General features: G+C 63.9%; 215 protein-coding genes, 6 tRNA genes, 3 rRNA genes and 16 pseudogenes (2 of these 240 running past the window's edge). 181 read left to right on the top strand and 59 right to left on the bottom strand.

Going from position 1 to position 226,955, the window contains the following annotated elements; translation table 11 throughout:
* Both EKK97_RS21570 and EKK97_RS21565 read left to right on the top strand, forming a co-directional pair.
* Positions 1–319, top strand: the 3' portion of a protein-coding gene (locus tag EKK97_RS21570) for a NapC/NirT family cytochrome c (protein WP_159555092.1). Its footprint begins 284 nt before the window's first position; the window shows 319 of its 603 coding nt (coding positions 285–603); the start codon falls outside the window, past its left edge; it ends in the stop codon at positions 317–319.
* Positions 320–348: 29 nt separating this feature from the next.
* Positions 349–705, top strand: coding sequence for a hypothetical protein (locus EKK97_RS21565; RefSeq protein WP_159555090.1), 357 nt, complete (start codon positions 349–351; stop codon positions 703–705).
* 12 nt (positions 706–717) lie between these two features.
* Here EKK97_RS21565 and EKK97_RS21560 read toward each other — a convergent pair whose 3' ends face one another.
* The 4 genes from EKK97_RS21560 to EKK97_RS21545 all read right to left on the bottom strand — a co-directional run bounded on the left by EKK97_RS21560 (position 718) and on the right by EKK97_RS21545 (position 4,490).
* The gene (locus tag EKK97_RS21560) at positions 718–1,374 is read right to left on the bottom strand and encodes an HAD family hydrolase (protein WP_159555088.1); all 657 of its coding nucleotides are present in this window, start codon (positions 1,372–1,374) and stop codon (positions 718–720) included.
* A gap of 64 nt (positions 1,375–1,438) precedes the next feature.
* Positions 1,439–2,941 carry a tripartite tricarboxylate transporter permease gene (locus EKK97_RS21555; RefSeq protein ID WP_159555086.1) on the bottom strand — a complete coding sequence of 501 codons (1,503 nt, stop codon included), beginning with the start codon at positions 2,939–2,941 and terminating at the stop codon, positions 1,439–1,441.
* A gap of 15 nt (positions 2,942–2,956) precedes the next feature.
* Positions 2,957–3,433, bottom strand: coding sequence for a tripartite tricarboxylate transporter TctB family protein (locus EKK97_RS21550; RefSeq protein ID WP_159555084.1), 477 nt, complete (start codon positions 3,431–3,433; stop codon positions 2,957–2,959).
* Between the two features lie 49 nt (positions 3,434–3,482).
* Positions 3,483–4,490, bottom strand: a complete 1,008-nt coding sequence (locus EKK97_RS21545; RefSeq protein WP_159555082.1) for a tripartite tricarboxylate transporter substrate binding protein — start codon at positions 4,488–4,490, stop codon at positions 3,483–3,485.
* Positions 4,491–4,857: 367 nt separating this feature from the next.
* On the opposite strand from EKK97_RS21545, the gene EKK97_RS25165 reads away from it, so the two are divergent.
* The 3 genes from EKK97_RS25165 to EKK97_RS21535 all read left to right on the top strand — a co-directional run bounded on the left by EKK97_RS25165 (position 4,858) and on the right by EKK97_RS21535 (position 7,752).
* A complete protein-coding gene (locus tag EKK97_RS25165; protein WP_236551317.1) occupies positions 4,858–5,817 on the top strand; it encodes a sugar phosphate isomerase/epimerase family protein in 960 nt (319 codons plus the stop codon).
* Positions 5,790–6,701, top strand: coding sequence for a 4-hydroxyphenylpyruvate dioxygenase family protein (locus EKK97_RS25160; RefSeq protein ID WP_236551316.1), 912 nt, complete (start codon positions 5,790–5,792; stop codon positions 6,699–6,701). The genes EKK97_RS25165 and EKK97_RS25160 overlap by 28 nt, the downstream gene beginning before the upstream one ends.
* A gap of 190 nt (positions 6,702–6,891) precedes the next feature.
* Positions 6,892–7,752, top strand: coding sequence for a shikimate dehydrogenase family protein (locus tag EKK97_RS21535; protein WP_159555080.1), 861 nt, complete (start codon positions 6,892–6,894; stop codon positions 7,750–7,752).
* Positions 7,753–7,776: 24 nt separating this feature from the next.
* Here EKK97_RS21535 and EKK97_RS21530 read toward each other — a convergent pair whose 3' ends face one another.
* The 7 genes from EKK97_RS21530 to EKK97_RS21505 form a co-directional block, all read right to left on the bottom strand.
* On the bottom strand, positions 7,777–8,667 hold the full coding sequence (locus EKK97_RS21530; protein WP_159555078.1) for a DMT family transporter: 891 nt from the start codon (positions 8,665–8,667) through the stop codon (positions 7,777–7,779).
* A gap of 37 nt (positions 8,668–8,704) precedes the next feature.
* Complete coding sequence (locus tag EKK97_RS21525) at positions 8,705–9,577, bottom strand: sugar phosphate isomerase/epimerase family protein (RefSeq protein ID WP_159555076.1); 873 nt, start codon at positions 9,575–9,577, stop codon at positions 8,705–8,707.
* Positions 9,570–11,321 carry an FAD-dependent oxidoreductase gene (locus tag EKK97_RS21520; RefSeq protein WP_159555074.1) on the bottom strand — a complete coding sequence of 584 codons (1,752 nt, stop codon included), beginning with the start codon at positions 11,319–11,321 and terminating at the stop codon, positions 9,570–9,572. The genes EKK97_RS21525 and EKK97_RS21520 overlap by 8 nt, the downstream gene beginning before the upstream one ends.
* A 92-nt stretch (positions 11,322–11,413) precedes the next feature.
* Positions 11,414–12,082, bottom strand: a complete 669-nt coding sequence (locus tag EKK97_RS21515; protein WP_340162905.1) for an AEC family transporter — start codon at positions 12,080–12,082, stop codon at positions 11,414–11,416.
* Entirely contained in the window at positions 11,980–12,369 is a 390-nt protein-coding gene (locus EKK97_RS25995) for an AEC family transporter (protein WP_340162904.1), read from the bottom strand. The genes EKK97_RS21515 and EKK97_RS25995 overlap by 103 nt, the downstream gene beginning before the upstream one ends.
* Before the next feature lie 80 nt (positions 12,370–12,449).
* The gene (locus tag EKK97_RS21510; RefSeq protein ID WP_159555072.1) at positions 12,450–13,229 is read right to left on the bottom strand and encodes an IclR family transcriptional regulator; all 780 of its coding nucleotides are present in this window, start codon (positions 13,227–13,229) and stop codon (positions 12,450–12,452) included.
* A 68-nt stretch (positions 13,230–13,297) separates the two neighbouring features.
* Positions 13,298–14,083, bottom strand: coding sequence for an IclR family transcriptional regulator domain-containing protein (locus tag EKK97_RS21505; RefSeq protein ID WP_159555070.1), 786 nt, complete (start codon positions 14,081–14,083; stop codon positions 13,298–13,300).
* A gap of 133 nt (positions 14,084–14,216) precedes the next feature.
* Here EKK97_RS21505 and EKK97_RS25565 point away from each other — a divergent pair, with 133 nt between their 5' ends.
* From EKK97_RS25565 to EKK97_RS21480, 6 genes and pseudogenes are all read left to right on the top strand, one after another.
* Positions 14,217–14,726 (top strand): lyase family protein, encoded by a 510-nt coding sequence (locus tag EKK97_RS25565; protein WP_277987326.1) that lies wholly within the window; start codon positions 14,217–14,219, stop codon positions 14,724–14,726.
* Positions 14,702–15,586, top strand: coding sequence for a lyase family protein (locus EKK97_RS21500; protein WP_277987325.1), 885 nt, complete (start codon positions 14,702–14,704; stop codon positions 15,584–15,586). The genes EKK97_RS25565 and EKK97_RS21500 overlap by 25 nt, the downstream gene beginning before the upstream one ends.
* A 143-nt stretch (positions 15,587–15,729) precedes the next feature.
* Complete coding sequence (locus EKK97_RS21495; protein ID WP_159555068.1) at positions 15,730–16,560, top strand: CoA transferase subunit A; 831 nt, start codon at positions 15,730–15,732, stop codon at positions 16,558–16,560.
* Positions 16,560–17,347 (top strand): annotated as a pseudogene (locus tag EKK97_RS21490) (CoA-transferase subunit beta). Before EKK97_RS21495 ends, EKK97_RS21490 begins: the two are co-directional and overlap by 1 nt.
* Before the next feature lie 31 nt (positions 17,348–17,378).
* Complete coding sequence (gene pcaF / locus EKK97_RS21485; RefSeq protein ID WP_159555066.1) at positions 17,379–18,581, top strand: 3-oxoadipyl-CoA thiolase; 1,203 nt, start codon at positions 17,379–17,381, stop codon at positions 18,579–18,581.
* 153 nt (positions 18,582–18,734) lie between these two features.
* Positions 18,735–19,934 (top strand): alpha/beta fold hydrolase, encoded by a 1,200-nt coding sequence (locus EKK97_RS21480; RefSeq protein WP_159555064.1) that lies wholly within the window; start codon positions 18,735–18,737, stop codon positions 19,932–19,934.
* A gap of 87 nt (positions 19,935–20,021) precedes the next feature.
* Here the strand turns inward: EKK97_RS21480 and EKK97_RS21475 are convergent, their stop codons facing one another.
* On the bottom strand, positions 20,022–21,023 hold the full coding sequence (locus tag EKK97_RS21475; protein WP_086508610.1) for an Abi family protein: 1,002 nt from the start codon (positions 21,021–21,023) through the stop codon (positions 20,022–20,024).
* A 476-nt stretch (positions 21,024–21,499) separates the two neighbouring features.
* On the opposite strand from EKK97_RS21475, the gene EKK97_RS21470 reads away from it, so the two are divergent.
* The 8 genes from EKK97_RS21470 to EKK97_RS21435 all read left to right on the top strand — a co-directional run bounded on the left by EKK97_RS21470 (position 21,500) and on the right by EKK97_RS21435 (position 28,703).
* Positions 21,500–22,693, top strand: coding sequence for an MFS transporter (locus tag EKK97_RS21470; protein WP_159555062.1), 1,194 nt, complete (start codon positions 21,500–21,502; stop codon positions 22,691–22,693).
* Positions 22,694–22,702: 9 nt separating this feature from the next.
* Positions 22,703–23,638 carry a pca operon transcription factor PcaQ gene (gene pcaQ / locus EKK97_RS21465; protein ID WP_159555060.1) on the top strand — a complete coding sequence of 312 codons (936 nt, stop codon included), beginning with the start codon at positions 22,703–22,705 and terminating at the stop codon, positions 23,636–23,638.
* Positions 23,639–23,770: 132 nt separating this feature from the next.
* On the top strand, positions 23,771–24,511 hold the full coding sequence (gene pcaH, locus EKK97_RS21460) for a protocatechuate 3,4-dioxygenase subunit beta (protein ID WP_159555058.1): 741 nt from the start codon (positions 23,771–23,773) through the stop codon (positions 24,509–24,511).
* 31 nt (positions 24,512–24,542) lie between these two features.
* Positions 24,543–25,175 (top strand): protocatechuate 3,4-dioxygenase subunit alpha, encoded by a 633-nt coding sequence (gene pcaG, locus EKK97_RS21455; protein ID WP_159555056.1) that lies wholly within the window; start codon positions 24,543–24,545, stop codon positions 25,173–25,175.
* A 189-nt stretch (positions 25,176–25,364) separates the two neighbouring features.
* A complete protein-coding gene (locus EKK97_RS21450; protein ID WP_158409647.1) occupies positions 25,365–25,523 on the top strand; it encodes a hypothetical protein in 159 nt (52 codons plus the stop codon).
* Positions 25,524–25,688: 165 nt separating this feature from the next.
* Positions 25,689–26,315 (top strand): glutathione S-transferase family protein, encoded by a 627-nt coding sequence (locus EKK97_RS21445; RefSeq protein ID WP_159555054.1) that lies wholly within the window; start codon positions 25,689–25,691, stop codon positions 26,313–26,315.
* A 192-nt stretch (positions 26,316–26,507) separates the two neighbouring features.
* Positions 26,508–27,200 (top strand): DUF8168 domain-containing protein, encoded by a 693-nt coding sequence (locus tag EKK97_RS21440; RefSeq protein WP_201296962.1) that lies wholly within the window; start codon positions 26,508–26,510, stop codon positions 27,198–27,200.
* Between the two features lie 321 nt (positions 27,201–27,521).
* A complete protein-coding gene (locus EKK97_RS21435) occupies positions 27,522–28,703 on the top strand; it encodes an epoxide hydrolase family protein (protein ID WP_159555052.1) in 1,182 nt (393 codons plus the stop codon).
* A 199-nt stretch (positions 28,704–28,902) separates the two neighbouring features.
* On the opposite strand, the gene EKK97_RS21430 is transcribed toward EKK97_RS21435, so the two are convergent.
* Positions 28,903–29,811: a LysR family transcriptional regulator gene (locus EKK97_RS21430; RefSeq protein WP_234287131.1), complete on the bottom strand. Its 909-nt coding sequence runs from the start codon at positions 29,809–29,811 to the stop codon at positions 28,903–28,905.
* Positions 29,812–29,903: 92 nt separating this feature from the next.
* Here EKK97_RS21430 and EKK97_RS21425 point away from each other — a divergent pair, with 92 nt between their 5' ends.
* Together EKK97_RS21425 and EKK97_RS21420 are read left to right on the top strand one after the other, a co-directional pair.
* Positions 29,904–30,791: an NmrA family NAD(P)-binding protein gene (locus tag EKK97_RS21425; protein ID WP_234287130.1), complete on the top strand. Its 888-nt coding sequence runs from the start codon at positions 29,904–29,906 to the stop codon at positions 30,789–30,791.
* A 188-nt stretch (positions 30,792–30,979) separates the two neighbouring features.
* Positions 30,980–32,431 (top strand): aldehyde dehydrogenase, encoded by a 1,452-nt coding sequence (locus EKK97_RS21420; RefSeq protein WP_159555050.1) that lies wholly within the window; start codon positions 30,980–30,982, stop codon positions 32,429–32,431.
* Between the two features lie 236 nt (positions 32,432–32,667).
* On the opposite strand, the gene EKK97_RS21415 is transcribed toward EKK97_RS21420, so the two are convergent.
* Positions 32,668–33,126 carry a MarR family winged helix-turn-helix transcriptional regulator gene (locus EKK97_RS21415; RefSeq protein WP_159555048.1) on the bottom strand — a complete coding sequence of 153 codons (459 nt, stop codon included), beginning with the start codon at positions 33,124–33,126 and terminating at the stop codon, positions 32,668–32,670.
* A gap of 337 nt (positions 33,127–33,463) precedes the next feature.
* Between EKK97_RS21415 and EKK97_RS21410 the strand changes: the two genes are divergently transcribed.
* From EKK97_RS21410 to EKK97_RS21400, 4 genes are read left to right on the top strand one after another with little or no spacing between them, the layout of a single operon-like run.
* Positions 33,464–34,939, top strand: coding sequence for a feruloyl-CoA synthase (locus tag EKK97_RS21410; RefSeq protein WP_236551315.1), 1,476 nt, complete (start codon positions 33,464–33,466; stop codon positions 34,937–34,939).
* Positions 34,831–35,298: a hypothetical protein gene (locus tag EKK97_RS25155; protein WP_236551314.1), complete on the top strand. Its 468-nt coding sequence runs from the start codon at positions 34,831–34,833 to the stop codon at positions 35,296–35,298. Before EKK97_RS21410 ends, EKK97_RS25155 begins: the two co-directional genes overlap by 109 nt.
* 17 nt (positions 35,299–35,315) lie before the next feature.
* A complete protein-coding gene (locus tag EKK97_RS21405; protein ID WP_159555046.1) occupies positions 35,316–36,134 on the top strand; it encodes a LuxR family transcriptional regulator in 819 nt (272 codons plus the stop codon).
* On the top strand, positions 36,101–36,349 hold the full coding sequence (locus tag EKK97_RS21400; protein ID WP_159555044.1) for a response regulator transcription factor: 249 nt from the start codon (positions 36,101–36,103) through the stop codon (positions 36,347–36,349). Before EKK97_RS21405 ends, EKK97_RS21400 begins: the two co-directional genes overlap by 34 nt.
* Before the next feature lie 40 nt (positions 36,350–36,389).
* Here EKK97_RS21400 and EKK97_RS21395 read toward each other — a convergent pair whose 3' ends face one another.
* Together EKK97_RS21395 and EKK97_RS21390 are read right to left on the bottom strand one after the other, a co-directional pair.
* On the bottom strand, positions 36,390–37,118 hold the full coding sequence (locus EKK97_RS21395; protein ID WP_159555042.1) for a TorF family putative porin: 729 nt from the start codon (positions 37,116–37,118) through the stop codon (positions 36,390–36,392).
* A gap of 139 nt (positions 37,119–37,257) precedes the next feature.
* Entirely contained in the window at positions 37,258–38,487 is a 1,230-nt protein-coding gene (locus tag EKK97_RS21390) for a serine hydrolase domain-containing protein (RefSeq protein WP_159555040.1), read from the bottom strand.
* A gap of 385 nt (positions 38,488–38,872) precedes the next feature.
* On the opposite strand from EKK97_RS21390, the gene EKK97_RS21385 reads away from it, so the two are divergent.
* The gene (locus EKK97_RS21385; protein WP_159555038.1) at positions 38,873–39,238 is read left to right on the top strand and encodes a cupin domain-containing protein; all 366 of its coding nucleotides are present in this window, start codon (positions 38,873–38,875) and stop codon (positions 39,236–39,238) included.
* A 9-nt stretch (positions 39,239–39,247) separates the two neighbouring features.
* Here the strand turns inward: EKK97_RS21385 and EKK97_RS21380 are convergent, their stop codons facing one another.
* On the bottom strand, positions 39,248–40,072 hold the full coding sequence (locus tag EKK97_RS21380; RefSeq protein ID WP_159555036.1) for a LysR family transcriptional regulator: 825 nt from the start codon (positions 40,070–40,072) through the stop codon (positions 39,248–39,250).
* A gap of 502 nt (positions 40,073–40,574) precedes the next feature.
* Between EKK97_RS21380 and EKK97_RS21375 the strand changes: the two genes are divergently transcribed.
* From EKK97_RS21375 to EKK97_RS21335, 12 genes are all read left to right on the top strand, one after another.
* Positions 40,575–41,789: a CaiB/BaiF CoA transferase family protein gene (locus EKK97_RS21375; protein WP_159555034.1), complete on the top strand. Its 1,215-nt coding sequence runs from the start codon at positions 40,575–40,577 to the stop codon at positions 41,787–41,789.
* A 9-nt stretch (positions 41,790–41,798) separates the two neighbouring features.
* The gene (locus tag EKK97_RS21370; RefSeq protein WP_159555032.1) at positions 41,799–43,145 is read left to right on the top strand and encodes an MmgE/PrpD family protein; all 1,347 of its coding nucleotides are present in this window, start codon (positions 41,799–41,801) and stop codon (positions 43,143–43,145) included.
* Positions 43,146–43,271: 126 nt separating this feature from the next.
* On the top strand, positions 43,272–44,270 hold the full coding sequence (locus EKK97_RS21365; RefSeq protein ID WP_159555030.1) for a Bug family tripartite tricarboxylate transporter substrate binding protein: 999 nt from the start codon (positions 43,272–43,274) through the stop codon (positions 44,268–44,270).
* A 252-nt stretch (positions 44,271–44,522) separates the two neighbouring features.
* Entirely contained in the window at positions 44,523–45,320 is a 798-nt protein-coding gene (locus EKK97_RS21360) for an enoyl-CoA hydratase/isomerase family protein (protein ID WP_159555028.1), read from the top strand.
* The gene (locus tag EKK97_RS24070) at positions 45,317–46,618 is read left to right on the top strand and encodes an acetate--CoA ligase family protein (RefSeq protein ID WP_201296961.1); all 1,302 of its coding nucleotides are present in this window, start codon (positions 45,317–45,319) and stop codon (positions 46,616–46,618) included. Before EKK97_RS21360 ends, EKK97_RS24070 begins: the two co-directional genes overlap by 4 nt.
* Entirely contained in the window at positions 46,570–47,208 is a 639-nt protein-coding gene (locus EKK97_RS25560; protein WP_201296960.1) for an acetate--CoA ligase family protein, read from the top strand. The genes EKK97_RS24070 and EKK97_RS25560 overlap by 49 nt, the downstream gene beginning before the upstream one ends.
* Positions 47,091–47,447 (top strand): acetate--CoA ligase family protein, encoded by a 357-nt coding sequence (locus EKK97_RS25555; protein ID WP_340162989.1) that lies wholly within the window; start codon positions 47,091–47,093, stop codon positions 47,445–47,447. Before EKK97_RS25560 ends, EKK97_RS25555 begins: the two co-directional genes overlap by 118 nt.
* Complete coding sequence (locus EKK97_RS24055) at positions 47,440–47,691, top strand: Clp protease/crotonase-like domain-containing protein (RefSeq protein ID WP_201296958.1); 252 nt, start codon at positions 47,440–47,442, stop codon at positions 47,689–47,691. The genes EKK97_RS25555 and EKK97_RS24055 overlap by 8 nt, the downstream gene beginning before the upstream one ends.
* Complete coding sequence (locus EKK97_RS21350; protein ID WP_201296957.1) at positions 47,628–49,520, top strand: 3-hydroxyacyl-CoA dehydrogenase NAD-binding domain-containing protein; 1,893 nt, start codon at positions 47,628–47,630, stop codon at positions 49,518–49,520. The genes EKK97_RS24055 and EKK97_RS21350 overlap by 64 nt, the downstream gene beginning before the upstream one ends.
* 127 nt (positions 49,521–49,647) lie before the next feature.
* Positions 49,648–50,145 (top strand): tripartite tricarboxylate transporter TctB family protein, encoded by a 498-nt coding sequence (locus EKK97_RS21345; protein ID WP_159555026.1) that lies wholly within the window; start codon positions 49,648–49,650, stop codon positions 50,143–50,145.
* 9 nt (positions 50,146–50,154) lie between these two features.
* Positions 50,155–51,663, top strand: a complete 1,509-nt coding sequence (locus EKK97_RS21340) for a tripartite tricarboxylate transporter permease (RefSeq protein ID WP_159555024.1) — start codon at positions 50,155–50,157, stop codon at positions 51,661–51,663.
* Positions 51,664–51,786: 123 nt separating this feature from the next.
* Positions 51,787–52,980, top strand: coding sequence for an MFS transporter (locus EKK97_RS21335; protein WP_159555022.1), 1,194 nt, complete (start codon positions 51,787–51,789; stop codon positions 52,978–52,980).
* 15 nt (positions 52,981–52,995) lie between these two features.
* On the opposite strand, the gene EKK97_RS21330 is transcribed toward EKK97_RS21335, so the two are convergent.
* On the bottom strand, positions 52,996–53,880 hold the full coding sequence (locus EKK97_RS21330) for a LysR substrate-binding domain-containing protein (RefSeq protein ID WP_159555020.1): 885 nt from the start codon (positions 53,878–53,880) through the stop codon (positions 52,996–52,998).
* A gap of 480 nt (positions 53,881–54,360) precedes the next feature.
* Between EKK97_RS21330 and EKK97_RS25145 the strand changes: the two genes are divergently transcribed.
* The 6 genes and pseudogenes from EKK97_RS25145 to EKK97_RS21305 all read left to right on the top strand — a co-directional run bounded on the left by EKK97_RS25145 (position 54,361) and on the right by EKK97_RS21305 (position 60,259).
* On the top strand, positions 54,361–54,729 hold the full coding sequence (locus EKK97_RS25145; protein WP_236551313.1) for a type 2 periplasmic-binding domain-containing protein: 369 nt from the start codon (positions 54,361–54,363) through the stop codon (positions 54,727–54,729).
* Positions 54,726–55,493 (top strand): TRAP transporter substrate-binding protein DctP, encoded by a 768-nt coding sequence (gene dctP / locus EKK97_RS21325; RefSeq protein ID WP_236551312.1) that lies wholly within the window; start codon positions 54,726–54,728, stop codon positions 55,491–55,493. The genes EKK97_RS25145 and dctP overlap by 4 nt, the downstream gene beginning before the upstream one ends.
* A 61-nt stretch (positions 55,494–55,554) precedes the next feature.
* Positions 55,555–56,073 carry a TRAP transporter small permease gene (locus tag EKK97_RS21320; RefSeq protein WP_159555018.1) on the top strand — a complete coding sequence of 173 codons (519 nt, stop codon included), beginning with the start codon at positions 55,555–55,557 and terminating at the stop codon, positions 56,071–56,073.
* A gap of 5 nt (positions 56,074–56,078) precedes the next feature.
* A pseudogene (locus tag EKK97_RS26215) lies at positions 56,079–57,376 on the top strand (TRAP transporter large permease).
* Between the two features lie 115 nt (positions 57,377–57,491).
* On the top strand, positions 57,492–59,051 hold the full coding sequence (locus EKK97_RS21310; protein WP_159555016.1) for an acyl CoA:acetate/3-ketoacid CoA transferase: 1,560 nt from the start codon (positions 57,492–57,494) through the stop codon (positions 59,049–59,051).
* Positions 59,052–59,068: 17 nt separating this feature from the next.
* On the top strand, positions 59,069–60,259 hold the full coding sequence (locus EKK97_RS21305) for a thiolase family protein (protein ID WP_159555014.1): 1,191 nt from the start codon (positions 59,069–59,071) through the stop codon (positions 60,257–60,259).
* 164 nt (positions 60,260–60,423) lie between these two features.
* Here the strand turns inward: EKK97_RS21305 and EKK97_RS25130 are convergent, their stop codons facing one another.
* A complete protein-coding gene (locus EKK97_RS25130; protein ID WP_236551309.1) occupies positions 60,424–60,609 on the bottom strand; it encodes a hypothetical protein in 186 nt (61 codons plus the stop codon).
* 68 nt (positions 60,610–60,677) lie between these two features.
* Here EKK97_RS25130 and EKK97_RS21300 point away from each other — a divergent pair, with 68 nt between their 5' ends.
* Positions 60,678–61,448 (top strand): hypothetical protein, encoded by a 771-nt coding sequence (locus EKK97_RS21300; protein WP_236551308.1) that lies wholly within the window; start codon positions 60,678–60,680, stop codon positions 61,446–61,448.
* A 119-nt stretch (positions 61,449–61,567) separates the two neighbouring features.
* Here EKK97_RS21300 and EKK97_RS21295 read toward each other — a convergent pair whose 3' ends face one another.
* The 5 genes from EKK97_RS21295 to EKK97_RS21275 form a co-directional block, all read right to left on the bottom strand.
* Positions 61,568–62,215, bottom strand: coding sequence for a DsbA family protein (locus EKK97_RS21295; protein ID WP_159555012.1), 648 nt, complete (start codon positions 62,213–62,215; stop codon positions 61,568–61,570).
* A gap of 180 nt (positions 62,216–62,395) precedes the next feature.
* Positions 62,396–64,180 (bottom strand): acyl-CoA dehydrogenase, encoded by a 1,785-nt coding sequence (locus tag EKK97_RS21290; RefSeq protein WP_159555010.1) that lies wholly within the window; start codon positions 64,178–64,180, stop codon positions 62,396–62,398.
* Between the two features lie 12 nt (positions 64,181–64,192).
* Complete coding sequence (locus EKK97_RS21285; RefSeq protein WP_159555008.1) at positions 64,193–64,978, bottom strand: 3-hydroxyacyl-CoA dehydrogenase; 786 nt, start codon at positions 64,976–64,978, stop codon at positions 64,193–64,195.
* A gap of 83 nt (positions 64,979–65,061) precedes the next feature.
* Complete coding sequence (locus tag EKK97_RS21280) at positions 65,062–65,832, bottom strand: crotonase/enoyl-CoA hydratase family protein (protein WP_159555006.1); 771 nt, start codon at positions 65,830–65,832, stop codon at positions 65,062–65,064.
* A 197-nt stretch (positions 65,833–66,029) separates the two neighbouring features.
* Positions 66,030–66,935, bottom strand: coding sequence for a LysR substrate-binding domain-containing protein (locus EKK97_RS21275; protein WP_159555004.1), 906 nt, complete (start codon positions 66,933–66,935; stop codon positions 66,030–66,032).
* A gap of 207 nt (positions 66,936–67,142) precedes the next feature.
* Here EKK97_RS21275 and salA point away from each other — a divergent pair, with 207 nt between their 5' ends.
* Positions 67,143–68,447: a salicylate 1-monooxygenase gene (gene salA, locus EKK97_RS21270; RefSeq protein WP_159555002.1), complete on the top strand. Its 1,305-nt coding sequence runs from the start codon at positions 67,143–67,145 to the stop codon at positions 68,445–68,447.
* 68 nt (positions 68,448–68,515) lie between these two features.
* Positions 68,516–69,775 carry a benzoate/H(+) symporter BenE family transporter gene (locus tag EKK97_RS21265; protein WP_159555000.1) on the top strand — a complete coding sequence of 420 codons (1,260 nt, stop codon included), beginning with the start codon at positions 68,516–68,518 and terminating at the stop codon, positions 69,773–69,775.
* Between the two features lie 67 nt (positions 69,776–69,842).
* Here the strand turns inward: EKK97_RS21265 and EKK97_RS21260 are convergent, their stop codons facing one another.
* The 3 genes from EKK97_RS21260 to EKK97_RS21250 are packed head-to-tail and all read right to left on the bottom strand — an operon-like array spanning position 69,843 to position 72,964.
* Positions 69,843–70,901 carry a TRAP transporter substrate-binding protein gene (locus EKK97_RS21260; protein ID WP_234287123.1) on the bottom strand — a complete coding sequence of 353 codons (1,059 nt, stop codon included), beginning with the start codon at positions 70,899–70,901 and terminating at the stop codon, positions 69,843–69,845.
* Between the two features lie 33 nt (positions 70,902–70,934).
* Positions 70,935–71,903, bottom strand: coding sequence for a PDR/VanB family oxidoreductase (locus tag EKK97_RS21255; protein ID WP_159554998.1), 969 nt, complete (start codon positions 71,901–71,903; stop codon positions 70,935–70,937).
* Positions 71,900–72,964, bottom strand: coding sequence for an aromatic ring-hydroxylating dioxygenase subunit alpha (locus EKK97_RS21250; protein ID WP_159554996.1), 1,065 nt, complete (start codon positions 72,962–72,964; stop codon positions 71,900–71,902). The genes EKK97_RS21255 and EKK97_RS21250 overlap by 4 nt, the downstream gene beginning before the upstream one ends.
* Before the next feature lie 175 nt (positions 72,965–73,139).
* Between EKK97_RS21250 and EKK97_RS21245 the strand changes: the two genes are divergently transcribed.
* Positions 73,140–73,844, top strand: a complete 705-nt coding sequence (locus EKK97_RS21245) for a GntR family transcriptional regulator (protein WP_159554994.1) — start codon at positions 73,140–73,142, stop codon at positions 73,842–73,844.
* Between the two features lie 88 nt (positions 73,845–73,932).
* Here EKK97_RS21245 and EKK97_RS21240 read toward each other — a convergent pair whose 3' ends face one another.
* Positions 73,933–75,042 carry an NAD(P)-dependent alcohol dehydrogenase gene (locus EKK97_RS21240; RefSeq protein WP_159554992.1) on the bottom strand — a complete coding sequence of 370 codons (1,110 nt, stop codon included), beginning with the start codon at positions 75,040–75,042 and terminating at the stop codon, positions 73,933–73,935.
* A gap of 14 nt (positions 75,043–75,056) precedes the next feature.
* The gene (locus tag EKK97_RS21235; protein ID WP_159554990.1) at positions 75,057–76,475 is read right to left on the bottom strand and encodes an aldehyde dehydrogenase family protein; all 1,419 of its coding nucleotides are present in this window, start codon (positions 76,473–76,475) and stop codon (positions 75,057–75,059) included.
* Positions 76,476–76,692: 217 nt separating this feature from the next.
* On the opposite strand from EKK97_RS21235, the gene EKK97_RS21230 reads away from it, so the two are divergent.
* The 6 genes and pseudogenes from EKK97_RS21230 to EKK97_RS26205 all read left to right on the top strand — a co-directional run bounded on the left by EKK97_RS21230 (position 76,693) and on the right by EKK97_RS26205 (position 80,802).
* Positions 76,693–77,331 carry an AraC-like ligand-binding domain-containing protein gene (locus tag EKK97_RS21230; protein ID WP_159554988.1) on the top strand — a complete coding sequence of 213 codons (639 nt, stop codon included), beginning with the start codon at positions 76,693–76,695 and terminating at the stop codon, positions 77,329–77,331.
* Between the two features lie 6 nt (positions 77,332–77,337).
* Positions 77,338–77,700: a helix-turn-helix domain-containing protein gene (locus tag EKK97_RS21225; RefSeq protein WP_159554986.1), complete on the top strand. Its 363-nt coding sequence runs from the start codon at positions 77,338–77,340 to the stop codon at positions 77,698–77,700.
* A gap of 251 nt (positions 77,701–77,951) precedes the next feature.
* The gene (locus EKK97_RS21220; protein ID WP_159554984.1) at positions 77,952–78,986 is read left to right on the top strand and encodes a TRAP transporter substrate-binding protein; all 1,035 of its coding nucleotides are present in this window, start codon (positions 77,952–77,954) and stop codon (positions 78,984–78,986) included.
* A gap of 14 nt (positions 78,987–79,000) precedes the next feature.
* Entirely contained in the window at positions 79,001–79,525 is a 525-nt protein-coding gene (locus EKK97_RS21215) for a TRAP transporter small permease (protein ID WP_159554982.1), read from the top strand.
* Positions 79,518–80,209 (top strand): annotated as a pseudogene (locus EKK97_RS26210) (TRAP transporter large permease subunit); the annotation flags it as partial. The gene EKK97_RS21215 and the pseudogene EKK97_RS26210, both read left to right, overlap by 8 nt.
* A 56-nt stretch (positions 80,210–80,265) precedes the next feature.
* Positions 80,266–80,802 carry a TRAP transporter large permease subunit gene (locus tag EKK97_RS26205; protein WP_422672913.1) on the top strand — a complete coding sequence of 179 codons (537 nt, stop codon included), beginning with the start codon at positions 80,266–80,268 and terminating at the stop codon, positions 80,800–80,802.
* A gap of 61 nt (positions 80,803–80,863) precedes the next feature.
* On the opposite strand, the gene EKK97_RS21205 is transcribed toward EKK97_RS26205, so the two are convergent.
* Complete coding sequence (locus EKK97_RS21205; RefSeq protein WP_159554980.1) at positions 80,864–81,778, bottom strand: helix-turn-helix domain-containing protein; 915 nt, start codon at positions 81,776–81,778, stop codon at positions 80,864–80,866.
* Positions 81,779–81,922: 144 nt separating this feature from the next.
* Here EKK97_RS21205 and pobA point away from each other — a divergent pair, with 144 nt between their 5' ends.
* The 5 genes and pseudogenes from pobA (at position 81,923) to EKK97_RS21180 (ending at position 87,677) form a co-directional block, all read left to right on the top strand.
* A complete protein-coding gene (gene pobA, locus EKK97_RS21200) occupies positions 81,923–83,107 on the top strand; it encodes a 4-hydroxybenzoate 3-monooxygenase (RefSeq protein ID WP_159554978.1) in 1,185 nt (394 codons plus the stop codon).
* Between the two features lie 190 nt (positions 83,108–83,297).
* Entirely contained in the window at positions 83,298–84,284 is a 987-nt protein-coding gene (locus EKK97_RS21195) for a Bug family tripartite tricarboxylate transporter substrate binding protein (RefSeq protein WP_159554976.1), read from the top strand.
* Between the two features lie 92 nt (positions 84,285–84,376).
* Positions 84,377–84,877 carry a tripartite tricarboxylate transporter TctB family protein gene (locus EKK97_RS21190; protein WP_159554974.1) on the top strand — a complete coding sequence of 167 codons (501 nt, stop codon included), beginning with the start codon at positions 84,377–84,379 and terminating at the stop codon, positions 84,875–84,877.
* Positions 84,878–84,907: 30 nt separating this feature from the next.
* Positions 84,908–86,412 (top strand): annotated as a pseudogene (locus EKK97_RS21185) (tripartite tricarboxylate transporter permease).
* A 42-nt stretch (positions 86,413–86,454) separates the two neighbouring features.
* Positions 86,455–87,677, top strand: a pseudogene (locus EKK97_RS21180) (CaiB/BaiF CoA transferase family protein).
* 6 nt (positions 87,678–87,683) lie between these two features.
* Here the strand turns inward: EKK97_RS21180 and EKK97_RS21175 are convergent.
* Entirely contained in the window at positions 87,684–88,397 is a 714-nt protein-coding gene (locus EKK97_RS21175; protein WP_159554972.1) for an SDR family NAD(P)-dependent oxidoreductase, read from the bottom strand.
* 149 nt (positions 88,398–88,546) lie between these two features.
* Between EKK97_RS21175 and EKK97_RS21170 the strand changes: the two genes are divergently transcribed.
* Positions 88,547–89,152 (top strand): class I SAM-dependent methyltransferase, encoded by a 606-nt coding sequence (locus EKK97_RS21170; RefSeq protein WP_159554970.1) that lies wholly within the window; start codon positions 88,547–88,549, stop codon positions 89,150–89,152.
* Between the two features lie 24 nt (positions 89,153–89,176).
* Here EKK97_RS21170 and EKK97_RS21165 read toward each other — a convergent pair whose 3' ends face one another.
* Positions 89,177–90,079, bottom strand: coding sequence for a LysR family transcriptional regulator (locus EKK97_RS21165; protein WP_159554967.1), 903 nt, complete (start codon positions 90,077–90,079; stop codon positions 89,177–89,179).
* A gap of 102 nt (positions 90,080–90,181) precedes the next feature.
* Here EKK97_RS21165 and EKK97_RS21160 point away from each other — a divergent pair, with 102 nt between their 5' ends.
* From EKK97_RS21160 to EKK97_RS21010, 33 genes and pseudogenes are all read left to right on the top strand, one after another.
* Complete coding sequence (locus EKK97_RS21160; RefSeq protein ID WP_159554965.1) at positions 90,182–91,300, top strand: muconate cycloisomerase family protein; 1,119 nt, start codon at positions 90,182–90,184, stop codon at positions 91,298–91,300.
* 10 nt (positions 91,301–91,310) lie between these two features.
* Positions 91,311–91,601 (top strand): muconolactone Delta-isomerase, encoded by a 291-nt coding sequence (catC, locus tag EKK97_RS21155; protein ID WP_159554963.1) that lies wholly within the window; start codon positions 91,311–91,313, stop codon positions 91,599–91,601.
* A 56-nt stretch (positions 91,602–91,657) separates the two neighbouring features.
* On the top strand, positions 91,658–92,758 hold the full coding sequence (gene catA, locus EKK97_RS21150; RefSeq protein ID WP_479688633.1) for a catechol 1,2-dioxygenase: 1,101 nt from the start codon (positions 91,658–91,660) through the stop codon (positions 92,756–92,758).
* On the top strand, positions 92,742–94,109 hold the full coding sequence (locus EKK97_RS21145; RefSeq protein ID WP_159554961.1) for a Rieske 2Fe-2S domain-containing protein: 1,368 nt from the start codon (positions 92,742–92,744) through the stop codon (positions 94,107–94,109). Before catA ends, EKK97_RS21145 begins: the two co-directional genes overlap by 17 nt.
* Positions 94,110–94,123: 14 nt before the next feature.
* Positions 94,124–94,609: a benzoate 1,2-dioxygenase small subunit gene (benB, locus tag EKK97_RS21140; protein WP_159554959.1), complete on the top strand. Its 486-nt coding sequence runs from the start codon at positions 94,124–94,126 to the stop codon at positions 94,607–94,609.
* A gap of 31 nt (positions 94,610–94,640) precedes the next feature.
* Positions 94,641–95,684: a benzoate 1,2-dioxygenase electron transfer component BenC gene (gene benC / locus EKK97_RS21135; protein WP_159554957.1), complete on the top strand. Its 1,044-nt coding sequence runs from the start codon at positions 94,641–94,643 to the stop codon at positions 95,682–95,684.
* Complete coding sequence (benD, locus tag EKK97_RS21130; RefSeq protein ID WP_159554955.1) at positions 95,681–96,463, top strand: benzoate diol dehydrogenase BenD; 783 nt, start codon at positions 95,681–95,683, stop codon at positions 96,461–96,463. The genes benC and benD overlap by 4 nt, the downstream gene beginning before the upstream one ends.
* 69 nt (positions 96,464–96,532) lie before the next feature.
* Entirely contained in the window at positions 96,533–97,786 is a 1,254-nt protein-coding gene (locus EKK97_RS21125; protein ID WP_159554953.1) for a benzoate/H(+) symporter BenE family transporter, read from the top strand.
* A 100-nt stretch (positions 97,787–97,886) separates the two neighbouring features.
* Positions 97,887–99,095, top strand: a complete 1,209-nt coding sequence (locus tag EKK97_RS21120) for a benzoate/H(+) symporter BenE family transporter (RefSeq protein WP_159554951.1) — start codon at positions 97,887–97,889, stop codon at positions 99,093–99,095.
* Positions 99,096–99,187: 92 nt separating this feature from the next.
* Complete coding sequence (locus EKK97_RS21115; RefSeq protein WP_159554949.1) at positions 99,188–100,894, top strand: hypothetical protein; 1,707 nt, start codon at positions 99,188–99,190, stop codon at positions 100,892–100,894.
* Between the two features lie 122 nt (positions 100,895–101,016).
* Positions 101,017–102,063: a TRAP transporter substrate-binding protein gene (locus tag EKK97_RS21110; RefSeq protein ID WP_159554947.1), complete on the top strand. Its 1,047-nt coding sequence runs from the start codon at positions 101,017–101,019 to the stop codon at positions 102,061–102,063.
* A 55-nt stretch (positions 102,064–102,118) separates the two neighbouring features.
* Entirely contained in the window at positions 102,119–102,595 is a 477-nt protein-coding gene (locus tag EKK97_RS21105; protein WP_159554945.1) for a TRAP transporter small permease, read from the top strand.
* On the top strand, positions 102,592–103,881 hold the full coding sequence (locus EKK97_RS21100) for a TRAP transporter large permease (RefSeq protein WP_159554943.1): 1,290 nt from the start codon (positions 102,592–102,594) through the stop codon (positions 103,879–103,881). Before EKK97_RS21105 ends, EKK97_RS21100 begins: the two co-directional genes overlap by 4 nt.
* A 93-nt stretch (positions 103,882–103,974) precedes the next feature.
* The gene (locus EKK97_RS21095; protein WP_159554941.1) at positions 103,975–105,132 is read left to right on the top strand and encodes an amidase; all 1,158 of its coding nucleotides are present in this window, start codon (positions 103,975–103,977) and stop codon (positions 105,130–105,132) included.
* Entirely contained in the window at positions 105,113–105,547 is a 435-nt protein-coding gene (locus EKK97_RS25125) for an acyl-CoA dehydrogenase family protein (protein WP_236551307.1), read from the top strand. Before EKK97_RS21095 ends, EKK97_RS25125 begins: the two co-directional genes overlap by 20 nt.
* Positions 105,548–105,557: 10 nt before the next feature.
* Positions 105,558–106,256 carry an acyl-CoA dehydrogenase family protein gene (locus EKK97_RS25120; protein WP_236551306.1) on the top strand — a complete coding sequence of 233 codons (699 nt, stop codon included), beginning with the start codon at positions 105,558–105,560 and terminating at the stop codon, positions 106,254–106,256.
* A gap of 35 nt (positions 106,257–106,291) precedes the next feature.
* Positions 106,292–106,639, top strand: coding sequence for an IacB protein (locus EKK97_RS21085; protein WP_159554939.1), 348 nt, complete (start codon positions 106,292–106,294; stop codon positions 106,637–106,639).
* Between the two features lie 60 nt (positions 106,640–106,699).
* The gene (locus EKK97_RS25550) at positions 106,700–107,563 is read left to right on the top strand and encodes an aromatic ring-hydroxylating oxygenase subunit alpha (protein ID WP_277987324.1); all 864 of its coding nucleotides are present in this window, start codon (positions 106,700–106,702) and stop codon (positions 107,561–107,563) included.
* Positions 107,512–107,967 (top strand): annotated as a pseudogene (locus EKK97_RS25545) (SRPBCC family protein); the annotation flags it as partial. The gene EKK97_RS25550 and the pseudogene EKK97_RS25545, both read left to right, overlap by 52 nt.
* Positions 107,964–108,458, top strand: a complete 495-nt coding sequence (locus tag EKK97_RS21075) for an aromatic-ring-hydroxylating dioxygenase subunit beta (RefSeq protein WP_159554937.1) — start codon at positions 107,964–107,966, stop codon at positions 108,456–108,458. The pseudogene EKK97_RS25545 and the gene EKK97_RS21075, both read left to right, overlap by 4 nt.
* Positions 108,458–109,215: pseudogene (locus EKK97_RS21070) on the top strand (SDR family NAD(P)-dependent oxidoreductase). Before EKK97_RS21075 ends, EKK97_RS21070 begins: the two are co-directional and overlap by 1 nt.
* Before the next feature lie 5 nt (positions 109,216–109,220).
* A complete protein-coding gene (locus EKK97_RS21065; RefSeq protein ID WP_159554935.1) occupies positions 109,221–110,192 on the top strand; it encodes a PDR/VanB family oxidoreductase in 972 nt (323 codons plus the stop codon).
* Between the two features lie 35 nt (positions 110,193–110,227).
* A complete protein-coding gene (locus tag EKK97_RS21060; RefSeq protein WP_159554933.1) occupies positions 110,228–110,419 on the top strand; it encodes a 2-hydroxymuconate tautomerase in 192 nt (63 codons plus the stop codon).
* Positions 110,420–110,452: 33 nt separating this feature from the next.
* The gene (locus tag EKK97_RS21055; protein ID WP_236551304.1) at positions 110,453–111,322 is read left to right on the top strand and encodes a flavin reductase; all 870 of its coding nucleotides are present in this window, start codon (positions 110,453–110,455) and stop codon (positions 111,320–111,322) included.
* Between the two features lie 103 nt (positions 111,323–111,425).
* Positions 111,426–111,992 (top strand): nuclear transport factor 2 family protein, encoded by a 567-nt coding sequence (locus EKK97_RS21050; protein WP_159554931.1) that lies wholly within the window; start codon positions 111,426–111,428, stop codon positions 111,990–111,992.
* Positions 111,993–112,001: 9 nt separating this feature from the next.
* On the top strand, positions 112,002–113,060 hold the full coding sequence (locus EKK97_RS21045) for a maleylacetate reductase (RefSeq protein WP_159554929.1): 1,059 nt from the start codon (positions 112,002–112,004) through the stop codon (positions 113,058–113,060).
* A gap of 33 nt (positions 113,061–113,093) precedes the next feature.
* Positions 113,094–113,939, top strand: a complete 846-nt coding sequence (locus EKK97_RS21040; protein ID WP_159554927.1) for an intradiol ring-cleavage dioxygenase — start codon at positions 113,094–113,096, stop codon at positions 113,937–113,939.
* Between the two features lie 510 nt (positions 113,940–114,449).
* Positions 114,450–115,847, top strand: a complete 1,398-nt coding sequence (locus EKK97_RS21035; protein WP_201296956.1) for an APC family permease — start codon at positions 114,450–114,452, stop codon at positions 115,845–115,847.
* 56 nt (positions 115,848–115,903) lie between these two features.
* A pseudogene (locus EKK97_RS26200) lies at positions 115,904–117,342 on the top strand (aldehyde dehydrogenase family protein).
* Positions 117,343–117,426: 84 nt separating this feature from the next.
* Positions 117,427–118,776: an aminotransferase class III-fold pyridoxal phosphate-dependent enzyme gene (locus tag EKK97_RS21025; RefSeq protein ID WP_159554923.1), complete on the top strand. Its 1,350-nt coding sequence runs from the start codon at positions 117,427–117,429 to the stop codon at positions 118,774–118,776.
* A 114-nt stretch (positions 118,777–118,890) separates the two neighbouring features.
* Entirely contained in the window at positions 118,891–120,249 is a 1,359-nt protein-coding gene (locus EKK97_RS21020; RefSeq protein ID WP_201296955.1) for an alginate export family protein, read from the top strand.
* Between the two features lie 78 nt (positions 120,250–120,327).
* Entirely contained in the window at positions 120,328–121,260 is a 933-nt protein-coding gene (locus EKK97_RS21015) for a helix-turn-helix domain-containing protein (RefSeq protein WP_159554921.1), read from the top strand.
* 94 nt (positions 121,261–121,354) lie between these two features.
* The gene (locus EKK97_RS21010; protein ID WP_159554919.1) at positions 121,355–121,831 is read left to right on the top strand and encodes a MarR family winged helix-turn-helix transcriptional regulator; all 477 of its coding nucleotides are present in this window, start codon (positions 121,355–121,357) and stop codon (positions 121,829–121,831) included.
* Between the two features lie 89 nt (positions 121,832–121,920).
* Here the strand turns inward: EKK97_RS21010 and gfa are convergent, their stop codons facing one another.
* The 8 genes and pseudogenes from gfa to pqqA form a co-directional block, all read right to left on the bottom strand.
* Positions 121,921–122,664 (bottom strand): S-(hydroxymethyl)glutathione synthase, encoded by a 744-nt coding sequence (gene gfa / locus EKK97_RS21005; protein ID WP_236551301.1) that lies wholly within the window; start codon positions 122,662–122,664, stop codon positions 121,921–121,923.
* Positions 122,665–122,850: 186 nt separating this feature from the next.
* Positions 122,851–123,960, bottom strand: coding sequence for an S-(hydroxymethyl)glutathione dehydrogenase/class III alcohol dehydrogenase (locus EKK97_RS21000; protein ID WP_159554917.1), 1,110 nt, complete (start codon positions 123,958–123,960; stop codon positions 122,851–122,853).
* A 166-nt stretch (positions 123,961–124,126) separates the two neighbouring features.
* On the bottom strand, positions 124,127–126,607 hold the full coding sequence (locus tag EKK97_RS20995) for an insulinase family protein (protein ID WP_159554915.1): 2,481 nt from the start codon (positions 126,605–126,607) through the stop codon (positions 124,127–124,129).
* A complete protein-coding gene (gene pqqE / locus EKK97_RS20990; protein WP_159554913.1) occupies positions 126,604–127,755 on the bottom strand; it encodes a pyrroloquinoline quinone biosynthesis protein PqqE in 1,152 nt (383 codons plus the stop codon). Before pqqE ends, EKK97_RS20995 begins: the two co-directional genes overlap by 4 nt.
* Complete coding sequence (gene pqqD / locus EKK97_RS20985) at positions 127,748–128,026, bottom strand: pyrroloquinoline quinone biosynthesis peptide chaperone PqqD (protein WP_340162903.1); 279 nt, start codon at positions 128,024–128,026, stop codon at positions 127,748–127,750. The genes pqqE and pqqD overlap by 8 nt, the downstream gene beginning before the upstream one ends.
* 10 nt (positions 128,027–128,036) lie before the next feature.
* A pseudogene (gene pqqC / locus EKK97_RS20980) lies at positions 128,037–128,765 on the bottom strand (pyrroloquinoline-quinone synthase PqqC); the annotation flags it as partial.
* Positions 128,766–128,887: 122 nt separating this feature from the next.
* A complete protein-coding gene (gene pqqB, locus EKK97_RS20975; RefSeq protein WP_159554909.1) occupies positions 128,888–129,814 on the bottom strand; it encodes a pyrroloquinoline quinone biosynthesis protein PqqB in 927 nt (308 codons plus the stop codon).
* 86 nt (positions 129,815–129,900) lie between these two features.
* Positions 129,901–129,972 carry a pyrroloquinoline quinone precursor peptide PqqA gene (gene pqqA, locus EKK97_RS20970; protein ID WP_081786101.1) on the bottom strand — a complete coding sequence of 24 codons (72 nt, stop codon included), beginning with the start codon at positions 129,970–129,972 and terminating at the stop codon, positions 129,901–129,903.
* Between the two features lie 334 nt (positions 129,973–130,306).
* Between pqqA and EKK97_RS20965 the strand changes: the two genes are divergently transcribed.
* The 9 genes from EKK97_RS20965 (at position 130,307) to EKK97_RS20925 (ending at position 138,152) form a co-directional block, all read left to right on the top strand.
* Entirely contained in the window at positions 130,307–132,130 is a 1,824-nt protein-coding gene (locus EKK97_RS20965; RefSeq protein WP_159554907.1) for a methanol/ethanol family PQQ-dependent dehydrogenase, read from the top strand.
* A 104-nt stretch (positions 132,131–132,234) separates the two neighbouring features.
* Positions 132,235–132,765 (top strand): c-type cytochrome, encoded by a 531-nt coding sequence (locus EKK97_RS20960; RefSeq protein WP_159554905.1) that lies wholly within the window; start codon positions 132,235–132,237, stop codon positions 132,763–132,765.
* A 42-nt stretch (positions 132,766–132,807) separates the two neighbouring features.
* A complete protein-coding gene (locus EKK97_RS20955; protein ID WP_201296954.1) occupies positions 132,808–133,650 on the top strand; it encodes a substrate-binding domain-containing protein in 843 nt (280 codons plus the stop codon).
* Positions 133,647–134,303 carry a hypothetical protein gene (locus EKK97_RS20950; protein WP_159554903.1) on the top strand — a complete coding sequence of 219 codons (657 nt, stop codon included), beginning with the start codon at positions 133,647–133,649 and terminating at the stop codon, positions 134,301–134,303. Before EKK97_RS20955 ends, EKK97_RS20950 begins: the two co-directional genes overlap by 4 nt.
* 58 nt (positions 134,304–134,361) lie before the next feature.
* Positions 134,362–135,273 carry an ABC transporter substrate-binding protein gene (locus EKK97_RS20945; RefSeq protein WP_159554901.1) on the top strand — a complete coding sequence of 304 codons (912 nt, stop codon included), beginning with the start codon at positions 134,362–134,364 and terminating at the stop codon, positions 135,271–135,273.
* A complete protein-coding gene (locus tag EKK97_RS20940) occupies positions 135,270–135,572 on the top strand; it encodes a type 1 periplasmic-binding domain-containing protein (RefSeq protein ID WP_159554899.1) in 303 nt (100 codons plus the stop codon). Before EKK97_RS20945 ends, EKK97_RS20940 begins: the two co-directional genes overlap by 4 nt.
* Positions 135,573–135,583: 11 nt before the next feature.
* Positions 135,584–136,585 carry a PQQ-dependent catabolism-associated beta-propeller protein gene (locus tag EKK97_RS20935; RefSeq protein WP_159554897.1) on the top strand — a complete coding sequence of 334 codons (1,002 nt, stop codon included), beginning with the start codon at positions 135,584–135,586 and terminating at the stop codon, positions 136,583–136,585.
* Positions 136,582–137,355 (top strand): ABC transporter ATP-binding protein, encoded by a 774-nt coding sequence (locus tag EKK97_RS20930; protein WP_159554895.1) that lies wholly within the window; start codon positions 136,582–136,584, stop codon positions 137,353–137,355. Before EKK97_RS20935 ends, EKK97_RS20930 begins: the two co-directional genes overlap by 4 nt.
* Positions 137,346–138,152 carry an ABC transporter permease gene (locus EKK97_RS20925; RefSeq protein WP_159554893.1) on the top strand — a complete coding sequence of 269 codons (807 nt, stop codon included), beginning with the start codon at positions 137,346–137,348 and terminating at the stop codon, positions 138,150–138,152. The genes EKK97_RS20930 and EKK97_RS20925 overlap by 10 nt, the downstream gene beginning before the upstream one ends.
* A gap of 5 nt (positions 138,153–138,157) precedes the next feature.
* On the opposite strand, the gene EKK97_RS20920 is transcribed toward EKK97_RS20925, so the two are convergent.
* The 6 genes and pseudogenes from EKK97_RS20920 to EKK97_RS20895 all read right to left on the bottom strand — a co-directional run bounded on the left by EKK97_RS20920 (position 138,158) and on the right by EKK97_RS20895 (position 141,652).
* Positions 138,158–138,565 carry a c-type cytochrome gene (locus EKK97_RS20920; RefSeq protein ID WP_159554891.1) on the bottom strand — a complete coding sequence of 136 codons (408 nt, stop codon included), beginning with the start codon at positions 138,563–138,565 and terminating at the stop codon, positions 138,158–138,160.
* Between the two features lie 7 nt (positions 138,566–138,572).
* A complete protein-coding gene (locus EKK97_RS20915; RefSeq protein WP_159554889.1) occupies positions 138,573–138,935 on the bottom strand; it encodes a hypothetical protein in 363 nt (120 codons plus the stop codon).
* Between the two features lie 234 nt (positions 138,936–139,169).
* The gene (locus EKK97_RS20910) at positions 139,170–139,556 is read right to left on the bottom strand and encodes a hypothetical protein (RefSeq protein WP_159554887.1); all 387 of its coding nucleotides are present in this window, start codon (positions 139,554–139,556) and stop codon (positions 139,170–139,172) included.
* Positions 139,557–139,630: 74 nt separating this feature from the next.
* Positions 139,631–139,942, bottom strand: coding sequence for an AzlD family protein (locus tag EKK97_RS20905; RefSeq protein WP_159554885.1), 312 nt, complete (start codon positions 139,940–139,942; stop codon positions 139,631–139,633).
* The gene (locus tag EKK97_RS20900; protein ID WP_159554883.1) at positions 139,939–140,661 is read right to left on the bottom strand and encodes an AzlC family ABC transporter permease; all 723 of its coding nucleotides are present in this window, start codon (positions 140,659–140,661) and stop codon (positions 139,939–139,941) included. Before EKK97_RS20900 ends, EKK97_RS20905 begins: the two co-directional genes overlap by 4 nt.
* Positions 140,658–141,652, bottom strand: a pseudogene (locus EKK97_RS20895) (LLM class flavin-dependent oxidoreductase). The gene EKK97_RS20900 and the pseudogene EKK97_RS20895 overlap by 4 nt, the downstream one beginning before the upstream one ends.
* Before the next feature lie 170 nt (positions 141,653–141,822).
* Between EKK97_RS20895 and EKK97_RS20890 the strand changes: the two are divergent.
* From EKK97_RS20890 to EKK97_RS20875, 5 genes are all read left to right on the top strand, one after another.
* Positions 141,823–143,457 (top strand): BCCT family transporter, encoded by a 1,635-nt coding sequence (locus EKK97_RS20890; protein ID WP_159554881.1) that lies wholly within the window; start codon positions 141,823–141,825, stop codon positions 143,455–143,457.
* Positions 143,458–143,576: 119 nt separating this feature from the next.
* Positions 143,577–143,726 carry a hypothetical protein gene (locus tag EKK97_RS24050; RefSeq protein WP_201296953.1) on the top strand — a complete coding sequence of 50 codons (150 nt, stop codon included), beginning with the start codon at positions 143,577–143,579 and terminating at the stop codon, positions 143,724–143,726.
* A 38-nt stretch (positions 143,727–143,764) separates the two neighbouring features.
* Positions 143,765–144,463: an extensin-like domain-containing protein gene (locus EKK97_RS20885; RefSeq protein WP_159554879.1), complete on the top strand. Its 699-nt coding sequence runs from the start codon at positions 143,765–143,767 to the stop codon at positions 144,461–144,463.
* A 71-nt stretch (positions 144,464–144,534) separates the two neighbouring features.
* On the top strand, positions 144,535–145,482 hold the full coding sequence (locus EKK97_RS20880) for a cobyrinic acid a,c-diamide synthase (protein WP_159554877.1): 948 nt from the start codon (positions 144,535–144,537) through the stop codon (positions 145,480–145,482).
* Between the two features lie 71 nt (positions 145,483–145,553).
* Positions 145,554–146,783 carry a toxic anion resistance protein gene (locus tag EKK97_RS20875; protein WP_234287209.1) on the top strand — a complete coding sequence of 410 codons (1,230 nt, stop codon included), beginning with the start codon at positions 145,554–145,556 and terminating at the stop codon, positions 146,781–146,783.
* Between the two features lie 9 nt (positions 146,784–146,792).
* Here EKK97_RS20875 and EKK97_RS20870 read toward each other — a convergent pair whose 3' ends face one another.
* The 4 genes and pseudogenes from EKK97_RS20870 to EKK97_RS25095 form a co-directional block, all read right to left on the bottom strand.
* Positions 146,793–147,143, bottom strand: coding sequence for a sll1863 family stress response protein (locus EKK97_RS20870; RefSeq protein WP_159554875.1), 351 nt, complete (start codon positions 147,141–147,143; stop codon positions 146,793–146,795).
* A gap of 89 nt (positions 147,144–147,232) precedes the next feature.
* Positions 147,233–148,501 (bottom strand): GGDEF domain-containing protein, encoded by a 1,269-nt coding sequence (locus EKK97_RS20865; protein WP_234287210.1) that lies wholly within the window; start codon positions 148,499–148,501, stop codon positions 147,233–147,235.
* A complete protein-coding gene (locus EKK97_RS25100; RefSeq protein WP_236551300.1) occupies positions 148,501–149,844 on the bottom strand; it encodes a substrate-binding periplasmic protein in 1,344 nt (447 codons plus the stop codon). The genes EKK97_RS20865 and EKK97_RS25100 overlap by 1 nt, the downstream gene beginning before the upstream one ends.
* A gap of 237 nt (positions 149,845–150,081) precedes the next feature.
* Positions 150,082–151,073 (bottom strand): annotated as a pseudogene (locus EKK97_RS25095) (PQQ-dependent sugar dehydrogenase).
* A gap of 264 nt (positions 151,074–151,337) precedes the next feature.
* Here EKK97_RS25095 and EKK97_RS20845 point away from each other — a divergent pair.
* From EKK97_RS20845 to EKK97_RS20835, 4 genes are all read left to right on the top strand, one after another.
* Positions 151,338–152,723, top strand: a complete 1,386-nt coding sequence (locus tag EKK97_RS20845; protein ID WP_159554869.1) for an MFS transporter — start codon at positions 151,338–151,340, stop codon at positions 152,721–152,723.
* Entirely contained in the window at positions 152,720–153,253 is a 534-nt protein-coding gene (locus EKK97_RS25540; RefSeq protein ID WP_277987323.1) for a sulfite exporter TauE/SafE family protein, read from the top strand. The genes EKK97_RS20845 and EKK97_RS25540 overlap by 4 nt, the downstream gene beginning before the upstream one ends.
* Positions 153,250–153,468: a TSUP family transporter gene (locus tag EKK97_RS25535; protein WP_277987322.1), complete on the top strand. Its 219-nt coding sequence runs from the start codon at positions 153,250–153,252 to the stop codon at positions 153,466–153,468. Before EKK97_RS25540 ends, EKK97_RS25535 begins: the two co-directional genes overlap by 4 nt.
* Positions 153,469–153,652: 184 nt before the next feature.
* Positions 153,653–154,249 (top strand): methyl-accepting chemotaxis domain-containing protein, encoded by a 597-nt coding sequence (locus EKK97_RS20835; RefSeq protein WP_159554867.1) that lies wholly within the window; start codon positions 153,653–153,655, stop codon positions 154,247–154,249.
* Between the two features lie 150 nt (positions 154,250–154,399).
* Here EKK97_RS20835 and EKK97_RS20830 read toward each other — a convergent pair whose 3' ends face one another.
* Positions 154,400–155,635 (bottom strand): E22 family MetX-like putative esterase, encoded by a 1,236-nt coding sequence (locus EKK97_RS20830; protein WP_159554865.1) that lies wholly within the window; start codon positions 155,633–155,635, stop codon positions 154,400–154,402.
* Between the two features lie 158 nt (positions 155,636–155,793).
* Between EKK97_RS20830 and EKK97_RS20825 the strand changes: the two genes are divergently transcribed.
* The 6 genes from EKK97_RS20825 (at position 155,794) to EKK97_RS20800 (ending at position 162,750) form a co-directional block, all read left to right on the top strand.
* The gene (locus EKK97_RS20825) at positions 155,794–156,321 is read left to right on the top strand and encodes a retropepsin-like aspartic protease family protein (protein WP_159554863.1); all 528 of its coding nucleotides are present in this window, start codon (positions 155,794–155,796) and stop codon (positions 156,319–156,321) included.
* Positions 156,322–156,342: 21 nt separating this feature from the next.
* A complete protein-coding gene (locus EKK97_RS20820; protein WP_159554861.1) occupies positions 156,343–157,314 on the top strand; it encodes a YihY/virulence factor BrkB family protein in 972 nt (323 codons plus the stop codon).
* Between the two features lie 14 nt (positions 157,315–157,328).
* Entirely contained in the window at positions 157,329–158,369 is a 1,041-nt protein-coding gene (locus EKK97_RS20815; RefSeq protein WP_159554859.1) for an NAD(P)H-dependent flavin oxidoreductase, read from the top strand.
* 44 nt (positions 158,370–158,413) lie between these two features.
* Positions 158,414–160,144, top strand: a complete 1,731-nt coding sequence (locus EKK97_RS20810) for a VRR-NUC domain-containing protein (protein WP_159554857.1) — start codon at positions 158,414–158,416, stop codon at positions 160,142–160,144.
* On the top strand, positions 160,141–162,465 hold the full coding sequence (locus EKK97_RS20805) for an ATP-dependent DNA helicase (protein ID WP_234287215.1): 2,325 nt from the start codon (positions 160,141–160,143) through the stop codon (positions 162,463–162,465). Before EKK97_RS20810 ends, EKK97_RS20805 begins: the two co-directional genes overlap by 4 nt.
* A 105-nt stretch (positions 162,466–162,570) precedes the next feature.
* Entirely contained in the window at positions 162,571–162,750 is a 180-nt protein-coding gene (locus EKK97_RS20800) for a PLDc N-terminal domain-containing protein (RefSeq protein WP_159554855.1), read from the top strand.
* 39 nt (positions 162,751–162,789) lie between these two features.
* Here the strand turns inward: EKK97_RS20800 and EKK97_RS20795 are convergent, their stop codons facing one another.
* The 3 genes from EKK97_RS20795 to EKK97_RS20785 form a co-directional block, all read right to left on the bottom strand.
* A complete protein-coding gene (locus tag EKK97_RS20795; RefSeq protein ID WP_159554853.1) occupies positions 162,790–162,996 on the bottom strand; it encodes a DUF3565 domain-containing protein in 207 nt (68 codons plus the stop codon).
* Between the two features lie 27 nt (positions 162,997–163,023).
* A complete protein-coding gene (locus EKK97_RS20790) occupies positions 163,024–163,554 on the bottom strand; it encodes a GspH/FimT family pseudopilin (RefSeq protein WP_159555892.1) in 531 nt (176 codons plus the stop codon).
* Between the two features lie 121 nt (positions 163,555–163,675).
* Positions 163,676–163,939 (bottom strand): PP0621 family protein, encoded by a 264-nt coding sequence (locus tag EKK97_RS20785; RefSeq protein WP_159554851.1) that lies wholly within the window; start codon positions 163,937–163,939, stop codon positions 163,676–163,678.
* 98 nt (positions 163,940–164,037) lie between these two features.
* Between EKK97_RS20785 and EKK97_RS20780 the strand changes: the two genes are divergently transcribed.
* On the top strand, positions 164,038–165,669 hold the full coding sequence (locus EKK97_RS20780; protein ID WP_159554849.1) for an NAD+ synthase: 1,632 nt from the start codon (positions 164,038–164,040) through the stop codon (positions 165,667–165,669).
* 72 nt (positions 165,670–165,741) lie between these two features.
* Here EKK97_RS20780 and EKK97_RS20775 read toward each other — a convergent pair whose 3' ends face one another.
* A complete protein-coding gene (locus EKK97_RS20775) occupies positions 165,742–166,563 on the bottom strand; it encodes an outer membrane protein assembly factor BamD (RefSeq protein ID WP_159554847.1) in 822 nt (273 codons plus the stop codon).
* 119 nt (positions 166,564–166,682) lie between these two features.
* Between EKK97_RS20775 and rluD the strand changes: the two genes are divergently transcribed.
* From rluD to ilvN, 5 genes and pseudogenes are all read left to right on the top strand, one after another.
* On the top strand, positions 166,683–167,642 hold the full coding sequence (gene rluD / locus EKK97_RS20770) for a 23S rRNA pseudouridine(1911/1915/1917) synthase RluD (protein ID WP_159554845.1): 960 nt from the start codon (positions 166,683–166,685) through the stop codon (positions 167,640–167,642).
* A gap of 9 nt (positions 167,643–167,651) precedes the next feature.
* Positions 167,652–168,407: a peptidoglycan editing factor PgeF gene (gene pgeF / locus EKK97_RS20765; protein ID WP_159554843.1), complete on the top strand. Its 756-nt coding sequence runs from the start codon at positions 167,652–167,654 to the stop codon at positions 168,405–168,407.
* A gap of 139 nt (positions 168,408–168,546) precedes the next feature.
* Complete coding sequence (gene clpB, locus EKK97_RS20760; protein WP_159554841.1) at positions 168,547–171,129, top strand: ATP-dependent chaperone ClpB; 2,583 nt, start codon at positions 168,547–168,549, stop codon at positions 171,127–171,129.
* Between the two features lie 520 nt (positions 171,130–171,649).
* A pseudogene (locus EKK97_RS20755) lies at positions 171,650–173,373 on the top strand (acetolactate synthase 3 large subunit).
* Positions 173,373–173,864: an acetolactate synthase small subunit gene (gene ilvN, locus EKK97_RS20750; RefSeq protein WP_104205163.1), complete on the top strand. Its 492-nt coding sequence runs from the start codon at positions 173,373–173,375 to the stop codon at positions 173,862–173,864. The pseudogene EKK97_RS20755 and the gene ilvN overlap by 1 nt, the downstream one beginning before the upstream one ends.
* Positions 173,865–173,938: 74 nt before the next feature.
* Here ilvN and ilvY read toward each other — a convergent pair whose 3' ends face one another.
* The gene (gene ilvY, locus EKK97_RS20745; protein WP_159554839.1) at positions 173,939–174,826 is read right to left on the bottom strand and encodes an HTH-type transcriptional activator IlvY; all 888 of its coding nucleotides are present in this window, start codon (positions 174,824–174,826) and stop codon (positions 173,939–173,941) included.
* Positions 174,827–175,007: 181 nt separating this feature from the next.
* Here ilvY and ilvC point away from each other — a divergent pair, with 181 nt between their 5' ends.
* From ilvC to rplQ, 53 genes and pseudogenes are all read left to right on the top strand, one after another.
* Positions 175,008–176,024 carry a ketol-acid reductoisomerase gene (gene ilvC / locus EKK97_RS20740; RefSeq protein ID WP_159554837.1) on the top strand — a complete coding sequence of 339 codons (1,017 nt, stop codon included), beginning with the start codon at positions 175,008–175,010 and terminating at the stop codon, positions 176,022–176,024.
* 153 nt (positions 176,025–176,177) lie between these two features.
* A complete protein-coding gene (pssA, locus tag EKK97_RS20735; RefSeq protein ID WP_159554835.1) occupies positions 176,178–177,056 on the top strand; it encodes a CDP-diacylglycerol--serine O-phosphatidyltransferase in 879 nt (292 codons plus the stop codon).
* A gap of 743 nt (positions 177,057–177,799) precedes the next feature.
* A 16S ribosomal RNA gene (locus tag EKK97_RS20730) occupies positions 177,800–179,339 on the top strand.
* 210 nt (positions 179,340–179,549) lie between these two features.
* A tRNA-Ile gene (locus tag EKK97_RS20725) sits at positions 179,550–179,626 on the top strand.
* 86 nt (positions 179,627–179,712) lie between these two features.
* Positions 179,713–179,788: transfer RNA gene (locus EKK97_RS20720), tRNA-Ala, on the top strand.
* A gap of 316 nt (positions 179,789–180,104) precedes the next feature.
* Positions 180,105–182,989: ribosomal RNA gene (locus EKK97_RS20715) — 23S ribosomal RNA — on the top strand.
* A gap of 81 nt (positions 182,990–183,070) precedes the next feature.
* Positions 183,071–183,186, top strand: a 5S ribosomal RNA gene (gene rrf, locus EKK97_RS20710).
* The 16S, 23S and 5S rRNA genes sit together here with 2 tRNA genes alongside, the layout of an rRNA operon.
* Positions 183,187–183,489: 303 nt before the next feature.
* Entirely contained in the window at positions 183,490–184,473 is a 984-nt protein-coding gene (locus EKK97_RS20705; protein WP_159554833.1) for a biotin--[acetyl-CoA-carboxylase] ligase, read from the top strand.
* Positions 184,470–185,308 (top strand): annotated as a pseudogene (locus EKK97_RS20700) (type III pantothenate kinase). The gene EKK97_RS20705 and the pseudogene EKK97_RS20700 overlap by 4 nt, the downstream one beginning before the upstream one ends.
* 117 nt (positions 185,309–185,425) lie before the next feature.
* A tRNA-Tyr gene (locus tag EKK97_RS20695) sits at positions 185,426–185,509 on the top strand.
* A gap of 46 nt (positions 185,510–185,555) precedes the next feature.
* Positions 185,556–185,629: transfer RNA gene (locus tag EKK97_RS20690), tRNA-Gly, on the top strand.
* Positions 185,630–185,669: 40 nt separating this feature from the next.
* Positions 185,670–185,744, top strand: a tRNA-Thr gene (locus EKK97_RS20685).
* A gap of 143 nt (positions 185,745–185,887) precedes the next feature.
* Positions 185,888–185,963, top strand: a tRNA-Trp gene (locus EKK97_RS20680).
* A gap of 68 nt (positions 185,964–186,031) precedes the next feature.
* Positions 186,032–186,400: a preprotein translocase subunit SecE gene (gene secE / locus EKK97_RS20675; RefSeq protein WP_159554831.1), complete on the top strand. Its 369-nt coding sequence runs from the start codon at positions 186,032–186,034 to the stop codon at positions 186,398–186,400.
* A gap of 8 nt (positions 186,401–186,408) precedes the next feature.
* Positions 186,409–186,942 carry a transcription termination/antitermination protein NusG gene (nusG, locus tag EKK97_RS20670; protein ID WP_159554829.1) on the top strand — a complete coding sequence of 178 codons (534 nt, stop codon included), beginning with the start codon at positions 186,409–186,411 and terminating at the stop codon, positions 186,940–186,942.
* A gap of 91 nt (positions 186,943–187,033) precedes the next feature.
* The gene (gene rplK, locus EKK97_RS20665) at positions 187,034–187,465 is read left to right on the top strand and encodes a 50S ribosomal protein L11 (RefSeq protein WP_071943762.1); all 432 of its coding nucleotides are present in this window, start codon (positions 187,034–187,036) and stop codon (positions 187,463–187,465) included.
* Between the two features lie 2 nt (positions 187,466–187,467).
* The gene (rplA, locus tag EKK97_RS20660) at positions 187,468–188,160 is read left to right on the top strand and encodes a 50S ribosomal protein L1 (RefSeq protein ID WP_159554827.1); all 693 of its coding nucleotides are present in this window, start codon (positions 187,468–187,470) and stop codon (positions 188,158–188,160) included.
* Positions 188,161–188,430: 270 nt separating this feature from the next.
* On the top strand, positions 188,431–188,934 hold the full coding sequence (gene rplJ / locus EKK97_RS20655) for a 50S ribosomal protein L10 (RefSeq protein ID WP_159554825.1): 504 nt from the start codon (positions 188,431–188,433) through the stop codon (positions 188,932–188,934).
* 87 nt (positions 188,935–189,021) lie between these two features.
* Positions 189,022–189,396 (top strand): 50S ribosomal protein L7/L12, encoded by a 375-nt coding sequence (rplL, locus tag EKK97_RS20650; protein ID WP_159554823.1) that lies wholly within the window; start codon positions 189,022–189,024, stop codon positions 189,394–189,396.
* A gap of 235 nt (positions 189,397–189,631) precedes the next feature.
* Complete coding sequence (gene rpoB, locus EKK97_RS20645) at positions 189,632–193,711, top strand: DNA-directed RNA polymerase subunit beta (RefSeq protein ID WP_159554821.1); 4,080 nt, start codon at positions 189,632–189,634, stop codon at positions 193,709–193,711.
* 11 nt (positions 193,712–193,722) lie between these two features.
* Positions 193,723–197,943, top strand: coding sequence for a DNA-directed RNA polymerase subunit beta' (rpoC, locus tag EKK97_RS20640; RefSeq protein ID WP_159554819.1), 4,221 nt, complete (start codon positions 193,723–193,725; stop codon positions 197,941–197,943).
* A 143-nt stretch (positions 197,944–198,086) separates the two neighbouring features.
* A pseudogene (rpsL, locus tag EKK97_RS20635) lies at positions 198,087–198,460 on the top strand (30S ribosomal protein S12).
* Positions 198,461–198,585: 125 nt separating this feature from the next.
* Positions 198,586–199,056 carry a 30S ribosomal protein S7 gene (gene rpsG, locus EKK97_RS20630; RefSeq protein WP_159554817.1) on the top strand — a complete coding sequence of 157 codons (471 nt, stop codon included), beginning with the start codon at positions 198,586–198,588 and terminating at the stop codon, positions 199,054–199,056.
* A 45-nt stretch (positions 199,057–199,101) separates the two neighbouring features.
* Entirely contained in the window at positions 199,102–201,222 is a 2,121-nt protein-coding gene (gene fusA / locus EKK97_RS20625; protein WP_159554815.1) for an elongation factor G, read from the top strand.
* 29 nt (positions 201,223–201,251) lie between these two features.
* A pseudogene (tuf, locus tag EKK97_RS20620) lies at positions 201,252–202,444 on the top strand (elongation factor Tu).
* Between the two features lie 165 nt (positions 202,445–202,609).
* On the top strand, positions 202,610–202,921 hold the full coding sequence (gene rpsJ, locus EKK97_RS20615; protein WP_010626466.1) for a 30S ribosomal protein S10: 312 nt from the start codon (positions 202,610–202,612) through the stop codon (positions 202,919–202,921).
* A 150-nt stretch (positions 202,922–203,071) separates the two neighbouring features.
* Positions 203,072–203,710 (top strand): 50S ribosomal protein L3, encoded by a 639-nt coding sequence (rplC, locus tag EKK97_RS20610; protein WP_159554813.1) that lies wholly within the window; start codon positions 203,072–203,074, stop codon positions 203,708–203,710.
* Between the two features lie 14 nt (positions 203,711–203,724).
* A complete protein-coding gene (gene rplD, locus EKK97_RS20605) occupies positions 203,725–204,330 on the top strand; it encodes a 50S ribosomal protein L4 (RefSeq protein ID WP_159554811.1) in 606 nt (201 codons plus the stop codon).
* Positions 204,327–204,623, top strand: coding sequence for a 50S ribosomal protein L23 (gene rplW, locus EKK97_RS20600; protein ID WP_111413338.1), 297 nt, complete (start codon positions 204,327–204,329; stop codon positions 204,621–204,623). Before rplD ends, rplW begins: the two co-directional genes overlap by 4 nt.
* A gap of 17 nt (positions 204,624–204,640) precedes the next feature.
* Complete coding sequence (gene rplB, locus EKK97_RS20595; protein ID WP_159554809.1) at positions 204,641–205,468, top strand: 50S ribosomal protein L2; 828 nt, start codon at positions 204,641–204,643, stop codon at positions 205,466–205,468.
* Positions 205,469–205,490: 22 nt separating this feature from the next.
* Positions 205,491–205,766 (top strand): 30S ribosomal protein S19, encoded by a 276-nt coding sequence (gene rpsS, locus EKK97_RS20590; RefSeq protein ID WP_009098993.1) that lies wholly within the window; start codon positions 205,491–205,493, stop codon positions 205,764–205,766.
* Between the two features lie 18 nt (positions 205,767–205,784).
* The gene (gene rplV, locus EKK97_RS20585) at positions 205,785–206,117 is read left to right on the top strand and encodes a 50S ribosomal protein L22 (RefSeq protein WP_097790618.1); all 333 of its coding nucleotides are present in this window, start codon (positions 205,785–205,787) and stop codon (positions 206,115–206,117) included.
* 11 nt (positions 206,118–206,128) lie between these two features.
* Positions 206,129–206,829: pseudogene (rpsC, locus tag EKK97_RS20580) on the top strand (30S ribosomal protein S3).
* Between the two features lie 15 nt (positions 206,830–206,844).
* On the top strand, positions 206,845–207,258 hold the full coding sequence (gene rplP / locus EKK97_RS20575; RefSeq protein WP_111413341.1) for a 50S ribosomal protein L16: 414 nt from the start codon (positions 206,845–206,847) through the stop codon (positions 207,256–207,258).
* Positions 207,258–207,449, top strand: a complete 192-nt coding sequence (gene rpmC, locus EKK97_RS20570) for a 50S ribosomal protein L29 (protein ID WP_010626474.1) — start codon at positions 207,258–207,260, stop codon at positions 207,447–207,449. The genes rplP and rpmC overlap by 1 nt, the downstream gene beginning before the upstream one ends.
* 1 nt (position 207,450) lies before the next feature.
* Positions 207,451–207,711, top strand: a complete 261-nt coding sequence (gene rpsQ / locus EKK97_RS20565) for a 30S ribosomal protein S17 (protein ID WP_159555891.1) — start codon at positions 207,451–207,453, stop codon at positions 207,709–207,711.
* A gap of 39 nt (positions 207,712–207,750) precedes the next feature.
* A complete protein-coding gene (gene rplN, locus EKK97_RS20560; RefSeq protein WP_010626476.1) occupies positions 207,751–208,122 on the top strand; it encodes a 50S ribosomal protein L14 in 372 nt (123 codons plus the stop codon).
* Between the two features lie 14 nt (positions 208,123–208,136).
* Positions 208,137–208,454, top strand: coding sequence for a 50S ribosomal protein L24 (gene rplX / locus EKK97_RS20555; protein WP_086507996.1), 318 nt, complete (start codon positions 208,137–208,139; stop codon positions 208,452–208,454).
* Between the two features lie 18 nt (positions 208,455–208,472).
* A complete protein-coding gene (gene rplE, locus EKK97_RS20550) occupies positions 208,473–209,012 on the top strand; it encodes a 50S ribosomal protein L5 (RefSeq protein WP_159554805.1) in 540 nt (179 codons plus the stop codon).
* A 10-nt stretch (positions 209,013–209,022) separates the two neighbouring features.
* Entirely contained in the window at positions 209,023–209,328 is a 306-nt protein-coding gene (gene rpsN / locus EKK97_RS20545) for a 30S ribosomal protein S14 (protein WP_159554803.1), read from the top strand.
* Positions 209,329–209,360: 32 nt separating this feature from the next.
* Complete coding sequence (gene rpsH / locus EKK97_RS20540; RefSeq protein WP_159554801.1) at positions 209,361–209,753, top strand: 30S ribosomal protein S8; 393 nt, start codon at positions 209,361–209,363, stop codon at positions 209,751–209,753.
* 9 nt (positions 209,754–209,762) lie between these two features.
* Positions 209,763–210,293 carry a 50S ribosomal protein L6 gene (gene rplF, locus EKK97_RS20535; protein WP_111413346.1) on the top strand — a complete coding sequence of 177 codons (531 nt, stop codon included), beginning with the start codon at positions 209,763–209,765 and terminating at the stop codon, positions 210,291–210,293.
* Positions 210,294–210,302: 9 nt separating this feature from the next.
* Entirely contained in the window at positions 210,303–210,653 is a 351-nt protein-coding gene (gene rplR / locus EKK97_RS20530) for a 50S ribosomal protein L18 (RefSeq protein ID WP_111413347.1), read from the top strand.
* Positions 210,654–210,664: 11 nt separating this feature from the next.
* Entirely contained in the window at positions 210,665–211,165 is a 501-nt protein-coding gene (gene rpsE, locus EKK97_RS20525; RefSeq protein ID WP_010626483.1) for a 30S ribosomal protein S5, read from the top strand.
* 5 nt (positions 211,166–211,170) lie between these two features.
* Positions 211,171–211,353, top strand: coding sequence for a 50S ribosomal protein L30 (gene rpmD / locus EKK97_RS20520; protein WP_010626484.1), 183 nt, complete (start codon positions 211,171–211,173; stop codon positions 211,351–211,353).
* A gap of 3 nt (positions 211,354–211,356) precedes the next feature.
* A complete protein-coding gene (gene rplO, locus EKK97_RS20515) occupies positions 211,357–211,791 on the top strand; it encodes a 50S ribosomal protein L15 (RefSeq protein WP_159554799.1) in 435 nt (144 codons plus the stop codon).
* Complete coding sequence (secY, locus tag EKK97_RS20510) at positions 211,792–213,123, top strand: preprotein translocase subunit SecY (protein WP_159554797.1); 1,332 nt, start codon at positions 211,792–211,794, stop codon at positions 213,121–213,123.
* Between the two features lie 53 nt (positions 213,124–213,176).
* Complete coding sequence (gene rpmJ / locus EKK97_RS20505; protein ID WP_009099023.1) at positions 213,177–213,290, top strand: 50S ribosomal protein L36; 114 nt, start codon at positions 213,177–213,179, stop codon at positions 213,288–213,290.
* 122 nt (positions 213,291–213,412) lie between these two features.
* Positions 213,413–213,769, top strand: a complete 357-nt coding sequence (gene rpsM, locus EKK97_RS20500; protein WP_159554795.1) for a 30S ribosomal protein S13 — start codon at positions 213,413–213,415, stop codon at positions 213,767–213,769.
* A 39-nt stretch (positions 213,770–213,808) separates the two neighbouring features.
* A complete protein-coding gene (rpsK, locus tag EKK97_RS20495; protein ID WP_010626488.1) occupies positions 213,809–214,195 on the top strand; it encodes a 30S ribosomal protein S11 in 387 nt (128 codons plus the stop codon).
* Positions 214,196–214,207: 12 nt separating this feature from the next.
* Positions 214,208–214,828: a 30S ribosomal protein S4 gene (gene rpsD / locus EKK97_RS20490; RefSeq protein ID WP_010626489.1), complete on the top strand. Its 621-nt coding sequence runs from the start codon at positions 214,208–214,210 to the stop codon at positions 214,826–214,828.
* Positions 214,829–214,910: 82 nt separating this feature from the next.
* Positions 214,911–215,909, top strand: coding sequence for a DNA-directed RNA polymerase subunit alpha (locus tag EKK97_RS20485; protein ID WP_159554793.1), 999 nt, complete (start codon positions 214,911–214,913; stop codon positions 215,907–215,909).
* A 39-nt stretch (positions 215,910–215,948) separates the two neighbouring features.
* On the top strand, positions 215,949–216,344 hold the full coding sequence (gene rplQ / locus EKK97_RS20480; RefSeq protein ID WP_159554791.1) for a 50S ribosomal protein L17: 396 nt from the start codon (positions 215,949–215,951) through the stop codon (positions 216,342–216,344).
* 94 nt (positions 216,345–216,438) lie between these two features.
* Here the strand turns inward: rplQ and uvrA are convergent, their stop codons facing one another.
* Complete coding sequence (uvrA, locus tag EKK97_RS20475; RefSeq protein WP_159554789.1) at positions 216,439–219,300, bottom strand: excinuclease ABC subunit UvrA; 2,862 nt, start codon at positions 219,298–219,300, stop codon at positions 216,439–216,441.
* A gap of 164 nt (positions 219,301–219,464) precedes the next feature.
* On the opposite strand from uvrA, the gene EKK97_RS20470 reads away from it, so the two are divergent.
* From EKK97_RS20470 to EKK97_RS20455, 4 genes are all read left to right on the top strand, one after another.
* Complete coding sequence (locus EKK97_RS20470; RefSeq protein ID WP_159554787.1) at positions 219,465–220,850, top strand: MFS transporter; 1,386 nt, start codon at positions 219,465–219,467, stop codon at positions 220,848–220,850.
* 72 nt (positions 220,851–220,922) lie between these two features.
* The gene (locus EKK97_RS20465; RefSeq protein ID WP_159554785.1) at positions 220,923–221,543 is read left to right on the top strand and encodes a single-stranded DNA-binding protein; all 621 of its coding nucleotides are present in this window, start codon (positions 220,923–220,925) and stop codon (positions 221,541–221,543) included.
* 33 nt (positions 221,544–221,576) lie between these two features.
* Complete coding sequence (locus EKK97_RS20460) at positions 221,577–222,470, top strand: sugar nucleotide-binding protein (RefSeq protein WP_159554783.1); 894 nt, start codon at positions 221,577–221,579, stop codon at positions 222,468–222,470.
* Positions 222,467–223,237 carry a lysophospholipid acyltransferase family protein gene (locus EKK97_RS20455; protein ID WP_159554781.1) on the top strand — a complete coding sequence of 257 codons (771 nt, stop codon included), beginning with the start codon at positions 222,467–222,469 and terminating at the stop codon, positions 223,235–223,237. The genes EKK97_RS20460 and EKK97_RS20455 overlap by 4 nt, the downstream gene beginning before the upstream one ends.
* A gap of 75 nt (positions 223,238–223,312) precedes the next feature.
* Here the strand turns inward: EKK97_RS20455 and fabB are convergent, their stop codons facing one another.
* Together fabB and fabA are read right to left on the bottom strand one after the other, a co-directional pair.
* A complete protein-coding gene (gene fabB / locus EKK97_RS20450; protein ID WP_159554779.1) occupies positions 223,313–224,530 on the bottom strand; it encodes a beta-ketoacyl-ACP synthase I in 1,218 nt (405 codons plus the stop codon).
* A gap of 14 nt (positions 224,531–224,544) precedes the next feature.
* Positions 224,545–225,060 carry a 3-hydroxyacyl-[acyl-carrier-protein] dehydratase FabA gene (gene fabA / locus EKK97_RS20445; protein WP_159554777.1) on the bottom strand — a complete coding sequence of 172 codons (516 nt, stop codon included), beginning with the start codon at positions 225,058–225,060 and terminating at the stop codon, positions 224,545–224,547.
* Between the two features lie 249 nt (positions 225,061–225,309).
* Between fabA and EKK97_RS20440 the strand changes: the two genes are divergently transcribed.
* Positions 225,310–226,955, top strand: partial view of a putative bifunctional diguanylate cyclase/phosphodiesterase gene (locus EKK97_RS20440; protein ID WP_159554775.1) — the 5' portion only. 217 nt of this gene lie beyond the right edge of the window; the window shows 1,646 of its 1,863 coding nt (coding positions 1–1,646); the start codon lies at positions 225,310–225,312; its stop codon lies beyond the right edge, outside the window.

The following is a 226,955-nucleotide window of genomic DNA, read 5'->3' as shown; positions in this document are numbered from 1 at the left end:
GACCGACAAGATCGCGCGCAAGATGCAGGCCTCCAAGGAGGTATGGGGGCACATCTTCGGGGTCATCGACACCCGTGAGAAGTTCCTCGACCACCGTCTCGAGATGGCCTCGCGCGAGTGGCGACGCTTCGAGGCCAACGACTCGCTGGAGTGCCGCAACTGTCACGACGAGCAGTACATGGATTTCACTCGCCAGAGCCCTCGCGCCGCGGCGGCACACCAGCGTGGCCTGGTGGAGGGCGACGCCACCTGCATCACCTGCCACAAGGGCATCGCCCACGAACTGCCCGACATGGCGGGCGTTCACGGCTGGGAATAGCGGCATGAGGCCGCGGGAGGAAAAGGATGATGAGTGACTACAAGGGAATGGGCATGCTAATGGCGGCGCTCAGCCTCGGCCTGGCGACCTCGGCATTCGGCCAGGATGCGTTTCCCGAGCCCAGTACCTCGGTACAGCCGGGCTCGATGGCCGAAGAGGCGGAGATCGGCACCATCGAGGTGCGTGAGGACGACCTGGGAGTGGCCCGCGACGATCCCGAGTACGACATGCAAGGCACCAGCGCGCTCGATGAGCCGGACTCGCGTCAAGAGCGTGACGCGGGCTCCCCCTACGCCGACCTTGAGCCGGACGATCCTGGTCTGGACGAGCCCCGTCAACCGATCCGGCCGGGGCAGATGGAACAGGAGCGCGGCAGGCAGGAGTGACCGGAGCAGGAATCAGAGCTGCGCCAGGGCCGCTTCCAGCCCATGCAGGTCGCGAACGGTGATGGTCTCGTCTGGGAAGGGAGAGACCTCGGGATCCGCCGTGACGCCGACGAAGCGGGTGCCGTTGGAGCGTGCGGCGCGGTAGTCGTTGTAGGAGTCGCCGATCATAACCGTCTCGTTGGCGGCATACCCCCAGCGGGCCATGAGATTGCGTAGACCGGTGACCTTGTCGGGCGGGGAGCCAACGACTTCCTGGAAGAAGTGTGCAAGACCCCGCTGTGCGACGATGCCACGCAGCTCGGCCTCGGGTGTGGCCGAGAGCAGGTAGAGCGGTCGTTCGGTGGCCCAGCGGGAGAGAAACTCCAGGGCGCCAGGAATGGCCGGGGCATGTAGCAGGCGCTGTTCGACGCTGGACTTGAAGCGCGCGCAGAGTTCGCGGATCCGCTCCTCATTGGCCGGACGTCCCAGGATGTGGGCTTCGATATGGCGGAACTTGACTTCACGGGGCTGGCCCCCCTTTCGGCCCAGATAGGCGCAAACGGCTCGATACTGGGACTCTGGCGCATCGGTGTAGAGATCGGCGAAGGCCTGCCGCTTGAGCGTCGCCGAATCCAGTACTACGCCATCGAAATCGAAAACCAGCGCGTAGTGGGGGGAAGGGCCAGTCACACTCGCACCTCTCGTCAGTTCGTCTTCGGTCGCCGGCGCGGCCTTCGGGCCGCGCCGGGGTACGTCAGCTTCGGCTGAAGCGCTTGGTCAGCCAGCCCTTGAGCGGGGTGTTGCCGAGCAGGACCAGCGTGATCACGCTGGTCAGCACGAGGGACAGCGGATTGGTGACCAATGCCAGTAGAAAATCGCCGCCGCGATCGCCTACCGAGGACATCGCCTGACGATAGGACTCGTCGAGCAGCGGACCCAAGATAACACCGAGAATGATGGGGCCCATCTGGAAGCCGAACACCTTGAGCCAATAGCCGAGGATGCCGAAGCCAAGCATCCAGTAAACCTCCATCATGTTGCTGTTGATGGAGTAGGTGCCGACCACGCAGAGCACCAGGATCAGCGGGATCAGGATCGCCTTGGGAACCTCGACGATCTTGGAAAAGATCTTGATGCCGGTTAGGCCGAAGAAGAGAAGAAAGATATTCGCCAGCGCAAGGTTACCCACGGTGAACCAGAAGATGTGTGGCGTCTCGATCATCAGCATGGGGCCGGGATTGAGCCCGTGAATGACCAGGGCCCCGATGATCACGGCGGTCACCGCATCGCCGGGCATGCCCAAGGTCAGCATCGGAACGTAGGCGCCGCCCACTGCGGCATTGTTGGCCGTTTCCGGCGCCACGAGGCCCTCGTAGGCGCCCTCGCCGAAAGGCCGGCTAGGATTCTTGACGGTGCGTTTGGCATGGTCGTAGGCGAACAGCGAAGCGATGTCGCCGCCGGTACCTGGCAGCGCGCCGACGATCACGCCGATCACGGCGGTGCGTGCCGAAAGCGGCAGGAATTTCAGCACCATATTGAGCGGCGGCACAATCTTGTCGACCTTCTGCTTGATCGGCACCTTGCTCAGGTTGTGCAGTTGATAGAGCGCTTCGGCCACGCCGAACAGGCCGATCATCACCACCACGTAGTGAATGCCGCCAAGCAGCTCCATCTGGCCCAGGGTGAGGCGTGGCTGGGCGGTGACCATGTCCATGCCCACCAGGCCGATGACCGCTCCCAAGGCTACCGAGAAAATACCGCGCGACAGTGACTTGCCGGATAACGAGCTGACCAGCAGCAGGCCAAGCACGGCGATCAGGAAGTAATCGCGGGGGGCGAACTGCAGCGCCAGATCGGAGAGATAAGGAGCGGTACCGGCGAGCACGGCGACACCGATCAGCCCACCGATGACCGACATCACGGTGCTCAGGCCGATGGCGCGGCCGGCCTCGCCCCGCTGGGCGAGCGGATAGCCGTCGAAGGCAGTGGTGACTGCCGAGGGAGCGCCGGGAATGTTGAGCAAAATGGCGGTACGCGAGCCGCCGTAGACGCCGCCCACATAGATGCCCACCATCAAGGCGAGGGCATTATTGATATTCCAGGAAAAAGTGAAGGAGATCAGGATCGATACGGCCATGGTCACGGAGAGACCAGGGATGGCACCGATATAGATGCCGGCCAGCACGCCGAGGGCGGTCAGGCCGAGCAGGCCAGGATCGAGCCAGGCCATCAGCAGATACGAAAGGGTGTCGCTCATCGAGGGCCTCGAGGGTCAAGGAAGGTAGACGCGGAAGACCACGGTGAAAAGCACATAGATAATCGCAAGGGCCACTGCGGTGATGACCAGCGAACTGATGACCCTGCCTTGGCGGAGATAGATGAACATGGCAGCCAGAAAAAGGAAGGTGCTGACATAGAAGCTTGCCCAGACGATGGCGGCCAGGTAGATCACCGCAGCGATGGAGAACACCACGATATGAGGGCGGAAATGGTCGTGCAGGAAGACCTGGAACTCATGCAGGGCGCTGTGGATTCTCTCGTCGCGACGCTTGTAGCGATGGCTGGCCAGGATGGCCAGCGACGAAGCCAGCATCACCAGCGCCAGACCGACCGGAAAGGAGCCGGCCGAATTGAGGCGCAGTCCGCCATCAATACGATAGGCTTCGACCAGCACGCCGATGCTCAGTAGCAGCAACAGCCAGTCGAAGACCTTCTCACCCGCCTGCACGCGCTCGATTTTCTTGCTCATCAACGAACTCCAAGGGGGAGGGAGTGCCTCCCCCTGACAGCGGGAAGGGTTAGGGACGTGGAATACCCAGCTCCTCGGGTGTGGCTTCCAGTGTTTCGGCATCGGCCTCGAACATCGACCAGGCTGTGACCGATTGCCAGCTGTCGAGGTACTGCTGGGCTTCCTCACCGCGCAGGTTCAGCGGCTCGGCACCGAAGTTCTGCAGGAACTGGACGAACTCCTCTTTGCCGACTGCCTGCTCATAGGCGTCTTCCAGGATGGTCTTTATCTCATCCGGGGTATCCTGGTGGACGAACACGCCCCAGAACGGCCCCCACGGCAGGAAGGCTTCGATGTCGGGCAGTGCCTCGGTGATCGGCGGCACGCCCGGCAGCGACTCGATCTCCTCGGCGGTGAGGATGGCCAGACCTTTCATCTTGCCGCCACGGATCTGTTCGCCAGCCGCGGCGAGGCTCAGCGGCATGAAATCGATATGACCACCGAGCATGGCAGTAATGCCGGGACCATCACCACCGAAGGTGACGGTACGCACATCAAGCTCATCCACCGCGTTGATCATGGCGTGTACGGTGCTCGGGAGTCCACCGGCGCCAGTGCCGCCCATGCGCAGTTCGTTCGGGTTCTCGTGGGCATGCTCGAGCAGTTCGGCGAAGCTGTCGAAGGGGCTATCGGCAGGTGCGGCAATCACCACCAGGCCCTGGCCGATGATGTTGACGGTATGCATGTCGTCATAGGTGAAATCGGCCAGCCCCATCAGCGGGTAGAGCTGGGGGTTCTCGGCACCGAAGAGCACGTTGTAACCGTCCGGGCGCTGGCGCATGACGTGATTCATGCCTATTACCCCGGTGCCGCCGGGGCGGTTGGTCAATACGATGGTTGTGTCGAGAATTTCCTCCACGTGGGGCGTCAGGCTGCGCACCACATTGTCGGTGGCGCCACCGGCACCCCATTGAATGGTCCCTTGGATGTTGCGCTCGGGATAGTCGGCGAGGGCGCTGCTGGCCAAGGCCAGGGAGCCCAGGGTGACGGCCAGTGAGGTGAGAAGCGGCTTGAACATAGAATCCTCCGGGGGTTTATTGTGATTGTCGCCGGTAAGGCGACTTCCTGTCTTGGCAGGAACGAATCTTGTGTTCGCTTGGCGAACGATAGTGCTTTAGGCGAACACTAGAACTCCCTTCCATTTGTGTCAATGCCAACGAAGGCAACTGCGACGAAGGTTGAATGCCTGCGCAGTACGGCGTGTATCCAAGGAGAAGAAAGCGACAAGTGAGTAAAGGTATCCTTTGTCATTGTTGCGAACTTTAGGACGCCATGCGAACATTGAAACTGTGTTCTAATTACTCCCCGGGCTGGGAGGCTAGCTTTCCAGACGTGTGACAGGCTGCTCATCGCTGCCAGGCGAGAGAGGCCGGGAGATATCGAGGATGCGTGCCATTGCCACGGTCTGCCTGAGCGGCGACCTGAGAACCAAGCTGGAGGCCATCGCCCGTGCGGGCTTCGATGGCGTGGAAATCTTCGAGAACGACCTGCTCACCTTTGACGGCTCTCCTGATGAGGTTCGCCGGCTCTGCGAGCGCCTGGGACTGTTCATCGTGGCCTTCCAGCCCTTCCGCGACTTCGAGGCGATGCCCGAACCGCAGCGTAGCCGCAATCTGCAGCGCGCCGAGCGTAAGTTCGACCTGATGGAGCAGCTCGGCACCGACTTTCTGCTGGTCTGCAGTAATGTCTCACCGCAGACCATCAATGACCTCGACCGGGCGGTGGCCGATCTTCGTGAATTGGCCGAGCGTGCCGCCAGGCGCAACATACGGGTGGGTTTCGAAGCGCTGGCCTGGGGGCGTTATATTTCCGACTACCGGGATGCCTGGGAGGTGGTGCGCCGAGCCGACCATCCCAATCTCGGGGTGGTGCTCGACAGCTTCCACATCCTTTCACGCGGTCATGACCTTTCCACGATCGGCAAGATCCCCAAAGAGAAGATCTTCTTCGTTCAGGTTGCCGATGCGCCGTTGCTGAAAATGGATGTGCTGCAGTGGAGTCGGCATTTCCGCTGCTTTCCCGGCCAAGGCCGCCTGCCACTCAAGGCTTTCATGACCGAGCTGGGCAAGTCGGGATATGACGGCCCTCTTTCGCTGGAAATTTTCAGCGACGCCTTTCGCGCCGCTCCTACTGACGTTACCGCCCTGGATGGCCTGCGATCGCTGATCTGGCTCGAGAACCTGGTCGAAGCCGGACCGTGGGCGAACGAATTGCCGCCCGCGCCGGCCTATCACGGCATTCACTTCATCGAGTTCACTCTCGACGAGGAGAGCGCCGCCCCCTGGGTGAGTTCATCGATGCGCTGGGCTTCCGTCACGTGGGACGCCACCGCTCCAAGAACGTAGAGCTTTGGAAACAGGGCGAGATTCACCTGGTGCTCAACTTCGAGACCGACAGCTTCGCCCACACCTTCCGGCTGCTACATGGTACTTCGGTGTGTGCCGTGGGCTTTCGGGTCGATGATGTGGAACGGGCGCTGGGTCGCGCGCGGGCCTTCAAGGCCCAGCTGTTCCGCAGTCAGGTGGGCGAAGGCGAGATGGAAATTCCTGCGCTGCGTGGCGTGGAAGGCAGCTTGATCTATCTGGTCGACGAGGCGGCTGCCGACGACCTGCAGTGGCGCACCGACTTCGAGCTGTTCGACCAGGAGAGCCGTGACGAGGCGGGCCTGGTACGCATCGATCATCTCTCCTATGTATTGCCGGCCACTCAGCTGCTGGGCTGGCAGCTGTTCTACCGTACCGTATTCGGCTTTGCCGCCGAGGCCGAGAACGAGATCGTCGACCCGCACGGCATGATGATCAGCCAGGCAGTGGTCAGCCCCGACCGCAGCATCCGCCTGCCGCTCACCGTTTCGCAGGCGCAGGAAACCCAGCCGGGGCGCTTCCTCAGCGAGTTCCGTGGCGGGGTGCAGCAGATCGCCTTCGAGAGCCGCGACATCTTCGCCACCGTTGACGAACTCCTCGCCCGGGGTCTGCCGCTGCTCACGATTCCGCGCAACTACTACGACGACCTGGAAGCGCGTCACGGCCTCGATGCGGAGTTCCTGGAAGCCCTACGCTCGCGCAACATCCTGTTCGATCGTAACGAGGACGGCGATTTCCTGCACGCCTATACCGAGACCTTCTCGGGGCGCTTTTTCTTCGAGATCGTCGAGCGGCGTGGCGACTATCAACAGTTCGGCGAGGCCAACGCGAGCATCCGCCTCGCCGCCCAAGCGAAGGCCGGCTGAAACCAGGCAGAGTTGGTAGTGGCTTTGGGACCGACTTTTGAGATTTATGCGAGCTCTTCGAGCGAAGGCAAGACAAGGCAAACGGCGACGAAAAAGCGGAGTTTACTGTTTGTAAATGAGCATTTTAAGGAGACGTTTAACGCCATATTGCCGAGCGCAGAAAGCTCGCCCCCGTTCAGGAGACAGCGTTATGAAATTGGGATTGATCGGCAAGGCCATCATGAACTCCAGCTCGCCGGACCTGCACGTGCGGCTCGGCAAGCTGACTGGTATTCCCACCACCTATGACCTGTTCGATGCCAACGAGGAGCCCATTGATTCCCTGGAGAGCCAGGTGAAAAAGGTAATGGCAGCCGGGTATCGGGGGGTCAACGTCACCTATCCCTGGAAGGAGGATGCCGTGCGCCTTGCCGATCACGCATCCGAAGGCGCGCGGATGGTCGGGGCCGCCAACACGCTGGTCTTCGAGCGGGATGGCATCTTCGCCGACAATACCGACTTCACCGGCTTCATCAGCGGCTTTCGTGCCACTCTCGGCGAGCGTGCGCCGGGACGGGTACTGCTGCTCGGTACCGGCGGCGTGGGCAAGGCGGTCGCCTTCGGCCTGGGCAGGCTCGGTGCCACCGAAGTTATCCTGATGGATCTCGATCCGGCCAAGTCGAAACAGCTAGCCGAGGAGCTGAAGGCCCAAGGCTTCGCTGCCTCTACCATCACTCCGATGCAACTGGCCGAGACGGTGCAGGCCTGCGACGGCTTGGTCAACTGCACCCCCATCGGCCACGAGAAGAGCCCGGGTTGCCCGTTGCCCAAGGAGCTGGTGGCGGCGCACCACTGGGTCTTCGATGCGGTCTACGTGCCGGCGGTGACCGAATTCGTCGCTGCTGCGAAGGCGGTCGGGGCGGCGGTAATGAGTGGTGTGAGCCTGTTTGTCTTCCAGGGCGTCGATGCTTTCAAGCGCTTCTGCGAGGACGAGAGCAAGCGCACCGCCGCCGATGAACAGGCCACCACCCTCTATGCGCACTATCGGCGCGAGCTGCTGGGGGAGTTCTGAAATGCCGACCGCAAGCGCTGCGACTCAGCGCTTGCGGGTTGCCAGGAATATTCCCGCCCCAATGATCAGCACGGCGCCCAGGTAAGTTTCCAGCAGCGGCACGTCGCCGAACACCAGATAGCCCGACACGGTGGCCCAGACGATTTGCAGATAGAGGAAAGGCGAGACCAGTGACGCCGGGGCGCAGCGCATGGCCATGATCAAGCCGAGCTGGCTGATGGCTCCCAGGGTGCCGACCAGCAGGAACAGAGGTGTATCGCCCAACGCAACGGGGCTCCAGAAGAATGGCACGACCAAGGAACTGACCAAGGCGCCGGCCAGGCCCGCATAGAACAGCGACGCTAGCGGGTGGTCGTTGCGGCCGAAGCGACGCGTGGCGAGCTGGTACAGTGCGAAGCACAGGGCCATCCCGAAGGGTAGCAAGGCGGCGGGCTGGGCACGCCAATCCACCGGTCCCACCGCAATCACCACCCCAACGAAGCCTACAGCGACCGCTATGCCGCGTGCTGCCGTTACCCGCTCACTCAGCAACGGAATCGCCAGCAGGGTGACCAGCAGCGGCGAGCTGAAATTGATGACGTACACCTGCAGCAGCGGCAATTCACGGAAGGCCAGGAAGGCGAAGGTGCTGGCGGCGAGCAACAGCAGGCCGCGCACGAACTGCCCTGGTAGCGATTCGACGGAAGCCATGATCTCGCGGCAACGAGGCCAGCCGAGTATGAGCAGATAACCACCCAACACCAGCATGTGACCGGCATAACGGGCCCAGACCACCTGCACAGGGGAGTAGCTCTGGGTCAGCCATTTCACCGCCGTATCGAGCAGCGTAAACAGCAGGCCTGCAGCCAGCATGAAGGCGATTCCGAGCAGGGGGCGATCCGCCTTCAGTGCGGGGACCGTGGTGGTCGAGGCCATGGTATTCCAGAGTGTTATGAAACTTAATGATAGCAGGCTAATAGATGCCGCTCTCGAATGATAGCCGGTCCTGTCCATCTGTTGAATCCCCGGCCACGGCGCGGCGTGCCTTCCCCAGTGCTTGCTGTGCTCTCGCCAGTGGTGAGATGCCCTGCTGGCGCAGCCCCTCGGTTGGAACCTCCAGACTCAAAGGCAGCCTGTCGGGCAATGCGGCCAGCAGGGCCGGCAGGTCGATGTCGCCATCGCCGGGGAAACGGCGCTGCTGTCTCGCCTCGTGGAGGATTTCTTCCATGCTGGCCGGAATTGGCCCGGCCACGTCACACAGTTGCGCATAGTGCATCCAATCGGAGGATACCTCGGTCAGGTCCTCCAAACGGCTGGCCGAGCGGTTGAAATGGAAGGCATCCACCAACAGGCAGGCGTTGTCATGCCCCGCTTTGCGGGTTGCGGCGACGATGCGATGCGCCTGGCGCAGGTTCTTCACTCCTGTCCAGGGCATGAACTCGAGATGGGGGTATAGCCCCAGGGGGCGAGCCAGCTCGCACAGGGCGGCAAAATTGTCTGCGGTTCGCGTTTCATCGTCGTCATTTCCTGCTACCAGCACCTCGCTGGCACCCAGCTCGGCGCCGATCTCGAGAACATGGCGAAAGTCGCGCCTCACCTTGGTGTCGGGCCTGAGGCGTAGGATTTCGATATCCAGCACCCTGATCCCCGTCTCCCGTAGGCGCTGCCGGGTCTGGCGCAGCAGGCCGGCATCGCTGGCCAGGGGGTAGTGGTGCTCCTCTGACGTGGCGGGAATCAGGCGCAGACCCACGGCATCAAAGCCGGCCTGGGCGGCAACCTCGATCATCTCGGGAGGCGACAGCTCCAGGACAGTGAGGGCGGCCAGGGAGTAGAGGCGATCAGGCATTGGCGTACTTCGGAAAGTCGGTGGGGTGGGTGGTGTCCTGCTCTGCACCTGGTTCAGAGGCATGTCGCCCGGCGATATAGCCGAAAGTCATGGCCGGACCGAGGTTGATACCCCCGGCCGGATAGTGGCCGCCCATGATACTGGCCATGTCGGTGCCAGCGGCATAGAGGCCGGCGATCGGCTCGCCCTGGGCATCCACGACCTGAGCGTGCGCGTTGGTCTTGAGGCCGGCGAAGGTGCCAAAGCAGCCGGGCACGACCTTCACCGCGTAGAAGGGGCCCTGCTCCAGGGGCGCCACACAGGGGTTGGGACCGTGGGCCGGATCGCCCTGCTTGAGATTGTAGAGAGTCGAGCCGCGGCCGAACTCGGGATCCTCGCCCCGGGCGGCATGGCGGTTGTACTTGGCGACGGTGCCCTCCAGGCCGTTCGGGTCGATGCCGCATGCCTGCGCTAGCTCGGCCAGCGTCCTGCCGCGCTTGAGATAGCCCTTGCGAATCCAGTGGCGAAAGGGCACCGGGGCCGGGCGGGTGATACCGAGGCCATAGCGGCGCTGGAAGCGGTGGGTGCAAATTAGCCAGGAGCAGACCTCTTCGCCCTCCGGCACCGCCTTGATCATGGCGTCCACGTAGTCGTAGTAGCCGTGGGCCTCGTTGACGAAGCGCCTGCCACTTTTCAGCACGCCGATCAGGCCCGGCTTGCCGCGGTCGATGATATGCGGGAAGTGGCCGATGCGGTCGTTTCCCCAGGGCACCAGCGAGACCGGCGCCCAGGCCACCGGTGAGTAAAGACCGGTGTCGATAACGCCGCCCACCGATTCGCCGAGACGCAGGCCGTCGCCGCTGGCGGTGGAAGGCGGCAGCGGCCAGTGCTCCTGGCCGGTGGGGGCGCGCGGGAAGAGCTCGCGGCGGCGTGACACGTCCCAGGGAAAGCCACCGGCGGCCAGCACCACGCCGCGCCTGGCGTGTAGCGTTTCCTCCCCCTCCGGACCCTCGATCACCACGCCGGTCACTCGCTCGCCATCCTTGATCAGCCGCTTCGCTGGCGCGGCCACCCGTAGTTCCACGCCCAGGTCGTCGGCGGACTTGGCCAGCCGCCCGGTCAACGCCACCCCGTTGACCAACTGCATGGTGCGCCCGTAGCGCGCCAGATCAACAAGATGGCGGCTCACTCGCTTGGCCACGTGGATGAATGACTTCAAGGAGCGCGTGCAGGTCAGGAAGGCGGAGAGGTCCGGCCCGGCCTGGATCGGCATGCCGAGGAAGGCGGTCTCGGGCATGGTCCTGCGCAGCTTTTTCAGCGTTCCAGGTGCAATCTTGCGGCCATCGAAGGGGGCGGCGATCACCGAGCGACCTCCAGTCCCGGCCCCAGGAGTATCGCCGTGGATATCGGCGATGGCGTTGCCGTCGGCGAACTGCAGTGCAGTCTTCTGGTGGAAGAACGCGACCATTCGCGGCGTAGCGTCAAGGAAAGCGTCGATCTTCGTCGCGTCGTAGCGCTCGCCCAGCTCATGTCGCAGGTAGGTACGCACTGTCTCTGGATCCTCCTCGATGCCGGCAGTGCGGGCGAGGGGATTGAGTGGGGCCCACATCCAGCCGCCGGACCAGGCGGTGGCACCACCCAGGGTATCGGCTTTTTCCACCACCACCACTTTCAGGCCGTGGTAGGCCGCGGTGACGGCGGCGGCGAGGCCGGCGGCGCCGGAGCCTACCACCACCAGGTCGTAACGGGGTTCACGCTTGGCCATGTCGGCCCTCACTGGAGCAATGTTCTGGATAATCTAGAACATTGTTCCATTTTCATGCGGCGCTTGTCGAGTCGAAGTACGGTTGGCCAGGCTCAGCGCATCGGCAGCAGACCGAAGAGATCCATCAACCAAATGCCCATGCTCAGGGTCACGAAGGCGGCCAGGGTGGCGGCCATCAGCGCGGCGGCGCTGATGCCGGCCATGCCGTAGCGTTGGCCGAGCAGCGGGTAGACGCTGATCATCGGAGCGCAGGCGAATAGCAGGGCGCCGGCCAGCAGGGCAGGATCCGCCTGCGGCATCAGCAGGAAGAAGCCGAGTATCGCCAAGGGGTGAAAGATCAGCTTGCCGGTGACGATTTGCCCGACGTCGCCCAGCATGCCGCGTACCTGGAGGCCGAACAGGGTGCCGCCAATCACGAAGAGTGCGGCCGGGCCGGCCGCGCCGGCTAGCATCTCGATGACCTGGGTCAGGGGGCGCGGCAGCGAGGTTTCCGTTATTGCCAGCAACAGCCCCAGGGCCAAGCCGATCAGGATGGGGTTGCGCACCAGGCGCACGAAGGTCTTGCGGGCCACCGTGACGATACCGGCACCGCTCTGGCGGCCCGCCTCGGCCAGGATCAGCGCCGCCGGGATGATCAGCAGGTTCTCGATCAGCATGTTCAGGGCCAGGAAGATGGCGGCCGGCGAAGTGCCGAGAACCATGGCGGCCACCGGATAGCCGATGAAGCCGCTGTTGGAGGCGGACATGCCCAGGGCGTGCATGGCGGCCTCGCTGAGGGCCTGCGCTGCCGCTTCAGGGTCAGCAGCAGGGCCAGGCCGAAGATGGTGGCCGAGCCGAGGCCATAGGCCAGCAGGTAGTGGGTATGCAGGACCTGGTCGAGAGAGTTCTGCGTCAGCGCGCGAATGACCAGGGCAGGCAGGGCGAAATAGAGCACGAAGGTGGCCACGCCCTGGAGCTGCTCGCGATTCACTAGCCGGGTGCCCATGGCCAGGTAGCCGGCGCCGATCAGCAGGAAGATCGGCGTGGTGGTGGCGAGTATCTCGAGCATCGAGCCTCCTTGCAGGGCGATTGCGGCCAGGCCGTGAGGGGCCTCACGGCCTGGCGGCAAGCCTGACGCAACGTGAAAGGTCAGGTGAAGAGTTGCGAGGAAGGCGTAGCCTGGGAGAGTTCTTCCGCGGCGGTCACCAGCGCTGGGCCAAGTGCCTTCACGCGCTGTTCGTCGAGCCGCACGCTGGGACCGGCGATGCTCAGCACGCCTTGGGGGTGGCCATCCAGGGGATGGCGCACCAGCGCCGCCATGGCTGCGGTGCCGGGGCCCATGCTGTCGTGGGTCCAGCTATAGCCGCGCTGCCTCGTCTGCTGCAGGTGCTCGAGCAGGGCTTGCTTGGTGCGTGGTGCGTTGGGGCCGAGCGGATGGTCGGTGTCCATGCCTTGGCTATCCACCAGCGCCAGGGCCTCTACGTCGCTGAGCGCCGCCAGCCAAGCATGGCCGCTGGCGGTGCAGAACAGCGGCGCCTCCTTGCCCATATCAGGATCGTAGCGCAGGCCGCTGCGCGCACCCTGAGCCTTGGCGATCCAGGTGAGGCGCTGCCCCTCAATGACGGAAAGGCGCACCAGCTCCCCGCTCTGCTCGGCGAGACGGTCGAGGATCGGCTGTACGATATCGCTGGCGCCGGTGCTGGAGAGGTAGCGAAAGCCCAGCGCCACCAGGCGCGTGGTCAGTTGGTAGCGCTGGCTGGCGGCGTCCTGGCGGACGTGGCCCAGACGGATGAGCTCATGGCAGATGCGATGCGCGGCGCTCTTGGGTATTTCCAGGCGCTCCGCGATGACCAGCAACGGTAAACCGTCGGCATCTTCGGATAGAGCTTCGATCACTCCAAGGGTACGTTCTATCAGGCTGCCCGCCATGGTGACGTCTCGCTGTTGAAATAGGCTATTCTAGAACCTTGTTCAGAATAAGTCGCGAATCTGGTGCCTTAACTGACGGTCGAGCGGATCTCCCGGGCCTTCTGCTGCAACAGCGGCAGGTACTCCTTCATCAGGGTGTCGAGATCGACCCGGGCGGCGTTGGTGCTGATATTGATGGCGCCGAGCAGCTTGCCGTTGGAATCGAAGGCCGGCACTGCCAGCGAGCGTAGGCCCGAGTCGAGTTCCTGGTCGGCGATGGCATAGCCCTGCTGGCGTACCTTCAGGATGCACTTCTTGAGTGCCGCCTTGTCGGTGACGGTCTTGTCGGTGTAGCGCTCGAGCGTTACCCGTTCCAGGAAGGCGTCCAGCTCGGCATCGGGCAGCTGCGCCAGCAGCACCCGCCCCATCGAGGTGTGAGCGGCAGGCAGCCGGGTGCCCACTGAGAGGGTGATGGCCATCAGACGATGGCGGGCGGCGGAGCGCGCCACGTAGATGACATCGTCGCCGTCGAGCACGCCCAGGGAAGAGGATTCGCCGCTCTCGGCGGTAATGTCCTCCAGTACCTGCTGGATCACGCTACGATAGTTGTTGGCGGAGAGAAACGCGTAGCCGAGCTGCAGCACCCGTGGGGCCAGCTCGAAGTTGCGGCCTTGCTTCCTCACGTAGCCCAGGGCGTGCAGCGTGAGCAGGAAGCGCCGGGCGCGGGCGCGGTTCATGTCGGTGCGGCTGGCGACCTCGCTGAGGGTCATGCGGGGATGGGCCTCGTCGAACGCCAGGATGACCTCCAGGCCACTGGCCAGGGCGGTGACGAAGTCCCGGTCGTCGGGGCTGAGAACCTCTTCCTCTGATGCCATTTTTGTTCCGTCGTTGTGCCGTCGTCTTGGATGGTTTGCTCTTTGGGAGCCCTTCAATCTAGCATAATGTTCGAATTGCGAACATATGTACGACTATGGGCTAAGCCATGGCCCGCCCTTGGGAGAGCATGATATGCCTGACACCCTCCTGCGACACCCCTTCATGAGTCAATCGGCACTAACGCAGAGCAACACTCCGGCGCTGGTCGAGGCCATGCTTGCCTTCGAGCTGGCCCTGGCCGAGGCACAGGAGGAGCGAGGCGCCATGCCCGAGGGAGCAAGCGAGGCCATGCGCCGCGCGCTCGAAGTGCATGCCTTCGATCTCGAGGCACTGGCGGCGGGAGTGGCCAGCGGCGGCAACGCGGCCATCCCCTTCGTCAAGCAGGCGCGCGCCGCGCTGCCGAACGAACTCAAGCGATACTTCCACATGGGCGCGACCAGCCAGGACGTGATCGACTCGGCGCTGATGCTGCTGCTCAAGCCGCGCCTGGCCGCGCTGGATGCGTTGCTGCTGCGCTGCCGCACGGCAGCGATCACGCTCATGCAGGCCCATGAGCAGACGGTAATGGTGGGGCGTACCCTGATGCAGCAGGCCCTGCCGATCACCTTCGGGTCAAGGTGGCGCACTGGGCCATCGGGCTAGAGCAGGCGCGTCGCCGCCTGGCGCAGCTCGAGCTGCCGGTGCAGTTCGGCGGCGCCGTGGGAGTCCACTCTGGTTTAGACGGGCCGGGTTGGGACGGGCAGGGCCTCGATTTCATGGACGCTATCGCTCAGAAGCTCGGCCTGGCGACGCCGGTGCTGCCCTGGCATACCGACCGCCTGCCGATCCATGCCCTGGGCACGGCCTTGGACGCCACGGCGGGTGCAGCCGAGAAGCTGGCGCTGGATGTTGCCCTGCTGACCCAGACCGAGGTGGGCGAGGTAAACGAGCCCGGCGGTGAGGGCATGGGCGAGTCTTCCTCCATGCCGCACAAGCGCAACCCGGTGCGCTGCGCCATGATCCGCGGTGCCGCTCGGCAGGTGCACGGCTATACCACGGTGCTGCTCAATGCCGTTGCTCAGCCGCTGGAGCGCGGCTTGGGCGAATGGCACGCCGAATGGTCGCCGCTGGTCGACAGTACTTTGCTGTTGGAGGGGGTGCTGGAACAGGCCGCCACATTGCTCGAAGGGCTCCAAGTGAATCCCGAGGCGATGCGCCGCAACCTGGCGGCGACCGGCGGCGGCATCATGGCCGAGCCGGTGTCACGCCTGCTGGCGCCGGTACTGGGCCAGGATGCTGCCAAGCGGATCAGCGTCGAAGCCGCCGAAACGGCACGACTCCAGGGCATTCCCTACGCCGAGGCGCTCGAGGCGCATGCCGAAGTGGGGGGCGGATTGAAGCGGAAGCCCTGCGCCAGGCAACGGACCCGGCCTTATACCTTGGTAGCAGCCAGGTGCAGGTGCGCCGTGCGGCTGCCTGGCTGCAGCGAGAATAATGTCCTGAAAACCCACCGGTTTCGTTGAACCCAACGAGGGGAGGCCTGGCCTCCCCTCGTTTTTTCATGGGCAGCGCATTTGACGATCAAGGGAGCTTGGCGTTAACTTGTTCGCATCACAAAACAAAGTTCGCTATTCGAACTTTTAACGAGAGCGCCCAGGAGAACACCATGGCCGAATTCCTGAGCCTCCGTGACGCGGTGGCCCGCTACGTCGAAGACGGTGCCACCGTGGCCATGGAGGGCTTCACCCACCTGATTCCTTTCGCCGCCGGTCACGAAATGATCCGCCAGAAGAAGCGTGACCTGACCCTGATCCGCATGACGCCGGACCTGGTCTACGACCAGATGATCGGCGCCGGCTGCGCCAGGAAGGTGATCTTCTCCTGGGGCGGCAACCCCGGCGTGGGCTCGCTGCACCGCCTGCGCGACGCGGTCGAGAAGGGCTGGCCGCACAAGGTCGAGATCCTCGAGCACAGCCACGCCGCCATGGCCTGCGCCTTCGAGGCCGGCGCCGCCGGGCTGCCGCTGGCCGTGCTGCGCGGCTACGTGGGCAGCGAGCTGCCCAGCGTCAACGACCAGATCAAGTTCATCGAGTGCCCCTTCACCGGCGAGCGCCTGGCTGCGGTGCCGGCGGTGCGCCCCGACGTTTCCATCGTGCATGCGCAGAAGGCCGACCGCGCCGGCAACGTGCTGGTCGAAGGCATCGTCGGCGTGCAGAAGGAGGCGGTGCTGGCGGCCAAGCAGAGCATCGTCACGGTGGAGGAGATCGTCGACGACTTGCGCGCCGAGGCCGACTATCACCCCAACGCCTGCATCATCCCGGGCTGGGCCATCAGCGCCATCGCCGTGGCCGAGAAGGGCTCGCTGCCCTCCTATGCCCACGGCTACTACCCGCGCAACAACGCCTTCTACAAGGAGTGGGACGGCATCGCCCGCGACCGCGACACCTTCACCCGGTGGATCGAAGAGAACGTGATGAACGCAGGGGGGAACGCCTGATGAGTACCGTCGATAAATGCCTGGACTACACCTCGGCGGAGATGATGACCGTCACCGCGGCCCGCGCGCTGGAGAACGGCATGACCTGCTTCGTCGGCATCGGCCTGCCCAGCGAGGCGGCCAACCTGGCGCGCCTGACCCACGCACCGGACGTGGTGCTGATCTACGAATCCGGCACCCTGCAGACCAAGCCCGACGTGCTGCCGCTCTCCATCGGCGACGGCGAGCTGGCCGAGACCGCGCTCACCACCGTTTCCGTGCCGGAGATGTTTCGCTACTGGCTGCAGGGCGGCAAGATCGACGTGGGCTTTCTCGGCACCGCCCAGATCGACCGCTACTGCAACCTCAACACCACTCTGATCGGCGATTATCGCGAGCCCAAGGTGCGCCTGCCGGGCGGCGGCGGTGCGCCTGAAATCGCGACGAACGCGGGTGAGGTGTTCATCACCCTGAAGCACTCCAAGCGCGCCTTCGTCGACCGGGTCGACTTCGTCACCACTCTGGGCTTCGGCCGCGACGGCAAGGGCCGCGACGGCGTGCCCAACATCGGCAAGGGGCCGACCCGGGTCATCACCGACCTGTGCGTGATGAAGCCCGACCCGAGACCAAGGAGCTGGTGGTGGTCTCGCTGCACCCGGGCGTGACCCGCGAGGACGTGATCGAAGCCACCGGCTGGGAGATCCGCTTCGCCGACACGCTGGAAAGCACCCCGGAGCCCTCGGCCCGCGAGCTCGAGGTCCTGCGCGAACTCAAAGACAGGACCGCGCGTGCCCATGCCGGTGCGTGACGCCGCGACGGCGAATGAGAGGAGATAAGGTATGACCGACGTATTCCTTTGCCATCCGCGGCGCACCGCCATCGGCCGCTTCGGCGGCACCCTGGCCAGCGTACGCCCCGACGACTTCGCCGCCACCATCTTCAAGGCGGTGCTGGCCGAGGCTCCGGACCTCGACCCGGCCGCCATCGAAGAGGTCTTCATGGGCTGCGCCAACCAGGCCGGCGAGGACAACCGCAACGTGGCGCGCATGTCCGCCCTGCTGGCAGGCCTGCCCACCTCGGTGCCCGGCACCACCATGAACCGCCTGTGCGGCTCCGGCATGGACGCGGTGGGCACCGCCTTCCGCGCCATCAAGGCCGGCGAGATGGAACTGGCACTGGCCGGCGGCGTGGAGTCCATGTCCCGCGCGCCCTACGTGCTGGGCAAGGCCGACAGCGCCTTCTCCCGCGGCCAGAAGATCGAGGACACCACCATCGGCTGGCGCTTCGTCAATCCGCTGATGAAGAAGGCCTACGGCATCGACTCCATGCCGGAGACCGCCGAGAACGTGGCCGAGCAGTTCAATATCTCCCGTGAGGACCAGGACGCCTTCGCCCTGCGCTCCCAGCAAAAGGCCGCCGCCGCGCAGAAGGCGGGCCGCTTCGCCATCGAGATCACGCCCATCGAGATCCCCCGGCGCAAGCAGGAGCCGCTGGTGTTCGATACCGACGAGCACCCGCGCGAGACCACCCTGGAGAAGCTGGCCGGGCTGCCGACGCCGTTCCGCGAGGGTGGCAGCGTCACCGCCGGCAACGCCTCCGGCGTCAACGACGGCGCCGCCGCCATGCTGGTGGCAAGCCGGGCGGCGGTGGAGCAACATGGGCTCAAGCCCATGGCCCGCATCATCGGCATGGCCACGGCCGGCGTCGAGCCGCGCATCATGGGCTACGGCCCAGTACCGGCGGTACGCAAGCTGCTCGAGCGCACCGGCGTGACCATGGACGAGATCGACATCTTCGAGTTCAACGAGGCCTTCGCCGCCCAGGCACTCGCCTGCACGCGGGACCTGGGGCTCGCCGACGACGACCCGCGGGTCAACCCCAACGGCGGCGCCATTGCCCTGGGCCACCCGCTGGGCATGTCCGGCGCCCGCCTGCTGCTCACCGCCGCCCACGAGCTGCAGCGCACCGGCAAGCGCTACGCGCTGTGCACCATGTGCGTCGGCGTGGGGCAGGGGATCGCTACCCTGATCGAAAGGGCTTAGGCATAAGAGCTAAGAGGGAAGAAGGAAGAGAGAAGAGGTCAGTGTCAGGGTTTCTTCCCTCTTCCAGGTGCGAAGCACCGGTCTTCCGTCTTACCGCTATTTTCCAATCAGGCGCCGAGCCATGATTCGACGCCTGAGGATGGGAGAGTGTTCATGGCATTTATCGAGATCGACGGCCGCAGCGTCGCCTATCGCCTGCTCGGCCCCGAGGCGCTGCCGCTGGTGGTGCTGGCGCATCCGCTGGGCATGAGCCAGGCGGTGTGGGACGAGCTGCTGCCGGCGCTGCTGCCACGCTACCGCGTGCTGACCTGGGACCTGCCCGGCCACGGGGCCAGCCAGGCCTGGCCGGCCGAGGGCGGCGAGATCACCCCGGCGACGCTGGCTCGCGAGGCGCTGGCGCTGGCCGAGCATGCCGGTGCCTCTCGCTTCCACTTCGTTGGCACCTCCATCGGCGGCGTGGTCGGTCAGCAGCTGATCAGTGAGCACACCGAGCGGCTCTACTCCGTCACCCTGACCAACACCGGCGCGGTGATCGGCAACCAGGAGCTGTGGACCACCCGAGCCGGGCGCATTCGTCAGGAAGGTCTGGCGGCCTTGGCCGAGGAGATCGTGCCGCGCTGGTTCGCGCCGGCCTGCTTCGAGGCCGAACCGGCACTCCAGGCCGGCTGGTGCATCCAGATGGGCCGCGGCGACGACGAATCCTACGCCCGCCTGTGCGAGATGCTCGGCCGCACCGACTTCCGCGGCAAGCTGAAAGGGCCGCTCGCCGAGCATCCGGGCATCGGCGTGCACCTGCTCGGCGGTAGCGCCGACGTGGCCACCCCGCCGGAGACCCTGCAGGCCCTGGCCGCCGAGTGTGGCGGCGCGCCGCTGGAGATTCTCGAAGGCATTGCCCACGTGCCCTCGGTGGAGGCGCCCGCCGCCATGGCCAAGCGGCTGCTGCTGTGGATGGCCGGCGAGCGTGAGGACGTCGGCGAGCGCGGCGTGAGCTATGCCGAAGGGCTCGAGACCCGCAAGCAGGTGCTCGGCGAGGAGCACGTCGCCCGCGCCAGCCGGAACGCCAACAGCCTCGACGCCCCCTTCCAGCAGATGATCACCCGGCTGGCCTGGGGCGAGCTGTGGAGCAACGACGACCTCACCCGCCGCGAGCGCAGCCTGATCACCACCGGCATCCTCGCCGCCCTGGGCCGCGAGGAGCTCACGCTACACCTCAAGACCGCCAAGCGCATCGGCCTCTCCGAAGCGGAGCTGCGCCAGGTACTGATGCACGTGGCGATCTACGCCGGGGTACCGGCGGCGAACCATGCGTTTGCGTTGGCCAAGGAGCTGGGCTGGGGCGAGGAGCTGGGCTGACTTGGGGCAGAGGCAGGAAGTCGTACACGGCCTCTTGTCCGTTTCTCAAGGCTATCTGTCTCACTGGCTGGGAGTTCGATTATCAGTTCAGGGGGTCTTTGCTGCCTTGAGGGCTTCCAACCTTTCCTGCCAGTCGTCCGGGAAGCCCATGGGCTTGCGGGGAATGTCGGGGTATTCCGCCAGCAGGGCCTGGAGGCGACCGGGCCAGCGGGTGTCCGGGCTGATCTGGGTGGTGAGGTGCGTCAGCATCATCAGGACGGTGAAGAGGCGGCGAGGGACGCCCCTTCCCGCCTGAGGAGCCGGAAAGGCGAGGTGTTTCGGCCAACTGGGCGGAATGGAGAGCTCGCGGTTCCATAGCCGGAAATGATGCGCACAGACATTCCGGATGAAGGTCAGGGTATGCAGCCAGCTTGCGAGCACATGGTGTGGGAGGGCGAAACGCCGTGCGATGGCCTTTCGATCACGATACTCGTCAAGCCCATCGAATAGATGGGATAGTGTGCCGAGGCTCAGCTCTTCCACCATTGCCCAAGAAGGCAAGTGCGCAGGCTGGTCGTAGGTGAGCGCGTAATAGCGTGGGTAATTGTCGCGCTTGCGGCTCTCTTGTCGTGCCCGTTTGATTTCCTCGGGTACCTTCGCCCTCTCGATGCGTTCTATCTCTTTGTGATACTGACGGGTTTCCTTGGCGAGCTTGTCGTTCAGCTCAGTGAGCAACCGTGCATGATCGAAGTGGGCCTTGAAGCACGCGGGCGTCAAGTACCAATGCGTACCGTATGTGCAGGCCATATGGTTGCTGATGCCCGTCCGTACGGCGATCTCGACCTTTTCGATGGCGACCATCACTAGCTGACGAAGGTCGCTGTCGAAACGGTAGACCTGCATGATGTCCGATAACCGAGCGTTCGGTTTGAACCGGTGCTCCGGGTCATCGGGATACTGGAAGGGCCGCATATAAGGGCTGAGCCTGAATGAAGTCGTGACTTCAAGCAGCCGAAGAGCGCGTTCACGGTCATTGATGAGCAAGCCACGCTCGATCAGCAGGTCGAGCTGCTCTCTTGCCGTCAGAGCGGGCTTGGCGAAGCGGATCATCGTGCCACCTCCGGAACGAGGTGACTGGAGCCTTGCATAAGCGCAATAAAAAACCCGCGCAATTTGAGCGTGAGGACCGGAGTCCACATAGGCTTGGCGGGTGTATTGAGGCCAATTCTAGGCGTACCGATATCGGGATGCAAGGTTCCTACGACTGCAATCGCTAGGTATCTTGCCAAGCGGCGGCTAATCGTCGCGAGCGTCGTGGCGCCCATCTTCACGCTCCTTGTGACAGGCACGGGGTCACCAGTGATGATGGTGTGCCCCGTGAAGTAATGTTGCTTGCTGTTATAGCGCTTTAGCAAAAGCTTATCGTAACGAAGGGTTATCAGGCTATTTGTCAATAGCCCTTTGAGTTAGCTTTTCTAGGATTTTTATTAGAGTGCTAATAAGCTGTGCCCCATGGCATGATCCGAACCGGCCTTTGGCCGGTTTCGGCTTTATGGGCAGGGCATTCGCGACCAGGAGAGCAGGGCATGACTCAGGACACCACCACACCGCTGCCGAACGAGTTGCGTCAGGCCCTGCTGGCCTACGGCCTGCTGTGGTGCCTGGGGCTCTACCTGCGCCTTACGGTGCTGGTGGTGCCGCCGTTGATTCCCCAGCTCAAGGCGGTGCTGGGCTTTACCAGCAGCGAGGTGGCGATCGCCACCAGCCTGCCGCTGGTCACCCTGGCCTTCGGCGCCCTGCTGGCCGGCTGGCTACTGGCGCGGGTCGGTACGCTGCCCAGCATGCTGCTGGGGCTCGCCGTCATGGCGCTGGGCAGTGCGCTGCGTAGCCTGCCCGAGGGCTTTATTGCCTTCATGCTGGCGACCGTACTGATGGGGGTGGGCATCGCCTTCATGCAGACGGCGATGCCGGTACTCGCCAAGCTGTGGGCGCCCGGTCGCATCGGCCGCGCCTCGGCGGTGTACACCAACGGCCTGCTGGTGGGCGAGCTGCTGGCGGCGGGCGCCACCGGCCCCCTGGCCGCGGCCTGGCTCGGCGCCCACTGGCAGTGGGCCTTCACCCTGTGGGTGGCGCCCGTACCGCTGCTGATGCTGGCGCTGATCGTCGGCTGCCGGCAGCTTCCGGCCATGGCGAACGGCTCCCGCGCCGCCAGCCTGACCCTGCCCAACGTTCGCGACGGCCGCACGTGGCGCCTGGTGGCCCTGCTCGGCGCGGCGGCGGCGCTCTACTTCACCGGCAACGTCTTCCTGCCGCCGCTGCTCGAGGTGAGTGCGCGCCTCGACCTGCTGGCGTCCAGCCTCACGGCGCTCAACGGCGCCCAGATGCTCTCCTCGGCGCTGCTGATCTTCTACGCCGACCGGCTGATGGGGTGGCCCCGGCCGCTGATCGGCATCACCGCCCTGGCGCTGCTGGCCCTGCCGCTGATGCTGTGGCTGCCGGGCGGCCACGTGGTATGGGCGGCGGGCGTGTTCGGCTTCTTCACCAGTGCGCTGTTCATCTTCGTGCTGGCGCTGCCGGCCTGGCTGGTTCGCCTCGAGGCGCTGCCGCGGCTGATGGCCGGCATGCTGTTCTTCGGGTACCTTCTGGTATTCGGCATCACCGTGGTTGGCGGCTGGCTCAACGATCTCTCGGGAACCGTGGCGCTGGCCTTCCTGCCGACCCTGCTGATCAGCCTGGTCGCCATGGCCGTCACCCCGCGGCTGCTCGCCTCACGCCAGTAGGACAACCCCATGCTCAACGCCCGTATCAAGCTGCGCCATCTGCAGGCCTTCCTCGAGGTGGCCCGCCAGCGCAGCTTCGCCCGGGCCGCCGAGCGGCTGGCGATCACCCAGCCGGGTATCTCCAAGACCATTCGTGAACTCGAGGAGAGCCTCGGTGCTTCGCTGTTCGAACGCACGCCCCAGGGCGTGGCGCTGACCCAGGCGGGCCTGACCCTGCTGCGTCATGCCGGGCCGGCCATGCGCGCGCTGGAAGAGGGCGTGGCAGCGGTCGGCGACGTGCACCTGGGCGCTCACGACCTGCGCGTGGGGGCGCTCTCCACGGTGGAGAGCCGGCTGCTGCCAGAGGCCATCCGCCGTTGGCACGCCGCACCCGGCGGGCAGAACGCGGTGGGCGTCAATGTGGTGGCCGGCGCCAGCGCCTTCCTGCTCTCGCGCCTGCGCCGCGGCGAACTGGACCTCGTGGTGGGGCGCATGACCGAGGCCCGCGAGATCCGCGACCTAGCCTTCGAGCACCTCTACTATGAGCCGCTGCTGCTGTGCGTGCGCCGCGGCCACCCACTGGCCGGCATCGTGCCGCTCGAAGCCGCCCGGCTGGGCGAATTCCCCTGGGTGCTGCCGCCCCTGCAGACCACCCTGCGCCAGCAGGTCGACAGCTTCTGCGTGCGCCACTCGCTGACACTGCTGAGCCAGCGTCTGGAGACGCTCTCGCTGCCCATCAGCCGCCACTACACCTTGGAGAGCGACGCCATCTGGGTCGTGCCCGAAGAGGCCGTGGCCGAAGACCTGGCGGCGGGGCGGCTGTGTCGCCTCGGCATCGAGCTGGAGCCCCGCGGCGGCTCCGTGGGGTTGTGCTACAACGCCAGCATGCAGCCCTCGCTGGCGCTGGAGGCCTTCTGCGAAGTGCTGCGCGAAGTGAGCGCGGAGCGTGGCGCCGGGAGTAGCTGAAAGCAGCCGCTATAATTGCGGTGCAGCATAACCCAATGGTTATGAGGGGGGCCCGAGTCGTCAATTGGCGGGCCTTTGGCGAGAGGTCACACTGGGCGAGACAAGACCACTCTCCCCAAGAGACGACACGCCATGCAAGATCACAACAAGCGCTTCGTGGAGCGCGACCGTAACTGGCACCCCCCGGCCTACGCCCCCGGCTACAAGACCAGCGTGCCCCGCTCGCCGCAGCAGGCCCTGGCCAGCATGCAGCAAGCCACCGCTTCCGAACTCACCGGCCCCGACTTCCGCCACCTGCGCATGGGCCCCCACGACAACGACCTGCTGCTCAACTTCCGCGAAGACCCCGCGCTGGCGGGTGCGGCCGGCCTGCCGGTGGGCGAGCGCATCATCATGTTCGGCCGCGTGATCGACCAGTTCGGCAAGCCGGTGCCGCACACCCTGGTCGAGATGTGGCAGGCCAACGCCGGCGGGCGCTACCGCCACAGGAACGACCGCTACCTCGCCCCGCTCGACCCCGGCTTCGGCGGCGTGGGCCGTACCCTCACCGACGAGCAGGGCTGGTATCGCTTCCGCACCATCAAGCCCGGCCCGTACCCCTGGCCCAACGACCCCAACAGCTGGCGCCCCTCGCACATCCACGTCTCGGTGATGGGCCCCTCGATCTCCACCCGCCTGATCACCCAGATGTACTTCGAGGGCGATCCGCTGATTCCGCTGTGCCCCATCGTCCACACCATCAAGGACCCGGCCGCGGTCGAGACCATGATCGGGCGCCTCGACATGGCCCGCAGCAAGCCCATGGACTGCCTCGCCTACCGCTTCGACCTGGTGGTACGCGGCGAGCTGCAGACCTATTTCGAAAATCAGTAAGCGGGTTCGAGAATCAGTGAGGGGAAATCACATGAAACAGCCAAACAGCGTTCCCACCAGCGAACTGATGCTGCGCGAGACCGCCTCCCAGACCGCCGGGCCCTACGTGCACATCGGCCTGGCCCTGGCCGCCGCGGGCAACCCGACCCGCGACGAAGAGATCTGGAACGAGATGGCCAAGCCCGGTGCCGAGGGCGAGCTGATCGAAGTCGTCGGCACCGTGATCGATGGCAACGGCGATCTGGTGCGCGACGCCTTCCTCGAGGCCTGGCAGGCCGACGCCAACGGCGTCTACCAGCCAGAGTTCGACCTCAAAAAGCCGTTCAACAGCTTCGGGCGCACCGCCACCACCTTCGACCACGGCAGCGAATGGTCGCTGAAGACCGTCAAGCCCGGCCCGGTGGCCCACCCCAGCGGCCAGCTCATGGCGCCGCACATCAACCTGGCGATCTTCGCCCGCGGCATCAACATCCAGCTGCAGACCCGCCTCTACTTCGAGGACGAAGCCGAGGCCAACGCCGCCTGCCCGGTGCTCTCGCGCATCGAATCGCCGACCCGCCGTCAGACCCTCATCGCCAAGCGCGAAGAGGCCGACGGCAAGGTGCGCTATCGCCTCGACATCAAGCTGCAGGGCGAAGGCGAGACGGTGTTCTTCGATTTCTGATTCTCCATCACCGCAGAGAATCTGGCCGAAGAGGGCCGCAAGACACCGAGAGCCGGCGCACGTGCCGGCTCTCGTTTTTTGGCTATTGGCATGACGCAGGTCATGCGACTAAAGGCGAATGAATTAGACCAAAGTCTAAATTTCGGGTACTCTGTTAGCATCCTCATGAAGTAACCGAGATACCCAGCCATGACCACCCAGACGCTTTCCCATACCGCAGTCGCCACCCAAACCAGCGCTCCCCTGATCAAGCGCATCGGCTCTGCCGCGTACCGTTTGCTCGAGCGGATGAGCGAGGCTGCCTACCGTCAGCATGCGCCCCGTCTGCGCAACAACTACTACCTCTAACGGGTAGTGCCTGGCCGAGTCGGCCCGGTAATCAGATACGACGAGAAGAGCCAGCGCCTTGCGCTGGCTCTTCTCGTTATGGAGTGTCGATAGCGCGCGACCCCGTTCGATGAGTTCCGGAAACAGGCGAAACGGCAGATGCCTGCCAATCGATGGAGCCGGAACATGATGAAACTCTACGGAACGCCGCCGACCCGCGTGCTGCGCGTCATCTGGTTGCTCAACGAGCTGGGCCTGGAGTATGAACAGGTCCCGGTGGATCTCATGCAAGGAGAGCACCTCCAGCCAGACTTTCTCGGGCTCAACCCCGCCGCCAAGGTGCCGGTGCTGGTCGACGGCAACCAGGTCATCACCGAATCGGCCGCGATACAGCTCTACCTGGCCGAGAAATATCCACAGGCGGGTTTCATCCCCAGCGCTGTGGAAGAACGCGCCCAGATGTACCGCTGGATTTTCTTCCTGATGACCGAGATCGAGCCACCGCTGTGGCGCATTGCTCGCCATACCTTCATCTACCCGGAAGAGAAGCGCCTGCCCCAGGACGTCGATCAGGCCAGGGAGGAGTGCAGGGAAATGCTGACGGTGCTTGAGCGCCATATGCAGGAGCGCGAGTATCTCGTCGGCGACCGGCTCAGCGTCGCCGACTTCAATGCCGCCTATACGCTGGACTGGGCCAACGAAGAGAACTTGCTCGATGCCGCCCCGCGGCTGAGGGAGTACCTCAAGACGATGTACGCCCGCCCCACGGCACCGCCCACTATCGCCGTAGCGTTCGCGGCGATGGAGAGCTAGGCCTGTCCCAGCGAGGCCATAGAGCGGTTGTCAGCACCGCGAGCCAGCCATTGCGCTGGCTCTCGTCTTTTGGCTTTTCGTTGATCTGGCCTTCTGGCACTAGGCTGGACTGATGTATAGGCTGAAAGGTAGAAGTTATGGCGGCTCGTCCTGAGAGTTGATGAATAGCTTTTTTAGGCAGAGTAAATGTAAATGGAAGAATATCTTTTTAGCGGCGTTGTACTGCCGGAGCGTGCGCAGCTGTCGATGGAGTTTTCACTTGGGTTCTCGCACATTGGCTCAGGTGTTAGTGGGGTGGCAAATGTAAGCATTGTCCTTAATCAAGTTGTGGTGTGGATAGATAGCTGTCATGATTGGAATGTGTTTGATCTGCGTAATGTTGTCAAGACAATAGTTCAAAACCGACTTGCGATGATTAGCTATTTTAAGGGGTATGCATACGAATTCGAAATAATTCGAGTTTTAAATAAGGGGCGAGGTATTGACTATGTGTTTGGTATTGAAATACCTTGCTTAGAAGAAAGAGGACGAGAGATAGATCTGCAAGAAAGCTTGTTTAATCTCCATGACAAGACCGTAGGACCTAACGGTGTGTTTTTGCACCGTTGCTTGGGGGATCTCGTTTCCGCCATGAAGCATGCTGACGACACTGGGTTTTATTGCTATCGTGCTATTGAGTCGTTGCGACATCACTGTGCAGCCACACATGGCTTGTCAACAGCCAAAAAGCCTAGACAGTGGGAAAAATTTCGTGAGATTGCAGGGTGTAGTGAAGAGACGCTGCGCGAGATAAAAAGAGCTGCTGATCCGCTACGTCATGGCGGAGTGGTCGGGGGAGTTCCGAAGATCGTGAAAAATTATTCATCTGTACTTGGGATGTCGTAGATGGATACCTAAAAGAAATCTGATGAGATTTTATAGAGTCCCTGTTATGAAGAAACGAAGCGAATCGGGAATGTGTGGCGCCACGACGGGTGCGGGTATCCCGATTTTGCTACGCTTGCAGAGCGACAGCAGGCGAAACGACTGATGGCCTTCCATAACCCAGACCCAAAAATGCGTGACATCGAGCGGCGTAATGCCCGGTTGCGTGCTAAGTTCTTTGCCAAACTCTTTGACGGGGCCAGGCGTGGATTTCGCAAGGCCATGTCATGCCTTCGGCTCCGTCACCGTCGGCGCCAACATCGAGGCTGAAGGGACAAACTCATGAATCGCCTAAACAGGGATGTTCAAGCATACGAAGCCCGTGCAACCGATGCCGACCTCGACGACCTGCGCGCGCGACTGGCCGCGGCGCGGCTACCGGAGGCCGAGACGCTCCAGCACGCCGCGCCTGACCCACGCCGCTGGGATCAGGGCGTGCCTCTCGCCGATCTCGTCGATCTCGTGAACTACTGGCGCACCGAGTATGACTGGCGTTCGTTCGAGGCGCGCCTTGACCGTATCGGCCAATTCCGCACGGTAATCGAGGGTCTCGGCATTCACTTCCTGCACCGCCGATCTGCGCGCGCCGATGCCACACCCCTGATCCTGACGCACGGCTGGCCGGGCAGCATTGCCGAGTTCATCGATATCGTCGACGAGCTAGCAGATCCGAAGGAGCCGGGCGCGCCGGCATTTCACGTCGTGGTCCCGTCGCTGCCGGGCTTTGGCTACAGCGACAAGCCGACCACTACCGGTTGGGGCGCCGGAAAGATCGCGGCCGCCTGGGTGGAGCTGATGGAAAAGCTCGGCTACGACAAGTTCGTCGCCCACGGCGGCGACTGGGGTGGGGTCATCACCACGGTCCTCGGCGGCAGGTTCCCGGCTCAGGTTCTCGGCATCCACTCGACGTTGGCTCAGGCACCGCCTGGATTGACCATGGATGGGCTGACGGTGGAAGAGCGAAAATGGGCTGAGGATACTCGCGACTTCTGGCTCTATCGCGCGGCGTACGCGAAGCAGCAGGCGACTCGGCCGCAGACCATCGGCTACTCGCTCGTCGACTCGCCCGTCGGGCTTATGGCCTGGATCCTCGACAAGTTCGCCGAGTGGACGGATACCGAAGACAGCCCGTTCGAGACGATTTCCCGAGACAGAATTCTCGATGACGTCACCCTGTACTGGCTGACGCGGACCGGCGCCTCGGCAGCCCGCATCTACTACGAAAGCCACGGCGGGGTTAACACGCTCGACCCCGAACTGCGGGTCGATGTTCCCTCTGCCATCACGATATACCCTCGCGACATCGAGAAGTGCCCGCGCCCCTGGGCAGAGCAGCGTTACCGGCAGATCGTCCGGTGGAGGACGGCTGAACGCGGAGGGCATTTTCCGTCGCTGGAGGTGCCCGAATCTTTCGTCAAAGACCTGCAGGAAGGCCTCGCGGCCGTGTTGGCTGCTCATCGGTGAATGCGGCTGGATCGCGAAAGCCGTGAAGAGGCCGCCCCGAGAGGGCCGGCAACCTGACACGACGAGAAGAGCCGGCCAATGAGCTGGCCGCTCGGCTCGGCCCGACACGCACAGAGCCGAGGCAGGAGGCCTTGACTCTAAATAAGGCGGGTTAAGCGCCTGAGTTATCGGCGAATAATGGGTGTGAATAGAATGTTGTTCACCATCCACGGACGATTTCTATGATCTGGTTGCGAAGCCATATATGAGCAGGGTCATAATGCTTCCTTTCATGCCAGATAATAGATGGCGCGAATGGCTGTATTTTTATAGGCGCTTCAAGTATTTCAATAGGAGCTAATCTGGAAATTCGATGGGCCAATTTTCGTGGAATGGATAGGATTAAATCACTTTCGGCCACAATCATGGGAGCAACCAAGAAGTGAGGGGTCCGTACTGCGATTCTTCGAGTGAGCCCGTGTTGCGCCAACGCTTCATCCACGGCACTCCTGCCCTGGCCGGTGATGATCACCGAAAGATGCGATAACAAGACAAAATTATCGAGCGTCAGTTGTTCGTCGAGTATCGGATGGCCTTGGCGCACCACACAGACAAAATCTTCATCATAGAGTCGTCTGCTGTAAAACCTTGCAGGCAGCCCCTCGAAAGAGCCAACCGCCAGATCAGCGCTACCCTGAGCAATCAAGTCGACGTTGTCGCCCGCTGGGGCCGGCATGACCAGATCAATCCCGGGTGCCAACGAGGAAAGCTTGGCGACTAGCTCAGGCATCAATAAGAGGGCTAAATGATCCGCTGTGGCAACAGTAAATCGACCGGATGCCGTGCCAGGGTGAAATTCCGAAGGTGCGACGATTGCGCGTGCATCATCAAGCAACTTGGTCACCGATGCCGACAATGCGAGCGCTCGTGGAGTTAACTCCCATCCATTGGGTGTTCGCACCAGAATTCGGTCGTTCAACAATCGGCGCAAGCGTCCTAGACTTCGGCTTGCGGCAGGCTGGCTAAGCCCTAACCGAGCCCCCGCGCCTGTGACGCTGCCTTCTTTCAGCAAGGCGTCAAACAGCTTGAGGAGATTGAGGTCGACCTCGCCCATATCCGTTTTTTGCATGCCCGGTATAACCTGTATGCATTTTTCGTATGATGGCGGATTGTATAGTATTCCTCACAACGAATCCATCAAGGTTGACTAGGAGGGGAATGATGAGCACTGCCGAGTTGTTTGTTGTAACAGGCGCTACAGGCCGCACGGGATCTGCTGCGGCAAGAACACTGCTAGATGCCGGAAAACGTGTGCGGGTTGTCGTGCGAGATAAGTCGAAGGGGGATGTGTGGACGGCTCTCGGAGCTGAAGTCGCTGTGGCTGATTTCTTAGACCACGCTGCCTTATGCGAGGCCTTTTCTGGCGCGGCCGGTGCGTACATCGTCAGCCCCCCGCAGTATTCGTCAGAGAATCTGTTTTCACAGGCTGAATCGATGGCTTACACCATTGTGGGGGCGGCAAAGGTGGCGAAGTTGCCCAAGCTGGTTGCCCTCTCGTCAATCGGTGCTGAGCAGCCCGGGGGAACTGGCTGGATTGCCATGAATCGCATGCTTGAGGGGGGCTTGAGCGATGCAGGATTGCCTGTGACATTTCTTCGCGCAGCGTACTTTATGGAAAACTGGGGGGCGCTCGTTAAAATGGCCATACATCAGCGTCGTTTACCCAGCTTTCTTTCCCCTTTGGATAAAAAATTTCCGATGGTCGCAACAGAAGATATTGGTCGCATAGCGGCAGAAACTCTCTGTGAAGACTGGGAAGGTGTGAGAGCTATTGACCTGGAAGGTCCCGCCAGGTATTCCCCGAATGATATCGCGGAGCACTTGTCTTTGAAACTCGGGAAGGAGGTACAGCCTGTCTCAATACCGGAATCAGACTGGGCGCGATCGATAGCAGGCCAAGGCTTTTCATCCGCAGCCATCTCCGGATTCATTGAAATGACTCAGGGGATTAACTCTGGCCATATAGCCTTCCATGAAAGATTGGACGCTGAGCGTCGTCTGGGGAGCATAGCGCTTGATACAGTTGTTGATGCACTGGCTGCTGGGTGAGCATTTACATGCTATCCCGGTCTGTAACGCTCCTGGCGTCACGCTGTGGCGACGGTCTGACACACGACCAAAGTCCAAGCCCGATACGTGAAAAGTCCAAGTAATCCCGCTGATATTGCCTTATGCAGCCGTTAGCTTCGAGGAAAATGAGAAGCGGGCAATGCCATAACAATGCAACGGAGTGACCCATGACGACCCTCGAACTGCTGATCGACGGCCGGGCCAAGGCTGCGTCCCAGGGGCGCACCTTCGAACGCGCCAATCCCTTTACGGGCCAGGCCACCACCACGGCGGCGGCGGCCTCGGTGGAGGATGCCAAGGCGGCAGCGGATGCCGCGGGCCGCGCCTTCGCGACCTGGTCGCAAACGGGCCCTGGCGAGCGGCGCGGCAAGCTGCTCAAGGCGGCGGATCTGATGGAAGCGCGCCAGGCCGAGTTCATCGAGCGCATGGTGGACGAGACCGGCGCCACACCGGCCTGGGCGGGCTTCAACGTGATGGTGGCCGCCGGCATGCTGCGCGAGGCGGCGTCGCTGACCACTCAGATCCAGGGCGACGTGATCCCCTCCAACGTGCCCGACAACCTGGCCATGGGCATTCGCGTGCCCTGTGGCGTGGTGGTGGGTATCGCGCCGTGGAACGCACCGATCATCCTCGGCACCCGCGCCGTGGCCACGCCGCTGGCGTGCGGCAATACGGTGATCCTCAAGGCCTCGGAGCAGTGCCCGGCGACCCACCACCTGATCGGTGAGGTGCTGGTGGAGGCGGGGCTCGGTGACGGCGTGGTCAATGTGATCACCAATGCGCCGGCCGACGCTCCGCAGGTGGTAGAGGCGCTGATCGGGCATTCCGAGGTGGCGCGCATCAACTTCACCGGCTCCACCGGGGTGGGGCGGATCATCGCCGAGAAGGCGGCGCATTATCTCAAGCCGGTGCTGTTGGAGCTGGGCGGCAAGGCGCCGCTGCTGGTGCTGGACGATGCCGACCTGGATGCCGCGGTGGACGCAGCGATCTTCGGCGCCTTCTTCAACCAGGGGCAGATCTGCATGTCCACCGAGCGGCTGATCGTCGATGCCTCGGTGGCCGACGCCTTCGTCGACAAGCTGGCCGCGCGTGCCGCGGCGCTCAAGGCCGGCGACCCGCGCGGCGAGGGCAATGCCCTGGGCACCCTGATCAACGCCGAGTCGGGGCAGAAGCTCAACGCGCTGCTCGACGATGCCGAGAGCCATGGTGCGCGCCTGGCCGCAGGTGGCCGGGCCGATGGGGTGATCATGCCGGCCACGGTGGTGGATGGCGTGACCCCGGCAATGCGCCTCTACAGCGAGGAGTCGTTCGGGCCGGTGGTGGCGGTGATCCGCGTCGAGGGCGAGGAGGAGGCCATCCGTATCGCCAACGACAGCGAGTACGGTCTCTCGGCGGCGGTGTTCAGCCGCGACACGGCGCGGGCGATCAAGGTTGCCGGGCGCATCCAGTCGGGCATCTGCCATATCAATGCGCCGACGGTGCACGACGAGCCGCAGATGCCCTTCGGCGGCATCAAGGCCAGCGGCTACGGGCGCTTCGGCGGCAAGGCGGGTATCGAGGAGTTCACCGAGCTGCGCTGGATCACGATTCAGCTGGGGCCCCGGCACTATCCCATCTAGGCTCGCCCGAAAACTGGCTGCGCTCGGCCATACGGCGTTAAAAATCGGCTCAAAGTACTCATTTACAGCACGTAAACTCGTGTGCGAGCCCAGTCCGTCTTCACGCCGATTTTTGCCTTGCGACCCACATGGATGTGGGAAGTGCGTTGGCCCGTAGGGAACGGGCCTAGCCCTGGCCTTCGCTCGCCGAGTTTTCAGACAGAGCCTTGTGTCTCTCCGGGCGCTTGCAGTGGGCATCAGCCTCCCTTGCGGGCAGCGATGATACGGTCGAGAAGGTCGAGCAGCCACTCGCGCTCGCCTTCCTTCATGAAGCTGTCGAAGCTGTCTTCGCCCGCGGAGACCTTGCGGTTGAGCCGCTCGGTGAATTCCTTGCCCTTGTCGGTGAGGTAGAGGGCATAGGAGCGCCGATCGTTCTTCGACTTGCGCCGTTCCACCACCTCCATGCTCTCCAGCTTGTCGATGGCCGCCACCATGGCGGAACGGTCCACGTCCAGGGCGGTGGAGACCGCCGACTGCGTCAGCCCGGGGTTGTGATAGATGATGGCGAGGATGCTGAACAGACCGGGCGTGATGCCCTCCTGGGCGCAAGCCTCGAAGAACACGTCGAAGTAGACGAGTTGCGCCCGGCGTAGCTTGTAGCCGAGGCGGGACTGCAGCATGGAGTAGTCGATACCGTTCTGGTCGTCGTTGCTCATAGGTTGGTCGGCCCTGAGGTTGGGTGAGCCACGAGGCGGCAAGCAGCAAACAGCCTATCGGATACCGGACGGCGAGGCCTGTCACGGTCTCCAACTTTAGTCGTGTCTCGGCCGTGAGAATCGTCACGGCGACACGGCGTTATGAGCGTATCTTTTTGATGCTGAATGCTTATTCCGCCTTTCTTCGGTTCCCCAAGAATAATGTTATGGTGGCAAAATGTTTGACATGCCAACAGTTTAAAAAAATACTGGACTCCATGTTACCAAGGCTCCCATGCCGAGGGTAGCGAGATGCCCCTTTCGATCCTGACAACGATCACAAACAGCAGGAGCGCCCATGTCTTCCTCCTTTCGCGATGTCCGTCTGGGCACTGCCACTGCCAAGCTGATCCTGCGCGATGATGGAACCCGACTTCTCACTGTCGAGGAACCCCTCGGCGACTACCCCGATACGCTGCTCGAGTGCCTGGAGCGCTGGGCCGACGAGACGCCGGAGCGTACCTTCGTGGCGCGGCGCGACGGTGCCGGCGAGTGGCAGCGCCTGAGCTATGCCGAGACCCTGGCGCGGGTACGCCGCCTGGCGCAAGGACTGCTGAACCACGGCCTGAGCGTCGAGCGGCCCTTGGCCATCCTCAGCGGTAATTCCATCGAGCACCTGCTGCTGTCGCTGGCGGCGATGTATGTGGGTATTCCCTTCGCCCCCGTCTCGCCGGCCTATTCGCTGGTCAGCCGCGACTACGGCAAGCTTCGCCATATCGTCGAGCTGCTGACGCCGGGCCTGCTGATGGTCGACAAGGCGAAGGACTTCGCTCCCGCCCTGGCGGCGGTGCAGCCGGCCGACTGCGACTGTGTGGCGGTAGAGGCCGAAGGCTTCCCCTTGGGCACCTTCGACGAACTGCTGGATACTCCCGTGACTGCGGCGGTGGAGGAGGCCCGTGCGGCCGTCGGCCCCGACACCATCGTCAAGTTCCTGTTCACCTCAGGCTCCACCGGCATGCCCAAGGGCGTCGTCAATACTCACCGCATGCTCTGCGCCAACCAGGAGATGCTGGCCTCGCTGATGCCCTTCATGCGCGACGAGCCACCGGTGCTGGTCGACTGGCTGCCGTGGAACCACACCTTCGGCGGCAACCACAACGTCGGCATCGTGCTCTACAACGGCGGCAGCCTCTATATCGACGACGGCCGCCCGGTGCCGGGCGAGTTCGAGAAGACCATCGCCAACCTGCGCGAGATCGCCCCCACGGTCTACTTCAACGTGCCCAAGGGTTTCGAGATTCTGGTGGACTACCTGAAGCGCGAGGATGCCCTGCGCGAGACCTTCTTCTCCCGGCTCAACCTGATGTTCTTCGCCGCGGCGGGGCTCTCCCAGCACATCTGGGACGAACTCGACCGCCTGGCCATCCAGACCCTGGGCTGCAAGGTGGGCATGCTGACCGGCCTGGGCGCCACCGAGACCGCCCCCTCGGCGATGTTCGCCTCGCTGGAGGAGTCCCGTTCCGGCGTGGTGGGCCTGCCGGCGCGCGGGGTGACGATCAAGCTGGTGCCCAACGGCGGCAAGCTGGAGTGCCGGGTGAAAGGGCCCAGCGTGATGCCGGGCTACTGGCGCCAGCCCGAGGTCACCGCCAGGAGCTTCGACGAGGAAGGCTTCTACTGCCTGGGCGATGCGGTCAAGTTCATCGACCCGGACGACCCCAGCGCGGCATGCGCTTCGACGGGCGCATCTCCGAGGACTTCAAGCTGGATACCGGCACCTGGGTCAGCGTCGGGCCGCTGCGGGCGCGCATCATCGAAGCCGGTGCCCCTTATGTGAAGGACGTGGTGATCGCCGGGCTCGACCGGCCCTATGTGGCGGTCATGGTGTTCCCGGACCTGGAGAAGTGCCGTGAGCTGGCGGGGCTGGGCAGCGAAATCGATGCCGCCACGGTGCTGGCCAGCGAGCCGGTGCACGAGCGCTTCCTGCAGATGCTGCGGGACCTGGACGCCCACAGCACCGGCAGCTCCACCCGGGTGCGGCGCCTGGTGCTGCTCGACGAGCCGCCGCGCCTGGATGCCCACGAGATCACCGACAAGGGCTCGATCAACCAGCGGACCGTGCTGGAGAACCGGGCCGCCATCGTCGAGGCGCTTTATCGCGAGCCACCGCCGCAGGGCGTGTTGCGGCTCGATTGAATCTGCAGAGTAACGGCATGAGCGATACCCATATGAACAATAACAACAGCAAGGCATGTGGTTCCGCGGTCGATGCGAGGGTGCTGCAGCGCTTCAGCCACGAAGTGCTTGGCCTGGCCGAGATACCCAGATGCCCGGCATCGAGAAGCTGGCTACACGAAGCCGTTCAAGGCTTCGCTAATGTCGTGAGCTTCGATACGGCGTGGTGGGGGCAGGTGTATGTGTCCGCACAGGACGCGCCAGCGAAGAACCTGATGCATGGCAGCCTGGGTCTGAGCCCTTCGTTCGCCGAGGAGTGGAACGACATCTCCACCCTCGACCGATTCGCGAACGCTTCGATCTCTCGGTTGGGCCAGGCCGTCAGGGAGTGTCAGGGCGACTGCCCGGAGGAGGCGAAAACGGCGGTGGGAGCGTTCTGCGAACGGCATGACATCTACCATAGCATGGCCGTGACGCTGGATTTCCCTCCCAGCGGGATGCTGTTTTTCGTGTCGATCAACCGAGGCAAGTCCCGATTCGGCTTCGACGATGTCGATGCTCTGCTGATGGAGGAGTTCGTCCGGCACCTGGCTCGCTGTTGGAAAGCCTATTTGATGGCGGTTCGTTCCGATGGCATGTCGAACGACTGGGACGACTATGCGCTCTCGAGCAGGAAGGGGGAGCTGCTCTACATCGGCAGGGAAGTGGGAGCGGCCCTCAACGAGGAGTATGCCGGCTGGCAGGGCTCCCGCCTGCCGGACAATCTTTCCGACATGCTGGGGCATGCGCCCTGCACCTTGTCGCCGGAAGCCGGAGGGGAATCGTGGTGCAGCCCTGCGGTGAGCTGGTCTCCCTGACGATGTGCTCCCGCCGACGCGCTTCCCTGCTCGCTCCGCGGGAGCTCAGTGCCGCGAGGCTCTACTCCCAGGGCAGCTCCTACAAGGAGGTGGCCCGTACGCTGGGCGTCACTCCCGCCACGGCCAGGACCTACCTTCGCAATGCCTATGTTCGACTGGGGGTCAGCAACAAGGTGGAGCTGATCTCGGCGCTTCGTCATCCCGGCGGCGAGTGAGCCAAGCGCTGCCTTCCCCCAGCCTAACCTTCCCCTACGGTTAGAAAAGCTTGGAGATGGATCCCACCAGCGTCGCCGAGCAGACGTTACTGGCGCCGAAGGCGGAGGCGCACTCGGATCTGGAAAGGTCGGTGTCGATGTAGGCCAGGCGCCAGTCCAGTCCCCACTGGCGCTTGCCGATACCGATTTCCCAATCGTAATAAGTGCTGCGCCTGGAGCCGTCATCGTCGACATAAATATCGCGGCTTTGATCCGTCAGGCCGTAGCGGAAGCCCAGCGTCGTCTCGTGAGGGAGGCTGTGTTCATACTCCAGCCAGGCGATGGTGCGCTTGGCATCGGGCTTCATGTCGTCGCTGTACTTGACGCCAAGGGTGACGCCGTAAGCGCTGAGTGTCGCGATCCACTCGCCGAAGTTGAACTGGTTGTCCCGAGGGTATTCGAACTCGATCCGAGTGAAGGAGCCCAGCAAGTTCTCCGTGATGGGGCGGGTAATGCCGAGGTAATAGGCAAATTCCCGGTTGGCATCCGTGCCGAAATCGATATTGGAGGTGAAGATGCCGGCATGACCTCCGCTCTTGCTGTGGACCAGGGTGGCATCGAGCCACAGGGCGGAGTCGTTGCTCGTCATCGAGACCCCGCCGGCACGATAGTCGCTGAGGGCCTTGATATCGAGATAGAGGGAGAAATCGTCGTTGATTTCCCAGGCATGCGCAGAGAAGGAGGCGGCGCAAAAAACGCCGGTAGCCAGCCAGGCCGATGTCTTGTTCATGTCTTTCTACCTTGTTGTTGAAATTATCGGGTCGTGACAGGTCGATAGCTTGTGGAGTACTGAGGAGGCTTGAGCCCACAGGGGGGCGAAAAGCCTCCCAGGGTAGAAGGCCTCCCGAATGCGTGGTGCTTCGCTGCAACTAAGGGGTGAGGTGTGAAATCTTCTCGAGGAAGGCCAGGGTGTCGTCTTCCCAGCCTTCGGCATCGGGCGTGTGGCTGAGTTTGACGATGACCGTTTGGCTCTGCGGGTCGATGTAGACGAACTGGTTGTAGATGCCGATGGCCGAGTAGGCGTCACGGTCAGGGAAGGTCCACCACTGGTACTGATAACCGATGGGGGCGTCTTCCGAGATGCGCTCGTAGCCGGGATCGGAAACGGTGGCGCTTTCCACCCAATCTCTGGATAGCACCTGGACGCCGTTGGCTTCGCCCATGTCGAGCATCATGAGGCCGAAGCGCCCGAGGTCTCGCAGCGTGGCGTTGAAGCCGGCGCCGTAGAACTCGTTCCCGACGGGCTCCGGGCCGTCCATGATCCAGTAGGCGTCGAACTCCATGCCGGCGGGCTGCCAGAGCTTCTCCGTCATGTAGTTGGCCACCGTCGTATTGACGGCACCCTCCAGCACACAGCCGAGCACGCTGGTATCGAGGGTGGAGTAGTTGAACCTTTCGCCGGGCTCGTATTGGCGCTCGGAGGATGAGGCCGCGTAGTCGCACCAGCGGTAGCGGTAAGCGACCAGGGCGTTGTCGTGCACCTCGGTGAGCTGGGTGCTGCCCCCGAATTCATATATCTCTTCCCAGGCCACCCCGGAGCGCATGCGCAACACGTCGACAATGCTGACATCCTCGTAGCCGCTGCCAGCCAGGGCCGGCACATAGTCGGCCACCTTGTCGTCGAGGCTGGCGATGCTGCCATCCTCGACGGCAAAGCCGATCAGGGTAGCGAGGATCGACTTGGAGACTGAGAAGACGGCGTGCGGGGTCGCCTCGTCGAGACCATTGCGATAGCGCTCGTAGGCGATCTTTCCATCCTTGAGAACGAGCAGGCCATTGGTTCTCGTCCCTTCCAGAAACGCCTCGAGGGAAACTTGCTCGCCCTCCAGCGTGAAGGTCCCGTCGATCTCCATCGGCCTTTCTTCCAGGCCCCATGGGGCGGGCGGGGCCTCCACGGCTCGCGTGGAGAACATCTTGTCCAAGGACTGGAACGTCAGGTGGTTGAGGGCGGGATGGAACATGTTGGCCCGGGAGTTGACCAGCGTTTTCGTTGTCCACTCGCTGTCGGGCGCTTGCGAGGGGGATGCCAGGGCAACGGTCGAATAGAGTGCGGCCAGTGCAGCAAGGGCGATGACGTTGTTCTTGTAGGCGCTATGCATGGGTCGTCCTTTCTTGGGTGGAGGGGGACGAGGGTCATGCTAGGGAAGGGGAAGTCGAAAAAAACCTCTGCAGATGCAGGGGGAGTCGCCCAAAGGGATGCCGAGTGGCTCAACCAAGTCTTTGAAGCAGGGTGGGTTTTCCAGCTTTTGAGAGAAAGAGTGGAGCGGGCTGCCGATGCTCACCGCGCCCTCGGCGAGCATTATCTCGGGAAGCTGGTCTTGATACCGGGGTGATGATGGGCAATGCCTCAACTGTCATGTACGGAATGGCGCATAACTGTCTCTGTTGTGTTTCGCCTCGTTGGGCTAGCGTAGCTATATCGCGGCCGATAGCGGGGCGAGCCAATTCGGCGACGCGAATGGCATCCGACGAGAGGAGGGGAAGATGGACTACAAGGCGATCGATATCCGACAGAAGCTTGGCCTGCTCAACGAGCAGTGGTCACCCAGGGTAATTGCCGAGATGAACGACTACCAGTTCAAGGTGGTCAAGCTCGAGGGCGATTTCATCTGGCACGATCATCCCGAGACGGATGAGGTATTCTTGGTGATGAAGGGCAACCTGCGCATCGATTTCCGCGATGGGGCGGTCAATCTGGCCGCCGGTGAGATGTTCGTGGTCCCGAAGGGCGTCGAGCACAAGCCTTTCGCCGAGCAGGAAGCGGAGGTGATGCTGATCGAGCCGCGCGGGATTCTGAATACGGGGCAGGTCGGGGGCGAGCGGACCGCCGAGAACGACGTCTGGATCTGATGCCGCATTTCAGTCAATTTTATTCCGCATGAATTTGTAGATCCGATCAATCGTCTTCCGAACCTCCGGTAGGTTGCGGTCATCCTGATGGATGACCAGCCATTGCTCGTGCCTCAACTCGTCGATCGGAGGGTGAACGCGGCGTAAACGATCCTGCGCATCCCCGATAAAGGTAGGCAACAGCGCAATACCAACGCCTGTGAGGGCAAGGTCAAGAGCGGCGCGAGGCTGGCTGGTTTCACAAACGATGTCTTCTTCACTGATTTCACGGTCCACCCAGCGCGCCGATGGTGTGTCCACAAGCACTTTGATCCAGCGTTCCGGAGCTTCGGCCGCCATGTAGGGAGCAAACTCGACAGGTTTGAGCTTCCGCGCTACCAGAGTCTTCTCCGTGGGTCGCTGGTTCCGAAAACCGATCACCGCCTCCCGGTGCCGTATACTGAGTACTTTCTCGCTGGTAATGAAACAGGGCTTGATGTCAGGCGGCTGGCCCGTGATCAAGTGCAACCGTTCCATCAAAAAAAGAGCCGTCCAGCTGCCGGCGGATATCTTCACGGTTGGCTTAATCTTCGCGCGTGGCTGGGTCAGTCTTTCAATACGAGCCTCTACCTCCTCAAGCCCTCGCAGCAGGGTTTGGCCGTCATCCGTCAGGGAATAGCCCAGCCTGCCTCGTACAAACAATTGGCGACCCAGGCTTCGTTCCAAGGAGAGCATGCGGCGACTGAGGGTAGGAGCGCTCGTGCCGACCCGACGGGCTGCTGCGGACAAGCCCTGCTCACGCGCGACAGTTATGAATAGAGCCAGAGATTCCCAGTCAACATGCTTTTTATCCATGAAAAGGCCTTTTCATTTTTACACTCTAGTCTTGTGGGTGGTGGTTAATATAGTTTCCGGTAAGTGAGTTTTAAGACTTCTTGATGGTTCCTGGGTGGTGCCGAATTTATCACTCGTAGAGTAGTTTTAGGAATAAGAGAGTTGATGATGCAGCTTATTGTTCCCCTATGTCCAGATGCTAGTGGTCGGACCCTTGTGGTCGGCTTTCAAATGATTGATTACACAGAGAAACCTGCGAGAGCAGCAGGGTTGCAGGAGGATCGGTTCTATGAGGAGCATGGAAACTGGCTAGGCCATCTGATTTATCGCTTTTTTGAGATCTGTACGACCTGATGTCTCGAAAACCTCTGTGAGGTCAGCTCAACCGGGAGGAGCGCTGCCAACATTTTGTTAGCCTTGGCCTGATTTTTCTTCAGTGCACGTCTAGCCCTCGTTCGTATACGTTGCTATTAGCCCCGCAAATCTTGTGGCAGAGAATAACTTTGCAATGTGAAGAGGTGCTATGTCTCCCCCCTTTGAAGGCATTCGTGTCATTGATGCCACCCACGTGCTGGCCGGCCCATTCGCGACGTATCAACTCGCTGTGCTGGGGGCGGATGTCATCAAGGTGGAGTCGCCATCGGACCCTGACCAGGCGCGCCTGCAAGGGTCTGACAGGGAGCTGAACGATATCGGCATGGGTACGGCATTCATGTCCCAGGCCAGCAACAAGAAGGCCGTTGCCATCGACTTCAAGAAGCCCGAAGGGCAACGAATCATGAAGAGGCTGTTGGCAACGGCCGATGTGTTCGTCGAGAACTACCGCCCGGGCGCCCTGGAAAAGCTTGGGTTGGGATATGAAGATCTGGCCGCCATCAATCCGGCGTTGATCTACTGTTCCATCTCTGCCTTTGGCTCCACGGGGCCGCGCCGGGAGCTCACGGCCTACGATAATGTCATTCAAGCCTTCTCGGGCATGATGGCAATGACGGGAGACCGTCAGACGGGACCGCTCAAGAGCGGTGCACCAGTCGTCGACTATGCCACCGGTACGACAGCGGCATTTTCCATTGCCTCGGCGCTTTTTCAGCGCGAGCGGAATGGTGGGAAAGGGCAGTTCATCGATGTGTCGATGCTGGACACGGCCCTGATGCTGACAAGTCCCTATTTGACCGCACTGCTGTGGAACGGAAAAAAGCCGGAGCCAAAGGGCAATACGTTTCCTTTCGCCACGATCGGTTGTTACCACGCCTCCGATGAGCCGTTGATGATTGCTGCGTCCAACCTGACGCAGCAGAAGCGTCTGTGGACGGCGTTGGGGCGGGAGGACATGATCAAGGAGAACAACAACCAGCGCCTCGATAGCCATGAGGAAGAAGCCAAGGTCATTGCTGAAATCATCGGTACCATGACGGCGGACTACTGGGAGACGTTCCTGCAGGAGCGGCGCATTCCGGCGGCGAGGATCAGGCGTCTGGAGGAAACCCTGGCCGACCCTCACGTCGGCGCGAGGGGCATGTTGCACAGCCAGCCCATCGAGGAGAACGATGAGCGTGCGCTGGTCGTGCCGATCTCGGCGTTTACGATGTCTGCGGGTGAGCGGCGTATCACGTCTCCACCGCAAAAGGTCGGCGCCCAGACGGCGGAACTGCTCGCCAGCCTGGGTTATTCAGTGGATGACCTTCACGCCCTGAAAGCCGCTGGGGTCATTGGCGGTGCATTGGATGAGATTCGTTAGGTGACCGCAATGAACCATCCTATCGAATGCCTGGCACGGGTGGCGGACGAGTGGCAGCGCCGACCTTTGCCTCCAGAGGTGGATTGGGCAACGCGCCGCGCGCTGTTGGATTGGTTTGCCACCACGCTACCGGGCACTCGCCACGCACCTGCCACGCTGCTCTCCAAGGCGTTTGCCAGCACGCGGGGCGGCGGCAAGGCAGTGTGCTATGTCGATGGGCTGCAGGGCGCGCCACGCCATGCTGCCCTGTTGAACGCCACTGCCAGCCATACGGTCGAGTTCGACGATATCTTCAAGGACGGCGGCTACCACCCCGGCAGCTCCACCATCTCCGCCGCGCTTGCAGTCGCACAGGATATCGGCGCATCTCGCGAGCGGCTGCACCGTGCCATTATCGGCGGCTACGAAGTCGGCTGCCGTATCGCGCTGGCCATTCAGCCAAGCCACTACACCTACTGGCATACCTCGGCCACAGTGGGCACTATCGGCGCGGCAGTCTCTACGGCGATGCTCCTCGGCGCCAGCCAGCCGCAAATTGGCCACGCCATTGCCCTCTCGAGCAGCTTCGCCGGCGGACATCAACAAAACCTGCAAGGCGAAGGCATGGCCAAGCCGCTGCACGCCGGTCATGCGGCGGATGCGGGAATCCTGGCCGGAATGGCCGCCGCCCAAGGCGTGACGGCATCGCTCGACAGCCTGCATGCGCCTAACGGCTTCGCCGCGGCAACCAGCGACTCCAGCGGAGATTGGAAAGCCGCGCTGGATGGCATCGGCAACTGGACGCCCATCACGCGCATGACGATCAAGAATCACGGCTGCTGTGGGCATATCTTCCCGGCGCTCGATGGACTGAAGGTGCTCAGGGAAAGAGAGAACATACCCCTTGACCAGATCCAGAGAATCCACATCGAGGGATATGGCGCTACCTACTCGATGTGCAATCGGCCCGTCCCGAACACGGCCCAGGAAGCCAGGTTCAGCCTGCAGTATTGCGTTGCTGCCTTTTTGCTATCAGGAAAAGTCAGGCTGCAGGCGTTCGAAAGCGCGATGCTGAACGATGCGCGAATGCGTGACCTGATGAAAAAGGTGACGGTGTCGGAGAGGCAGGACATTGCCAAAGCATACCCCGCGAAGCGGATGGCCAACATCATTGTGACGACCGCCGATGGGAAGGAGGTCTCCCATTTCCAGGAATCTCGCAAGGGAGACCCGGAAGATCCCATGTCGGATGATGAGCTGATCGAGAAATACGATGAGTTGACGACAGGCATCCTTCCACGGCCCGAACTCGAGAAGATCAAGGGCAACATCATGTGGGGAAATGAGCTGCCTGGCGGGCTTGGGTTGTCGATCTAGCATTCACTGAACCAAAGGTTGGCCAAGCACCAATTTATCGTCGGTGGAAGCGTTTTTTAGGTCATGCCAGCATTGGTCAGTGTTGATGCTTGGTTCTTGTAATTGATAACAAGTGAGGTGAAGAAAATGAACAATAACTTCAAGAGCACGGTTTCGAAAACGTTTTTTAACGTTGCCGCCGTTTCGTTGTTGACCGTAACTTCTGCCGGAAGCCTTGCGGTCGCAGACGAGGGTGACTGGCCGTCAGGTCCAGTGAATCTCGTCATGCATACCCAGGCGGGCGGTTCGGCGGACGTATTCATCCGAACGCTAGCTGAAACGATGGAACCCCAGATTGGGCAGCAGATCGTCGTTATCAATTCGCCGGGCGGCGCGGGTGCCACTCAGATGTCCCGTATTCGCAGTGCGAAGCCCGACGGCCTGACACTGGGCATCAATACGCTTTCCCACTTCACCGGGATGCTGACCAATCTCAACGGTGTTTTCGAACTGGATGACTTTGCCTGGATCGCCTCGGCGCAGGAAGACGTGCATATCGTCTTCTCCAGAAGCGAGACGGGTATCGAGAGCGTTGGCGAGCTGCTCGAGAAAGCCGGAAATGGAAGCGAGAAAGTCAGCGTAGGAGGATTCGGCCCGGAAGGTTCCACGCAGAATATCGCCATTTCCATGCTCGAGAACGAGGCCGATGTCGAATTCGAGTGGATCGCCTATAACGGCACGCCCGACATCATCGCCGCTGTCATGGGTGGTCACGTGGACGTGGGGATCTCCAACCTCAGTGCGTTAAAGAGCTTTTTCGATGCTGACCGCATTCAAGGCGTCGGTGTCATTGCAGATGAAAGACTGGAAGGACTGCCGGACGTTCCCACCTTCGCAGAGCAAGGAGTCGACATCGATACCGGTTGGGTTCAGGTTCGCGGCGTTTTCGGTCCCGCCGGCATCCCGATGGAGACGCAGCAGCAGATCGCCGATGCATTCCATGAGGCCATGCGCTCCGAACATTACCAGGAGTATGCACGTAATGCCGGGGTCACCGATTCATGGATGGGCCCGGAAGAGTATACGGAGTTTGCAAGAAGGATAAGTGAAGTCGCCAAGGGTGAATTGGAAAAGTCTGGCGAATAGAAAGTTTATACCGTCGGTGCGGCAAGGTTGATGCTTCTGCCACACTGATTTCCTCAGAGTTGCGTGTCCTGTTTTATGCCCCGTTCTTCTCCTGTGGCTCTTTAGGGGTTCCCCTTGGTCATGGGCGGAGCCTTTTCTTTCCTTTGATTGAAGTGCGGGCAGGCAATGGCCTGGGTTTTATCGGGAAAGCCGTTGGGCTTCATTCTTTAAATAACTTTTTACATGACGGCTGTCATTCAAGAGGGGTGTGTCATGAGCCAGAACGAGCTGGTCAACTTTACGCTGGATGACGGAATTGCCCTGCTGACGCTGAACCGTCCCGACAAGCGCAACGCCATGAGCGATGCCATGCGGGCCGAGCTGGTGGAGCATCTGCTTGCGATCCGCACCGATCGCGCCATTCGCGCCTTGGTCATCACAGGGAGTGGCAAGGGTTTTTGTGCCGGCGGCGACATCGCAGGCATGAAAACGCGGATGGAAGCCGACCCTGCCACGGTGGGATTCAACGGCTGGGAGCGACAGCAGGGCGTGCACTACGCCGCCAGCCTGCTGCTGAACCTGCCGATTCCCACCGTGGCGGCCGTGAACGGCTCGGCGGCGGGGCTGGGCGCGGACCTGGCCCTCTCTTGTGACTTCGTCGTGGCATCCGAGCATGCCCACTTCACCTGGGCCTACATCGCCCGTGGGCTGGTGCCGGATGGCGGCGGCATGTACTTCCTGCCCCGTCGTGTCGGCCTGGCGCGTGCCAAGGCGCTGATCTTCAGCGGTCGTCGTGTGAATGCCGAAGAGGCCCTGCAGCTGGGCATTGCGGATCGGCTTTGCAGCGCCGACGAGCTGTTGGGCTCGGCCCGGGCCATGGCGGACGAGATGAGCAGTGGCTCGCGTACGGCGATTGCGCTGACCAAGTCGGTCATCAACAAGAGCTACGAGATGTCCGAGCACCAGGTGTTTGCCGAGGGCAGCAAGGCCCAGGGCATCTGTTACACCTCCGAGGAGCATCGCCGCTCGGTGCAGGCCTTTCTCGATCGCATGAAGGAGGCCCAGCAGTGAACCAAATACCAGCAGTGAACCAGATCGATGCCCTCCTCAATCCAAGAAGTATTGCGGTGATCGGTGCCTCTGCCGATCCGAAGAAAACCTCGGGCCTGCCCGTTTCCTACCTGATCAAGCATGGCTTCGGGGGGGCGATCTATCCGGTCAATCCCAAGGCCGACGAGATCCAGGGCCTCACCTGCTACCCGAGCGTGGAGGCGCTGCCTGAGGCCCCGGATGTCGGCCTGGTGCTGCTCAATGCCAGGCGCAGCATCGATGCGGTTCGCGGACTGGCTCAACTGGGCTGCAAGGCCGCGGTGGTGCTCGCCAGCGGCTATGCGGAGGCGGGGGAAGAGGGCCAGGATCTTCAGGCGCAGCTGAAGGAGGCCGCCGGTTCCATGCGTATCCTGGGGCCGAACACCATCGGCCTGGTCAACCTGACGGCCGGCATTCCCCTTTCCGCCAGCGGGGCATTGGAGGTCAGCGAGCTGCCTGCCGGCAGCGTGGCGGTGGTCTCGCAGAGCGGCGGCATCCTGGGGGCGCTGCTCTCGCGTGCGGCGGGCCGCGGCATCGGTCTCTCCTCGCTCATCTCCACCAGCAACGAGGTGGATCTGGAGGTGAGCGATTTCGTCGAGTACCTGATCGACGATCCCAGCACCAAGGTGATTGCGCTCTATCTGGAGAGCATTCGCCACCCTGCGCGCTTCCGTGAGGTGGCGATGCGGGCCCGCGAAGCAGGCAAGCCGCTGGTGGTGTTCAAGATCGGGCGCTCCGAGGCGGGGGCCAGCGCCGCCAGCTCGCACACCGGAGCACTGGCGGGAGAAGACCGCGTCTACGATGCCTTCTTCCGTGAGCTCGGTGTCATTCGCGTCAACACCTTCGATGAATTCCTCGACGTGCCCGCCGTCCTGGTGGCCGGCCGCCAACTGGCGGGGCGCCGCGTCGCCGTGCTGACCTCCACCGGCGGTGCCGGTACCCTCATCGCCGACAGCCTGGGCATCAATGGCTTCGAGACACCTCCGCCGGATCAGGCCACCGCGGAGAAACTGCGCGCCCTGCAGGGCGATACGCCAACGGCACTAGACCGCAACCCCATCGACGTGACCCTGGCGGGGCTGCAGCCCGATCTGCTGCGGCAAGCGATTCGCATCCTGCTCGAAAGCGACAGCTACGACGCCTTGATCGTGATCATCGGTTCCTCGGGCCTGGCCATGCCGGACCTCGTGGTCGGGCGATCAGCGATAGCCTCGATTCCAGCGACAAGCCGGTGCTGGCTTACGTCAGCCCCTATGCGCCGAATACGCTACAGCGCCTGAACCGGGCGGCGATTCCCGGCTTCAGCTCGCCGGAAAGTTGCAGTGCAGTGCTCGAAGCCCTGCACATCACCAGTCAGCCGCTGAAGGCTGGGGCCAGCCAGCCGAGCGTCCAACTGCCCGACGTGAGCGGCCTGCCCCAGGGCGCGATCGACGAGGCCGCCGCCAAGCAGCTGTTTGCCGAGGCGGGCATTGCCGTACCGCCGAGCCGTGTCGTGCACACGCGCGAGGAGGCCGAGCGCGCCGCCAGTGAAGTGGGAGCGCCGGTCGTGCTGAAGGTGCTGGACGCCAACCTGCTGCACAAGAGCGACATCGGCGGCGTGGCGCTGCACCTGAATGCGGACACGATCGGCGATCGCCTGGAGCAGATGACGCACCAGGTGAAATCCCACGTGGGGCGCCGTCCCGACGCCTACCTGGTGGAGGCGATGGTGTCGGGCGGCCACGAGCTGATCCTGGGGCCAATCGCGATGCCCTGGGCACGGCCATCCTGCTGGGTGCCGGTGGCGTCACCGCCGAGCTATTCAAGGACACCGCCATCCGGCTGCTACCGGCCCAGGGCGGTCTCACGCTGGAGCAGGCCAGGGAGATGATGCAGCAGCTGACCACCTGGCCCCTGCTCGACGGTTATCGCGGTGCACCGCGGCGCGATACCGAAGCGCTGGCGCAGGCGATCGTCCATTTCTCCGCCCTGATGGCGGCGCTGGGCGAGCGCCTGGTGACCTCGGAGATCAACCCGCTGTTCGTCCTGCCGGAAGGAGAGGGCGTGGTGGCGGCGGACGCGGTGCTCGTCCTCGATGAGGGCGGCGGGGAGGGCGGCTCCCATGGCTGAAGCGCGTACCGGCGGCCAGGTCCACCTGCGCCAGGAGGGGGCAGTGGCGGTCATCACCCTCGACAATCCTCCGGTCAACAGCAGCACCGACGCGGTACGTCGGGGCATCCTGGCCGCGCTGGGCCGGATCGACGTGCAGCGCACCACCGCTGTCGTGCTGACGGGGCGGGCCAGCACCTGGTGGCCGGCGCCGATCTGCACGAGCTGGAAAACGAGCCGACCGAACCGACGCTGCCGCAAGTGACGGCCGCGCTGGCTGGCTTTCCGCTGCCGCTGATCGCCGTGGTCAAGGGCCACACCCTGGGCGGTGGGCTGGAGCTGGCGCTGGCCTGCGACGTGCGGTTGGCGACGCCCACCGCCATGCTGGGGCTGCCCGAGGTCAGCGTCGGCGTCATCCCCGGTGCCGGCGGGACCCAGCGCCTGCCACGCGCCGTGGGACTGCCCAAGGCGTTGGAGATGATCGTCAGCGGCAAGCCCATCGCGGCCGCCGAGGCCAACCGGATCGGACTGGTGGACGAGCTGCTGACGGCGTCGGAAGAGGGCGCGGCGCTGCAGGCCGAAATCCTGGCCTACGCGAATCGCTACCGGGGCGGAAAACGGCCCCTGGCCGAGCGTGACGTCGCCCCCGTCGAGGAAGCGTCGCTGCAGGCTCAGGCGCAAAGGCTGCTGGCACGTTCACGCGGCTTGCCGGCGGCAGCCGTGGCGGCCGAGGTGGTAATGAGTGCCGCCAAGTCGAGCTTTGCCGAAGCGGTGGCCAAGGAACGGGCGCACTTCCTCGCCCTGCGTGGCAGCGAACCGGCACGCGCGCTGCGCTACCTCTTCTTTGCCGAGCGCGAGCCGCCCTTCACGCCGACCCGGGCCGTGGCGCCTCGCTCACTGGAGCGAGTCTCGGTGATCGGTGCCGGCACGATGGGCAGCGGGATCGCCCTCTGCGTGCTGCAGGTCGGCTATACGGTCGATCTGCTGGAGCGGAGTGCCGCGGCCCTCGAGGCGGGGGTGAAGCGGATCGCTCAGGAGCTGGAAGGGGATGTCGAGCGTGGGCGCATGACGGCCGAGCGGCGCGATGAGCTGCTGGCGAGACTGCGGCCTACCCAGGAGATCCAGGCGGTGGTCGGCACGGACCTGGTGATCGAAGCCATTGTCGAGGATCTCGACATCAAGCGGGCGCTGTTTGCCGACCTGGCCGGTCTTGTCGGCGAGGACACGCTGCTGGCGACCAATACCTCCTATCTCGATATCGACCGGATCGCGGAGTGTATCGCCAACCCGGCGCGCGTCCTTGGGCTGCACTTCTTCAGCCCTGCGCAGCGTATGGCGCTGCTCGAGGTGGTGCGCTGCAAGACCACCAGCGAGCAGACGCTCAGCACTGCCATCCAGTTCTCTCGGCGCCTGAAGAAGAAAGCGATCGTGGTGGCCAACAGCTGGGGATTTGTCGGCAACCGGCTGTACGCGGCCTATCGCCGTCAGTGCGAGTTCATGCTGGAAGAGGGCGCCAGCCCCGAACGGATCGATGCCGCCCTGGAGGCGTATGGCTTTGCCATGGGGCCGTTCAAGGTGGCCGACATGTCCGGGCTGGATATCGCCTGGAGGATGCGCCAGCAAACCATGGCCACCCGGCAGCTGCGCCGCTATGTGGGAATCCCCGATCTGATCTGCGAAGCCGGTCGCCTGGGGCGCAAGACGGGCAAGGGCTACTACCGCTACGGCGAAGACAAGCGCCCCGTCGCGGACCCCGAGGTCGCGGCGATCATCGATCTTTACCGCCAGGAGCAGGGCATCGAGGCGAGGGCGTTCGCTGACGAGGAAATCCAGCAGCGGGCGCTGCTCGCCCTGATCAACGAGGCGCTGCTGTTGCTCGATGAAGGCGTCTGCCAGCGACCGGCGGACATCGACATTGCGCTCGTGCACGGATACGGCTTCCCTCGCTGGCGGGGCGGGCCCCTCTTCATTGCGCGCCAGATGGGCCACGAGCGACTCCTGGCAGCACTCGAATGGCTTGCCGAAGTCAGTGGCAAGGGCCATGAACGGGGCGATGCCAGCCTGGTGGGGTGTCGATATTCTCCTTTCGTCTAGTTTGGCCCTAACGTTTACGTCGGTCGAGACTGAAGAATAGTCAGTTTCTGCGGATATGTTTCTGCGCCATGATGATGAAAAGGCTTGGATGAGCTGTTGAACATTACAAGAATTCTGGAGAGCGCCAATGAGTGATTTGTCACATGACTCTGAAGCCAAGGACGATGATGTTTCGGAGGTCAAGATAAGCAAAAAATGGTTTGAGGTTTTTGTCTATATCGTCCTTTTCCTGGTCAATGCCTTTTACTTCAAGGAGTCCTTGGGCCTGCCGGGGTCGCCGCGTGGTATTGGGGCCGGTGGATTTCCCTTCCTCGTCTCCCTGATCATCGGGGCATCGCTGATCGCGCTTCTCGGCGTGTCATTGGTTGCGCCAAGAAAGGGGGAAGTGGAGCCCTTCATTGCTGTTCGTCGCCCGGTGCAAGTCGTGTCGGTTATCGCCGTCATGCTCGCCATGGTTCTGTCTCTCCCGTGGACCGGGCCTCTTGTCGGTATTGCGCTGCTTTCACTGCTGGTGATGTGGCTGGGGGGCGAAAGACGTTATCTCCTGTTGCTTGGCCTACCGCCGCTGTTGTCCGTGGGTATTTATGTCCTCTTCGTGCTGGTACTTGGCGTCTATTTCGATTGAGGTGTGATCATGATTGACAATCTCCTGATAGGCCTGGATGCCTTTGCGAATCCGATGGTTCCCCTCGGCCTCGTCGCGGGCGCCCTCATCGGTTACCTGATCGGTGCCATTCCCGGCTTGGGGCCTAGCCTGGGCATCGCCCTGATGATCCCCTTTACCTACGGCATGGATCCCATCGTTTCCATCGTCATGCTGGTTTCCCTGTTCGCCGCGGCCGAGTACGGTGGCGCCATCTCCGGCATCCTGCTCAACTCCCCAGGTACGGCGGCGGCGGTTGCGACAGCCTGGGATGGCTACCCGCTTACCAAGCAGGGAAAGACGGGCATTGCGCTGAATATCTCCATCATTTCATCGGGCGTGGGTATCTTCGCCAGCGCCATTCTCCTGTTCCTTACCGCGGTGCCCCTCTCCGAGTATGCGCTCAACTTCGGGCCTACTGCCTACTTCGCTCTCGCTCTTCTTGGCCTGAGCCTGGTCTCCAGCCTATCCTCCGGCTCGCTGCTGAAAGGTGCCCTGGCCATGGGTATCGGGCTGGCCCTGGCCACGATCGGCCTGGATACCCAGACGGGGGTGCCTCGCTTCAGCTACCACGCCGATTTCTTCGAGGGCTTGCCCCTGGTGCCCGCCTTGCTGGGTCTGTTCGCCCTTTCCGAGGTGCTGTACATGATCGAGGCGGGGGCTAGCCATAAGACCAAGAACCAGCCCATGAGCGGGATCCTGGCCGTACCTTTCAAGACGTTCTACAAGATGAAGACGCTGTTCCTGAGGAGTTCTCTCATCGGCTACTTTGTCGGTGTGATACCCGGTGCAGGCGCTTCCGTCGGCTCCTTCGTCTCTTACGCCGTTGCCAAGCGTTTTTCCAAAAATCCTGAGCTGTTTGGCAAAGGCAGCTACGAGGGCATTGCGGCCTCGGAAACGGCGAACAACGCCTCGGTATCCGGGTCGCTGGCTCCAATGCTGGCCCTGGGTATTCCGGGCTCTGCCACCACGGCCATCATGATCGGTGCGCTCATGATCCACGGCATACAGCCGGGACCCTTGCTGTTCACCACCAACCCGCAGATCCCCTATACGGTCTTTGTCTCGCTGTGGATCAGTGTGCCGATCATGGTGTTCATCGGCCTGGCCGGCGCCAGGTTCTGGGCGAAAGTGGCCGATATTCCGCGCCCGGCGATAGCCGCCATCGTTGCCTCGATCAGCCTGATCGGCGCCTACGCATCCGAAAGCTCGATGTTCCCGGTCTATGTGGCGCTGGCATTCGGTGTCATCGGGTATGTACTGCGCAAGGCCAACATTCCCTTGGCTCCCGTCATCCTGGCTCTGGTACTGGGCGATATGCTGGAAACGAACCTTCGCCGTGCCCTTTCCATGTCGAATGGCGATGTGATGACATTCGTGACGAATCCCCTGAGTGCCACGCTGCTGGCGGTTGCGGTGCTATCGTTCGCCTTGCCGGCGCTGGGCGCTTTCCGTAACAAGATCAAAGGATTTCGTCGACAGCGCCCGATCGTCAGATAGCGGTGAACTGAAAAACTGTCGATAACGCTGGGGCGGGCGCGATGGGTGCCCGCCCTTTGAGTTTTCCGCTTCAACTCGGCTCCAGCACGGCATCAGGAGCCTGGCACAAAGGGACAGCATGCGATGCGGATGGAGTTTGCGTGTATTTGCCTGAGCTTGAGCATCGCCTTCCTCGTACAAACGATGCTGCTGGTGGCGGTACCGCTATCGGCCATCGAGCTTGGCGCAACGCCGTTGGCCTTGGGGCTGCTGGTCAGCGCGCCCTACGTTCTTCCGCTGTTCCTGGCGCTATCGTTTGGTTCTGTTGTTGCTCGCTGGGGGAGTGCACGTCCCCTGAAGCTGGGCGCAGCAGGCATGGTGCTGGGCGCATGGCTGCTGACTGCACTGCCGGGTTTTCAAGGGCTGATCGTGGGGCAACTGGTGATCGGTCTGGCGCAACTGATGATGATCATCTCGGCGCAAACTGCCGTTAGCTACTTCGGGAAAGGTACCAAGCTGGAGCGATACTTTGGCTGGTACACGACTTTTCTGTCTGTCGGTCAAATGCTCGGGCCTTTGCTGGCCGGATGGATAATCGATCATCGAGGGGGAACGTCGAGCGCAATTCATGCTGCTTTTCTGCTGTCTTTAGTCTCGTTGGTGGCGATTTTTATCTCAAATAAAAGAAAAGGCCATGGTGGCGATAAGACAAAATTAGGATGGAAGGTGGGACTGGCAAGGCAGTTGGTACTGATAAAAAACACGCATGGCGTTCAACTTTCCATGATCGTTTCGCTTGCGGCGATGCTGGCGTTGGGAGCGCACTCCAGCTATCTACCCGTGTACCTGGAAAGCCTGGCACTCTCAGGCACCACGATCGGTCTCATTGTCAGCCTACGCGCTCTTTCCTCGATGGCCATCAGGCCATTCACAAGCATGACCGTCCGTCTCCTTCGCGGACGTTATGCCACCATGGCTTTGACCATGACATTCATGGCGTCAGGCTTGTTGCTGACCGGTTTCGCAGGCAACTTCTACCTGCTGTGTTGCTTTTCGATTCTGGTTGGGGTGGGGGTGGGGCTGTCGCAACCGCTTTCGATGGTGGTGATTGCCGAGGAGGTGGTCGAAGAGCAGAGAGCGCAAGCCTTGGCGATGCGCCTCATGGCCAACCGAGCGATGCAGTTCCTCGCGCCTTTGCTTCTCGGGTTTGCCACACAGCTTGGTGGCTTTACGGTGGCCTATTTCATCTGCGGCGTGCTGCTGTTCTTGCACCTGGCACTGTTTAACTGGCTGCGGCGTCGCCATGACAGGAATCTTGTTCGGCAGTTTTCTGAATGACGGCCAGGTTGGCTGTCATAGCGGCTGCTCTATCAGTCCTCTCATCCATTCCAGAAACTTCAGCAGAGCATCCGAGGGGCGGGCGTCCTTTGGCCAGGTCAAGTAGTAGGCTTCGCCCGTTTTGCAGACGAAGTCCGATAGCGCCACGAAGCCGCCATCCTGAAGCTGGCGCTCGATAAATACTTTAATGGCGATGGCGCAGCCAATATCCATCGAAGCCGCTTCATAGGCTAGGGCAGAGTTGTCGAACTTTATTCCCATCTCTGGGTCAGCCTGGCTCCCGCTTGCTTCTATCCATTTCTTCCAGTCATCCGGGCGTGCCATCGAGTGCAATAGGCGAACTCGTGAAATATCACCTTTTGCCAGGTTCTCTGTCGCCCACAGGGAGGCTGATACGATCGGAATCAGCTCGATGTCGACCAGCTTTTCTGCGTGCAGCCCCGGCCAGTCTCCGTGCCCCGAGCGGATGGCGGCATCCACGTTCTGTGAGCTGAAGTCGACGGGCTTCAAGGACGAAGACAGTTTTACCTCAAGCAGCGGATTTTTCTTGTGGAAATCGGCCAGTCTTGGGATCAGCCATCTCTGGGAAAACGTGGTGTAGGACTGTATCGAAAGCGTGTCTCGCTGATTGCGTCGCGATACTTTGCGTGACGCTTTTTCAATGTCCCGAAAGGCGTTTTTTATCCCATCGTAGAGTTCCGCGCCTTCCTGGGTGAGTTCTATTCCTCGATGCAGGCGCGTAAATAGAGTTACGCCAAGATAATCTTCCAATACCTTTACCTGCCGGCTGACGGCCACTTGGGAAACATGCAGCTCATCGGCGGCACGAGTGAGGCTGCGTAAGCGAGCAGCTACCTCAAACGCTCTTAGCGGATTTAGAGGGGGTAGTGGATGGCTCATATCGTTACCAAGGAAACTTCGAAGCGTTATGTTTTATAGAATCCGCCTTTTCCTGAAAGGTACGATTCCGAGAGACCAACCGCTACATTCAGGAGTGTATCGCCCCCGATTACTACCTGCAACGATCATCACTGGCAGCGCGGGTCAATCAGCGTGACGTGCTCGGAAAACGTACCGTCATTGCGAGACATTCGCGAAAATGCAGAGCCGATCCTCCACCGGTGGAGGGGGCTCGATCACGGTAATGAAGCTGAGTGGTCGGAGACGGTACCTTGTGCTTTACACCGCCCAAGGATGAAGAAGTCCCTCCTGGCTCGGTCCCGGGGCGGAGCCCTTGCGCCTGGCGAAGCGGCTAGTGACGGGTCCTATACCAAAGTCGGGTATCGAGAGGGGTTGCTGACTGGACTATAATCGGCTCTCAGATAGATGATAAAGACCATTGTTTTATACACAAACAAATATAAGCCCCGAGGTAACCCCATGACACGTCGCACGCTGCTCAAGTCTCTTGCCGTCGTCGCTACCGCCGGTAGCCTGGTGCTCGCCGGCCAAGCCCAGGCCCGCGAGCTGCGCATGGCACCCGGTGTACCGCCGGCGCATCCCGCCTATGATCCGATGTTCACCGAATTCGCCGAGCGCCTGGCCGAGAAGACCGATGGCGACTTGGCGGGCAGCCTGCTGGGGACCGAGGTGGCCAACATCGGCAACATGCGCAACGCCATCCGCAGCGGCCTGGTGGAGGTCGGTCTCTTCCTGCCGGCCTACTTTCCGGCCGACCTGCCCGAGATCAACCTGGTCGGCGACCTGGCCTTCCTGGGCACCAACCCCCATGCCATGGGGCGGCGGTGACCGAGTACATCGTCACTTGTGACGAGTGTCAGCAGGAGCTCAAGAAACTGGGCATCGTCTACACCAGCTCTCATGCTTCGGATCTCTACCGGATTCTGAGTACCGAGCCGGTACGCTCTCTCGACGACCTCAAGGGGCTGCGCATGCGCGTGGGTGGCCCCCAGTATTCCCGCTGGGCCGAATCGGTGGGCATGTCGCCGGCATCCATCCCGGTGGGAGAGACTTACGAATCGCTCTCCCAGGGCGTGATAGAAGGCACCATCGCTTCCATTGCCGATATCATCTCCTTTCGCCTGGATGACGTGCTGAATTATGTCACCGATGTCGAGCTGGGCACGTTCCATAGCACCATTTCCCATGCGGTCGGTCAGCAGGCCTGGGACTCTCTCTCTGCCGAGCAGCGTGAGGCACTGGTGCATGCCTCGGTCGAGGCATCCGCCGCCATCACCCAGCGCTGGGGCTACGAGATGGCCGACGAGGCTCGTGAAGTGGCCCGAGAGAGCGGCATCGAGATGCTGGAACCCGAGCCCGAGCTGTTGGAGGCCATCGAGGCGTTCCTCGAGCAAGACCTGGCCTATGCCGCGGAGCAGGCGGAGAGCCGCCACGGCGTGGAGGATGCCGCAGCCAAGATCGAGCGTTTCCAGTCGCTGGTAGAGAAGTGGAACGCCATCGTCGAGGAGGTCGGCGAGGATCCCGAGGCGGTCGCCGAGGCCATGAATCGCGAGGTCTGGGACGCGGTGGATTTCTCCAGCTACGGAACCTGATCTCACGCATCCGAAGGCCGCCATGCCGGCCTTCGGTTATTGCCCTTGCCGGAGATTCGTCATGGATGCGCTCTATCGCCTCACCAACCGGGCCGCCGTCGGTCTGGCATTGCTGGGAACGCTCGGCATCCTGCTGATGGTGATTCATATCACCCTCGATGTGCTGCTGCGCGCGACGCTGTCCGTATCGATTCCCGCCACCGTGGAGCTGGTGACCCGCTACTACCTGGTCACACTGGCCCTGCTGCCGCTGGGCTGGGTCGAGTGGCGCCGGCAGATGATCGCCGTGGAAGCCCTGGAGGGGCTGATGAAGCCCTGGCTGGTGCGCCTGTCCGACGTGCTGGTGTCGCTGCTCTCGGCCGCGGTCTATGCCGTGCTGGCCGTGGCCACCTGGGGCAAGGCGATGGAGCAGTACGATATCGGCTCCTACGTAATGTCGCTGAACTTCCCCATGCCGGTCTGGCCGACCTACTTCGTTCTGCCCGCTGCCTTCGCCCTGGCGGCGGTCGTCTGTGTGGTGCGGCTGCCGTTCCTGGCTTGCGGCGCGGCCCATCCTTCCAGCACGCCAGATGAAAGGTGATCTCCATGTCCGTTGACGTCGGCTTCTACGGCCTGGCCATTCTGATGTTGCTGCTGGCGCTGCGGGTGCCGGTGGCGCTCGCACTGGTCGTGGTTTCGCTGGGCGGCATGACGATGATGTTCGGCTGGAACACGGCCATCGGCATGCTCTCCTCGACGCCCTACGAGTTCATCGCCAAGTGGACGCTCAGCGCGGTGCCGATGTTCCTGCTGATGGGCTTCGTCTGCTATCACACCGGTCTCACCAACGGGCTGTTCAGTGCCGCCAAGGTGGTGTTTCGCTGGCTGCCCGGCGGAGTGGCGATCTCCAGCATCATGGCCAGCTCCGGCTTTGCCGCGGTGAGCGGCTCGAGCGTGGCCTGCTCGGCGGCCATGGGGCGTATCGCCATTCCCGAGATGGTGCGTGGCGGCTACAAGCCGAGCTTCGCCTGCGGCACCATCGCCGCCGGCGGTACCATCGGCGCGCTGATTCCCCCAGCATCCTGATGATCGTCTATGGCGTGTTCGCCCAGGTCTCGATCACGCAGGTGTTCCTCGGGGGCATCACCATCGGCCTGCTGACGGCGCTGAGCTACAGCCTGGTGATTCTTTTGGTCAGCTGGTGGCGACCCGACATCGTGCCGCGGGAGGCCGTGGGGTCCCGCGACATCACCGCCCGACAGGCACTGCTCGACATCTGGCCGGTGCTGGTGCTGGGCGTGCTGGTGTTCGGCGGTCTCTTCTCGGGTTTCTTCACCGCCACCGAGGCGGGGGCGGTGGGGGCCGCCGGGGCGATTCTCATCGGCCTGGTGCTCCGGCGCCTGAACGGCCAGGCGATGAAGGCCGCACTGCTCGAGACCCTTTCCACCACCTCGGCGCTGCTGATCATCGGCGTGGGGGCCAGCATGTTCACCCTGTTCCTCAGCCTGAGCGGCCTGGCCGGTTACATCACCGGGGCGGTGACCGGCTGGGAACTCTCCTATCTCGAACTGATGCTGGTGGTGGTGCTGATTTACCTCTTCCTGGGGCTGTTCATGGAGCCCTTCGGCGCCATGCTGGTGACCCTGCCGGTGCTGCTGCCGGTTTTCGAGCTGTATGACGTGAGCCTGATCTGGTTCGGCGTGCTGCTGGTGAAGCTGCTGGAGATCGGCATGATTACCCCGCCGGTGGGCATGAACATCTTCGTGATCAAGGGCGTGGCGGGCCAGTACGCCTCGCTGATGGACATCTTCCGTGGCGTGTCGACTTTCCTGGTAGCCGACATTGTCGTGGTGGCGCTGGTGGTCTTCTTCCCCCAGATCGTGCTGGTGCTGACCGGCGGCTGATCCACCACAGGATGGCTGCGCGGCCAATCGCCAGCCTTTCTTCGATTCATATAGTTTGTTTATAAAACAATATGTTTAATTCTCAATCACAATCCCTCCCAAGGAGGCCGAGAGAGTGAACAAGGTCATCGACAGCACCACTGCGGCGGACCTGATCCGGGATGGCGACACCGTCATCTGGACCACCGCCGGCCTGAGCGGCTTCGCCGAGGCCGTGGCCACGGCGCTGGAGCGGCGCTTCCTGGAGACCGGCGCGCCCCGCGATCTCACCGTGGCGCACAGCTGCGGCTGTGGCGACGGCAAGAGCCGCGGTATGAACCACCTGGGCCATGCCGGGCTGGTCAAGCGCCTGATCAGCGGCCACACCGGTCAGGCCCCGCGCATGGGCGAGCTGATTCGCGAGAACCAGATCGAGGGCTATCTGCTGCCGCAGGGCGTGCTGGCCCATTTATGGCGCCACATCGCCGGCAACAAGCCCGGCGTGCTCAGCAAGGTAGGGCTGGGTACCTTCGTCGACCCGCGCCTGGAGGGTGGCAAGGCCAACGCGGCGGCCGTCGAGGACCTGGTCAAGCGGGTCGAGCTCGAGGGCAAGGAGTGGCTGCTCTACCGCACCTTCCCGGTGAACGTGGCGGTGATTCGCGCCACCACCGCTGACGAGCGCGGCAATTTGAGCATGGAGCGCGAGGCGTTGTTTCTCGAGCAGCTCTCCATGGCCCAGGCGGCCAGGAACAGCGGCGGCATCGTCATCGCCCAGGTCGAGTACCTGGCCCAACAGGGCAGCCTGCATCCCCAGCGGGTCAAGGTGCCGGGCGACCTGGTCGACTACGTGGTGGTGGCCGAGCCCGAGCATCACATGCAGACCATCACCACCACCTACAACCCGGCCCTGGCCGGCGATCTCAAGGTGCCGCTGGGCGGCATCAAGCCGCTGCCGCTGGACCCGCGCAAGGTGATCGCCCGGCGCGCCGCCATGGAACTGGTGCCGGGCGGGGTGGTCAACCTCGGCATCGGCATGCCGGAAGGGGTCTCCAGCGTGGCCGCCGAGGAGGGTGTCAGCGACCTGTTGACCCTGACCACCGAACTCGGCACCTACGGCGGCGTGCCGGCCAGCGGCGGCGACTTCGCCACCTCCTACAACGCCGAGGCGATCATCGACCACGGCTACCAGTTCGACTTCTACGACGGCGGCGGGCTGGACGTCTGCTTCCTCGGCCTGGCCCAGACCGACCACGAGGGCAACCTCAACGTCAGCAAGTTCGGCGACAAGGTGGTGGGGCCGGGCGGCTTCATCAACATCAGCCAGAACGCCCGCAAGGTGGTGTTCTGCGGCACTTTCACCAACGGCGGCGAGCTGGCGATCGAGGAGGGCCGCCTCGCCATTCGCCAGGAGGGCCAGCGTCGCAAGTTCGTTCAGCGCGTCGACCAGATCACCTTCAGCGGCCGCTACGCCCAGGAGACCGGCAAGCCGGTGCTGTTCGTCACCGAGCGCTGCGTCTTCGAGCTGATCGACGGCGAAGTCACCCTCACCGAGATCGCCCCGGGCCTCGACGTCGAGCGCGACATCCTGGCGGCCATGGACTTCGTGCCGCGCATCGCCAGCGAGCTGCGCGAGATGCCGGAGGCGCTCTTCCAGCCCCGCTGGGGCGGCCTGCGCGAGCACCTGGCACGCGACTGAGCATCAGGAGATCAGACATGTTCAAGAACGCCTACATCCCCTACGGCGGCTACTACTCCAGCCCCTTCTGCAAATGGATGGGCAGCCTGGCCAACGCCAACGCCATCGAACTGGGCGCGGCCACCAGCAAGCGCTGGTTCGCCAGCCGCGGCATCGACCCCACGCTCATCGACTACCTCTACCTGGGGGTGTCGGTGGGCCAGAAGTCGATCTTCTACGGCGCGCCCTGGGCCGCGGCCATGATGGGGGCCGGCCAGGCACCCGGCCAGAACATCACCCAGGCCTGTGCCACCGCGACCACGGCGGTGTTCAATGCCGCCCTGGCGGTAGATGCCGGCAGCTTCGAGACCACCTACTGCCTGCTCGCCGACCGCCCCTCCAACGGCCCGCACACCATCTGGCCCAACCCCAACGGGCCGGGCGGCGAGGTGATCGCCGAAAACTGGAACATGGACAACATCGCCGCCGACCCGGCCACCGGCAAGGACATGCTGACCACCGCCGAGAACGTCGCGCGTGAGCATGGCTTCAGCCGCGAGCAGGCCGACGAGCTGACCCTGCGCCGTTACGAGCAGTACGCCGAGGCGCTGGCTAACGAGCGTGCCTTCCAGAAGCGCTACATGTTTCCCGTCGAGGTGGCTGTCTCGCGCAAGGAGACCAAGCTCGTCGAGGCCGACGAGGGCGTCACCGCCACCAGCGCCGAGGGGCTCGCCAGGCTGCGGGCGGTACAGCCCGATGGCATTCATACCTATGGGGCCCAGACGCACCCGGCGGATGCCAACGCTGGCATCGTCGTCACCACCCGCGAGCGAGCCGTGGAGCTCAGCCGCGACCCGCAGATGGCGGTGCAGGTGGTGGCCTACGGCCATGCCCGGACCAAGCCGGCGCACATGCCCATGGCCCCGGCCACCTCGGTGCAGCGCGCCCTGGATCAGGCGGGCCTGACCCTCGACCAGATCAAGACGATCAAGAATCACACCCCGTTCATCGCCAACGACCTGCACCTGGCCAAGGCGCTGGGGCTCGACGCCCACAGCTTCAACAACTACGGCACCTCGCTGGTCTACGGCCACCCCCAGGCGCCGACGCTGGCTCGCCTGCTGATCGAAGCCATCGAGGAGACCGCACTCAAGGGCGGCGGATATGCCCTGGTGACCGGCTGCGCCGCCGGCGACTCTGCCGCCGCGCTGATCGTCAAGGTGGGCTGAGTTCTTTCCGGTCATTCCAACCGGGAGCGCCCGTCAATGGAGCCGGCGGGTGTGCAAGCAAGAGAGCAAGGGACAAGGGTTGCACAACTTAGTCATCGAACTAGAACAATACGGAGATCTTAAAGATGTTGAACAACAAAAGACTGGCCATGGCGGTCGCGATTTCAGCCGTTGCCGCACAGGCCCATGCCCTGGATCTGGGTGAATTCGGTGGGGCGAATCTCAGCATCGGAGGCTATGTAAAGGCGGAGGGAATCTTTACCAATCCGGATGAGGGAGACCGGAACTTCGATGCCAATGCTCGCCAGTCGCGCATCAACTTCCAGGTCGACAGAGAAGTCCAGGGTCATAGCGTGACGGGCTTCATAGAGGGCGACTTCTGGATAACGCGACGGATGAAACGGATACGAGCTATGCCATGCGCTTGCGCCATGCCTACATCCAGGTCGACGACCTGACCCTCGGGCAGACCTGGTCGGGCCAGTTCTTTGCCAACGCGCCATTCGACGTCGAGATCCTCGATTTCTACGGCACTGGGGTCGGCAGCGTTTCCGGTAGTGGGGCGGTCGTACGACCCGATGTGGTGCTGCACTATACGCCGGGTGGGTTCCGCTTTAGCCTCCAGGACCCGGTCTACCAGGATGCCGACTACCCGGACATGGTGGCATCCTATACGCACCGCACCGAGGCGGGACACGCCTTCAACGCTGCCGTGACCGGGCGGGAGGTCGAGACCGGCATCGATGAATCGAAATTCGGCGCCGCGTTCTCCCTGGCGGCAAAGTTTAAATTCGGCGACACCGCTCTCGCCTTGAGCGGCTACACGGGAAAAGGCAACAACATCTACTCCGGCTGGGGGTATAACGGCGCGACGAACCCTGCCAGCGTGGCCGCGAGTGGAGAGGTCAACGCCGATGGCGACCTGGTGAGCACGACAGGCTATACGGCAGGTGTGAGCCATCGATTCAATGAGCAGTTCCGCGGCAACATTCGCTATGCCCAGGTGGAAGCGGACGAGGTCGCGCCGACCGTTGCTGATGACACGCTCAAGATGATGAACGTCAACCTGATCTACACCTACCTGCCCAATCTGGACTTTGGCATCGAGTGGCGTGACCGTAATGCGACGACGATGCCGCTGCGTCCGGGCGGGCAGCAGGTGGAATTGATGGCGATGTACAAGTTCTAACGAGAGTTTATCGCCAACCGTTCGTTCCTTGTTTCGATCGTCATCGTTGGGGCGAATCACCGATGGGTGTCGATGATTCGCTCCTTTTTGTTGGCAGCTGAATGCTGGATGAATACGAACTAGACGTTCACTTTCAACGCCGATTCTAGCGTGTCGACATCGCCGTAGAGGGCGCTCGAGTTCACCACGCGAGCGCCTTTTTCATCGCTGACGACCAAGGTGGGAACGCCGTTGGCGCCGACGCGGCGCATCCACGCCTTGCCCTCGGCGATCCGTGCCTGGTTGCTCGTGATCAGCTCGTCGTCCTGCGCGTGGAAGCGGCGTGCCGCGTCTGCCAGGTCCAGCGACTCCAGCACGGAGGCCACGATGGCCGGATCGGCGTTGTTGCGACCTTCGACATAGCGTGCGCGCTGGAGGGCGTGAAGCGCGGCGAACTCCCGGGTTGGTTCGGTCAGGCGTACGGCGGTGAGCGCCAGCGTTGCCGGTCCGGAATCGACCCGCCACTCACGGTTACCCAATACCCCATCGCGATAGGCGTCGCTGAATGGCTGGCCGGTGAGTCGCGCGATGCGCTGATCGGCCGCCCAGGCATGAGCGGCGAAGCCATCATTCATGGCAAAGGCGCCCTCGCCGGCAAAGAGCCCGGTGGGGACCAGTTGGACATCGTGCTCGGCTCGTTCCAGCAGCCTTTCCATTACCACTGCCGCACCGTAGCACCAGCCGCACTGTGGATCGAACAGGTAGATGAGGCGAGTAGGGGCGGTCATCGGCTTCCTCGGCATGGTGTTGGCGTGAACCGCTGATCTAATCCCATCGAGGAACGGACCACAAGAAGTCAGCGCCCGGTGAGCAGGTCAGCGCGATGTGACCTTTGCCTGTGGGCGAGAGGCACAGCGGCGGCCGATGTCTGTGCGTTTCTCGTGCGCGTAGGCTCAGAGCCTTCTCTCTCACAGCCCTCTCTCGGGAAAGCGGGCCAGCACTGCACCGGCGTGGCGCAAGGTATGGCCATGGGCCTGAGCCTGGGGTGCCTGGGTGGCGAGATAGAAGCGGGCCAGTTCGCTCAGCCCTGTCAGGTAGTCGGGGTCGCCTTCGCCTGCTGCGCGGCGGGTTTCGGCGGCCAGCGCCAGACGGGCCATCTGCCAGGCGCCGCAGGCGATGCCGAGCAGGTGCAGCAGGGGCACAGCGCCGGCGTAGAGTTTGGCGGTGTCGGCCTGGTGGGCCAGCAGCCAGTCGACGGTTCCGTCGAGCAGGGTGGCCTGGTCGTGGAGCGGCTGCGCCAGGTCGTTCAGGTGTTCATGACCGTCGAGCCGACCGGCCGTCTGACGAATATCTGCGATCAGCTCGCGCAGGGTGGCGGCGTCCTCACGCAGGATCTTGCGCCCTAGCAGGTCGTTGGCCTGGATGCCGGTGGTGCCCTCGTAGATGGTGATGACACGGGCGTCGCGGAACAGCTGGGCGACCCCGGTCTCCTCGACGAAGCCCATGCCGCCGAACACCTGGATCGCCTCGTCGCACAGGTCGTTGCCCACCTCGGTGCACCAGCCCTTGGCCACCGGCATCAGCAGGTCGACGTAGTGGCGATGCTTGTCGGCGACCTCGGCATCGGGGTGGTGGCGGGCGAGGTCGAACCAGCCGGCGGCGCTGTAGAGCAGGCCGCGCATGGCCATCAGCCGGGCGCGCATCGACACCAGCATGCGCTTGACGTCGGGGTGGGCGAGGATCGGTAGGCCGACTTCGCCGGTGACGATATCGCGCCCCTGCACGCGCTCTCGGGCGTAGGCGAGGGCGGCTTGGTAGGCGCGCTCACCCAGTGCCACGCCCTGAACGCCCACGTTGAAGCGGGCCTCGTTCATCATCACGAACATGGTGGCCAGACCCTGGTGCGGCTCGCCCACCAGATAGCCCAGGGCGCCGCCGTCGTCGCCGTAGCTGAGGGTGCAGGTGGGGCTGCCGTGGATGCCCATCTTGTGCTCGATGGCGATGCAGCGAATGTCGTTGCGCGGCCCCGGCTCGCCCCGTTCGTCGAGCAGGTACTTGGGCACCAGGAACAGCGACAGGCCTTTCACCCCCGGCGGGGCGTCGGGCAGCCGGGCCAGCACCAGGTGCACGATGTTGGGGGTGAGCTCGTGTTCGCCGTAGGAGATGAAGATCTTCTGGCCGAACAGGCGGTAGGCGCCGTCGCCCTCGGGCTCGGCGCGCATGCGCGTGGCGGCCAGGTCGGAGCCGGCCTGGGGCTCGGTGAGGTTCATGGTGGCAGCCCATTCGCCGCTGACGATCTTTGCGAGCCAGGTGGCCTTCTGTTCCTCGCTGGCGGCGATCATCAGTGCCTCGGTCTGGCCCACGTTGAGCTGGGGCAGCATGGCGAAGGCCATGTTGCTGGCGAACCACATCTCCCACACCGGGGTGGAGACCAGCTTGGGCAGCCCCTGGCCACCATGCTCAGGGGGCAGGGAGAGGCCGATCCAGCCGGCCTCGCGGAACCGGTCATAGGCCGCCTGCCAGCCCTCGGGGGTGACCACTCGCTCACCTTCCAGGCGACAGCCCTGGCGGTCGCCGACGGTATTGAGCGGCGCGAGCACGCCGGCGGCGAACTTGCCGGCCTCTTCCAGCACGGCGCTGACCAGATCCGGAGAGGCATCTTCGCAGCCGGGCAGCTCGCCGATCCGCTCGAGACCGGCCAGCTCCTCGAGGATGAACTGCATATCGCGCAGCGGCGCTTGGTAATCGAGCATGGCGATGAGGACTTACCTTGGTGCCATACGGATCGCCCCATCTACTCGAATGGTTTCGCCGTTGAGCATGGGGTTGTCGACGATATGGCAGGCCAGGCGCGCGAATTCGCCAGGCTCGCCCAGCCGGTTGGGGAAGGGGATGGACGCGGCCAGGGACTGCTGCGCCTCTTCCGGCAGCGCCTCCATCAGCGGGGTCTTGAACAGCCCCGGGGCGATGGTCATGACGCGAATGCCGTGGCGCGCCAGCTCCCGGGCGATGGGCAGGGTCATGGCGACGATGCCGCCCTTGGACGCCGCATAGGCGGGCTGGCCGATCTGGCCGTCGTAGGCCGCCACCGAGGCGGTGTTGATGATCACCCCGCGCTCGCCGTCGGCCTGGGGCTCGCCCTTGGCCATGGCGGCGGCGGCCAGGCGCAGCATGTTGAAGCTGCCCAGCAGGTTGATGTTGACGATGCGCGAGAAGGCTTCGAGCGGCAGGGGCTCGCCGTGGCGATCGACCACCTTGGCGGGGTCGCCGACTCCGGCGCAGTTGATCAACCCCTGCAGGCCACCGAAGGTGTCCACGGCCAGCGTCACCACGGCCTGGGCATCGGCTTCGCTGGTGACGTCGGTGCGCTGGAACAGCGCGCGGTCGGTGGCGCTCCTGGCGTTCAGCTCTTTCGCCAACGCCTCGCCGCGCTCGGCATTGAGATCAGCGATCACCACGTTGCCGCCGGCGTCGTGCAGGGCGCGCGCGGTGGCTTCTCCCAGCCCCGAGGCGCCGCCGGTGACGATGAAGGTATTGTCCTGGAACTTCATGGTAACTCTCCCGGAACGTTGGTGTTCAACCAGAGATGGACTGACTCATGTGACGATCGAGCGCAGCATGAACCAGCCTTTCCTCAGGTGCGTGGGCCCTGGCCCTTCTTCTTGAAGAAGCTGCCGATGCGCTCGGCGACCTCGGGGCTGGTCTGGGTCAGGGCGGCGGTCAGCGACTCGACGAACAGGCCGTCGTCGCTGGACATGTTGTCGATGCGCGAGATGGCGGAAACCATGGCCCAGTTGGCCATGGGCGCGTTCTCGGCGATGCGGGAGGCCAACTGGCGGGCCTTGTCGAGGCTCTCTCCCTCGCCGACCACGTAGTGGGAAAGTCCGAGGCGCTGGCCCTCTTCGGCAGCCATGACGCGACCGGTCAGCATCATCTCGCACATGCGGCCGGGGCCGATGATGCCGGCGACCCGCACCGAGGCGCCGCCACCGACGAAGATGCCGTGGCGTCCTTCCGGCAACTGATAAACGGTGCTGGATTCGGCGACCCGTACATGGGTGGCGGTGGCAAGCTCCAGGCCGCCGCCGATCACCGCGCCCTGCATGGCGGTGACTACCGGAATGCCACCGTTCTGTAGCCGATCGAAGATGCGATGCCAGCCACGGGAGTGCTGCACCACGCCAAAGGGCTCGCGATGCTGGTGCTCGGCCAAGTCGAGGCCGGCGCAGAAGTGCTTGCCTTCGGCCGCAAGAATGATGACCCGGGTCTCTTTCGGGGTGGCAACCAGTGCCTCTTCCAAAGCGCTTAGCAGGTGATCGCTGACGGCGTTACGCTTCTCCGGCCGTGCCAGCGTGATGGTGTAGATGCTGTCGTCCAGAGTCGTCTTGACGAGTGTTTCGGTCATGGGGGCCTCGGCAGTCATTCGTCAGGCTGAGCGCTTGTTGGTCATAGATACTGTTGTGAGTATAAACAGTATAGAGGCTACAGCACCACCCCCAGCGGGTCATTCTCTGGGTGATACGTCTTTGGTCGAGGGAACGGACGTGTGCTGACGGCGAGGTAGAACGACAACGGCGGCCCGAGGGCCGCGGAGGGATGCCGTCACTCGGCAAACATCTCGAAGATCAGCCCGCGCAGCCAGCGATTGCCGGCATCCTGATGGAATCGCCGGTGCCAGAAGAGGTTGATCGGAATCTCGGGGAAGGGCACGGGGTGCTCGCGCACCGCCAGCCGGAACCGCTCTCGGGTTGCCTCGGTCAGCTTGTCGGTGACGGTCACCACCAGGTCGGTGCTGCTGACGATATAGGGCACCGCGGCGAAGTGGGGCAGCTCGAGCCTGATCGGTCGGCTGATGCGGGACCGGGCCAACTGCTCCTCCACGATGCCATGGCCGGTGCCCCGGGCCACCACCACGGCATGCTGGGCGGCGGCGAAGGCGTCCAGGTCGAACTCTCCCGCTGCCAGGGGATGGTCGGCCCGCATCAGACAGACATAGCGCTGCACGAAGAGCCCCTGCTGGTAGAAACCGGCGCCGAGCTGGGGAATCAGGCCGATGGCCAGGTCGATCCGTCCCTCTTCCATCTCCCGTTTCAGGTCCTCCTGCTGACTGCGCACCGTACTCAGGGCGATGCCCGGCGCCTCCCGGGCCAGGCGCTGGAGCAGGCGAGGCAGGAAAACGATCTCGCCGATGTCGGTCATGGCGATGTTGAAGGTGCGCTCGCTCACCGCCGGGTCGAAGTCCTCCGGTCGGTTGAGGGTTTCCTGCAGCCGGGCCAGGGCCTCGGCGATGGGCGGATGCAGGCGGGTCGCCAGCGGCGTCGGCATCAGGCCCTTGGAGGTGCGCTCGAAGAGTTCGTCGCCGAGCAGGATGCGTAGTCGCTTCAGGGCATGGCTGACCGCGGGCTGGGTGAGGCCGAGGCGCAGGGCCACCCGCTGGGTGTTCTGCTCCTGGTAGAGGAGGTCGAACACCACCAGCAGGTTCACGTCGATTTCCGACAGCTTGATCATGGCGTTCTCGTCGTCAGCGGGTATTTTCCGGCCGCTCTTGGAATGAAACAAAAGTCGAGTCTCGAAGGGTCGGAAATCATCCAGGTTATTGTTTTATAGATTTATTAGTCGTGTTTATGCAGTGAATGCAGGGGGCTGTGTGGTCGCCGGCGAGGGACGCGCCTAGCGTGAGGACACATCCTCCAGCCAGTTCACAGGAGCACGACCATGGTATCCAACCTCCAACCAAAACGCCTTTCCATCGGCATCGTCGGTGGCGGCATCGGCGGCGTGGCCTTCGCCGTGGCCCTGTCGCGGGATCCCGGCCTCGACGTGCACCTCTTCGAGGCCGCCGAGCGTTTCTCCGAGATCGGTGCCGGCGTCTCCTTCGGGCCCAACGCCGTGCGGGCCATTCAACTGCTCGGGCTGGAGAACTCCTACCGCCGCATCGCCGATGCCTCCCCGGCGCCCTTCGAGGACGTCTGGTTCGAGTGGCGGCGCGGCCGCGACGACGCCTATTTGACCGCCTCCCTGGCCCCCGGCTGCGGGCAGTCCTCGGTGCACCGGGCCGACTTCCTGGACGCCATCGTCGCCAATCTGCCCGAGGGCATCGCCCACTTCGGCAAGCGTTGTATCGAGGTGCAGCAGAATGGCGAGGGCGCCACCGCACGCTTTGACGACGGTACCTCCTTCACTGCCGATATCCTGATCGGCTACGACGGCATCAAGTCGGCGGTGCGCGAACACGTGCTGCCGCCGGCCCGGTACGGTGACCTTGGCCCGTTCTGGAGCGGCACCTACGCCTATCGCGGCATGATTCCCACCACGCAACTGGGGGCGGCGCTGGAAGAGCAGGGCGCCGACCGGCGGCTGGCGCTGGTACCGCAGATGTACCTCGGGCCAGATCGCCACATTCTGACTTTTCCGGTCAAGCAGTCCGAGCTGATCAACGTGGTGGCCTTCGTCACCGACCGCACCACCCCCAATCCCCGGCTGCCCGAGGGCGAGGAGTGGGTCAAGGCCGTGGCCCAACAGGAGATGTTGGAAGTCTTCGAGGGCTGGGGCGCCGCCTCCCAGGCCATCCTGGCGTGCATTCCCGAGCCGACCCGCTGGGCTTTGCATGAGCTACCGGAGTTGCCCTTCTATCACCGCGACCGGGTGCTGATCGTAGGGGACGCGGCCCATGCCATGGTGCCCCACCAAGGGGCGGGGGCCGGCCAGGCCCTGGAGGACGCCTACGTGCTGGCCAGCCTGCTGACCGATCAGGCCTGTACCCGGCAAAACGCCCAGCAAGCACTGGCGGCCTTCGAAGCGGTCCGCCACGCGCGCGCCTGCAGGGTGCAGCGTACCTCTCATGAAGCAGGGGACCTCTACGAGTACAGCGCTCCGGGTATTGGCGCTGACGAGGCACGGCTCGCCGCCGATCTGGAAACCCGTTTCGACTGGCTCTGGAACCATGACCTACGGAATGACGTGGCTGCGGCCAGAGTGCGCTTGGGGTGGGAGTCGGTGGCCTCTTTCGCAACGGCCTGACCCCCGCGCTACATGGGAGGCTCCTCCCAACACCTGAAGACAACGATAACAACCCCCTGGAGAACACCATGAAACACATCGAGAAGGGCGTCGGCCTCAGGTCCGCGCCCCGCGATTTCCTCAGAGACCTCAACGGCGATAACCTCAGCGCGGGCATCGTCGCCGGCATCTTCGGTCTCAGCGCCGGCATCATTCATATCAGTGCCGGCACTGCGGCAGGCCTCGACTCTCACTTCATCATGATCTGGGTCGTCAGCTACCTACTGATCAATGGTCTGTTCGGCCTCTTCGTGCCGGCCTACTACCGGCTCCCCCTGCCCATGGCCAACTCCATCCCCGGCGCCCTGCTATTCGCGGCGATCATTCCCGTGGTGGGGCTCGAGGCGGCCCTGGGGGCGACACTGGTGGCCGGTGCCATTGCACTGGTGGCCGGACTCGCAGGGGTGATGAGTCTCGTGATGAAGCTGATCCCCATGCCGATCGTGATGGGAATGGTTGCCGGTATCCTGCTCAAGTTCGGCCTCAACATGGTGGCTCCGCTGGAGAGCGCTCTGTTGCCGGCAGCCATCATGATCCTGGCCTTCTTCCTATCGGCACGCCTGCTGCGCCGGATGCCGCCGCTGATCGTGGCCATGCTGGCCGGTATCGCCTACATGGCCATGTCCGGCGTTGATCTGACTGGCGTCGAGTTTTCGGTGACCTTGCCCGAGTTCATCATGCCGGAGTTCACATTGGAGGCCTTCCTGGCCTATGGGCTGCCACTGGCTCTCATCCTGGTGGGGATGGAAACCCCGGCTGGAGTGGGCCTGGTGAAGGGCATGGGCTACAAGGAGGTGCCGGCCAACGCCATCACGGCAGTGGGCGGCTTTGCCACCATGATTTCCGCCTTCTTCAACCTGCACAGCACCTGTATCGCGGCTCCTGCCACAGGTATCTGCGCCTCACCAGAGGCTGGCGCGCAGGACAAGCGCTGGGTGGCGGCCGTCATTACCGGCGCCATATTCATGCTGGGCGCTCCCTTCTACGGCTATGTTGTCAGCCTCATCCAGGCGATGCCGGGCTATTTCATGGCCATCATTGCTGGCCTGGCGCTGCTGCGGGTAATTAGCTCCGCGATGCAAATGACCTTCATGGGCAAGCATGAAGTGGGGGCCATGTTCTCTTTCCTAATCGCCGCGTCTGGCCTGCAGATTCTGGGCATCGGCGCCTCCTTCTGGGCACTTGTGCTGGGCGTCTTTGTTTCGATGATCTTCGAGGCCAGGGATTTCGAGTTCACTCTTGGCCGGCCATGGGCCAAGCGGCCATCACTGGAAAAGAGAAGCGGCTGAATTTTTGCCAACAATGCCAACGGCGGGCTCCGGTGCCCGCCGTCGCTTTGTGATCCTTTTACGCTCCTCAGGCCTCGCAGCTTTCCTTCAGCTCCATTGCCGCCTCGTAGATCTCGCCGGCCTCGCCGCCGACTTCCTCCAGGTAGCCATCGATGGTTTGCTGCAGCTCCGGGCCCCACTCGGGATGGTCGAGCGCGTCTTCGATGACCAGGAACTCGTGGCCAGCCTCCTCGGCATCCTGGCGGCCCTGGCGGATCAGCTCGTCGTAGACCGCCGCGGCACGCAGCGACCACTCCATGCCGCTGTGGTCGTCGATCACCTGCTGCAGGTCCGCGGGCAGGCTGTCGTAGGTGCGCTGGTTCATGGTAGCGAACAGCGACAGGTCGTAGAGGGGCACTTCGGTGTGATAGCTGGCCAGCTCGTTGAGGCGGAAGGTCTTCATGCCCTCCCAGTTGAAGCTCAGTCCATCCACCACGCCGCGCTGCATGGAGGTGAAGACCTCGGGAGCCGGCATGCCCACGGCCTGGGCGCCGAGGCGGGTGAACATATCGCCGACCACCGGCGTGGGGCGGCGCAGGCGCAGGCCTTCCAGGTCTGCCGGCGTCTCGATCAGGCGCTCCTTGGTGTGCAGGTAGCCGGGACCGGTGGTGAACATGAACAGCGGCCGGGTATCGGAATACTCCTCGTCGAAGTGGCCCTGGTCGTAGAGCGACTGCAGGATACACGAGCCCTGGCGGCTGCTGGCCGAGACGCCGGGCAGCTCGACTACCTGGGTCAGGGGAAAGCGGCCGGCGTTGTAGCCCTGGGCAGTGGCGCCGATGTCGGCGATGCCGTTGACCACACCCTGGTAGGCACTGTCGGCTCCCGTCAGGGTGGCACCGGGAAAGACCTGCACCTGCAGGCGGCCATCGGATGCCTCCTCGACGCTCTCCGCCCAGGCCTGGAAGAGTTCGCGGTCGATCATTGAACCGCCGGGCCAGACGTGGGCGATGCGCAGGGTGGTGGCCTCGGCCAGAGCGGGTGTGGCCAGGAGGGCCGCAGTCAGGGCGCCGGTGAGGGCGCTCTTGTAGACGCTCTTCAGGCCACTCTTCGGGGAAAGCGCGGTCACGATCTTGCTGGGTGTCATGGGGGATTCCTCTTGTCGTTATGGGTGCAACACTTACAAGTCCAGAACCAGAACCTTGCTCTTGGCCCGTGAGCAGCAGGGGGTGAACTGGTCGTTGGCGGCATGCTCGTCGTCGTCCAGGTAGAGGTCGCGGTGGTCGGGCTCGCCCTCCAGCACCCGGGTCAGGCAGGTGCCGCAAACCCCCTGCTCGCAGGAAACCATGATCTCGATGCCATTCTCGGCCAGCACCTGATGCACCGTCTTGTCGGCGGGCACGGCGAAGCTGGCGCCGCTACTGGCGATCTTGACCTCGAAGCTGTCGTCGTCGGCGGTGTCGGCCACGGCGCCGGCGAAATACTCGGTGTGCAGCCGCTCGCTGGGCCAGCCTGCCGCCTTGCAGGCCGTCAGCACCGCTTCGATGAAACCGGTAGGGCCGCAGACGTAGACCCGGGTGTCGGGCTCCGGTGTTGCCAGCAGGGCTTTCAGGTCCAGCTTCTGCTCCGGCGCGCCGTCGTCGAAGTGGAAGTGCACCCGCTCGGCGAAGCCGGAGGCGGCAATGCGCTGACGAAAGGCGGTGCGCTCGGGTGAACGGGTGCAGTAGTGCAGCGCGAACTCGGCTTGGGTATGAGCCAGGCGCTCGGCCATGCACAGCAGCGGCGTGATGCCGATGCCGCCGGCCAGCAGCAGGGTGCGCGCGGCCGGCTTGAGCGGAAAATGATTCTTGGGCGCGCTGATCTGGATCAGGTCGCCCACCTGGATCTCCTCGTGCATGGCCACCGAGCCGCCCCGTGAGGCGGGATCGCGCAGCACGCCGATCAGGTAGCGGTCGCGCTCCTCGGGGTGATTGCACAGCGAGTACTGGCGAATCAGGCCGCTTTTGACCTGCACGTCGAGGTGGGCGCCGGCGCTGAACGCCGGCAGTGGCCGACCGTGGGGATCGGCCAGCTCGAAGGTGACGATGTCCCGGGCCTCGTCGTGGCGCGCCTTGACCTCGACGATCAGCGAGAGGGGAACGCTGCTCATGGGGTGACGCCCTCCCTGGCGGTTCGCTCCTCGGTGAGGATGCGGTCGATGATGCGCCTGGCCTGTACGCCGCCGCCGTCGATGTTGAGCTTGAGCAGCTGGCGCTCCGGATAGCGCAGCAGGTTGCGCTGCTGGGCCTCGAGCATCTCCAGGTCTTCGGCGAAGATCTTGCCCTGGCCCTCGCGGATCTTGTCGGTGAGTTCGCTGTCCTCCGGCTTGAAGTTGCGTGCCATGCCCCAGAAGTACCAGATCGAGGTATCGGTTTCAGGAGTGATGAAATCGACCACGATGCTGGACGCCTTGACCGCCGCCGGCGCGTCGTAGCCGCCATTGCCGGCATGGGCCACGCCCACGTCGATATGCACGTGGCTCGGCGGGGTGAAGCGGCAGATCTGCCAGCGGTCCACCGGCACGTCGTCGGCCAGGCCGCAGCCGCGCAGCGCCGCCTGCCAGAAGGGCGGCGCCGGAATGTTTTCCATGTGACGGCTGGTAATCACTTCGTCGCCCTGGACTGTCGTCTCGGGAGCGGCCTCCTCGATCTCCGGCTGGCCGATGCTGGAGGCGTGCACGTAGGTCTCATGGGTCAGGTCCATGAGGTTGTCGATCATCAGGCGATATTCGCAGCGGACGTGATAGAGGCCGCCGCCGTAGGCCCAGTCGGGACTGTTGGCCCAGTGCAGCTCGGGGATCAGGCTCGGGTCGGCCTGTTCGGGATCTCCCGGCCACAGCCACACGAAGCCGTGGCGCTCCACTACCGGGTAGGCGCGGATGCTGGGGAAGCCACGCACGCGCTGGCCAGGCATGCCGGCGCACTTGCCGTCGCAGCCCATCTCCAGGCCGTGGTAACCGCACACCAGCTTGCCGTCGCGTACGAAACCCAATGACAGCGGGGCACCGCGGTGGGGACAGAAGTCCTCCACCGCGGCAACGCGGCCTTCGTCGCCGCGAAAGAGTACGATGGGCTCGTTGCAGATGGTACGTCCCAGCGGCTTGCTCTCGATCTCGTCCGGGGTGCAGGCGACGTACCAGGTGTTCTTGGGGAAGGGAGCCTGTTTCGTCATGGTGTCTCCTCGGCTGCGTCGGCGTGCTTCATGGCATGACGCGGCGCTTTGGTCTCGGTCAGGAATGTTATGATTGGATCCAAAGTAGAGCTTTAGGCTTTCGTTTTGGTCAATATATGCTTTAGTTGGATCCATTCGCGATCTCGAAAGGTGCTACTAGGAATGGGGGACAGGCGTGAGCAGCAGCGACAAGAGCGTGGTGAGCCGGTTACGCAAGCTGATCGGCGAGGGCTTCTATCAGCCCGGTGAGCGCATCGGCGAGGTGGCGGTGGCGGAGCAACTGGGCGTCTCGCGCACCCCGGTACGCCTGGCCTTCCGTACTCTGGAGCAGGAGGGGCTGCTACAGCAGGCCGGCAAGCGCGGCTTCATGGTGCGCGAGTTCACCGAGGCGGACGTACTCTGCGCGGTGGAGGTTCGCGGGGTGCTGGAAGGGCTGGCAGCCCGTCGTCTGGCCGAGCAGGGGTTGTCTCAGGAGCTGGATGCCGAGCTGCAGGTTTGGATCCAAAGGGGAAGGGAGCTGCTGGCCAAGGGGTTTCTCGAGGAGCGCGACGTCGACGTCTGGAGCGAGCTCAACCGCCACTTCCACGAAACCATCGTCGGCTCGGCCGGCAGCCCGGTGATCGGCGATGCCATTGCCCGCAACAACCATCTGCCCTTTGCCGCCGCCGACTCCATCGTCATCGACAGCGAAGCGCTCGACCGGGAGTACCGCAAGCTGCAGCTGGCTCAGACCCAGCACGAGCTGGTGTTCCAGGCGCTGCGCCACGGCGAGGGCGCCCGCGCCGAGATGCTGATGCGCGAGCACGCCTTCATCGGCCTGCGCTACGGCGAGCTGCTGGGGTTGGGGCCCGGGCTTGGCCAGCCGCGAGCCGACGACTGAGCGCTGCCCAGGGGCGTGAGCGTGTTTGCCGGGGCAGGCGCACCGCCGGATGGCGCTGCGTCTGCCTCGGCCGTGTTCATGGGCTTTATCAGGGTGAGGGAAAGCGCACGATGGGTTTGACGACCCGGCCGTGCTCGGCGTCGTCGATGGCCTGGTTGATCTGCTCGAACTCGTAGTAGGTCACCAGCCGGTCGAACGGGAAGCGGCCACCTTCGTACAGTCGGATCAGCGACGGGATGAAGTGATCCGGCAGCGAGTCGCCCTCGACGATGCCCCTCAGGCTGCGGCCCGCCGACATCATGTGGCTCAGATTCAGCTCCAGGGTGCTGCTGGGGTCCGAGGCGCCGAGGATGCCGCAGGTGCCACGGGGCGCCAGTACCGCCACGGCCTGCTGGATGACCGGCGCCAGGCCGGTGGTATCCAGGGCGTGATCGACACCCGAGCCGCCGGCGGCCTGACAGATCTGTTCCACCACCCCGGGCGAGTCGGCCACGAAGGCGTGGCTGGCGCCGAGTTCCAGGGCCAGTTCCAGACGCTGGCGGTTGCGGTCCACCGCGATGATGGTGGTTGCCCCGGCGACCACGCCGGCCATGATGGCCGACAGGCCGACCGACCCAGTGCCGAACACTGCCAGCGAGTCGCCCGGTGCGACCCGCAGCGAGTTGAGCACCGCGCCGGCACCGGTTTGCACCCCGCAGGCCAGCGGCCCCAGCAGCTCCAGCGGGGCCGAGCGGGGCACCTTGACCACGTTGCGCTCATGGCACAGCGAGTGGCTGGCGAAGGAGGACTGGCCGAAGATGTTGCCGTATATCATCTTGCCCGCCTGGGACAGGCCGCTCGAGCCGTCTGCCCGGGTGCCGAGGAAGTTGCGCGGGAAGAAGTCGTGGCAGTAGCTGGCCTGCCCCTTGTCGCAGCTGGCGCAGTGGCCGCACGAGTTGTAGGTCATGACCACGTGATCGCCGACGGCGACCTTGGTGACGCCGCTGCCCACCTGCTCGACGATACCGGCCCCCTCGTGGCCCAGCACTACCGGCTGTGGCGTGGGGAGATGCTGATCGCGCATGACGATGTCGGTGTGACAGATACCGGTGGCCACCAGGCGCACCAGGACCTCACCGGCCCGGGGCGGCTCCAGTTGCAGCGTCTCCAGGGAGAGCGGGGCCTGTGGCGCGCGGGCCACGGCTGCTTTGATTTCCATGGCTTGTGCTCCTCTCACTGGGCCGACTTGGCGACCACCACCGACTGGATAGCGGTGTATTCGTGCAGCCCCGCCTCGGAAAACTCCACGCCGATGCCGGACTGTTTGTGGCCGCCGAAAGGAATGTGCGGAGCCATGGCAAAGTGCTGATTGACCCAGGCGCTGCCCGTTTCCAGCCGGCTGGCGATGCGCTCGCCCCGCTCGACGTCACGCGTCCATACCGAGCCGCCCAGGCCATAGGGCGAGCAGTTGGCGCGGCGTACCGCATCCTCGACGTCGTCGAAGCGCAGCAGCGAGCGCACCGGGCCGAAGATCTCCTCGTCCACCACCGGGTTGCCCTCCTCGATGTCCCGGATCAGCGTCGGTTCGACGTAATACCCCGGGCCGTAGGTGCGACCGCCGGCGATGATGCGCCCGTACTGGGGGGCGAGCTCGAGCGTCCGCTTCACCGCCTCGAACTGGCGGCGGTTCTGCACCGGGCCGAACTGGATGGTCGGGTCCAGCCCATCGCCCACCTTGGCGGAGCGCGCCAGCTCGGCGAGCGCGTCGCACATCGGCTCGTAGATGGCGGAGTGGATATAGAGCCGCTTGATCGACATGCACACCTGGCCCGAGTTGACGAACGCCAGGCCGAACAGCTGCGGGGCCACGGCCGCTACGTCGACGTCGTCGAGCACGATGGCGGCGTCGTTGCCGCCCAGCTCCAGGGTGAGGCGCTTCAGGCTGTCGGCGGCGGAGCGCATCACCGCGCGTCCGCTGGCGGTGGAGCCGGTGAAGGAGATCTTGTCGATGTCCGGATGCTCGGCCAACAGTGGGCCGATGTCGCCGCCGTCCGGCACGACGTTGATCACCCCCGGTGGAACCAGGTCGGCGATGAGCTCGCCTAGGCGCAGCGTGGCGAGAGGCGTAGTGGGGCTCGGCTTGACCAGGCAGGTATTGCCGGTGAGCAGCGCGGGGCCGAGCTTGTAGCAGGCCATCACCAGCGGGAAGTTCCAGGGCACGATGGCGGCCACGACGCCCAACGGACGGCGGTGCAGCTCGGCGCGCTGCTGCGCGTCGTCCTGCAGTATTCGCGGAGAGAGATCGGCATTGGCAAGGAAGCGCAGGATCGCCGGTGCCTGAAAGGTTTCCACCTTGGAGCCTGCCAGGGGCTTGCCCTGCTCGAGGGTGATCAAGTGCTCCAGCTCCTCGGCATTCGCCTCGATGCGATCGGCGATGGCAAGCAGCACCTGGCGCCGCTGCTCCAGCGGCGTATCCCGCCAGGCGGGCCAGGCCTCGCGGGCAGCGCGAATGGCGCGCTCGGTCTCTTCCGGGGTGGCGCGGGGGCAGTAGGCCACTACCTCTTCGTTGCTGGGGTTGATCACCGCCATCTGGCGAGTGCCCGTGGTCAATTCGCCGTCGATCAGGGCATGGAAGGCATGGGAAGTGGGCATGGCGTTCTCCTGTTGTTGTTTACGTCTGTTGTTTCGTCCGGGTAACGGCCATTCAGCCTCGCCATGCCATGCCGGTCTTGCGTATCCGTGCAGAGACGTTGTCGAATCCTGCAGTGATCGCTTGCCAAGTTGGGGCGTCTTGGACCACTCTGTATGTCGAGTTTGTTGTAAGTGGCAATAAATAATGTCAATAACAATTGCTGCGGAGACGCCGGAGATGAACACCTTCGCCCCTCGGAGCGACGCGCCTCCCGCTGGGATGCCGTCGCCAGCCCCATCCGACGCCAGCCTGCGTGCCACCTGCCTGCGCACCACCAGTCTGGAGCACTTCGTCAGCTCCAGCAGCGCCCATCTGCCGCCTTTGGAGGTCGTGCCCCAGACATCGACATTCCGCGCCAGCCTGCGGGGCCGAAACTTGCACAGCGGTCAGCTGATTCAGTTGGCCAGCTCGCCGGTGCGGGTCACGCGTACGCCGCGCATGGCCAATAACACCAGCGCCGACCATACCTTCAAGCTGGTGTGGCAACTGCAGGGTGGGGCCGAGATGGAGCAGGGCAACCGCACCATCCGCCTGGACGCCGGGCAGATGTCGATCTATCACCTCTCGACGCCCTACCGCCTGCATACCTTCGGCGATTATCGCGTGCTGATGCTGAGTCTCGATCTGGCCGACATGCCGGAGTGGCGGCAGCTGGCCGAACGCTGCCAGGGGCAGGTGCTGCCGTGGGATGCCGCCGTGCAGGGAGCCCTGGCGGCGCTGCGTTCGCAGCTGGTGTGGGGTGACGACCCCATGGTGGCCAAGGTGGAGGAGGTGGCGCTCGAGCTCGTCTTCGATTTTCTCTGGCGGCGTCAATGACAGCAGTTGCATTGCGCCCCCATGCCGAGCGAGCGGCTGGTCAGGGCGCGGCGCCTGGTGTTGGAACGGCTCGCCGATCCGAGCCTGGCGCCTGAGGATCTGGCGAGCGCTCTGAACCTGTCGATGCGCGCGCTCTATGACGAGTTTCGTCGACACCAGCTGGCGCCGCCGGCCACTTTCATTCGCGAGCTGCGTCTGGAGCGCTGCTACCTGGCGCTGCTGGATGCCGCGAATCGACGCAACACCATCACCCACATCGCCCTGGAGCATGGCTTCGTCGACGGCGCGCACTTTGCCCGGATATTCCGTCAGCGCTACGGAATCTCTCCCGCGGAGCTGCGCAGGCGGCAGGGGTCGCTGGAGCACTGAGATCACGGCACGTTCCCTTGTCTCTGTCACGTCACCTTTGAAAAGTCCAAATTAATATTCCTTTTGTCCTTTTTTATGGGCAAATGGGTGCTTTTCCTTTGTCATAAGCAACGGAAAATCCAAGCGACATAGACTAATGTCGATTATCGAGAGGGGCAGTGGTGGGGTAGCTTAGTCGATAAGCCGAACGTGTGTTCGTTTTGCGAACAATGGCACTGAGAATCGACTACAACGACCCCGGAGGCACCCTCATGAACCGTGTCCTGTCCCGCTGCCTGCTGGCGGCTTCCATCGCTGGGCTTACTGCCGCGTCCGCCGCGCAGGCCTCCACCACCCTGCGCATGTCGCATTTCTGGCCGGACGGTTCCGGCATCAACCAGGAGATCTTCCAGGCCTGGGCCGATGCCGTGCAGGAGGCCTCCGGCGGCGAGCTTACGGTCGAAAACTATCCGTCCCAGACCCTGACCCGTGCCGACCAGGCCTACCAGGGCGCGGTCAACGGGATCTCCGACATCGCCATCACCGCCCAGGGCTACACAGCAGGCCGCTTCCCGCTGTCGCAGATCGTCGAGCTGCCGGGCGTTTCCGATACCGCCAGTCAGGGGGCGTGCATCCTGCAAACCCTCTACGACGATGGCCATATCGCCAGCGAATACGACGACACCAAGGTACTGTTCATGTTCACCACGGGACCGGGCTACCTGCACACCGTGGACAACGACATCCAGTCGCCCGCCGATCTTTCCGGCCTGCGCATCCGCCGCCCCACCGCCGTGGCCGGCGAGATGCTCGAGCAGCTCGGCGCCCAGCCGGTCGGCATGCCGGCGCCGGACATCTACACCTCGCTGCAGCGTGGTGTGATCGACGGCCTCAGCTTCCCCTGGGAGGGCATGAAGGTCTTCCGTCTCAACGAGTTGGCCAACTACCACACCCAGGTTCCGTTCTATTCGCTGGTCTTCGTCGCCACCATGAACCAGAACAGCTTCGATCGCCTGAGCCCCGAGCAGCAGGCTGCCATCGAGGCCAACATGGGCATGCAGTGGAGCGAGGTGGCTGGCCGGGTGTTCGATGGCCTGGATGAGGCCGGCAAGCAGGAAGCCGAGGAGGCCGGGCACACCATTCGCGTGATCGACAACCCGCTGGAGCACGACGAATGGGCCGGTCCGCTCGAGGCAGGTATCGAGAACTACCTGAGCGAGCTCGAAGGCCGCGGCCTGGACAATGCTCGCGACGTCTATGATGCCGCCATGGCGGCGCGCGAGGCCTGCTCCGTCGAGCAGGGCTGAGCCGGGAGCCTGCGATGCAAGCCTTGTCGTTCGTGAGTCGCCAGCTGGCACGGCTGTGCCTGCTGGTGGCGGGTCTGGCGCTGCTCGGCCTGATGGGCGTGACCATCGTCGACGTGCTGCTGCGCCTGGTGTTCCGGCTGTCGGGAGGTGCGCTGAACTGGAGCGTGATCGGCAGCGTCGAGCTGGTGCGCTATCTGCTCATGTTCTCTCTGCTGGCGGCGATGGCCGCCAGCGTGGAGCGCAGTCAGGTCGTGGTGGAGGCCTTCAGCCATGGCCTGTCGCCAACGCTCAAGGAGCGCCTGGGCGGCCTTTTCCTGCTCGGTTTCGTGGTGCTGGGGGCGGTGATGGCGATCGGCCTGTGGCAGGAGGCGGGCATTGCCGCCCAGCGTGGCCAGGTGACCCAGGACCTGCGCATTCCCATGGCGCCGATCTATCAGTTCGGTGCCGTGCTGTGTGCGTTGCTGGCGCTGCGCAGCCTGGTTCACGCTGCGCTTGGGACACTCTTCGCCACCGAGGGAGGAGGTGTCCACCATGAGTAGCGAAATGATCGGTGGTATCGGCCTCGTCGGCCTGCTGCTGTTGCTGGTGCTGCGGGTGCCCGTGGCACTCTCGATGCTGGTCGTCGGCGTGGTGGGCTTCGCCCAGGTGATCTCCTGGGGCGCGGCGCTCTCCATGGTCAAGTCGGTGCCGGTGGACGTGCTCTCCAGCTACAGCTTCAGCGCGATTCCCATGTTCATTCTCATGGGCGTGCTCGCCGCGCACTCGGGCATGGCCGGGATGCTGTTCAACTCGACGCGCACCATCTGCGGTGGCTGGAAGGGCGGCATGGCGATCGCCACGGTGGGCTCCTGCGGAGTGTTCTCGGCGATCTCCGGTTCTTCCCTGGCAACCGCCAGCACCATGACCCGCGTAGCACTGCCGGAAATGGAGAAGCACGGCTATGCGCGTTCGCTGGCTACCGGCACCCTGGCGGCGGGGGCACTCTGGGCATCATGATCCCGCCCAGCATCGCGCTGCTGATCTACGCCATCATCACCGAGCAGTCGGTGGGCGACATGTTTGCCGCGGGGATCATCCCCGGCCTGCTGGGGCTCGTCTTCTATGCCCTGACGGTCAGCGTGGTGATGCGTCTCAAGCCCGACCTGGCGGTGCCCGGCGAACCCACCAGCTTCGCCGACAAGTTTCGCTCGCTGGCCGGCCTGCTGCCCTTCTTCACGGTGTTCGTGATCATCATCGCCGGCATCTACCAGGGCATGTTCACGCCCACCGAGGGGCCAGCGTGGGTGCCTTCGCGACCCTGCTGTATGCCTTCTACAAGGGCATGCGCCTGGCCGGGCTGTGGCAGAGCGTGCAGGAGACCCTGGCGCTGTCGGCGGTGGTGTTCTTCATGCTGGTGGGGGCCGAGACCCTGGGCTACTTCATCTCGGTGTCGCGGATCTCCTTCACCATCAGCACCTTCCTCGGCGGCCTGGACGTGCCGACCATGGTGATCCTGCTGTTGATCCTGCTGCTCTATTTCGTGCTCGGCATGTTCATGGACTCGATCGCCATGCTGGTGATCACGGTGCCGGTGGTGTTCCCGATCATCACCATGCTCGGCATCGATCCGGTGTGGTTCGGCATCCTCACCGTATTGACGGTGGAGCTGGGGCTGGTGACGCCCCCGGTGGGCATGAACGTGTTCGTGATCAAGGCGATGGCGCCACACGTGGGGCTGGGCGAGATCTACCGCGGGGTGGCGCCGTTCATCGTGGCGGACCTGTTGCGCCTGGCACTGCTGATCGCCTTCCCTATCCTGACGCTGTGGATGCTGTAGCAGGTTCGCCTCGGCGTTCACGCTAATGGCGCATCATGGCCCTGCCCGTCGGCAGGGCCTTTTACCGTGCGGGTTCGTCAAGACTCTGGCGCAGGCGGAACGCCTTGGGGGAGAGGCCGGTGTTGCGCTTGAAGAAGCGCGTGAAGTAGGCCGGCTCGGAGAAGCCCAAGCTGTCGGCAACCTGGCTGATGGTCATGTTGGTGTAGGTGAGCTGACGCTTGGCCTCCAGCAGCAGGCGCTCATGGAGCAATTGGAGCGCGCTGCGGTCCGCCAGCCGTCGGCACAGGGCGTTGAGGTGGGCGCTGCTCATGCCTAGCTGCTCGGCGAAGCGCTCGACGCTGGGCTGCTGGCGGTATTGCGCCTCGATCAGCGCCTGGAAGTTTGTCAGATGCTCGTGCCCGCGGTCGCGCTGGCGCGGCCTGGGGGAACTGTCGTGCAAGCCGTGCGGCTCGGCCAGGCGGGAAAGCGCCACCGCCAGCGCCTGGACCAGGGCGCTCAACATGCGGTCGCGCCCCGGCGCGGGCTGGCGGTATTCGGCATCGATCTGTTCCACCAGGGCGGCCAGGCGCCGGGCCTGCGGCGACTGTGTCAGCGGATGGTAGTCGGCGTGGCGCAGCACTCTGGCCTGCTCCTCGAGCCGCTGCCCGAGCTGCTCGGCCAGCGGTTGCGCCAGGGTGACGATATGTCCTTCGATGTCCTGCGAGAAGCGAAAGCCGTGGATGGTCATCGCCGGCACCACGATCACCAGCGGCCCCTGCAGCTCCTGCTGCGTGCCTTCGAGTTCCAGCTTCACCTGGCCGGAGGCGATATGCAGCACATGCACCAGGTCGGCATGGCGATGGGGGCGGATATGCCAATCGTGTAGCCGGCTGCGTTCGGGAATCGACTCGCAGTGCAGCAGGTCCGGCGTTGGCCAGTGGCGGGTTTCGCCGTAGAGCTTGAAGACGGGAACGGGAGCCTGCGCTGGGTGGCTCATGGGCGCCTCCTGGTCCGGCGGTGCGACCAAAGTCGATATGGGGTGCGTCAAAAGTCCAAGTAACAGTAGGAATCTTGCCTTAAATCCCATTCTTTTTCATTGAAAAATGCAACTCATATATGACAGCGAGATGAGGCATCTTTCATGAAAACCCAGGTCGCCATCATCGGTGCCGGACCCTCCGGGCTGCTGCTCGGCCAGTTGCTGAGCCGCCAAGGCATCGACAACGTGATTCTCGAGCGCAAGAGCGGTGAGTACGTGCTTAGCCGTATTCGCGCCGGCGTGCTGGAGCAGGGCATGGTCGACCTGCTGCGCGAAGCGGGCGTCGATGCCCGCATGAACGAGGAGGGCCTGCCCCACGACGGCGTCGAGCTGGCCTTCGACAACCGCCGCGTGCGGGTCGACCTGGCCGGATTGACCGGCGGCAAGACGGTGATGGTCTATGGCCAGACCGAGGTCACCCGCGACCTGATGGAAGCCCGCGAGGCGATCGGCGGCACGACGATCTACGAAGCCGACAACGTGCAGCCGCACGATCTCGAAACCGACGCTCCCTACCTCACCTTCGAGAAGGACGGCGAAACCGTGCGCCTCGACTGCGACTACGTGGCCGGCTGCGACGGCTTCCACGGCGTGTCGCGCCAGTCGATCCCCAAGGACCGCATCAGGGAGTTCGAGAAGATCTACCCGTTCGGCTGGCTGGGCCTGCTGGCCGATACGCCGCCGGTCTCCGACGAGCTGATCTACGCCCGCCACGAGCGCGGCTTTGCCCTATGCAGCATGCGCTCGCCGACCCGCAGCCGCTACTACGTGCAGGTGCCGCTCGACGAGAAGGTCGAGGAGTGGTCGGACGAGCGCTTCTGGGACGAGCTCAAGCGCCGCCTGCCCGAGGACGTGGCAGCCAAGCTGGTCACCGGCCCTGCGCTGGAGAAGAGCATCGCGCCGCTGCGCAGCTTTGTGGTCGAGCCGATGCAGTACGGCAAGCTGTTCCTGGTAGGTGATGCCGCCCACATCGTGCCACCCACCGGGGCCAAGGGGCTGAACCTTGCCGCCAGCGACGTCAATACGCTCTACCGGCTGCTGGTGAAGGTCTACCACAAGGGCCGCACCGACCTGATCCCCAACTATTCGCGGACTTGCCTGAAGCGTATCTGGAAGGCCGAGCGCTTCTCCTGGTGGATGACCTCGCTGCTGCACAAGTTCTCCGACGAGGAGGGCTTCGAGACCCGCATGCAGCAGGCCGAGCTCGACTACCTCACCTCATCGGAGGCCGGCCTCAAGACCATCGCCGAGAATTACGTCGGCCTGCCCTACGAGTCGCTCGAATAGCGGCAGCCTTCCCTTTTCCTCCTTGACCCGGGCGCTGGCGGTTGGCCCGGGTTTTTTCATGGGCGAGAGGAGGCGCCAAGGTAAGACTAAGGTAGGGTTTGGGGCGGTGGGTTAACCCAGTACTCTCGTTGTCATCGCGAATATGTGTACGCTTAGCGAACATTCAACAAACGACAACCAAGGTGGCGTGATGACGAACTTCCTGAAAACAGCCTGTCTGGCAGCGTGCAGTGGTAGTCTGGCGTTGGCGGTCTCCGTCTCGACAGTCCATGCCAATGAATGGCCGACTGACGATGTGCGCCTCGTCGTTCCCTATGCGCCGGGTGGAACCACCGACGTTCTCTCGCGCCGTGTCGCCGACCTGCTGCAGGACGAGTTGGGCGCCAGCGTGGTGGTCGAGAACCGTCCTGGCGCGGGTTCCACCGTGGCCACCGGTCGCCTGGCACGTGGCGGTCGCGAGGCTGGCCATACCATCCTGATGGCATCGCCTGGCCACACCATCGGGGCGGCGATCTATCCCGACCTGACCTACGACCCGGTCGAGGACTTCGTCTTCCTGCAGAACCTTATCGACATTCCCAACGTGATGGTGGTGCCGGCCGACAGCCCCTATGACAGCGTCACCGAGTTCGTCGAGGCGGCGCGTGAGCAGAACATGACCTTCAGCCACAGCGGCGTGGGCAGCTCCATCCATATGTCGGGCGAGCTGTTCAAGACGCTGACCGAAACCAACATGACCGCGGTGCCGTTCGCCGGCAGCGGTGCGGCACTACCGGCGCTGCTGGGCGGTGACGTCGATGTCTCCTTCGAGAACATGCCGACCGTGCTGTCGCATATTCGCTCCGGCGACCTGAAGGCGCTGGCGGTGACCTCTGCCGAGCGCTCCGAGCACCTGCCGGACGTGCCCACTCTGGCCGAGGTAGGCGAGTACAACCTCGATCAGTTCGTGACCACCGCCTGGTTCGGCCTGATCGCCCACGAGTCCTTCTCGCCAGAGGCGCAGGACGCCATGCGCGAGGCGCTCGACGCCGTAATGCAGCGCGAGGAGTTCGTCAACTTCGCGGACCAGTTGGGCGCCGAGCCGGGCCAGGTGGCCGGTGAGGAGTTCAAGCAGTTCATCGCCCAGGAGGTCGAGCGCTGGCAGGAAGTGGCCGAGCAGGCCGGCATCAGCCAGTAAGCGAGGGTCGGAAACAAGAGGGGCCGGCCAGCAACAACTGCTGAGGCGAGGGCGCTGTCCTCGCCTCGCTCGTGTCTCCGTGGAGGGTTGTCATGTCGACCTCGTTTACCAAGCGTGTCAGGGCGATCCGCGATCCCGGCGACGTGTTGTCGGGATCTGTGCTGCTGGTCGCTTCCGCCGTACTGCTGTTCTACCTGGTGCCCAACTACATCAATGAGCCGCCCATCCTGCAGAACCCGATGATGTCGCCACGCTGGCTGCCACGCATCGTGGGCGGTCTGATGCTCGTTTTCTCCTTGCTGCTCATCGTCCAGGGCCTGCTGGTGAATAATACCGAGGCGGATGACGGGCGGCGTATAGAGAAGGGCCCGCGGCTACGCTTTGCCCTGATGGTGGCCGCCCTGATCGTATATGTGGCGCTGTTCGAGCCCCTGGGCGCGGTAATCTCCGGCATCCTGGCCACCCTGATCCTGTTCGCCGCCCATCCGGTCAAGACCTGGTGGGTCTATGGCCTGGCGTTCGTGTTTCCCGCCGCCGTCACTTTCCTTTTCGTGAAGGTCATGAACGTGCCGCTGCCGCTGATGCCGTTCTGACGGCAAGCGCTACTGCCCTTGGGTGAATTCATGGATATGTTTTCGGAAGTCCTCCATCTCTTTCTCAGCGTGGACAACTTCCTGGCCATTGCGCTGGGGGTCGTCATCGGCGTGGTGGTCGGGTCGATTCCAGGCCTGACCGCGACCATGGCGGTAGCCCTGGCGCTGCCGTTCACCTTCACCATGGAGCCGGTGGCGGCCATCCTGCTGCTGGTGGGGATCTACAAGGGCGGCATGTACGGTGGCTCGATCACTGCCATCCTGATCCGCACGCCGGGTTCGCCGGCCTCGGCCTGCACCCTGCTCGACGGTTACCCATGGCCCAGCAGGGCCATGCCAAGAAGGCACTGAAGACTGCGCTTTACTCGTCGGTGATCGCCGACTTCATCTCCAACATCGCGCTGATCTTCTTTGCTGCCTACCTGGCCAAGATCGCGCTGAACTTCGGCGCCCCCGAGTTCTTCTGGCTGATCTGCTTCTCGCTGACCATCATCATCTCGCTGGCCAGCGGCTCGATGATCAAGGGCCTGCTCGCCGCCTTGATGGGCATCCTGCTCTCGCTGGTAGGGCTGGACGAGGTCTACGGCTCCCAGCGCCTGACCTTCGGCAACTACAACCTGATGGACTCCATCTCGTTCATCCCGCTGCTGATCGGGCTGTTTGCCATTCCCGAGATCATCGAGTTCTACCGCAAGAAGGCGCTGCCGCACCTCAAGGCCAAGGCCAGCGGGGTGGGCATGACCCTGGTCGAACTCAAGCGTTGCCTGAAGAGCATCATTCGCGGCAGCCTGATCGGCGTGATCATCGGCGCCATCCCCGGGACGGGAGCCACCGCCGCCGCGTTCATCTCCTACAGCGACGCCCGCCGCCGCTCGCCCAACCGCGACAACTTCGGCAAGGGCGAGGTGGAAGGCGTGGCCGCCGCCGAGGCGGGCAATAACGGGGTGGCCGGGGCGACCATGATCCCGCTGCTGTCGCTGGGCATCCCCGGTGACGTGATTACCGCCATCATCCTCGGCGCCTTCATGGTCCACGGCCTGACACCCGGCCCGATCATGTTCCAGGAGAACCTGACGCTGATCTACGCGCTGTTCGTCGGCATCATGTTTAGCTCGCTGGTACTGCTGGTGGTGGGGAATGGGGCGATCAAGTACTTCTCGCTGATCGCCGACATCCCCAAGTCGATCCTCTTCCCCATCGTGCTGATGTTCTGCGTCTACGGCGCCTATGCCGTGAACAACGACACCTTCGACGTGTGGCTGATGCTGGGCTTCGGCGTGCTGGGCTACATCTTCAACCGTGCGGCGATTCCGGCGGCCCCCTTCCTGATCGGCTTCATCCTCGGGCCGATGTTCGAGGACAACCTGCGCCGCTCGCTGCTGATCGGCCACAACGACCTGTCGATCTTCGTGCGCGGCCCGATCACCTGGTTCTTCATCGCCCTGACGCTGGGCTCGATCCTGCTGGCGCTGTATCGCTATTTCGTCGCGCGCCGCCAGTCCGCCCGCACCGCTTCGACACAGGAGACGCCATGAGCACCGGCCACGAACGGAACGCAAGCCCGGGGAGGCGTTGACATGGCGGGACCACTGACAGGCCTGCGCGTGCTCGACCTGAGCCGGGTGATGGCCGGCCCCTGGTGCACCCAGATACTTGCCGACATGGGCGCGGAGGTGATCAAGATCGAGCGCCCGGTAAGCGGCGACGACACGCGCCACTGGGGACCTCCCTGGCTCAAGGATCGCGACGGCAACGAGACCCGCGAATCCGCCTATTATCTTTCGGCCAACCGCGGCAAGCACTCGTGACCGTGGACATGGGCAGGCCCGAGGGACAGGCACTGATCCGCGAACTCGCTGCCGAGAGCGATATCCTGGTGGAGAACTTCAAGAGCGGCGGCCTGGCGCGCAAGGGGCTCGACTACGCCACCCTCGAGGCCATCAACCCCAGGCTGATCTACTGCTCCATCACCGGCTTCGGCCAGACCGGGCCGATGGCCGCCATGGCCGGCTACGACTACCTGATCCAGGCCCAGGGCGGCCTGATGAGCATTACCGGTGCCGCCGACGGCGAGCCGGGCGCCGGCCCGCAACGGGTCGGCATGGCGGTGGCGGACCTGACCACCGGCATGAACGCCGCCATCGCCATCCTCGGCGCGCTGCATCATCGCCACCTGACCGGCGAAGGGCAGTACATCGACATGGCCCTGCTCGACGTGCAGGTGAGCTGGCTGGCCAACCAGGCGCAGAACTACTTCTGCAGCGGCACGCCGCCCACCCGCACCGGCGAGTATCACCCCAACCTGGTGCCCTACCAGCCGTTTCCCACCGCCGACGGTGAGAAGGTGATCATCGCCATCGGCAACGATGGTCAGTTCCAGCGCTTCTGCCGGGCGGTGGGGCGGCCCGAACTGGCCGAGGACCCGCGCTTTGCGACCAATCCGGCGCGGGTGAGACATCGCCTCGAGCTGGTACCGATCATGGTCGAGATCACCCGCAGCCGCAGTAGCACCGAATGGATGGCGCTGCTGGGCGAGATCGCGGTGCCCTGCGGGCCGATCCAGAACATCGCCCAGGTCTTCGACGACCCCCAGGTCAAGGCGCGGGGAATGCAGATCGAGCTGGAGTCGCGACACGGGCCGGTACCCGGCGTGGCCAATCCGATCAAGTACTCGCGCACGCAACTGGAGTACCGCAAGGCGCCGCCGGCGCTGGGCGAGGATACCGACGCCGTGCTGGCGCGGCTGCTCGACAAGGCGCCGGAAGAGATCGAGGCGCTTCGCCAGCGCGGTGCTATTTAAAGCGCATCAGCCGACGCTGACGCCACCGCAGACGAACAGGGTCTGGCCGGTAACGAAGCCGCTGCGCTCGTCGCAGAAGAAGCTCACCGCCTGGGCCACGTCCTCGGGCTGGCCCATGCGCCGCGCGGGGATGTTGTCGATGATGCGCCGCGCGCGCTCGGAGTCCGGCGGGTTGTTCTCCCAGAAGGCGCTGGTGGCGATGGGGCCGGGGGCGACGCAGTTGACGGTGATGCCGTCGCCGGCCAGCTCCAGCGCCCAGGTGCGGGCCATGGACTGCAGCGCGCCCTTGGTCGCGCTGTAGAGGCTGCGCGCCTCCTTGCCCAGCACCACGCGGCTGGCGTTGATCACGATACGGCCGTGGCGCCGTTCGCGCATGCCCGGCAGCAGCGCCTGGGTGCAGACCAGGGCCGAGCGCACGTTGAGGTGCATCAGGCGGTCGAAGTCCTCCACCCGCGTGTCGTCGAGCAGCGCTGGTGCGACGATTCCCACGTTATTGACCAGGCAATCCACGCTGTGGCTCTCGACGATCTCCGCGAGTACCGCCCGAGTCGCTTCAATCTCGGCGAGGTCGACCCGGCGGGCGTCGGCCTTGAGCGATTCCGCCTCCGGCTCGACGATGTCCAGCACGATGGTTCGATAGCCGTCCTGTTGCAGGCGCAGGGCGATCGCTTGACCAATATTGCGGGCGCCGCCGGTGACGATTGCGCAGGGTTCACTCATGTGCGGTTCCGTTTGGCTGTCGTGTGCGTTATGCGTACGTTAGTTCGCTATGGTTTCGCTCCGACAGCAGCATCGCAACCCGACCTTGGTCAAACCCTCCGTGTGCGCCGGGACGATTTCCGGCCAGCGAGACATGATAGGCTGAGCCAATGAGAGGCATCGTCTACGACACCTTCATCCTCAGGCTCACCGCCCGCTGGTACGCCGAAGTGCTCGAGCGGCTGCCCGCGGGGGCGGCGCTGCTCGACGTCGGCATCGGCACCGCCGGCGCACTGTTGGCCAATGCCGAGGCGGCGAAACGCAAGGAGCTGCGCATCGTCGGGATCGACATTGACGCCGACTACGTCGCGCGCGCCCGCAAGCGGCTGCACGACTCTGCACTGGCAGAACACGCCGAGGTGCGGCTCGAATCGGTCTACGATCACTGCGGCGGGCCCTATGACGCCATCTACTTCTCCGCCAGCTTCATGCTGCTGCCGGAGCCCGAGCGGGCCTTGCGCCACAGTGCCGGGCTGCTGGCGCCGGGCGGGCAGCTCTATTTCACCCAGACAATCCAACTGCGCCCTTCGCCCACGATGGAGCGCCTCAAGCCCCTGCTCAAGCGGCTCACCAGCATCGACTTCGGCCGCGTGACCTACGAGGAGGCGTTCAAGGCGCAGCTCGACGCCGCCGACCTGGCGCTGGATGAGTTCCGGGTGCTATCGCGCCACGGCAATCGGGCGTCGTGCCTGGCCGTGGCGCGACCGCGCGCCTGACCCTTTCGTACCCGTACCGTCGGATCAGGGATACCTGCCGCTGCGGCGGTTTTCAACCAACACCTCGAGAATGGCATTGGCCTCCTGCATGATCGGCGAGGGCGCCTCGCCCTTGCGCCGGCTGCAAATCACCGGCGAGGTCAGGCCCGGGTCGGCGAGGTAGACGTAGACGATGCCGTCGCGCCTGACCCGCTTGACCTGCTCCGGCACCAGGGTGATGCCGATCTCCGAGGCCACCAGGCCGAGCGCGGTCTGCAGCTCGTTGGCCTCCTGCGCCACGGTGACCTTGAGCCCACGGCGGCGAAACAGCCCCAGCGTCATGTCGGCCAGGCTGGGGCGCGGCTGGGCCGGGAACAACACCAGGGGATACTCGGCGAGCTGGGCCAGGGTCGGCACGGTATCGGCCAGCGGATGGCCTTCGGGCAGGGCGGCCATCAGCGGCTCGTCGAACAGGTTCTCCTGTTCCACGTCGGGGTCGTCGATGCGCATGCGGCCGAAGCCCATGTCGATGCGCCCGCTCTTGAGCGCCTGCACCTGCTGCACCGTGGTCAGCTCGGCCAGCACCAGCTCGACGTTATCCTTTTGTCGTAATTCACGTACCAGCAGCGGCAACTGGCCGTAGAACACCGAAGGAACGAAGCCGATGCCGAACATCACGCGCTTGCTGCGGGCCAGGCGCTGGGTCGCGGCGATGGTGGTGTCGAGCTTCTCCATTATCTGCAGGGTATGCTCATGGAAGAGCTGGCCCGCCGGCGTCAGGCGCAGCCCGCGCGCACTCCGCTCGAACAACTCGGCGCCGATCTCTCCCTCCAACTGTTTGATTTGTCGTGACAATGGCGGCTGTGCCATGTGCAGCCTGGTGGCCGCCCGGGTCAGGTTCAGCTCCTCCGCCACGACGCAGAAGTAGCGCAGATGTCGCAGCTCCATGATACCTCCAGGGTATGGCTGACGACCTAAACGATATTGGTTCGGCCGCGCCGGGGCAATCAGACTGCCATGGTATCGAAACACCGAACCGCCGGAGCGCGCATGTCATCTGTCATCGAGTCCATCGAAACGCTGCTGGTCGACCTGCCGACCATCCGCCCCCACAAGCTCTCCATGACCACCATGGCCTGCCAGACGCTGGTCATCGTGCGCCTTCGCGACAGCGACGGCATCGAGGGGCTGGGCGAAGGCACCACCATCGGCGGGCTCGCCTACGGCCCCGAGAGTCCCGAGAGCATCAAGCGCAACATCGACGCCTACCTGGCTCCGCTGCTGATCGGCCAGCCGGCGGGCGCCGTCGCCGCGCTGCGGGCCCGGCTCGACCGCCATGCCCGCGGCAACGCCATCGCCAAGTCGGCGTTGGAGACCGCGCTGCTCGACGCCCAGGGCAAGCGTCTGGGCCTGCCCATGGCCGAGCTGCTCGGCGGCGCGCGCCACGACCACCTGCCGGTGTTGTGGACCCTCGCCAGCGGCGATACCGCCCGCGACATCGACGAGGCCTTCCAGCGCCTGGAGCAGCGTCGCCATTGCGACTTCAAGCTCAAGATCGGGGCCAACGCCGTGGACGACGACGTGCGCCACGTGGCCGCGATCAAGGAGGCGCTGGGCGAGCGGGCAAGCGTCAGGGTCGACGTCAACCAGGCCTGGGACGAGAGCACCGCCGTGCGCGGCATCGCCGCGCTGCAGGCCGCCGGCATCGACCTGATCGAGCAGCCGATTCCCGCCCGCGAGCATGCCGGCCTGGTGCGCCTGGCCAACCGCTTCGAGGTGCCGATGCTGGCCGACGAGGCGGTGGCCGACGCCCGCGACGGCTTCGCCCTGGCCGCGGCTGGCTTCAATGGCGCCTATGCGCTGAAGATCGCCAAGGCCGGCGGCCCGCGCGGCGCCCTGGCGCTGGCCCAGGTCGCCCAGGCGGCCGGCATCGGCCTCTACGGCGGCACTCTGCTCGAGGGCACCATCGGCACCGCCGCCTCGCTGCACGCCTGGGCGACGCTGCCCGAGCTGGCCTGGGGCAGCGAGATGTTCGGTCCGCTGCTGCTCAGGGACGACATCGTCGCCGAGCCGCTCGCCTACGGCGAGTTCGGCGTGGAGCTGCCGAAAGGGCCGGGGCTGGGCATCGCCCTGGATGAGGACAAATTGGCGCATTACGTCCGCCGTTGAGGAGAAACGCATGCTTTTCCAAGTGGAAATGACCGTCAAGCTGCCGCCGTCGATGCCGGCCGAAGAGGCCGCCGCGATCAAGGCGCGCGAGAAGGAGTACGCCCAGGAGCTTCAGCGCCAGGGCAAGTGGCGACACCTGTGGCGGGTCGCCGGCAGCTACGCCAACGTCAGCATCTTCGACGTGCGCGACAACGCCGAGTTGCAGGAGCTCGTCGCGGGCCTGCCGCTCTTCCCGTGGATGGAGATCGGCGTCAAGCCGCTGTGCCGCCACCCGTCCTCCATTCGCGACGACGACAGCTGAGCCGCGACGCATCACGCCAGCCCCCTAGGGCAACCAACGACAACGAGGAATGACCCATGACCGTGAAGATCTTCGATACCCCCGAGGTGCAGAACTTCCTGAAGGCCGTCTCCGGCTTCGACGAGCAGGGCGGCAGCCACCGCGCCAAGCAGATCATGCATCGCCTGCTCTCCGACCTGTACCGGCTGATCGACGACTTCGACGTCACCCCGGAGGAGTACTGGTCGACCGTCAGCCTGCTCAATGCGCTGGGCGGCCAGACCCAGTTCGGCCTGCTCTCGCCGGGGCTCGGCTTCGACCACTACCTCGACATGCGCCAGGACGCCATCGACGCCGAGGCCAAGCGCAACGGCGGTACGCCGCGCACCATCGAGGGCCCGCTCTACGTCGCCGGCGCCCCCGAGGCCGAGGGCTTCGCGCGCATGGACGACGGCCAGGACCCGGACGGTGAAACCATGTGGCTGACCGGTCAGGTGCGCGACGTCGACGGCAAGCCGGTGGCCGGCGCCAAGGTCGAGATCTGGCACGCCGACTCCAAGGGCGGCTACTCCTTCTTCGACAAGACCCAGAGCGAATACAACCTGCGCCGCACCATCGTCACCGATGCGCAGGGCCGCTATACCGCGCGCAGCATCATCCCCTCCGGCTACGGCGTGCCGGAAGGCGCCCCCACCGACCAGGTGCTCAAGGCTCTGGGCCGCCACGGCCAGCGTCCGGCGCACATCCACTTCTTCATTTCTGCGCCGGGGCATCGCCACCTGACCACCCAGATCAACCTGGCCGGCGACCCCTACACCTTCGACGACTTCGCCTTCGCCACCCGTGAGGAGCTGGTCATTCCGGCGAACCGCATCGAGGACCCGGCCGAGATCGCCCGGCGCGAACTGGACGGCCCGTTCTCCGAGGTGGTCTTCGATGTCGAGCTGGCGCGCACCGAGGCCCCGAGCTGCAGGTTCGCCACAAGCGCCCGCGGGCCCTGGAAGACGCCGAGGATCAGGCCAGCCAGCTGGCCGGCACCGCCGAGGTCTGAGCGCCCGCCGCGTCCCGACCCCATCCCAACATGCAGCGCTCCCCCACCGGCCCCGGGCCGGTGGGTAGGGGAGCCTCACGACCTGACAAGAGCAACGAGGAGTTGGAGCCATGACCGCACAGCTTGATCGTCTCGAGAAACGCGTCCGCGGCGCCGTCGTCGACGACCCCGAGAACGGCATCTTCCGCTGCCACCGCAGCATGTTCACCGACCCGGCCTTCTTCGAGCTGGAGATGAAGCACATCTTCGAAGGCAACTGGCTGTTCCTGGCCCACGAGAGCCAGATCGCCGAGCCGGGTGACTACATGACCGTCACCATGGGCCGCCAGCCGGTGATCATCACCCGCGACAAGCAGGGCGAGCTGCACGCGCTGATCAACGCCTGCGCCCACCGCGGCGCGACCCTGTGCCGCAAGAAGCGCGGCAACAAGGGCACCTTCACCTGCCCGTTCCACGGCTGGTCCTTCAAGAACGACGGCAAGCTGCTCAAGGCCAAGAACGAGAAGACCGGCGCCTACCCCGAGAGCTTCAAGCAGGAGGGCTCCCATGACCTCAAGCGCGTGGCGCGCTTCGAGAGCTATCGCGGCTTCCTGTTCGGCAGCCTGAGCGCCGACGTCGCCCCGCTCACCGAGTACCTCGGCGAGACCACCAAGATCATCGACAACATCGTCGACCAGGCGCCGGAGGGCATCGAGATCCTGCGCGGCACCTCCTCCTACACCTTCAACGGCAACTGGAAGCTGGGCGCCGAGAACGGGGCCGATGGCTACCACGTCAGCACCGTGCACTGGAACTACGCCTCGACCATGGAGCGGCGCAACTACGATGCCGGCGGCACCAAGGCGGTGGACGCCAACGGCTGGTCGAAGAGCATGGGCGGCTTCTACTCCTATGAGAACGGCCACATGATGCTGTGGACGCGCCTGCTCAACCCCGAGGTGCGTCCGGTCTACGCCCAGCGCGAGCGCATCGAGCAGGAGCTCGGCGAGGCGCGCGCCGACTCCATCGTCAACCAGACGCGCAATCTCTGCCTCTACCCCAACGTCTACCTGATGGACCAGTTCTCCACCCAGATCCGCGTGATCCGGCCCATCGCCGTGGACAAGAGCGAGGTCACCATCTACTGCTTCGCGCCCAAGGGCGAATCGGCCGAGAACCGCGCCCTGCGCATCCGCCAGTACGAGGACTTCTTCAACGTCAGCGGCATGGGCACGCCGGACGACCTGGAGGAGTTCCGCGCCTGCCAGAACGGCTACGCCGGCCTCGACGCCGAGTGGAACGATCTCTCCCGCGGTGCCAGGCAGTGGATCGAGGGCGCCGACGACAACGCCCGCGCCATCGACATGAAGCCGCTGCTCAGCGGCGCCTCGCCCGAGGACGAGGGTCTCTACGTGATGCATCACAAGCACTGGGTCGAGGAGATGCTGCGCGCCATCGAGAAAGAGCGCAGCCAGTTCATTGCCACCGCGTCGGCCTGAGGGAGGGCACCGTCATGACTTATCTCGATATTCAGGCCTTTGTCTATCGCGAGGCCCGGCTACTCGACGACCGCCAGTGGGACGAGTGGCTGACCTGCTACCACAAGGACGCGGTCTTCTGGATGCCGGCCTGGGACGACGACGACCGGCTGACCGAGGACCCGCAGAGCGAGATATCGCTGATCTACTACCCCAACCGCGAGGGGCTGGAGGACCGCGTCTACCGCATCAAGACCGAGCGCTCCGGGGCGACCAGCATCCCCGAGCCGCGCACCACCCACCAGGTCTCCAACCTGGAGGTGCTCTCGCAGGAGGGCGACACGGTCGAGCTGCGCTTCAACTGGCACACCCTGAGCCACCGCTACCAGCAGACCAACGCCTACTTCGGCACGTCGTTCTACACCCTGGACGTGTCCGGCGACGCGCCGCTGATCACCTACAAGAAGGTGGTGCTGAACAACGACTACATCCACCAGGTCATCGACGTGTACCACGTCTGAGCGACCGTGATCCCGGTGGGAGGAGACGAGCATGAGCTACACCATAGCCCTCAACTTCGAAGACGGCGTGACCCGCTTCATCAGCTGCAAGGAAGGCGAGACGGTGCTCGACGCCGCCTATCGCCACAAGGTCAATCTGCCGATGGACTGCTCCGACGGTGTCTGCGGCACCTGCAAGGGCACCTGTGAGCAGGGTGCGTTCGACCTGGGCGACGAGTACATCGACGAGGCGCTCTCCGACGAGGAGGCCGCCGAAGGCAAGGTGCTGACCTGCCAGATGGTGCCGTCGTCGGACTGCGTGGTGCAGGTGCCGGTGGCCTCGACCCTGTGCAAGACCGGCGTCGGCGAGTTCCCCGGCCGGGTCGCCGAAGTCGAGCGCCTCTCCGAGGACAGCTTCGAGCTCGTTGTCGATCTCGACGAAGGCGAGGGGCTCACTTTCCTGCCGGGGCAGTACGTCAACATCCAGGTGCCGGGCAGCGACGAGACCCGCTCTTACTCGTTCAGCTCGCTGCCCGGCGAGCGGCGTGCCAGCTTCCTCATCCGCAACGTGCCGAATGGCCTGATGAGCGGCTACCTGACCGGGGCGGCCAAGCCCGAGGACGACCTGACCCTGACCGGGCCGATGGGCAGCTTCTATCTGCGCGAGGTCGAGCGCCCCGTGCTGATGCTGGCCGGCGGCACCGGGCTGGCGCCGTTTCTCTCCATGCTGCGCCAGCTGCAGGCACGCGGCTGCGACCAGCCGGTGCGGCTGCTGTACGGGGTGAACGTCGACGACCATCTGGTCAAGCTCGACGAACTCGACGCCTTCGTCGAGGCGTTGCCCGACTTCGCCTACACCACGGTGGTGGCCGATGCGGCCAGCGAGCACCCGCGCAAGGGTTACGTGACCCACCACATGGCCCCCGAGCTGCTGCACGACGGCGAGGTCGACGTCTACCTGTGCGGGCCGCCGCCGATGGTCGATGCGGTGCTCGCCCACTTCCGCGAGCAGGGCATCTCGCCGGCCAGCTTCCACTACGAGAAGTTCGCCCCGAGCCTGGCGCCGGAAGAGGCGAAGAAGGAGGCGGTGGCATGAGCGTCCGATTCCAGGACCAGACGATGGTGATCACCGGCGCCGCCCAGGGCATCGGCCGGCGCGTCGCCGAGCGCGCCGGGGCCGAGGGCGCCCGGCTGGCGCTGGTGGATCGTTCCGACCTTATCCATGAAGTGGTGGCGGGACTGTGCGAGCAGGGCGTCGAGGCCATTGCGCTGCAGGCCGACCTGGAGACCTGGCAGGGTGCCGAGGAAGTGATGCGTAGGACCGTCGAGCACTACGGACGTCTCGACATCCTGATCAACAACGTGGGGGGAGCGATCAACTTCAAACCCTTCACCGAGTTCACCGAAAGCCAGATCTCGGCCGAGATTACCCGTTCGCTGATGCCCACCCTGTGGTGCTGTCGTGCGGCGCTGCCCCCCATGGTGGAGCAGGGTGGCGGCGTCATCGTCAACGTGTCGTCAGCGGCGACTCGCGGTATCCACCGGATTCCTTACTCGGCGGCCAAGGGTGGCGTCAACGCCTTGACCGCTTCCCTGGCCTTCGAATATGCCGAGCATGGCATTCGCGTGGTGGCCACCGCCCCCGGCGGGACCGAGGCGCCACCCCGGCGGATCTCGCGCGGTACTCCCGAGCCACGCAACGAGCAGGAGCAAGCCTGGTTCCAGGCCCACATCGACCAGACCAAGAACAGCTGTCTGATGGGGCGCTACGGCACCCTGGACGAGATGGCGGCCCCGATCCTGTTCCTGGCCTCCCGCGACGCCAGCTACATCACCGGCAGCGTGGTGCCTGTGGCGGGAGGTGACAGCGGCTGACCGGCCGCACGCGACACGTTCACTACTCGCACCAACACTTCAATCATAAAAAATCCCCTGGAGCACAACGTGAAACATATCGAGAAGGGCGCCGGACTCGCCACGGCGCCACGCGACTTCCTCCGTGATCTCAACGCCGACAACCTGAGTGCCGGCGTGGTGGCCGGGATCTTCGGCCTCAGCGCCGGCGTCATCCACATCAGCGCCGGCACCGCGGCGGGCCTCCCCCAGGAGTTCACCCTGCTGTGGGTGATCAGCTACCTGATGATCAACGGCCTGTTCGGGCTGTTCCTGCCGGCCTACTACCGGCTGCCGCTGCCGATGGCCAACTCGATCCCCGGCGCGCTGCTGTTCGCCGCCGTCATTCCCCTGGTGGGCCTCAACGAGGCGCTGGGCGCCACGCTGATCGCGGGCGCCATCGCGCTGGTGGTGGGCCTGGCGGGGTGGATGAGCCTGGTCATGCGCTTGATTCCGATGCCCATCGTGATGGGCATGGTGGCGGGCATCCTGCTCAAGTTCGGCACCAACATGGTGATGCCGCTGCAGAATGCCTTGGTGCCGGCGACGATCATGATCCTCTCCTTCTTCTTCGCCGCGCGCTACCTGCGCCGGGTGCCGCCGCTGGTGGTCACGCTGCTGGTGGGCGTCGGCTACATGGCGCTCTCCGGCGCCGATTTCTCGAGCGTCACGTTCACCTTCAAGCTGCCCGAATTCATCATGCCGGCCTTCACCCTGGAAGCCTTCCTGGCCTATGGCCTGCCGCTGGCGTTGATCCTCGTTGGCATGGAAACCCCGGCCGGGGTGGGGCTGGTCAAGGGCATGGGCTACAAGAGCGCGCCGGCCAATGCGATCACCGCGCTGGGCGGCTTCGGCACCATGGTGTCGGCCTTCTTCAACCTGCACAGCACCTGCATCGCCGCACCGATGACCGGAATTTGCTCGGGGCCGGAAGCCGGCAGCCACGACAAGCGCTGGGTGGCGGCGGTAATCGTCGGCATCATCTTCGTCACGGCGGCGCCCTTCTACGGCTTCGTGTTCAGCCTGATCGAGGCGATGCCGAGCTACTTCATCGCCATCGTCGCCGGGCTGGCGCTGCTGCGGGTGATCGGCTCGGCCATGCACATGACCTTCTCCGGCAAGCATGAGGTGGGGGCGATGTTCTCCTTCCTGATCGCCGTCTCGGGGATCCAGATCCTTGGCATCGGCTCCTCCTTCTGGGCGCTGGTGCTGGGGGCGGGCCTCTCCCTGCTGGTGGAATTCCGCGACTTCGACTTCTCCCGCGAGTCTCGCGGCTCGCAGGGGGAGACCGCCACGGCGCGCTAGCGGGCGGTCACACCTTCCTCCGTTGGCCCGTGGTCGATTCCTCGCTACGGGCCTTTTTTATCCGTTTGAAATCCCCTATTTCTGCCATGCGAGGTGAAACATGTCATTGCGCCAGGACTGGTCGCTGTCGGCCGTGACGGCCGGCTTCGTGGCGGTGCTGATCTCCTACGCCGGCCCGCTGGCGATCTTCTTCCAGGCCGCCCAGAGTGCGGATATCTCCCCCCAGATGATGAGCTCCTGGGTGTGGGCGATCTCCATCGGCGCCGCGGTGTCGGGCATCGGCCTGAGCCTGTGGCTCAGGGTGCCGGTGGTCACCGCCTGGTCGGCGCCGGGCACGGCGCTGCTGGTCACGCTGTTTCCCGAGCTGTCGCTGAACGAGGCCGTGGGCGCCTACCTCACCGCGGCGCTGATCGTCTTCGCGGTCGGCGTGAGCGGCGCCTTCGACCGTATCGTCGCGCTGATTCCGCCCGGTATCGCCGCGGCGATGATGGCCGGCATCCTGTTCCAGTTCGGCGTCGGCGTGTTCACCTCGCTGGAGGAGGCACCGCTGCTGGCGCTGGGCATGCTCGCCGCCTACCTGGGGTTCAAGCGGCTGTTTCCGCGCTACTTCCTGGTGCTGTTGCTGCTGGCCGGGATCGCGCTGGCGGTGGGGCTGGAGGGTGCCAGCCTGGCGGGTGTTTCATGGCAGCTGGCCGCGCCCGAGCCGATTCGCCCCGAGTGGACGTTGGGCGCGACCCTGAGCCTGGCCCTGCCGCTGGCGCTGGTCAGCCTCACCGGGCAATTCCTGCCGGGCATGGCGATCCTGCGCGGCGCCGGCTACGAGGTTCAGGCCAAGCCGATCCTCACCGTCACCAGCCTGGTATCGCTGCCGATGGCGCTGTTCGGTGGCATCACCACGGTGGTGGCGGCCATCACCGCGGCACTGTGCACCGGCAAGGCGGCCCACCCCGACCCCGGCAAACGCTACGTGGCCGGCGTGGCCAATGGTGTCTTCTACCTGCTCGGCGCGCTGTTCTCGGGCAGCATCGTGCTGCTGTTCACCTCGCTGCCGGTGACCTTCGTCGCCCTGCTGGCGGGGCTGGCGCTGATCGGCGCCATCGCCGGCAACCTCAGCGCGGCGGCCGCCGAGAAGGAGCATCTCGAGGCCTCGATCATCACCTTCCTGGCCACCGCCTCGGGCATGAGCCTGTTCGGCCTGGGCTCGGCCTTCTGGGGCGTGGCGATCGGCGGCGCGGCCTACCTGGTCCTGCACCGGCCCCTGGCGTTGCCGGTACGGCGGGCGGCGGCTGCCGCCGAGGAGAAGCCGTGATCGAGCCGTGATTGCCCTGCATGAGAAATTCGGCCAATGTCGAGGCATGACCGCCGGCTATCGGCCTGAACCTCCGCACGTGCGTGGCGCCTATGCTTGATCGAGCTACTGCCGAGTACTCGGCGTGGAACCCCGGCCTCGAGGCCGACCTGCCCAGGCGCTACCGGCCCCTGGAGACCATTCATCGCACGGCCAACGTCTCTTCCGACCTGGCCGAGATCCCCGAGCTGCGGGCGCTCACCGGGCTCGAGGAGGAGGAACTGGTCGCGTTCCGCGCCGAGCGCCTGGTGCTGCACGAGCTGATCGTGCGGGTCACCGCCGACATCCTGGTGCACGAGGGCGAACAGGAAGAGGTGCTGGGGCACAACTTCCGCCGCATCGTGCTCAGGATCCTGGCCGACTACCTCACTTCCCAGCTGCCGGCATTCCAGCAGGCATTCGACCGACTCTGCGCGTCGATACGGGGCAGGGCGGAGGAGATCCTGGACGCGGCCTTCGCCCCGGAAGCGGAGGCGGGTGATCCCGAACCCGTCTCCTTGCTGGCGCGTTGGCTGGGCAGGCGGCCCGCTCCGCCGCGGCCACCGGATCGCCGCTCGCTGGAGGAGCGTCACCACGATGCCATCCAGGCCATCAAGCAGAGGGGGCTGGCGGCCCAGGACGAGCAGGAGCAGGCCGTCTACAAGAGTGCCTACCGGGTGCTGAGTTCGATTGCCGCGGTCCAGGGCCATATCGGTATGGATCGCGAGGTGCTGGCGCGCTTGATCACCCGGCATGCCGGCAACGACTACGGCAGCCGCCTGATCGGCCACCTGCTGGCGCCGCACGTCGAGCGGGCCATCGAGCAGGAGGGTTACGATAGGGTGCCGCTTGCCGACGAGCCGATCCTGGTCAGCCTCAAGGGCGCCTCGGCGGCCGGCAAGAGCTCCCTGCGCCACCTGCTGAGACATACGCTGCAGGACCTGGGCCTGCCACCGGATCGATACGGCACCATCACTCCCGATATCTGGCGTCGCCTGCTGCTCGACTATGAGGCGTTGGGAGAAGCCTACAAGTATGCCGGTCGCCTGGCGGGCAAGGAGGTCAAGCTGATCGACGCCAAGCTGGACCGCTACATCCGCGACAAGGCGCAGCGGGATCGCACCATTCCCCATCTGCTGATCGACCGCTTTCGCTTCGACAGCTTCTCGTCGGAGACGGTGCCGCAATTGCTGGATGGCACCTATGCCAAGTACGTCTCCACCATGCACATGTACTTCATCATCACCCCGCCGGAGGCCACGGTGGAGCGGGGCTGGCTGCGGGGGTTGGAGCGCGGGCGCTACAAGGCGGTGTCGGATTTCCTGGGGCACTGCGTGGAGGCCTACGACGGCATGCCCAGGGTATTCTTCAAGTGGCTGGACAGCCCGCGACCGCGCTTCAAGTACGTGTTTCTCGACAACAGCGTGCCCAGGCATACCCCGCCCGAGGTCATCGCCCACGGCACCCGTGAGGTACTCCACATCCTGGACCCGCTGGGCCTGGTCGACATCGAGCGCTACAAGAAGATCAACACCGCGGCGACGTGCCCGGCGGAGGTCTATCCCGGCGGCGACGTGCTCGCGGTGGCCAACAACTGCACCTTCCTCAAGCAGTGCCTCGCCAAGGTGCCGGAGGTCCGCTTCGCCGACCACACCAGCGGCAAGGTCTACCTGAGTGCCACTGCGGGCCGCTTCGCGGTGGAGGACGCCGCGCTGCTGCATGCCAAGCGGCAGGACCCGGAGCTGGCGGCGCTGTTGGCGGCGCTGGGAGTGCCGGACTAGCCAGTGATGTTCGCGATACGAACCTTTGCGCGTTATTTGCATTGCTTGAAATTTCATGTGATATTGACTGTATTGGGTGACACAGAAGCACCCAACAACAACGATAAATAGAGGTAGACCCCATGACGACGAAGACAACAGTGCCGAACATTCGGCACGCGGCGGGTGCCATTGGGTTGGCGGGTGTGCTGATGAGTGCCCTGGCAAGCCCGCTCGCTTTGGCCAGCGACATCACCCTCAGTTATGCCTTCATCTCGCCTGCCAGCACCTTCCCCGGTGTGCAGATGGAGCATTGGGCGGAGGAGATTGAGCGCCGCACCGACGGGCGCGTGACGGTGAACACCTTTCCCGGCAGTACGCTGCTGTCCGCCAACAACATGTATGACGGCGTGTTGAGCGGCGTCGCCGATATCGGGCTTTCGATCACCTCCTATGAGCCGAGCCGTTTTCCACTGCTCAATCTGGCCGGCAGCCTGACCGGGCTGGAGGTCAATTCGACCGTGGCGAGTCAGACCGTCTACGAGCTGATTCAGGAGTTTCCTCCCGAGCAGCTGGGCCTCGAGGATTTCAAGGTCATTACGGCCTTCACCTCCGAGCCTGGCTATCTGCAGACCAAGGAGCCGGTGACTTCCCTGGACGCGCTGCATGGCCAGGAGATTCGTGTGCCTGGAGACAGTACCGATGTCCTGGCGGCGCTGGGCGGGGTGCCGATAGCGCTCTCGCAGGCCGACACGGGCGAGGCACTGCAATCGGGCGTCGTCGACGGCTACGTGAGCTCACGGGAAGTGCTGATGGACCTGCGCTATGCGCGCACCGTCAAGTACGTCACCGACTACCCCTTGTCGAATGCGGTGCTGGTGGCGGTCATGAACCGCCAGCGCTGGGAGTCGCTGCCCGAGGACGTTCAGCAGGTCATCGACGAGCTGGGCGCCGAAATGGCCTTCTTCGCCGGCGACTATCTCGATTCCCACGTCGAGGCGTCGCTGGAGTGGGCGCGTGAGGAAGAGGGGGTCGAAGTGCTCTCGCTGAGCGATGAAGAGGCGGCTCGCTGGACCGAACGCCTGCTGCCGATCAACGAGGAGCGGTTGACCCGCGTTGCCGAGCTGGGCCTGCCGGCGCACGAGTTTCATGAGCGTATGCTCGAACTTTTCGAGCAATACCAGCAGTAGCGACAGGTGCCCGGGCCGAGGCCCGGGATAGATTCGACACGACAGGTGCTGGCTCATGAATAGATTTTCTCTCCTGGTCAGTCGGCTGTTGCTCGCCCTCGCCGGCGGTGCCTTGCTGGCCATGGTGCTCCTGGTGGTGACCAACATCGTCATGCGTCAGGTCGCCTCCTCGTTCGGCGGTACCACTGAGGTGGTCGGCTGGCTGACGGCGGTGGTGGTTGCGCTCTCCCTGGCCTATGCCCAGGCGACAAAGGCGCATATCGATCTGGACATGCTGGTGGCTCGCCTGCCCCAGCGGCTGCAGCACTGGATTCAAGCCCTGGTGTTGCTGGCGAGCCTGCTGTTCTTCGCCATGGTGGCGTTCAAGCTGTGGGAATATGGGCTCCTCGCCATGCAGCGCGGCACCGTATCGCAGTCTCTGCGCCTGGCCGTTTATCCCATCATCTATCTGGTCGCCTTCGGCTTCACCGCGTTCTGTCTGGTGCTGCTGGTGGATGTGCTGGAGTGCCTGAAGAGGGGGAGGGTGTCATGAGCTTCACCCTGGTGGCCCTGATCGGCGTGCTGGCGCTTTTCGTGCTGATTGTCCTGAAGATGCCGATCAGCTTTGCCATGTTCATCGTCGGCTTCTTCGGGATGCTGCACATTACGAGTTCCATGGCGGCATACAACATCGTCAGCTCCGGGATCTGGGAGCAACTCTCCTCCTACTCCCTGAGCGTCATCCCGCTGTTCATCTTCATGGGCGAGCTGCTGTTTCGCTCGGGAATCACCGAGAAGCTCTTCGCTGCCGCCTATGCCTGGACCGGTCATCGCCAGGGCTCCATGGCCACGACGACGATCCTGAGCAGCGCCGGTTTCGCCGCGGTGTGCGGCTCCAACACCGCGACGGCCGCCACGGTGGGCACCATTGCCCTGCCGGAGATGAAGAAGTTCGGCTACCACAGGGCGCTGAGCGCCGGCAGCGTCGCCACCGGCGGCACCCTGGGCGTCATCATTCCGCCCAGCGCGGTGCTGATCGTGATCGCCTTGCAGGCCGAGCTGGCCATTCGCGATCTCTTCATCGCCAGCATCGTGCCCGGCCTGATTCTGATGACGCTGTTCGTGCTGACCATTGCCTATCTCTGCTGGCGCAATCCGGCCATGGCGCCGGCCGGCGAACGCTCTTCCTGGGCCGCACGCCTGGCCTCGCTCAAGGGCGTGCTGGAGATATTCGCGCTCTTCACCCTGGTGCTGGGAGGCCTGTTTGCCGGCTGGTTCACCTCCACCGAGGCGGCTGCGGTGGGCTGCGTCGGCGCCATTGCCATCATCGGCCTGCGCGGACGGCTATCCTGGGAGATGCTGCGGGAATCGCTGGGCAACACCCTCAGAACCTCCGCCATGATCCTGATGCTGGTGGCGGGCGCGGTGGTGTTCGGCCGCTTCCTGACCGTGACACGGCTGCCCTTCCTGGTTGGCGAGTGGGCCGCGGCGCTGCCCCTGCCGGCGGTGCTGGTCATGGCCTGCGTATTGCTGATCTACGTCATCGGCGGGGCGCTGATGGATGCCATGGGCTTTCTGATCATCTCGATCCCCATCTTCTTCCCGGTAGCGATGGTGCTGGGCTACGACCCGATCTGGTTCGGCATCATGGTCTGCATCGTGACCAGCATGGGGGCGATCACACCGCCGGTGGGAGTCAATGCCTTCATCGTCAAGAGCCTCGATCCGGAACTCAGCTTTGGCGATATCTTTCGTGGCGTCGGCTACTTCATGTCGCCTTACCTGATATGCATCGCGTTGCTGCTGCTGGTGCCCGAGATCGTGCTGTTCGTTCTCTGAAGGAAAACAAGTAGGAACGCAGTAGGGAAGGAAGCGCAATTTTGCGCCATTAAATACTTGAAATTTCATGTGATAAATAAACAAAAGGCTGCCATGTCCTCTCTCATCCAATCTCTCGACCTCGGCAAGGGCTCCAAGCGAGTCGTGGTCAAGGACAGCATCGATATCGCCGGCTACCCGACCCGGGCCGGCTCGGCGGCGCTGGCCGATGCGCCGGCGGCGGAGAGGCATGCCGAGATCGTCGAGCGCACGCTGGCAGCCGGTTATCGCATCGTCGCCAAGGCCAACCTGCATGAGCTGGCATTCGGCATGACCGGCCTCAATGCCTGGACCGGTACTCCCGAGAACCCGCGCTTCCCGGCGCTGATCCCTGGTGGGTCTTCCAGCGGCTCGGCGGCGGCGGTGGCGGCGGGCCTGGCCGAGATCGGCATCGGTACCGACACGGGAGGCTCGATCCGGGTGCCGGCGGCCTGCTGCGGTGTGTACGGGTTGAAGCCCACCTTCGGCCGGCTCGGGCGTCGCGGCGTCATGCCTGCGCACAGCAGCCTCGACTGCGTGGGACCGCTCAGCGCCGACCTCGACGAGCTGATTGCCTTCATGGCGGCCGTGGATACCGACTTCGTCGTTGGAAACGGAGCGGCGATGCCGCGTCTGAGCGGGCTGGCGGTGGCGGCCGATGCCGCCATCCTCGGCGCGGTGGAGGCGTGTCTCGAAGACGCCGGACTGGCCGGTGAAACGCGCACATTGCCGCTGATGGACGAGGCCTACGAGGCGGCCATGGCGCTGATCAGGCGCGAGACCTACGTGGCCTGTGCCGCCTGGCTCGACAGCGGCCGCCTGGGGAGTGACGTGGAGCGCCGCCTGCGCGCGGCCGCCGAGACCACCGACGCCGAGCTGCGCGAGGCCGAAGCGGTACGCCGGGCCTTCACTGCCGGTGTGGACCGGCTGCTCGAGACCTACGAGGTGCTGGCGCTGCCGACGCTGCCGCACTTTCCGCTGACCCGCGTGGCGGCCGAGGAGGGGCGGCAGGATCTGAGCGTCTCGTCCCTCGTGCGGCCCTTCAACCTTTCGGGGCATCCCGCCCTGAGCCTGCCTCTGTCTCCGAGCCGGGGGCGGCCGGTGAGCCTGCAGCTCGTCGGTCGGCGAGGCGATGACGCCGGTGTCTGCCGGGCCGCGCGCTATCTGGTTGGCGCACGGCCTGCCGAGGCCATTCAAACAACAGGAGAAACCCATGCACAGCCAGGTCGATAAAGCCCAGTGGGGCGGAGAGGAGCGCTTCGATGCGCTGCTCGACAATATCCGCCAGCGGCGTGACGAGTTCGAAGCACAGCGACACCTCTCGCTGGACATCGTCGAGGAGTTCCAGGCCATCGGCGTCTATCGCGCCATGGTGCCGGCCAGGTACGGCGGCGACGAGAAATCCCCCGCCGAGTTCCTGAAGATGGTCGAGGCCATCTCGGCGGCAGATGGCTCCGCCGGCTGGGTGGCCAGCTTCGGCATGAACCCCGCCTATCTGGCGGCGCTGCCCGAGGCGACCATTACCCAGATCTGGAAGGACTCTCCCGACGTGGTGTTCGCGGGGGCATCTTTCCGCCCCATCCCGCCGAGCGGGTCGACCGCGGCTTTCGCATCAAGGGACGCTGGAAATTCGCCAGCGGCTGCATGAGCGCCTCGCTGTGCGGCGTCGGGATCCAGCCCGACGAACCCGGCGCCCTGCCGCGCATGGCGGTGCTGCCCGCGAGCAGGTTCGCATCGACCCCACCTGGGACATGCTGGGCATGGTCGCCACCGGCAGCCACGACCTGGTGGTGGACGACGCCTACGTCGCCGAGGAGTGGACCTTCGTGCGCGGCGCCAGGGCCACCATCGACGCGCCCTTCTTCCGCTACCCCGCTCTCTCCTTTGCCACCCAGGTGCTGGCAGTCACCACCCTGGGGTTGGCCCGTGAGGCGCTGGACGTGGTGCGGGCCATGGCCGGTGGGCGCAAGTCGGTCACTGGAGCCCCCAATCTGGGCGAGCGTGAGTACGCCCAGATCGGTCTGGCCAAGGCCGAGGCCCGGGTGCGTGCCGCGCGTGCCTTCTTCTACGACAGCACCGAGTCGGCCTGGAGCGCCGTCGAGGCCGGCGGCGAACCGAGTCGCGATCAGATCAACCTGCTACGACTCTCCGCCACCCATCTGACCCATGAGTGTGCCGCGGCCATCCGCAGCGTGTACCAGATCAGCGGCATGACCGGTGCCGAGAACGGCCACCCCTTGTCACGCATTTTGCGCGACGCATTGCTGTGCACCCAGCACGCCTTCATGGGCGAGATCACCTGGAAGAACGCCGGGGCCATCTTCTTCGATCACGACCCCCTGCCGGGCTATCTGTGAACCGCCGAAACGACAACTGAAGAAAGGAGAACACCATGATGCATCGCGTGCTGTTTTGCTGCGGGATCAATCAGAACTTCATGAACGCCACCGCCGAGGAGGCCAAGCAGGTATGGGAGGCCACCCGCGAGATGCTGCAGGGCATCGACGGCCTGCCTGGCGTCACCATCCTGGGCATCATGGACGACGACCGCATTCAGGTCGGCCCCTCCCTCGCCGCCCCCTGGACCTTCTACATCATGGCCGACGTGCAGGACTACGAGTCCATCGTCGAGGCCTGCAACTTCTTCCGCACCACGCCGGTGGGCGACGGCACCTACAAGCTATGGAAATACTGCCGGGTCGAAGCGCGAATCGGGCGCGAACTCGTCGTGCCCGAGTGATGCAAAAACCAACGGCAAGCCGTTTCGAAAAGGACCGCCAATAGCTACCTCGAGGTCATCATGAACATCGAAAACAAGATCGACATCACCCCTCACGAGCTCGTGTTCAAGGATCACATTCGCACGCCCATGTACGAGGATCCCAGGTTGTTCGAGGAGGAGATGCAGAAGATCTTCAAGAAAACCTGGGTGTGGGTCGCCCACGAAAGCGAGTTCCCCGAAAAGGGCTCGTTCAAGCTGTCCCAGGTGGGGCTCGAGCCGGTGATCGTGGTGCGCGATAGGAAGGGCGCGATCCACGTCATGGTGAACCGCTGCCGTCATCGCGCCGCCACGGTGTGCGAGGTAAAGAAGGGCAAGACCTCCTCGTTCCAGTGCCCTTACCACGGCTGGGGCTACGGGCTCGACGGTTCGCTGCGGGCGCTGCCTTACTCCGAGCAGTACGGCGACGACTTCGACAAGGCGCAGCACGGCCTGCTCAAGCTGCGCACCGAGTCCTACGCCGGCATGGTCTTCGCCACTTTCAATGAAGAAGCCGAACCGCTGGTCGACTTCCTCGGCCCGGTGACGAAGTGGATCGACCTGTTCATGAAGCAGGGGGCGGGCTATCCGGTCAAGGTGCTGGGCGAGCATCAGTTCAGCGTGCCGATGAACTGGAAGGTCCAGCTCGAGAACACCACCGACGCCTACCACTTCCCCGTCGTGCACAAGTCCTTCCTGCAGTCGTTGGATGACGAGACCGAGGAGGTCTTCTCCTTCCTCGATCAGGGCAAGGGGTACGTCGAGGATCTCGGCAATGGCCACTCGGTGATGGTCATGATCCCCGAGCTGGTGGATCTCGACGACAACCTCGAGGCGCCGATCCCGAGCGCTTTACGGAGCTGGCCCGGGAGCTGCGCGACGACGGCTATCCCGAGGAGCAGGTGAGGCGCATCGTGCGCGCCGTGGGCGGTGCCGGCTTCAACCTCAACCTGTTCCCCAACGTCTCGTTCTCGCTGGCCTTCTTCCGCGTGTTGACGCCGGTGAACGTCGAGCGGACCGACATCCGCCACATCGCCATTGGCATGGACGGTGGCCCTGCGGCGGCCAACCAGGCACGCCTGCGCCTGCACGAGCACTTCCAGGGGCCGATGGGCTTCGGCTCGCCCGACGATGCGGAGGTGTGGGAGCGGGTCCAGCGCGGCGTCAAGGGCGGTGCGGAGCTACCCATCCTGCTCAATCGCGGCCTCGTCGACGAGCAGCCGGGCGAGGCGGGACCCCGTGGCCATATCAGTGCCGAGACCGGCATGCGGGCGGCGTACGACATGTGGAAGAGGATGATGCAGTCATGAACGAGATGATCAGGATGGAAAAGGAGCTCTTGCTGCAGGATGCGCAGGCCTTCATCTGGGCCGAGGCAGACATGCTGGACCGCCAGGACTACGATGCCTGGCTCGCCCTGTGGAGCGACGAAGGCTTCTACACCCTGCCCATCGGCGACGGCGAGGACTTCGACAACACGCTCAATCTCTGCCACGACGATGCCAAGATGCGGCGCGACCGTATCGCCCGCTTCCAGCAGGGCTTCTCGATCTCCTCGGCGCCGCCGGCCCGTACCATCCGTACGGTGTCGCGCTTCGTGATCGACAAGGTCGAGGGCGACGAGGTGACGGTGCGCTGTGCCGAGCACCTGATCGAAGACAAGTTCGGGCGCCAGCGGATCTGGGCCGCGAACCTGAGCTACTCCCTCATCGTCACGCCGGGCGGCTTCAAGATCCGCCACAAGGTGGCGCGCCTGCTCAACTCAGACGGAGTGCTGAATTCGTTCAGCTATTTGTTCTGATGACGACGCCGACTCCTGACAAGATCCAGACGGCGGTGGTGACCGGCGGGGCGCGTGGCTTCGGCGCGGAGGCCGTGCGTGCCCTGCATCGGGCCGGGTTCCGGGTGGTGATTTCGGACATCGAGCCCGAGCCGGCCGCGGCGCTGGCCGCCGAACTCGACCTGGCGGGCGACACCGCCGTCTCCGCCACTCTCGACGTGGCGAAGCCCGACGACTTCCAGAACGTGCTCGACAAGTGCATCGAGCGCTGGGGGCGGTCGAGGTGCTGGTCAACAACGCAGCGCGCACGGCGGTGCAGGGGCTGCTGGAGATCGACCCCGCGGACTTCAACGCCGTGCTGGCCACCAACGCCGGTGGCACCTTCGCCGGCAGCCAGATCTTTGGCCGCCACTTCAAGGCGCGCGGCTACGGGCGAATCGTCAATCTCGCCTCCCTGGCGGGGCAGAACGGCGGCACCGCCACCGGGGCGCACTATGCCGCCTCCAAGGGTGCCATCCTCACGCTGACGAAGATCTTCGCCCGCGATCTCGCCCCCTTTGGCGTCACCTGCAATGCCATCGCGCCCGGCCCGATGGATACGCCCATGGTGCGTTCCGTGCTGGGCGGCAATCTCGCGCAGGCCATTGCCAACATCCCGGTGGGCAGCCTGGGGGATCCGTGCTTCGTCGCCGAGCTGGTGGTGCTGCTGGCGAGCCCTAGGGCGGCCTTCGTCAACGGCGCCTGCTGGGACGTCAACGGTGGAATCTACATGAGGTGATGCCAATGGATACCGCTAACCAACGCCTGACCCTGGTGATCGACCAGCGCATCGACGAGCCGGGTGGGATTGCCAGGCTACGGCTGCGCTCGCTCGACGGCGCACCGCTGGCCCCCTTCACCGCCGGCGCGCATCTGGACGTGCACGTGCGCGATGGCGAGATCGACCTGTGGCGGCAGTACTCGCTCTGCTCGGATCCGCAAGTGAACGAGTTCTACGAGATCGGCGTGCTGCGCGACCCCAACAGCCGCGGTGGCTCGGAGGCCCTGCACCGAATCGCCAGGGTGGGGGAGACGCTCGAGATCGAGGGGCCGAGAAATCACTTTCCGCTGCACGAGGAGGCGCCGCAGAGCCTGCTGTTCGGCGGCGGCATCGGGGTCACGCCGATGATGGCGATGGCTCGCCGTCTGCGCGCGCTGGGCAAGGACTTCACCCTGCACTACTGCACGCGGTCGCGCAGCGTGACGGCCTTCCGCGGCGAGGTGGAGGCGGCCGGGCTGTCCGATGTCGTCGTCTACCACCATGACGACGAGTCCGAGACCAGGCTCGACCTCAATGCCGAACTCGCCGCGGCCAGGGAAGGCGTGCACGTCTATGTGTGCGGCCCCCAGGGCTTCATGGAGTGGGTGATCTCGCGAGCCCGGGAATTCGGCATCGGCAATGAGCGCATTCATCGCGAATTCTTCTCGGCGGACGTCGATGTCTCGGGCGATGCCTTCGAGGTGATTGCCGAAAGATCCGGCATCAGCGTCTCCGTCGGTAGCGAGGAGACGATTGCCAAAGCCCTCGCCAAGGCCGGCGTGAAAGTGGAGGTGAAGTGCGAGGAGGGCGTGTGCGGTACCTGCGTGGCCGACGTCCTCGAGGGTGAGATCGATCATCGCGATCACTTTCTCACCGAGGAGGAGAAGCAGGAGGGCGAGCTGATGTGCGTCTGCTGCTCTCGGGCCAAGGGTAAACGGATCGTTCTCGATCTCTGACGACAAGAATCTGACGACAAGAAAAGGACCAGACAATGCCAACCGTTCACGTCTACATGATGGCGGGTCGTAGCCAGGATCAGAAGGAGTCGCTGATCCGCAAGGTGACGGACGCCATCGCCGAATCCATCGATGCCCCCGAAGCGAACGTGCGGGTCATCATCAGCGAGATACCCAAGAGCGACTACGGCATCGCCGGCACCACCGGCGAGAAATTAGGGCGCTGACAACGGTCCCGCGTTTGGGAGGGAGAGCCGCTTATGAGCTTCGATACGAGAGATTTCCGTAGCGCGCTGGGCAAGTTCGCTACCGGCGTGACGGTGGTCACCGCGCGCGAGGGCGATGAGAACCATGGGGTCACCGCCAGCAGCTTCAATTCGGTGTCGATGGAGCCGCCGCTGATCCTGTGGAGCATCGACAAGGGCGCCTACAGCCTGAATGCCTACCGCAACGCCGAGCACTTCGTGGTCAACGTGCTCGGCAACGAGCAGGTCGACATCTCCAATCGCTTTGCACGGCGGGGCGAGGACAAGTTCGCCGGCATTGCCATCGAGGAGGGCCTCGGCGGCGTGGCCAAGGTGAAGGGGGCCGCGGCCCATTTCGAATGCCGCACGTGGAACGTCTACGAGGGCGGCGATCACCTGATCATCGTCGGCGAAGTGGTGCGCTACGCCTATCGCAATGAGGGCAGCGCCCTGGTCTTCCACAACGGGCGCTATGCCGTGCCCGAGCCGCATCCACTGCTGCTCAACGTCGGTGAGCGCGCGGCGCTGAACGGCCGACTGGGCAAGCACCTGCTCTACCTGATGCGCCAAGCGCTGGCCGCCTACCGCAGCGATTTCTATCCGCGGCTCGGCAGCCTGGGCGTCAACGACAACGAGTGGCGGATCCTGACCCTGCTGGCGGACCGCGGCCCCCAGGTCGCCGAGGTGCTGGCCGAGCGCGTGGCCCAGCCCCAGGCGGACCTCGAGGACACCCTCGACGGGCTGCATGAGCGTGGCCTGGTCGGCTCGGACGAAGACGGTTGCATCCGGCTCAGCGAGGAGGGCAGGCGTTGGCGCTGCGCCTGCTGGCCATGGCCGACGACTACGAACGACGCCTGTTCGAGAACCTGGCGCCGGCCGAGGTAAGCGCGATCAAGTCGGGGCTGGGGCGCGTGATAGAGCGCCTCGGTGCCCCGCTATAGCCGCCTCCGGGCGAGACCATTCCGCTGAAATAGCAAAGGAGAGAGACATGTCGGAAGTAACGAGTGCCGAACTGAAGGCCCTGGTGGCGCGTATCGAGACACTGGAGGCCGAGGCCGAGATCCGTCGCCTCCAGGCGCGCTACATGTTCCTGTGCGATACGCCGATTCCCGAATATGGCGTGAAGAGCGATGAGGAGCGCATCGAGCTGATCATGGCGCTGTATACCGAAGACGCCGTGTGGGAAGGCGTTGGTGAGTACTACGACAACCAGTTCGGCCGTGCCGAAGGGGCGGCGGCCATCCGGCGCCATTTCCAGGGGTTCTGGAAGAAGGACCAGGATCCCAAGCTGCTGCTCAACGTCCACTACCTGACCTCGGAGCAGATCCACGTCAGGGGCGACGTCGCGGAGGGCCAGTGGGTGCACTGCCAGCCCTGGATCTTCTCCAATGGCAAGGCGCTGCTGCGCTCGTCGCGGCTCAACAACGCCTTCCGCAAGGAGCCCGATGGCACCTGGAAGATCACCCGAACGCGCACGGAGAACGTCTTCGTTGCCCCGCTGCAAGAGGGCTGGGCGACTGATTACCCGTCCGAGTCGGTGCTGCTCAGGAACTGAGGGGGCATCATGTCGCACGATTTTGTGTACACGGCCAATCCGGCGCGCATTCTTTTCGGGCCCGGCAGCCTGGCCCGGATCGCCGACGAAGTGCGCCTGCTGGGCTGCCGCCGGGCCCTGGTGCTGTCGACCTCTTCCCGGCGCGAGGATGCCGAACGCCTCAACGCGCAGCTCGGCGAACTGGGAGCCGGGGTATTCAGCGGGGCGGTGATGCACACCCCGGTGCACGTGACCGAGCAGGCCATGGCGGCGTTCGAGGACGCCGCCGCCGATTGCGTCGTGGCCTTGGGCGGGGGCTCGACCATCGGCTTGGGCAAGGCCATCGCCTATCGCAACGATGCGCCACAGGTGGTGGTGGCCACGACATATGCCGGCTCCGAGGTCACGCCGATCCTGGGGCAGACCGAGAACGGCCTGAAGACCACCGTCAAGGGCGCCGCCATCCTGCCCGAGGTGGTGATCTACGACGCCGAGCTTACCTTGGGGCTGCCGCTGGCGACCAGCGTGACCAGCGGCCTGAATGCCATGGCGCATGCGCTGGAGGGGCTCTACGCCAAGGACCGCAACCCACTGACCGGGCTGATAGCCATGGAGGGGCTGCGCAGTCTCAAGCAGGCGCTGCCGGCCATCGTCGAACGACCGCGGGAGCTGCAGGCACGCAGCGATGCGCTGTATGGCGCCTGGCTGTGCGGCACCGTGCTGGGCAGCGTGGGCATGGCGCTGCACCACAAGCTCTGTCACACCCTGGGTGGCAGCTTCGACCTGCCCCACGCCGAGACCCACGCCATCCTGCTGCCGCATACCGCGGCCTACAACGCCCAGGCCGCCGCCGAGGTCCTGGCGCCGGCGGCGAGCCTGTTCGGCGGCGAGCTGGGCGGCGGCCTCTACGACTTTGCCGGCTCCCTCGGGGCGCCCCTCGCCCTCGCGGCGCTGGGACTGCGCGAATCCGACCTGGACAAGGCGGCCGACCTGGCGGCCAGTAACCCCTACTGGAACCCCCGGCCGATCGAGCGCGACGCCATACGCGAATTGCTCCAGCGTGCCTGGAGCGGCGCCCGGCCCCGGTAATCACCCAGGCCCGGCCATCGAGGAGAATGAAGCATGTCCCAGATCGACTATTTCACCGAAGCGAACTCCGTCGAGGCGGTCAATGCGCGCATGGGCGTGCAGACCGACCCCAGGCTGCGCGAGATCATGGCGTCGCTGATCCGCCACCTGCATGGCTTCGTCAAGGAAGTGGGGCTGACCCAGGCCGAGTGGGAAGCGGCCATCGACTTTCTCACCCGCACGGGGCAGATGTGCGACGACAAGCGTCAGGAGTTCATCCTGCTCTCCGACACCCTCGGGGTCTCCATGCTGGTGGATGCCATTCAGCACCGCCGTCCGGCGGGCGCGACCGAGAATACGGTGTTCGGCCCCTTCCATGTGAACGGGGCGCCGGAGCTGCCCATGGGAGCTTCCATCTCGCTGGATGGCAAGGGCGAAGCCTGTCGCTACCAGGGCCGCGTGCTCGACCTGGAGGGCAGCCCCGTCGAAGGGGTGCGCATCGACGTCTGGTCGGACAACAGCGACGGTTTCTATGACGTCCAGCAGCCGGATGAGCAGCCGAAGTGGAACAATCGCGGCGTGTTCATTACCGGTGCCGATGGCTGCTACGACTTCATCGGCATCAAGCCGGTGCCTTACCCGATCCCCGACGACGGCCCGGTGGGCAAGATGCTGGCAAGCCTGGGGCGCCATCCGTGGCGGCCCGCGCACATGCACTTCATGCTCAAGCACCCGGATTACGAGCGCATCGTCACCCACACCTTCGTTGCGGGCGACGCTTACCTGGCATCGGATGCGGTGTTCGGCGTCAAGGATTCACTGATCGTTGATTACCGTGAAGTGTTGGACACGCATGTGAAATGGAAGGCGAACTTCGATTTCGTCATGGTGAAGAAATAAAATGTTCTAAAAGCAGTGCGGATTGCTAAGGAAACACTGCACAAATGCCTGCGCGAGCGAATTGCTGCGTTGCGCGGTGCGCGGAATCCTCACATATACCCCATATGCTCCGGTTGACTCGCAGCCTTCGGCTTCTCGCCCCTTCGGGGCCAGCCTACGGCTGTTTGTCGCTTCGCTCGGTACTGTGCTCCGTGCGCCTTGCACTTCATCTCGCTCGTCGATTTGTTCAGCGTTTCCCTAACTTGATTAACAGTCGTGATATTGCTGAGTCTCTCCGGGTTTTATTTTTTAGTCGGTGATGATCGAGTTCACCTTCGGCCTGTGGATGCTTTCTATGTTGCTGAAATAAAAGAAAATCGTGGTGCCGATTTGGGATAACGTCACTCGCTGGGGTAGGAATAAGATAAAAGCTGTGACGTTGTCGATTCCTATAATCATAATATGAAGGTTCATGAAATGAACGTAACCTCCTCCCCTGCAATAGTCTCGACAGAGCTAAGGCGTGGCGCCTTGGGTGTCGGTTTCATTATCTTCTTCGTCGTCTCCGCGGCGAGCCCGTTCAGTGTCCTGGCAGGCGGCTTTCCGATCGGCATGATGCTGGGAAACGGTGCAGGCACCCCCGTGCTGATCGGCCTCGTACTGACAGTTCTGCTGATCTTCTCGGTGGGCTATACCACCATGGCCCGCTACGTGACCAATGCCGGCGGCTTCTATGCCTTCTCGGCGCGAGGCCTGGGCGGAATTGCCGGCGGTGCGGCTGCGGGGCTGGCGATCTTTGCCTACAACATTCTGCAGATCGGCCTGTACGGCATGTTCGGCGGCGTCGCCGCCGGCACCATGAGCGCCGTATTCGATCTGCACCTGCCATGGTGGCTCTATTCGCTGGTGGCGATGGGCAGCATCGCGTTTCTCGGCTATCGCCAGATCGATCTCTCGGCCAAGGTGCTCTGCGTGATCGTCATGGTGGAGTATCTCGTCATCCTCGTGTTGAACGTGGCCATACTCTCCAGCGGTGGCGACAGCGGGGTGAATTTCGACTCCTTCCAGCCCCAGCACGTGTTCAGCGGTGCCCCCTCCATCGGCCTGCTGTTCTGCTTTGCTGCCTTCATCGGTTTCGAAGCGACCACCATCTATGGTGAAGAGGCGAAGAATCCCCGCCGTGACATTCCGCTGGCGACCTACTCCGCCATCCTGTTGATCGGCTGCTTCTATGCGGTCTCCATCTGGTCGATGATCATCGGCGTCGGCGTCGACAAGATCGTGCCCACGCTCTATGCGCTAGAGGATCCGACCACGCTGATCTACGGTCTGTCCGATCACTACGTCGGGCCTGAAATGACGCAGCTCATTCGCGTCCTGTTCCTGGTGGGGATCTATGCCGGCCTGGTAGCCTTCCACAATTCGGCCGCCCGCTATTTCTATGCCATCGGCCGTGACGGTCTGCTGCCAAGGGCCCTGGGCACCACCCACCCCGTGCATCAAAGCCCCCACCTTGGCTCGCTGCTGCAGACGCTGATCGCGGCGGCGGCGGTGATGATCTTCGCGGCGTTTGGCGGCGACCCCATCCTGCAGCTGTTTGCCTGGTTCTCCAGCCTGGCAGCACTGTCCCTCATCCTACTGATGGCGATCACCTCCCTGGCGGTATTGCGCTATTTCCGCCGTCACCCCGAGCTGGACGTGGGCCCGTGGAGAAGCAAGATCCTGCCCGCCTTCTCCAGTCTCGCGCTGCTCAGCATGCTGGTCATCGCGGTCATGCACTTCGACGTTCTGACCGGGTCCAGCCAGCTGCTCTCCTATGGGCTTTGCATTCTCATCGCGCTGGCGCTGGCCGCGGGTGGCGTGCTGGCCATGCGTCTGCGTCAAAGCTCTCCCGAGCAATTCCAGCAGCTCGGCTCTCACCGACTGTAAATCACTCAGCCTGGATCGCCGGGAAAGGCCTGCCTTTCCCGGCCAGGCATCGAAGCATGAAGGACGGCTGTATGCGTAACTACGAATTGTCGATCAACGGTGTCAGCGTGCCGGGTGCCGCTGGGCATTTCGAGGTCACCGATCCGGCCACGGGGGCTCCCTTCGCGCTGTGTCCGGCCGGCTCGACCACGCAGTTGGATCAGGCGGTCAGCGCTGCCCGCGATGCCTTCGGTCAATGGAAGCTCAGTTCTCATGCAGAGAGGTGCGAGCTGCTCAATCGCATTGCCGACGACATCGAGCGTGAGGCAGATGAGTTGGCAAGGCTGATCGTCATGGAACAAGGCAAGCCGCTGGCCCTGGCCTACTCCGAGGTGGGCGGCGGCGCGGCCTGGACACGCTATGCGGCCGGTCAAGAAGTGCCGGTGAAACTGGTGGAGGAAACGCCTGCCCAGCGCATCGAGCTGCACCACAAGCCGGTGGGCGTGGTGGCCTCCATCACGCCCTGGAACTGGCCCTTCATGATCGCGGTGTGGCACATCATGCCGGCGCTGCGGGCGGGCAACTGCGTGGTGAGCAAGCCCTCCAGTCTCACTCCGCTGAGCACGATTCGCCTGGTGGAGATCATCGCCCGCCACGTGCCCAAGGGGGGCATCAATATCGTCACCGGCGAGCAAGGCTTCGGCAGCGCCATCACCGCCCATCCCGGCATCGACAAGATCGTCTTCACCGGCTCCACCGAGACCGGGCAGCGGGTCATGCAGGCGGCGGCCGGCAACCTCAAGCGCCTGACCCTGGAGCTGGGGGCAACGATGCCGCCATCGTGCTGCCGGGCACGCCGGTGGACGCCGTGGTGGAAGACATCTTCCAGGCGGCCTTCCTCAACATGGGCCAGACCTGCGCGGCGCTGAAGCGGCTCTACGTGCACGAATCCCAGTATCGCGAGTTCGCCGAGGCCCTGGCGGCCATTGCCGAGCGGCAGGTGGTCGGCGCAGGCCTGGAGGAGGGCGTGACCTTCGGACCGATCCAGAACCTCGATCAGCTCGAGCTGGTGAGCGAACTCGTCGACGATGCGCGAGCCCAGGGCGCGCAGGTGCTGTGCGGCGGCGCCCGCCTGGATCGCCCGGGGTTCTTCTATCCGCCCACCATCGTCACTGGGGTCAGCGATGGTCACCGGCTGGTGGACGAGGAGCAGTTCGGCCCGGTGCTGCCGTTGATCGCCTATCACGACGTCGAGGATGCCCTGCGGCGTGCCAATGCGTCGCAGATGGGCTTGGGCGGTTCGGTGTGGGGCGAGGACGAAACCCGGGCGCAGGCTATCGCCAGCCGACTGGAGAGCGGCGTGGCCTGGGTCAACTGCCACGCCCAGATCCAGCCCAACACGCCCTTCGGCGGCCGCAAGATGTCCGGCTTCGGCGTCGAGTTCGGCCTGGAGGGACTGCTCGAATTCACCACCCCGCAACTGCTGTTCGTTCGTAAGCCTCCGGCAGCCGGGTAAGAGAACACGTCGCGTCGACACTCACGCGCAGCTTTGCACAAGGCAGCGCACAAGCAATTGCAAGAGAACCCCCGAGATCAAGCCATGTACGAGAAATACAAGACGGCAGAGAAGAAGTTCTGGCACCCGATGAGTTCATCGGCGCCGGGTAACCAGGCCCGGCGGCTGGTGATCGCACGCGCCGACGGCAACTACATCACCGACATCGATGGCCACCGCATGCTCGACGGCGTCGGCGGGCTGTGGAACGTCAACGTCGGCCACAACCGTCCGGAGGTAAAGGCGGCCATCGCCGCGCAGCTCGACGAGCTGGCCTACTATCAGACCTTCGACGGCATCGCGCATCCGCGGGTCTTCGACCTGGCCGAGCGGCTCACCTCACTGTTTGCCCAGGAGGAGATGATGCGGGTGCTGTTCAACTCGGGCGGCTCCGACGCGGTCGAGACGGCGCTGAAGATGGCGCGCCAGTACTGGATTGCCGCCGGCCAGCCAGGCCGCAGCCGCTTCCTCTCGCTGCGCAACGGCTACCACGGCGTGCACGTGGGTGGCACCTCGGTGGGCGGCAACGGCGTCTATCACTACAACCATGGCCAACTGCTGCCGGGCTGTTACCACCTCGACGCGCCCTGGCTCTACCGCAACCCCTGGGACTGTCGTGATCCGGTGGAGCTGACCGCTTACTGCATTCGCCAACTGGAGGAGCAGATCCAGTTCCTCGGCCCCGAGACCATCGCCGCCTTCATCGCCGAACCGGTGCAGGGTGCCGGTGGCGTGATCGTGCCGCCGGATGGCTATTGGCAGCAGCTGCGGGAGGTCTGCGACCGTTACGACATCCTGCTGATCGCCGACGAGGTGGTCACGGGGTTCGGCCGTACCGGCTGCATGCTGGGCAGCCGTGGGTGGGGCGTGGCGCCCGACATCCTCTGCCTGGCCAAGGGGATCTCGGCGGGCTACATCCCCCTCGGCGCGACGGTGTTCAACCGGCGTGTCGCCGAGGCGATCGAGAACGCCCCCGGGTTCGGCAACGTCATCATGCATGGCTACACCTACAGCGGCCATCCCACCGCCTGCGCCGCAGCCCTGGCGGTGCTGGACATCGTCGAGAGGGAGGCGCTGCCGGACAACGCCGCCAAGGTGGGGGCGCGGCTGAACGAGCAGTTGCAGCCGTTGAGCGAGCGCTTCGACGTGGTCGGCGAAGTGCGCGGCAAGGGGCTCATGCTCGCGCTCGACCTGGTGGCCGACAAGCGCACCCGCCAGCCGATCGATCCCACCGAGGGGCAGGCGGCCCGCATCGCCGAGGAGGCGCGCAAGGAGGGAGTACTGGTGCGCCCGGTCGGCAGCAAGATCATCCTCTCGCCACCCTTGACCCTGACCACCGACGAGGCCGGCATGATCGTCCAGGCGCTGGAGGTCGCCCTGGACCGGCAGGGCTAGAGGAAGTAAACGAGCGCGTGTCGTTCCCGAGGGAGGAGGGGCGCGCTCGACCCGAACGGCTCGCGGCTCATTCATCGAGCGAGCCGATAACAACAATACCATCAAGGTACTAACATGAATTCTCATAAGACGACTTGGGTTGCCGGTGGGGTCCTGGCGCTGACGGTTACCCTTGGCCAGGCAGGTCAGGCCCAGGCCTACGAGCTGGCGACGAGTACCGACGGGGCATTGAACGTCGATCTGCTGGCCGTGCATGGCTGGATGAACAGCCGCAAGAACTACGACGGCAGGGAGGATGGCTCGAGCTGGCGCGAGGGCTTCGTCAAGTACGGCTTCAGCGGCCATCAGGGGATGGGCGGTGCCGGTACCCTCTACGGCGGCCTCAACTGGGTCAGCTCCGCCACCTGGGGGGATGGCGATGCCGGCGGCAACAGCGTGGGCACCGAACGCAGCACCACCCTCGAGGACGCCTACCTGGGATGGCGCTCCGCGGATCTCTTTCCCGCCCTCGGGACGGATGGCGTGGATGTTTCGCTGGGCCGGCAGGTCGTCCAGCTCGGCAGGGGCTTCATCATCAACGATGATGGGTTGAACCTGGGCCGGGGGCCGGCCGACGGCGCCCTGGACCGTGGTGGCGCCTACTACCTGGCGGCCCGCCATGCCTTCGACCGTACCGCGGTGCTGCGCCTCGGCGGGGAGCAGGGCCTGCACGGGGCGGCCGCCTGGCTCAAGTCAGACAACCTGGCTCAGGCCGAGACCGAGCTGGCCGCCGCCACCCTCGACTATGCCGGCGATGCGGGTCTCATCGGGCTGACCTGGGTGCAGGGTCTAGACGTCAACCGCGAGTGGGCCGACGACTTCCTCGAGCAGCGTGACGGCATGAACGTCTACAGCCTGCGGGGGGAAGGCGACGCCGGTATCGAGAACGCCAACTTCGCCTTCGAGTATGCCTGGCAGAACAAGGATGCCGGCTCGGAAACCGCCTGGTACGCCGAGGCCGGCTACACCTTTGCCGACACCCTATGGACACCCAGCCTGACCTACCGCTATACCCGCTATTCGGAGGATTGGGACTCGTTGTTCACTGGCCTGAACAGCCCCGCACTGGGCACCTGGTTCCAGGGCGAGGTGGCGGCCAACTATGCGGGGCCTTTTGCGCGTAATACCGGCATCCACCATATCTCCTTGAGGGCCAGCCCCAGGGAGAACCTCACCCTGGGGGCGCTATTCTTCGACTTCAGCACCCTGAAGGGACGCGATACGCTAAACCTGGATGGCCGGGAGCTGGATCTGTACGTGGAGTGGGCCGTGACCGACCATGTCGTCATCAGCCCCTGCTGGGCCTGTACAAGCCCAGCAGAGACGAAACCGAGGGCGGCACCCAGGTGGGCGGCAATGGCACCAACGTCTACGCCCAGCTCGTCTTGGCGGCGTTCTTCTGATGATTCTATGTTGATAGCTCTTTTTCGCTAGTTCTAATGGGCGGCCGGTGCCGCACGCTGACTCATGCTGCTGAGTCGCCGATGATGCGACCTTTCCATGGGGGCGGGTATGCGCTACGAAGTTCATTCCTTCCATGACTCTCAGCAGCATGCGGCTGCGATACAGGGCTGGCAGCAGGTGTACGACCAGCTTGGCGCCGGTCGCCTTTCGAGCGAGCTTTTCCAGGTGTCGGGCGAGCGCTTCCAGGTCTTCCATGAGGTGCTCGACAAGCGCGTCGTCCAGCATGGGCACGCGCCCAGGCAGCGCTTCTGCATGGCCTTTGCCACGGGCAGGCCGCCCATCATCCAGGGCTGCAAGGTCAGTTCCAACAGCGTTCTGCTGCTGCGCGATGGCGAAGAGTTCCTGCTGCACGCTCCGGAAGGGATGGCGTTCATGTCGTTGAGCGTCGATCTCGAGCGCTTCACCCGTTTGGCGGAGATCGAGCTGGGTTCGGCTCAGTTCTCCCAACTGCTCTCGATGCCGGGCATCAACGTGCCGATGCGGCTGCTGAAGGAGATCAAGGCCCAGGTGTGTCGGAACTTCGATGACTTCATCCGGCCGGGGGAGCACGAGGCATCCGTCATCGAGAAGGACATCGAGGATGCCTTGATGGCCGTGCAGCTCGACCTCTTTCTGCAGGCGCATGTCGAGACGAAACGCAGCGAGCTCGCCGTGAGCTCGTATATCGTCAAGCGCAGTCAGGAGCTTGCCCTGGCCGATCCGGACAGTCCGCTCAGCGTGCTCGATTTGTGCGAGCGCTTGCGGGTGAGTCGCCGAACGTTGCAGAACAGCTTTCAGCGGGTGGTGGGCATACGCCCGGTGGAGTTTCTCCGCAGCATCCGGCTGAATGCGGTGCGCAGGAGGCTGGCAGGCTCACCCGCTTGCGAATGTACGGTGGGAGATGCGGCGTATGAAATGGGGTTTCGCCATCTAAGCCACTTCTCGGCAAGCTACTACAAGCTGTTCGGAGAGTATCCGTCCGAGACACGGCGGCTGGAGTGATTGGCGGCCGAATTTCTGCTCGGCAGGCGGCTGTCGTCAAGGTGGGCACATGCTAGAATATTCCACTATTTTATCGCCTTGGAGCGCCCACCCTATGGTTGAAAAGGACGAACTGGCATCCTCCTTCTTCCCGCTCTCCGATGACTATCGTGCCCAGGATTTCCCGTTCTACTGGGTGGCCCGGTTGAGCGCGAAGTACAGTGCCGACGTGGACAGCCTGCTCAAGCCGCATGGGTTGAGTTCCTCCAAGTGGCGGGTGCTGATGATCCTGCACGAGCAAGGCCGCCTGAGCATGTCGGATATCGCCATCCATGCCGTGGCCAAGCTCTCCACTATCACCAAGATCGTCTACAAGATGCAGGAGGCGGGGCTGCTCAAGACCGCTCCCTCGCCCCAGGACGGCCGGGTTACGGAAGTGGAGCTGACCGAAGACGGCGAGGCCAAGCTGGCCGTGGCCAGGGAGCTTACCGCTCAGGTGGTGGAGAAGGCTTTCAGGGGGCTGCGCAAGGACGAGGTCGTCTACATCAACCAGTGTTTGAGCAAGATGTTCCGCAATCTTAATGCTCTTTGAACCCCTCTCGATGTAATGCCCCGAGTCCCTTGTCCGAAGGTTTCGAATAAAGGCTCGGGGCTTTTACGGTTCTATTCAAAGCCCCCTTGTCAAAGCACCCCCTTGGCCTTGGCGGTATGCGTGGCGATGGCATCCATCAGCGGCGGCGAGAGGCAGTCGTAGGGTGGCAGACCCAGTTCCTGCAGCCGCGAACGGACGTTGCCCATGTTCTCCGGGTCGGCACCGGACTCGATGATCGACGAGACGAAGGCGGCGAACTCGGGGCCGGCCCAGCCCTCGTCGTAGGACAGCTCGGTGTGGATGAAGTCGAGCCCGTGGAAGGGATGCCCGGTGTTCTCGATACGGCCGTACATGTGCACGCCGCATTCCTTGCAGGCATGACGCTGGATGGCGGCGGCCGGATCGACCACTTCGAGCTTCTCCTCGTGGGCGGTGACTCGGAGCTTATCACGGGGCACTACGGCTACCATCGAGAACAGCGCGCCTTCGGGCTTCCAGCACTTGGTGCAGCCGCAGACGTGGTTATGGGCGCATTGGGCGTCGACCGTCACCTCGACCTGGTCGCCGCTGCAGTGGCAGTAGAGTTTTCCGCCGGTGAAGCTCTCGCTGCCGCGCTTGACGCCGTCATCGACGGCGGGATGGATGTGAACGCTGTGGTGGCTCATGGTGGATCGACTCCCCTGTGTTGTCGTTGTCGAGGGGCTTGCTGCCGCGGGAGGCGGCGTGCGAGATGCGCTCGTTGCCGAGGCGGTTCTCGTTCCACTGCCAGGCGCGGCCTTCGGTGGGGCGGGCTTGCCGCCGAACCAGCGCTGGATCATGTCCATCAGGCTCATGAGTGCCTCCTTGCCCTTGGGCATTGTTATCGTTGGCACAGCTTCGGACGTGTATCGCTCCTCTCTTGGCTTCTGACGCCTGCGCCTTGTCCTTGGCGCGGCGCCTATCAAAAGTGGGCGCGTCACCGGGCGCCTGTTATGGGTGCGGCTTCGGGCACCTGTTCTGGGCGCGGCCCCGGGCGCCTATCAATAGCGAAGCACCGTACGAATGCTCTTGCCCGCGTGCAGCAGCTCGAATGCCTCGTTGATCTGCTCGAATGGCATGTCGTGGGTGATGAACTCGTCGATCTTGATCTCGCCGTCCATGTAGCGCTGCACGTAGCCCGGCAGCTCGCTGCGCCCCTTCACCCCGCCGAACGCCGAGCCGCGCCACACCCGGCCCGTGACCAGTTGGAACGGCCGCGTCGAGATCTCCTCGCCGGCCCCGGCCACGCCGATGATCACCGACTCGCCCCAGCCCTTGTGGCAGCACTCCAGCGCCGAGCGCATCACGTTGACGTTGCCGATGCACTCGAAGGAGTAGTCGACCCCGCCGTCGGTCATGTCGACGATCACCTGCTGGATCGGATCCGAGTGCTCCTTGGGATTGACGAAGTCGGTAGCGCCGAACTGGCGCGCCAGCTCGAACTTGTCCGGATTGACGTCGATGGCGATGATGCGGCTGGCCTTGGCCATCTGTGCGCCCTGGATCACCGCCAGGCCGATGGCACCGAGGCCGAACACGGCGACGGTGGAGCCCGGCTCCACCTTGGCGGTGTTGAGCACCGCGCCGATGCCGGTGGTCACGCCGCAGCCGAGCAGGCAGATCTTGTCCAGCGGCGCTTCCTTCGAGACCACCGCCAGGGAGACCTCGGGCAGCACGGTGTATTCGCTGAAGGTCGAGCAGCCCATGTAGTGGTGCAGCATCTTGCCGTCGAGCGAGAAGCGCGAGGTGCCGTCGGGCATCAGCCCCTGGCCCTGGGTGGCGCGCACCGCCTGACACAGGTTGGTCTTGCCCGAGCGGCAGAACTTGCACTGGCCGCACTCGGCGGTATAGAGCGGGATGACATGGTCGCCGGGCTTGACACTGGTGACGCCCTCACCCACGGCTTCGACGATGCCGGCCCCCTCGTGGCCCAGTACCGAGGGGAACAAGCCCTCGGGGTCGGCCCCGGAAAGCGTGAAGGCGTCGGTGTGGCACACGCTGGTGGCCTTGATGCGCACCAGCACCTCCCCGGCCTTGGGATCTTGCACATCGATCTCGGTGAGTTCGAGCGGCTGGCCCGCGGCCATGGCGACGGCGGCGCGTGATTTCATGAGCTGGTCTCCCGGGTTGTTGTTGGCGGCCGGCGTGGCGGCGCTATGGGGTCGACGTGATGTCAGTCTAGGTGAGGCAGGACGGGAGCATTGTGACGCAGCGACACAACTGAGTTGCCTATTGGCAACATTCGCTAGAGAGGAGGGCGCGTAAAAGCGGCGGGCTTCAGCGTGGCTGGTGCAGCCACCAGCGCTGTACCAGACGGCCCGCGGCGAGATCCTTTGCCAAGTCGAGCAGCGAGTCGACGTGCAGCGCGGCCAATGCCTGCGACTCGGCTTCCCACGGCAGCGGCTGCCAGGGTGGCGAGGCATTTTTCATGGCGGCATGGCGACGCAGCGCCTGCCACAGCTGGGCGATGGCCTCGGCCTGGGTCTCGGGGTGGCCGGCATGGGCGAGCAGGCTGCGCTTGCGGCGCTCCATCTCCGCTGCGGTGAGGTGCGCCAGCGCTTCGCCCTGTTGGGTCAGGAAGTCAGCAATGGCCTGGCGCAACTCGCCAATCCCGGCATGAGGGGACTGCACCACGTAGCCCAGGCGGGGAGTGCCCGACGCTTCGCGATAGCGCACCGCCGCCACGTATCCCAGGCCGCGCCGCTGGCGCATCTCATGCTGGAAAGCGGCGTCGTGACACTGGGCCAGCAGGCGCAGCAGCCAGCGGCTGCGTGGCGTGTCGTCGGGGCCGGCAACTTCCAGCATCGCGACATGGTCGTCGCCCTGGGGCGGCAGCCAGCGGGTGTCGTCGTTCTCTTCACTGGCTTCATGGGGCGTCGCACTGGCCGCCATGGGCGGGCCTGCCGACAGGCGCCCGGCGAGGTGGCTCAGCATCGCTTGGGCCGCGTCGGCGTCTTCCCCGCCGCTTACCCAGCCCAGCACCGGCAATGCCCCGGCCCGCGCCACCCGGAGCGTCGAGGTTTCCAGCAGGGTCAGCAGGCGTTGGGCCAGCAGCCCCACTGGCGGGTCGCATGGGTGTTGCGCTGCCTGCTCCGGCCAGCGCGCCAGGGCCAGCTCCGCCAGGGAGCAGAGCCGTTCGGCCGCTCCGCTGACGATCAGCCAGTCGCCGCGGGCGTCCCCGGCACAGGAAAGCTGCAGTCCCTGAGCGAGGGCGGCCTGGCGCAATGGCAGTGTGTTCTGCCGCCAACGGAAAAGGCGTGCGCCCTGCTGCGCGGCCGGGGCGGGCCAGCCCAGGCAAAGGCTGGCCGCAGGGGCATCCGCCAGGCGCACCGGCTCACCGCTCCAGAGAGTGAGCCGCGCACTCTGACAGAGCTGTCGCGGAGTCGATTCACTGGTATCTGGCCGGGGGCGGAGCGAGAGGGCGGGCGGGCATCGCCAAGGCAATGGCGCCTGCTCCTCCGGCAGCGGCTGGGGACGCCAGCGGGTGCCGGTCTCCGTCAGCGTTTTCCAGCGGCCGGAAGCGGCGGGAGCATGCCATAGCAGCCGATACTGCTCGGATGTCAGCCAAGGCAAAGGAGCTGTCTCTTCCGAGATTGCGTCGCATGGGGCGCGCTTTACCGAACCGGCCAGTTGCCTGGCGTAGCGCCGGGGCCAGGCGTCGAGATCCGCCGCCGGCACGGATGGGGCGGGTAGCGTTGCGACGATGGCCTGCTCGAATGCCGCACAGCAGGTGGCCAGCATCGCCTGCACCGTTTCCTCGTCCGGCGCTGGCGCCAGGTTCAGCGCCAGGGCCGACCCCAGGCCAACGGGCTCTAGGGTCACCTCGAGCCGATCGAGTTCCATGGCGGCCTGCAGGGTGGCGGCGAGATGTCCATCGGCCAGCCGGGCAGCCACGGCGGCGAGCCGGTTGGCATGGGCGGTGGCTTGCTCGTCCGGCAGTGGCCAGAAGAGCTCGAGCGATGTAGCGCTGGTTCTGGACGTGGGCGAATGCCACGCCACGCCGCCGGGCTGGGCCCAGCGCCAGGCCCGTGGCGGCGACGGCGCGTCGCCCGCCGGCAGCGCCGTACCATGCCGCGTGAGCAGCTCGAGCTGCACCTCGAGCGGCAAAGGACCCAGCATTACCAGGGCCATGCCTCCGGCGCGGTAGTGATGGACATGAAAGTCGGCGAGCCGTGCGGCCAGCCGGGAGGCGTCAGTGCCCAGGGTGGTGCGGTTGCCGGCATGGCAGTGTCGAGCGGGGTGCCCCTCGCGGCAGAGCTGGCCGAGTGCCGCCAGCCGATGCAGCGCGGGGTCGGCCAGCCGCGCGCGGAACTCCGCCTCGAGTACCGCCACCTCGTGCGCGACGAGCCCGGGTTCGAAGCGAGGCCGGGCCAGCATGTCCACCAGTCGAGCCAGGCCCTCGTCGGTATCGACGGGGGGGAGATGCAGGTGCACCTCGGTAATGCTTTCGTCGGTACGGGCGTTGTAGCGCCCGCCTCGCTCACCGACCCAGCGCGCCAGCTCGCCAGCCCCGGGAAAGCCCGTCGAGCCCAGGAACAGGACATGTTCCAGCAGGTGAGCCAGCCCGCGGCAGTCGTCGGGCTCGTCCAGGTAGCCCACGCCTGCGGCACCGACCAGGCGCTGCCAGCGAGCGTCGGGCACTTCGGCGGCGGCGACGGTCAGGCCATTGGCGAGGCGGGCTTCACGCAGCCGGCTGCCCGGCGGTAGTCCCGCGCGCCGGGCGAGTTCGTCGTCGGAAACCGCGGATGGGTGGTTCATGCGCGGCAGAAGATCCGCGATTCGTGCACGTTGCGCAGGGTCAGGCCGGCCATGGGGCGCTCGCCGTGTTCGGCCTGGCGACGGGCGGCCTCGATCAGGTGGTGGTCGGGCGACAGCGAGCACACCGGATCGGTGGCCGTGGCGTCGCCGGTGAGCAGGTAGGCCTGGCAGCGGCAGCCGCCGACGTCCTTGTGGCGTTCGTCGCAGCTGCGGCAGGGTTCGCGCATCCAGCCATCGCCGCGGTAGCGATTGAAGGCTTCGCTGTCGTACCAGATTTCATGCAGCCCACGCTCGCGCACGTTGGGAAAGCTCATCGGCAGCATCCGCGCGCTATGGCAGGGTAGCACCGCACCGTCCGGCGCCACGGTCATGAAGATCGCGCCCCAGCCGCCCATGCACGCCTTGGGGCGTTCGGCGTAATAGTCGGGCACCACGAACAGCAGGCGCATGTCGCGGCCGCGCTCGGTCAGGCGCTCGCGCCAGCGTGCGGTGGTGGCCTCGGCGGCCTTGAGCTGCTCATGGCTGGGTAGCAGGCCCTCGCGGTTGAGGTGAGCCCAGCCGTACATCTGGCAGTTAGCCAGTTCCACGGCGTCGGCCCCCAGTTCGTCGCACAGGGCGATGATGTCGTCGATGCGGTCGATGTTGTGGCGGTGCAGCACCACGTTGAGCACCATGGGATAGCCGGCGGCCTTGACCGCTCGGGCCATGGCCAGCTTCTTGGCGTGGGCCTTGGGCGAGCCGGCTACCGCCGCGGCAACGTCTGGATCGGAGGCCTGCAGGCTGATCTGGATATGATCGAGCCCGGCCGCGTGCAGTGCCTCGATGCGCGCTTCGTCGAGCCCCAGCCCCGAGGTGATCAGGTTGGTATAGAAGCCGAGCCGGCGTGCCTCGGCCACCAGGGTCTCGAGGTCCTGCCGCACCAGCGGCTCGCCACCGGAGAAACCCATCTGCACGGCTCCCATGGCGCGGGCCTGGGCCAGTACGTCCATCCACTCCTCGGTAGAGAGTTCCTCCTTCACCGCGGCGAAGTCGAGCGGGTTGGAGCAGTAGGCGCACTGCAGCGGGCAACGGTAGGTGAGTTCCGCGAGCAGCCACAGCGGAGCGCCGGTGGCGCCGTTGATGGCAGTGGTATGGGTATGGTCAGTCATGTCGGATCCACCCTTGTCGTGCGGCGTCGAGCAGGAATTCATGTATGTCCCGTTCGATCTCCGCGGCGGGGGCATCGGGAAACTGGGCCTGCAGGCTCGCCACTACGTCGGCCACGTCGCGCTGGCCGTCGAGCTGGGTCAGGATGGCTCCGGCGCTGTCGTTGAGCTGCACCATGCCCTCGGGATAGAGCAGCACGTGACGGCCCTGGGCCTCCTCCCACTGCAGGCGCCAACCGGGGCGCAAGCGATAGACGGTGGTTGACTCGATCATAGCCATCATAGCCCCGGTGGTAAACGCGCTGGTCGGTCACGCTGTGATAGGGCGGGCGCTCGAGCTGGTAGGCCAGGGTCATGGCGTCGAGCATGCTCCACAATACGTCGAGCTTGAACTGCAGGATCTCCAGGGCGCGCTGCTGGGCGGCGGCAGTGGTGCATACCGCCAACGCCACCTCAAGGCCATGGTCGACGTCGCGGCGTGCCTCCTTCAGGCGCTTGCGGAAGTAGCCGTAGCCGGCCTCGTCGATCCAAGGGTAGTGGCCCGGCCAGGTGTCGAGCCGGCTCTGGTGCGCCAGGGGCGCGAACAGCTCGGTGAGCGACGAGATCGCCGCCTCCTGCCAGCTCGCCCGGCGCACGAAGTTGACGTAGGCGTCGACGGCGAAGCGCACACCGGGCAGCACGTGCTCCTGGGCCCACAGTTCGTCGCGGGTCAGCCCCACCGCCTCGCCCAGGGTCAGCCAGGCCTCGATGCCGCCTGCGTCATCATCGCGTCCGTCGTGGTCGAGCAGGCGTTGGATCCAGCGGCGGCGGGTGGCGGCGTCCGGGCAGTTGGCCAGCAGCGCGGCATCCTTCTGCGGGATCATCACCTGATAATAGAAGCGGTTGGCCACCCAGCCGCGGATCTGCTCTGGCGTGGCACGCCCCTCCGCCATGTCGACCTGGTAGGGATGGTGGATATGGTAGTAGGCGCCCTTGGCCAACAGGGCCTCGCGGAAGGCCTCGGCAGGGAGGGGCGGGGTCTCGGGTTCGCTCGCCGAGGCGGCGAAGGGGACGCAATAAAGGTCATGAGGCGCTTCCTTCCCGTTGTATGGCGTACAGCGTCGTTATTGTTGTGACGTCAGCGAAAATGACGGGTTCATATCTCCAGGCGCATGCCATCGAAGGCGACCTCGATGCCGGCCTCTTCGAGCGAAGCCCGCTCGGCCGAGCCGTCGTCGAGGATCGGGTTGGTATTGTTGATGTGTATCAGCACCCGGCGAGTGGCGAGGGGCAGGGCCCCCAGCTCCTCCAGCAATCCCCCTCTGCCCGCCAGCGCCAAGTGGCCCATGTCGGTGCCGGTGGCCTTGCCCACGCCGGCACGGATCAGCTCGTCGTCATGCCACAGGGTGCCGTCGACCAGTACGCAATCGGCACGGCCCAGGAAACCACGCACGCGATCATCGAGCCGGCCAAGTCCTGGCGCGTAGAACAGTCGCGTGCCGCGCGCCCGGTCTTCGACCAGCAGGCCGATGTTGTCGCCCGGGGTCGGTGCGCCGCGACGTGGCGAATAGGGCGGCGCGTTACTGGTCAGCGCCACGGCGGTGAAGGTCAGGCCGGGGCAGGCCGGGACCTCGAACTCGGCCTCGTGATGGGCTTCATCGATGGCGATGGGACGCCAGTTCAAGCCGCCCCAGTGCTCCAGCATGGTGAACAGCGGGAAGCCGCTGCTCAGGTCCTGATGCACGTTGGGGGTACACCAAACATCGAAGGGACAGCCTTCACGCAGCGACAGCAGGCCGGTGGCGTGATCGATCTGGGCATCCACCAAAAGCACGCCGCTGATGCCGCTGTCTCGGGGAATCCGGCGCGGATGAAGCTCGGCGTTGGCCGCCAGTTGGGCGCGGATGTCGGGTGAGGCGTTGCACAGCAGCCAGCGCTCACCGTCGCTGCTGATGGCAATCGACGACTGGGTGCGGGAAGTCGCCGCGATGCTACCGGTGCGCAGGCCGTGGCATAGCGAACAGTTGCAGTTCCACTGAGGAAAACCGCCGCCTGCGGCAGCGCCGAGGACCAGTACGTGCATGCAGGGGCTCCATGCCGATGGCGGATAAACGAAGGCTGACGCCTGGCAAGAGCGTCAGCCCGTCGATACTGCATCAAGAAGTGAGTTCACCGATTGGAGATATAGAGTGTCACTTCGAAGCCAAGACGAAGATCGGTATAGGCAGGCTTGGTCCACATAGAAGATCCTCCACGTTGGGGTGGATGTCGATACACGCATCCCCAAGTAAAGCAGTTAATGGCGTCACTACCTTTCGACCTAAGTCGTAGATGCGTAACGGGGGACAGGTGGTGTATGGCCGAAACGCCGCCATGGAGCGGCTTGTCAGCGATGTTGTCGTATTGTTGCCAGAGGGCAATAGACTTTTGATTTCTCAAGATGCCTAAATTACCGGTCAGCAGCAATGGCGCTCTCGAAGTTGTGCTAGACCTTCTCAATGTCAATACCTGAAAGACAACTACACAAGATGTGCCGTTTCCCCAGGCACACCTTCAGTGAGACGGAGACAACGCCATGCTTAGGGAGACCGGTTATGCAGTCATGGCCATTGGGTTGATGGCCACAACGGCGGCTCATGCCAACCAGAATCAACTCGAGCTGCAACAAAACCCAGAATACTGGCCGACTCAGTTGGGCAACTACCAGGGCAACCGTTTCAGCGAGCTGGACCAGATCAATCGCGACAACGTAGGCGAGTTGCGTTCGGTGTGGCAGTTCTCGACCGGCGTTCTGCGCGGCCACGAAGGCGGCCCCCTCTATGTCGGTGACGGCCGGCTATACATTCACACCCCCTTTCCCAACAAGGTTTTCGCCCTCGACCTGGAAGACGAGGGCCGCGTGGTCTGGAGCTACGAGCCGGACCAGGATTCCCGTGTCATCCCGGTGATGTGCTGTGACACGGTCAATCGCGGATTGGCCTACGCCGATGGCCGCCTGTTCCTCGGCCAGGCCGACAATACCCTGATCGCACTCGATGCCGAAACGGGCGAACTGCTGTGGGACGTCAGCAACGGCGATCATACCGTCGGCGAGACCAATACCATGTCGCCGCTGGTGGTACATGACAAGGTCATTGTCGGCATCAGTGGCGGCGAGTACGGCATTCGCGGGCACCTCACCGCCTATGACGTCGAGACCGGCGAGCAGGTCTGGCGCGGTTACTCCACCGGACCGGACGACGAAGTACTGATCGACCCCGAGACCACCACCATGCTGGGCGAGCCGATCGGCGAGGCTGACCTCGGCGTTTCCACCTGGCCGGAAGGCGAGTGGGAGCGTGGCGGTGGCGCGCCCTGGGGTTGGATCACCTACGATCCCGACCTCGACCTGATCTACTACGGCACCGGCAACCCCGGCACCTGGAACCCCGATCAGCGTACTAAGGACGGCGAGCCGGCCGACAATAAGTGGGCCATCACCGTGTTTGCCCGCGATCCCAACGACGGCTCGGTCAAGTGGGTCTATCAGAAGGTGCCCTTCGACGAGTGGGACTACGACGGCGTCAACGAGAACCAATTGATCGACGTCGAATACGAAGGCGAGCAGCGCAAGGGCCTGGCGATCATCGATCGCACCGGCTTCGGCTTCCTGCTCGATCGCGAAACCGGCGAGCTGCTGGTGGCGGAGAAGTTTGCTCCCGAGACCAACTGGGCCGACAGCTACGACATGGAGACCGGACGGCCCAACGTCAGCGAGCAATACAGCACCTATCGTCAGGGGGTGAACGTCAACACCACTGACATCTGCCCCACCGCCATGGGGGCCAAGAACATGCAGCCGAGCGCCTATTCTCCGCGCACAGGCCTGATTTATGCCGGGATCAACCGGATCTGCATGAACTACGAGCCCTATGAGACCGAGTACGTGGCCGGCCAGCCATACGTCGGTGCCACCCTGACCATGATGGCGGCGCCGACCCAAAACGGCGAAATGGAAGGCCGCATGGGCAGCTTCATCGCCTGGGACCCGGTCGCTGGTGAAACCGTGTGGGAAGTCGACGAGCGCTTCGCGGTATGGAGCGGGGCGTTGGCTACCGCCGGTGACCTGGCCTTCTACGGCACGCTGGAAGGGCACGTCAAGGCGGTCGACATCGAGAGCGGCGAGGAGCTGTGGCGCTTCAAGACTCCCTCCGGGATCATCGGTAACGTCAACACCTTCATGCACGAGGGCAAGCAGTATGTGGCGGTGCTCTCCGGCGTCGGTGGCTGGGCCGGCATCGGGCTCGCCGCAGGTCTCGAGGAACCCGAGGAGGGCCTCGGCGCCGTCGGCGTATTCTCCGCGCTGGGTGACTACACCAAGCTCGGCGGCGTGCTGACGGTCTTTGCCCTGCCGGATTGAACCTGCTCGTGACCGGGCGGGTATGGCGGAGCCATACCCGCCCTCTCTCATCTTTTCGGCGTCGCCGTTTCCGGTACGCCTGAAGCTGTAGAAGGAAGTCCTGCATGACGGTATCTGCACGTGCTTATCGCGAGGCTCTTCCCCTGTTCGTCGTCGCTCTGTTGGCATTGGGGCTACCCATAGCCGGCCTGGCCGACGAGCATCGCATCACCGGCGAGGGGCCAGGGGCCTTCATCGTAGAGGACGGCAAGGTGGACCCCGACACTTACGAGGGCTACCTCGTCTATACCCGGGCCTGCATGGCCTGCCACGGGCCAGATGGCATGGGTTCCTCCTTCGCTCCCAATCTGATCCGCGCAGTGGAGCGCCGCGGCTGGGAGAATTTCGCCGGCACCATTGCCTCCGGGCGTGAAGTGCAGCCCGGCCAGGTGATGCCCTCCTTCGCCGACGATCCCTACGTGATGGGCAACATTCCCAAGATCTTCAGCTACATGCGCGCACGCGGAGAGGGCGGACTGGGGCGCGGGCGACCGCAAATTATCGAGTCGATGCAGCAGCAGGACGACGAGAGCGAGGCAGAAGGCGAGAAAGGTGAAGAGAAGGACAAAGCCGCCGAGGGCGCGAACGCGGAGTAGCGCCGCACCGTTCGCGACGACATTTCCTGACGCGGAGGATGCATGAAAGCAGCCTGTCGTTGGACGATTCACGCCATGGCGCTGGCCGTAGGCCTGGCCTTTGCCGGCGGCGCCCTTGCCGAGCTTCCCGAGCGCCAGCAGCGCGAGGCCCTGCGGGTCTGTGCCGACGGCAACAATCTGCCCTTCAGCAACCAGGCCGGGGAGGGCTTCGAGAATCGTATCGCCGAACTCATGGCCGACGACCTTGGCGTACCGCTGACCTACGTGTGGGCGCCCCAGGTCATGGGCTTCGTGCGCAACACCCTGGAGCTGCGCGTCTGCGACGTGATCATGGGTACCCCGGCCGGCTACGAATTCGTGCAGAACACCAACCCCTACTACCGCTCGGTGTATTCCCTGGTGGTTCCTGAGGATTCCGACCTCGTGGCGACCCGCCTGAGCGACCCGGCATTCGAAGGGCGGCGCATCGGCGTGGTGGCGGAGACTCCGCCGACGGTACCGCTGCGGCGCAGCGGGGCCCGTATCCAGGGCTACCCGCTGATGGTCGACACCCGGGTGCGCGCACCGGTGCGCGACGCCATCGAGGATGTCGTTAGCGGCAATACCGACGGTGCCGTGTTGTGGGGGCCGCTGGCCGGCTACTACGCGGCCCGCCAGGATCCGTCGCTCAAGCTCATTCCGTTGGTCGACGACGACTCCGATGCCACCCTCGATTACCGCATCACCATGGGCATTCGCCACGGCGAACCCCATTGGAAGGACTGGATCAACGACTTCATCGATCGCCATCAGGAGGAGATCGACGCCATCCTGACCGAGTATGGCGTGCCTCTGCTCGACCGGCGCGGTCGCCTGCTCAATGCTCAGGCGGGAGGTGACACATGAGCCGGCTATCCGCCGTCTGGCTACTGACGCTGGGGCTTGCCGCGGGAGTTGGGCTGGGTAACGTGACTCAGGTCGAAGCCCAGCGGGCCGCGGCGGGTCCGCCCGACTGGCCTTGCGTGCAGCGCCTGATCCCCGAGCTGGCCTGGGGCACCATGTGGACCGGGCCGCCGCTGGATGAATTGGAACAATCCTGGTGGGAGGACGATGAGATCGGCCGTGTGGTGCGCTTTGCCACCTCGCGCTCGACCCGAGAGGAGGCCGCTCAAGCGCGGGTACGCGAGTTCGTCGAAATCCTGGACGAGGAGGCGTCGGATGACGGGGAAGTGGAACGGCGCCTGACCTTGCTCTTCTCCGGGTTGTTCGAACTCACCGACCGCGAGCGCCGGCGCACCATCGACAGCATCCGTCGTGCCTCCCGCGCGCAGTTGAGCCGACTCGAGACCATTTCCGCCATGGTCGACGAGTTGGAGCAGCGCCGTGCCGAGGAGGACGCCGACGAAGAGGAGATCGAGCGGCTCTCCGAGGCGCTGTTCTGGGAGCAGCGCACCTTCCAGCACCGCCAGCAGGCGCTGCCGGCCATGTGCGACCAGCCCTACCTGCTGGAGGAGAAGCTGGCGCGGATGGTGCGGATCATCATGGCTCGCATGCCTTGATCTGAGGCTCGGGAACTGCAACGACAACAGCGGCAGTCTGGCTGCCTAAGGAGTACGCATGAGGACGTTGACACGCTCCCTGCGCTGGCTGGCGACGGGTGGACTGGCCCTTGGCCTGGGATGGCCGGCGCTGCTGCCGGCCGATACGCCGGCGCCTGTGGTCGTGGGCTATCTGGGCATGGAGCGACCCGATGACCAGGAGCCGCTCTCGGTGCTCGATCCCGTGATCGATGATGAGGGGCTGCAAGGAGCCCGCTTGGGCATCAACGACAACAATGCCACCGCCCAGTTCCTGGGGCAGGAGTTCGTGCTCCATGAAGCGATGGTGGCTGAGGGGGAGGACATCGGCGAGGCGCTGGAGGGGCTGGTCGAGCAGGGCGTGGAGTGGATCGTCAGCGGCCTGCCCGTCGCGGAGCTGAATGAGCTGATGGCACACCCCGCGCGCGGCGATCGGGTGGTGTTCAACGCCTGGGCGGCGGACGATGAGCTGCGTGGTGAGGCGTGCCACCCCGAGCTCTACCACACCACCCCGAGTCGGCGCATGCTGGCCGATGCCCTGGCGCAGTTCCTCGGCTACAAGCAGTGGAATCGCTGGGCGCTGGTCTACGGCAATACCGACCAGGACCGGATTCTGGCTGATGTGCTGCGCGCCGCGGCCGAGCGCTACGGCCATCGCATCGTGGGCGATAAGCAGTGGCCGCACGACCCCTTGGCGCGCCGGGCCGAGGGCGGTTTTCATGCCATCCAGCGTGAGATCCCGGTGTTCGTGCAGGACCTGCCCGAGCACGACGTACTGGTGATTGCCGACGAGACCGACTATTTCGGTGAGTACTTCCCCTACCAGACCTGGGCTCCCCGGCCCGTGGTCGGCACCCAGGGACTGATCGCCACGCCTTGGCACCGCGCCCACGAATCCTGGGGGCGGTACAGCTGCAGCGCCGTTTCGAGAAGCTCGCCGAGCGCTGGATGACCCCGCGCGACTTCGGCGCCTGGCTGGCGCTGCGCTCGCTGGGCGAGGCGGCGGCCCGTACCGGATCCGTAGAACGCGAGGCGGTTCTCGACTACATGCTCGGCGAGGAGTTCGAACTGGCCGGTTACCTTGGCCTGCCGGTCAGCTATCGCCACTGGAACCATCAGCTGCGTCAACCGATCCTGATCACCGGGCCGCGCATGGTGGCCTCGGTATCGCCGCAGGAGGGCTACCTGCATCCACGCACGCCGCTCGATGCGCTGGGCGTCGACGAGGGGGAATCGACATGCCGTTTCTGAGCCAGGGGAACATGACCGTCACCCTAAAGCGTGCCGCGCTCCTCAAGCGTGCCGTGCTAGGGCTGGCGCTGGGCACGCTGCCAATGCTGCCGCTGGCCGTGCAGGCCGAGCGAATCTTCGTCTCCAACGAGAAGGACAATACCGTTTCGGTGATCGACGGCGCGAGCCTCGAAGTGGTGGAAACCATCCGCGTCGGCCGCCGGCCCCGCGCCATGGCCTTCAGCAGCGACGGCAGCGAGCTGTTCGTGGCGGTGGGCGACGACGAATCCATCGACATGATCGACCTGGAGACGCTGCAGGTGGTGCGCAGCCAGGCCTCTGGCGACGATCCGGAGGTGATTCGCGTCGACCCCAACCGGCCCTATATCTACGTTTCCAACGAGGACGACAACATCGTCTCGGTGCTCGATTACGAGCGGCGCACCCTGGTCACCGAGATTCCCGTGGGAGTCGAGCCGGAAGGGCTCGGCATCAGCCCCGACGGGCGCTGGCTGATTTCGACCACCGAAACCTCGAACATGGCGCACATCATCGACCTCGAGAGCATGGAAGCGGTGCACCATCGCCTGGTAGGCGCCCGGCCGCGGCATGCCGAGTTCACTCACGACGGCCGTGAAGCCTGGGTCTCGTCCGAGATCGCCGGTACCGTGTCGATCCTCGACATGGAAGAGAGCTTCGACGTCAAGCACGTGATTCGCTTCGACGTGCCCGGTGTGCCGCGAGAGACCGTACAAGCGGTAGGCGTCGCCCTGACCTCCGACGGGCGCTACGCCTTCGTTGCCCTGGGGCCTTCGAATCGAGTGGCGGTGGTCGACCAGCAGAGCTACGAGGTGCTTGACTACATCCTGGTCGGCCAGCGGGTCTGGCATCTGGCGCTCAACGGTGACGAGAGCCGGCTCTATACCACCAACGGAGTCAGCGGCGACGTCACCATGATCGAGGTGGACGGCCTGCGGGCGGTCAAGTCGATCCCGGTGGGGCGCTTCCCCTGGGGCGTGATCGTCGAACCGTGAGCGAAGCGAACGATCGGCATGGCGCAACGGCGCCTGCCCTGGAGATCCGCCAGCTGAGCTTCGCCTATACGGGCCGGCCAGCGCTCGACGACGTCTCGCTGAGCGTGGCGGCGGGGGAGTTCGTCGTGCTGCTTGGCCCCAACGGCGCCGGCAAGACCACGCTGTTTTCACTGGTCACCCGGCTGCATGATCGCCGCAGGGGCGAGATCCGCATTGGTGGTTACGACGTGCGTCGCCAGGCGGTTCAGGCCCACGCCCGCATCGGCGTGGTGTTCCAGCAGCCGACCCTGGATCTCGACCTCAGTGTGGCGCAGAACCTCGCCTACCATGGCGCCCTGCACGGCATGGGGCGGGGAGAGGCGAAGACTCAGGCTCTGGCGCAGCTCGAGCGCGTGGCCCTCGCCGATCAGCGGCGCACGCGGGTGCGACGCCTCTCCGGCGGTCAACGGCGGCGGGTGGAGATCGCTCGTGGCTTGATGCATCGGCCGCGTCTGCTGCTGCTTGACGAGCCTACCGTGGGACTCGACATCGCCTCGCGCCGCGATCTGGTCGAGCATGCTCACCGGCTGTGCGTCGAAGAGGGCGTGGCGGTGCTGTGGGCGACCCACCTGATCGACGAGGTACGCCCCGGCGACCGGGTGCTGGTGCTGCACCACGGGCGGCTGCTGGCCGACGAGCGTCCCGAGACGCTCACCGCCCGGCTCGGCGTCGAGACGCTGGGCGAGGCCTTCGATCTCCTGGTCGGGACGGAGGAGGCCGCATGCGGATGATGCCCTGGCTGCACTGCCTGCGCGGCGTGGTGGGGCGCGAGCTGCTGCGCTTTCTGCACCAGCGCAGCCGTTTCCTGGCCGCGCTGGTGCGGCCGCTGGTGTGGCTGTTCGTGTTTGCCACCGGCTTCCGCATGGCGCTGGGTGTCGCCATGACCGAACCCTACCAGACCTATATCCTCTACGAGGTCTACATCGTCCCGGGCCTGGTGGGCATGATCCAACTGTTCAACGGCATGCAGAGTTCGCTTTCCATGGTCTACGACCGCGAGATGGGCAGCATGCGGGTACTGCTGGTCAGCCCCTTTCCGCGCTGGTACCTGCTGTTGTGCAAGCTGCTGGCCAGCACCCTGGTGTCGGTGGTGCAGGTCTACGTCTTCCTCGCCATCGCCTGGGTCTACGGCATCCAGGCGCCGGCGATGGGCTATCTCTACGTTCTGCCGGCGCTGCTGGTGACGGGGTTCATGGTCGGAGCGCTGGGGCTCTTGCTGTCTTCCTTCATCCGCCAGCTGGAGAACTTCGCCGGGGTGATGAACTTCGTCATCTTCCCGATGTTCTTCCTCTCCTCGGCGCTCTACCCGCTGTGGCGCATTCGCGAGGGGAGCTACCTGGTCTACCAGATCGCCGCGCTCAACCCCTTCACCCATGCCGTGGAGATGATCCGCTTCGCCATGTACCAGCGCTTCAACGCCGAGGCGGTGGCGATCAGCGTGGCGGTGGCGGCGTTGCTGCTGGTGCTGGCGATCGTGGGCTATAACCCTTCCCGGGGCATGATGGCCCGCAAGGGCGGCGGGGCCTGAGCGCGTCAGGGCTCGGCGATACTTTCCAGGTAGTCGATGATGCGCTGGCGGGTGCGCTCGTCCAGCCCCCACAGCACCATGCGGTTGCCGGGCAGAAAGGCATCGGGGCCGGCCAGGAAGGCGTCGAGGGTCTCGCGGTCCCACACCAGGTCGGCCTCTTGCAGCGCCGGCGAGTAGTCGAAGTCTTCGAGGCTGCCGGCGGGGCGGCCGAACAGGCCGTGCAGGCTGGGGCCGGCCAGGTGCCTGCCGGGTTCGATGCTGTGACAGCCAACGCACTGCGAGCGGAACAGCCGCTCACCCTGAGCATGCTCGGCGGCACTGCCTGCAATGGGAATGAGCAGCCCTGCCGACAGCGAAGCGATCACCAGGGTGGTCAGGCAACAGGAAACGGGGCGTCGGCGCGAATTCGGCACGGCCATCTCAGAAGCAGCGCAGGTTGGCGTCGGCCTGGGCCTGACGCAGGGCCTGCACCTGGTCCTGCATGCCTCGCTCGGTACGGAACAGTACGCCCAGTTCGCCACGCTGATCCTGCATGCCCAATACCGTCTCGACCTGCTCGTAGATGTCGTAGGGGAGATGCTCGGCGATCACGTCGATGCTGCAGGAGCACTTCTGCATGGTCAGGTAGTCGTTGCCGTTGGAGGCCATGCAACCCAGCACGTAGTCGACGCGTGCTTCGGTGGGGTAGTCATTGGCCAGGCTCGCCGCGGCGAAGGGAAGCAGCAGGCAGGCGAGAGCCGTCTGGCGTAACGCGCCGGCCGCTTTCGTCCGAAGTCGAGGCATTGTTGTTGTCTCCGGAAGCATCAGGGTCGTATGGCTTCAAGGTATGGCAGTCAGCGGTGTTTTTCCACTGTGGGCAATGGACTATCGGGCCCATGGAGAAAGATGATGAGCCGTTGACGGGGTGTATCGATAATATGGCCAGGTCGGCTCAGGCCGATTGTCTGCATCCCTGCATGACATTTGCGGCCCGCCTCACGGCGGGCTTTTTTCGTGGCCGTGCTTCTGGATGGCCGATCAGCCCTTGCGCTCGTCGTCGCGGATCTCGTACTCACCCTCGAGCAGTTCGTGCTCGCCCGTGCGGCCGCCTCGGTAGTGGGTTTCGCGAGTGTGCGTTTCGCTGTAGTGATAGCCGCTGCCGGCGTCCTTGGCCTGCTCGGCGCGGATCTGCTCCAGGCGCTTCTTCATGCGATAGCGCACGAATGGCAGCATGGCCCAGCCGAGCAGCAGGAAGAACAGGCCGAGCACGGTACCGACGATCAGCAGCAGGCCGAACAGCAGCCAGGTGACGATGAGCTTGAGCCCACCCATGGGGCCGCGGGGGGCCTGGTGCGCCCGGGCACGCCACTGTTGGGCCGCCTGCCAGGCGGCGTTGCGGCGCGGGTCGTTGTCGAACATGAGCATCTCCGGTGATGACGCCGCCGAGCGGCGTGCGGAATGGCTGTCCCTTTTGAGGCTATGTGAGAGGGATCGTTCCCCTATGCGACCAGCCGCCACAGGGCAGCGGTGACGATACCGGCAGCGATCGCGGCGAGCGCCTTCTGCGTGGCCAGCATCACCGCGAGCGTGGCCATCAGCGCCAGACGAGCGCCCCAATCGCCCTGGATGGCCATGGGCGTGATCACCGCCACCAGCACCGAGCCCGCCATGGCGTTGATGAAGCGCTCCACCCTGGGGCCGATGGGCACACGCGACATCACGAACACGCCGCCGGCGCGGGTCAGATAGGTGACCAGCGCCATGATCACGATCGCGGCCAGTGCCCCCATGGCCGTGGATGGCAGGCTCATGCGGTCGCCTCCTGTGTCGGCCTGGCCGGCAGCAGCAGGCCGGCTAACCCGCCGGCCAGGGCGCCGACGATCACGTGGGAGTGTGGCGGCAGCCAGGCCATGGCGGCCAGCGCGGCCAAGGCGGCCGCACCCCACGGCACCAGCATCGAAAGGTCGCGGCGGCCACCCACCAGCATTGCCAGCAGGAAGCAGCCCATGATCACGTCGAGACCGAAGCGCTCGGGCTCGGTGATGCCGCTGCCGAAGATCACACCTAGCAGCGTGCCCAGGAGCCAAGTCAGCCACAGGGCGATCCCGCCGCCCACCAGCATGCCGACATTGGTTTCGCCGCGCTGGCGGTCGGCGACGGCCATGGCCCAGTTGGAGTCGCTCATCAGCACCAGGCTGCCATAGCGCTGCCCCGGGGGCAGGTGAGCCAACCACGGCTGGATGGCGGCGCCCATCAGCAGGTGGCGAGCGTTGATGGCGAAGGTGGTGGCGATCAGCGGCAGCAGCGGAATCTCGGGTCCCCACAGCTCCAGGGCGGCGAACTGCGAGGCGCCGGCAAACACCAGCGCGCTCATCAGCAGGGCTTCGAAGCCCGACAGCCCCCGCGCCAGCGCGGCCACGCCGAAGGCCAGGCCGAAGATCACTACGAACAGCGATAGTGGCGCCATGCGGCGGATTCCGGTGAGAACGCCGGCAACATCGAGCTTGGCGCCTGGGGTGGTCTGGCTCATGCGTGCCACGCCTCGGCGACGATTTCGTAGCTGCGCAGGCGGTCCTCACGTGCATAGAGATCGCTGTTGAGCATCAGCTCATCGGCGTCGGTCTGCTCGAGGAAGCGCTCGAGTCCGTCGCGCACGGTATCCGGCCCGCCGATTACCGCCGCGCCCAGGAACTGCTCCACCTGGACACGCTCCATCGGCGTCCAGTCGAGGGTCTCGAGCGGTGGCAGCGAGCGGGTGCGGCGGCCACGCACCATGCCGAGGAATTTCTGGCGAGTGGTGGAGGCGAGGAACTCGGCCCGCTCGTCGCTCTCGGCGGCGATTACCGGCAGCCCGACCATGGCATAGGGGCGCTCGAGCAGCGCCGAGGGGCGGAAGTTGTCGCGGTAGAGACGCAGGGCCTCGTGCAGGTAGCCCGGGGCGAACTGGGCGGCGAAGGCGAACGGCAGCCCCTCGCGGGCGGCGAGCTGGGCACTGTAGCCGCTGGAGCCGAGCAGCCAGAGCGGCACCTTGGTGCCCTGTCCGGGCACGGCGCGTACGCGCTGGCCGGGTCGCTCGTCATCGAGGAAGCCCGCAACTCGGCGAGTAGCTCGGGGAAGTTCTCGGCACCGGCATAAGGATCTCGACGCAGCGCGGCCATGGTGGCGGCGTCGGAGCCGGGAGCACGGCCCAATCCCAGATCGATGCGACCTGGGTAGAGGGTTTCCAGGGTACCGAACTGCTCGGCAATCACCAGCGGCGAGTGGTTGGGCAGCATGATGCCGCCGCTACCCACGCGGATGCGCGAGGTGGCGCCGGCAATGTGGCCGATCAACACCGCGGTGGCGGCACTGGCGATGCCGTCGAGACTATGGTGCTCGGCCAGCCAGTAGCGGGTGAAGCCGAGGCGTTCGGTCAGTTGGGCCAGTGCCACGCTTTCGGCGAAGCTGTCGGCAATGGTGCCTCCATCGCGAATCGGCGCCAGGTCGAGAACGGAGAGAGGTGTCCGGGAGAGTCGGGACATGAGCACACTCGTCAAAGAAATGTTAGCCTGCTTGGTATCTCCCTAGAATCCACCCGTCGGCGTCTCGATGCAATGGCTTGTTGCCTTTTCCGGGACGACCGGTGGTTGTGTTCCGCTGGGGCCATGCTGCTAGCATGAGAGGCGTCCAGGGACGGAACGAGGAATTTTGTATGGCCAATCATGGAGGGCAGCGGGTCTTTGCCGTGTCGGCCCTGATCATCCTGATGCTGGTGGTGGCCGGTGCCGGTTTTCCCGAGGCATTCGGCAATGCCGCCGATGCTGCGCTTGCCAGCGTTACCCGACTGTTCGGTTGGTTCTATCTCATTTCGGTGTTCGGCTTCGTCATCTTTCTGCTGGTGCTGGCCTTCAGCAAGTACGGCAAGATCCGCCTGGGGCCCCAGGACAGCACGCCGAGTTTCAGCTTCTTCTCCTGGGTCAGCATGCTGCTGGCAGCGGGCTTCGGCGTGGGCCTGGTGTTCTACGGCATGGCCGAGCCGATGCTGCACTACATCGAGCCACCCTATGGCGACGTGCCCGCCGAGACCACCGCGGCGGCGCGCTATGCCATCCAGTACAGCTACTTCAACTGGGGCATCCACCAGTGGGCGGCTTTCTCAGTGGTTGGTCTGATCATCGCCTACTTTCAGTTCCGCAAGGGGCAGGCCGGGCTGGTCTCGTCGGTGCTGTCGTCCATCGCCGCCAAGTATCCCCGGGTGCGGCCCTACGCGCCCACCCTGGACGTATTCGCGGTAGTGGCCACGGTGATGGGCGTGGCCACCTCGCTGGGTCTGGGCGTGCTGCAGCTCAACGGCGGCTTCAACGCTGTGTTCGGTCTGCCCGAGAGCGTGCTGTGGCAGTTCGTCATCCTGTTCGTGATGTTCCTGGCCTACATGGCGTCGACCTGGTCGGGGCTGGACAAGGGCATCCGCCGGCTCTCCAACCTCAACATGATCCTGTGCATCGGGCTGATGCTCTACGTGCTGATCACCGGGCCCACGGTGATGATCCTCGAGACCATCACCCTGGGCATTGGAGATTACCTGCAGAACTTCCTTGGCATGAGCCTGCGCATCTCTCCCTTCACCGACAACACCTGGGCGTCCAACTGGACGATCTTCTACTGGGCCTGGGTGATCGCTTGGTCGCCCTTCGTCGGTACCTTCGTCGCCCGGGTCTCGCGTGGCCGTACCATCAAGGAGTACGTGTTCGGCGTGCTGGTCGTGCCGCCGCTGCTGGCCTGCCTGTGGATCGGCGTGTTCGGCGGCGCCGCCCTGCACATGGAGCTGAATGGCGACGTAGGGCTGGCGGCGGCCACCGAGGCCAACATCACCGTAGCGCTGTTCGAGATGTTCGAGCGCATGCCCTTCACCGGGGTGCTGTCGGTGATTGCGATGCTGTTGATCTTCATCTTCCTGGTGACCTCGGCCGACTCCGCCTCCTACATCGTGGCGCAGATGACCGACAACGGTTCGATCAATCCGCCGCTGTTCAAGCGGGTGATCTGGGGCGTGCTGATCGCTGCGATCTGCCTCACCCTGATTGCCGCCGGTGGCCTGACCGGGCTGCAGTCGGCCGCGGTGCTCTCGGCGTTGCCCTTCACCTTCATTCTCTATGGCATGATCGTGGTACTGATTCGCGAGCTGCGCGCCGACCGCCAGGCCATGCTTACCCAGCTCTACCGTCGCCACGGCGAGACCCCGGTCGGGGCCGATGCCTTCGAAGCCGAGGCGTTGGGCGAGCAGGAGCGTTTGCGGCGAGCGCCCAATGTGATCAACCGACGCATCAACCGGCGCGAGGGCGGGTAGATTCGTCCATGGACAGACTCTTGTGTCTGGCCATGCACCGCCGACACAGCGATTGCCGGTAGCCAGGCACGGGCGCAGGCCGTAAGCTCGGGAGAACAATGGGGAACCGGATTCCTGCCATGTCTCTCATCGCCTCTCGGCGCCGCGTACATCAACGCGGCGCCACCCGCCGGCGACAGCCGCGCCGTCGAAGCCAGGGCGGCTTCGATCGCTGGCTGGACCGTGCCGTCGACATTGCCGTGGTGACGGCCCTGATCGTGGGGGTGTAGCCTTGGTCCTGCATTTGCTGCTCTAGTGATGGGACGAGATGCGTTCGCTACTGGTACTGCTACTGTTGGTCGCTAGCGCTGCCGCGGCCTGGTGGCTCTTCGAGGAACGTATTCCTCGCCAGTGGCATCCCTGGCAGCCGCTGTACGTCGAAGACCCCCTCACGCCGGTGACCAAGTGGAAGTTGCACCGCCTGGCCGATGATCGCGAGGCATGCCTAGAGGCTCTCGGTACCGCGCCGGAGGGAGCGCTGCGGATGGTGCCGTTGGACGACCACGAGCCGGCGCCCGGCTGTCCGCTCGAGAATGTGGTGCGGGTGCACCGCAGCGAAGTCGAGTTCAACGACAGTTTCGTGGTGCGTTGTCCGCTGGCGCTGGCCTGGGTCATGTATGAACGGCAGCGTCTGCAGCCGGCTGCCGAGGCCCTCTTCGGCATGCGCGTGGCGCACGTCGAACACTATGGCAGCTTCGCCTGTCGCAATGTCTATGGCCGCGAGGAGGGGCGACTCAGTGAGCATGCCACGGCCGAGGCGCTCGATGTGGCAGCCTTCCACCTGACCGACGGTCGTCGCATTACCCTGCTTGAGCACTGGGGCAGCGAGGATGCGAGGGGTGCCTTTCTGCGAGCGGCACGCGATGGCGCTTGCGACCTGTTCGGCAACGTGCTCGGTCCCGAATACAACCGCGCTCATGCCGATCACTTCCACTTCGGCATGCGTGGCTTCCGACTGTGCCGCTGATGTCGGCGGGCTCGCGCGGCGTCGCCGGCCCCCGTACACTCAAATCATCTGATTGCCGAGTCACGAGGCTTATGCTGGGATTTCTGCAGGGATTTGCCTATGGGCTGTTCGTTACCTGCCTGCCATGGTGCCTGGTCGGGCTGGCCAATCCACGGCTGGCGGTGCCCACTGAGAACCCCAACCGTTTCCAGGTGCTGTTCCGCTACTGCCTGCTGGTGCCCTTCATCAGCATGGTGCTGTGGCTGACTTCACTATGGGGCGGTTTCGGCCCCAGCTTGGGCGGCTGGCTGGCAGGGCTGGTCGCCGTCGGTGTTGCGCTGCCGGTGGAGCGTGGCTGGCGTCGCTGGCGTGCGCGGCGCCACCAGCGCCGGCTGCAGGAGCGGCTCGCCGCCGAAGCCGAGCGTCGTCGCGCCGAACGCGAGCGTACCGCGCGGGAATCCGGCGTGGCCGAGCTGGATCCGGCCCAGCCGCCGGTGGGGGCCGACGAGCTGGTGCTGTCGCTGTGCCGGGCCAAGCAACAGCTGCTCGAGGTCAAGCGAGCCGACCTGGCTGGCCAGGTCGACCGCTTCTATACCCGTTATACACATGTCATGGAGCTGCTGTCGGCGCGTTTCGATCGCAGCGAGCTGGCTTTCGAACGCTCTCGCGGCCTGATCACCGAGGTCTGTCTCGGCGCGGTGGACACCTTCTCCTCCATGGCAGCCCAGTCGCGTGGCGTGATAGGGCTGGACGGCGACTACGTGCGCCGGCGCCTGGAACAGGAGGGTAACCGGCTCTCCGTCGAGGAACGCATCGCGCTCAAGCGCCGTCTGGAGTTGATCGAGGAGACCGAGCGCCGTCTGCGCCGCCTGGTGGCGCGCAACGAGTCGGCGCTGACCCTGCTCGACGATACCGCGGTGGCGCTGGCACGGGTCGAGACGGGGCGTCCACAGGCGGCGCTGGCCACCGACCGGGCGTTGGAGGAACTGCGCCGTTTCATCGATGGTGCTGAGCGCTATAGCCGCAGCGAGCGGCGCTAGCAAGGCGATACAGGGTGAGTCGCTGCGGGCGCCGCTGCTAGTGTTTAGGTAGGTCTAAAGGGGAATCGCTTATGAACCAGTCGTCCGAACGTGGCTCGCCACTCTCGCTGCCGCCGGTGGAGCAGATCGCCGACGAGCTCGAGGAGATCGCTCCCGAAGCGAGCGGCGAGGAAGTGGAAATCGATGACCCTGAGCTCGAGCAGATGGCCTCCGCCTTCGTCGACGAGGTGCTGGCCAGCGAAGGCGCCGCGCTCGAGCGTCAGCGCCGAGCGGTGGACGAGATGGGACTCGAGCTGCAACAGCAGGCGGCGCATCACAGTGAGATGCTGCAGGCACCGTTGCGCAAGCTGGCCCATCAGGGCGATGAGGGCGGCCCGGTGGCCAAGGCCCTGATCGACCTGCGTGGCCACATGCAGGAACTCGACCCGCACCAGCACCGCCTGGCATCGGGCCCGTTCGACCGCCTGCTGTCGCGCATTCCCGGTGCCGGCAGCCGCGTGCAGCGCTATTTCCGCAAGTTCGAGAATGCCCAGCAGGCGTTGGATGCGATCATTGCCGACCTGGAAGGCGGCCGCGATATGCTGCGGCGTGACAACATCACCCTCAGCGACGACCAGGAGAGCCTGCGCCAGCTGCTCGGCCGGCTGCAGCGTCAGATCGACCTGGGCCGTCTGATCGACCGGCGTCTGATTCAGGCGCTGGAGCGGCTGGACGACGAGCACCCTCAGCGAACTTTCATCGAGGAGGAGCTGCTCTTCCCGCTGCGCCAGCGCATCGTCGATCTACAGCAGCAGCAGGCGGTCAGCCAGCAGGGCGTGCTGGCGCTTGAAGTGATCATCCGTAACAACCGCGAGTTGATTCGCGGCGTCGACCGCGCGATCCACGTCACTGTTTCGGCGCTGACGGTAGCCGTGGCTGTGGCGCTGGCGCTGGCCAACCAGCGGCTGGTCCTGGATCGTGTGGAATCGCTCAATACCACTACCTCGGAGATGATCGCCGGTACGGCCAAGGCGCTGCGTCAGCAAGGCGTGGAGATCCAGACCCGGGCCGCTTCGGCCCAGCTCGACATGCAGTCACTGGAGCAGGCCTTCGATGATGTACTTGGTGCCATCGACGATCTGTCTCGCTACCGCCAGGAGGCGCTACCTAAGCTCGATGCGCAGATCGATCGCCTGGCGCAGCTGGCGCGCCAGGGGGGCGCGGCGGTCGACAGGCTGCAGCGGGGCAGCGACATCCAGGCGCCAGCAGCCGAGGAGAGCCAGGATGCTGCAGAGCGTGAGCGCAAGGGCGGCTCCGCCTAGGAGGAGGGGCTAGGGCGAGCCGCCCGGTGAGCGAGGCTGCTGGGTGTCGTCGGGATCGTTGATGTCCTGCGGCGGTGGCTCACGGCGCTGGGCATCGCGCAGGGCCTTGCGCAGCAGCTCCCAGGCGTCGTCGAGCCCTTGCTGCAGCGTATCCCAGGCCGCTTCGCTGGCATATTGCAGCTCCTCGAGCCGGCGCCATGTCTCGTCCCGGCGGCGCCGGAGCCGCTCGATGTCGTCCTGGTAGCGGACCTGAGCTTCGGCACTGGCCTGGCGTGCGCGTTCCGCCAGTGCCTCGATTTCGGCATTCCATTCGTCGAGCTGGGCCTTCATGCGCTCGATGAACTCATCGCGTCTGTTCATGCGGTTCCTCCGCCTCTGGCTGGGTCTACTCCTATCGATTCTCCCGCTGGCAGGCCGGTTCCCACTTGCCTGTTCCCATTTTCCGCGCTTCAGGTCTGCGAGGCTACCTGGTCGCGGCCCTGATGCTTGGCGCGGTAGAGCTGTCTGTCGGCCTGGGCCAACAGCTCCTCGCAGCCGGCCGGGTTCTTGGCGGGCACACCGCTGGCCACGCCGAGGCTGGCGGTAACCCGGCCCTCGCGGGCCGAGTGGGCGTGGGGAATGTCCAGGGCGCGGATCTCCTGGTGGACCCTCTCAGCCACTCGTAAGGCGCCCTCCAGATCGGTATCGGGCAGCACGCAGACAAACTCCTCGCCGCCGTAGCGAGCCACCAGGTCAGAGGCGCGGTGGACCACGCGGGTGAGAGCCTCGGCAATGGCTCTCAGCGTATCGTCACCAGCGAGGTGACCATAGTGGTCGTTGAACTCCTTGAAGTGGTCGATATCGATGAAAATGATCGAGATGGCGTAGCCGTTGCGGTGGGCACGCTGCCACTCCCGCTCGAGGAAGGCGTCGAAATGGCGACGATTGGCAATACCGGTTAGACCATCCATGGTGGAGATTTGATGGAGCTGATCGCGCTGGTCGAGGCCCTGTTGGAATGCCTGGAGCAGTTGATCGACGCTCTCCACCAAGTGTCCCAGCTCGTCGTTGTCATGACCTCCCATGGCCGGCTTCGGCCAGCGGCCGGGCTGGCGTGGGTCGGTCTCGACGATCGCGGCGTGCACCTTCAGCAGGGGGCGGGTTACGAACCAGTGGAACACCAGCGCCAGCAGGGCCGCAATGGCCAGCGCCTTGGCGACACCCAGCGTGAAGATCAGCAGGCTGCGGTCGGTGAAGTCGCGAGTCAGGCGGTCGAGTGCCAGGGTCAGCTCGAGTTCGCCTACCGGCTGCGGTGGGTTGCCGGAGCCTGCTTGGTAGAGCAGCGTCTGCTGGTAATGAAGGATGTCGTCGAACAGGGCGCTGGCCACCCAACTGGTGGTGGCTGTCTGGCTGCGTTGGCGTGCGGCCATGATGCGATCGAAGTCATCGCTGATGGCGACGCTCGCGACTCGGCCGCCGTTGAACAGGCCATCGACGACCTGGGTCGCCAGTTCGGTGTTGAGCTGAAAGGCGGCTTCGGCGGCGGTGCCGTGAACCAGGTCGAGACGGTACTGGGTGTCACGCACGATTTCCAAGCGCATGGCGCGGGCGTCGAGCGCCAGTTCGATGGCGCCGGCGATGATGCTGAGCAGCAGCGCGATGGCAAGCGTAAGACCGGCCTGCTTGGCAGTCAGGCTGCGTCTGCGGGGTTGGCGATCCATGCCAGGAGGGTGCTTCACTAGGGTGCCTCCGCTTCGGCGAGTGCGCGGTCGAGAGCCGCTTGCAGGCGAGTGACGAACTGGTCGGGCACCGAGGGGTGACAGGCCAGGTAGAGATCGACCTCGTTGAAGGCGAACAGCCGGCGCAGCGACAGGCCGGCCTCCTCGGCGAGGAGCCAGGCAGTCTCCTCGCCGGTGACCCAGGCATCGATCAGTCCAGCGCGCAGGCGTCCAATGTTCTCGCGTTCGGCGCTGGCCACGACGATGGGCACGCCTTGGCTGGCAGCGTAGTGGCCAACGGCGTCCTCGCGGAAGCTACCCACCTGCAGCTCCTGCAAGTCCTCCAGAGAATCGGCATCGATGTCGGCGTCTGCCAGGGCGAAGGCGGCCCAGGTACTGGAGATCAGCGGGCCAATCCAGGTGAACAGCTCCTCACGCTCCGGTGTGCGGGTGGTCGAGTAGACGCAGTGGCGTTCGCGCAGTTGGGCTTCGGTATAGGCGCGTGCCCAGGGCAGCAGGCGAAAATCGGCATCGAGCTCGGCGGCTTCGAGCGCAGCGCGCAGCAGTTCGGTGGAGGTGCCCGTGATCCTGCCGTTTTCGTCTTCGTAGTTGTAGGGCGGATATTCCTCGGTGTTGAAGGCGATGGTGCCGCCGAGGATTTCGCTCAGCACACCGCCTTCACGCAGGCGGTTCAGCGCCTCCTGCATTTCCGCCACCAGCGCGGGGTCGGTGCGGGGGTTCAGGGCATAGTAGAGGTCGGATTCGCTGATGGTCAGGGCGGGAACGTAGTCGGTAGTCGGCAGATTCTCTTCGTGCATCAGCCAGAAGGCGACATCCTCGCTGTAGGCCCACAGGTCGACCCTGCCGCGTTCCAGCATACGCAGTGCGCTGACGTTGGAGATCGCGGCATGCACCTGGCTGTCTGGCACCCCGGCTTCCTGTAGCCGCTGGGCGCCGATGTCTTCGCGAATCACGGCAATGCGATAGCCTCCGGCGATCACGTCCGCGATGTCGTCCAAGCGTATGTCGCTGTCGCGGCGGGCGATCAGCGTGACCCTGTCGGTGGCAATGGGACCCACCCATTGGAACAGCGGTTCGCGCTGCTCGGTACGGGTGGTGGAGAATAGCACCGTACCCGGTTCGGAGAGCGCCGTGTCATAGCCGCGTGCCCAAGGGTAGTAGAGTATGTCCTCGCGGGAGCGCGCAGTATCGGTTTCGCGGAATATGCGTTCGAGAAGCTCGACTGAAATGCCTTCGAGCCGGTCGTCCTGCCGGTAGTTGTAGGGAGGGTACTCTTCGGTGATGAAGGTCAGCCCTTCCAGGCTTGCGACCGCCGGGAGCGACAGCAGAGCCAGCATCGACATTAACCATTTCTTCATGCGACCAGCACCCTGCTTGCTTGTTCTTTTGATTGCGCTTCGCTGGATCGATCACGCTTCCAGCCACCTGCGCCGCCTGGTGCCGGCGAAAACGGCCTTAGGGGCGTGAAGCCGGTTAACCCAGGTTAACCACGATAATGCCCCGGGCTGCGTGAGAAGTGAAGAACCCTGCTCCTCACGCAAGAGGCCGGCCCGGCAGGATCGGGCCGGCCGGCAGCAGTGCTACTCCTCCGGTTCGAGCCGATAGAGGGTGCCGCTTTCGTCACCGATGAGGACGTAGAGGTAGCCATCCGGCCCTTGACGCACCTCACGCACTGGACCTTGTGTCTCGTCGAGCAGTTCTTCCATGTCGCTAATGTCGCTTCCGTTCACCTCGAAGCGATAGAGCTGCTCGCTCTCCAGCCCACCGACGAGCAGGTTGCCTTGCCAATCGGGGTAATGCTCGCCATTGACCACCGCCAGACCTGACGGCGCAACGTCCTCGGGAAAGCGATAAGCAGGCTCGATGACTTCCTCTTCGGTAAACAGCTCGCTGCTGGCGACGGCTTCCAGAATGTCCGAACCGTTGCCCTGCCCGCCGTTGGAAGCTTCCGGCCAGCCATGATTCTCTCCTCGGTGGAGTCGAATGAGTTCATCATGGCCGTTGCCGCGGGCTTCTACGGCCCAGACGTTGTTGCGCGTCTCATCCACTGCCAGGCCGAGCACGTGGCGATGCCCCAGGAATAGAGTTCAGGCAGGTAGCCGGCTTCTTCCAGCAACGGATTGTTCTCCGGCGCCAGGCCCTGCGGGTCGAGCCGCAGAATGGAACCGGCATGGTCCTGTGTATCCTGGGCACGTTCGGGAGAGTTGCGATCGCCGACGGACATCAGCAAGGTGTCGTCGCCCATCCAGGCCAGGCGTGAGCCGGCATTGGAGCCTGGTTCGGAGCGCCGGTTCTGTTCGAACAGTTCCTCCACGTCCACCAGGCGGTCTCCGGCCAGGCGTCCGCGGGCCAGGGCCGTTGCGGTGGAGTCCTCGTCACCGCTCGAGTAAGTGAAATAGAGCCATCCGGTATCGGGATAGTCGGGCGAAGCGGCGATATCGAGCAGACCGCCCTGCCCTTCGACGTGAATGCCGGGCAGGCCTTCGATCTCCTGGCGTTCGCCGTTGTAGAAGGTCTGGATTTGCCCCGTACGCTCACTAATCACGAACAGCTCGCCGGGCAGCACGGCCATGCCCCAGGGGCTTTCGAGATTCTCCGCTACCGGGACCAGGTTGAGCTCGTAGTGCGCGGTACTCAGCGACATCTCCTCCGCATGTGCCGTCGTGGCGAGTGCTGCCAGCACCAGGGGGAATCCCATCAAGCGTTCCATTGCTTGCCTCCGGTTTCGAAATGTCGCTCTCAGTGTAGTGAAAGCAGCTGTGGCGTCATGTTCACCCCGATAAGCTGGTAGGCTAGGCGCTTTCCATCAGGGGCAGGGCAAGGAGGGCAGGCACAGATGAGCGCGATACCGGCCGTTGGCGGTACGTCACCCCGGCAGCGGGCGTCGAAGCGGGAGATCTTCGGCTGGGCGATGTTCGATTTCGCCAATCAGGCCTATACGCTGCTGATCATCACCGTGGTCTTCGGCGAACTGTTCACCACCGTGATCGTCGGCGATCATGGCGACGGCTTCCGCCTGGCCAACCTGCTGTGGAGCCTGGCCTTGGCCGTCAGCTATCTCATGGTGGTGATCACCGGCCCGCTGTGTGGCGCGGTGATGGACTACCGGGCCGCCAAGAAGCGCTTTCTGTTCGCCAGCTACGTCGTTACGGTGGTGGCCACGGCGCTGCTCTATTTCGTCGCCCCCGGCTATGTCTTGCTCGGGCTGCTGCTGATCGTGGTGTCCAATTACGCCTATTCCATGGGCGAGTCCTTCATCGCGGCCTTTTTGCCCGATCTCGGTCCTCCCCAGGACCTCGGCAAGATCTCCGGCTTCGGCTGGGCGTTGGGCTACGTGGGAGGCCTGTTCGCCGCCGGGTTCACCCTGGTGGCGCTGGGTGAGGCCACGGCCGAGAATTTCGAGCGCATTCGCTGGGTGGGGCCCTTCGCGGCAGCCTTCTTCCTGGTCACCGCGATTCCCACCTTCGTGTGGCTCAAGGAGCGCGGCGACCCACAGCCGCATGCCAAAACCTATCGCGAGATCGCCTGGGAGCGTGTTTCCACTACCCTGCACGAGCTGCGGCACTTCCGCGACCTGGGCATCTTCCTGGTGTCGCTGCTGTTCTCCATGGCCGGGGTCTACATCATCATCGCTTTCGCCTTCATCTACGGTGCCCAGGTGATCGGCTGGGACGAAGCGGTGCGCAATGTCATGTTCATCATCGTGCAGATCACCGCGGCGGCGGGCGCGCTTGGCTTCGGTTTCCTGCAGGATCGCATTGGCACCAAGTTCACCTATCAGTTGACTCTGATGCTGTGGGTGGCGGCGATACTGGCCATCTGGGCCACGCCGGAGGTCACCGCCTTCCTCAATGCCAGCCTGGGATTGGACTGGGAAGCGCAGCACCTGTTCCTGTTCGTGGGCTGTCTGGCGGGGCTCTCGCTGGGCTCCAGCCAATCGGCCAGCCGCGCCCTGGTGGGGCTGTTCTCGCCCACACGCAAGGCCGCCGAGTTCTTCGGTTTCTGGGGCCTGGCCAACAAGCTGGCCGGCGTCATTGGCATCATCGGCCTGGGGCTGCTGCAGTCGGTGGTGGGGCTGCAGGCCTCGATCCTGCTGTGTGCCGCCCTGTTCATCGTCGCTATCGTGATCTGTCTGGCGGTTAACCAGCCCCGGGGAGAGCTGGCCGCCGCCGAGTGGGAGGCACGCAACGGTCAAGCCGCGGTGGGAGGCGCCGAGCGATGAGCCTGGACCCCTTGCTGCTGGTGCTGGTAGCGGCGACCTTCGTCGTCGCCGGCCTGGTCAAGGGCGTGATCGGCATGGGCATGCCCACGGTCTCGCTGGCCCTGCTCGCGGCTACGGTGGGGCTACCGTCGGCCATGGCGCTGCTATTGGTGCCTACCATCGTCACCAATGTGTGGCAGGCGCTGGTCGGCGGTTACCTGCGCCAGATCCTGCGCCGGCTGTGGCCCTTCCTGGTGGCCTCGGTGGTGACCGTGTGGCTGGGGGTCGGCATCCTGGCCAGGGTCGACGTGCGCTGGCTTTCCGGCCTGCTGGGTGTACTGCTTGCCTTCTATGCCCTCGCCGGGTTGTTCAACCTTGGCCTTGCTGCGCTGGTCAGCCGCGGCCGCTACGCCGCGCCGGTCAATGGTGCCTTGACTGGACTGCTGACCGGCATGACCGGCTCTTCGGTATTTCCCGGCGTAGCCTACCTGCAGTCCCTCGGGTTGCCGCGGGACATGCTGATCCAGGCCATGGGGTACTGTTCGTCGTGACCACCACGGCGCTGGGCCTCTCCATGGGCGAACAGCGCCTGCTCAGCATGGAGCTGGGGGCGCTCTCACTGGGGGCGGTGGTGCCGGCCATCGTGGGCATGCAGCTCGGCCAGCGGCTGCGTCAACGGCTTTCGGAGACCACCTTTCGGCGGGTATTCCTCAGCGGCCTGCTGGCCATGGGTGTCTATCTACTGGTGCGCTCCCTGGCGGGCTGACGCGTCAGGGAGCGGGCGCCTCACTCAGCGAGTGGCACAGATTTCGCTTGTACTCGGTATCGTGATGGATAGCCAGCCAGGAGAAGTCGATGCCACATGACATTACTGCCCCGCGTTTAGACGCTCCCCGCGAACCGCTCGCCCGACCGATGCAGACCGACCTCTCGGGGAGGTATTCGCCGGATTGATCAACCTATCGGGGCGCCGGCGTTTCACTTCCCAGCGTCTAGTTCTCTATGCCGTGCTGGCCGCCCAGGGGCATCCGGGAGCGCTGGATACGGCGCGCGATGCACTAAAATTGTTCCGCGACGCGCATCTTGCCCTTATCGAAGGCAAGAATGGACATCCCGGTGTCTTCTGCGAGGAGTTGCACGATGCCTATTTCGGCGCCTTGGATGGCGATCGCATCATCGCTGAGTTCTTGGCTCTGGCCGAGCGCGTGCTGAACGCTCTCGAAGCTGGCGGTGACGTGCAGATCTGGCTCGATGAGCTGATTCGCTCGACCACGCCGCTGCTTGCGGTGCTCAACCAACTGACCCAGGTTTACGAGGAACTCTCTCAGCGCCATTCCATAGTTCTACGGTGCCAGGCGCGTGAGCTGCTCGGCACTATCACCTCCATTGCGCGCCAGGCGCGTATCGTCTCCTTCAATGCGCAGATCGTCGCCTCGAGTGCCGGTCAGGCCGGCCGAGCGTTCGCGGTGATTGCGACCGAGTTGTCCGGGATTACGGGCGAGATCGACAAGTTGGCCCAAGAGGCGCTGGGCAATGCCGCGTCCTGAGACGCCGGGCAACAGCCCCTCGGCGCACCGAGGGGAAGGGGAGAGCTGAAGGAATGCTCGCCAGCCAGGCGGGTCTTTCTCAGCGGCCTGCTAGGCCATGGGGATCTACGTGCGCTCCCTGGCGGGCTGACGCGTCAGGGAGCGGGCGCCTCACTCAGCGAGGAAGTCGCGGATGCGTTCGCCGGCCTGGTCGATGGCAACCACACCGTCCAGGTGGCCGCGCTTGCCCTCGAGCGTTACGGTCTCCACCTCGGTGCCACCGGCTTCGATCAGCTCGGCGGTCTGGCGCACGCCTTCCGGGGCAAAGACCAGGTCGCTCTCGCTGTAGAGAATCAGGGTGGGTGCCTCGATGCGAGCCAGGCCCTCCTCGAGGCTTTCGCCATGCCCGGTGAGGAACGCCTGGTTGGCCTTGACCAGGTAGAGCAGGTGGTTGGCATCGGCCAGTTCGGCGCGGGAGGCGGCGATACCGTCCAAGGTCTGCTCGATGGCATAGCGCGCCTCGAGTTCGCGGGTCGGGTCGGCGTCCTTGTCGGCCCAGCTGCGATCGAAGGTTTCGTTGGCCCACTGCCAGTGGTTGGCGTTGAGGGTAACGAGCTTGAGCGACTCGCGCAGGCCGTCCAACGGTGGCTCGCCATCATAGTAGTCGCCCCCGTTCCAGTTGGCGTCCAGGCGGATGGGGGCGGCCCAGGCGCTGAGGGTGGCGAGCAGCCAGGGGTCGGCAACACCGCCGCCGATCACCGGGATCAGTCGTTCGACCTGCTCGGGATAGGCGCTGGCCCATTCGTAGGCCTGTAGTGCGCCCATCGAGGCGCCCATCACGGCGTGCAGCCGTTCGATACCCTGGCTCTCGAGCAGGGCTTTCTGAACTTCCACGAAATCGCGGATGGTGACCAGGGGAAAGTCCGTTCCCCAGGGCTCGCCGGTGTCGGGATTGGTGGTAGCCGGGCCGGTGGTGGTCACGTTGGGGGCATGAGCGTTGAGGTTGACCAGCGTATCCGAGGCGATGACATAGTACTCATCGGTATCCAGCGGCTTGCCGGGACCGATGATGGCATCCCAGTAGCCGGGCGCTTCGTCGTCCTCGGCGTAACGGCCGGCGGCATGGCTGGTACCGGAGAAGAAGTGGGTGATCAGGATGACGTTGTCCTTCTCCTCGTTGAGCGTGCCGTAGGCCTCCCAGCCGACACGGAGCGGGGCAATGGTCTCGCCGCTGACGGTAGTGTAGGCGTCCATTTCGAAGACCTGCTTTTCCACCAGCCCATCCCAGGCCACTGCCGAGGCGCAGGCGAGCGGCAGGAGCATGGCCAGGGCGATGCCGGCCAGGTGGCGGGCGTTGCGGGAATGGCAGCGAGCCAACGTGGTCGAAGATTCGATGCTGTCATGCATGGGGCTATCCTTGTTCTTATCACGTCATTGTCGAACGGCGATGGCACCCGGCGAGTGCCGTGGCATACGCAGCCAAGGGAAACTTGGCGCTCCTCAGTACAGACAGCGGACTCGCAGGTGTCAAAGCGGCTGGCCGCGCTTTTCCAGGAGGTGGGTCGATGAGGCGAGAGGGCGGTTCGGTACGGCGTGCCGGAATGGGCATGATGCTGCTGTTCTGGGCAGCGTTCATCGGTTTGGGCAGTTGGTGGTTTCACGGTTTCCTGGAAGCCCAGCGCAATCCCAATGCGCACCTGGTCAATGCCGTGAGCGGAGCGGACGAACCGATCGTGCTCGAGCGCAACCGTTCGGGACACTTCGTCGCCACCGGACGCATCAACGGCGAGCCGATCGAGTTCCTGCTCGATACTGGCGCCACTTACGTGGCCGTACCCCTCGGATTCGCTGAGCGACTGGGGTTGGAGCGTGCGGGCTCGGCCTGGTTCAACACCGCCAACGGGCGCGTGCGTGGCGACCTAACCTGGCTCGACGAGGTCAGCCTGGGAGGCTTCTCCGCCACCGAGGTGCGCGGTTCCATCAGCCCGGGGCTCGAAGGCGAGGTGGCACTGCTGGGCATGAGCTTCCTCAACCGGTTCGACATCGAGATCCGCGATTCCCGTATGGTGCTGCGCCCGGCGGGACAGCCGTGAGGAGGAGTTCCGAGGAGAGGTATGGCGAAATTGTGGCGAGGCAGGAAAGCCGAAGCCCCCCACCAGATACCCGGGCCGGGATGGCTGGACGTGGTCTGGCGAGTCAAGCAGCAGGCTGCCGATGACCGCGTCAACATGTTGGCGGCAGGCATCGCCTTCTACGCGCTGCTGTCGCTGTTTCCCGCCATTGGGGCGGTCATCTCGCTATGGGCGCTGGTCTTCGATCCCGCGGAAATCACTGCCCAGATCGGTGAACTCAGCCGCTTCATGCCCCCCGGTGGCGCACGCTTGATCAACGAGCAGGCCCGGGAGGTTAGCGAGAACACCGACACCGGCCTCAGTCTGACGGCCCTGGTTGGCCTGGTGGTGGCGATGTTCGTGGCTTCGAAGGGGGTACGCGGGCTGCTGGTGGGTCTCAATGTGGTCTATGGCGAGGAAGAGCAGCGCGGTCTGCTGCATCGCATGCTGGTGGTGGCGGCGCTTACCATTGGGCTGATCGTAATGTCGCTGGCGGCCACCGTGTTCGTGGCGATCTATCCGCTAGTCGTCGGCTGGCTCCTCCTGGATGGTCCGCTCGTCACCTTGATCACCTGGCTGCGCTGGCCGGCCCTGCTACTGATGATGATGTTCGTGATTGCCGTGCTCTATCGCTTCGGGCCCTACCGGAGTTCGCCGCGCTGGGAGTGGGTCAGCGTGGGTACCGTGGTGGCGACGCTACTCTGGCTGCTTGGCTCGGGCGGGCTATCGCTCTACGTGAGCCAGTTCGCCAACATGGACGAACTGTACGGCTCGCTGGGTGCGGTGGTGGTACTGATGTTGTGGTTCTGGCTCTCCTCGTTCGTCGTATTGCTCGGCGCCGAGATCAACGCTGAAATGGAGCGACAGACCCGCCGCGACACCACGGTAGGCGCGCCTCGCCCCATGGGCGAGCGGGGCGCCTATGCGGCGGATACGCTGGGACCGAAACGTCCCTGGCAACGCGACGAACGATAGCAGGGAGGAGCAGCATGAGCCTGACTCGCCAGCTCGGCATCGAATTTCCCATTCTTCAGGCGCCGATGGCCGGCGTCCAGGGCGGCGACCTGGCCGTGGCCGTGTGCGAGGCAGGCGGTCTGGGCGCTCTACCCTGTGCGATGCTCTCGCCCGAGGCCATGGTGGACGAACTCCAGCGCATTCGTGCCGCCACCGCGAAGCCGCTCAACGTCAACTTCTTCTGCCATGCCCCACCGGCGCCCGATGAAGTGCGCCTGCAGCGCTGGCACCAGGCGCTGGCGCCCTATTACGCCGAATACGGGCTTGATATCGACAACATAGCGGCGGGGGCCGGGCGGCGTCCCTTCGACCATGAAGCCTGCGATGCTCTCGCGGCGTTTCGTCCTGAGGTGGTCAGCTTTCATTTCGGCCTGCCGGAGCCGGCGCTGGTCGAGCGGGTCAAGGCATGGGGGGCCGTGGTGCTGTCGTCCGCCACCACGGTCGAGGAGGCTTGCTGGCTCGAGGCGCACGGCGTCGACGCGGTGATCGCCCAGGGCGCTGAAGCAGGCGGCCACCGTGGCATGTTCCTCAGCGAGGACGTGACTAGCCAACTGGGCACCTTTGCCCTGCTGCCGCAGGTGGTGGAGGCCGTGTCGGTGCCGGTGGTCGCCGCCGGCGGCATCGCCGATGCCCGTGGTGTCGCCGCAGCCCTTGCCCTGGGTGCCTCTGCCGTCCAGGTCGGCACCGCCTTTCTCTGCTGCTCCGAGGCCACGACCTCGACGCTTCATCGGCAGGCCCTGTTGAGTGAGGCGGCACGCCACACGGCGTTGACCAACCTCTACACGGGGCGGCCCGCTCGCGGCATCCTCACCAGGCTGATGCGCGAACTCGGTCCGCTCAGCGATGTGGCGCCGGCCTTCCCCCTGGCCACCTCCGCCATAGCGCCGCTGCGTAGTGCCGCCGAGGCGGCAGGGAGTAGCGACTTCTCGCCGCTGTGGGCCGGTCAGAATGCCAGTGCCTGCCGCGAGATACCGGCGGCCGACGTGGTGCGCGCACTCGCTGCAGGTCTGCGCTGAGTATCGAGACTGGCAGTGCCTCACAGGGCTGATATCATGGATGCATGAACAGTATTCTGCGCCCTGTCTCGGCGACCGCTTCGCTCGACGATCCCTTCTACTACTTGGCGAACTTCCGCTTCGTGCTTGGCTGGGTGCACGAGCATCACGCCGAGCTGCTGACCGCGGAGGAGCAGGGCTTTCTCACCACGTTCGAGGCCTTGCCGCAGGCGGCTCAGGCCTTGCTGGTGCGCATGGTGATGCGCAAGGGCGAGCACTTTCGCACCGGCAAGCTCGCTTACGCCGAGATCGGCGACGTCGACAGGGCGCTTGCGCCCCTCGCGTCAGCGGGCTGGGTCGAGACGGACCCGGCGATATCACTCGCCGAGCTGTTTCGGCTGCTGCGCCTGGCCGAGCTGCGTCAGGCGCTGGCAAGCGAGATGGCCGATGCCGGGCTCTCGTCCAGGGCGAGCAAGACGGTACTGTGGGAGACGCTACAGCCGCATTTGAGCCAGGTGCAGCGGCTGACCGAATGGTGGCCCGCCGCCGGCAAGATGCTGGGCGGTGAGCGCATCGTGCGCTTGACCGTAATGCCCTGGTGCGACCGGCTGCGGCTGATGTTCTTCGGCAACCTGCGCCAGGATTGGGCCGAGTTCGTGCTTACCGAGCTTGGCCTGCAGCGCTTCGAGCAAGTCGAGCTGACACCCGGCTCACGAGCCTTTCACCGCCGTGAGGAGGTGGACGTTTACCTGACGCTGCATGAGCTGCGGGAACGGTTGGAACAGGGGGAGTCGCCCGAGACGCTGATGGCCGAGATGCCGGTCGTGCCGGCTGAGAATACTTGGCTGGCGCAGCGGCGTGCCAGGCTGGCGTTCCTGCTGGGCCAGACAGCCGAACGTGGCGGGCAGGAAACGTTGGCCCTGCGGCTCTATGCCGAGAGCGGCGACGGCCCGGCCGGCCAGGTAGAGGCACGCATTCGCCGCCTGCGGCTGCTGGAGCGGCGGGGTGAGCATCGCCAGGCTCATGCCCTGGCCAGCCGGGCGTGGGCATCGGCCGTTGGCGAGCAGGAGAACCAGGCGCTGGCACGCTTGCTGCCCAGGCTCTGTCGCCGGCTGGGGCTGGCGCCACCACGCCGTGCAGTCGAGTCATCCCCACCACGACTGGACCTGTGCCTGCCTCGCGCCGGTGAGACTCCGTCAGGTGTCGAGCAGGCCGTGGTCGAGCACCTCAGCCGTCCCGAGGCGCCGGTCCACTACGTCGAGAATACGCTGCTGACCGGCCTGTTCGGCCTGCTGTGTTGGCCGGCGCTATTTGCGCCGCTGCCCGGGGCTTTCTTCCACCCTTTTCATAGCGGGCCGGCGGATCTCTATCGCGACGATTTCGTCGCGCGCCGCCGCGAGCGGTTCGAGCGTTGTCTGGCTTGCCTTGACGAGGGCACCCATGGCGAGGCGATATGGCGCACCTGGCGCGAAAAACATGGCGTGGCATCGCCCTTCGTGTTCTGGGAAGGGCTCGACGAGACGCTGCTCGAACAGGCGCTGGCCTGCATTCCCGCCACGCACCTGCGCGCCTGCTTCGAACGCCTGCTGAGCGACCTCAAGACCAATCGCGCCGGATTGCCCGACCTGATCCAGTTCCTGCCCGGAGGCGCCGAGCCTCGCTATCGGATGATCGAGGTGAAGGGGCCCGGCGACAGGCTGCAGGACAACCAGCGCCGTTGGCTGGCGTTCTTCCGGGCTCAGGGGATCGACGCCTTGGTCTGTCATGTGACCTGGCAGCAGGACGCGGCGCCATGAGTGATGCCATGGATCGTGCCGAAACGCCGCTCTACCGGGTGGCCGTGCGGGCGCTGTGCGACTTCACCGCCCGCGAGGGCGACCTCGACCACCGCTTCACGCCTTCGCCCAGCGCTCGCGAAGGCATCGCCGGCCATGCGCTGGTGACGGGGCGCCGCGGCAAGAGCTACGAGCGCGAGATCGCCCTGAGCGGCCGCTATCGCGGTCTCGTGGTCAGCGGGCGGGCCGACGGCTTCGATCCGGCGAGCAACCGCCTCGAGGAGATCAAGACCCATCGCGGCGACCTGTCGCGCATGGCGCACAATCAGCGAGCCCTGCACTGGGCCCAGGTCAAGGTCTACGGGGCGCTGCTGTGCGCCGAGCGTGGGCTCGAGTCGCTGACCCTGGCGCTGGTCTATTTGGATATCGCCAGCGAGCGCGAGACGCTGCTGACCGAGGAGGCCAGCGCCAGCGAGCTCAGCGCCTTCTTCGAGGCCCAGTGCGGGCGCTTCCTGGGCTGGGCCGAACAAGAGGCGCAGCACCGCCAGGCGCGCGATACCGCCCTGGCTGGTCTGGGCTTCCCCCACGACACCTTTCGCCCCGGGCAGCGGGAACTGGCCGAGAGCGTCTACAAGGCAGCCGCTACCAGGCGCTGCCTGCTGGTGCAGGCGCCGACCGGCATCGGCAAGACCGTGGCCACGCTGTTCCCGATGCTCAAGGCGATGCCGCGACAAGGCATCGACCGGCTTGCCTTCTTGACCATGAAGACGCCGGGCAGGCGCCTGGCGTTGGACGCCCTGGCCCGGCTGGGCGCAGCCGACGCGGACAGTCAAGAGACCCAGCTGCGCCTGCCGCTGCGGGTGCAGGAGCTGGTGGCACGCAGCAAGGCCTGTGAGCATCCCGACAAGGCATGCCATGGCGATGCTTGCCCGCTGGCTGCGGGCTTCTACGACCGCTTGCCGGCCGCCCGCCAGGCCGCAGTTGCGCGCGGCTGGCTCGACCGCGAGGCGCTGCGCGAGGTGGCGCTCGAACACCGAGTCTGCCCTTACTACCTGGGCCAGGAGATGGCGCACTGGAGCGATGTCTGTGTGGGCGACGTCAATCACTACTTCGACGCCTCGGCGCTGCTGCATGGGTTGGCCCAGGCCAACGGCTGGCGCCAGGCGCTGCTGGTGGACGAGGCTCACAATCTGGTGGAGCGTGCGCGCAAGATGTACAGCGCCGAACTGGACCAGCGCGCACTCAGTCGCCTGCATCGTCAGGCGCCGGCGACGCTGGTCAAGCCGCTCGGCCGGCTGGTACGCCAGTGGCAGGTTCTGGTGCGAGAGCAGGGGGGAGGAACCGACGAGGGCCGGCCGGGCCAGCCCGCTTACCGAGTGCTGGAGGAGCTACCGGGGCGATTTCTCGGTGCGCTGCAGCAAGCGGTGGCAGCCATCACCGATTATCTGGCCGAGCACCCGGGTGGGGCCGACCCGGTCCTGCAGGAGCGGCTGTTCGAGGCTTTGGCGTTCATGCGTCTGGCCGAATCGTTCGGTGACCACTCGCTATGCGATCTCACCCTGTATGGCCGTGGTCGGGCGCTGCTCGGCCTGCGCAACCTGGTGCCGGCGGACTTCCTGGCGCTGCGTTTCACCCAGGCACACAGTGCGGTGCTGTTCTCGGCGACCCTGAGCCCGCCGGGCTATCACCGCGACCTGCTGGGGCTACCCGGCGATTGCGTCTGGCGATCGATCGCTTCGCCCTTTCACGCCGACCAGCTCGAAGTGCGCATCAACAGGGACATCTCGACACGCCTGCGCGACCGCCAGGTCTCGCTCGATCCCATCGTGGCAGAACTCGTGGGGCAGTATCGTTCGCGTCCCGGCCTCTACCTCGCTTTCTTCAGCAGCTTCGCCTATCTGGAATCGGTAACGCAGCGACTGGCGCAGCGGCATCCCGAGCTGCCGCACTGGAGCCAGACCCGCGGCATGAGCGAGGCCGAGCGCGACGCTTTCCTGGCGCGCTTTCGGGCCGGGGGGCAGGGCATCGGCTTTGCGGTGTTGGGTGGGGCTTTCGGCGAGGGCATCGACCTGCCCGGGGAGCGACTGATCGGCGCCTTCATCGCAACGCTGGGTTTGCCTCCGTTCGATGCCTTCAGCGAAGCGCTGAAGGCCAGGTTGGACGCTCGCTTCGGCTGTGGCGATGCCTATGCCTATCGCATACCTGGGCTGATCAAGGTGATTCAGGCCGCCGGCAGGGTGATCCGGGGGCCGCAGGATCGCGGCACGCTGGTATTGATGGATGATCGCTTCCAGCAGCGCGAGGTGCGCAAGCTGTTACCCGAATGGTGGCGAATGGCATAAAGCACGCTACCTTGATTCACATAACGCTACAGTTTCGGATTGTTACTCATGACGCTGCGTGCTAGTTCTTGAATCAGCACACACTGCTGGACAAGGAGATGTCGAATGGGAATCGAAGTGGGCGGCCTGTTGGGCCTGATCTGGCTGATCATCCTGGTGTGGGCCATCGTCAAGGTGGCGAAGAGTCCTGCCGGACCGATCGCCAAGCTGCTGTGGATCATCGTGTTGCTAGTGTTTCCACTGGTGGGGCTGATCATCTGGCTATTGATGGGGCCAAAGGGCTAGGCCAAAGACTGGCGTGCCTTACTCCGTGGCGGCCGGCGTTCAGGGATTGTCGCGAGGTTCTCCGCGGTCGCATTTCATGCACTCCAGCGCCAGGCCGAGGCGCGAGCGGCGTCCGGCCTCCGTCGTGACCCAGGGGCGCTCTATCCAGGGCGGCTGGTGGCGGACGTGCTGGTTGTGGCCGCACTCGAGTTCGGCGACCCAGTGATTCTCATCGTCCTTGTGATAACCCACGATGGCTTGGCGCATGGACACTCCTGCACAGGTGCGGTGGATTCAGCAGCTCATGCTTCCACCGCTGCGCAGCCGACCGAAATTGCTGAGTACCAGTTGGGCGCCATGGTCCTGATGTCCGCATATGCGGAAGGTGCCGTTGTGGCCCGCGGGCCTTCCCAGGGCGCCGTAACGTACCGGCTTGCCATCCTGGCGATAGCTGACGCTGACTCCGCGGCCGCCGGCTTCGATGACTCTCAGCAGGGCTCCCTCGGCGAAATCGGTGCCCGTCAGCGGGCCGAGTACGATGGCCAGCGGAGCGCTCCAATCGTCCATGTTGCAGCGCCGGCGGTCGGGGCTGGGACAGACGATGACGACGCTGCGCCGCGTGATGGCCGTGTTGCGCCCCAGAGAGAGTGCGACCCGCAGTCGATGCGCTTCGGCGGCCACCTCCTGGCGGGCGCTCATTGCCTGCAGGCCCGGCACTGCCCAGCCTATCAGCACGACACCCAGCGCGATGACGACCAGCAGCTCGATGAGGGTAAGGCCACATTGGCGTGAAGCGTTGCCGGTCAGGGCATGAGCAGCGTCCATGGAACTCTCCCGGAGTGATGCCTCGTGGTCATTAAGCACACACTCTAGTCGAGCCTGGAGTGGCGTCTATCAGCCATTGCCGATAAGGCCTGTAGGCGATTGCCGTCACGCCATGACGGTTTTACTCCTCGGGGTGCTGTTCCTGGAGGAAACGATCGCGATGGGCGCTGCTACAGAACCATTCGCCCTGTTCGCGCAGGGCGTCGGCTTCCGGTACGTGCACTTTGCACCAGGCGCAGCGTACCATCTGGCCGCCCTCTTGCTGCGACTCGCTGTCCAGTGCTTCCTCACGGTCGAGCTTCCATTGGCGGTACATGCGATAGAGCTGGAGGCCGGCAAAGAACAGCACGGCGAAGATGATCAGGCGAATGAGCAATAGGTTCATCCTTATCCTTCTCCCAGATGGGGGCTAGCGGCTTTGCCAGCCGGGCGCCCTTGCGGGACAATACAGTGACCTCGGATTCTCAAGAGATTTCTACGCCCATGCAAGATTTGACGCTGGTAATGGCGCAGCTGGACCCACTGGTGGGGGACATCCCCGGCAACGCCGAACGAGCCATCGAAGCCGTTCGCGAGGCGCGCATCGAACATGGTGCCGATATCGTGGTGTTCCCCGAGCTTTTCCTGAGCGGCTACCCTCCCGAGGATCTTTTGCTGCGTCCTTCCATGGAGACCCGTTTGCGCGAGGCGCGTTCCCGCATGGCCGCGAAGATGTCGCGCGACGTGTTGGTGATCATCGGTTATCCCGGACGGCGCGAGGGGCTCGGCTACAATCTGGCCGGGCTGCTCTACAACGGCGAATGGATCGGCGAGTACGCCAAGCAGGCGCTGCCCAACTATCAGGTCTTCGATGAGCGCCGCTACTTCGCCACCGGTGAGCAGAGCCTGGTGATCGAGCACAAAGGCGCCAAGCTTGGCATCTTGATCTGTGAAGACATCTGGGACGGTGGCCCGGTGCGGGCGGCCCGCGATGACGGCGCGGACATCCTCGTCACGCTCAACGCCTCGCCTTACCATCAGGATAAGCCGGCCGAACGCCTGCGCCTCCTGGAGCAGCGCGCGGCAGAGGTGTCGCTGCCACTGGTTTATGTCAATACCATCGGCGGCCAAGACGAGCTGGTGTTCGACGGTGGCTCGGCCTGTGTCGACGCAAGCGGCCAGGTGCGCGTGGTGGCGCCCTACTGGCAGGCGGGGCTGATGCCGGTACAGTTCGTCCAGGAGTCGGGCGCCTGGGTGCCACGCGAGGGCGAGATCGAGCCCATGGAGGAGCCCGAGGAGAGCCTCTACTGTGCGCTGGTCAGCGGGGTGCGCGACTACGTCAACAAGAGCGGCTTCGAAGGCGTGGTGCTGGGCCTCTCCGGCGGTATCGACTCGGCTCTGTCGCTTGCCATCGCCGTGGATGCCCTGGGGCCGCAGCGGGTGCATGCGGTGATGATGCCGTATCGCTATACCGCCGACATGTCCCAGGAAGATGCCGCCGAGCAGGCTCGGCTGCTCGGCGTGCATTACGAGGTGCTGCCCATCGAGCCCATGGTCGACGCCTTCATGACAACGCTGGCCGAGACGTTCGCCGGTACCGAGCGCGACACCACCGAGGAGAACCTGCAGTCGCGCTGCCGCGGCGTGCTGCTGATGGCGATCTCCAACAAGAAGGGCCTGATGGTGCTGACCACAGGCAACAAGAGTGAGATGGCGGTGGGCTATGCCACGCTCTACGGGGACATGGTGGGTGGCTTCAACGCGCTCAAGGACGTCTACAAGACCTGGGTCTACCGTCTGGCACGATGGCGCAACGAGCAGTCGCCGGCGATTCCCGAGCGAGTGATCACTCGCCCACCCTCGGCCGAGCTGGCGCCCGATCAACAAGATACCGACTCGCTTCCCGACTACGATACGCTCGATGCCATCCTGGCTCGCTACATCGAGGGTGACATGAGCGCCGAGGCCATCATCGAGGCGGGCTTCGACCGCGATGACGTCTATAAGGTGGTCAAGCTGGTCGATCGCAGCGAATACAAGCGGCGCCAGGCGCCGGTCGGCGTGCGGGTGACGCCGCGAGGATTCGGTCGCGACCGTCGCTACCCCATTGTCAACGGCTGGCAGCCCGGCGACTGACAACGCTGGCAGGCCAAACGCAAGAACCCGCGAGCAGGCTCGCGGGTTCTCCGTCTCGGCCCGACGAATGAATCAGGCGGAGAGCGCTTGGGCGCGCACGTGCTGCGGCTGAAAGGTGCGGCCGCGCAGGCGGTCGTTACCGGGATCGTTCTGAATCAGTACCTGCAGCACTTCACGCGCACGGTCGCGCATGTCGAGTCCCAGGTAGCCTTCGACCATCACCGCCAGTGCATCGCGGGTGGCTTCGGCTTCCGGATAGTTCTCGATCACCCAGCGGCCGCGCTCGACGGCGGCCAGATAGGCGCCCTTGCGCAGATAGAAGTCGGCGACGTGCAGCTCGTGGCGTGCCAGCACGTTGCGCAGGTAGACGATACGCTGCTCGGCGTCGGGAGCGTATTCGCTGTCCGGATAGCGCGACACCAGTTCGCGGAAGTCGGAGTAGGCGTCGCGAGAGGCACCCAGGTCGCGCTTGGAGATGTCGATCAGGCGCAGGCGCTCGAGGCTGAAGCGGCCCGCTTGCCAGGAGGCCAGTCCGCGCATGTAAAGCGCATAATCGGCCTGGGGGTGCGTGGGGTGCAGGCGGATGAAACGGCTGGCGGCGGCGCGGGTGGCCTCCCAGTCCTGGGTCTCGTAGTAGGCATAGATCAGCTCGAGCTGGGCCTGTTCGGCGTGGCGGCCGAACGGATAGCGCGTGTCGATGGCCTCAAGACGCGAGATGGCGGTGGTATAACGTCCGCCCTCGAGCGCATTGCGTGCCTCTTCGTAGAGCTGTTGTTCGGCGACGCCTTCGAACTCGTCTTCTTCTTCCGTGGCCGACCTGCCAGCACAGCCGGTGACCAGAGCGGTTACCAGAAGCAGGGTGACAAGGCGTGTAGCGATGGGGGAAACGCGCATCGTGATCCTCGTATCTAACAACCCGTGTCGGCCATGGTAGAATTGGCCACAACCCGTCCACTATAAAGCACCTTGGGTAAAAACGCAGTCCGAGGATGCTCTTCAGCGACAACCTTACTATGCCCCAGACCGTGGAAGCCCAGCAGCGCGTGCCCATCTCCCTGGCCGGGAGCCGTCTCGATCAGGCCGCCGCCGAACTTTTCGCCGAGCACTCCCGCGAGCGCCTCAAGGGGTGGATCAAGGAGGGTGCGCTCACCGTGGACGGTCGTCCGGGCAAACCCAAGGACAAGATGGCCGGCGGCGAGTGGCTGCAACTGGCGGCCACGCTCGAGGAGGAGGTGCGCTTCGAGGCGGAGGCGATCCCGCTCGAGATCGTGTACGAGGACGATGCGATCCTGGTGATCGACAAGCCGGCTGGTCTGGTGGTGCATCCGGCCGCCGGCAATCCCGACGGCACCCTGCTCAATGCCCTGCTGCATCACTGCCCGAGTCTGGTCACGGTGCCGCGTGCCGGTATCGTGCACCGGCTGGACAAGGACACCACCGGGCTGATGGTGGTGGCCAAGACGCTCGCCGCCCAGACCGCCCTGGTGGAGCAGCTCCAGGCTCGCACGGTATCGCGCGAGTACGATGCGGTCTGCGTTGGCGTAATGACTTCCGGCGGGACGGTGGATGCTCCCATCGGTCGTCATCCCAAGGATCGCAAGCGTCAGGCGGTGCATGTCAGCGGCAAGCCGGCAGTCACCCACTATCGCGTGGTCGAGCGCTTCCGCGCCCATACTCACGTGCGTTGCCGGCTCGAGACCGGGCGCACCCACCAGATCCGTGTACACATGGCCCATCGGCGCTTCCCGCTGATCGGCGATCCGGTATACGGTGGTCGGCTCAAGCTGCCGGCCGGGGCCAGCGAGGAACTCAAGACGCTGCTGCGGGAGTTTCCCCGGCAAGCGCTGCACGCCAGGAAACTGGCCTTCCTGCACCCCGCCAGCGGCGAGCCGGTCGAGTTTCGTGCCGCGCTGCCCGATGACCTGCTGCTGCTGATCGACTACCTGCGTGACGACCACGAGGCCATGCGCTGAGGAGCCCGGATGAGTGATGCCCCCCACTTGCAACCGACCCTGATCGAGCCTGACTGGCCGGCGCCCGCCAGCGTCGGAGCCTTTGTCACGACGCGTGAGACCGGGCCCAGTCAGGGCGAGTTCGCCTGCTTCAACTCGGCCGACCAGGTAGGGGACAATCCCGCCCATGTGGCACTGTGCCGTCGACTACTATCCAACGAACTCGAAGACGACCGGCCGCTGCTATGGCTCAGGCAGGTGCATGGTGCCCGGGTGCAGCCCAGCTACAGCGACAGCGTGCCCGAGGCCGATGCCTCGGTGGCCTTCGATCGCGGGCATGCCTGCGTGGTGTTGACGGCCGACTGTCTGCCGGTATTCCTGTGCGATCGCAAGGGCACGCGGGTCGGCGTAGCGCATGCCGGCTGGCGAGGGCTGGCCGGAGGCGTGCTGGAAGCCACGGTGGCGGCGTTGGCCACGCCGCCGGAGGAACTGATGGCCTGGCTGGGGCCGGCGATCTCCAACGCCCAGTTCGAGGTGGGGCCGGAGGTGCAGCAGGCCTTCGTCGGCGTGCATCCGGAAGCCGCCGCGGCATTCGATCCCAGCCCCTATCGTCTGGGCCACTATATGGCCGACCTCTACAAGCTTGCCCGCCTGCGCCTCGAGCGACTCGGCATCGCGTACATCAGCGGTGGGCACTTCTGCACGGCGTGCGAGCCGCGCTTCTACTCCTATCGCCGTGACGACGGCAAGACCGGGCGCATGGCCAGCGTGATCTGGCTGCGCTGATCTGCGTCAAGCTGCCGCATCCTTTCCCTGGTCGACGACTTGAAAGCCGGCCAACCTGACTCCATTGAATCTGTCAATACGATATGACAGGGCCAAGCGGCGCGTCCGAACGCGCCGCCACCCCGATGGAGGAAAGCGAATGCGTTTCGACAAGTTCACCGCCAGGCTACAGAACGCCGTGGCCGATGCCCAATCCCTGGCCGTGGGGCGTGGGCACAATCAGCTCGAGCCCGGCCACCTGCTGCTGGCGTTGCTGGACGCCCGCGATACCGGCATCAAGGCGCTCGTCCAGAAGGCCGGCGGTGATGCCGCGCGACTGCGCGATGCCCTGGCCGGACATCTCGACGATCTGCCCAAGGTGTCGCAGTTCACCGGCGAGGTGCAGCCCTCGCGGGACCTGATCAAGCTGTTCAACCTGACCGACCGCGAGGCCCAGCAGCGCGGCGACCAATACATCGCCAGCGAGCTGGTGCTGCTGGCCGCTCTGGAAATGGGGCATGCGGTCACCAAGTTGCTGACTCAGGCCGGCGTGACTCGCAAGGCCTTGGAGCAGGCCATCGACAGCGTACGCGGCGGCGAGCGGGTCGACGACCCCAACGCCGAGGAGAGCCGCGAGGCACTGGAGAAATACACCCTCGACCTCACTGCACGCGCCGCCGACGGCAAGCTCGACCCTGTGATCGGCCGCGATGACGAGATCCGCCGCACCATCCAGGTACTGCAGCGGCGCACCAAGAACAACCCGGTACTGATCGGCGAGCCCGGCGTGGGCAAGACCGCCATCGTCGAGGGCCTGGCCCAGCGCATCGTCAACGGCGAGGTGCCGGAGGGGCTCAAGGACAAGCGCGTGCTGTCGCTGGACATGGGCTCGCTGCTGGCCGGGGCCAAGTTTCGCGGTGAGTTCGAGGAGCGGCTGAAGTCGGTGCTCAAGGAACTGGCCCAGGAGGAGGGGCGGGTCATCCTGTTCATCGACGAGCTGCATACCATGGTCGGCGCCGGCAAGGCCGAGGGCGCCATGGACGCCGGCAACATGCTCAAGCCGGCGCTGGCCCGCGGCGAACTGCACTGTGTGGGCGCCACCACCCTCGATGAGTACCGCAAGTACATCGAGAAGGATGCCGCGCTGGAGCGGCGCTTCCAGAAGGTGCTGGTCGACGAGCCCTCCGAGGAGGACACCGTGGCGATCCTGCGCGGCCTCAAGGAGCGCTACGAAGTGCACCATGGCGTCGACATCACCGACGGCGCCATCATCGCCGCGGCCAAGCTGTCGACCCGCTACATCACCGACCGCCAGTTGCCCGACAAGGCCATCGATCTGATCGACGAGGCTTCCTCTCGAATCCGCATGGAACTCGACTCCAAGCCCGAGGAGATGGACCGGCTCGACCGTCGTCTGATCCAGCTCAAGATGGAGCGCGAGCACCTCAAGAAGGAGACCGACGAGGCTTCCAAGAAACGCCTCGAGAGCCTCGAGGAGCAGATCGACGAGCTCGAGCGCGAGTACGCCGACCTCGACGAGATCTGGAAGGCCGAGAAGGCCAGCATTCAGGGTGCCGCTCAGTTCAAGGACGAGCTCGACCGCGCCCGCATCGACCTCGAGCAGGCGCGCCGCCAGGGCGATCTCGCGCGCATGTCGGAGCTGCAGTACGGCGTCATACCCGAGTTGGAGAAGAAGATCGCCGAGTCCAGCGAGGCCGAGACCGACACCTCGAGCCACAAGCTGCTGCGCTCCAATGTCACCGAGGAGGAGATCGCGGAAGTCGTATCACGCTGGACCGGCATTCCGGTGGCCAAGATGCTCGAGGGTGAGCGCGACAAGCTGCTGCGCATGGAAGAGGCGCTCCATCAGCGGGTGATCGGTCAGGACGAGGCGGTGACCGCCGTGGCCAACGCCGTGCGTCGCTCCCGTGCCGGGCTCGCCGACCCCAACCGGCCCAACGGCTCCTTCCTGTTCCTCGGCCCGACCGGGGTGGGCAAGACCGAGCTGTGCAAGGCGCTGGCGAGCTTCCTGTTCGACACCGAGGAGGCGATGGTGCGCATCGACATGTCGGAGTTCATGGAGAAGCACTCCGTGGCTCGCCTGATCGGCGCGCCTCCCGGCTATGTCGGCTACGAGGAGGGCGGCTATCTGACCGAGGCGGTGCGGCGCAAACCCTATTCGGTACTGCTGCTCGACGAGGTGGAGAAGGCGCACCCGGACGTGTTCAACATCCTGCTGCAAGTGCTGGAAGACGGGCGTCTCACCGACGGTCAGGGGCGCACCGTGGACTTCCGCAACACCGTGATAGTGATGACCTCCAACATGGGCTCGGACATCATCCAACGGATGGGCGGTGACGACGAGCAGTACGAGGAGATGAAGCGTTCCGTCATGGACGTGGTAGGCATGCATTTCCGCCCAGAATTGATCAACCGTATCGATGAAGTGGTGGTGTTTCATGCCCTGCGTCAAGAGCAGATCGAAGCCATTGCCGGCATTCAGCTCGATCGCCTGCGCGCGCGCCTGATCGAGCACGGCATGCAACTCGAGGTCAGCGACGAAGCGATGGCGCAACTCGCATTGGCGGGCTTCGATCCGGTGTTCGGTGCGCGGCCGCTCAAGCGGGCGATCCAGAGCCGTATCGAGAATCCATTGGCCCAGGATCTGCTGGCTGGTCGTTTCGCCTCTGGCGATACCATTCACGTTGCAGTGGAAGACGACAAATTCGTGTTTCGTGCTTGATACACAGACATAACGTTGGCCACGGTGTTCTGCCCACCTAGGGTCTACACTGTTTTATAGGTTGCGTCCTGTAACCCCCTTGCCCGCCCGCACATTGCCGGCGGGCTTTTTTACGTTGCCGCATTTAGCCACCGCGCCACGGTTGACACCGTCGCTAGGCTGTTGGAATCTTGAGCGTTCCTGATTTGCGGGCACGGACACCAGCGGGCAACCCCCCATTTCCGTGCGAAGGGTAGGCCTAGTGGCCTCTACCCGCCGAAGGACTCCGGAGCCGGCCAACCGCCGGATCCGGCCAATGCCCCGACGCGGCGATCCGCCGCGATAGGGAACTGCAGGTTGATGTCGCAAGCGCAGCGTCGGCCGGTGTTCCCGAAGAGAGTGCAGGCCCCAACAGGGCTAACCAGCCAGGGTTTGGCATCAGGTGTCGGCCTCGCCGACAGCGGCATACCGCCGCACTCGACCCCGTGCCCATCCAACAAGGGTGCGGATCGCACTCGAGACCTCCAGGGGAGATACACAAGTGGAATTGCTTTCCGGCGCGGATATGATCGCCCGATTCCTGCAGGATGAAGGCGTCGAATACATCTATGGCTATCCGGGCGGCGCGGCGCTGCACATCTACGATGCACTGTTCCGTCAGGACAAGGTCAAGCACATCCTGGTGCGCCACGAACAGGCGGCCACCCACGCTGCCGATGGCTACGCCCGGGCCTCCGGCAAGCCCGGCGTGGTGCTGGTCACCTCCGGTCCTGGTGCCACCAACGCCGTTACCGGCATCGCCACCGCCTACATGGATTCGATTCCCATGGTGGTGCTGTGCGGTCAGGTGATGAGCCACCTGATCGGCGACGACGCTTTCCAGGAAACCGACATCATCGGCGTGACCCGCCCGATCGTGAAGCACAGCTTCTCGATCAAGCACCCGACCGAGATTCCCGAAGTTCTGAAGAAAGCCTTCTATCTGGCCTCTACGGGGCGGCCCGGCCCGGTGGTGGTGGACATTCCCAAGGACATGACCGCGCCCACCGAGCGTTACGAATACGTTTACCCGAAGAAGGTCAAGCTGCGCTCCTACAACCCGGTGGCGCGGGGCATACCGGCCAGATCAAGAAGGCCGTCGAGATGATGCTCAAGGCCAAGCGGCCGGTCTTCTACACCGGCGGCGGGATCATCACCGGACGCGCCTGCGAAGGGCTCACCGACCTGGTCAAGCGGCTCGGCTACCCCATCACCACCACGTTGATGGGCATCGGCGCCTACCCGCAAAGCGATCGCCAGTGTCTGGGCTGGCTGGGCATGCACGGCTCCTATGAGTCCAACATGGCCATGCATCACGCCGACCTGATCATCGCCATTGGGGCGCGTTTCGACGACCGCGTGACCAATAACACCTCCAAGTTCTGTCCCACCGCCAAGATCATCCATGTCGACATCGACCCCAGCTCGGTGTCGAAGACGGTGCGTGCCGACGTTCCCATCGTGGGACCGGCGGCCAGCGTGATCGACGAGATGATCAGCCTGGTGCAGGGCAAGGAGATCGCCTATCCCGAAGCCTTGGAAGAGTGGTGGAGCAAGATCGATGGCTGGCGCGAAGAACGCCGCGGCAAGCTCTACGAGCCTTCGAAACCGGGCGAGCAGCTCAAGCCGCAGGAGGTGATCGAGGCGCTGTGCGAGGTCACTCGCGGCGAAGCCTACGTCACTACCGACGTGGGCCAGCACCAGATGTTCGCTGCCCAATACTACAAGTTCGACAAGCCCAACCGCTTCATTACCTCGGGCGGGCTCGGCACCATGGGCTTCGGCTTTCCGGCGGCCATGGGCATTAAGCAGAACTTCCCCGAGGAGCAGGTGGTCTGCGTCACCGGCGAAGGCAGCTTCCAGATGATGATGCAGGAACTCTCCACCTGTAAGCAGTTCGGCGGTGGGGTGAAGATCATCAACCTGAACAACGCCTCGCTGGGCATGGTGCGCCAGTGGCAGGACCTCAACTACAAGTCGCGCCATGCGCACTCCTACATGGAGTCGTTGCCCGACTTTGCCAAGTTGATCGAGGCTTATGGCTTCACCGCGCTGCGGGTGGAGACGATGGATGAGCTGCGCCCGGCGCTGGAGCGTACTTTCGCCGACAAGCACGAGTTGGTGTTCGTCGATGTCATCGTCGACCCGCGCGAGCACGTTTATCCGATGCAGGTGCCCCTCGGCTCCATGCGTGACATGCTGCTTTCCAAGACGGAGCGGACCTGATGCGCCATATCATCTCGATTCTCATGGAAAACGAACCGGGCGCACTGTCTCGCGTGGTAGGGCTGTTCTCGCAGCGCAACTTCAACATCGAGACGCTCAACGTGGCGCCCACCGAGGACCCGTCGCTGTCGCGGCTGACCGTGACCACCGTCGGCGACGACCGGGTGATCGAGCAGATCACCAAGCACCTCAACAAGCTGATCGACGTGATCAAGCTGGTCGACCTCACCGAGGGCAACCACATCGAGCGCGAGCTGATGCTGGTGAAGGTCAAGGCGCTGGGGGCGGCCCGCGACGAGGTCAAGCGTACCGTCGACATCTTCCGCGCGCAGATCGTCGACGTCACGCCAAGTCTCTATACGGTGCAGATCACCGGCGATGCGTCCAAGCTTGATGCCTTCCTGCAGGCCATGGGGCCGGTGGGAATCCTCGAGGTGGCGCGGACCGGGGTTTCGGGTATAGCCCGTGGCGACAAGGTGCTTTCACTCTGATCGACGAACGCACTCGTGACGTAAATCTACATCTGCAGAATGTTAGGCCGCCCTTCGGGGCGGCTTTTTCGTCTCTAGCGTTCGGTGACCGTTTCCCACAGCGCTTGGATCAGTGGGCTCTTGAGCTGACGGTTGAGCACGCACAGGCCGACATCGTAGTAGGGCAGTTCCGGTTTGACCGGCAGCACCCGCACGCGCTCCAGGAGCGGACTGTTGTCGAGCACAATCTTCGGCACCACGCCGATGCCGAAGCCGAGCCCCACCATGCTGACGATCGCTTCGTGTCCTGCCACTTGGGCGTAGATGGTGGGCGAGACCCCCAGGGCGCGAAACCAGGTATCGACATAATCTCGCGACAGGCCCGCCTCGGATAGAATCATGGGTACCCCCTGCCACTGCTCGACGGAGGGCGACTCGGGGGTGGTGGGAATCCAGGCCGCCTGTTCCACGGGGGCGATGAAGACCAGTGGCGAGCGGGTCAGCGATTTGAAGGCCAGGGCACCTGGAGCGCTGCGTGGACGCGGCGTGATGGCCATATCCTCTTCGCCGGCCAGCACACGGTTCATCGCCTCGGCGGGATCGCCGGTATGGAGCTTGAGCTCGATCCGTGGGTGGCGCAGGCGAAAATCACTGAGCAGATCGTACAGGAAGCTGTAGCTTGCCGTGACTGAGCAATAGATGCTGATCTCCCCAGCGAGTTCTCCCGTCTCGCTGCTGAGACTATGTCGTAACAGCTCCCATTGGGCGAGGGCCTCACGGGAGTACTCTTGAAACTGCCGGCCCTGGCGGGTCAGGGTGACATGACGGTTGTCGCGTACGAACAGCACCACATCGAGATGCTCCTCGAGCTGACGAATGGTGCGGGAGAGCGTCGAGGGGCTGACGTGACACATCTCGCTGGCACGTCCGAAGTGCAGCGTTTCAGCTAGGGCGAGAAACTGTTTGAGCGGTCGCATGTCCATCGCGGCATTATTGCATGATCCGGGATGTAATGTTGCAAATATCGCGTTTTACGCAACGAGCGCGTGGCGTTAAGGTTGACCCATCGAATGAGCCGACTCCCAGCGCCGCGATAGACGGCGCGGGTGGCCATCAACGCTGACACCAATCGAAACCTCACATTTCGCTTCCAGGAGCACCGCCATGCGCGTCTATTACGACAAGGACTGCGACCTCGCTCTCATTCAGGGCAAGAAGGTCACCATCGTGGGTTATGGCTCGCAGGGCCATGCCCATGCCAATAACCTGAAGGAATCCGGCGTCGACGTTACCGTCGCCCTGCGTGCCAGCTCTTCTTCTGCGGCCAAGGCCGAGGCCGCCGGCCTGAAAGTGGCCTCTGTCGAGGAGGCATGCAAGTCCGCCGATGTGGTCATGATCCTGGCGCCGGATGAAAACCAGAAGGCGATCTACGAGAACCAGGTCGAGCCGAACCTGAAGGAAGGCGCCACCCTGGCCTTCGCCCACGGCTTCAACATCCACTACAACCAGATCGAGCCGCGTCGCGACCTCGACGTCATCATGATCGCGCCCAAGGCGCCGGGCCATACCGTGCGCTCCGAGTTCGTCAAGGGTGGCGGCATTCCCGACCTGATCGCCATCCATCAGGATGCCTCTGGCAGGGCCAAGGAGCTTGCGCTGTCCTACGCTGCGGCCATCGGCGGCGGCCGTAGTGGCATCATCGAGACCACCTTCAAGGACGAGACCGAAACCGACCTGTTCGGCGAGCAGGCCGTGCTGTGCGGCGGTGCGGTGGAGCTGGTCAAGGCGGGCTTCGAGACCCTGACCGAAGCCGGCTACGCTCCCGAGATGGCTTACTTCGAGTGTCTGCACGAACTCAAGCTGATCGTCGACCTGATGTATGAGGGCGGCATTGCCAACATGAACTACTCCATCTCCAACAACGCGGAGTATGGCGAGTACGTGACCGGTCCCGAAGTGATCAACGAGCAGTCCCGCCAGGCCATGCGCAATGCCCTCAAGCGCATCCAGACCGGTGAATACGCCAAGATGTTCATCCAGGAAGGCAACACCAACTATCCCTCGATGACGGCACGCCGGCGTCTGAACGCCGAGCACGAAATCGAGCAGGTAGGCGCCAAGCTCCGCGGCATGATGCCGTGGATCGCCGCCAACCAACTGGTGGACAAGTCCAAGAACTGATTCGCCAGTTCCGCTCGAACGACACCAAGGGCGCGGAGAATCCGCGCCCTTGGTGTGTTAGGGCTATGCGTACTGCGCTTTTCGCTCCGGTAGCACCGTGTAGAATGAAGGCATTCATCATGAGTTACCCCATTCTGGCAACGGACGAGACGAATGAGTCAGGATCCCCGCAGTACCGAGCATGACCCGCACCGCGCCGACACTGAGTCAGGTTCTGCCGATGGCAAGGGAGGCCAGCCTGGCGAAGAGGATCTGGCCGCCGCCTTCGTACGCGAGACGGAGGTGATCGAGGAATCGATCGAGGATGGCAAGAAGGTCAGGCGCAGGGGTATTTATCTGCTGCCCAACTTGTTTACCACCTCGGCGCTATTCGCCGGGTTCTTCTCGGTAGTGGCCGGCATCAATGGCGATTTCACTGCGGCAGCGGTGGCGATATTCATTGCCATGGTGCTCGACGGCCTGGATGGGCGTGTCGCCCGTTTGACCAATACCCAAAGCGCTTTCGGTGCCGAGTACGACAGTCTCTCCGACATGCTTTCGTTCGGCGTGGCGCCGGCGCTGGTGGCGTTTACCTGGATTCTCCAGGACATCGGCAAGACCGGCTGGGTCGTGGCTTTCCTCTACGTTGCCTGTGCGGCACTGCGCCTGGCGCGATTCAATGTGCAGATCGGCAGTGTCGACAAGAAATGGTTCATCGGCTTGCCGAGCCCTTCGGCCGCGGCTTTCGTGGCGGCAAGCGTATGGACCTTCCACAGCTTCGATGCCGAAGCCTTTGGCTTCAAGCTGTTGATGCTGATCGTCGTCGCAGCTGCCGGCATCCTGATGGTAAGCAACATCCGCTACTACAGCTTCAAGGATATCGACCTCAAGGGGCCGGTACCCTTCGTGGTGCTGCTGGCCATCGTGCTCGGTTTCGTGGTGATCTCGGTCGAACCCTCCGTGATGCTGCTACTGCTGTTCGGTGCCTATGTGGCTTCCGGGCCGACGCTGGCCATCATGCGCAAGATGCGACATTCTCCGCCTGAGAGTTGAGCCGATCGCCAGGTATTGCGCCCGCCCCGCGCGGGCGTTGTCGTCTTCGCCCCTGGGGCAAAACCATCCACAACCCCTCGTCTGCGAGTGCCTGTGGATAGCTCGCTCGCCCGCGTCTCGTCATCGCATCGTCACGCTCCTGAAATTTTTTACCGCCGCCCCTTGCGGGGCTCGGGGGAAAACCGTAAAGTACGCATCCGCTGCCGGCGACGGGCAACGTTGCAGGCGGTGGATAGGGTGGTAAGTGGTTGTCATGATTTGAATTTTTCGATTCGCTTCGCAAGGTTCGCACTTGACGCCCACGGCGGATTCGGTAGAATGCGCCCCACTCGAAAGCAAGTCTGGCAACGGGCTTGCGGTCGCCGGCTCCGGCTGGTCTTCGCGGTCAGGGTCACCTCGGTGACGGCCTCGAAGAGAGTTGACAAACTCCGGCGCTTCAGTAGAATACGCCTTCCTCGCAGGGCGCTGGCGAGGCCGCTTGATCCCAGGATTGACGGCCACGACGGCAAGCGAGACGCTCCGCGCTTCAGGCTGAGGCTTGAAGAGAAAAGGAGCCGCTCTTTAACAATCGATCAGGTAATTCATGTGGGCGCTTGTCGATGAGGTGGTGAGAAGTCACACCATTTCAAGGCAAGCGACTCGTCGAGACCTTCGGGTCTTTTGAGAAGCTTTGACCTTGAGCCGAGTTTGGTTCGCTTTCGTCCGTTTCTTCGGGAAGGGGCGAGCAAGAACCGCACGATCTTAAACTGAAGAGTTTGATCATGGCTCAGATTGAACGCTGGCGGCAGGCCTAACACATGCAAGTCGAGCGGCAGCACGGGGAGCTTGCTCCCTGGTGGCGAGCGGCGGACGGGTGAGTAATGCATAGGAATCTGCCCGGTAGTGGGGGATAACCTGGGGAAACCCAGGCTAATACCGCATACGTCCTACGGGAGAAAGCAGGGGACCTTCGGGCCTTGCGCTATCGGATGAGCCTATGTCGGATTAGCTGGTTGGTGAGGTAATGGCTCACCAAGGCGACGATCCGTAGCTGGTCTGAGAGGATGATCAGCCACATCGGGACTGAGACACGGCCCGAACTCCTACGGGAGGCAGCAGTGGGGAATATTGGACAATGGGCGCAAGCCTGATCCAGCCATGCCGCGTGTGTGAAGAAGGCCCTCGGGTTGTAAAGCACTTTCAGTGGGGAAGAAAGCCTTCCGGTTAATACCCGGGAGGAGGGACATCACCCACAGAAGAAGCACCGGCTAACTCCGTGCCAGCAGCCGCGGTAATACGGAGGGTGCGAGCGTTAATCGGAATTACTGGGCGTAAAGCGCGCGTAGGCGGCTTGATAAGCCGGTTGTGAAAGCCCCGGGCTCAACCTGGGAACGGCATCCGGAACTGTCAGGCTAGAGTGCAGGAGAGGAAGGTAGAATTCCCGGTGTAGCGGTGAAATGCGTAGAGATCGGGAGGAATACCAGTGGCGAAGGCGGCCTTCTGGACTGACACTGACGCTGAGGTGCGAAAGCGTGGGTAGCAAACAGGATTAGATACCCTGGTAGTCCACGCCGTAAACGATGTCGACTAGCCGTTGGGTCCTTCGCGGACTTTGTGGCGCAGTTAACGCGATAAGTCGACCGCCTGGGGAGTACGGCCGCAAGGTTAAAACTCAAATGAATTGACGGGGGCCCGCACAAGCGGTGGAGCATGTGGTTTAATTCGATGCAACGCGAAGAACCTTACCTACCCTTGACATCCTGCGAACCCTTCGGAGACGAAGGGGTGCCTTCGGGAACGCAGAGACAGGTGCTGCATGGCTGTCGTCAGCTCGTGTTGTGAAATGTTGGGTTAAGTCCCGTAACGAGCGCAACCCTTGTCCCTATTTGCCAGCGATTCGGTCGGGAACTCTAGGGAGACTGCCGGTGACAAACCGGAGGAAGGTGGGGACGACGTCAAGTCATCATGGCCCTTACGGGTAGGGCTACACACGTGCTACAATGGTCAGTACAAAGGGTTGCGAACTTGCGAGAGTGAGCCAATCCCAGAAAGCTGATCTCAGTCCGGATCGGAGTCTGCAACTCGACTCCGTGAAGTCGGAATCGCTAGTAATCGTGAATCAGAATGTCACGGTGAATACGTTCCCGGGCCTTGTACACACCGCCCGTCACACCATGGGAGTGGACTGCACCAGAAGTGGTTAGCCTAACCTTCGGGAGGGCGATCACCACGGTGTGGTTCATGACTGGGGTGAAGTCGTAACAAGGTAGCCGTAGGGGAACCTGCGGCTGGATCACCTCCTTAAACGACGTATCACGCCTCGCGGCAAGTGCCCACAATGAATTACCTGATCGGCCAGAGCAAAGACTGTTTGGGTCGGCGAGCGATCGCCGATGCATCGGTAGCAAGCCGGGTCTGTAGCTCAGTTGGTTAGAGCGCACCCCCTGATCTTTGTGGAAAGAAGGGTGAGGTCGGCCAGCCGGTTACCAGCTTAGCTTGCAACCGTACAGTGCCGGGTCTGTAGCTCAGTTGGTTAGAGCGCACCCCTGATAAGGGTGAGGTCGGCAGTTCAAATCTGCCCAGACCCACCAAATTTGCGTGATACTGCGTTGCTCCGATACTCGCATAGCAGGCTATGCGTCGCATCGAAGCGCCTTGTCTCACACAAATTGCCTTCGGGGCCATAGCTCAGCTGGGAGAGCGCCTGCCTTGCACGCAGGAGGTCAGCGGTTCGATCCCGCTTGGCTCCACCAAACTTCCTGATGCGTCGTTGAAAGGCACCTCGCATAGCGAACTATGCGTCGTCACCTTTCGCCTAGCCTCAGATCGTTTGGCTTCGCCACTCCTCACCACCCGCTTCCCACAGTCTACCCTGATCGGATCTGCAGTCATAAGCCATCGTCGTACCTTGCGATGTCGGGTTTATGACTGTCGATTGACAGTCTGCTCTTTAACAATGTGAATCATGCTGACAAGTTTTCTCCGCAAGGAGAAAACGCAAGAGATACGTCTCAAGCGTATCCGGCAATTGTCGTACGTGATCGCAGACCAGACCCCTTCGGGTTATATGGTCAAGCGATTAAGCGCATACGGTGGATGCCTTGGCAGCCAGAGGCGATGAAGGACGTGGTAGCCTGCGATAAGGCTCGGTGAGGTGGCAAACGACCTGTGACCCGGGCATTTCCGAATGGGGAAACCCACCCTGCACAAGCAGGGTATCCCACACTGAATCCATAGGTGTTGGGAGGCGAACCGGGGGAACTGAAACATCTAAGTACCCCGAGGAAAAGAAATCAACCGAGATTCCCCCAGTAGCGGCGAGCGAACGGGGAGTAGCCCTTAAGCATGTGACTGGTTAGGCGAACGAGCTGGGAAGCTCGACCATAGGGGGTGATAGTCCCGTAGCCGAAAACCTGAGCATGTGAAATCGAGTAGGTCGGGGCACGTGAAACCTTGACTGAACATGGGGGACCATCCTCCAAGGCTAAATACTCCTGGCTGACCGATAGTGAACCAGTACCGTGAGGGAAAGGCGAAAAGAACCCCGGAGAGGGGAGTGAAATAGATCCTGAAACCGTATGCGTACAAGCAGTGGGAGCCCCTTCGTGGGTGACCGCGTACCTTTTGTATAATGGGTCAGCGACTTATTTTCAGTGGCGAGCTTAACCGAATAGGGGAGGCGTAGGGAAACCGAGTCTTAACTGGGCGACCAGTCGCTGGGAATAGACCCGAAACCGGGCGATCTATCCATGAGCAGGTTGAAGGTTGAGTAACATCAACTGGAGGACCGAACCAGGACCTGTTGAAAAAGGTTTGGATGACTTGTGGATCGGAGTGAAAGGCTAATCAAGCTCGGAGATAGCTGGTTCTCCTCGAAAGCTATTTAGGTAGCGCCTCACGTATCACCGCCGGGGTAGAGCACTGTTTCGGCTAGGGGGCCATCCCGGCTTACCAACCCGAGGCAAACTCCGAATACCGGTGAGTGCAGCGTGGGAGACACACGGCGGGTGCTAACGTCCGTCGTGAAAAGGGAAACAACCCAGACCGTCAGCTAAGGTCCCGAAATCCTGGTTAAGTGGGAAACGATGTGGGAAGGCTCAGACAGCTAGGAGGTTGGCTTAGAAGCAGCCATCCTTTAAAGAAAGCGTAATAGCTCACTAGTCGAGTCGGCCTGCGCGGAAGATGTAACGGGGCTAAACCAGGTACCGAAGCTACGGGTTCGTCGAATGACGAGCGGTAGAGGAGCGTCGTGTACGCCGATGAAGGTGGATTGAGAAGTCTGCTGGAGGTATCACGAGTGCGAATGCTGACATGAGTAACGACAAGGGGAGTGAAAAACTCCCCCGCCGGAAGACCAAGGGTTTCTGTTCGACGCTAATCGGAGCAGAGTGAGTCGGCCCCTAAGGCGAGGCCGAAAGGCGTAGTCGATGGGAAACGGGTCAATATTCCCGTACCTCACTGTATTGCGATGGGGGACGAAGAAGGCTAGGTGGGCCAGGCGTTGGTTGTCCTGGTGAAAGCCAGTAGGCTGGGATCTTAGGCAAATCCGGGATCCCAAGGCCGAGAGGCGAGACGAAGGCACTACGGTGCCGAAGTCATCGATGCCACGCTTCCAGGAAAAGCCTCTAAGCTTCAGATACAGTGGGACCGTACCCCAAACCGACACAGGTGGTCAGGTAGAGAATACCCAGGCGCTTGAGAGAACTCGGGTGAAGGAACTAGGCAAAATGGTGCCGTAACTTCGGGAGAAGGCACGCCGCGTTAGTGTGAAGGCCCTCGCGGCTGGAGCACGAGGCGGTCGAAGATACCAGGTGGCTGCAACTGTTTATTAAAAACACAGCACTCTGCAAACGCGCAAGCGGACGTATAGGGTGTGACGCCTGCCCGGTGCCGGAAGGTTAAGTGATGGTGTTAGCCCTCGGGCGAAGCTCTTGATCGAAGCCCCGGTAAACGGCGGCCGTAACTATAACGGTCCTAAGGTAGCGAAATTCCTTGTCGGGTAAGTTCCGACCTGCACGAATGGCGTAATGATGGCCACGCTGTCTCCACCCGAGACTCAGTGAAATTGAAATCGCAGTGAAGATGCTGTGTACCCGCGGCTAGACGGAAAGACCCCGTGAACCTTTACTATAGCTTCACACTGGACGCTGATGTTGCTTGTGTAGGATAGCTGGGAGGCTAGGAACCCCGGACGCCAGTTCGGGCGGAGCCAACCTTGAAATACCAGCCTGGCATCATTGGCGTTCTAACTCAGGTCCGTGATCCGGATCGAGGACAGTGTGTGGTGGGTAGTTTGACTGGGGCGGTCTCCTCCCAAAGCGTAACGGAGGAGCACGAAGGTACCCTCAGCACGGTCGGAAATCGTGCAGTGAGTGCAAGAGCATAAGGGTGCTTGACTGCGAGACAGACACGTCGAGCAGGTACGAAAGTAGGTTCTAGTGATCCGGTGGTTCTGTATGGAAGGGCCATCGCTCAACGGATAAAAGGTACTCCGGGGATAACAGGCTGATACCGCCCAAGAGTTCACATCGACGGCGGTGTTTGGCACCTCGATGTCGGCTCATCACATCCTGGGGCTGAAGTCGGTCCCAAGGGTATGGCTGTTCGCCATTTAAAGTGGTACGCGAGCTGGGTTTAGAACGTCGTGAGACAGTTCGGTCCCTATCTGCCGTGGGCGTTGGATGTTTGAGAAGAGCTGCTCCTAGTACGAGAGGACCGGAGTGGACGCACCTCTGGTGTTCCGGTTGTCACGCCAGTGGCATTGCCGGGTAGCTACGTGCGGACGGGATAACCGCTGAAGGCATCTAAGCGGGAAGCCCCCTTCAAGATGAGACATCCCCGAGGCCTCGAGCCTCCTGAAGGGCCCAGCGAGACCAGCTGGTTGATAGGCCGGGTGTGGAAGCGCTGCAAGGCGTTGAGCTAACCGGTACTAATGGCCCGTGAGGCTTGACCATATAACCCCAAGGGGTCTGCGCATCGCGCGCAATTGACGGATACGACGAGACGTAGCGTCGGCATGATTCCAACCGTTTTCGCCTGACGACCATAGCGAGTGGGAACCACCTGATCCCATGCCGAACTCAGCAGTGAAACCGCTCAGCGCCGATGGTAGTGTGGGGCCTCCCCATGCGAGAGTAGGTCATCGTCAGGCATCTTTTCAGAAACCCAGCTTCGCAAGAGGCTGGGTTTCGCCGTTTAGGGACCTCCCACGGAGAGTCGCGGGGAGCCGCCCTGGACATCGTCAGGCATTTCTTCAGAAACCCCGGCCAACTGGTCGGGGTTTCGCCGTCTGAGGGGCCTCCCATGGAGAGTCGCGGGGAGCCGCCCTGGACATCGTCAGGCATCTCTTCAGTAACCCCTGCCAACTGGTCGGGGTTTTTCTTTATCCGATCAATGCGTTTCCGCAACAGCGGCAGTTCGCTAGAATGGATCTTTTCCCGGTTAGGGCACAGGCATGACCATCGGCGACCTCATTCGGCTGCTGAGTGATGGAGACTTCCACTCCGGCGAGCAGCTGGGCGAACGGTTGGGAGTATCCCGCACTGCGGTCTGGAAGCAATTGAAGAAGCTCGAGGCGATGGATATTCCTCTCGAGGCGGTCAAGGGGCAGGGGTACCGTCTGACCATGCCGCTGGAGCTGATGGACGGCAGAAAGATCGTGGCCGGCCTGTCACGCCAGGGGCGTCAGCATCTCGCCAGGCTGTTCGTGGAGGAGACGCTGCCATCCAGCAACGAGTTCATCCGCCAGCGCTTTGCCCACGGCGCCGGACATGGAGAGGTGTGCTTGGTGGAGCAGCAGAGCGCTGGTCGTGGCCGACGTGGACGTGTCTGGTCGACTCCATGGGGGCGTGCGCTCATGTTGTCGGTAGGATGGCGTTTCGAGTCCGGGGTCGCGGCACTGGAGGGGTTGAGTCTGGCGGTGGGCGTAGCCTTGGCCAGGGCGCTCGAGCGCCATGGTATGCGGCCCCGATTGAAGTGGCCCAACGATGTTCTGCTTGCTGATGCAGAGGGTGGGCTGGGTAAACTGGCCGGTATCCTGGTCGAGATCAGCGGAGACATGGGAGGCCCTTGCGAAGTCGTGGTGGGCATGGGTATCAACTTCAGCCTTCCTGATGGGTTTCGTGCACAGATCGAACAGCGCGTAGCTGCGGTTCATGATCAGGTGCCAGCGTTGTCACGCAACCAGTTGGGTGTCGAATTGCTGGACGAGCTGTTGCCGCTGCTGGCAGGCTACGAGTCGATGGGGTTCGCTGCCTGGCAGGAGGAGTGGAACGCACGCCATGCCTTTCGGGGGTGTGAGGTGGACGTGCTGCGTGGACAGCAGCGTCTGGTGGCGACAGCCGAGAGTGTGGATGAGTCGGGCAATCTGTGGATTCGTCATAGTGACGGGCGTGAGCGCCTGGGGGGAGGAGAGATCAGCGTGCGTGGGCGTACATGATCCTTGACCTGGACATCGGCAATACGCTTTCCAAATGGCGACTGAAGGATGCCGACAGCAGCGAGATTCGCTCTCGGGGCGCCGTCTGGACTCGTGAGGAGTGGAAGCCTGGTTCCGACATACCGGATCTCGACGTGGTCGAGGCGGTACGCATCTCCAGCGTTGCTCGCCAGGCGGTGCTGGAGCAGACCGTGGCGCTGTTACAGAGCCGGGTGCGTAGCGTACATGTGGCACGTTCGGTGCCTGAGGCGCTGGGTGTGGTCAACGGCTATGAGGAGCCGCATCGGCTGGGTGTCGATCGCTGGATGGGTGTGCTGGCCGGCTACCAATTGGCTGGCGGCTGCTGCGCCGTGGACTGTGGCAGTGCCATCACCATCGATTTCGTGCTGCCGGGTGGGCGTCACTTGGGAGGCTACATCCTGCCGGGCCTGCGCTTGATGAAGGAAAGCCTCAAGCTTGGCACCCGTAACGTCGCCATTGATCCCGACAGCGAGGCTGAGGAGTTGCTGCTGCCTGGCAAGCGCACCGTCGAGGCGGTCAATCATGGGATCTACCTGGCTGCCGTCAGTGCAGTGAACCGCATCTACGCCGAAGTGTGCGATCGCGAAGGAGTGGCGTTGCCGATGTTGCTGACCGGGGGGATGCCCGGGTTGTGGCGCGAGGGGTGCACTCCCCGCATGCGGTATGGCCCGATATGGTCTATGGCGGCCTGGAAGCGTGCTTTCCCCTGACAGCGGCCGAGCGAGCCGGGCGCATGTCCGGGGCACCGCGAGTCCCGTCGCCTGCAGGGCTGGAAAAAATTCGGGCAGGCCTTGCATTCTCCATGTTGCTTTGACACAATGCAGCGCGTTCCGAAGCCATGGGCGTGCGGCTATGCTGCGCTGTTTTGGCAAGTGGCTGAAAAATAAGCCCTTGACATGGTTTCGGTAGGCGGTAGAATGGGCCGCCATCTGGAGGGGTTCCCGAGTGGCCAAAGGGAGCAGACTGTAAATCTGCCGCGAAAGCTTCGAAGGTTCGAATCCTTCCCCCTCCACCAGATAAGCTGATCGAGGCCTGGGGTCTGGGTTGGAAAGAGTGGGTAGGCGGGCATAGTTCAATGGTAGAACCTCAGCCTTCCAAGCTGATGATGCGGGTTCGATTCCCGCTGCCCGCTCCAGGTATTGCCTTGAATGTAAATCGGTAGTGCCAAAAGTTTTGCTCATGTAGCTCAGGGGTAGAGCACACCCTTGGTAAGGGTGAGGTCGACGGTTCAAATCCGTCCATGAGCTCCAATTCGGAGAGGCGAGCGAAGGCTCGCCTTTCTTTTCTTCACGGCGGTGGTTCGTCGGGAAGGGTTGCCAGTCGGCGAGTCATTCGCTATCATGGCGCCCGCTGTTGTGCATGCGGCCTGCAAGAGGTGCTGCATACCAGATACAGGCCAGTAGCTCAATTGGCAGAGCAGCGGTCTCCAAAACCGCAGGTTGGGGGTTCGATTCCCTCCTGGCCTGCCAACCTTCCCCAGGTTGGCATTCTTCATACGAACATACTCGATTGCCGCACCCTGAGGAGTCTCGTTTTCATGAAACACAACGCCGAGGTGCAGGAGTCGCGCCGCGACGGGCTCAAGTGGGCGGTTGTCGTCACGTTGGTGGTGCTGGCGGTGGTGGGGAATACCTACTTTGCCGACCAGGCGCTTCTCTATCGTGTACTTGGTGTCGTCGTGCTGTGTGCGGGTGCTGCGGCGATTGCGCTGACTACCGCCAAGGGGCGGGACCTTGCCGAGTTGGCCAAGAACGCAAAGAAAGAAATTCAGCGCGTGGTGTGGCCGACCCGTCCCGAGACCGTGCAGACGACTGCCATCGTACTGGTGGCCGTGCTGGTCGTCGGGCTGATGCTGTGGCTGATCGACACCCTTCTTAGCTGGGCGATGTCCGGCGTCATCGGTTAGGAGTCTTCATGTCCAAGCGTTGGTACGTCGTTCACGCCTACTCCGGCTTCGAGAAGCATGTCATGCGTTCCCTCAAGGAGCGCGTGAAGATGTATGGCATGGAGGACCGTTTCGGCGAGATTCTGGTGCCGACCGAAGAGGTCGTCGAGGTGCGTGACGGCAAGCGCCGTAAAAGCGAGCGCAAGTTCTATCCCGGCTACGTGCTGGTCGAGATGGAAATGGACGACGCCACCTGGCATCTGGTCAACGAGACGCCCCGGGTCATGGGGTTCATTGGTGGCACCAAGGAGAAGCCGGCGCCGATTACTCAGCGAGAGGCTGATGCCATCCTGCGCCGGGTGAAGGACGGTACCGACAAGCCGCGGCCCAAGACCATGTTCGAGCCGGGGCAGTCCGTGCGTGTCATTGACGGTCCCTTCGCCGATTTCAATGGTGTCGTCGAAGAGGTCAACTACGACAAGAGTCGTCTCCAGGTCAGCGTGCTGATCTTCGGCCGGGCGACGCCTGTCGAGCTGGAATTCTCGCAGGTCGAGAAAGAGTGATACATCTCGGCTTTTGAGTTTGCTGTCGACCGCTTCGGCGGTCGTTTAACCCGGGGAGCCGCAAGGCGCTACTACCCAACTGGAGTCAATCATGGCCAAGAAAGTACAGGCTTACATCAAGCTGCAGGTTGCAGCCGGTAAGGCCAATCCGAGTCCCCCCGTGGGCCCCGCGCTGGGTCAGCACGGCGTTAACATCATGGAGTTCTGCAAGGCGTTCAACGCCGCGACCCAGGACATCGAGCCGGGTCTGCCGACTCCCGTGGTGATTACCGTTTATTCCGACCGCAGCTTCACCTTCATCACCAAGACGCCGCCGGCGGCCGTCCTGCTGAAGAAGGCAGCTGGCATCAAGTCCGGCTCCGGTGAGCCGAACAAGAAGAAGGTCGGCACCGTGACCCGTGAGCAGCTCGAAGAGATCGCCAAGACCAAGGAGCCGGATCTCACGGCTGCCGATCTCGACGCCGCGGTGCGTACCATTGCCGGTAGCGCCCGCAGCATGGGCCTGAACGTGGAGGGTCTCTGATCATGGCCAAGCTTTCCAAGCGCGCACAGATGATTCGCGAGAAGGTCGATGCCACCAAGGCTTATTCCCTCGAGGAAGCCGTGGCACTGCTCGCTGAGCTCTCTACCGTCAAGTTCAAGGAGTCGCTGGACGTCGCCATCAATCTGGGCGTCGATCCGCGTAAATCCGATCAGGTGGTGCGCGGTGCTACCGTGATGCCCAACGGGACCGGCAAGGACGTGCGCGTCGCCGTGTTTACCCAGGGTGCCAACGCCGATGCCGCCAAGGAAGCCGGTGCTGACGTCGTCGGCATGGATGATCTGGCCGAGCAGGTCAAGAAGGGTCAGCTCGATTTCGACGTGGTCATCGCCTCGCCGGACGCCATGCGTGTGGTCGGCCAGCTGGGTCAGATCCTCGGTCCGCGCGGCCTGATGCCGAACCCCAAGGTCGGCACCGTGACTCCCGACGTGGCGACTGCGGTGAAGAACGCCAAAGCCGGCCAGGTGCGTTTCCGTACCGACAAGAACGGTATCATTCACACCACGCTGGGCAAGGTTGACTTCGAGGCCGACGCCATCCGTGGCAACCTGGAAGCGCTGGTCGCCGACCTCAAGCGTCTCAAGCCGAGCACGTCCAAGGGTATCTATTTCAAGAAGGTCACCCTGTCCACTACCATGGGCCCGGGTCTGACCCTCGATCACTCTGCCTTCGTGTAAGGCGAGGCAGAGCGAAGCGTTGTAAGAAACTTTGCGGTCCCCAAGTGCTCTGTTCAGAGCATGAGGGGCGCCGTCAAAGACCGCAGGTGCCGCCTTCTCTCGAGTGGGCGGCTTAATCTCCCCTAGGGATGCCTGCGCAGATGGTGTGGCCGCCAGAGCGCTGGTGTGCACCATCACCCAGGACTCCCGGTATGCCTTTGGCTACCTGGGAGAGATGGTAACCTCCGGAGCCCCACTTTCGTGCGGTTCCGGCACGAAGGAGTGATCACTGTGCCACTAGCACTTGAAGGCAAGAAAGCGATCGTTGCCGAGGTCAGTGAAGCCGCCAAGGGCGCTCTCTCCGTCGTCGTTGCCGATTCTCGTGGCGTCACGGTCGAGAAGATGACCGGCCTGCGCAAGCAGGCGCGCGAGAATGGCGTCCAGCTGCGTGTTGTTCGCAACACCCTGGCACGCCGCGCCCTTTCCGGCACTCCCTGGGAGTGTCTGAACGAGAGTTTCGTTGGTCCGACTCTGCTGGCCTTCTCCACTGAGCATCCGGGCGCTGCCGCCCGCCTGTTCAAGGAGTTCGCCAAGGATGAGAAGAACTTCGAGATCAAGGCGCTGGCCTACGAAGGCGAGCTGATCCCGGCGAGCGATATCGACCGTCTGGCGACCCTGCCGACTTATGACGAGGCCATCGCCAAGCTGATGTCCGTCATGAAGGAAGCTTCCGCCGGCAAGCTGGTTCGTACCCTGGCCGCACTGCGCGATCAGAAGCAGGAGCAAGCCGCCTGAACGGCGAGCGCATCCCAGCTGTCTGAGTCGAACACTGAATAGAGCGCTCGGTGCGCCGAGGCTCCGCAAAGTTTAGGAATCATCAAAATGGCACTGACCAAAGAAGACATCATCAACGCCGTCGCCGACATGTCCGTGATGGAAGTCGTCGAGCTGATCGAGGCGATGGAAGAGAAGTTCGGCGTTTCTGCCGCTGCTGCCGTCGTGGCAGGCCCGGCTGCTGGCGGTGACGCCGGCGCTGCCGAAGAGCAGACCGAGTTCGACCTGGTGCTGGCCAGCGCTGGCGACAAGAAGGTCAACGTGATCAAGGCCGTGCGCGAGATCACCGGCCTGGGCCTGAAGGAAGCCAAGGCTGCCGTCGACGGCGCTCCGGCGACCATCAAGGAAGCTATGTCCAAGGACGAGGCCGAAGAGGCCAAGAAGAAGCTGGAAGAAGCCGGCGCCACCGTGGAACTCAAGTAACCCCTTGGTTTCCATGGCTTCACGCGCTGCGTAAGCTTCCACGGCTGGTGGCGGGCCTTCCCGCTGCCGGCCTTTTTCTGTTGCACTAGCGCCTTGCTGACGCAGCGTCGCTAGAAGAATCCCGACGGCGAGCTACCCCTTGTGGAGCTTGCCGTCAGCGCCTGACGGGGGCGGTCCCGTCGGGCGGCGCCGACCACGCATCGGTCACCCATGGTGAACAAGCTGGGGAATACAGATGGCTTACTCATACACTGAGAAAAAACGCATCCGCAAGGATTTCGGCAAACTGCCCCAAGTGATGGATGTGCCCTACCTGCTGGCGATCCAGCTTGATTCCTACTACGACTTCCTCCAGCAGGACCGCTCGGCCGATGAGCGTCTCGAGGTGGGGCTGCATGCGGCGTTCAAGTCCGTGTTCCCGATCGAGAGCTTCTCCGGAAATGCCGCGCTCGAGTACGTCAGCTACCGTTTCGGCACCCCGGCGTTCGACGTCAAGGAGTGCCAACTGCGTGGCGTCACCTACTCCGCTCCCTTGCGGGTCAAGGTTCGCTTGATCATCTACGATCGCGACTCCTCGAACAAGGCCATCAAGGACATCAAGGAGCAGGAAGTCTACATGGGGGAGATCCCCCTGATGACCGAAAACGGTACCTTCGTGGTCAACGGCACCGAACGGGTCATCGTTTCCCAGCTGCACCGCTCACCGGGCGTGTTCTTCGATCATGACAAGGGCAAGAGCCACTCTTCCGGCAAACTGCTCTATTCCGCCCGGGTGATCCCCTACCGCGGTTCCTGGCTCGACTTCGAGTTCGATCCCAAGGACAACGTCTTCGTGCGTATCGACCGTCGCCGCAAGCTGCCGGCCACGGTGCTGCTGCGTGCGTTGGGCATGAGTGCCGAGGAGATCCTCGACGAGTTCTTCGATACCAGCACTTTCCACATCGAGAAGAGCGGCTTCTCCGTGGATCTGGTGCCGTCGCGCCTGCGCGGCGAGACCGCCACCTTCGACATCAAGGATGCCGATGGCAACCTGATCGTCGAGGAAGGGCGGCGCATCACCCAGAAACATATCCGCCAGTTGGAGAAGGCCGGCCTCGAGCGTCTCGAGGTGCCGATGGACTATCTGTTCGGCAAGACGCTGGCCAAGGATCAGGTCGATCCGAATACCGGTGAGCTGATCTGCTCCTGCAATACCGTCGTCACGCCGGAGCTGCTCGAGAAGCTGGGTCAGGCCGGTATCACCAAGCTCGAGACCCTCTACACCAACGACCTCGACTGCGGTCCGTTCATCTCCGAGACCCTGCGCCTGGATACCACCAGCTCGCAGCTCGAAGCGCTGGTCGAGATCTACCGCATGATGCGCCCCGGCGAGCCGCCCACCAAGGAGGCCGCCGAGACGCTGTTCCACAACCTGTTCTTCACCGAGGACCGCTACGACCTCTCCGGCGTCGGTCGCATGAAGTTCAACCGCCGCCTGCGCCGCGAAGCCGACACTGGTTCCGGCGTGCTCGACAACCGCGACATCCTCGACGTACTCAAGGAACTGATCTATATCCGCAACGGCTTCGGCGAAGTCGACGATATCGATCACCTGGGCAACCGTCGTATCCGCTGTGTCGGCGAGATGGCTGAGAACCAGTTCCGCGTCGGCCTGGTGCGTGTCGAGCGTGCGGTCAAGGAACGTCTCTCCATGGCCGAGAGCGAAGGCCTGATGCCGCAGGACCTGATCAACGCCAAGCCGGTGGCGGCGGCGGTCAAGGAGTTCTTCGGCTCCAGCCAGCTCTCCCAGTTCATGGACCAGAACAATCCGCTTTCCGAGGTCACTCACAAGCGCCGCGTCTCCGCGCTTGGGCCGGGCGGCCTGACCCGCGAGCGGGCCGGCTTCGAGGTGCGTGACGTTCACGCCACGCACTATGGCCGCCTGTGTCCGATCGAGACCCCGGAAGGCCCGAACATCGGCCTGATCAACTCGCTGGCCACCTACAGCCACACCAACAGCTACGGCTTCCTCGAGACCCCGTATCGCAAGGTGGTGGATCGCCAGGTCACCGACGAGGTGGTACACCTCTCGGCCATCGAGGAGGGTGACTACGTCATCGCACAGGCCTCGGCCAGCGTGGACGAATCTGGCAAGCTGGTCGACGACCTGGTGCAGGTTCGCCACAAGGGCGAGACCACCTTCATGCGTCCCGAGCAGGTCACCCTGATGGACGTGTCTCCGCGCCAGGTGGTGTCGGTGGCGGCCGCGCTGATCCCGTTCCTCGAGCACGACGACGCCAACCGCGCCCTGATGGGCTCGAACATGCAGCGTCAGGCGGTGCCCACTCTGCGCGCCGAGAAGCCGCTGGTCGGCACCGGCATGGAGCGTTTCGTAGCGCGTGACTCCGGCGTCTGCGCCGTGGCGCGTCGTGGTGGCGTGATCGACTCGGTCGATGCCAAGCGCATCGTGGTACGTATCAACGAGGACGAGATCATCGGCGGCGAGGCTGGCGTCGACATCTACAACCTCACCAAGTACGTGCGCTCCAACCAGAACACCTGTATGAACCAGCGCCCCATCGTGCGTCCTGGCGACGTGGTCGAGCGCGGCGACATCCTGGCCGACGGTCCCTCCGTCGACATGGGCGACCTGGCACTGGGCCAGAACATGCGCATCGCCTTCATGCCCTGGAACGGCTACAACTTCGAGGACTCGATCCTGCTCTCGGAGCGCGTGGTGCAAGAAGATCGCTTCACCACCATCCACATCCAGGAGCTGACCTGTGTCTCCCGCGACACCAAGCTGGGGCCGGAGGAAATCACCTCGGATATCCCCAACGTGGGGGAGTCGGCGCTCTCCAAGCTGGATGAGGCCGGGGTGGTCTACATCGGTGCCGAAGTCGGTCCGGGCGACATCCTGGTGGGCAAGGTCACGCCCAAGGGCGAGACCCAGCTGACCCCGGAAGAGAAGCTGCTGCGGGCGATCTTCGGCGAGAAGGCCTCCGACGTGAAGGATACCTCGCTGCGTGCGCCGACCGGCATGAAAGGTACGGTCATCGACGTGCAGGTGTTCACCCGCGACGGCGTGGAGAAGGATTCTCGTGCGCTTGCCATCGAGCAGATGCAGCTCGACGAGGTGCGCAAGGACCTCCAGGAGACCTACCGTATCGCCGAGGACGCCACTTTCGAGCGTCTCAAGCGCACGCTCTCCGGCCAGCCGGTCAACGGTGGTCCCAAGTTGAAGAAGGGCGACGTGCTCTCCGACAGCTACCTGGAAGAGTTGCCGCGCCAGCAGTGGTTCAAGCTGCGCCTGCAGGACGAGTCGCTCAACGAACTGCTGGCCCAGGCCGACGAGCAGCTCGAGAACCGTCGCAAGGAGATGGAAGAGCGTTTCGAGGACAAGAAGCGCAAGCTGACCCAGGGCGACGACCTGGCGCCGGGCGTGCTCAAGATCGTCAAGGTCTACATGGCGGTCAAGCGCCGTATCCAGCCGGGTGACAAAATGGCCGGTCGTCACGGTAACAAGGGTGTCATCTCGGCAATCATGCCGGTGGAAGACATGCCCTTCGACGACAACGGGGTGCCGGTCGACATCGTCCTCAACCCGCTGGGCGTGCCATCGCGCATGAACGTCGGTCAGATCCTCGAGACCCACCTGGGCCTGGCGGCGCATGGGCTGGGGCAGAAGATCGATACCCTGCTGCGTGATGCCCGCAGCCAGCAGATGGCCGAGATGCGCGAGTTCCTGGGGCAGGTCTACAACTCCACCACGGGTACACGCGTCGAGGACATCGACTCGCTCACCGACGACGAGGTGATCGCGCTGGCCAAGAACCTGCGCGGTGGCGTGCCGATGGCCTCGCCGGTATTCGATGGTGCCCAGGAGCACGAGATCAAGCAGCTGCTGCGCCTGGCCGACCTGCCGGATTCCGGCCAGATGACCCTATATGACGGGCGTACCGGCGACGCCTTCGACCGCCCGGTGACGGTGGGCTATATGTACATGCTGAAGCTCAACCACCTGGTGGACGACAAGATGCACGCTCGTTCCACTGGCTCCTACTCGCTCGTCACCCAGCAGCCGCTGGGCGGCAAGGCGCAGTTCGGCGGCCAGCGTTTCGGCGAGATGGAGGTGTGGGCGCTGGAAGCCTACGGCGCGGCCTACACGCTCCAGGAGATGCTCACGGTGAAGTCCGACGACGTGGAAGGTCGCACCAAGATGTACAAGAGCATTGTCGACGGCGACCACACCATGCATGCCGGCATGCCGGAATCCTTCAACGTACTGGTGAAGGAAATCCGTTCGCTGGGCATCGATATCGAGTTAGAGAGCTAGGAGCCGACTCCATGAAAGATTTGGTGAAAGTCCTCAAATCGCAGTCACAGTCCGAAGAGTTCGACGCGATCAAGATTTCGCTCGCCTCTCCGGACATGATTCGCTCCTGGTCCTACGGCGAGGTCAAGAAGCCCGAGACCATCAACTACCGCACCTTCAAGCCGGAGCGGGACGGGCTGTTCTGTGCCAAGATCTTCGGTCCGGTGAAGGACTACGAGTGCCTGTGCGGCAAGTACAAGCGCATGAAGCATCGCGGCATCATCTGCGAGAAGTGTGGCGTCGAGGTGACCAAGGCCGCCGTGCGCCGCGAGCGCATGGGCCATATCGAACTGGCCAGCCCGGTGGCCCACATCTGGTTCCTCAAGTCACTGCCGTCGCGTATCGGCATGTTCCTCGACATGACCCTGCGTGACATCGAGCGGGTGCTCTATTTCGAGAGCTTCGTGGTGATCGATCCGGGCATGACCACGCTCGAGCGCGGCCAGCTGCTCAACGACGAGCAGTACTTCGAGGCACTCGAGGAGTTCGGTGACGACTTCGACGCCCGCATGGGCGCCGAGGCGATCCAGGCGCTGCTCAAGGACATCGACCTCTCCGAGGAGGTTGATCGCCTGCGCGAGGAGATTCCCCAGACCAACTCCGAGACCAAGATCAAGAAGCTCTCCAAGCGGCTCAAGCTGCTGGAGGCCTTCCTGCAGTCGGGCAACGACCCGGCGTGGATGGTCATGGAAGTGCTGCCTGTGCTGCCGCCGGACCTGCGTCCGCTGGTGCCGCTGGACGGCGGTCGCTTCGCCACCTCCGACCTCAACGACCTATACCGTCGGGTGATCAACCGTAACAACCGCCTCAAGCGGCTGCTCGACCTCAATGCGCCGGACATCATCGTGCGCAACGAGAAGCGCATGCTGCAGGAAGCGGTCGATGCGCTGCTCGACAACGGCCGCCGCGGCCGCGCCATTACGGGGTCGAATAAGCGTCCTCTCAAATCCTTGGCCGATATGATCAAGGGCAAGCAGGGCCGCTTCCGTCAGAACCTGCTGGGCAAGCGCGTCGACTACTCCGGCCGTTCGGTCATCACCGTCGGTCCGACCCTGCGTCTGCACCAGTGCGGCCTGCCCAAGAAGATGGCGCTCGAGCTGTTCAAGCCGTTCATCTATTCCAAGCTGCAGGCCAACGGCCAGGCGTCCACCATCAAGGCCGCCAAGAAGATGGTCGAGCGCGAGCTGCCCGAGGTGTGGGACATCCTCGCCGACGTCATCCGCGAACACCCGGTGCTGCTCAACCGCGCCCCGACCCTGCACCGTCTCGGCATCCAGGCCTTCGAGCCGCTGCTGATCGAAGGCAAGGCGATCCAGCTGCACCCGCTGGTGTGTGCCGCCTACAACGCCGACTTCGACGGTGACCAGATGGCAGTGCACGTACCGCTGACGCTGGAAGCCCAACTCGAGGCGCGGGCGCTGATGATGGCCACCAATAACGTGCTGTCGCCGGCCAACGGTGATCCGATCATCGTACCGTCCCAGGACGTGGTACTGGGTCTGTATTACATGACCCGCGAGAAGATCAACGCCAAGGGCGAGGGAATGGTGTTCTCCAACCTCAACGAGGTGGAGCGAGCCTTCGGTACCCAGAGCGTGTCGCTGCATGCCCGGGTCAAGGTGCGTCTGACCGAGATCCTCATTGATGAGGAAACCGGCGAGCAGAGCACTGAGCGCACCCTCTATGACACCACCGTAGGTCGTGCGCTGCTGTTCCGCATCCTGCCTGACGGGGTGCCGTTCGAGCTGGTCGATCAGCCGATGAAGAAGAAGGCGATCTCCAAGCTGCTCAACGAGGTGTATCGCCGTGCCGGTCTCAAGGCCACGGTGATTTTCGCCGACCAACTGATGTACACCGGTTTCCGCATGGCGACCTGGTCCGGCGCCTCCATCGGCGTCAACGACTTCGTCATCCCCGAAGCCAAGAGCGAGATCGTCGAGGCTGCCGAGGCAGAGGTCAAGGAGATCGAAGATCAGTTCTCCTCCGGTCTCGTCACCGCCGGCGAGAAGTACAACAAGGTCATCGACATCTGGTCCAAGGCCAATGACAAGGTGGCCAAGGCGATGATGGCGGGCATCTCCAAGGAGACCGTGATCGATCGCAACGGCAACGAGGTGGAGCAGGACTCGTTCAACAGCGTGTTCATCATGGCCGACTCCGGCGCTCGCGGTAGCGCGGCCCAGATCCGTCAGCTGGCGGGTATGCGCGGCCTGATGGCCAAGCCGGACGGCTCGATCATCGAGACGCCGATCGTCGCCAACTTCCGCGAAGGTCTGAACGTACTGCAGTACTTCATCTCGACCCACGGTGCGCGTAAGGGTCTGGCGGATACCGCACTCAAGACCGCCAACTCTGGTTATCTGACTCGCCGTCTGGTCGACGTGGCCCAGGACATGGTCATCACCGAGACCGATTGTGGCACCGAGCAGGGGCTGACCCTGCATCCGGTCATCGAGGGCGGCGACATCATCGTCTCCCTGGCTCAGCGCGTCCTGGGCCGCGTGGTGGCCCAGGACGTCATCGATCCCAGCACCGAAGAGGTGTTGATCGAGAAGGGTGCGCTGCTCGACGAAGCTTGGTGCGAGCGCCTGGATACCATGGGTGTCGACGAGATCGTGGTGCGCAGTGCCATTACCTGTGAATCGACCCATGGCGTCTGCTCGTCGTGCTACGGCCGCGATCTGGCGCGGGGGCATCAGGTCAACATCGGCGAAGCGGTGGGTGTCATCGCTGCCCAGTCGATCGGTGAGCCGGGTACCCAGCTGACCATGCGTACCTTCCACATCGGCGGTGCGGCATCGCGCGCCTCGGCGGTGGACAGCGTGCAGGTGAAGCACGGCGGCAAGGTGCGTCTGCACAACATGAAGTTCGTCGAGCGCACCGATGGCAAGCTGGTGGTGGTCTCCCGCTCCAGCGCCCTGGCGGTGGCCGACGAGCACGGCCGCGAGCGTGAGTACTACAAGCTGCCCTACGGTGCCGAGCTGTCGATCAAGGATGGTGAGGCGGTCGAGGCCGGGCAGATGGTGGCCAAGTGGGATCCGCACACCCACCCGATCATCGCTGAGGTCGAGGGCAAGGTGCAGTACGTCGACATGGTCGACGGCGTCACCATCCACCGCAGCGTAGACGAGATGACCGGCCTCTCTTCCATCGAGGTGATCGAGTCGGCGGCGCGTCCGCAGGCCGGCCGTGATAGCCGTCCGATGATCCTGCTCACCGACGAGAGCGGCGAGCCGGTCAGCGTGGCAGGCTCCAACACTCCGGTGCAGTATCTGCTGCCGGGCAAGGCGATCGTTTCGGTCGACAACGGTTCCCAGATCGGTATCGGTGAGATCGTTGCGCGAATTCCGGTGGAAGCGTCCGGCAACAAGGACATCACCGGTGGTCTGCCCCGTGTGGCCGACCTGTTCGAAGCGCGCAAGCCGAAGGAGCCGGCCATCCTCGCCGAGATCAGCGGTACGATCAGCTTCGGCAAGGAAACCAAGGGCAAGCGTCGCCTGACGATCACGCCGGAAGACGGTGGCGACCCGTTCGAGATGCTGATCCCGAAGTGGCGCCAGATCGCCGTGTTCGAAGGCGAGACGGTGGAGAAGGGCGAGGTGATCTCCGACGGTCCGAGCAACCCCCACGACATCCTGCGACTGCTGGGCGTGGCGGAACTGGCCAAGTACATCACCGCCGAGATCCAGGAGGTCTACCGGCTGCAAGGTGTAGGCATCAACGACAAGCACATCGAAGTGATCGTGCGTCAGATGCTGCGCAAGGTCGAGATCACCGACTCGGGTGACTCGGAGTTCATCCCGGGCGACCAGGTCGAGTTGGTCAAGGTTCTCGAGCAGAATGCACTGCTGGAGCAGGCCGAGAAATTCCCGGCCAAGTATCAGCGTGTGCTGCTGGGTATCACCAAGGCCAGCCTGGCCACCGAGTCGTTCATTTCCGCGGCCTCCTTCCAGGAGACCACGCGGGTCCTGACCGAGGCGGCGGTGACCGGCAAGCGTGATTATCTGCGCGGTTTGAAAGAGAACGTGGTGGTTGGTCGCCTGATCCCGGCAGGGACGGGGCTGGCCCATCATCAGGAGCGTCGTCGCAAGCGGGAAGATACCGAGCGTCTGCTCCATCCGTCGGCCTTCGATGTCGAGCAGGAGCTGGGCGCCCAGCTCACCGCTCTCGACTCGGACGACGACGAGCTGTAAGCGGGAGGGGGCGTCGGGCTTGGGGTGACCCATTGCTTGACGCCCTACCCCGTTAGACCTTAGAATGCGCAGCCTTTAACAGTGGGGTGGGTGCGCCCGCGCCCGCTGAAAGGCAAGGCAACCATTGGAGTCAGCTACACAATATGGCAACGATCAATCAGCTCGTGCGCAAGCCGCGCAAGCGCCCCGTCGCCAAGAGCGACGTGCCGGCGCTGCAGGCCTGCCCGCAAAAGCGCGGCGTTTGCACCCGCGTCTACACCACCACCCGAAGAAGCCGAACTCGGCCCTGCGTAAGGTCTGCCGCGTGCGCCTGACCAACGGTTTCGAGGTTTCGTCCTACATCGGTGGTGAGGGGCACAACCTCCAGGAACACTCTGTCGTGCTGATTCGCGGCGGCCGTGTCAAGGACTTGCCGGGTGTGCGTTACCACACCGTACGTGGCGCCCTCGACACCTCCGGCGTACAGAACCGTAAGCAGGGCCGTTCCAAGTACGGTACCAAGCGTCCGAAGTCCTGATCGGACTCGGTGCGTCAATAGGATTAATTTCGGTCTGATAAGAGTAAGGCCGGGCGTCGTGGGTTCGAAAAGAGCGTACGAGTGTTCCGGGTTTGCCTGAAAGACCCTTCGATAGAGGGCTTGTCATGCCTAGAAGAAGAGTTGTCGCCAAGCGCGAAATCCTGCCGGATCCCAAGTTCGGAAGTGAGCGCCTGGCCAAGTTCATGAACCACCTGATGGTCAGCGGCAAAAAGTCCACAGCTGAGCGTATCGTCTATGGTGCGCTGGACACGGTTGCCGAGCGTAGCAAGGAAGAGCCGCTGGACATCTTCGATCGCGCGCTGGAAGCCATCCAGCCGATGGTCGAGGTCAAGTCCCGCCGCGTCGGCGGTGCGACCTATCAGGTGCCGGTAGAGGTTCGCCCCTCGCGTCGCCAGGCACTGGCCATGCGCTGGCTGGTGGATGCGGCGCGCAAGCGCGGTGAGAAGACCATGGTGCAGCGCCTTGCTGGCGAGATGCTCGATGCTGCCGAAGGCAAGGGCTCCGCGGTCAAGAAGCGTGAAGACGTGCATCGCATGGCCGAGGCCAACAAGGCGTTCTCGCACTACCGTTTCTAAGCGCAGCGCCTCTCAACGCATCGCCAACCAACGGGGAGTTCCACCGTGGCACGCAAGACACCTCTCAACCGCTATCGCAATATCGGGATCTGTGCCCACGTCGACGCGGGCAAGACCACTACTACCGAGCGTGTGCTGTTCTATACCGGTCTGTCGCACAAGCTTGGCGAAGTACACGATGGTGCGGCGACCACCGACTGGATGGAGCAGGAGCAGGAGCGGGGTATCACCATTACCTCAGCTGCTGTCACGACCTTCTGGAAGGGCATGAACCAGCAGTTCGATGAGCACCGCATCAACATCATCGACACCCCGGGACACGTCGACTTCACCATCGAGGTGGAGCGTTCGTTGCGCGTTCTCGACGGTGCTGTCGTGGTGCTGTGCGGCTCGTCCGGCGTGCAGCCGCAGACCGAGACCGTCTGGCGTCAGGCCAACAAGTACGAAGTCCCGCGCATGGTGTTCGTCAACAAGATGGACCGTACCGGCGCCGACTTCTTCATGGTCGTCGAGCAGCTCAAGGAGCGCCTGGGCGCCAACGCCGTGCCGATTCAGATCAACTGGGGCACCGAAGAGGACTTCAAGGGCGTCATCGACCTGATCGAGATGAAGGCCATCCTCTGGAACGAAGCCGACCAGGGCATGAGCTACGAGTTGGTCGACATTCCGGCCGAGCTTCAGGCCAAGGCTGAAGAGTTCCGCGAGCAGATGGTCGAAGCCGCTGCCGAAGCTTCTGAAGAGCTGATGGACAAGTACCTCGAAGAGGGCGAGCTCACCAAGGAAGAGATCAAGGCCGGCCTGCGTCGCCGCACTCTGGACAACGAAATCGTGCTGGTCACCTGCGGCTCGGCGTTCAAGAACAAGGGCGTGCAGGCGGTGCTCGACGCCGTGATCGAGTACATGCCGTCTCCGGTCGAGGTCAAGGCCATCGAGGGTGAGCTGGACGACAAGGAAGGTACCATCGCCACGCGTGAGGCGGACGATAACGCGCCTTTCGCCGCGCTGGCCTTCAAGATCGCCACCGACCCCTTCGTCGGTACCCTGACCTTCATCCGCGTTTACTCGGGTGTGCTCAACTCCGGCGACAGCGTCTACAACTCCGTGAAGCAGAAGAAGGAGCGCGTCGGTCGTATCGTGCAGATGCACTCCAACTCCCGCGAGGAGATCAAGCAGGTCTACGCCGGCGACATCGCCGCCTGTATCGGCTTGAAGGACGTCACTACCGGTGACACGCTGTGTGATCTGGAGAACAAGATCGTTCTCGAGCGCATGGAGTTCCCGGATCCGGTCATCTCGGTGGCCGTGGAGCCGAAATCCAAGGCCGACCAGGAGAAGATGGGTGTGGCGCTGGGCAAGCTGGCCCAGGAGGATCCGTCATTCCGCGTCAAGACCGACGAGGAAACCGGTCAGACCATCATCTCCGGTATGGGCGAGCTGCACCTGGACATCATCGTCGACCGCATGCGTCGCGAGTTCAAGGTCGAGGCCAATATCGGCAAGCCGCAGGTTGCCTACCGTGAAACCATTCGCGGCAAGGTCGAGCAGGAAGGCAAGTTCGTGCGCCAGTCCGGCGGTCGTGGCCAGTACGGCCATGTCTGGCTGCGCATCGAGCCGCTCACCGAGGCGGACAAGGAAGGCGACGAAGACATGCACTTCAAGTTCGCCTCCGAGATCGTCGGCGGTGTGGTACCCAAGGAATACGTGGGTGCCGTCGAGAAGGGAGCCTATGAGCAGCTGCAGAACGGCGTCATCGCGGGTTACCCGATGATCGACGTGAAGGTCACGCTGTACGATGGCTCCTACCATGACGTGGACTCGAACGAGAACGCGTTCAAGGTTGCTTCTTCCATGGCTGTCAAGGAAGGGGCGCGCAAGGCCAAGGCCGTGCTGCTGGAACCGGTGATGAAGGTCGAAGTCGTGACCCCCGAGGATTTCATGGGTGACGTCATGGGCGACCTCAACCGTCGCCGCGGTCTGGTGCAGGGCATGGATGACTCTTCCTCCGGCAAGATCATCCGCGCGATGGTGCCTCTGGGCGAGATGTTCGGTTATGCGACCGATCTGCGTTCTCAGACCCAGGGTCGTGCGAGCTACGTCATGGAGTTCGCGAAGTACGAAGAGGCGCCCTCCAGCATCGTTGAAGCCGTCATCAACCAGAAAGGCTAACCGCTAGCAAACGTAAAGAGGTTATCGAAGTGGCTAAGGAAAAATTCGAACGTTCCAAACCGCACGTCAACGTCGGCACCATCGGTCACGTCGACCACGGCAAGACCACTCTGACTGCGGCCCTGACTCGCGTTTCTGCTGAGGTCTTCGGCGGTGAATGGCGTCAGTTCGACTCCATCGACAACGCTCCGGAAGAGCGTGAGCGTGGTATCACCATCGCCACCTCTCACGTCGAGTACCAGTCCGAGCAGCGTCACTACGCACACGTCGACTGCCCGGGACACGCCGACTACGTCAAGAACATGATCACCGGTGCGGCCCAGATGGACGGCGCCATCCTGGTCTGTTCCGCTGCTGACGGCCCCATGCCGCAGACCCGCGAGCACATCCTGCTGTCGCGTCAGGTTGGCGTTCCGTACATCGTCGTGTTCCTGAACAAGGCCGACATGGTCGACGACGAGGAGCTGCTCGAGCTGGTCGAGATGGAAGTTCGCGAACTGCTCAATGAGTATGACTTCCGGGCGACGACACTCCGATCATCGTCGGTTCTGCGCTGATGGCGCTGAACGGCGAGGATGAGAACGGCATGGGTACCACCGCCGTTGCCAATCTGATCAAGGCGCTGGACGACTACATCCCCGAGCCGGAGCGTGCTATCGATCAGCCGTTCCTGATGCCGATCGAGGACGTGTTCTCCATCTCCGGTCGCGGCACCGTGGTCACCGGTCGTATCGAGCGCGGCATCATCAAGGCCGGTGAGGAAGTCGAGATCGTCGGTATCAAGGACACCACCAAGACCACCGTTACCGGTGTCGAGATGTTCCGCAAGCTGCTCGACGAAGGTCGTGCTGGCGAGAACGTCGGTGCCCTGCTGCGTGGTACCAAGCGTGATGAAGTCGAGCGTGGTCAGGTTCTGGCCAAGCCGGGCAGCATCAACCCGCACACCGTCTTCGAAGCCGAAGTCTACGTGCTGTCCAAGGAAGAAGGCGGTCGTCACACCCCGTTCTTCAAGGGCTATCGTCCGCAGTTCTACTTCCGTACCACTGACGTGACCGGTACCTGTGAACTGCCGGAAGGCGTCGAGATGGTCATGCCGGGTGACAACGTCAAGATGGTCGTCACCCTGATCGCTCCGATCGCCATGGATGAAGGTCTGCGTTTCGCCATTCGCGAAGGTGGCCGTACCGTCGGCGCCGGCGTTGTGGCCAAGATCGTCAAGTAAGCCCTGGGCTCACCGATCGATCGAAGGGGGCTCCGCAAGGAGCCCCCTTTCTGCGCACCTTGGGCGGAGTGTTTGACTCTCGTCCTCGGCATGCATATAATGCGCATCCTTTGTATGCGTGGGTAGGCGGCAGAGGCCGTCCACATCCATTGGAGTTTAGGGCAAATGCAGAACCAGAAGATTCGCATTCGGTTGAAGGCATTCGACCATCGCCTGATCGATCAGTCTGCCGCGGAGATCGTTGATACCGCCAAGCGTACTGGTGCTCAGGTTCGCGGTCCGATCCCGCTGCCGACCAATCGTGAGCGCTACACCGTGCTGATTTCGCCGCATGTCAACAAGGATGCGCGTGACCAGTACGAGATTCGCACTCACAAGCGCGTGCTCGATATCGTCGAGCCGACCGAAAAGACCGTCGATGCCCTGATGAAGCTCGACCTCGCCGCTGGCGTGGACGTGCAGATCAAGCTCGACTAATCACACTAGACACCCGCGGCCCAGCGCTCTTTCAAACGAGTTGGAGCAGCAGCCGCCACGCCGTGATGGCGTCATACAACGTGCTAGTGGAATGCTCTGGAAAGGGCAGCCATAGCGGGTGATAGCCCCGTACACTAAAGGAGACTGAGAATGACTATCGGTTTGGTCGGTAGAAAGGCCGGTATGACCCGCGTCTTTACCGAAGATGGCGCTTCCGTGCCCGTGACCGTGATCGAGGTTGAGCCGAATCGCATTACCAGCGTCAAGACCGTCGAATCCGACGGCTACGCGGCGGTTCAGGTTACAGCCGGCTCCCGCAAGGCCAAGCATCTCACCAAGGCGCAGGCAGGTCAGTACGCCAAGGCAGGTGTCGAGGCCGGTCGTTCGCTGATGGAGTTCCGCCTCAATGCAGGCGAGGAAGCTCCGGAAGTGGGCGGCGAACTCACTGTATCCCTCTTCGAAGCTGGTCAGAAGGTCGATGTGACCGGCACCTCCAAGGGCAAGGGCTTCCAAGGCGCCGTCAAGCGCTGGAATTTCCGTACCCAGGATGCCACCCACGGCAACTCCCTGTCGCATCGTGCGCCGGGTTCCATCGGTATGTGTCAGACCCCGGGTCGCGTCTTCAAGGGCAAGAAGATGGCCGGTCAGATGGGCAATGTCCGCTGCACCGTCCAGAGCCTCGAAGTCGTGCGGGTCGATGCCGAGCGCAACCTGCTGCTGATCAAGGGCGCCGTGCCTGGTGCTACCGGCAGCGACGTCATCGTTCGCAGCGCCGTCAAAGCTGGCTGAAGGGGATAGAACCGATGAATCTGAATCTTGCTGCAGGCGCGGGTACTGTCGAAGTCGCCGACGCCACCTTTGGCAAAGAATTCAACGAGGCGCTGGTTCACCAGGTCGTCACCGCCTATCTGGCTGGTGGTCGCCAGGGTACTCGCGCCCAGAAGACTCGTTCCGATGTGCGCGGTGGTGGCAAGAAGCCGTGGCGCCAGAAGGGCACCGGCCGTGCGCGCGCCGGTACCATCCGCTCGCCGCTGTGGCGTAGCGGTGGTGTGACCTTCGCGGCGCGTCCGCAGGACCACTCGCAGAAAGTCAACCGCAAGATGTACCGCGCAGCAATGCGTTCCATCCTGTCCGAGCTGGTGCGTCAGGAGCGCCTGGTCGCCATCGACGAATTCACCGTCGATGCGCCCAAGACCAAGCAGCTGGTCGCCAAGCTGGGTGAGCTGGGCCTGGAGAAAGCGCTGATCGTCACCGAAGAAGTCGACGAGAAGCTCTATCTGGCCGCTCGTAACATCCCCAACGTGGATGTGGTGGATGTGGCTGCCGCCGATCCGGTGAGTCTGATCGCCTTCGACAAGGTGCTGGTCACCGTCTCTGCTCTGCGTAAATTCGAGGAGAAGCTGGCATGAACCAGGAGCGCGTATTCAAGGTTCTGCTTGGTCCGCACGTGACCGAGAAGGCCGCTTTCGCCGCCGAGCGCAACCAGTATGTGTTCAAGGTGGCCAGCGACGCGACCAAGCCGGAAATCAAGCAGGCCGTGCAGGTGCTGTTTGGCAAGAAGGTCGACCGCGTCCAGGTGCTGAACATGAAGGGCAAGACCAAGCGCACCGCGCACGGTCTGGGCCGCCGCCAGGGCTACCGCAAGGCCTATGTGACCCTGGCTGCTGGTGAAACGCTCGAAGACTTCACTGGCGCCGAATAAGGGCAGGAGTACGGATCATGGCAATCGTCAAGACAAAACCCACATCCGCCGGTCGTCGCCACCTCGTCAAGGTCGTCAACGACGAGCTGCACAAGGGCAAGCCCTATGCGCCGCTGCTCGAGAAGCAGTCGCGCAGCGGCGGACGTAACAACAACGGTCGCATCACCACCCGTCACGTGGGCGGTGGCCACCGTCAGCACTACCGGCTGATCGACTTCAAGCGCACCAAGGATGGCGTTCCTGCCGTCGTCGAGCGTCTTGAGTACGATCCCAACCGCAGCGCTCACATTGCGCTGCTGAAGTACCTGGACGGCGAGCGTCGCTACATCATCGCACCCAAGGGTGTGAGCGCAGGCGACCGTCTCGAGTCCGGCGTGAATGCGGCGATCAAGAAGGGCAATACCCTTCCGCTGCGCAACATCCCGCTGGGTTCCACCGTTCACTGCATCGAGCTCAAGCCCGGCAAGGGTGCGCAGCTGGCTCGCAGTGCCGGTACCAGTGCCCAGTTGGTCGCTCGTGAAGGCAACTACGCCACCCTGCGTCTGCGCTCCGGCGAGATGCGCAAGGTGTTGGCCGAGTGCCGCGCGACCCTGGGTGAAGTGAGCAACTCTGAGCACAGCCTGCGTCAACTTGGCAAGGCCGGTGCGAAGCGCTGGAGAGGCGTGCGTCCGACCGTTCGCGGTGTGGCCATGAACCCGGTGGATCACCCGCATGGTGGTGGTGAAGGCCGCACCAGCGGTGGTCGTCATCCGGTGACGCCGTGGGGCGTGCCCACCAAGGGCCACAAGACCCGCAAGAACAAGCGCACTGACGCGCTGATCGTTCGCCGCCGCAAGGCCAAGTAACAGACATTAAGGGGTAACGGCTGTGCCACGTTCACTGAAGAAAGGTCCTTTTATTGACCTTCATCTGCTGAAGAAGGTTGAGGCTGCAGTGGAGAAGAACGACCGCAAACCGATCAAGACCTGGTCGCGTCGTTCCATGATCCTGCCGAACATGGTCGGGCTCACCATTGCTGTCCATAACGGTCGCCAACACGTCCCGGTGCACGTCTCCGAGGAAATGGTTGGCCACAAGCTGGGCGAATTCGCTGCCACCCGCACTTATCGCGGTCATGCGGCGGACAAGAAAGCCAAACGGTAAGCCAGAGAGGATTGAGAGATGGAAGTCACAGCTAAGCTGCGTGGCGCTCGTTTATCCGCCCAGAAGGCCCGTTTGGTGGCTGACCAGGTGCGCGGTAAGCCTGTCGCCGAGGCGCTCGACCTGCTGACCTTCTCACCGAAGAAGGCTGCCAAGCTGGTCAAGAAAGTGCTGCAGTCCGCCATCGCGAATGCGGAAGAAAACAACGGCATGGATATCGACGAGCTGCGTGTCTCGACCATCTGCGTCGATGAGGGCATGACGCTCAAGCGCATCCGTCCGCGCGCCAAGGGCCGTGCGGATCGCATCCTGAAGCGCACCTGCCACATCACCGTCAAGGTAGCCGAGAAGTAGGAGTCGACCAGATGGGTCAGAAAGTCAATCCGACAGGTATTCGGCTGGGTATCGTCAAGGACCACTCCTCGGTGTGGTATGCCGAGCGCGGTGCTTATGCCGACAAGCTGAACAACGATCTCGAAGTGCGTCGCTTCCTCGAAGAGCGTCTGAAGAACGCCTCCGTGAGCAAGATCACTATCGAGCGTCCGGCGAACAACGCCCGCATCACCATTCACACTGCTCGTCCGGGCATCGTGATCGGCAAGAAGGGCGAGGACGTCGACAAGCTGCGCCGTGATGTCACCGCGATGATGGGCGTGCCCGTGCACGTCAACATCGAGGAAGTGCGCAAGCCGGAACTCGATGCCAAGCTCGTCGCGCAGAACATCGCCGGCCAGCTCGAGCGTCGTGTCATGTTCCGTCGCGCCATGAAGCGCGCGGTACAGAACGCCATGCGCCTGGGCGCCGGCGGCATCAAGGTGCAGCTCTCCGGTCGCCTCGGCGGCGCGGAAATTGCCCGCACCGAATGGTACCGGGAAGGTCGCGTGCCGCTGCACACTCTGCGTGCGGACATCGACTACGCCACCTACGAGGCCAAGACCACCTACGGCATCATCGGTGTCAAGGTGTGGGTCTTCAAGGGTGAAATCCTCGGGGCATCGAAGAGGTCCGCGCCAAGGCTAAGCAACAGCCGCAGGCCGCGCCCTCCAAGAAGAAAGGTTCCAGGTAAGGGGAGAGCGAGTCGATGTTACAGCCCAAGCGCATGAAATTCCGCAAGATGCAAAAAGGCCGCAACCGTGGCCTGGCGCATCGCGGAAGCAAGATCAGCTTCGGGGAATACGGCCTGAAAGCTACCGGTCGCGGCCGCATCACGGCGCGTCAGATCGAAGCCGGCCGCCGTGCGATCACCCGTCACGTCAAGCGTGGCGGCAAGATCTGGATCCGCGTGTTCCCCGACAAGCCGATTTCCAAGAAGCCACTCGAAGTCCGTATGGGTAAGGGTAAGGGCTCCGTCGAGTACTGGGTCGCACAGATCCAGCCGGGCCGGGTCCTGTATGAAATCGAAGGCGTGTCCGAAGAGCTGGCCCGTGAGGCCTTCTCCCTGGCCGCGCAGAAGATGCCCGTGTCCACCACCTTTGTGAAACGGACGGTGATGTGATGAAAGCCCAGGAAATTCGTGAAAAGTCAGTCGAGCAGCTCCAGGAGCAGCTCTTCGAACTCCTCCGCGAGCAGTTCAACCTGCGCATGCAGAAGGCCACCGGTCAGCTCAGCCAGACTCATCTGCTCAAGCAGGTTCGTCGGGACATCGCCCGGGTGAAGACTGTGCTCAACGAGAAGGCAGGTGACTGAGATGGCCGAAGAAAAGAAAGCCCGTACGCTCACCGGCAAGGTGGTGAGCGACAAGATGGACAAGTCCATCGTCGTCATGATCGAGCGCCGCGAGCGGCACCCGATCTACGGCAAGTACGTCAAGCGCTCCACCAAGCTGCACGCCCATGACGAGGCGAACCAGGCCAAGGCCGGCGACACGGTATCCATCCAGGAATGCCGTCCGCTGTCCAAGAAGAAGGCCTGGACGCTGGTCGAGGTGATCGAGCAGGCCAAGGGCTGAGCTCGGCGAGAGCAGTCAGATTAGGTTTGGAGAAAACCGATGATTCAGACTCAGACAATGCTGGATGTCGCCGACAACAGCGGAGCGCGCCGGGTGCAGTGCATCAAGGTGCTTGGCGGCTCACACCGTCGCTACGCGCGTGTCGGTGACATCATCAAGGTCACGGTGAAGGAAGCCATTCCGCGTGGCAAGGTCAAGAAAGGCCAGGTCCTCAAGGCGGTAGTGGTTCGCACCCGCAGCGGTGTCCGTCGTTCCGACGGTTCGCTGATCCGCTTCGATGGAAATGCGGCGGTTCTGTTGAACAACACCAACGAACAGCCGATCGGTACCCGTATCTTCGGACCGGTGACCCGTGAACTTCGTACCGAGAAGTTCATGAAGATCATTTCCCTGGCGCCCGAAGTGCTGTAAGGAGCGAGGCGGATATGCAAAAGATCAAACGTGACGATGAAGTGATCGTCATCGCCGGCAAGGACAAGGGCAAGCGCGGCACCGTCAAGCGCGTCCTCAAGGACGAACGCTTCGTCGTGTCCGGTGTGAACATGATCAAGCGTCACACCAAGCCCAACCCTATGGCGGGCAATCAGGGCGGTATCGTCGAGCGCGAGGCTCCGATTCACGCGTCCAACGTGGCGATCTTCAACTCGGAGACCGGTAAGGCGGATCGCGTCGGCTTCCAGGTTAAGGAAGACGGTACCAAGGTACGTATCTACAAGTCGACGCAGACGCAGATCGACGCCTAACGCGAGTCGGGTAGCAAAATGGCGAACTTGAAAGAACGTTATCAGAACGAGGTGGTGGCTCAGCTCAAAGAGCAGTTCAGCTACGCCAACGTGATGCAGGTGCCGCGGATCACCAAAGTGACCCTCAACATGGGCATCGGTGACGCGACCAGCGACAAGAAGCTGATCGAAAATGCCATCAGCGACCTGGAGAAACTCTCCGGTCAGAAGCCGCTGGTGACCAAGGCGCGCAAGTCCATCGCGGGCTTCAAGGTGCGTGAAGGTTGGCCGATCGGTATCAAGGTGACCCTGCGCTCCGAGCGCATGTGGGAATTCCTCGATCGCCTGGTCAACATCGCGATTCCCCGCGTGCGTGACTTCCGTGGTCTCAACCCGAAGTCCTTCGACGGTCGCGGCAACTACTCCATGGGTGTGCGTGAGCAGATCATCTTCCCCGAGATCGAATATGATAAAATCGATCGGATTCGTGGGCTGGATGTCACCATCACCACTACTGCCAACACCGACGAGGAAGGTCGTGCGCTGCTGAGCGCGCTGAACTTCCCGTTCAAGAAATAAGGGTGGGATCATGGCAAAGAAGAGCATGATTGAACGCGAGCTCAAGCGCACCAAGCTGGTCGAGAAGTACGCGGCCAAGCGCGCCGAGCTCAAGGCGATCATCCAGAACGTGAACGCTTCCGATGAAGAGCGCTTCGAAGCGACGCTGAAACTGCAGCAGTTGCCGCGTGACTCCAGCCCGGTGCGTCAGCGTAATCGCTGCCGTATCACCGGCCGTCCGCACGGCTACTACAACAAGTTCGGGCTTGCCCGTAACAAGCTGCGTGAAGCCGCTATGCGTGGCGAAGTCCCTGGGCTGAAGAAGTCCAGCTGGTAAGCCGCCACGGAATCATCAGGAGCGCAATGTAAATGAGCATGCAAGATACTCTGGCGGATATGTTCACCCGTATCCGCAATGCGCAAATGGCCACCAAGGAGACGGTCACCATGCCGTCCTCCAAGCTCAAGGTCCAGGTGGCCCGCGTATTGAAGGAAGAGGGCTATATCAACGACTTCGCGGTCGCTGAAGGTACCAAGCCCGAACTGACCGTGACCCTCAAGTACTTCGAGGGCAAGCCGGTCATCGAGCACCTGCAGCGGGTATCCAAGCCGTCCCTGCGCCAGTACAAGGGCAAGGATGCACTGCCCAAGGTGGCGGATGGCATGGGTGTGGCGATCGTCACCACCTCCAAGGGCGTGATGACCGACCGTGCCGCTCGCCAGGCGGGCGTCGGTGGCGAAGTCATCTGCACCGTATTCTAGGAGTCTGGAATGTCCCGCGTAGCCAAATATCCGGTTAAAGTGCCCGCCGGCGTCGACGTCAAACTCGACGGCGACCAGCTGACCGTCAAGGGCGGCCAGGGCACGCTGTCCATGACCGTTCATCCGGACGTGGCCATCGCCCAGGAAGAGGGTCAGTTGACCTTCAATCCGAGCGAGAGCGCCAAGTCCTGGGCCATGGTCGGCACCACTCGTGCTCTGGTTCAGAACCTGGTCACCGGCGTCTCCGAGGGCTTTACCAAGACCCTCGAAATCGTTGGCGTCGGCTATCGTGCCCAGGCAAGTGGCCAGACGCTGAATCTGTCACTGGGCTTCTCCCACCCGGTCGAGTATTCCCTGCCTGAGGGTGTCTCTGCGGAAACGCCGAAGAACACCGTCATCGTGCTGAAGAGCGCGGACAAGCAGAAGCTGGGCCAGGTCGCCGCCGAGGTTCGTGCCTTCCGTCCGCCTGAGCCCTACAAGGGCAAGGGTGTGCGGTACGCCGACGAGCAAGTGCGTCGTAAAGAAGCCAAGAAGAAGTAAGGCAGGGTTATGAACGCGAAGAAAGAATCTCGTCTCCGTCGTGCCCGCCGCGCTCGCGCCAAGATGCGCGAGCTGGGCGTGTATCGCCTGTGCGTCAACCGTACCCCGCGCCACATCTACGCGCAGATCATCTCGCCGGATGGTGGCAAGGTGCTGGCCAGCGCTTCCACGCTGGACAAGGACCTGCGCGAGGGAGCGACCGGTAACTCCGACGCCGCCGCCAAGGTCGGTGCGCTGATTGCCGAACGTGCCAAGCAGGCTGGCATCACCCAGGTGGCCTTCGATCGTGCCGGTTACAAGTACCACGGTCGCGTGAAGGCCCTGGCCGACGCCGCACGTGAAGGCGGCCTGGAATTCTAAAGGGTTTTACGATGGCGAAGAACGAACAGAACACCGGCGATCTGCAGGAAAAACTCGTGCAGGTCAACCGTGTCGCCAAGGTGGTCAAGGGTGGCCGTATTTTCGGCTTCACTGCCCTGACCGTCGTCGGCGACGGCAATGGTCGTGTCGGCTTCGGTCGTGGCAAGGCGCGTGAAGTGCCGGTCGCGATCCAGAAGGCGATGGACCAGGCACGCCGCAACATGGTCAAGGTGAGCCTCAAGGGCCATACCCTGCAGTACCCGGTGAAGGCCCGTCACGGCGCCTCCAAGGTGTACATGCAGCCGGCTTCCGAAGGTACCGGGATCATCGCCGGCGGCGCCATGCGCTCCGTGCTCGAGCTGGCCGGCGTCCATGACGTCCTGGCCAAGTGCTACGGCTCCACCAATCCGGTCAACGTGGTGCGCGCGACCGTCAAGGGTCTCGCCTCCATGCAGTCGCCGGAAGACATCGCCGCCAAGCGCGGTCTGTCTGTCGAAGCGATCACGGGGTAAATACCATGGCAGCCACACTCAAGGTTACCCAGATCCGTAGCACCATCGGCACGCTGCCCAAGCACAAGGCCACCATGAAGGGCCTGGGCCTGCGCCGCATCGGTCATACGGTCGAGCTGGAAGACACCCCTGCCGTGCGCGGCATGATCCACAAGGTCAACTACCTTGTGCGGGTAGAGGGAGAGTAATCCATGAAACTCAACACGCTGAGCCCGGCGCCGGGCTCCAAGCACGCCGAGAAGCGCGTCGGCCGTGGCATCGGTTCCGGTCTGGGCAAGACCGGCGGCCGTGGCCACAAGGGCCAGAAGTCGCGTAGCGGCGGCACCGTGAAGCCCGGTTTCGAGGGCGGTCAGATGCCGCTGCAGCGGCGTCTGCCCAAGTTCGGCTTCACCTCCATGAAGTCGCTGGTCTCCGAAGAGGTGCGCCTGAGCGAGCTGGCCAAGGTCAGCGGTGACGAAGTCACCCTGGAAACCTTGAAGCAGGCCAACGTGCTCAAGGATGCCACCCAGCACGCGAAGATCATTCTTTCCGGCGACGTCAACAAGGCGGTTACCGTCCGCGGTCTCAAGGTCACCAAGGGTGCCCGTGCCGCGATCGAAGCCGCCGGTGGCAAGGTAGAGGACTAAATGGCCAAGTCAGGAAACATGCCGGCGATGGGCAGCGGTCTGAGTGAACTGTGGGCGCGTCTGCGCTTCGTGCTCCTCGCCATCGTGGTGTACCGCATCGGTGCCCATATCCCCGTTCCCGGTATCAATCCTGACCAGCTTGCTGCCTTGTTCAGGGAGCAGCAGGGCACCATCCTGGGACTGTTCAACATGTTCTCGGGTGGTGCGCTGGAACGCATGAGTATCTTCGCCCTGGGCATCATGCCCTACATCTCGGCGTCGATCATCATGCAGCTGCTGACCGCAGTCTCGCCCCACCTCGAGCAGTTGAAGAAGGAGGGCGAGGCTGGCCGTCGCAAGATCAGCCAATACACCCGCTACGGTACCGTGCTGCTGGCCTTCGTCCAGGCTACCGGCATGTCGGTGGGCCTGGCCAGCCAGGGCATCGCCTACACCGCTGACTTCAGCTTCTACTTCACTGCCATCGTCACCTTCGTGTCGGGTGCAGTGTTCCTGATGTGGCTGGGCGAGCAGATCACCGAGAAGGGTATCGGCAACGGCATCTCGCTGCTGATCTTCGCCGGTATCGTCGCCGGCCTGCCGGGTGCGGTAGGCCAGGCATTCGAGCTGGCCCGCAACGAAGGTGCGTGGAACGTACTGCCGCTGCTGGCCCTCTCCGTGCTGGGCGTGGCGACCGTGGCCTTCGTGGTGTTCATCGAGCGCGGTCAGCGCCGCATCACGGTGAACTACCCGCGGCGCCAGGTCGGTAACAAGATGTATGCCGGGCAGAGCAGCTATCTGCCGCTGAAGGTGAACATGGCGGGTGTGATTCCGCCGATCTTCGCTTCCAGCATCCTGCTGTTTCCTGCCTCCATCGGCCAATGGGTCGGCGCCGGCGACGGCATGGAGTGGCTGCAGCGTGCTTCCCAGGCCCTGGGGCCAGGACAGCCGTTGTACATCTTGCTTTTCGCGGCGGCGGTGGTATTCTTCTGCTTCTTTTACACAGCGCTGGTCTTCAACCCAAAGGATGTCGCCGATAACCTCAAGAAGTCGGGGGCTTTCCTGCCGGGTATTCGCCCTGGTGAGCAGACCGCTCGCTATGTCGACAAGGTCATGACACGTCTGACCTTGTTCGGTGCCCTTTACATCACCGCGGTTTCTCTGATGCCCCAGTTCCTGATCGTGGCGTGGAACGTGCCGTTCTTCTTCGGCGGTACCTCGCTTCTGATCGTGGTGGTGGTCATCATGGACTTCATGGCCCAGGTGCAGTCGCACCTCATGTCGCACCAGTACGAGTCGGTGATGAAGAAGTCCAACCTGAAAGGCTATGGCAGCGGCGGCATCATGCGCTGAGCCGCGCCGTCAGTGCTCTGGCGCGCCGCGTGCCGATTTTGGAGTAAGGAACGATGAAAGTTCGAGCTTCCGTCAAGAAGATGTGCCGCAACTGCAAGATCATTCGTCGCAATGGCGCGGTTCGCGTCATCTGCATCGAGCCGCGGCACAAGCAGCGCCAGGGTTGATCCTGGCGCTTGTGGAAAAGTGGTGCCGGCATACCCCTTGCCCTAAGGTGGGTAAAGGGGTATGCTGTTGCGCCTTTTGTAGTGACTAATCGAGCAAGCCGCTCAAATTTCGGAGAAAGCTGATGGCCCGTATTGCAGGCGTCAATATCCCGGACAACAAGCATGCGGCGATCTCGCTGACCTATATCTTCGGGATTGGCCGCACGCGCGCGCAGGAAATCTGTGCCGCTACCGGCATCGCGCCGACCACCAAGGTTCAGGAGCTCTCCTCTGAGGAGGTGGATGCCCTGCGTGCCGAGGTCGGCAAGTACACCGTGGAAGGTGACCTTCGTCGTGATGTGACGCTCAACATCAAGCGTCTCATGGACCTGGGTTGCTATCGTGGTCTGCGTCATCGTCGTAGTCTTCCGCTGCGTGGTCAGCGTACCAAGACTAACGCGCGTACCCGTAAGGGCCCGCGTAAGCCGATCCGCAAGTAACACGCACGTTCTGGCGTAAAGACAGGAATTGACATCAACATGGCTAACCCGCGTAGCAACCGTAAAAAGGTTAAAAAGCAGGTAGTGGACGCCGTTGCGCACATCCACGCCTCTTTTAACAACACGATCGTGACGATCACAGACCGCCAGGGCAATGCCCTTTCCTGGGCAACTGCCGGTGGTTCGGGTTTTCGTGGTTCTCGCAAGAGCACCCCGTTCGCTGCTCAAGTGGCAAGCGAACGTGCAGCGACCGCTGCAGCCGAGTATGGTGTGAAAAACGTCGACGTGCTGGTCAAGGGCCCCGGTCCTGGCCGTGAATCCGCCGTGCGTGCGCTGAGCGCCGCCGGCTTCCGCGTGCAGAGCATCACTGACGCGACGCCCATTCCCCACAATGGCTGCCGTCCGCCGAAGAAACGCCGCGTTTAAGGAGACAGATTCATGGCTCGTTATATTGGACCGAAGTGCAAACTGTCTCGTCGTGAAGGCACCGACCTCTTCCTCAAGAGCGGTGTGACTCCCTTCGAGAAGAAGTGCAAATCCGAGCAGATCCCGGGTGTGCACGGCCAGCGCCGTCAGCGTCTTTCCGACTACGGCTTGCAGCTTCGCGAGAAGCAGAAAGTGCGTCGTATCTACGGCGTGCTCGAAAAGCAGTTCCGCAGCTACTACAAGGAAGCCGCCCGTCGCTCCGGCGCCACCGGCGAAGTCCTGCTGCAGCTGCTCGAATCCCGACTGGACAACGTCGTCTATCGCATGGGCTTCGGTTCCACCCGTTCCGAGGCGCGCCAGCTGGTGAGCCACAAGGCGATTGCGGTCAACGGCCGTACCGTCAACGTGGCTTCCTACCAGGTCAAGCCCGGCGACGTGGTTTCCGTTCGTGAGAAGGCAAAGAACCAGGCGCGCATTCAGAGTGCGCTTTCCATCGCTGCCAACCGTGGCGATGTTGCCTGGATCGAGGTGGACGCCAAGAAGATGGAAGGCACCTTCAAGGCTATCCCGGAACGCGGCGACCTGTCGGCTGACATCAACGAAAACCTGATCGTCGAGCTGTACTCGAAGTAAGCGCCGCTGATCGCGTCGTGCCGGTCCTTCGGGGCCGGCGCCGAGTACCGAGTAACCGTTAGGCAGCCTCAAAGGTGTAGTTATGCAGCGTTCAGTGACAGAGTTTCTCCGTCCGCGCGATATCAAGGTCGAAGAGATCAGCGCGCACCACGCGAAGATCGTGCTCGAGCCGTTCGAGCGTGGCTTTGGCCATACCCTGGGCAATGCGCTGCGTCGCATTCTGCTCTCGTCCATGCCCGGCTGCGCCGTGGTGGAAGTCGAGATCTCGGGTGTCGAGCATGAGTACAGCGCGATCGAGGGTGTTCAGGAAGACGTCATCGAGATTCTCCTGAACCTCAAGGACGTGGCCATCCGCATGCACAGTCGCGACGAGGCGGTGCTCTCGCTGAACAAGCAGGGCCCGGCCGTGGTGACCGCGGGCGATATCGTTCTCGACCATGACGTCGAGATCGTCAATCCCGACCACGTCATCGCTCACGTCAACGAAGGCGCCGAGCTCAAGATGCAGCTCAAGGTCGCGCGTGGTCGCGGCTACGAGCCGGCGGATGCCCGCGTGGGCGCCGACGATGAGTCGCGTGCCATCGGCCGCCTGCAGCTGGATGCCACCTTCAGCCCTGTGCGTCGTGTCTCGTATGCCGTCGATGCCGCGCGTGTCGAGCAGCGTACCGACCTCGACAAGCTGATCATCGACTTGGAAACCGACGGCACCCTGGATCCCGAAGAGGCGATCCGTCGCAGCGCCACCATCCTGCAGGAGCAGCTGGCAGCGTTCGTCGACCTGGAAGCCGACAAGGAACAGGAGGTCGAGGAGGAAGAGGATCACGTCGATCCGATCCTGCTGCGTCCCGTAGACGATCTCGAGTTGACCGTCCGCAGTGCCAACTGCTTGAAGGCCGAGAACATTTATTACATCGGCGATTTGATCCAGCGCACCGAGGTGGAGCTGCTGAAGACGCCGAACCTCGGCAAGAAGTCTTTGAACGAAATCAAGGACGTGTTGGCTGCTCGTGGTCTTTCCCTTGGCATGCGGCTGGAGAATTGGCCGCCGGCGAGCCTGAAGGACGACAAGGCCTCCGCGTGAGCGTCGACTCGAGTCCCAGTTTGGTAAGGAATCACAACCATGCGTCATCGTAAGAGTGGTCGTCACCTCAATCGTACCAGCTCGCATCGCCAGGCCATGTTCAAGAACATGAGCGTGTCGCTGATCGAGCACGAAGTGATCAAGACAACCCTGCCCAAGGCCAAGGAGCTGCGTCGCGTCATCGAGCCGCTGATCACCCTGGCCAAGCAGGACAGCGTCGCCAACCGTCGTCTGGCCTTCAGCCGTACCCGCTCGAAGGAAGCGGTCGGCAAGCTCTTCAACGAGCTGGGTCCGCGTTACGCCGAGCGTCCGGGCGGTTACGTCCGTATTCTCAAGTGCGGTTTCCGCACCGGCGACAACGCCCCCATGGCCTTCGTCGAACTCGTCGACCGCCCGGTCGCCGAGGAGGTCGAGGAAGCCGCCGCCGAGGAGTGATCACCGGCAGCGGGCCTGACCCGGCAGCGCTATAGCGGTAGAAACGAAAAACCCGGCTTCTCGCGAAGCCGGGTTTTTTTAGTCTGATACGATGCTATTTGGATGTTGCTAGTTCTGCCTGCTGGCTTCTGGCTCGCTCCAGCAAGGGCTTGAGGAAGCGTCCGGTGTGGGAGACTTCCATCTCGGCGACCTGTTCAGGGGTGCCCTCGGCGATGATCCTGCCGCCGCCAGAGCCGCCCTCGGGGCCGAGATCGACGATCCAGTCAGCGGTCTTGATCACGTCAAGGTTGTGCTCGATCACCACGATGGTATTGCCGTGATCACGCAGGCGATGGAGCACGGCGAGCAGTTGGCGGATGTCCTCGAAGTGCAGGCCGGTGGTGGGTTCGTCCAGGATATAGAGCGTCTTGCCGGTATCGCGCTTGGCCAGCTCGCGGGCCAGCTTGACCCGCTGGGCCTCACCACCGGAAAGTGTGGTGGCGCTCTGGCCCAGACGGATGTAGGAGAGTCCGACGTCGAGCAGGGTCTGCAGGCGACGGGCGATGGCCGGTACCGGGCTGAAGAACTCCAGCGCTTCTTCCACCGTCATCTCGAGCACCTCGTCGATGCTCTTGCCCTTATACTCGATCTCCAGTGTCTCGCGGTTGTAGCGCTTACCCTTGCACACGTCGCAGGGCACGTAGATGTCGGGCAGGAAATGCATCTCTACCTTGATCATGCCCTCGCCCTGGCACGCCTCGCAGCGCCCGCCCTTGACGTTGAACGAGAAGCGGCCGGGTTTGTAGCCCCGTGAACGTGCCTCCTGGGTGCCGGCGAAGAGTTCGCGTATCGGTGTGAAGATGCCAGTGTAGGTGGCTGGATTGGAGCGCGGTGTACGCCCGATGGGGCTCTGGTCGATGTCGATCACCTTGTCGAGTTGATCGAGCCCCTCGATGGTGTCGTAGGGTGCCGGTGTCAGGGTGGTGGCGTGATTGAGTTCGCGTGCGGCGATGGGCATCAGCGTCGAGTTGATCAGCGTTGATTTGCCCGAGCCCGAGACGCCGGTGACGCAGATGAACAACCCCAGCGGCAGGGTCAGGGTGACGTCGTGCAGGTTGTTGCCCCGCGCTCCGGTGAGGACGAGCCGTTTCTCAGGGTTGCCGGGGATTCGCCACTTGGGCACCTCGATACGGCGCTTGCCGGAGAGATACTGTCCCGTCAGCGAGTCGTGGCTGGCCATGACCTGCTCCGGAGTGCCCTGGGCGACGATCCTGCCGCCGTGCACTCCGGCGCCGGGGCCGATGTCGAGCACATGATCCGCGGCGCGAATGGCGTCCTCGTCGTGCTCCACCACGATCACGGTGTTGCCCAGGTCGCGCAGATGAATCAGGGTCTTGAGCAGGCGGTCATTGTCGCGCTGATGCAGGCCGATGGAGGGTTCGTCGAGGATGTACATGACGCCTACCAGGCCGGCGCCGATCTGGCTGGCCAGGCGGATGCGCTGGGCCTCGCCGCCCGAAAGGGTCTCGGCGCTGCGCTCGAGGTTGAGGTAGTCGAGTCCGACGTTGACCAGGAATTCCAGGCGGGCATGGATTTCGTTGATCACCTTCTGGGCGATCTCGCCCTTACGCCCGGGCAGGGTCAGGCGCTGGAAGTAGTCCCAGGCCTCGCCGATCGGCAGCTGCACGATCTGCGGCAGCGTGTGGTCGTCGACGAAGACGTGGCGTGCCTCCTTACGCAGGCGCGAGCCGTGGCAGGTGGGGCACGGGCGGTCGGCAATGTAGCGGGCCAGCTCCTCGCGCACCATGCTTGACTCGGTTTCGCGATAGCGACGCTGCATGTTGGGCAGCACGCCTTCGAAGGGGTGCTCGCGAGTGACTCGCCGGCCCCGGTCGTTGACGTAGGAGAAGCTTATCTCGTCATCGCCACTGCCGTAGAGAACGATGTCCTTTTCATGGCGGGCCAGCTCCTGCCACGGCGTCTCCAGGGTGAAACGGTAGTGCTCGGCGACCGCCTGCAGCTGACTGAAGTAGTAGACGCTGCGCCGGTCCCAGCCCTTGATCACGCCCTCTGCCAGGGATAGCTCCGGGTGGCTGATGAGCTTGTCAGGATCGAAGACCTGCTGTACACCGAGTCCGTCACAGGTAGGGCAGGCGCCTGCGGGATTGTTGAACGAGAACATGCGCGGCTCGAGCTCGGCAATGGCGTATCCGCACACCGGGCAGGCGAAGCGCGCCGAGAAGGTGATGTCCTCGGCCTCGCCGTCCATGAAATGCACCACGGCGATGCCGTCGGCCAGGTTGAGTGCCGTCTCGAACGACTCGGCCAGACGCTGGGCCAGCCCTTCACGCACCTTGATGCGATCGACCACCACGCTGATGTCGTGTTTCTTGTTCTTGTCCAGCGGGGCGATATCGTCGAGCTCCAACGCCTGGCCATCGACCATCACGCGGACGAAACCCTGGGCGCGCAGCTCGGCCAGCAGCTGCAGGTGCTCGCCCTTGCGGCCCTTGACCACCGGCGCCAGCAGCATCAGCTTGCTGCCTTCGGGAAGCGCCAGTACCTGGTCGACCATCTGCGAGATGGTGCTGGCTTCGAGCTCCTCGCCGTGTTCGGGGCAGCGCGGCGTGCCGGCACGGGCGAATAGCAGGCGCAGGTAGTCGTAGATCTCGGTGATGGTGCCCACCGTGGAGCGCGGGTTGTGGGAGGTGGATTTCTGCTCGATGGAGATCGCCGGAGATAGCCCCTCGATATGGTCGACGTCTGGCTTCTCCATCATCGACAAGAACTGTCGGGCGTAGGTGGAGAGCGATTCCACGTAGCGGCGCTGGCCCTCGGCATAGAGGGTGTCGAAGGCCAGCGACGACTTGCCCGAGCCCGAAAGCCCGGTGACCACGATCAGGCTGTCGCGGGGCAGCTCGACGTCGATCTGCTTGAGGTTGTGGGTGCGCGCACCCCTGACCACGATCCTGTCCATTCACACCTCATGGCGCTCGGCAAAACCTCGATTATACGTCCGCGGTCGACTGCGCGCCAAAGCGTCGCTGGTCGAGACGTTTCCTGTGGGGGCTGGAATCGTTAGAATAGTCGGTCCATCAAAAAGGGCTCCGGCCCGTCCATCATGGAATCCTCTGATCCCCTATGCGCAAGCTCTCTGGATTGCTGCTAGCCTCCGAACGGCGCGCCATTACCGGCCTGGCCGGCCTGTATGCCACGCGCATGCTGGGGCTGTTCATGGTGTTGCCGGTGCTGGCGCTGTATGCCGACGAACTGGCCGGCGCCACACCGCTGCTGGTGGGGCTGGCGCTGGGTGTCTACGGCCTTACCCAGGCGATCCTGCAGATCCCCTTTGGTCTGCTCTCCGACCGCCTGGGACGCAAGCCGGTAATTGCCGGTGGACTGCTGTTGTTCTTGCTGGGCAGCGTGGTGGCGGCCAATGCCGATACCATCGGCGGGGTGATCCTGGGGCGCTGCCTGCAGGGCAGCGGGGCGGTGGCGGCGGCGATCATGGCGCTGCTGGCCGATCAGACCCGCGAGCAGGTGCGCACCGCGGCCATGGCCACCATCGGTCTCTCCATCGGCGTGGCGTTTGCCGTGGCCATGGTGCTGGGCCCCTGGCTGGCCGCGACGTTCGGCCTCTCGTCGGTGTTCTGGTTTACTGCCCTGCTGGCCGCGCTGGGCCTGGCAGTGCTGTGGAAGCTGGTGCCACCGGCACCGCGGCGACTGCGTCATCGCGACGTAGGCATCGACCGCGGCCAATTGGCCGCGATCTTCACGCGTGCCGACCTGTGGCGGCTCGACCTGTCGATCTTCTCCCTGCACCTGGTGCTGATGGCAATCTTCGTCGCCGTGCCGTTCCGCTTGGTTGAAGCGGGTATCGAGGCAGAGCGCCATGGGTTGACCTATCTCGCCATCATGGCATTGGCATTCATCGCCATGGTGCCGCTGGTGGTGGTGGCCGAGAAGCGCCAGCGCATGAAGGGCATGAGCCTGGCGGCGATTGGCGCGATTACTGCCAGTCTGGCCGGGTTGGCCGGCTTCGGCAGCGGCTGGGTGCTGTTCGCTGGGCTGCTGCTGTTCTTCATTGCCTTCAATCTGCTCGAGGCCATGCTGCCGTCGATGCTCAGCAAGCTGGCACCGGCCGGGGCCAAAGGCACGGCGATGGGCGTCTATTCGACCAGCCAGTTCCTCGGCGCCTTCCTGGGTGGCGTGCTGGGGGGCTTCCTGGCTCAGCAGTGGGGGCTGTCGGCGGTCTTCGTCGGCAGTGCCGTGTTGGCCGCGCTCTGGTGGTTGTTGATGCTGGGCATGCCAGCTCCGCCGCATTTGTCGAGCGAGGTCGTGGCCCTGGACGACGAGCACCAGGGGGATGCGCTCGATACGCTGATGGCGAGCTTTGCCGAAGTGGCCGGGGTCGAGGACGTTCTGGTCGTGCCGGAGGAGCGAGTCGCGTATCTTAAGGTGGATCGGCGCCGCCTCGACGAGGATGCCCTGGCGCGCCTGATCCGCTCGAACCGCCACGGCGGTTAGCCTGCTTGCCAGGCATCGGCCCGCAAGGCCGAACCATTACAATGCACCTGTTCACTATAGAGGGAGTCCAGCATGGCCCGTGGCGTCAACAAGGTCATTCTCATCGGTAACCTGGGGCAGGACCCCGAGGTCCGCTTCATGCCTTCCGGTAGCCCCGTCGCCAACCTGCGCGTTGCTACCACCGACACCTGGACCGACAAGCAGAGCGGTCAGCGTCAGGAGCGTACCGAATGGCACTCGGTGGTGCTGTTCAACCGCCTGGCCGAGATCGCCCAGCAGTATCTGAAGAAGGGGTCTCGGGTGTATCTCGAGGGGCGTCTACAGACGCGCAAATGGCAGGGGCAGGACGGTCAGGATCGCTATACCACCGAGATCGTCTGCAACGACATGCAGATGCTCGATTCGCGCAGCGGCGACTTTGGCGGCCAGGCCGGAGCGGGCATGCCGCAGCAGCAAGGTGGAGGCTATGGTGCGCCTCAAGGCGCTCCCGCGCCGCAGCAGGGCGGTTATGGCGCTCCGCCGCAAGGTGGTGGCTATGCCAACGCGCCTCAACAGGGCGGCTATGGCGGTGGCCAGCCACAGCAGCGTCCGGCGCCGGGCGGCCAACCCCAGCAGGGCGGGCAGAAGCAGAGCAACTATGGCGCACCCGATCCGGGCAGCTTCGACGATTTCGACGACGAGATTCCGTTCTGATCTCATCCGATCGAAGCCGCCGGAGGCGTTAGCGTGAAGCTGTTGATACTGGATGCCGGCCATTGCCTCAATCTGGCGCTGGCCAGGCTGGTGCATCGGCGTAGCGATACCGAGCTCGTCATCGAGCCCGGCTTGAACATTGATGCGGCCAGACTGCGCGAGCTGGCACCGATGGCGGTGATCGTGCCGCCATTGTCGGCGCCCATGGAGATCGAGCCCGCCGCCGTGGTGGCCCACGGCGAGGGGGTCGACGCCTGTCTGGAAGCCTGTCGTGAGACCGATACGCCACTGGTCTGGTGCGTTTCCGACCAGCTCTATCAGGATGGCTTCGAAACGCCCATCGACGAGCATGTGATTCCGGCACCGCGGGACGAGAGTCTGAGGCGGCTGATCGCCATTGGCGATCGCATTCGCCAAAGTCATCCGCGCCATCTGATCGTGCGCCTGGGACCGCTGTTCGCCCTGGAGGGCGGGCATGCCTGGCTCAGCGGCGTGATCGATAGCCTGGTCACCGGCGAGGAGGTGCGTGCGGCCCAGGACGTGATCTTCTGCCCGACGTCGGCGGATGCCGTGGCCATGGCGCTGGTCGGTATGCTGCACCAGCTCAACTGCGGCTCCAACGCTTGGGGCGCTTATCACCTGGCGGGAACGGAGCCGGTCAGCGCCTATACCTTCACGTCCATGGTGCGTACTCAGCTCTCGACGCGCCTGGAGGGGCTGGGGGAGCAGGTGGCGCTGGGAGAAGTGAAGGCGCTCAAGCATCATCACGACCAACCGCTGCGTCGCGTGCTCAACTGCCGGCGTGTGTTGGAGGCCTTCGGGGTGCATCAGAAGCCCTGGCGACTGGAAGTGGGACGTCTGCTCGACGAATGGTGCCAGGCGCGCCGACCCGCCATGAGCGATGAAGGAGGCCGCTCTCCTGCATGAACGTATTGCGCAGCGTGCTGTTTTATTTCGGCTACTTCTTCGCCATTCTCGTTTGCGGCGTGCTGTTTCTGCCTGTCGCGCCATTCCTGGCCCTGCCGGCACGTTACCGCCTGCTCAATCTCTACAATCATTTCATTACCGCCTGGTTTCGCTGGACCTGCGGGGTGACCTACCGGGTCAGCGGCAAGGAGCATTTGCCGCAGGGGCCTTGCGTGATCCTGGCCAACCATCAGTGCGAATGGGAAACCCTGTACCTGCAGATTCTCAAGCCGCCGGTATGTACGGTACTCAAGCAGGAACTGCTGCGTCTTCCGATATTCGGCTGGGGACTCAGGTTGCTGCACCCCATCGGGCTGGATCGCTCGAAGCCGGCACGGGCCATGAAGCAGGTACTGACTCAGGGGGTGGCACGCCTGCAGGAGGGGTTGACGGTGTTGATCTTCCCCGAGGGTACCCGGGTCGACCCGGGGCAACGGCGGCGTTACAACAAGAGCGGTGCCGTCATCGCCTGTCGCGCCGGAGTGCCGGTACTGCCGGTGGCGCATAATGCCGGTGAGCGCTGGCCTGGCCGCTACTGGGTGAAGAATCCGGGGATACTCAACGTGGTGGTCGGCGCGCCCATCGAGACCGAGGGGCGCACGCCGGAGGAGGTGCTGGTCGAGGTCGAAGCCTGGATCGAGGCGCGCTTGGCCGAAATTTCCGAAGTCCCACGTCCGGAGGCGGCCAAGTCCGCGGTGACGGTAGCTTCCAGCCATGGCAACAGCTGACGAACAGACGTCGAAACGCAGAAGGCGCCCCTTGGGGGCGCCTTCTGCGTTTCGACGTGACTACTCTGTCTGTGGCTAGTCGCGATAGCGTTGCAGCACCAGGCAGGCGTTGGTACCACCGAAACCGAAGCTGTTGGAAAGCACACGGTCCAGCGCGACATCGTCGCGTCGCTGGGTGACGATGTCGAAGCCCGCCGCCTGATCGTCGAGTTCTTCGACGTTGGCCGAGGCGGCGATGAAGCCGTGCTCCATCATCAGCAACGAATAGATGGTCTCCTGCACGCCGGTGGCACCCAGCGAGTGGCCGGTCAGCGACTTGGTCGAACTCATCGGTGGGGTGGAGTCACCGAAGACCTCGCGGATGGCCTTGAGTTCGGCGACGTCGCCCACCGGGGTCGAGGTGCCATGAGTGTTGATGTAATCGATCTTGCCATCGATGCTGGCCATGGCCTGGCGCATGCAGCGCACTGCCCCCTCTCCGGAGGGCGCGACCATGTCGTGACCATCGGAGGTGGCGCCGTAGCCGACCAGTTCGGCATAGATCTTGGCCCCGCGAGCCTTGGCGTGCTCGAGTTCCTCGAGCACCAGCATGCCGCCGCCACCGGCGATGACGAAGCCGTCCCGGGCCTTGTCATAGGGACGCGAGGCCTTGGCGGGGGTGTCGTTGTACTGGGTCGTCAAGGCGCCCATGGCGTCGAACAGGCACGACAGGGTCCAATGCTCCTCTTCGCCACCGCCGGCGAAGACGACGTCCTGCTTGCCCATTTGGATCTGTTCCATGGCGTTGCCGATGCAGTGGGCCGAGGTGGCACAGGCCGAGGAGATCGAGTAGTTGACCCCCTTGATCTTGAACGGCGTGGCCAGACAGGCCGAGACGGTGCTGCCCATGGTGCGGGTAACCCGGTAGGGACCGACCCGGCGCAGGCCTTTCTCGCGCATCGCGTCGGCCGCCTCGACCTGGTTGGCGCTGGAGGCGCCGCCGGAGCCGGCGATCAGGCCGGTGCGCTCGCTGGAAACCTGCTCGGGGCTGAGGCCCGAGTCCTCGATGGCCTGGGCCATGCTCACGTAGGCGTAGGCCGCAGCATCACCCATGAAGCGACGCAGCTTACGGTCAATCAGCGCGTCGAGGTCGATGTCGACGACCCCGGCGACCTGGCTGCGAAAGCCTCGCTCAGCGTACTCCTCCTTGAAGCGAATGCCCGAGCGCCCATTCCTGAGCGCATCGACGACCGTCTTAGGGTCGTTGCCCAGGCAAGATACGATGCCCAGACCGGTGACTACCACTCGTCGCATGGAAGCCTCCTGTTTCAGAAATTCGCGGTAGAGGTGAACAGGCCGACCCGCAGGTCGTGAGCCTGATAGATTTCGCGGCCATCCACCGATACGGTGCCATCGGCGATGCCGAGGATCAGGCGCCGGGTAATGATGCGCTTGACGTGAATGTGATAGGTGACCTTGTCGGCCTCGGGCAGGATCTGGCCGGTGAACTTCACCTCGCCACAGCCCAGCGCACGCCCACGGCCAGGGTGGCCGAGCCAGCCTAGATAGAAGCCCACCAATTGCCACATGGCGTCGAGTCCCAGGCAGCCGGGCATGACCGGATCGCCGGGGAAGTGACAGTCGAAGAACCACAGGTCGGGTTTGATATCCAGTTCGGCGATCAGTTCGCCCTTGTTGAACTGGCCTCCCTGCTCATGAATGTGCCTGATGCGATCGAGCATCAGCATGTTGGGAGCCGGCAACTGGGCGTTGCCGGGGCCGAAGAGCTCGCCGCGGCTGCATGCCAGCAGTTCTTCGCGTTCGAAGGAGTGTTGCTTGGTCACTGAGTCGTTCCGAGTCGCAGTTGTAGTGGGCCCTTCCGCGTGCAGTGCGGAGGCAGCATGGCACAAAGAGCCAACCCGCCCGGGCGGCCCTGCCTAGTCTACTGGCCGAGGCCCATGATTGCACGCCGGGCATGACGCAACCGACGCCAGAGATTAAAGTGTCTGCGCCATGTGTCGATACTCTTGGTTAGGGTCGATGCATAGCATGGGCGCAACTCAACTTACACTACCGTTACGTCGGGACCACTCATGCGGCCATCCTTCGCATTGAATCGCCCCTTGATCTGGGCTGCCATGGTGGCGCTACCGGCCTGTATTTGGCTGCCTGGCCCTGGCCTGAGAACGGTTGCTGTCGCCCTGGTCGCATTGGGACTGGGCTCAGCCTGGCGCCAGATCAAGCGCGACCGCCAGCACGCCGATCTGATGCAGCAAGTGCTGATGCTCTCCGAGGAAGGGGTGCAGATCACTGACGCCGAGAACCGCATCCTCGCCGTCAACCCAGCCTTCACTCGTATCACCGGCTATACCGAGGAGGAGGTGCGTGGCCTCAACGCGGCCAACCTGGCTGCCGCACGACACGATTCGGCTTTCTTCAAACGCTTCTGGCAAACCCTGCACAGCAAGGGACGCTGGGAAGGCGAGATCTGGAATCGGCGCAAGCAGGGCGACGAATTTCCGGAATGGCTGCGGGTCAAGGCGATCCACGATACACGTGGCCATATCAGCCACTACGTTGGGACCTTCACCGATATCTCGGTGCACAAGGCGCGCGAGCAGGACCTGCGTCGCATCGGCTTCGAGGATCCACTCACCGGGCTACCCAACCGCCGCCGTCTACACGATCTGATGACCTCACGTCTGCGCCACTTGCGCGCTGGCGAAAGTCTCGACATGGCGATCGTCGATATCGACGGCTTCAAGTCGGTCAACGACAGTCTCGGGGTAGAGCAAGGCGACCGGCTACTGGCGCGCTTCGGCCAGCGCCTGGCTCGTTACGTTGCCGGCGGCGTGGTGGGCCGGTTGGGTGGCGATGAGTTCCTGGTCATTCGCACCACGACCTTCGACGATCATGACAAGTGGATCGCTGGGTTGCGCCAGCACCTGGGCGAACCCTTCGAGCTGGGCAGCAAGACCTTGCGTCTGGGACTCTCCATCGGCAGCTGCCGCGCGCCCGAAGATGGCAAGGAGTCCGGAGTGTTGTTCCAGCGCCTGGAGTCGGCGCTCTACTCCGCCAAGCGCCATGGACGCAACGTCACCCAGCGCTTCCGTCCTGCGCTGGACGTACAGAACTCGCCACACATGGCACTGGTCTACGGCCTGCGCGATGCCCTGGCCAACGGCGAGCAGCTGGAGCTGCACTACCAGACCCAGCATCGCATCATGGATGGAGCCGTGGTGGGCATGGAGGCGCTGCTGCGCTGGCGGCATCCGGAGCATGGCATGGTGTCGCCCGCCGACTTCATCCCGCTGGCCGAGCGGCATGGCCTGATGGGGCCGTTGGGCAATTGGGTGATTGATGAGGCCTTGGCGCAGATGGCGCGCTGGCATGAGATGGGCCTTCCCCAGCTTCCGCTCTGGATCAACATCTCGGCGATCCAGATGTTCCAGGGCGAACTCGAAACCTCTCTCTCGGCCGGACTGGCCCGGCATGGTATCGAGCCCTCTCAACTGGGTCTGGAACTGACGGAATCGGTGCTGCTCGACGAGCGGGCGGGCGATATCGTGCCACGCCTGGAAGCGCTGCGTGCCAAGGGGCACCGTATCGCCATCGATGACTTCGGCATGGGCTACTCGTCGCTCAGCTATCTGAAGAACCTGCCGCTGGACAAGCTCAAGCTCGACCGCGCCTTCATCCGCTCGCTGCCTGACGATCCCGCTGATGCCGCCATTGTCAG

This window comes from Billgrantia tianxiuensis (assembly GCF_009834345.1).
Taxonomy (GTDB): domain Bacteria; phylum Pseudomonadota; class Gammaproteobacteria; order Pseudomonadales; family Halomonadaceae; genus Halomonas; species Halomonas tianxiuensis.
This window is presented reverse-complemented; position numbering and strand designations above follow the sequence as displayed.

Coding starts and splice junctions, on each gene's coding strand:
- rplN (WP_010626476.1), top strand. CDS start 207,751: ATGATTCAGACTCAGACAATGCTGGATGTCGCCGACAACAGCGGAGCG.
- secY (WP_159554797.1), top strand. CDS start 211,792: ATGGCCAAGTCAGGAAACATGCCGGCGATGGGCAGCGGTCTGAGTGAA.
- fabB (WP_159554779.1), bottom strand. CDS start 224,530: ATGCGACGAGTGGTAGTCACCGGTCTGGGCATCGTATCTTGCCTGGGC.
- rplP (WP_111413341.1), top strand. CDS start 206,845: ATGTTACAGCCCAAGCGCATGAAATTCCGCAAGATGCAAAAAGGCCGC.
- uvrA (WP_159554789.1), bottom strand. CDS start 219,300: ATGGACAGGATCGTGGTCAGGGGTGCGCGCACCCACAACCTCAAGCAG.
- EKK97_RS21480 (WP_159555064.1), top strand. CDS start 18,735: ATGGCATTTATCGAGATCGACGGCCGCAGCGTCGCCTATCGCCTGCTC.
- EKK97_RS21020 (WP_201296955.1), top strand. CDS start 118,891: ATGAATTCTCATAAGACGACTTGGGTTGCCGGTGGGGTCCTGGCGCTG.
- EKK97_RS21550 (WP_159555084.1), bottom strand. CDS start 3,433: ATGAGCAAGAAAATCGAGCGCGTGCAGGCGGGTGAGAAGGTCTTCGAC.
- EKK97_RS24055 (WP_201296958.1), top strand. CDS start 47,440: ATGGCTGAAGCGCGTACCGGCGGCCAGGTCCACCTGCGCCAGGAGGGG.
- catC (WP_159554963.1), top strand. CDS start 91,311: ATGCTTTTCCAAGTGGAAATGACCGTCAAGCTGCCGCCGTCGATGCCG.
- EKK97_RS21085 (WP_159554939.1), top strand. CDS start 106,292: ATGATGCATCGCGTGCTGTTTTGCTGCGGGATCAATCAGAACTTCATG.
- benB (WP_159554959.1), top strand. CDS start 94,124: ATGACTTATCTCGATATTCAGGCCTTTGTCTATCGCGAGGCCCGGCTA.
- EKK97_RS20820 (WP_159554861.1), top strand. CDS start 156,343: ATGGCGAAATTGTGGCGAGGCAGGAAAGCCGAAGCCCCCCACCAGATA.
- EKK97_RS21510 (WP_159555072.1), bottom strand. CDS start 13,229: ATGGCGGGCAGCCTGATAGAACGTACCCTTGGAGTGATCGAAGCTCTA.
- EKK97_RS21370 (WP_159555032.1), top strand. CDS start 41,799: ATGAACCATCCTATCGAATGCCTGGCACGGGTGGCGGACGAGTGGCAG.
- EKK97_RS25540 (WP_277987323.1), top strand. CDS start 152,720: ATGAGCCTGGACCCCTTGCTGCTGGTGCTGGTAGCGGCGACCTTCGTC.
- EKK97_RS21010 (WP_159554919.1), top strand. CDS start 121,355: ATGGTTGAAAAGGACGAACTGGCATCCTCCTTCTTCCCGCTCTCCGAT.
- EKK97_RS20910 (WP_159554887.1), bottom strand. CDS start 139,556: ATGCTCATGTTCGACAACGACCCGCGCCGCAACGCCGCCTGGCAGGCG.
- EKK97_RS20800 (WP_159554855.1), top strand. CDS start 162,571: ATGGGAATCGAAGTGGGCGGCCTGTTGGGCCTGATCTGGCTGATCATC.
- EKK97_RS20925 (WP_159554893.1), top strand. CDS start 137,346: ATGCGGATGATGCCCTGGCTGCACTGCCTGCGCGGCGTGGTGGGGCGC.
- rplD (WP_159554811.1), top strand. CDS start 203,725: ATGAATCTGAATCTTGCTGCAGGCGCGGGTACTGTCGAAGTCGCCGAC.
- rpsJ (WP_010626466.1), top strand. CDS start 202,610: ATGCAGAACCAGAAGATTCGCATTCGGTTGAAGGCATTCGACCATCGC.
- pqqE (WP_159554913.1), bottom strand. CDS start 127,755: ATGACTGACCATACCCATACCACTGCCATCAACGGCGCCACCGGCGCT.
- EKK97_RS20940 (WP_159554899.1), top strand. CDS start 135,270: ATGACCCCGCGCGACTTCGGCGCCTGGCTGGCGCTGCGCTCGCTGGGC.
- EKK97_RS20825 (WP_159554863.1), top strand. CDS start 155,794: ATGAGGCGAGAGGGCGGTTCGGTACGGCGTGCCGGAATGGGCATGATG.
- EKK97_RS21015 (WP_159554921.1), top strand. CDS start 120,328: ATGCGCTACGAAGTTCATTCCTTCCATGACTCTCAGCAGCATGCGGCT.
- rplQ (WP_159554791.1), top strand. CDS start 215,949: ATGCGTCATCGTAAGAGTGGTCGTCACCTCAATCGTACCAGCTCGCAT.
- pgeF (WP_159554843.1), top strand. CDS start 167,652: ATGAGTGATGCCCCCCACTTGCAACCGACCCTGATCGAGCCTGACTGG.
- EKK97_RS21530 (WP_159555078.1), bottom strand. CDS start 8,667: ATGGCCTCGACCACCACGGTCCCCGCACTGAAGGCGGATCGCCCCCTG.
- EKK97_RS21095 (WP_159554941.1), top strand. CDS start 103,975: ATGTCCTCTCTCATCCAATCTCTCGACCTCGGCAAGGGCTCCAAGCGA.
- EKK97_RS21075 (WP_159554937.1), top strand. CDS start 107,964: ATGAACGAGATGATCAGGATGGAAAAGGAGCTCTTGCTGCAGGATGCG.
- EKK97_RS21055 (WP_236551304.1), top strand. CDS start 110,453: ATGAGCTTCGATACGAGAGATTTCCGTAGCGCGCTGGGCAAGTTCGCT.
- EKK97_RS21105 (WP_159554945.1), top strand. CDS start 102,119: ATGAATAGATTTTCTCTCCTGGTCAGTCGGCTGTTGCTCGCCCTCGCC.
- EKK97_RS21160 (WP_159554965.1), top strand. CDS start 90,182: ATGTCATCTGTCATCGAGTCCATCGAAACGCTGCTGGTCGACCTGCCG.
- EKK97_RS21450 (WP_158409647.1), top strand. CDS start 25,365: ATGACCACCCAGACGCTTTCCCATACCGCAGTCGCCACCCAAACCAGC.
- EKK97_RS21505 (WP_159555070.1), bottom strand. CDS start 14,083: ATGGCATCAGAGGAAGAGGTTCTCAGCCCCGACGACCGGGACTTCGTC.
- EKK97_RS21025 (WP_159554923.1), top strand. CDS start 117,427: ATGTACGAGAAATACAAGACGGCAGAGAAGAAGTTCTGGCACCCGATG.
- EKK97_RS21115 (WP_159554949.1), top strand. CDS start 99,188: ATGCTTGATCGAGCTACTGCCGAGTACTCGGCGTGGAACCCCGGCCTC.
- EKK97_RS21100 (WP_159554943.1), top strand. CDS start 102,592: ATGAGCTTCACCCTGGTGGCCCTGATCGGCGTGCTGGCGCTTTTCGTG.
- pqqB (WP_159554909.1), bottom strand. CDS start 129,814: ATGCACGTACTGGTCCTCGGCGCTGCCGCAGGCGGCGGTTTTCCTCAG.
- EKK97_RS20890 (WP_159554881.1), top strand. CDS start 141,823: ATGGCCAATCATGGAGGGCAGCGGGTCTTTGCCGTGTCGGCCCTGATC.
- EKK97_RS21305 (WP_159555014.1), top strand. CDS start 59,069: ATGTTCAAGAACGCCTACATCCCCTACGGCGGCTACTACTCCAGCCCC.
- EKK97_RS21425 (WP_234287130.1), top strand. CDS start 29,904: ATGAGCACTGCCGAGTTGTTTGTTGTAACAGGCGCTACAGGCCGCACG.
- EKK97_RS25130 (WP_236551309.1), bottom strand. CDS start 60,609: ATGACCCTGGACTTCTCTGTCGACCTGGAAGTTGATGCGCGACTGGCG.
- benC (WP_159554957.1), top strand. CDS start 94,641: ATGAGCTACACCATAGCCCTCAACTTCGAAGACGGCGTGACCCGCTTC.
- rplR (WP_111413347.1), top strand. CDS start 210,303: ATGAACGCGAAGAAAGAATCTCGTCTCCGTCGTGCCCGCCGCGCTCGC.
- EKK97_RS21235 (WP_159554990.1), bottom strand. CDS start 76,475: ATGCCCACTTCCCATGCCTTCCATGCCCTGATCGACGGCGAATTGACC.
- rpsE (WP_010626483.1), top strand. CDS start 210,665: ATGGCGAAGAACGAACAGAACACCGGCGATCTGCAGGAAAAACTCGTG.
- EKK97_RS20935 (WP_159554897.1), top strand. CDS start 135,584: ATGACCGTCACCCTAAAGCGTGCCGCGCTCCTCAAGCGTGCCGTGCTA.
- rpsG (WP_159554817.1), top strand. CDS start 198,586: ATGCCTAGAAGAAGAGTTGTCGCCAAGCGCGAAATCCTGCCGGATCCC.
- EKK97_RS21430 (WP_234287131.1), bottom strand. CDS start 29,811: ATGCAAAAAACGGATATGGGCGAGGTCGACCTCAATCTCCTCAAGCTG.
- rplX (WP_086507996.1), top strand. CDS start 208,137: ATGCAAAAGATCAAACGTGACGATGAAGTGATCGTCATCGCCGGCAAG.
- rplV (WP_097790618.1), top strand. CDS start 205,785: ATGGAAGTCACAGCTAAGCTGCGTGGCGCTCGTTTATCCGCCCAGAAG.
- EKK97_RS20705 (WP_159554833.1), top strand. CDS start 183,490: ATGACCATCGGCGACCTCATTCGGCTGCTGAGTGATGGAGACTTCCAC.
- EKK97_RS20915 (WP_159554889.1), bottom strand. CDS start 138,935: ATGCCTCGACTTCGGACGAAAGCGGCCGGCGCGTTACGCCAGACGGCT.
- EKK97_RS21410 (WP_236551315.1), top strand. CDS start 33,464: ATGTCTTCCTCCTTTCGCGATGTCCGTCTGGGCACTGCCACTGCCAAG.
- pcaH (WP_159555058.1), top strand. CDS start 23,771: ATGCAAGATCACAACAAGCGCTTCGTGGAGCGCGACCGTAACTGGCAC.
- EKK97_RS25125 (WP_236551307.1), top strand. CDS start 105,113: ATGCACAGCCAGGTCGATAAAGCCCAGTGGGGCGGAGAGGAGCGCTTC.
- ilvY (WP_159554839.1), bottom strand. CDS start 174,826: ATGGACATGCGACCGCTCAAACAGTTTCTCGCCCTAGCTGAAACGCTG.
- EKK97_RS21320 (WP_159555018.1), top strand. CDS start 55,555: ATGGATGCGCTCTATCGCCTCACCAACCGGGCCGCCGTCGGTCTGGCA.
- EKK97_RS21440 (WP_201296962.1), top strand. CDS start 26,508: ATGGAAGAATATCTTTTTAGCGGCGTTGTACTGCCGGAGCGTGCGCAG.
- EKK97_RS21535 (WP_159555080.1), top strand. CDS start 6,892: ATGAAATTGGGATTGATCGGCAAGGCCATCATGAACTCCAGCTCGCCG.
- salA (WP_159555002.1), top strand. CDS start 67,143: ATGGTATCCAACCTCCAACCAAAACGCCTTTCCATCGGCATCGTCGGT.
- EKK97_RS20905 (WP_159554885.1), bottom strand. CDS start 139,942: ATGAGCCTGCCATCCACGGCCATGGGGGCACTGGCCGCGATCGTGATC.
- EKK97_RS21435 (WP_159555052.1), top strand. CDS start 27,522: ATGAATCGCCTAAACAGGGATGTTCAAGCATACGAAGCCCGTGCAACC.
- EKK97_RS21205 (WP_159554980.1), bottom strand. CDS start 81,778: ATGAGCCACCCAGCGCAGGCTCCCGTTCCCGTCTTCAAGCTCTACGGC.
- EKK97_RS21525 (WP_159555076.1), bottom strand. CDS start 9,577: ATGCCTGATCGCCTCTACTCCCTGGCCGCCCTCACTGTCCTGGAGCTG.
- EKK97_RS21340 (WP_159555024.1), top strand. CDS start 50,155: ATGATTGACAATCTCCTGATAGGCCTGGATGCCTTTGCGAATCCGATG.
- rpsQ (WP_159555891.1), top strand. CDS start 207,451: ATGGCCGAAGAAAAGAAAGCCCGTACGCTCACCGGCAAGGTGGTGAGC.
- EKK97_RS25550 (WP_277987324.1), top strand. CDS start 106,700: ATGAACATCGAAAACAAGATCGACATCACCCCTCACGAGCTCGTGTTC.
- rpsN (WP_159554803.1), top strand. CDS start 209,023: ATGGCAAAGAAGAGCATGATTGAACGCGAGCTCAAGCGCACCAAGCTG.
- EKK97_RS21250 (WP_159554996.1), bottom strand. CDS start 72,964: ATGACGAAACAGGCTCCCTTCCCCAAGAACACCTGGTACGTCGCCTGC.
- EKK97_RS20470 (WP_159554787.1), top strand. CDS start 219,465: ATGCGCAAGCTCTCTGGATTGCTGCTAGCCTCCGAACGGCGCGCCATT.
- EKK97_RS21145 (WP_159554961.1), top strand. CDS start 92,742: ATGACCGCACAGCTTGATCGTCTCGAGAAACGCGTCCGCGGCGCCGTC.
- EKK97_RS21335 (WP_159555022.1), top strand. CDS start 51,787: ATGCGGATGGAGTTTGCGTGTATTTGCCTGAGCTTGAGCATCGCCTTC.
- rplL (WP_159554823.1), top strand. CDS start 189,022: ATGGCACTGACCAAAGAAGACATCATCAACGCCGTCGCCGACATGTCC.
- EKK97_RS20790 (WP_159555892.1), bottom strand. CDS start 163,554: ATGGACGCTGCTCATGCCCTGACCGGCAACGCTTCACGCCAATGTGGC.
- EKK97_RS21495 (WP_159555068.1), top strand. CDS start 15,730: ATGGCCGAATTCCTGAGCCTCCGTGACGCGGTGGCCCGCTACGTCGAA.
- EKK97_RS21415 (WP_159555048.1), bottom strand. CDS start 33,126: ATGAGCAACGACGACCAGAACGGTATCGACTACTCCATGCTGCAGTCC.
- rpmC (WP_010626474.1), top strand. CDS start 207,258: ATGAAAGCCCAGGAAATTCGTGAAAAGTCAGTCGAGCAGCTCCAGGAG.
- EKK97_RS21045 (WP_159554929.1), top strand. CDS start 112,002: ATGTCGCACGATTTTGTGTACACGGCCAATCCGGCGCGCATTCTTTTC.
- ilvN (WP_104205163.1), top strand. CDS start 173,373: ATGCGCCATATCATCTCGATTCTCATGGAAAACGAACCGGGCGCACTG.
- rpsM (WP_159554795.1), top strand. CDS start 213,413: ATGGCCCGTATTGCAGGCGTCAATATCCCGGACAACAAGCATGCGGCG.
- EKK97_RS20995 (WP_159554915.1), bottom strand. CDS start 126,607: ATGAACCACCCATCCGCGGTTTCCGACGACGAACTCGCCCGGCGCGCG.
- pobA (WP_159554978.1), top strand. CDS start 81,923: ATGAAAACCCAGGTCGCCATCATCGGTGCCGGACCCTCCGGGCTGCTG.
- rpmD (WP_010626484.1), top strand. CDS start 211,171: ATGGCAGCCACACTCAAGGTTACCCAGATCCGTAGCACCATCGGCACG.
- nusG (WP_159554829.1), top strand. CDS start 186,409: ATGTCCAAGCGTTGGTACGTCGTTCACGCCTACTCCGGCTTCGAGAAG.
- EKK97_RS20960 (WP_159554905.1), top strand. CDS start 132,235: ATGACGGTATCTGCACGTGCTTATCGCGAGGCTCTTCCCCTGTTCGTC.
- pssA (WP_159554835.1), top strand. CDS start 176,178: ATGAGTCAGGATCCCCGCAGTACCGAGCATGACCCGCACCGCGCCGAC.
- rpsH (WP_159554801.1), top strand. CDS start 209,361: ATGAGCATGCAAGATACTCTGGCGGATATGTTCACCCGTATCCGCAAT.
- pcaQ (WP_159555060.1), top strand. CDS start 22,703: ATGCTCAACGCCCGTATCAAGCTGCGCCATCTGCAGGCCTTCCTCGAG.
- EKK97_RS21545 (WP_159555082.1), bottom strand. CDS start 4,490: ATGTTCAAGCCGCTTCTCACCTCACTGGCCGTCACCCTGGGCTCCCTG.
- EKK97_RS20830 (WP_159554865.1), bottom strand. CDS start 155,635: ATGCATGACAGCATCGAATCTTCGACCACGTTGGCTCGCTGCCATTCC.
- rpsK (WP_010626488.1), top strand. CDS start 213,809: ATGGCTAACCCGCGTAGCAACCGTAAAAAGGTTAAAAAGCAGGTAGTG.
- EKK97_RS21300 (WP_236551308.1), top strand. CDS start 60,678: ATGCGCTTGCGCCATGCCTACATCCAGGTCGACGACCTGACCCTCGGG.
- rpmJ (WP_009099023.1), top strand. CDS start 213,177: ATGAAAGTTCGAGCTTCCGTCAAGAAGATGTGCCGCAACTGCAAGATC.
- EKK97_RS20795 (WP_159554853.1), bottom strand. CDS start 162,996: ATGCGCCAAGCCATCGTGGGTTATCACAAGGACGATGAGAATCACTGG.
- EKK97_RS25565 (WP_277987326.1), top strand. CDS start 14,217: ATGCCTGACACCCTCCTGCGACACCCCTTCATGAGTCAATCGGCACTA.
- EKK97_RS20805 (WP_234287215.1), top strand. CDS start 160,141: ATGAGTGATGCCATGGATCGTGCCGAAACGCCGCTCTACCGGGTGGCC.
- rluD (WP_159554845.1), top strand. CDS start 166,683: ATGCCCCAGACCGTGGAAGCCCAGCAGCGCGTGCCCATCTCCCTGGCC.
- EKK97_RS21290 (WP_159555010.1), bottom strand. CDS start 64,180: ATGCTCGATTACCAAGCGCCGCTGCGCGATATGCAGTTCATCCTCGAG.
- EKK97_RS21360 (WP_159555028.1), top strand. CDS start 44,523: ATGAGCCAGAACGAGCTGGTCAACTTTACGCTGGATGACGGAATTGCC.
- EKK97_RS21175 (WP_159554972.1), bottom strand. CDS start 88,397: ATGAGTGAACCCTGCGCAATCGTCACCGGCGGCGCCCGCAATATTGGT.
- rplB (WP_159554809.1), top strand. CDS start 204,641: ATGGCAATCGTCAAGACAAAACCCACATCCGCCGGTCGTCGCCACCTC.
- EKK97_RS20965 (WP_159554907.1), top strand. CDS start 130,307: ATGCTTAGGGAGACCGGTTATGCAGTCATGGCCATTGGGTTGATGGCC.
- EKK97_RS20485 (WP_159554793.1), top strand. CDS start 214,911: ATGCAGCGTTCAGTGACAGAGTTTCTCCGTCCGCGCGATATCAAGGTC.
- EKK97_RS21375 (WP_159555034.1), top strand. CDS start 40,575: ATGTCTCCCCCCTTTGAAGGCATTCGTGTCATTGATGCCACCCACGTG.
- EKK97_RS21220 (WP_159554984.1), top strand. CDS start 77,952: ATGAACCGTGTCCTGTCCCGCTGCCTGCTGGCGGCTTCCATCGCTGGG.
- EKK97_RS21285 (WP_159555008.1), bottom strand. CDS start 64,978: ATGAAGTTCCAGGACAATACCTTCATCGTCACCGGCGGCGCCTCGGGG.
- EKK97_RS20870 (WP_159554875.1), bottom strand. CDS start 147,143: ATGAACAGACGCGATGAGTTCATCGAGCGCATGAAGGCCCAGCTCGAC.
- EKK97_RS25995 (WP_340162904.1), bottom strand. CDS start 12,369: ATGCTCGAGATACTCGCCACCACCACGCCGATCTTCCTGCTGATCGGC.
- EKK97_RS21050 (WP_159554931.1), top strand. CDS start 111,426: ATGTCGGAAGTAACGAGTGCCGAACTGAAGGCCCTGGTGGCGCGTATC.
- EKK97_RS21330 (WP_159555020.1), bottom strand. CDS start 53,880: ATGAGCCATCCACTACCCCCTCTAAATCCGCTAAGAGCGTTTGAGGTA.
- EKK97_RS20885 (WP_159554879.1), top strand. CDS start 143,765: ATGCGTTCGCTACTGGTACTGCTACTGTTGGTCGCTAGCGCTGCCGCG.
- EKK97_RS21470 (WP_159555062.1), top strand. CDS start 21,500: ATGACTCAGGACACCACCACACCGCTGCCGAACGAGTTGCGTCAGGCC.
- clpB (WP_159554841.1), top strand. CDS start 168,547: ATGCGTTTCGACAAGTTCACCGCCAGGCTACAGAACGCCGTGGCCGAT.
- EKK97_RS21255 (WP_159554998.1), bottom strand. CDS start 71,903: ATGAGCAGCGTTCCCCTCTCGCTGATCGTCGAGGTCAAGGCGCGCCAC.
- EKK97_RS20880 (WP_159554877.1), top strand. CDS start 144,535: ATGCTGGGATTTCTGCAGGGATTTGCCTATGGGCTGTTCGTTACCTGC.
- EKK97_RS20900 (WP_159554883.1), bottom strand. CDS start 140,661: ATGAGCCAGACCACCCCAGGCGCCAAGCTCGATGTTGCCGGCGTTCTC.
- EKK97_RS21345 (WP_159555026.1), top strand. CDS start 49,648: ATGAGTGATTTGTCACATGACTCTGAAGCCAAGGACGATGATGTTTCG.
- EKK97_RS21190 (WP_159554974.1), top strand. CDS start 84,377: ATGTCGACCTCGTTTACCAAGCGTGTCAGGGCGATCCGCGATCCCGGC.
- EKK97_RS21520 (WP_159555074.1), bottom strand. CDS start 11,321: ATGGCCAAGCGTGAACCCCGTTACGACCTGGTGGTGGTAGGCTCCGGC.
- EKK97_RS21240 (WP_159554992.1), bottom strand. CDS start 75,042: ATGGAAATCAAAGCAGCCGTGGCCCGCGCGCCACAGGCCCCGCTCTCC.
- pqqD (WP_340162903.1), bottom strand. CDS start 128,026: ATGATCGAGTCAACCACCGTCTATCGCTTGCGCCCCGGTTGGCGCCTG.
- EKK97_RS21565 (WP_159555090.1), top strand. CDS start 349: ATGAGTGACTACAAGGGAATGGGCATGCTAATGGCGGCGCTCAGCCTC.
- EKK97_RS21420 (WP_159555050.1), top strand. CDS start 30,980: ATGACGACCCTCGAACTGCTGATCGACGGCCGGGCCAAGGCTGCGTCC.
- EKK97_RS21065 (WP_159554935.1), top strand. CDS start 109,221: ATGGATACCGCTAACCAACGCCTGACCCTGGTGATCGACCAGCGCATC.
- EKK97_RS21040 (WP_159554927.1), top strand. CDS start 113,094: ATGTCCCAGATCGACTATTTCACCGAAGCGAACTCCGTCGAGGCGGTC.
- rpoB (WP_159554821.1), top strand. CDS start 189,632: ATGGCTTACTCATACACTGAGAAAAAACGCATCCGCAAGGATTTCGGC.
- benD (WP_159554955.1), top strand. CDS start 95,681: ATGAGCGTCCGATTCCAGGACCAGACGATGGTGATCACCGGCGCCGCC.
- catA (WP_479688633.1), top strand. CDS start 91,658: ATGACCGTGAAGATCTTCGATACCCCCGAGGTGCAGAACTTCCTGAAG.
- EKK97_RS21195 (WP_159554976.1), top strand. CDS start 83,298: ATGACGAACTTCCTGAAAACAGCCTGTCTGGCAGCGTGCAGTGGTAGT.
- rplF (WP_111413346.1), top strand. CDS start 209,763: ATGTCCCGCGTAGCCAAATATCCGGTTAAAGTGCCCGCCGGCGTCGAC.
- EKK97_RS21380 (WP_159555036.1), bottom strand. CDS start 40,072: ATGGATAAAAAGCATGTTGACTGGGAATCTCTGGCTCTATTCATAACT.
- EKK97_RS21275 (WP_159555004.1), bottom strand. CDS start 66,935: ATGATCAAGCTGTCGGAAATCGACGTGAACCTGCTGGTGGTGTTCGAC.
- rplA (WP_159554827.1), top strand. CDS start 187,468: ATGGCCAAGCTTTCCAAGCGCGCACAGATGATTCGCGAGAAGGTCGAT.
- pcaF (WP_159555066.1), top strand. CDS start 17,379: ATGACCGACGTATTCCTTTGCCATCCGCGGCGCACCGCCATCGGCCGC.
- EKK97_RS21000 (WP_159554917.1), bottom strand. CDS start 123,960: ATGAAATCACGCGCCGCCGTCGCCATGGCCGCGGGCCAGCCGCTCGAA.
- rplK (WP_071943762.1), top strand. CDS start 187,034: ATGGCCAAGAAAGTACAGGCTTACATCAAGCTGCAGGTTGCAGCCGGT.
- EKK97_RS21365 (WP_159555030.1), top strand. CDS start 43,272: ATGAACAATAACTTCAAGAGCACGGTTTCGAAAACGTTTTTTAACGTT.
- EKK97_RS21120 (WP_159554951.1), top strand. CDS start 97,887: ATGTCATTGCGCCAGGACTGGTCGCTGTCGGCCGTGACGGCCGGCTTC.
- EKK97_RS20465 (WP_159554785.1), top strand. CDS start 220,923: ATGGCCCGTGGCGTCAACAAGGTCATTCTCATCGGTAACCTGGGGCAG.
- secE (WP_159554831.1), top strand. CDS start 186,032: ATGAAACACAACGCCGAGGTGCAGGAGTCGCGCCGCGACGGGCTCAAG.
- EKK97_RS21230 (WP_159554988.1), top strand. CDS start 76,693: ATGAACACCTTCGCCCCTCGGAGCGACGCGCCTCCCGCTGGGATGCCG.
- EKK97_RS21295 (WP_159555012.1), bottom strand. CDS start 62,215: ATGACCGCCCCTACTCGCCTCATCTACCTGTTCGATCCACAGTGCGGC.
- gfa (WP_236551301.1), bottom strand. CDS start 122,664: ATGAGCCTGATGGACATGATCCAGCGCTGGTTCGGCGGCAAGCCCGCC.
- pcaG (WP_159555056.1), top strand. CDS start 24,543: ATGAAACAGCCAAACAGCGTTCCCACCAGCGAACTGATGCTGCGCGAG.
- EKK97_RS25155 (WP_236551314.1), top strand. CDS start 34,831: ATGCGCTTCGACGGGCGCATCTCCGAGGACTTCAAGCTGGATACCGGC.
- EKK97_RS21170 (WP_159554970.1), top strand. CDS start 88,547: ATGAGAGGCATCGTCTACGACACCTTCATCCTCAGGCTCACCGCCCGC.
- EKK97_RS25165 (WP_236551317.1), top strand. CDS start 4,858: ATGCGTGCCATTGCCACGGTCTGCCTGAGCGGCGACCTGAGAACCAAG.
- EKK97_RS21390 (WP_159555040.1), bottom strand. CDS start 38,487: ATGCATAGCGCCTACAAGAACAACGTCATCGCCCTTGCTGCACTGGCC.
- EKK97_RS21265 (WP_159555000.1), top strand. CDS start 68,516: ATGAAACACATCGAGAAGGGCGTCGGCCTCAGGTCCGCGCCCCGCGAT.
- EKK97_RS20780 (WP_159554849.1), top strand. CDS start 164,038: ATGCAAGATTTGACGCTGGTAATGGCGCAGCTGGACCCACTGGTGGGG.
- EKK97_RS21260 (WP_234287123.1), bottom strand. CDS start 70,901: ATGACACCCAGCAAGATCGTGACCGCGCTTTCCCCGAAGAGTGGCCTG.
- rplC (WP_159554813.1), top strand. CDS start 203,072: ATGACTATCGGTTTGGTCGGTAGAAAGGCCGGTATGACCCGCGTCTTT.
- EKK97_RS21395 (WP_159555042.1), bottom strand. CDS start 37,118: ATGAACAAGACATCGGCCTGGCTGGCTACCGGCGTTTTTTGCGCCGCC.
- EKK97_RS21060 (WP_159554933.1), top strand. CDS start 110,228: ATGCCAACCGTTCACGTCTACATGATGGCGGGTCGTAGCCAGGATCAG.
- EKK97_RS24050 (WP_201296953.1), top strand. CDS start 143,577: ATGTCTCTCATCGCCTCTCGGCGCCGCGTACATCAACGCGGCGCCACC.
- EKK97_RS20950 (WP_159554903.1), top strand. CDS start 133,647: ATGAGCCGGCTATCCGCCGTCTGGCTACTGACGCTGGGGCTTGCCGCG.
- EKK97_RS20785 (WP_159554851.1), bottom strand. CDS start 163,939: ATGAACCTATTGCTCATTCGCCTGATCATCTTCGCCGTGCTGTTCTTT.
- EKK97_RS20845 (WP_159554869.1), top strand. CDS start 151,338: ATGAGCGCGATACCGGCCGTTGGCGGTACGTCACCCCGGCAGCGGGCG.
- EKK97_RS20815 (WP_159554859.1), top strand. CDS start 157,329: ATGAGCCTGACTCGCCAGCTCGGCATCGAATTTCCCATTCTTCAGGCG.
- EKK97_RS21405 (WP_159555046.1), top strand. CDS start 35,316: ATGAGCGATACCCATATGAACAATAACAACAGCAAGGCATGTGGTTCC.
- rplW (WP_111413338.1), top strand. CDS start 204,327: ATGAACCAGGAGCGCGTATTCAAGGTTCTGCTTGGTCCGCACGTGACC.
- EKK97_RS20945 (WP_159554901.1), top strand. CDS start 134,362: ATGAGGACGTTGACACGCTCCCTGCGCTGGCTGGCGACGGGTGGACTG.
- EKK97_RS21555 (WP_159555086.1), bottom strand. CDS start 2,941: ATGAGCGACACCCTTTCGTATCTGCTGATGGCCTGGCTCGATCCTGGC.
- EKK97_RS21215 (WP_159554982.1), top strand. CDS start 79,001: ATGCAAGCCTTGTCGTTCGTGAGTCGCCAGCTGGCACGGCTGTGCCTG.
- EKK97_RS21280 (WP_159555006.1), bottom strand. CDS start 65,832: ATGACCGAAACACTCGTCAAGACGACTCTGGACGACAGCATCTACACC.
- EKK97_RS21445 (WP_159555054.1), top strand. CDS start 25,689: ATGATGAAACTCTACGGAACGCCGCCGACCCGCGTGCTGCGCGTCATC.
- EKK97_RS21475 (WP_086508610.1), bottom strand. CDS start 21,023: ATGATCCGCTTCGCCAAGCCCGCTCTGACGGCAAGAGAGCAGCTCGAC.
- EKK97_RS20775 (WP_159554847.1), bottom strand. CDS start 166,563: ATGCGCGTTTCCCCCATCGCTACACGCCTTGTCACCCTGCTTCTGGTA.
- EKK97_RS21165 (WP_159554967.1), bottom strand. CDS start 90,079: ATGGAGCTGCGACATCTGCGCTACTTCTGCGTCGTGGCGGAGGAGCTG.
- EKK97_RS21110 (WP_159554947.1), top strand. CDS start 101,017: ATGACGACGAAGACAACAGTGCCGAACATTCGGCACGCGGCGGGTGCC.
- EKK97_RS25145 (WP_236551313.1), top strand. CDS start 54,361: ATGACACGTCGCACGCTGCTCAAGTCTCTTGCCGTCGTCGCTACCGCC.
- EKK97_RS20875 (WP_234287209.1), top strand. CDS start 145,554: ATGAACCAGTCGTCCGAACGTGGCTCGCCACTCTCGCTGCCGCCGGTG.
- rplO (WP_159554799.1), top strand. CDS start 211,357: ATGAAACTCAACACGCTGAGCCCGGCGCCGGGCTCCAAGCACGCCGAG.
- ilvC (WP_159554837.1), top strand. CDS start 175,008: ATGCGCGTCTATTACGACAAGGACTGCGACCTCGCTCTCATTCAGGGC.
- EKK97_RS21515 (WP_340162905.1), bottom strand. CDS start 12,082: ATGCACGCCCTGGGCATGTCCGCCTCCAACAGCGGCTTCATCGGCTAT.
- rpoC (WP_159554819.1), top strand. CDS start 193,723: ATGAAAGATTTGGTGAAAGTCCTCAAATCGCAGTCACAGTCCGAAGAG.
- EKK97_RS20810 (WP_159554857.1), top strand. CDS start 158,414: ATGAACAGTATTCTGCGCCCTGTCTCGGCGACCGCTTCGCTCGACGAT.
- EKK97_RS20955 (WP_201296954.1), top strand. CDS start 132,808: ATGAAAGCAGCCTGTCGTTGGACGATTCACGCCATGGCGCTGGCCGTA.
- rpsD (WP_010626489.1), top strand. CDS start 214,208: ATGGCTCGTTATATTGGACCGAAGTGCAAACTGTCTCGTCGTGAAGGC.
- rplE (WP_159554805.1), top strand. CDS start 208,473: ATGGCGAACTTGAAAGAACGTTATCAGAACGAGGTGGTGGCTCAGCTC.
- EKK97_RS20455 (WP_159554781.1), top strand. CDS start 222,467: ATGAACGTATTGCGCAGCGTGCTGTTTTATTTCGGCTACTTCTTCGCC.
- EKK97_RS25100 (WP_236551300.1), bottom strand. CDS start 149,844: ATGTCGATGCTGGCTCTGCTGTCGCTCCCGGCGGTCGCAAGCCTGGAA.
- EKK97_RS21385 (WP_159555038.1), top strand. CDS start 38,873: ATGGACTACAAGGCGATCGATATCCGACAGAAGCTTGGCCTGCTCAAC.